Genomic DNA, 182,980 nt, shown 5'->3' with positions numbered 1-182,980 from the left:
GGCTCCGAACTGGTAGTCGGCGGCGGTCCGCAGGTCCGCGAGCGCGGCGGCGTCGGCGTCGCTGAGGGCGTCGACACCGGTATCGATCGGTGCCTCGTCGCCCTCGGCGGAGGCGTCGGTCATGCCCGCGGTAGCCGACCCGCCCGCAAAGCGGTTGCGACACGCAGCTGTCTGGAGCGCTCTGCAGCCGCGGGCATCACAGTTCGATACGGTCGACGATCGGTCCGTTGCCGTCGCCGTCGCGGTGCGTGTTGATCGCGATCGTTCGAATCTGGTCTTCGAGCAGCGATCCCTCGATCTTCGCCTTGAGCAGCGAGTCGACCTGGTACACGCCGGCCGCGTTGTTCATGCGGATCACGACCTGCGCGGGAGTCTCGTCGCCCTCCTGTAGCGAGACGCGCTCGATGGCCTGCGAGGAGACGGTGTTGATCCCGCGGCCGCCCTCCTCGTAGGGGACGCGAGAGCGTCCGCGCTCCATGTCGAGCCCGTCGGCTATCCGGACGATCCCGGCCTCACGCGTGAGCGGCTGCTCTTCGATGTGGTGACAGAGGATCGCGTGGAGCACCTCGGCTTTCACGCGGACCCGCTCGGGCACGCCGTAGAAGGACGGGAGGAAGTCGTCCAGGAAGTCGGCGGCGAGCGGGATCGAGTAGTACGGGTGGTCGTGCCGGTGCACGACGTGGCCGATGTCGTGGAGCGTCGCCGCGAGCGCGATGATGACCGGCTCGTCCGCCTCGTCGAGCCCCTGCTGGCGGGCCCCGTTGAACTCGACGCCACCGGCTTTCAACAGGTCGTACAGCCGCAGCGCCCGGTCCCTGACGATCTCGATGTGTTTCGCACCGTGGTCGTTGTACCCTTTGCGATCGACGGGATTGACGTTCTGTGCCGACAGGTACGCCGCGATCTCGGGATCTGACTCAATTCGAGCGAGCACCTCGTTAAGCCGGTTGTCGGGGAACGCGTGGTCGTTCTCGGGATGGTACTCGTGGCGGTCGGCGTCGTCGTCGGTGGGGACGTCGGCGTCGCTGGTGGCGTCGTCGGTGGGGACGTCGGCGTCGCTGGTGGCGTCGTCGGTGGGGACGTCCGTATCGATGTCGGCGTCGCTGGGGGCGTCGGCCGTCCGATCGTCGCGTTCGGTCTCGTCGGCGGGATCGCTCATGAGATCCGTTTCGAGGCGCGGGTGCCGTAAAAAGGATGCGCGTGTCAAACATTCGCGTGCACTAAGAGTACGCCTACCAAGGGTGCGCGCGTCAAAGATACGCGTGCCGATTCCCGGTGGGATTCGGTCGGCAGTTTCGACCCGAGGCACAATCTATAAGCGAACGAGGCCGCAACTCCCTGTGTGAACCGACCCGCGTCCGCTCGCGGCTCGCCGACGCCCCCAGCGACGCGGCTCTTCTCGAAAAAACGCGCGTGATCCGTCCGTCGGCGGGAGTGGCGACCCCGTCCCGGACGACCCCAGACCCGCGCGAGTCCCGATTCGACGGCTCGCGACAGGCGGCGTCTGCGCGCCGAAACCGACTGAACACGACCACCACCGACGCAACACCAAGCACCCAAGACACATGACGGACACGACGACGACGACACCGTACACGACGGACGAATCGACCGACCGAGAGACGACGGACGAGCCCTTCGAGGGGGTCTACCCCGCGATGACGACCCCGTTCACGGACGAGAACGAGGTCGACCACGACCAGCTCGCCGAAAACGCCCGGTACCTCGAACGGGCGGGTGTCGACGGCGTGGTCCCCGTCGGTTCGACCGGCGAGTCCGCGACCATGACCCACGACGAGCACGTCGAAGTCATCGAGACGGTCCGCGACGCCGTCGAGGACGTGCCGGTCATCGCCGGCACCGGCTCGAACAACACCGCGGAGGCGCTCTCGCTCTCCCGACGCGCAGCCGATGCGGGTGCCGACGGCCTGCTCCTCATTTCGCCGTACTACAATCGGCCCGAACCCCGCGGATTCCTCGAGCACTACCGAACGATCGCCGACGCGGTCGACCTCCCGCAGATTGTCTACAACGTCCCGAGCCGGACCGGCAAGTCGATCCCCGTCGACGTCACCGTCGAGCTCGCCGAACACCCGAACGTTCAGGGGTACAAGGCGGCCTCCGGCGATCTCAATCTCATCAGCGAAGTGATCGAGCGCACCCGCGACGAGGAGTTCTCAGTATTGTCCGGCGACGACGGGCTCACCCTTCCGGTCGTCTCCGTCGGCGGCACCGGTACGATAAGCGTCGTCGCCAACGTCGAGCCGGAGCGCTCCTGCGCGATGGTCGGTGCCGCGCTCTCGGGCGACTACGACCGCGCTCGGGCGCTCCACCACGAGCTCTCGCCGCTCGTCCGCGAGCTGTTCGCCGAGTCGAACCCGATCCCGGTGAAGGAGGCGATGCACGTCCGCGGACGGGGCGGTCCGCTCGTCCGCTCGCCGCTCTCGCGGCTCTCCGAGGGTCGGCGCGAGGGTCTTCGTGACCTGTTGGCCGAGTACGAGAACGGCGAGCCGGGGGCGGTCGAGCCGGAGGCCGCCGAACCCCCGGCGGCGGGTGACGCCGAATGAGCGGCGATCCCGTGTCTATCGCCGTCACCGGCGCTGGTGGCCGGATGGGCCGAGAGGTGATCCAGGCGGCCGCCGACCGCGGGAACGTCGACGTCGCCGTGGCGGTAAACCGGACCGCGGTCGAGCCCGTCGCGGGCGTCGCGGTCGACGCCGCCGACCGGCTCGGAGAGCTACTCAGGGCCGAGGACCCCGACGTCCTCGTCGATTTTACTGGGCCGGGCTCGGCGGTCGCGTACGCCGAGGCCTGCGTCGACGCGGGGGTCCCGATGGTCACCGGTACGACCGGGTTCGAGGAGGGTCAACTGGACAGCCTCCGCGCGGCGAGCGACTCGGTCCCGGTGCTGAAGGCCTCGAACTTCGCGCGTGGGGTCGCCGCGCTCCGCCGGGCGATTCGCGAAGCCGCCGCTGCACTCCCCGGCTACGACGTGGAGCTAACCGAGACGCACCACAACGCCAAACGGGACGCGCCCTCCGGCACCGCGAAATCCATCCTCGACGACGTGGAGTCGGTCCGCGGTGACCTCGACGAGCGCGTCCACGGGCGCGAGGGCGACGCGCCCCGCGAGGCTGGCGAGATCGGCGTTCACGCCCGACGCGCGGGCGACGTGACCGGCGAGCACGAGGTGCTCTTCGCCGGCAACCGCGAGGCGATCGAACTCACGCACCGCGCGGGCGACCGCGGCGTCTTCGCGGAGGGTGCACTCGACGCCGCGGAGTGGCTCGCGAACCGCGGCCCCGGCTGGTACGGGTTCGGCGACGTCCTGGACGCGGGCCGGCAATGACGATCGCATGTATCGACATCGACGAATAAATACCGACACTCATCCATACACGACTCAATGACGCTCGAATCCGACGTATCCTATCTGTGGGACCGGTACCAGGACGGACTGACCGCCGCCGACGCGACCGCCGAGGACGCCGAGATCCTCGAATCGTTCCTCTCCGCGCTCGAATCGGGCGACGTCCGCGCCGCCGAGAAGACCGGCGATGACGTGACCTCCTGGGAGGCCAACGAGTGGGTCAAGCGGGGGATCCTGCTCAACTTCGGCCTCCGCGCGACCGAGCCACGCGAGCACGGCGGCGTCACCTACTACGACGTGCTCCCGCTGCGCGACACCGCTGACCTCGGCGAGCGGGGCACCCGCAACACGCCCGACGGCACCGTGATCCGCCGCGGGGCGTACCTCGGCAGCGACTGCATCATGATGAGCCCCTCGTTCGTCAACATGGGCGCGCACGTCGGCGACGGTACCCTCGTCGACTCCTGTGATACAGTCGGATCCTGCGCGCAGCTGGGGGAGAACGTCAAGCTCGGTGCCAACACGCTGATCGGCGGCGTCCTCGAACCGATCGAGGACGCGCCGGTCGTCGTCGAGGACGGCGTCTCGCTCGGCGCGGGCTGTCGAGTCACGAGCGGCTTCCGGGTCGGCGAGAACTCGATCGTCGGCGAAAACACCCTATTGACCCCCAGAATCCCGGTCTACGACCTCGTCGAGGAGGAAGTCCTCTACGGCCACCTCCCCGCCGAGCGCCGGGCGTTCACCCGGATGGTGGAGTCGTCCGTCGGCGATCACGACCTCTTCGAGGGCGGCGCGTACAAGCCGGCGGTCGTCGCGACCCACGTCGAGGAGGAGACGCTGGAGGCGACGCAGCGAGAGGACGCGCTCCGCGAATGAGCGACCACGAGGGGGGCGCTGGGGCCGCGGGCCGCTCCGCCGACGGCGGGAACGACCCCGCCACCGATGGAAACCCTCCCGTTCGGCGCGTGAGCGACTGGAATGCAGACCGGTTGCACGACCTCGCGACCGAACACGACACTCCCCTGTACGTTCAGGACCTCGATCGGGTCCGCGAGAACTGCGAGCGCCTCGTCGACGCTTTCTCGGAGGCCGACGTGCGGTACGCGGTGAAGGCGAACACCGGCCGCGCCGTGCTGGAGGCGGTCAGAGACGCCGGACTCGACGCCGAGTGCGCCTCGGCGGGTGAACTCGACCGCGCGCTCGCGGCCGGCTTCGCGGGCGATCGGCTCCACTACACGGCCGTCAATCCGCCGGCCCGCGACCTCGACTACGTCGTCGGCGTCGCCGAGGCGGAGCCGAAGCTGACGGTGACGGTCGGCGCGGTCGACGCCCTCGACCGACTGGCCGACCGGGGCTACGACGGGCGAATTTGCGTCCGAGTGAACCCCGGCGTCGGCGCGGGTCACCACGAGAAGGTCCGAACCGGCGGCGCGGCGAAGTTCGGGATCCCGTACGGTCGGGCCGCACAGGCCGCGAGAAGTGCGGCCGAGCGGTTCGATCTCGTCGGAATCCACGCACACGCCGGCTCCGGTATCGACTCGGACCAGCTGGACAGCCACCGCGAGCTGGTCGCGCGGATGGGCGAGCTGGCGCGGGAGCTCGCCGACCCCGGCGACGACGCGCCCGGTGACACCGATCCGGACGCTCCCGCCTCCCTCGATCTCGAATACGTCGACGTCGGCGGCGGGTTCGGCGTCCCCTACCGTGAGGATGCGCCGCCGCTCGACCTCCCGGCGGTCGCCGAGGCGACCCGGGAGGCGGTCGCGTCGTTGCCCGCGGGCGTCGATCTCGCGATCGAGCCCGGCCGGTACGTCGTCGCCGACGCGGGCGTTCTCCTGACGCGCGTCAACGCGGTGAAGTCCACTCCCGACGAGCGCGTCGTCGGCGTCGATGCCGGCATGACGGACCTGCTCCGTCCGGCGATGTACGACGCCTACCACCCGATCCTGAACCTGGGCGGGGCCGACGGCGAGCCGACACCCGAGCGCCGGGACGCAACCCCTGTCACGGTCGCAGGACCTATCTGTGAGACCGGCGATACCTTCTGTAGGAACCGAGCGCTCGCCGATCCGGCACGCGGGGACCTCCTCGCGGTCGGGATCGCGGGCGCGTACGGATACGAGATGGCGAATCAATACAACTCGCGACCCCGGCCCGCCGAGGTCGCGCTCGACGAGGGAATCGCGACGGTCGTTCGCCGGCGGGAGACGTTGGCGGACCTCACGACGGTCGAGCGGGAGTCGGAGCGAAATTCCGCCCGCGACGCGTCGGAGGTGGACCGATGAGCGCTCACGCCATTCCGTTCGAGAAGTACCACGGCACGGGCAACGACTTCCTCGTCGTCGACGCGTCCGCCGAGAGCGTCGGCGACCGCGCGGCGTTCGCCCGGGCGCACTGCGATCGCGAGACGGGGGTGACCGCAGCCGACGCGGTCGGCGAGGGGTCTCCGCCGGGGACCCCCACCGGCCGCCGCGGGGCCGACGGCGTCCTCTTCCTCAGCGTCGAGGAGCGGTTCGACCCGACCCGCGTCGTGATGACGCTCGTCCAGCCTGACGGCTCGACGGCGACGATGTGCGGGAACGGCGCGCGCGTGGTCGCTCTGTGGGCGCACGAACGGACCGGTGACCGCGAGTTCATGATCGACACGCAGGCGGGGACCCGGCGCGCCTTCGTGAACGCGGACGCGACCGCGGCCACCATCGAGATGGGGGAGCCGACGTTCGATCCCCGGCGAGTTCCGGTCGTCCGCGACGGTGCGCTTGCCGACGAGCCGCTTATCGACGAGCCGGTCGAAGGGCTTCGGGTCACCGCGCTCAACACCGGGGTCCCGCACGCGGTGTCGTTCGTCGACGGCGGCCGCGACGCGCTCGACGACCCGAATCGCATCGATGAGATCGATCTCGATCGGGTCGCCCCGCCGGTCCGCCACGCCGACGTCTTCCCCGATGGTGCGAACGTGAACCTCGCGGCCGTCGTCGACGACGGGAGCGGCGACGGCCCGGCCGTCATCGATCAGCGCACCTTCGAGCGCGGCGTCGAGGGCGAGACGCAGTCGTGCGGAACGGGCGCGGTCGCGATCGTGGCCGCCGCTCGCAGGCTCGGGCTGATCGAGGGCGATGCCGCCGTGAGTCGCCCGCCTGGCGGCGTGCTTGAAATCGAGGTTCCGGACAGGGGTCACGCAACTCTGACCGGCCCGGTCGCTCACGAATTCAGCGGGACCCTCCCCGTCGACCCGCGATGATGCGGGACAACGACGGGCAGCCGGTGACCGAACGGTTCGATCCGATATCCTTTCTCGAATCGGCGGTCACGATCCCCTCTCACGAGTCGGCGGCGGAGATGCGCGAGTTCGTCGTGGACACGCTCACCGGCTTCGGGATCGAGACCGAGATCGTCGCCGGTGGCTGTGTGGTCGCCGAGAAGACGTCGCCCGCGCCGGACGCGGGACCGCACCTCGTCTTGAACACTCACCTCGACACGGTGACGCCCCACGTCCCGTTCGAGCGTGGGATCGCGGAGGCGGACGAACGCGGCAGCACGGACACGGACGACGACCCCGACGCGGAGACGGTGATTCGCGGCCGCGGGTCCTGTGACGCGAAGGGACCGCTCGCCGCGCTGCTCTCCGGATTCATCGCGGCGGAGCCGTCTCGCGGACGGCTCACGCTGGCTCTCACGCCCGACGAGGAGGCGCTGTCGCTCGGTGCGGCGGCGTTGGTCGGTCTCTCACCCGGAACCGAGGAGCGACTCAACGGCGACCTCTTTCTGGTCGGCGAGCCGACCGGGCTCGACGCCTGCACCGCGGCCAAGGGGCGGTTTCAGGGAACCGTCGAGCTGTCGGGCGTCGCGGCCCACGCCGCGGAGCTCGCGGGAACGAACGCGGTCGCGGCCGCGGAGGGCGCGCTCGCCGCGATCCGAACGTTCGACGACGGCGCGGACGATCACCCGCAGCTCGGCCCGCCGAAGCTCACGCCGACCGTCATCGAGGGCGGTGAGGCGACGAACCAGGTGCCCGCGGACTGTTCGATCACCGTCGACCGTCGGAGCGTCCCGCCGGAGACGGCCGCGGAGTTCCGATCGTCGCTCGCGGACGCGGTGAAGTCGGCCGTTCCCGAGGACGTCGGCGTCGACGTAGCGCTCACCGACAGGGCGTCCCCGTTCTTCGAGGCGTTTTCGACGGATCCCGACCACGAGCTGGTCGAGACGGTCGCGAACGCGGCGCGGACGGCCGGGAAGTCGGTCGGACTCCCGGCCGACCGCGGTGGCGGGGTGCGTCCATTCGGCGCGGCGACGGAGGCGTCGTACTTCGCGCCGGCACCGACCGTCGTGTTCGGTCCGGGGGACCTCGCGGACGGCGCGGGAGCCGTGGCGCACGCTGAACGGGAGTACGTCCTCATTCGGGAGGTGGAGGCGGCCGCTGTGGCCGTCGAGCGCTCGGTCGCGGGGATTCTGGGAACCGAAACGGAAGCGTAGCTCGACGCCGGCTACAGCAGGAACGTCTCCTCGCGCTCGGCGAGGTCGACGAAGTCGTCGGCGGCCTCGATCAGCTCGTCGGCGGCGGAGTTCGAGAAACCCATCGCCTCGACGCGGACGCCCTCGTGGCGGAGGTGCGAACAGAGGCGCGCGAAGTCGCCGTCGCCTGTGCAAATCACGACCGTGTCGACGTGGCTCGCGAGCGAGACGGCGTCGAGGCTCATCCCGAGGTCCCAGTCGGCCTTCTTCGACCCGTCCGCGAACGTCTTGATGTCCTTGATCTTGGTCTCGAAGCCGATATCGCGGAGCGCCTCGAAAAAGCTCTCCTCCTCGGGGGAGTCCGCCCGGATCACGTACGCGATGGCGCGGACGAGCGCGCGGTCGTTCACCGCCTCCTCCAACAGTCCAGCGTAGTCGATGTTTCGCGAGTAAACGCTCTGTGCGGAGTGGTACAGGTTCTGTGAGTCGGCTAACACCGCGACGCGCTGGTCAGGGTGGATGTCGGTCATATCGGGCCCTTCATCGCGACGGGTTAGGGGCTTTTGGATCCGCGCCCCCGATCGACGGCGGGACGAATCGTGGCGCAAATCGTGGCGAGACAACTTGTCCGCGGAGGGCCGTCGGACATCTGAACCCATTTATATACGTGCTCGTAGTGTGAGGGGATGGAACGACGACGCGGTAATGGCGACCGCGAGGGTTTGAAAATCGGGAGACGGGAGTCACTTTCCGTGCTCGGATGCGGCGTCGCGGCGGCGGTCGCGGGGTGTTCCCGCGGCGGTGCGGACGGCGACGATCGCGGCACGGACACGACGACGTTCGCGACGGCGGTCTCTGCTCCGCTCGCGACGCTCAATCCGATCTACGTCGCGGGGAGCGGTGCGGGGAACGCCCTCGCCCGCGTGCTCGATCAGGGCTACGCGTTCGACGAGAGCGGCGAGTACGTCCCGCTCCTCTACGATATGTCCACGGAAAACGGGGAGACGTGGACGTTCGAGGTGCGACGGGGGCTCCGGTTCAGCGACCCGTACGGCGAGGTGACGGCGAGCGACTTCGCGTACCTGATCCGGGAAGTTCACCAGAGCGAGTGGGCGGACTCTCCCGCGGCGGAGAGCTGGCGGGGCGTTACGGTGACTGAGACCGGCGAATACGAGTTTCGCGCGACCCTCGATGCGCCCCGGCTCCTGTGGCCCGAGAGTTACGATCCGCTCGTGTATCCCATCCCCCGGGAACTCCTCGAACCGTACGTCGACGCGGAGGACGCCGAGGGGCTTCGACGGGACGAGGAGCTCACCGAACTCCGGTTCACCGGCAACCTCGGACCGTACGTCCTCGAGGAGTGGCGGCGAGGCGAGGGGGTGCGATACGACCGCAACGACGACTACTACCTTCGGAACGCCGACGGTCTCGGAAGGGGCGACCTGCCGGAGGCCTTCGCCGAGGCACCCCACTTCGACGCCGCGTCGATACGGGTCCTCGCCGAGCGGGACGCCCGGCTCTCCGCGCTCGAAGCTGGCGAGATCGACTCGGCGGCGATCCCGTTGGAGCGCCTCGGTACGTACCGGGATGCCGAGGAGATTCGCGTCGACCGGATCCCGAGTTCCCGCGCCGAGCGGATCGCCGTCAACATGCGGGACAACGGGTGGACGGCGGGTCCGGGGAACCTGTTCCGGTACAGGGAGTTCAGACAGGCGATGGCGAGCGCCGTCGACAAGGAGGGGCTCATCGACGAAGTGTTCCGCGGATTCGCCGAGCCGAACTTCGCTTGGCAGCCGCCGTTCGGCGAGTTCCACCCGCCCGAAGGCGACGTTCCGACGTTCGGCGTCAGCGATCGGTACGGCGGCGACTACGCCCGCGATCTCGCGAGAGCGGCGTTCGACCGGTCGGCACACGAGTACGCGTTCGACGGCGAGGACATGGTCGGTCCCGACGGCGACCGGGTTCGCCTCGACCTGTACCGCGACGCGGATCGCGAACCGAACCGACGGGTCGCCGAGTTCGTCGCCGGCGAGCTCGGATCGAACCTCGGGATCGACGTGAGCGTCGAGGCCGTCGACCGCACTCAATTCGAGGCCGAGTACTACGCGACGACTGATTTCCCGACGCCGACGCGGAACGACGCGGGCGAGGTCACCGACCTGCCCGACGCGCTCGCGGACGAGGTAAACGGGGACACGGTGGAGTGGACGCGGCCGACTGCGGCCAACCCGGGACCGCGGAGCGTCACGTCGGCGGAGGACTGGGACATGGAGGTCGCGTTCGGTTCGAACACGTTCCCGAGGAATCCCCTCTCGAATGCCGCGTTCTTCGACGGGGCGACGGCCCCGCACAACGCTGTCGGCTACTACCCAGAGTTCGACGCGACCTCTCTTTTCGACCGCGCGCGGCGGGCTGACCGCCGAGAGCTGCTCGCGGACGCGCTCGCAGAACTGTTCGCGAGCGTCGCCGCGGAACAGCCCTACGTCACGCTGGCGTTTCCCGACGGCGCTGTCGGGTACCGTGACGGGCTCACGGGTCCGATAGAGAGCTTCTCGAACGGCTGGGATCTCCCCGCGTGGCGGTACGAGTGAGGGGACGTCGGACGACCGCGCGATCTCCGAGACGTCCCCGCCGCCCACCGCTGGCGTTCCCAGAGACCGCAGCAGTCGGCCCCGCCGCCGCGGTCACCGAACTCCGATCGGATCGAGCGCCACGTCCCGCTGCGCCGCTGCGGATGCTCCGGCGGCGACGACGGACACCGCGGTGTCGGTCGACTCAGCTTCCGGCTCCCGGTTCCGATCGGTCAGCACGGCGGTCGCGCCCGTCGAGAGGGGCGCGAGGAGCCCGGCGGCCAGCGCGCGCGGGTCAGCGAGGTCGGAGCGGAGGACGACCCGCGTCCCCGGCTCGATCTCGTACCGCTCGGCGACCGACGAGGCTGCAGCAAGGAGGTCGCGGTGGGAGATGTCGCGAGGAGTGGGATCGCGGTGGGAGATGTCGCGAGCGGCCGGTTCAGCGCGATGAGGATCTGCGCCGCGGAGTACGGGATCGGCCGGAGCGACGTCGCTCGGCGGCGTCGCCGGGTTCTCGCTCCACAGCTCCTGTTCCCAGTGGGTCGTTTCCGGGCGTTCGGGCGGTCCGCCGAACGCGGCGAGGTTCGTTCCGGGCGTCGGGTCGGTCGTCGCTTCGTCGGCGACGTCGACGAGGACCACGCAGTCCCCCGCCTCGATCCCCGCGTCGGGATCGAACCGAACCGGCGCGCCGAGCCGGGCCGCGCCGAGGAACGCGAGCGCCGTGTGGAGTCCCGGGGCGGGGTCGATTGCGACAGTCGATCCCTCGCGCGCGCCGAGGTAACGCAGCACGTTCGTCGCCTTGTACGCGTTGGTGATCGCGTCGTGATACGTGCGCTCCCGGCCGTCGGCCGTGACGATCGCGACGTCGCGGCTCCGTCGATCGCGTTCGAGGAGATCGCCGATCACGTCCATGTGCGAGGCTCAGAACGGTGGGGGCTAAAAGGAAGCGGGTCCGCCGCCAACTGACCGAGGAGCGAGGCGGTGCGCTCCAGTAGTGACGCGCATTGTCCCGGATGCAGTCAGTACTGCAATAGCGACGAGCGATTTCGGGAGGCGGTATTGCAGACCGCCGCCGGCGACGTGGTAGTTAAAGGTAGAACTGAGGGAGCGACGGCTGGTTATAAATGATCGAGCGGTTGGCGCGCCTCCGAGCGCCCACAGGGCGCGAGGAGCCCGCGAGGGACGCCGTGAGCGCCTTTATAAGGCGCGAAGCGGCGAGGTTGGGGAGGCGTGAGGTGCGGTTGCGGTGCTGTGCGGGGTGGGATTCAAAGGGGCAGCCGCGAGGCGGACGCAGGCGACACAAGCACCGCAGCGAAGGAGCGAACGAAGTGAGCGACGGAGTGAGGAGCGCAGCGAGCGTGCGCCCGCCTCGCGGCTGGGGCTTTGGAAGTGGTCACCGCACCAGCAATGATTTATAAGCGAGCGGCGGGGGCTTTGAAGAGGTTCACCGCGCAGTCAACCTCTTATGAGCGATCGACGCCGGCAACACAACGATTCACCGCACCAGCAACGATATATAACCAGCCGCCAGCAACACCATTCGATCACTTATAAACGACCACCCCAACACAATGAGATCCCTGTACCCGTGATCGATCGAGACACGCTCTTCAACGATCGGCTGTGTCACACCGTGTTGTGTCTGAAAAAGCGGATTTCGACAGAGCCGATGTGCTCACCGCTCCAGTAACGTCTTATAAGCGATCGGTCGGGTCGATGCGGAACGGCACTCCCTCGGCAACGATTCACGACCGAATCGAGCCGCAGATGCCTCGCCCGCACCCGCGTGGCCGACCTGTGAACCCATTCCGTACGGGTCGAAGCGAGCTCGTTCTCAGGGCGCGCCGGCGATGACCATCTTCGAGCCGTCGGCTTCGAAGGTGAGATCGCGCGTCGAGTCGGCGTCGACGCGCACCGCGTCGCCGGGGCCGAGCTCGACAGCGTCGCCGTCGACCGTGAGCGTCGCCTCGCCGTGGATCAGCACGTACACCTCCTCCTGTCCGTCCTCGGCGTGCTCGTGTTCCATCCCCTCCCACCCGTCGTCGGCCTCGACGACGGTCACGCCGAGCCGCTCGCAGTCGAGCGCGTCGCGGAGGAAGTGCATACCCGGTGCGCGCGGTTCCACGTCGTCGTAGGCGGTCGCGTCGTAGCCCATAGCAGGGCGGACGGGCCGAACCCCGGAAAAGCTACGGGTCGGCGAGGGTGGATGCTTAAAAGGAACTCTTCAGCTTCTCGAAGAAACCGCCGCCGACGTCGATGTCCTCGCCACCTGCCTCGGCGAACGCCTCCAGCGCCTCCCGCTGCTCCTCGTTGAGCGACTCGGGGATGACGACCCCGACCTGCACGTAGAGGTCGCCGCGGCCGCGCCGACGCAGCCGCGGCATTCCCTTCCCTTTGAGTCGGAACGTCTCGCCGCTCTGGGTCCCGGCGGGGACGTCCATCTCGACGCTGCCGTCGACCGTCTCCACCGCGATGGTGTCCCCGAAGACGGCCTGCGGAAAGGACACCGCTTCGCTCACGTGCAGGTCGTCGCCGTCGCGCTCGAATCGGTCGCCCACGTCGACGTCGACCTCGATCAGTAGGTCGCCGTTCGGGCCGCCGTTCTCACCGGGCGCGCCCTCGCGCTCCATCCGGAGGCTCTGCCCCGAGCGGATCCCCGCCGGGATCTCCACCGAGAGCGTCGCCTCCTCGCGGACGACGCCGTCACCGCCGCAGTCCGCGCAGTCCTCGCTGTACAGTTCGCCCTCGCCCTCACACCGCGGGCACGTCGAGGTCTGTTGGACGCGTCCCAAGGGCGTCTGCTGGACCTGCTGAACCTGTCCGCGACCGTTACACTGCGGGCACGTCTCCACGTCCGCGTCCGGGGGGTGTCCCGCGCCGTCGCAGGTGTCGCAGGCGGTCGGACGCGTGAGCGTGACCTGTTTCGTCGCGCCCTCGAACGCCTCCGTCAGATCGATCGTGAGACCCGTTTTGAGGTCGCGGCCCTGTCGCGGTCGGTTGTCGGGACCGCCGCCGCGACCCGCGCCGCCGCCGAAGAACTGGTTGAAGATGTCCTCGAATCCCCCGGCGCCGCCTGCACCGCCCGCGCCGCCAAAGGGACCGCCAGCACCGCCCGGGCCGCCGCCTCCCGTCGCGCCGCGCTTGTCGGCCTCGGTGAACCGGTCGTGGCCGAGCTGGTCGTACTGCCGGCGTTTCTGTTCGTCCGTGAGCACCTCCTTGGCCTTCTGGATCTTCTTGAACCGCTCCTCGGCGTCCTCGTCGTCGCTGACGTCGGGGTGGTGTTTGGCAGCCCGCTTGCGGTACGCCTGTTTGATCTCGTCCTCGCTGGCGTCCCGCGACACGCCCAAGACGTCGTAGAAGTCCTCGCTCATGCGTTACGTTCGTGAATAGTTGTGTGGATGGTGATCCGCCGGGGTCGGATGGGTCGTCGCTACTCTTCGTCTTCGTCTTCGTCGTCCACGTCCTCGAAGTCGGCGTCGACGTACTCCTCGTCGTCACCGTCGGGGTCGGCACCGGGACCCGCCGCACCGCCGGGGCCCGCCGCACCACCCATGCCGCCGGGGCCAGCGCCGCCAGCGCCACCGGGACCGGCACCGCCGGCCGCGCCGCCAGCGCCACCCGGACCGGCCTGCGCCGCCTGCTCCTGGTACATCTGCTTGCCGATCTCCTGAAGTTCCTCGGAGAGCGCCTCGGTGACCGATTCCAACTCCTCAGTGTCGGCGTCCTCGTCCTCGAGCGTCTCCTCGACGTCCTCGATGGCCGCCTCGATGTCGCCGACGAGGTCCTCGTCGAGGTCCTCCTCGTTCTCTTCGAGGAGCGTCTCCGCGCGCTGGATCGACGTTTCGGCCTCGTTGCGGGCCTCGATCCGCTCGCGGCGGGCCTCGTCCTCCGCTTTGTGTTTTTCGGCTTCCTCCTGCATCTCCTCGATCTCATCGTCGGAGAGCCCGACGCCCCCCTCGATGGTGATCGATTCGGCGTTGCCCGAGCCCTGATCCTCGGCCTCGACGTTGACGATCCCGTTCTCGTCGATGTTGAACGACACCTCGATCTGCGGGGTTCCGGCCGGTGACGGCGGAATCCCCGACAGTTGGAACGCGCCGAGTAGCTCGTTCTCCTCGGCGATCTCGCGTTCGCCCTGGAAGACGCGCACGTTCACCGACGTCTGGTTGTCCGCGGCCGTCGTGAACACCTTCGATTCCTCGGTCGGAATGGTCGTATTCTTCTCGATGAGCCGCTCGAAGAGGCCGCCTTTCACCTCGATCCCGAGCGAGAGCGGGGTGACGTCGAGCAGGACGATGTCGTCGACGTCGCCCGAGAGCACGCCGCCCTGGACCGCCGCGCCGAGCGCGACCGCCTCGTCGGGGTTGACGTTCTTCTTCGGCTGCTGGTCGACGAGTTCCTCGACCTTCTCCTGGACCTGCGGCATCCGAGTCGAACCGCCGACGAGGATGACCTCATCGATCTCGCCCGTCGAGTAGCCGGCGTCGGAGAGCGCCTGCTTCGTCGGACCGACGGTGCGCTCGATGAGGTCGCTCGTGAGGTTCTCGAACGTCGCGCGCGTGACCGACTGTTCGAGGTGGACCGGCCCGCTGTCGGTCGCGGTGATGAAGGGGAGATTAACGGTCGTCTCCTTCTTGTTCGACAGTTCGATCTTCGCCTCCTCGGCGGCGTCTTTCAGCCGCTGGAGCGCCTGCCGGTCATCGCGGAGATCGATCCCGTGGTCGTTCTCGAACTCCTCGGCGAGGTGGTCGATGAGGGCCTCGTCCCAGTCGTCGCCGCCGAGGTCGTTGTCCCCGTTCGTGGCGACGACCTCGTAGACGCCGCCGCCGAGATCGAGGACCGAGACGTCGAAGGTGCCGCCTCCGAGGTCGTACACGAGAACGGTCTGGTCCGACTCGTCGTCGAGCCCGTACGCCATGGAGGCCGCGGTCGGCTCGTTGACGATTCGCTCGACCTCGAAACCGGCGATCTCGCCGGCGTCCTTCGTCGCCTGTCGCTGCTTGTCGTTGAAGTACGCGGGGACCGTGATCACGGCCTTCTCGACGTCGTCGCCGAGGTACTCCTCGGCGTCGCGTTTGATCTTTTGGAGGATCATCGCCGAGACCTGCTCGGGGGTGTACGTTTCGTCACCAATCTCGACCGTGTAGCCGTCCTCGCCCATGTGCCGCTTGATCGACTGGATCGTCCGGTCAGGGTTCTGGACGGCCTGGTTCTTCGCCGGCTTTCCGACGAGTCGCTCGTCGTCGTCGGCGAACGCGACGACGGAGGGCGTGGTCCGATCGCCCTCCGCGTTCGCGATGATCTCGGGCTCGTCGCCCTCCATTACCGCGAACGCGGAGTTGGTGGTACCGAGGTCGATACCGAGAATCTTGTTGCTCGCCATCTTGGCCAAAGGTAGCGTCTTGTGTCGGTTAAAGGTTACTAGACGGCGCGATTTCTCGATGGCACCTATCTAGTCGCAGTCGTGCGATTTCCCGATCGTGTGAACTGGTCACATCGATGTCTTTATACAGATCCGCAAGCGCAGCAGCCGTGGCCGGCTCGGTGCCGAACGGACGGCGTTTCTTGGTGATATCCAGCCAACGAGATCAGATCCCGCCGACGAGGTCCTCAAGTGCCGCCCGGGGGTCGTCGGCCTTGGCCACGCCGGACGCCAGCAGGATGCCGGAGGCACCGAGGTCGCCCGCGGCGGCCACGTCGTCGCCGGTCGAGACGCCCGCGCCGCAGAACACGTCGACCGCGGGGTCGACCGCCTCGGCGGCCGCGACCGCGTCCTCGACGATTCCTGGGTCGGCCGTCGAGACGGAAACGTCGCCGCCGATGAGCTCCGGCGGCTCGACGGCGACGGCGTCGGGACCGAGGGCTGCGGCCGCCCCAACCTGTGCGGGGTTGTTCGCACAGACGATCGTTTCCAGGTTCGCCCGCTCGGCCGCGCGGACGGAGCCGTCGACGTCGGCGAGCTTGAGGCGGTTCTCCGAGTGGTTGATGAGTGTCCCCTCTGCGCCGTTGTCCGCGACAGCTTCTGCGAGCGTCGATCCGGTGTGGGAGCCGTGTGCGTTCGGCGAGACGTGCTGGGCCCACGTCTCGACGCCGGTCTCCGCGACGCGAGCGACGTCGGCGGCCTGCGGGGAGATCGCGATCCGCGCGCCGGACGCCTCGGCGACGTCGCGGGCGGCGGTCGCCACGTCGATCGGATCGCACGGGTACGCCTTGAGATTCACCAGGATGAACATACTCGGACTGGAGCGCCGCGGGCGCAAATAGCTTCATGCTCCGGCGATGCTCCGACGGTGATTCGCATTTCCGTGATCTCCCCCGACGGTGATTCGCACGGAGCGGCTCTGTCGAGATCATCTTTTTAAGAGACAATTCGTCCGAAACAGTTGGTCGCTGAACAGTGCCTCTTGATTGATTCCGGGAGTATGGATCTCATTGTGTTGAGGTGACCGTTTATAAGTGAACGAGTGGTGTTGCTGTCGGCTGTTTATATGTCGTTGACGGCGCGGTGAATAGCCGTGTTTCTGGCGTTGATTGCTTATAAGTGGTTGACTGCGCGGCAACCACTCACAAAGCCCCAGCCTCGCCGCTCGCTTCGCTCGCGGCGTCCCTCGCGGGCTCCTCGCGTCCGTTTAAAACGGACGCTCGGAGGCGCACCACCGCGTCGTTTATTTATAAGGGGTCGTCCATTCCGCGCTCATTTCTTTTAAATATCACGTCACTGGCGGCGGTCTGCAATACCCACTCCCGGTATCCCTCGTCGCAGTTCCTGCATTGGCGGCATCGGCGCAGGGTCGGTCACGTGTGGTGGGTATCAAGAGAGCCCGGAGAGCATAAACGACCTCATACCCCGGTACTGTGGGTCTCGACGAGAGATGTCCCTCATCGAGCTCATCGCCGGCGTGGAAGCTCGCGAGGCCACGGTTACCGTCTTCAACGCGGATCCGGCGGTCGCGGACGCGCTCCGCGACCACTTCGCCGACCGCAACGTCCGGATAGTCGACGGACAGACGGCCGTCGGCCCGGCGGATTTCGCCGTCCTCTCGCGGGACGGCGCGTTCGTCACGGCCGTCGCCGTCGAGGAGCTACTTCCCGAGTCCGGCTCCGGGAATAGCTCCGGGTCCGATTCCGGAGATGGATCCGGGGACGGCTCCCGGGTCGGCGAGCCGATTCTGGACCACCTGGACGAGACGATGTTCACGTCCTACTCGCGGGCTGGCATGGTGGCGGCCTCGCGAGAAATCGAAGACCGCGCGTGGCGCGTCGGGCGCGGCGAGCTCCACGCTGGCTTCCAGACGCTCGACGTGCTCACTGGCGAGGCCGACACCTACGATCTGCTCGGTGGGAGAGACGATCTAGACGTTCACGCGTACGCGGCGGACGAGGGGAACGCTCCCGACGTGGAGCACTACACCGTCCACGTCGGGCGAACGTCCGAGATCCGTGAGACGTGGTTCGTCGCGTACGACGGCGGCGGGCTCGACGAGGCGACGTGCGCGCTGCTCGCCGAGGAGCGTGCGCCGGGCGAGTTTTACGGATTCTGGAGTTACGACCCCGAGACGGTCGAGTACGTAATCGACTACCTGACCGAGCGCTACGGGGGATCGGAACAGACGGACGATGGAGGCGCGACGGCGTGACTGTCCGGGGCTCAGAGACGACCGCTTGGCTGTCGAGCGCGACGCTCGTCGCGACGATCGCGACCGCCGGGAGCCTCTGGTTCAGCCTCGGTCTCGGACTCGATCCCTGCGATCTGTGTTGGTACCAGCGGATCCTCATGTACCCGCTCGTCGTGGTGCTGGGCGTCGCGACCGTCGAGAACCGACCGGCGGTCTCGCGGACCGCACTGCCGCTGGCGGGTCTCGGGCTGTGTCTCTCCGCGTACCACTCGTACCTTCAAGCGACGACGGACCAGTGCGCGTTCGGCGGCCCGTGTGCGACCGTGCAGTGGCGAATGCCAGTGCTCGATCTCACGATCCCGAACCTCTCGTTCGTCGCGTTCGGGCTGCTCGCGGTCCTGCTCGTCGGAATGTGGATGCGGGTCAAACAATAGCGGCGATCGAGAGGCGACGCCGGGCGGGTCCAGAGACGCTCGATCCGGGCAGTCCGTTCAGTCCTTCCGCTTGACCACGTCGCCGAGCGTCATGGTGCCGGCGTCGCTACCGTCCCATTCGGCGTCTTCGACGGACTCGCCCTCGACGAGCGAGATGTCGAGCGCGCGCTCCAGCTTGCGCTGGATGTCGTCGGTGGGAAGCGTGTCGCCGCGTTCGAGCTTGCGGATGAGACTCGCCTTCTCGTTGAGCTGGTCGGCGAGCTCCTCCTGACTCAGGCCGCGAGACTCGCGGGCGTCGCGGATCTGGTCGTCGTAGTCGGTGGCGATTTCGTCCATGTCGTCGAACATGTCGCGGGGACGCGTCGATCCGCCGGAGGAACCGCCGGAGCCGGACGACGAGGAAGACGATGAGGACGACGACTTCCCGGTGCTCGAACTCGTGGAGTACTTGCTGCCGCCGGAGCCGGTCGACTCGTCCCGGACCTCGGTACCGAAGTCCGTACACGAGCTGCACAGCTCCAGTTCGGCACCTTCGACCTTCGTCGTCGTCAACGAGGCCTGGTCGGCACCGCACATCTCACACTGGGGCATACGCGACGGTAACGCTCCCGGTGGTATAAAGGGTGCGCCGGGCGACCGACGCCGCCGAATCGCCACGGATCGTGCCGCGTCCGGTACCGACTTGTCGCCGGGGACGGCAGGGGAAGTATGGACGTCCACGTCACCCAGTCGACCGTGCGGGGAACGACCCGCGCGCCTCCCTCGAAGAGCTACACCCACCGCGCGCTGTTGGCGGCGGGATACAGCGACGGCGCGACCGTTCGATCGCCGCTGATTTCGGCGGACACGAAGGCGACCGCCCGCGCCGTCACCGCCTTCGGCGGCAACGTGGCTCCCGTGACCGGCGACGCCCGTGACGCCGCCGCACTCGACGACGCTGCTGCCCGTGACGATGCCGCGCTCGACGACGCCGACGCCCTCGCCGTCGACGGCTTCGACGGTCGACCGAGCGTCCCCGACGACGTGATCGACTGCGCGAACTCCGGGACGACGATGCGGCTCGTCACCGCCGCGGCCGCGCTCGCGGACGGCGCGACCGTCCTCACGGGAGACGGATCGCTTCGCTCGCGGCCGCAAGGGCCGCTCCTCGACGCTCTCACGGACCTCGGCGCGCGTGCGGAATCGACCCGCGGTAACGGACGGGCCCCGCTCGTCGTCTCCGGGCCGCTCGCGGGCGGTGAGGTGTCGATCCCGGGAGACGTCTCCTCGCAGTACGTCACGGCCCTGCTGATGGCCGGCGCGGTCACGGAGGAGGGGATCGATATCGACCTGACCACCCCCCTCAAGTCCGCGCCCTACGTCGATATCACGCTCGAACTCCTCGCCGAGTTCGGGGTCGAGGCGGAGCCGATCGGCGACGGTGGCGATGTCCTCGACGGTGCATCCGGCGCTGCCGGGTTCGCCGTCCCCGGCGGGCAGTCGTATGCGCCCGCGGACGGAAGCTACACGGTTCCGGGCGACTTCTCGTCCATCTCGTACCTCGTCGCCGCGGGCGCGGTCGCCGCCGCCCCCGGTGAACAGGTCCGAATCGAGGGGGCCCGACCGAGCGCACAGGGCGACTCGGCGATAGTCGAGATCGCGGAGCGCATGGGTGCCGACGTCGACTGGGACCGCGACACCGGCGTCATCGCCGTCGAGCGATCCGAGTTGTCGGGTGTCGAGGTCGACGTCGGCGACACGCCCGACCTCCTCCCGACCGTCGCGACGCTCGGCGCGGTCGCCGGGGGCGACACCCGGATCGTGAACTGCGAGCACGTGCGCTACAAGGAGACCGACCGCGTGTCGGCGATGGCCGAGGAGCTGGAGAAGCTGGGTGCGGAGGCGACGGAGGAACCGGACACGCTGACGATTCACGGCGACGAAAGCGAGCTACGCGGCGCTGCGGTCAACGGCCGCGCCGATCACCGGATCGTGATGTCGCTCGCGGTCGCCGCCCTCGTCGCCGAGGGCACCACGACGATCCGCGGCGGCGAGCACGTCGACGTCTCGTTCCCAAACTTCTTCGAGGCGATGGCCGACCTCGGAATGACCGTCGAGCGCGACGGCGAGACAGCCTGATCCGCGGCGACGCGACTTAGGACCCGAACCGCTCGCGGGCGAATTTTACCAGAAGCGGGAGGTCGTCGAGGTGGAGGAGCTTCGACATCGCGGCCTTATCGCCCCGGTTCGCCTTTTCGAGGGTGTTCTCGTCGGCCCGCTGGAGGTCCCGCATAAACCGGTCGTACCGCTTGTTCGGCGCGAGGTACAACAGGCGCGTGAGCATCAGCCGCGAGCGCATTCGGGGGGCCACGTCCCGATGCCAAAGTCGCTCGTAGACGGCGAGGCTCTCCGCGTCGAGGCGGCGCTCCGAGTCGGTGAGACACCGGTCGACGGTGGCCGCCGCGGCGCGAGCCGACTTCATTCCCTTGTGAATCCCCTCGCCCCACAGCGGATCGATGCTCGGGACCGCGTCGCCGATAGCGAGGAAGCGGTCGGTGTGCATTTGGTCCGGCATCTGAATGTGCGCTGAGCCGCGGTGTACCTTCCCACCGAGCCGCTCGGCGTCCGCGAAGCGCGGGTCGCGGTCGATCCACGCCTCGAGGTATCCGTCGACCGTCTGTCCCTCGTCGGCGAACTCGCGGTGACGGTCGTTCTGGATGTAACAGAGCCCGACCTTCGCCGAATCCTCGCCGGTGGCGAAGATCCACGAGTAGCCCCCCGGAGCGATGTCGTGGTCGAGTCGGAGCATCATCGCTCGCCGCAAGTCGGCGTACTCCGGGTGATTCATCTCGACGCCCTCCATCTCGTATTCGATGCCGATAGCCTGATTCTCGCGCCGTAAGTCGACCACGTCGAGCGCGCTCGCGAGGGGCGCGGCGGGTCCGGTGGCGTCGATCACGACCTCGGCGTACACCTCCTCGTCGCCGTTGTACCGCACTCCTTCGATGACGCCGTCGTCGTCGAGTATCGGTCGGGAGACTCGGGCGTCGAACCAGTATTCGGCACCGTTTTCGCGGCCGTCCGCGACGAGGAAGCGCTTGAACTCGGCGAACTCCAGCACCGCGCCCGGCTGGTAGCTCTCGTAGTAACTGTTCGGGGACTCCAACACGACGTCGTCGGTGTACGACATGACCACGTCGTCCGGGACGCCGAAGGAGGACATCATCGACGGGAACGTTCCGGCGGTCGATTTGTTGCTCTGGCGGGGGAACTCGGCTTCCGACTCCGTTTCGAGAACGACGACGTCGTAGCCTCGCGTCGCCAGATCGCGGGCGCACTGGGCACCCGCCGGTCCGGCACCCGCGATCACGACGTCGTAGCGATCAACCATATACCCGTCAATACGGACCCACGTAATTAGGCTTGCTGAAACCGGTCGCGATCGACGCCTGAGCGGCCCCAGTCGCCGTATTTTGCCCGTGAGGCGAGGTCGGAATACGCCGGTTGAGTGCGGTCGCGTGCGATACCACAGTTTATGCGGGCGGTGTCGCGGTCACGGACATCCTGTCGCGGTCACGGACACCCTGTCGCGGTCACCGGGACATGGCCGTGCTCATGAGGGCACGCTGTCGCGATCACCGGGACGTCGCCCTGTTCATGGGGGCACCGCTCCCCTCACGGGAACGTCACGCCGGTGAGTTCGAATCGGGCCCCGCCGGCGCTCCCGTCCGTCGCTCGGATCGTCCACCCGTGCGCGTCGGCGATCTCCTCGGCGATCGTGAGGCCGAAGCCCGTTCCCCCCGCGGCGGTCGAGTACCCGCTCTCGAAGATCGCCTCTCGCTCGTCCGCCGGGATCCCATCGCCGTCGTCCTCGACGAAGAATCCAGTCGAGCCGTCAAGTTCGCCGATCGTAACGGCCACGTCTCCGCCGTGCTCGACGCAGTTGCGGAACAGATTTTCGAGGAGCTGTCGCAGCCGACTTTCGTCCGCTCGAATCGTGACGTCGGTCTCGACGGTCAACACCGCGCCTCCGGTGTCGACGTTGCGCCAGCAGGCGTCCGCGACCTCGTCGAGATCGATCGGCTCCGTCTCGTCGACCGATTCCCCCTCGCGAGCGAGCGCGAGCAGATCGTCGATCAGCACGCCCATTCGATCCAAGGCGTTCGCGGCGGCGTCCAGCCGATCGCTGTCGTACTCCTCGCGAGCGAGGTCGAGGTTCCCCTCGGCGACGTGCAGCGGATTTCGCAGGTCGTGCGAGACGACGCTGGCGAACTCTTCCAACCGCTCGTTCTGCCGTTCGAGCTCGCGCTCCCGACGCTTTCGCTCTGTCACGTCACGTATCACGCCGACCCGCGCGACGCTCCCCTCGGAACCCGGCAACGGGGTAAATCGGAGTTCCGACGGGATCTCCTCGCCGTCGATCGTCCGGAAGTCGTACTCGATCCGGGCGACGTCGAGCTCGCCCCGATCGAGCGCCTCGTACATCGATCGAGTCCGTTCCATTACGGAATCGCTCACCAGCCGGTCGATCGGCGTCCCGAGCAGCTCCTCGCGGGAGGCCCCCTTCATCTCCACGTACCGATCGTTGACGAAGTCGATGTTGCCGCCTTGATCGAGCGTGTACACGGCGTCAGCGAGCGATTGGACGATGGTCTCGTACCGCCGGAGTTCGCGTTCACGCGCGGCGCGCTCGTGGTTGCGAACCGCCCGGTGGACCACGTCGGCGACGTCGCTGACGAACTCGATCTCGTCGTCGGTCCACTCGCGCGGTCCGCCGACGTGTTCGTGACAGATCATGCCGACGACGTCTCCCTCGGATCGGAGCGTCCCGTCCAACAGCGCTCCGATCCCCTTCGCGTCGAGGTACTCGTCGGCCAGCTCCGCGGTCCGCGGGTCGTCGGCCGCGTCGTCGACGGCGATCGCGCGGTTCGTTTCGAGCGCCTCGACGTACGTCGGGTGTTCGCCCGTACGCAGTCGCATCCCTCCGTCGTGGTCGCCGGTGCGCCGATCGTAGTTATCCACGCAGACGAGCGCCGCTCCGTCCGCTGTCGAAGACGGGGTCACCCCGGCGGTCTCGCTCAACCAGACGTTGACCCGGTCGACGTCCAACACCTCCGCGGTCGTTTCCGTGATCTGTCGGATGGCGGCGTCGAACTCTCCGTTGACGACCGCCTCGTCCGTCGCGAGCTCCAGGAGCGTCTCGCGTTGGCGTTCCCGCCGCCGTCGCGATCGTTTTTCTTCGGTGATGTCCGCGCCGACGCAGGCGACGCGGGCGACGGCTCCCGACCCGTCACGTATCGGATCTCCGTGGATCCGCACCCACCGTCGGTGGTCTTCCGCCGCGTTCACCCGACACTCGATCTCGATCGGCTCGCCGGCCGAGAGCCGCGCCATCCCGTCGCGGACGGCCCGCCTGTCCTCGGGGTGAACCCCGCTCAAGAAGTCCGTCGGGTCCTCGCGAAGCGCCTCGACCGACCGGCCCCACAGCCGCTCGTACGCGGAGCTGACGAACAGCACCTCGCTCCAGTCGCTCGAGAAGACGGAGATGAGCTGATCGGTGTGGGCCGCCACCTCGACGAGCCGCTGTTCCGCCCTGTGACTCCGGTACTGGCTCACGGCGTTTCTGATCCGATTCGCGAGCAGCTCGTACTGCTCCGTCCCGATCCCCTTCTGGAGGTAGTCGGTCGCGCCGGCGCGGATCGCGTCGCTCGCGATCTCCTCCGACCCCTTCCCGGTAAACAACACGAAGGGGAGGTCCGGTCGCTCCGCCCTGACATCCCGGAGAAACTCGATCCCTGTCCGCGAGGGCATGTCGTAGTCGGAGATCACGCAGTCGAACGATCCGTCCGCGAGGGCCGACAGTCCGTCCGCCGACGACGTCGCCGTCTCGACGACGAACCGATCGTCTTCGCGTTCGAGAAACGTCGCGGTCAGATCGGAGAAGTCGGGCTCGTCGTCGACGTGGAGAACCCGGATCTCGTCCATCACTGAGTGATGCTCACGTCCCGCATAAATAGATGTATTGCCGCCGCATCGGGGTCGTTGTCGCCACATCGACGATGTTGTCGCTGCATTAGCATCGTCCGAAGCGAATCGCCGAATCAACGCCTTCCGGAGCGAGTGGCCGCCCGTGTTAATCAGTAGAACTCTCGAACGAGGTCAGTCGCGCTCTCGGGCGCGCCGTCCGGGATGACGGACATGTCCTCGTCGACGCCGTGCTGTTCGTGGTACGGCACGGAGTCTTCGTCCTGATAGATGATCCCTTGGTGTTCCGTCTCGGCGTCGAAGATGACGTCTTTGGCGGCCGCCTTGTCGGTCGGATCGTGCTCGGTCTCCTTCAGATCGACGAGCGAGTCGCGGAAGTAGTCGTAGGTGTCGACGTCGTTGAAGGTGACGCAGGGCGAGTAGACGTTCACGAAGCCGAACCCGTCGTGTTCGACCGCCTTCTGGATGATCTCCTGGTGACGGAGCGCGTCGGAGGAGAACGACTGCGCGATGAACGTCGCTCCGGAGGCGAGCGCCAGTGCGTGCGGGTTGACCGGCGGCTGCTTGGGACCCTCCGGGCTCGTCGAAGTCTCGAAGTCCTCGCGGGAGGTCGGGGACGCCTGACCCTTCGTCAGGCCGTAGATGCGGTTGTCCATCACGACGTACGTCATGTCGACGTTGCGCCGAACGGCGTGGACGAAGTGACCCGCGCCGATGGAGTAGCCGTCGCCGTCGCCGCCGGCGACCATGACTTCGATGTCGGGCCGAGCCATCTTGACGCCGGTCCCGACGGGGAGCGCGCGACCGTGGACGCCGTGAAGCGCGTAGCTGTGCATGTACGTGCCGATCTTTCCGGAACAGCCGATGCCGGCGACGACGAAGGTGTTGTCGGGGTCGTTTCCCGTCTCGGCGAGCGCCTTCATCATCCCGTTCATCGTTCCGAAGTCGCCACAGCCCGGGCACCAGGTCGGCTGCTTGTCGGACTTGAAGTCGGTGAATCGAATGTCTGAGCTCATTGGTTACGCCTCCACCCCCTCCGCGAGGGTCTCCTTGATGTCATTTGCGAGTTCGTCCGCCTTGAACCGCACGCCGTTGTATTTGTTTATCCGGTCCACGCGGGCCAAGACGTCGTGCTCGACGAGGTCCGCGAACTGCCCCCGTTCGTTGCACTCGACGACGATGACGGTCTCTGCCGCCTCGACGTCCTCGGAGAGGTCCGGCCGTGGGAAGATGTACGGTACGGAGAGGATCCGCACGGCCTGTCCCTCGTCCTCGAGGAGGTCGACCGCCTCGGCGAGGGCACCCTCGTTCGAGCCCCACGTGACCACGAGCGTGTCGGCGTCGGCGTCGCCGAACTCGCGCGGGCTCCAGTCCTCGCGCTCGCGCGCAGTCTCGACCTTTCGGTTGCGCTTGTCGACCTGCTCGACGCGCATCTCCGTGTCCTCGGTCCGACGACCCTGCTCGTCGTGTTCGAGGCCGGTGGACATGTGCGCGCCGTCGGCCGTGCCGGGGAACGCCCGCGGCGAGATTCCGTCGTCCGTGATCTCGTGCGGCTGGAAGCCGCCCGACTCGCTCATGTGATCGTCGATGGTGGCTTCGTCGACGACGAAGCCGCGGTCGACTTCCACTTCGTCCATGTCGAACGTGTCCGGGGTGAACGTCTGCTCGGTGACCGCCATCGAGAGGTCCGCGGTGAGATACACCGGGAGCTGATACTTCTCGGCGAGGTTGAACGCCTCGACGGTCTTCCAGAAGCACTCCGCGATCGTCGTCGGCGCGAGCACGAACCGGGGCACTTCGCCGTGGCCCCCGTACAGCATCTGGTTCAAATCGCCCTGCTCCTGTTTCGTCGGCATTCCGGTCGACGGTCCGGACCGCATCACGTTACAGATGACGAGCGGCGTCTCCGAGGTAGCGATGAGCCCGAACGTCTCCGTCATCAGGTCGATCCCGGGACCGGACGTAGCGGTCATCGATCGCGCGCCCCCGCGGGCGGCACCGAGCGCCATGTTGATCGCGGACAGCTCGTCTTCCGCCTGCACGACGTGGCCGCCGTAGCGCTCGATGCGGCCGGTGAGGTACGTCATCACATCGGTCGCGGGCGTGATCGGATAGCCGGCATAAAAGCGGCACCCCGCCGCGATAGCTCCCATGCCGATGGCCTCGTCGCCGTTGAGGAGCACGTAGTCCTCGTCGGTCGTCTCCAGGTCGTAGTCGAACTCGTGGTCGAACTCGTCGGCGACGTACGACCGCCCCGCGCGGGCGGCCTCCTTGTTGTTGTCGACGAGCTTCTGTCCCTTGTCCGCGAAGCGCTTTTCGAGCGCGGAGTCGAGATTCTCGATGGGGAACTCGGCGACCTCGCAGGCCGCACCCAGCGCGACGACGTTCCGCATGATCGCCCCGCCGGCCTCCTCGGCGAGCCGCTTGAGCGGGACGTCGATTCCGATCATCTCGTCGGGGATCTCGACGTCCTGCATCGTGGTCCGCTCGCCGTCGTAGATGATCACCGATCCCTCGTGGAGCTCGTCGAGGTTCTCCTCGATGGTCCGCGGGGTCAGCGCGATGAGCACGTCGAGCCGATCAACGACGCTCTGTACCTTGTCGACGGACGTTCGCACCTTGTAGGCGGTGTAGCCGCCCCGGATCCGCGAGGCGAAGTCCTTCGACGTGAACACGTGTCGACCCGCTCGAGAGAGCGCTTGCGCGAAGATCTTCCCGGTCGAGTCGATGCCGTCGCCGGCCTCCCCGCCGACGGCCCAGTTGAAGTCCGCAGCCATGCTATACCCGGGCTTTCGCCGGACTCATCAAAAGACTTCTGGAAGGAGCTACCGACGTATTTTCGCACATTCGTCCTTTTTCTCGCAGATATTGTCGCTTGATAGCATCGATTCTGACGTATCTCGGATAATACTGGACGAACGTTTTGCAGATCGTTCACGATCGACCCGTCCTGTCGCACCGTGTTTCGACGTTTGTCGAACTGTCAGTGGGCACACGCGACCAGCACCGACGCGGCCGGCATCGACGCGGACGGGAACACGTTTGTGTCCCCCGGCCGGATCGACGTCATGGACACGACAGCCACGGTCAGCGCGGTTGAGGAGGTCGGCCGCGACACGTACGCGCTCCGGTTTCACGCGCCCGACGGGTTCGCAGCCGAACCCGGGCAGTTCGTGAAGCTCGGCACCGAGATCGACGGCGAATCCGTCGCCCGTTTTTATACTCTCTCCTCGCCGACGGTCAGCGACACCTTCGAGGTCACCGTCGGGATCGATCCCGAGGAGGGCGGCGACTTCTCGGCGTTCCTCTCGGGCGCGGAAGCCGGCACCGAGATGACGCTCTCCGGTCCGTTCGGCGACCAGCACTACGACGGGGAGCCGCGCGCGGTGATCGTCGCCGGCGGCCCCGGCGTCGGCCCTGCGGTCGCCATCGCCGAGCGAGCGCTCGACGAGGGCGCGGAGGCTGCGATCGTCTACCGCGACGACGACGTGTCCCACGCGGACCGGCTCGACGCCCTTCGGGAGCGCGGTGTGACGGTCCAGGTCCTCGACGCCCACGCGGACCTCACCGATGCGGTCGCCGACGCGCTGACCGGTGCCGACGGCGAGACCGTCTTCATCTACGGCTTCGCCGATCTCGTCGATGACGCCAGCGCCGCGATCGAGGCCGCCGGCGGCGACGCCGACGCCGTGAAGGTCGAGAATTTCGGGTAGTCCAGTTCGCCGAGTTCTGTCAATTAGTACGGGAACGGCAATGAGCAATCCCGGGAGTAGGGATCTCAGTGTGTTGAAGTGATCGTTTATAAGTGAGAGAGTGGTGTTGCCGTCGGCTGTTTATATATCGTTGCTGGCGCGGTGAACACGTCCAAAGCCCCAGCCGCGAGGCGGGTGCCCCTTTGAATCCCACCCCGCACCGCAACCGCCCCGCACCTCACGCCTCCCCAGCCCCGTCGCCGGCGCGCAGCGCCGGCTGCCAGAGGCGCTGCGCGCCTCGCTGCCGCTTCGCGCCTTTAAAAGGCGCTCTCGGCGTCCCTCGTGGGCTCCTCGCGCTCGCTTAAAAGCGAGCGCTCAGAGGCGCGCCACCGCCTCAGTCATTTATAAGTAGTCGTCGCTGCCGCATTTATTTATTTAAATACCACGTCGCCGGCGACGGATTGCAATACCTGCTCCCGGTATCGAACAAGAAGCACAGTTCAGCGACCAGCTGTTTCGAGTGAGGATATATCCGGAGAATCTGATTTCAACGTGGGAATTCACTGGCCAGTCAGCGCACGGATGGTACTTAAAAGGCGTCGTACGAGCGATGCCGCCTTCGTATAAGTGAACACCCGGCGGCGTGCTTACGCTCCACCACTCTCCCGAACCGCAGTGAGCAGCGTCTCCTCGTCCGCGTCGCCGTCGACGCTCACGATCGGAGTTGGGACGTCGCGGACCGCCGCGTTCGGGTCGTCCGCCGCGTTCAGGTCGTCCGCGGGGGTCGGGTCGTCCACAGTCCCGCTCCCGCCGCGCGCCCCACCGTCGACCGCGACTGTCACGTCGGCGCGAGTCGCGAAGTCGACGGCGGCGTCCCGTTGCTCAGGATCGACCGCCTCGAACGGCGGGGCCGTCACGACGGTCGCCCCCGCGTCGGCGGCGACCGCGGCGGTCGCGTCGCCTTCGGGAACGACGCCGACCGAGAGCTCGTGGCCCGCGGCGGCGAGCCGGGCGACGACGCGCGCTGCACCTCGGCCGCGCCCGACGACGTGGACCCGTCGGGAGTCGCGGTCGGTGCCGGAGTCGGCCGCGTCGAAGGTCGTGACGGTCGGCGAGCCGGTGGCCGGGTTTCGGCCGACGAACGCCTCGGCGGCGAAGGCGGCTCGGAGCGCGTCCCGAGTAAGTACCTCCTCGGGCGGCCCCGCGGCGTGAACCCCGCCGTTCGCGATGACGACGACCACGTCGCAGTACCGGGCGGCCATATCGAGGTCGTGGATCGCCGCGAGCGCGCCGCGCCCGTCGTCGACGATATCGCGGACCAGTTCGAGGGTTTGAACCGCGTGGTTCACGTCGAGGCTCGCCGTGGGCTCGTCGAGCAGCAGCGTCGAGGTCCCCTGCGCCAGCGCCCGGGCGAGCAGCACGCGCTGGCGCTCGCCGCCGGAGACCGCCGCGATCGATCGGTCGGCGAACCGCGCGACGTTCGCGGCGTCCATCGCCTCGCGGACCGCCCGCTCGTCGTCCGCGCCGTGGCCGTCGAACCGGCCGAGGTGCGGTGTCCGCCCCATCTCCACGACGTGGCGCACCCGGAAGTCGAACGCGAGGCCCGTGTCCTGTGGTACGCTCGCGACCCGACGTCCGGTCTCGCGGGCGGAGAGGTCCGCGGCGGCGTCGCCGTCGAGTCGGACCTCGCCGGCGTCGGGGTCGACCGTCCCCGTGATCGCCCGGAGGACGGTCGTCTTTCCGGCCCCGTTCGGGCCGACGAGCCCGACGAGTTCGCCGCGGCCGACCCGGAGGTCGACGCCGGAAACGACGGGCACGTCGCCGAAGGAGGCCGACAGGTCGTCGACCGCGATGAGGGGGTCGACGCCGTCTCCCGCGGCGTCGACCACCTCTTCGGCCTCTCCGTCGATCTCTCCGTCGTCCGTCGGCGTCCCCGTGCTCACAACTCGTGCACCTCCCGGTTCATCAGCAGGTAGATGAAGAAGGGCGCGCCGACGGCGGCGGTGACGATCCCCACGGGAAGCTCCGCGCTTCCGGACCGGGCCACCGTGTCGGCGGCGACGAGGAAGGAACCCCCGGCGAGCGCGGCCGTCGGGAGCAGGACCCGGTGGTCCGGGCCGACCACGAGCCGGAGCATGTGCGGGACGATCAGGCCGACAAATCCGATGACCCCGGCGAACGAGACCCCCGCCGCGGTGATCAGCGCGGAGGCCCCGAGGAGAATTCGCTTCGTGCGTTCGACTTCGATTCCGAGTCCCCGCGCCTCCTCCTCGCCCAGCAGGAGGACGTTGAGGTCGCGGGCGTACGCGAGGAGGAGAACGAAGAGCGGCGGCACGACGAGCGCGGTCACTGCCACGTCGCCCCACGCGGCCCCCGAGAGGTGACCCATCAACCACGCGACGATCCGCCGGAGCGACTCGCCGGCCTGCAGTTGGAGGTACGAGATGACCGCGCCGAGGAACGTCTGGACCGCGACGCCGGCGAGCAGCAGGGTCGCCACCGGCGTCCGGCCGTGGCGCGTCGCGATCGCGTACACGCCGAAGGCGGCCGTGAGCGCTCCGACGAACGCGAAGAGGCTCACGCCCGCGCCGTACGAGAGCCCCACGTCGACTGCGCCCACGAACGGGAGCGCGAGCGTCGTCGACAGCGCGACGGGGAAGACGATGAACGCGACGGCACCGACCGCCGCGCCGGAGGAGACTCCGATGATCGACGGGTCCGCCATCGGATTGCGGAAGAATCCCTGCATGACCGTTCCGGCGGCGGCGAGCGCGAAGCCGACGAGCGCGCCCATCAGGATCCGCGGGAGCCTGACGCCGACGACGATCCGTTGGTGCACGTCCTCGACCGGGAACGCGAACGGCGATCGGTACGCGAGTTCGACGCCCGGGAGCGTGAGTGGCCCGACGCCCGGAAGCGTAAGCGGACCGATTCCAGAGAGGAGAGGCCCCGCGCCAGACGGGGTCGTTTCGACGCCCGCGGGCACGACCAGCGCGTTCAACACCGCCTTCACCACCTCCGCGGGTGGGATTCGCACGGGTCCGATCGCGGCGCTCACGACCACCACGGCCGCCAGCGCGACCGCTAACGCCGCCGACCAGACCGCCGAGCGGACCCACGCACTCATTCGTTCTCCAACAAAACTTGTAGTAGGTAAATACTTATTGGACCAGCGTCGTCGTCGATCCGATGCGAGCCAGGTACGCCATCGCGATGGCGCTGCTCGTGACGACCGCCTTCGTTGGCGGCGTCGCGGGCGGCGTCGGGGGCGCACAGCCGACGGTCGACCGAGCGGATCACCCGACACCGGCAGATCACCAGACGAGCACTCCGGGAGATCATCGGTCGAGCCCATCGGGGACACACCAGACGAGCGACGGCGACGCCGACGCCTGTGGATTCCCGCTCGAAGTGACTGACGCGACGGGGACGACGGTCACTCTCGACGAGCGGCCCGAGCGGATCACGACGACGAACCCGTCGGCCGCCCAGACGCTCTGGGAAATCGGGGCGCGGGATCGGGTCGTCGGCGTGACGCAGTTCGCGGCGTACCTCGACGGTGCCGACGAGCGGACGGACGTGTCCGCCGAGGGCCTCGGCGTCAGCGTCGAACGCGTCGTGGACACGGACCCCGACCTCGTGCTCGCGCCGAACGCGTCCGCCGACCAGGTGGGGGACCTCCGCGAACAGGACCTCACCGTCTACCACTTCGCCGAGGCGACCTCGGTGGAGGACATCGCGGCGAAGACGGAGACGATCGGTCGGCTCGTCGGAAACTGCGAGGGTGCCGCCGACACCAACGACGAGATGAACGAAGCCGTCGCGGACGTCGAGGAACGAACCGCCGACCTCGACCGCCCGGCCGCGCTGTACCCGCTCGGCGACGGGTTCGTCGCCGCCGATGGCACGTTTATCAACGAGATCATGCGGATCGGCGGCGTCGACAACGTCGCGGCCGCGGAACACGAGGGATACCCGCAGCTCTCGAACGAGGTGATCCTCCAGACCGATCCGGAGGTGCTCCTCGTCCAGAGCGACGACGCGGCGATCCTCGACGAGGAGCCGTACGCCAGCACGACCGCCGGCGGTGAGGGGAACTACGTCGTGATGAACACGAACTACCTCAACCAACCGGGGCCGCGCAGCGTGATCGAGTCGACCGAGACGCTCGCGACCGCGGTCGAGGAGCTGCAGGCTGAGAGCGACGGAGGCGCTACCGGCGAGAACGACAGTGACGAGATGAGTGACGGCGAAGACGGCGACGGGAACGACAACGACGACGCGAGCGACGACAGCGATGAAACCGGCACCGAGGCACCCGGATTCGGTGTCGTCGCCGCGCTAGTCGCCGCGATCGCGACGGCGCTGATCGCCCGGCGGCCGTAGCACCGCTCACCGATCACTGACCACCGCCCACCGCCTACCGACTGCCGACCACCGCCCACCGCCTACCGACTGCCGACCACCGCCTACCGACTGCCGACCACCGCCCACCGCCTACCGACTGCCGACCACCGACTACCGACCACCGCCCACCGACCGGCCTCCGCGACAGCTCCGTCTCCCGCGACAGTGACGTCTCCCGCGATAGGCACCGTCCCCGCGACAGCGACGCCCCTTGCTACTGATTCGCCGAGCGCGCGTCAAGCGCGACGGGGATCGACCGAGCGGCGACGTCGCCGGCGAACGCCTCGCCGTCCGCCGCCAACGTCTCGAAGGTGTCGTAGTGGATCGGAACGACGAGGTCGGGGTCCATCGCCTCGGCCAGTTCGGCGGCCGCGTGCCGGTCGGAAACGAGCCCGCCGCCGCCGATGTTCGCGAGGAATATCGAAACGTCCAGCTCCGTGAATCCGTCGAGCGCGTCGGAGTCACCGGGCCAGAAGACGGTGCAGTCGCCGAGTCCGAGGAGGAACCCGCAGCCGAACCCCGGGGGGTGCGTCACCAGGCCGTCGGCGTCCGCGTTCGGTCCCTCGGGGTCGTTGTGCGCCGCGACCGACCAGACGGCGACCTCGCCGGCCGGGGTCTCGACGTCGACGCGCGCCTCGTCGTCGACGCGGACCACGTCGTAGTCCGCGACGAGCGATTCGATCGGCTCCACGTCGCGGTCGATCCCGGACGGGTCCACGGCCTCGTAGATCACGAGCGTCGCGTCCTCGGTCGCGACCGACCGGATCCCGTCAGGATCGTAGTGGTGATCGTGGGTGACGACGACGAGGTCGCCGTCCCGCGCCCAGTAGTCGTCAAGGACGCCGTATCGGCCGGGGTCGGTGTAGACGATCGGCCCCTCGGCGGGCTCCAGCCGAGCCGTCGCGTAGCCGAGCCACTCCACGGAGACGTCGTCGTATCGAACGGTCATGGTGGATCGTCTGGCCGCGGACGCCTTGAGGGTGGCTATGGGCGATCCGTCTTCTCCTGTCCCCACCGACGTGATCAGTCCCCGTCACCCGCCAGCCGGTGCACTCGCTCCAAGGAGTCGGCGTCATCGACCGACTTGTCCTCGCGAACGCCGACGAATCGCGGGAACCGGAGGGCGTAGCCGGACGAGTAGGTCGGCGAGGTCTGGATCTCCTCGTATCCCACCTCGATGACGACCTCGGGGCGGATCGCGATATCAGTCCCGTTCTCGCTCACCACGTGGGGCTCCAGCCTGTCGGTGAGGGCGGCGAGCTCCTCGTCAGTGAGCCCGGTCGCGACCTTGCCGATGGTCGCGAACCCGTGGGGGGCGTCGGCCGCCTCCTCCCTCTCCTCCCGTCTCTCTCCTTGGCTCTCTCCCTGTCTCTCCTCCTTACTCTGCCCCAGTTCGTCTCCCTCCTCGGTCGCCGTCCGCACGCCGAGTAGGAAGGTCCCGAACAGCTCAGCACGTCGGCCCTCGCCCCACTCCGCGCCGATCACCGCGGCGTCGAGCGTCTCCACGTCGGGCTTGCGTTTCAGCCAGTCCTTCCCGCGATCGCCGGGCGTGTAGGCTGCCGCCGGGTTCTTCAGCATGACGCCCTCGTGGCCGTCGTCGAGGGCTTCTCGCTCCGCGGCCGCGATCGCGTCCGGGTCGCTCGCGAGGTTGAAGGGAACGACCGCGTCCGGAAGCACCTCGGCGAGCCGATCGTGACGGACTCGGAGCGGCTCGTCGAGCAGGTCGTCGCCGCCGGCGTGGAGACAGTCGAACGCGTGGAGCCGTAGAGTGACTTCCTCGCGCATCCGGTCCACGTCGTGTTTGCGCCGGAACCGCCGCAACACCGCCTGAAACGGGAGCGGATCACCGTCGTCGTCAACGGCGACGACCTCTCCGTCGAGGATGACCGGGACGTCGACGCGATCCGCGACGTGCTCGCCGATCTCCGGGAGCGCGTCGGTCACGTCATCCATGTTCCGCGAGTAGATCCGCGGACCGAGTCCGTCGTCGCCACCGTCGCCGTCGCTGTCCCCGTCGTCGCCACCGTCGCCGTCGCTGTCTCCGTCGTCGCCACCGTCGCCCGCCTCGGCGGCGGACTCGGGCACGTAGTGCACCTGCACGCGGGCCCCGTCGAATTTCGTTTCGACTGCGACCTCGCCGAACGCCTCGACCGCGTCGAGCGCGGTTCCCGCCTGTGCGAGCATCGCCTGCACCGGCCGACCGACCCGCAGTCCCTCGCCCCGCAGCCCGTCGAGCCCCTCGTCCCGGGCGAGGGCCGCGACGCGACCGTAGTCGTTGGTCACCTGTAGCGCGCGCTCGACCGCGTCGACCGCGTCGTCGCCGGCGCGGAGGGCCGGATCGGCCTCGCGGTCATGATCGCCACGCTCGTCGCTCTCGATTTCGTCGCGTTCGGCTTCTCCCGGGGGAACCGCCTTTGCGAGGAACGCCTCGGCGATCGCGTCGCGGGCGGTTCCCTCGCCGACGCCGAGCCGCATCTCGCCGAGCACGAGTCGCGCGAGGACCGTCGCCTCGGCCGGATCACAGCGGTTGAACAGGCCGAACAGCGCGTCGAGCTTGCGGGACTCGCTGCCGTCCCCGGCCGTCGCGGCCAGACCGCGCAGCGCCGAGTCGACGTCCGCGACCGTGAGCGAGTCGCGGCCGTCGCCGAACGTCGCGAGCCCGCGTTGCCCGCCGAACTCGAAGTCGGCGGCGACCGCGCCGATCTCGCCCGCCTCCGCGAGGCGATCCTCCACGTCGGCGGCCGTGACGTTCGGGCCCGCGGCGCGCGCGATCGCTTCGCGGCACAGCGCCGGGCCGACGTCGAGCGTCCGGCTGTCGTGCGCCGGGAACACGCGCCCGAGCAGGAATCGGGTGACCGTCGCGAGATCGTCGCTTTCGGCGTCGCTGTCACTTCCCTCCCCGTCGATTCCGCTCTCGTTGATTCCGCTCTCGTCGCTCGCGGCCGCGAGCAGATCGGCGACCGCGAGCGTCGTCTCGATGTCGCCCGGCTCGGCCGCCAGTCGCTCGGCCCGCTCGGCGAACGCGGCGAACTCCATACGCCGAGTCGGCGATCGGGGTGCAAAAACGCGCCGGTACGCCCGGCGAATCTATCGCGTGTCGATCGTCCCCACGCCGCCGATCGGCCGTTGCCCTTTTTGCCGACCCGGTCCGTCGACCGTCGCATGAGCACCGAGTCCGACCTCGCGGACGGCGTCCGCGAGGTGCTGTCCGTCGACCCCGACGAGTTCGACGCCCGCGCCGAGGGGGAGGCCGAGATCGTCAAACAGGGGCTTCGAGACGGGGCCTTCGACAACCACCAGTCGATCGTCGGGTTCGAGTACGAGTTCTACGCCGTCGCCGACGGGCGGTGGAGCGAGGAGTCGCGGGCGGGCGACTACGCGCTGATGCGCGTTCCGCGGCGGCTGCTAGAGTTGATGGGCTTCGAGAAGGAGCTCGGCCTGCACAACGCCGAGATGTCGACGAGCCCGCAGCCCCTCTCCGACCACGGGCTCCGTGCGCAGCTCGCGGAGGTGCGCGCCCGGCTGGAGGCCGCGGAGAACACCGCTGGCGTCGAGGGGATGCGGCTCGTCTCCGACGGGCTCTGGACCATCCCGCCGGCCGGAGAGACGGCTCGCGAGTACCTCACCGACAGCGTCGACGTCGACGGCGTCACTGTCGCGGTCAACATGAGCGACTCGGTTCGGTACCACGCGATGGCGAACGCGGGCGGGAGCGAGAAGGCGGACGGAGGGGTCGAAGCGAGCGGTGGAACGAGCAAAACGACCGTCGAAGCTCCCGGGGTGTCGCTGTCGGCGGACACGGTGATGCCCGAGAGCCTCATCACGTCGATACAGCCCCACTACCAGGTCGCGCAGGCGACGACGCTGCCGAGGCACTTCCGGTACGCGCTCCGGATCGCCGGGCCGCTGCTCGCACTCGGCGTCAACGCGCCCTTCTTCCCGCCCGAACTGTACGACGACGACTGGGACGGCGAGCGCGTGCTCGCGGAGGGGGCGGCCGAAAACCGGATCCACGTGTTCGAGTCCGTCCTCAACGCGCGAACCGACGAGGGAAAGGTCAGATTCCCGCGGGAGTTCCACGACGTCGAGACCGCGGTCGACCGGATCGCGGGCGACGAAACGCTCATCCCGATGCCCGAGCCCGACGGCACCGATCGGTTCGACGACGCGTTCGCGACGTTTCGGACGAAACACGGCAGCTACTGGCGCTGGGTTCGCCCGGTCTTCGAGGGCGCGAGCCGGTCGAGCGCGAACGCCCGAATCGAGTTCCGGCCGATTCCGGCGCAGCCGACGGTCCGCGACTCCATCGCCTTTCAGGCGGCGTTCGCCGGGCTGATGCAGGCGCTCCCGCAGCGCGAGCACCCCGTCATCGGGCTCGACTGGGAGACCGCCCGCGACAACTTCTACGCCGCGGTCGCCGACGGCCTCGACGCCCAGATCGAGTGGGTGGGGCTCGACGGCGAGCGCACGACCGACACCGACGCCCTCTACGGCGACCTCCTCGACCACGCCGAGGCCGGGCTCCGGACTGCGGGCTGCGCCGACGACGAGGCCGCCGCCTGGCTCGCGCCGCTCCGGTGGCGCGTCGCCAACCGCACCACGCCCGCGAGCTGGAAACGCGACCGGGTCCGCGAGCGACTCGACGCCGGCGACGACTTCGCGACCGCCGTCGACGACACCCAGCGCGAGTACATCGACCGGCAGTCGGAGACACTGATCGACGGCGGATTCTCGGCGTGGACGAACGAGTGATGGACCGTACCCCGGGAACGTCCACTTATAACTGAAGGATGCGGTGCGGTGGCGTCGCCGGCGCTACGCGCCGGCTGCAAGCGAGAGCTTCGCTCTCGCCCTGCGCCTCCGAGCGCCCTGATACGGGCGCGAGGAGCCCGCGAGGGACGCGGCGACTGAAAGGAGCCGCGAGGCTGGGGAGGTGTGAGGTGCGGGGCGGTGCTGTGGCGGGGTGGGATTCAAAGGGGCAGTCGCCGGCGCTCCGCGCCGGCTGCCAGAGGTGCTCCGCACCTCGCTGTCGCGAGGACGAAGCACGCTGCAGCAAGCACCGCAGCGAAGGAGCATCAGCGACTGAGCGAGGAGCGCAGCAAAGCGCGCGAGTAGCGAGGGCGACCGCAGGGAGCCCTCGTAGCGAGCGGTGAAACCGCGAGCTCGTTGCGGCTGGGACTTTGTGAGTGTTCACCGCGCCAACGACGATCGCTTATAAACGAGCGGCCGAAGCGGTTCAAATCGGCAGAAAACAAACGCCGAAATCCACGACCCGCCCGCCAACATCCATATATAAATGACGGCCGCACCGCTCACCGTTCGAAATCGAGTATGAATGGCGGACGGGCGGGGTGGCCCGGCGTTCCGCCGCGGGGTATCCCGGTTGCCTTCTCCACCCCGCGACCCGACGAGCGACGGGCGTTCGGCGGTGGGCTGCTCGCTTCCGCGCCTGACCCGGTGTCGCCGACGAACCGCGACGGACCGCTCCTGCGAGCGGGCGTCACGGACCGCTGTCCCCGGCGGACGAGGCTTCCACGTTGGCTCTCGGGGCCCGCGCCGGTCTGACCGGACGCGCCCGCTGTTCGGTCCCCGCTAAAGACTACCTCACGGGTGACGAGCGGGGCCTAACCGCCCGACCTAGTCCACCTGCGGGTACACGGGTCCGCCTTAAGGGCCTTTCGTTCGGCTGGAAGAGTAACGGGGAACCGGCATCCGACCGCGACCGCAACCCGACCGCGACCGCAACCCGACCGCGACCGCCGCCAGCCTACTCCAGCAACGTCCGGGCGTACACCACGGCGGCCACCGGTATCGCGGCCGAAACCGCGACGACTGCCCGTCCGTGCCACTCCAACCAGCGGAACTCGGCGAACATCGTTGTGGGTTCGATCGCGAGCGTCCACGCCGCCGCGCTCAGGGTCGTCGCGACGCCGAGCATCACCGCGACGCCGGCGAGCGACCCGGGGTCGAGATTTCCGCGCTCGATCGAGGCGATGACGACTGCGCTCACCAGCGCGAACAACACGATTCCGGCCGCGCCGACGGTCCCCGACGCGTAGTACCCGGCGAGCTGTGCGGGGTACCCCGACCCCGACCCAGTCCCCGACACGAGCGCGTACGGCGCGGCGAGAACGAGCACGGTGGCGACGGCGGCGACGATTCCCGCCCCGCGGGCGATCTTTCCAATGTCCATACCTGACGGTCCGGCCGGTACGGCGGTAAAAGGTCCGGATCGAATCCGCGAGGTGGACGGTATCCGCGGGGAGAGGCGCGAGGCGAGCGCGAGTATCCCGAGCGGGACCCGCATCGTTTTGCGTCGCCGGCGCGGATCGGCGTACATGAGCCTCGACGTCGACCCGCCGGACCCGCCAGAACTCGCCGCCGTCGATCCGAACGAGTACGAGGACGCGGAGGTGTCCGGCGGCGAGTACCACCGCGACGACCTAGAAGCGTTCCTCCGCGAGGGCGCGTGGGACGACGCGTTCGACGAGTGGGCCGCCGGCAGCGACATGGAAGAGACGGACTGGCAGATCGCCCTGGACCTCGATCTGGTCTCGCGGTTCGACTTCTTCTGGGACGACTTCGCCGACCGCGTCGGTTACCACGCGCCCGGACTGCCGGAGGACTGGAAAGAGCGCGACCTCCACCCGGACCTCGACTCGTGGGGAACCGTCTCCGCGATCAACGCGGGGCTCACGGAGCTCGGACAGATCGTCTGTGAGACGCTCAAACAGGAGTACGTCGACTGGGAGGCCGAGTTCGACGCGCCGGATGACCTGCCGGATTTCGACGAGTAGCCGACGCCGACCGCCGAACAGTCCGCCCGCATAGCGTCCCCACAGGTCCCCTTTAGTCCCCAGAGGTTCCGCTCTAGTGTCCCCAGAAATTCCGCTCTAGTGTCCCCAGAGGTTCCCGTCGGGGTCGTACCGCGCGTCCATGATCCGGTCCCACTGCTCGTCGGAGAGCGCGAGGTCCGTTGCCGCGACGTTCTCGTCGAGCTGGTCGGTCGTGCGCGCACCGACGATGGGGACGCAGGTGAACGCGTCCCACCCAGTGAGCCACCGGAGCGCAACCTGCGCCGGCGTCGCGTCGAGCTCGTCCGCGACCGTCCGCACCGCGTCGAGTACCTTCCAGCCGCGCTCGGAGAGGTAGTAGCGTTCGAAGCGGTCGTCCAGACTCGCGCGCGAGCCGTCCGGCGCGATCACCGCCTCGGGGTCGTCCGGATCCGCGCGTTCGTACTTCCCGGTGAGGAAGCCGCCCGCCAGCGGAGAGTACGGGCAGACGGCGATGTCCTGGTCGATACAGACGTCGAGGTACTCCGCGACGTCCTCGTAGTAGCCGGCGTGGTGGAGCGGCTGGACCACGTCGAAGCGCGCGTAGTCGTTGGCATCCGCTGTCCACAGCGCCTTCGTCAGCTGCCACGCCGCCATCGTGGACGCGCCGAGGTAGTGGACCTTCCCCTCCGAGACCAGCTCGTCGAGGACGCGCATCGTCTCCTCGATAGGGGTGTCCTCGTCCCAGCGGTGGATGTAGTAGACGTCGAGGTAATCGGTGTCGAGCCGGTCGAGCGTCCCCTCGACCTGCGCCCGAACGTGCTTGCGCCCCAGCCCGGAGTCGTTCGGGCCGGGCTCGCCGCGCCCGTCGAAGGGGAAGTACACCTTCGAGGCGATCACGTAGTCCTCGCGCTCGCGTTCGTCGAGCCACTCGCCGATGTACTCCTCGCTCGTCCCGTTCGGCGTCCCGTACACGTTCGCCGTGTCGATGAAGTTGATCCCGCGGTCCGCCGCCGCGTCGAGGAGCTCGTGCGCCTCCTCGCGCCCCGTCTCGACGACGCCGTTCGTCTCTCGCCCGAAGCGCCACGTCCCGAAGCAGAGTTCGGAGACGCTGAGTCCCGTGTCGCCGAGCCGTCGATAGTCCATATCTCAACTTCTGGTCGGCGATTTATAAAGCGTGACGACATCGACGACCGACGCGGCGGCATCGAGTAGGACGTCGTCGCGACGTCGGCAGCGCCGAGTCCGCCGTATTCAAATACGCGCGCGAAGACCAACGGATATGGACGATATCGACGACCAGTACGCGCCCGCGGACGTCGAGTCGGCGGTCGACGAGTACTGGGACGACGCGGACGCCTACGAGTCGGCCAAGGAGGCGCACGCCGACGACCCTCCCTTCTTCTTCGTCGACGGGCCGCCGTACACCTCCGGGCAGATGCACCTCGGGACGGCGTGGAACAAGACGCTGAAGGACGCCGTCATTCGCCACAAGCGGATGACCGGCCACCGCGTCACCGACCGCCCGGGCTACGACATGCACGGGCTCCCGATCGAGGTGAAAGTCGAGGAGGAGCTCGGCTTCGAGAACAAACGCGACATCGAGGAGTACGGCATGGAGTCGTTCATCGAGACGTGCAAGGAGTTCGCCCTGCGCAACCGCGCGGCGATGGACGAGGACTTCCAGTCAATCGGCGTGTGGATGGACTGGGACGATCCCTACGAAACCATCTCGCCCGAGTACATGGAGGCCGCGTGGTGGGCGTTCTCCAACGTCGCCGACAACGGGCTCGTCGAGCAGGGGAAACGCTCCATCTCGCAATGCCCGCGCTGTGAGACCGGCCTCGCCAACAACGAGGTCGAGTACGAGGACGTCGAGGACCCCTCGATCTACGTGAAGTTCCCGCTCGCGGACCGCGAGGGGAGCCTCGTCATCTGGACGACGACGCCGTGGACCGTCCCCGCGAACACCTTCGTCGCCGTCGACGAGGACCTCACCTACAACGCGGTCCGCGCCGAGAAGGGTGGCGAGTCGGAGCTGATCTACGTCGCCGAAGACTGCGTCGAGGACGTCCTCCAAGAGGGCCGCTACGAGGACTACGAGATCGAAGCGGCGCTCACCGGCGAGGAGCTCATCGGCTGGGCGTACGACCATCCGCTCGCCGACCGCGTCGCCGAGTACCCGGACTTCGAGGGTGCGGGGCAGGTGTACGCCGCCGACTACGTCGAGGCCGATCGCACCGGACTCGTCCACTCCGCACCGGGCCACGGGGAGGAAGACTTCCGCCGCGGCACCGAACTCGGGCTCGACATCTACTGCCCGGTCGGCCCCAACGGCGAATTTACGGAGGCGGCCGGGGAGTACGCCGGGCAGTTCGTCCGCGACGCCAACGACGAGATCATCGACGACCTCGTCACCGACGGGCACATGCTCGCGCACGGGACGGTGAACCACAGTTACGGGCACTGCTGGCGGTGTGACACCGGCATCATCCAGCTGGTCACCGACCAGTGGTTCATCTCGATCACCGACGTCAAAGCGGACCTCCTCGACAACATGGAGGAGTCGGAGTGGCACCCGCAGTGGGCGCGAGACAACCGCTTCCGGGACTTCATCGAGGACGCGCCAGACTGGAACGTCTCCCGCCAGCGGTACTGGGGCATCCCGATCCCGATCTGGGTTCCGGCAGACGCGGACGGGGACGACCTCGACGAGGACATGATCGTGATCGGCACCCGCGAGGAGCTCGCCGAGCGCGTGGAGGAGGACGTCGATCCCGAATCCATCGACCTCCACCGCCCCTCGGTCGACGACCTGACGATCGTCGAGAGCGGCACGACCTACCGCCGCGTCGAGGACGTCTTCGACGTCTGGCTCGACTCCTCCGTCGCCAGCTGGGGCACCCTCGGCTACCCGACGAACGAGGCCGCTCACGAGGAGCTGTGGCCCGCCGACCTCATCATCGAGGCGCACGACCAGACCCGCGGCTGGTTCTGGTCGCAGCTCGGGATGGGGACCGCCGCGGTCGGCGAGATTCCCTACGAAGAGGTCCTCATGCACGGATTCGCGAACGACGAGGACGGTCGAAAGATGTCCAAGTCCGTCGGTAACATCGTCACCCCGGAGGAGGCGATCGATCGCGCCGGCCGCGACCCGCTCCGCACCTACCTCCTCAGCCACGACCAGCAGGGCGTCGACCTCGCGTTCGAGTGGGACGGACTCGGAGAGATTCAGGGCAAGCTCAACATCCTCTGGAACGTGTTCCGCTTCCCGCTGGAGTACATGGACCTCGACGGCTACGACCCCGCGGAGGCGACCCTCGACGACGGCGAGCTCGAGCTCGTCGACGAGTGGGTGCTCTCCCGGCTCCAGTCCGTCGAGACCGAGGTGACCGCGGCGTGGGCCGACTACCACGTCAGCGACGCCGTCAACGCCGTCGTCGAGTTCGTCACGCAGGACGTCTCGCGCTTTTACGTGAAGGCGGTCCGCGACCGCATGTGGGAGGAGGCCGACTCCGCCTCGAAGCGCGGCGCGTACGCCACCCTCGCGACCGTCCTCGACGAGGTGATCCGACTGCTCGCGCCGATCGCGCCGTACCTGACCGAGCGAATGTACCAGACGCTCGACGGCGAGGCCGCGACCGTCCACCAGCTCGACTACCCGGAGCCCGACGACGACCGCCGCGACCCCGATCTCGAACGCGACGTCGCCGTCCTCCGCGACGTGGAAGAGGCCGCCGCGAACGCCCGCCAGCAGGCCGGTCGCAAGCTCCGGTGGCCCGTGCCGCGAGTCGTCGTCGAGAGCGGCGACGAGGACGTGGCCGACGCCGTCGACCGCCTCTCGTCCCTCATCGCCGACCGCGTCAACGCCCGCGAGGTGACGGTCACCGACGCGTTCGACGAGCTGATCGAGACGGCCGAGCCGCGGATGGCCGAGATCGGTCCCGCCTTCGGAGCCGACGCACAGAAGGTGATGGGCGCGGTGCAGGGAGCGACCCGAGCCGCGGTCGAGGGCGGCGAGATCGCCGTCGACGGCGAGCCGATCGATCTCGACGATTCGATGGTCGAGTACGTCGCCGAACCGCCTGAGCACGTCTCCGGCGCGGCGTTCGAGGGCGGCACCGTCTACGTCGACACGTCGCTGACGCCCGCGATCGAATCGGAGGGCTATGCCCGCGATGTGATCCGGCGGATCCAGGAGATGCGCAAGGAGCTCGATCTCGACGTCGAAGCCAGAATCCGCGTCGGCGTCGCCGTCGACGACGACCGCGTCGCCGGGTTCGTCGACGAGCACGCCGATCTGATCGCCGGCGAGGTGCGGGCCGACGAGTGGCTCGACGACCCGAGCGACGCCGCAGACGTCGCCGGCGGCCTCGTCGAGGAATGGAACGTCGAGGACGCCGTCGTCACGATCGGGATCGAACCGATCGCGTAGGAGACTCGAGCCGGTCGCCTAGGGGACTCGAACCGGTCGCGTAGGAGATTCGAGCTTACCGGTGCGCACCAATTGCAGAATCGAATGAACGAAAGATTTCACCCGCCACGAAGACAGAGAGGACGTGCAGTCTTCGCTCATTTTGACGGTGAACGTTGACGTCCCGAAACCTATAGGTGATGCCTTCACTCATGGTCAGATATGCATGTCCGGGCGGCCCGCCCTGACGACGCGGAGGCGCTGCGAACGGCCGTCTCGCGGGCCCGCGAGGCGACCGTCTTCGACGACATCGGTGCACCCTTACTCGACGTATCCGCAGCCGGCGTCCGCGAGGCCGCCGCGGAGGCGGAGTGGTCGTTCCTGATGGAGGACGACGACGGCCCCGTCGGCGTCGCCATCGCTCACCCGGACGCGGAGGGGCCGGAGGCGGAACTGCTCGCGCTGTGGGTCCACCCGAACCACGCCGGCGAGGGCGTTGCGACGGACCTACTCTCGCGGGTCGCGTCGTCCGTGGACGACCGCAGCATCGACACCCTCCGGGCGACGGTCCCCGCGAACAGCCCCGGAGCAAAGGAGTTCTTCAGTGCACACGGATTCAGCCCGCGCGGCACTCGGCGCGGTCCCGCCGGCGACGAGTCGATCGTCGTCGCCGACGTCGGCGCGCTCGAGTGAGCGGCCGCGTAGCGAAAAGAGGGAACCGAGAGCGGAGGGACGGAGAGGGATCGGAGGGATCGGAGCATATCTGTCGGAATCACCAGATAGCGACCTGAATCACCAGATAGCGACCGGATACGGCGGAGACGGATCCAGCTCGGCGTAACTCGTCGCGAGCGGCCTACTTCAGTCGCTCTTGAAGGAACGAGGGATGCGCGGCGGTGACCCCGTCGACCCCGAGCAGCTTCTCGGAGATCACGTCGCCCAGTTCGTCGCCGTCGGTCGCGCGAACCTCGGCCATCAACATGTGGTCGCCCGAGGAGGTGTACAGCGACTGAACCTCGTCCAGTCCCTTCAACGTCCGGGTCGCGCCGACGTACTTGCCCGAATCGACGTCCATTCCGACCATCGCGATCGACTGGGAGGAGAGCTTCTTCGGATCGATCTCGGCGGAGTAGCCGACGATCACGCCCTTCTCTTCGAGGCGGTCGATGTACTTCCGCACCGTCGGCTTCGAGACGTCGGCCCGATCCGCGATCTCCGCACAGGAGGCCTGCGCATCCTCCTCTAACACCGACAGGATCCGCTCTTCGGTCGATACCGTACTCATGTCGACGACTTTGTCACCACAGAAAAAATACCTTGCGAATCGAAAAACGAGCCGAGCGAACGACGAACCGTGGCGGGATCGGCGGCCGATCCCGGTTGAGGGCTGCCTCAGGCGTGTTTGTCGAGGAACTGGTCGTGCGAGCGCTCCCACTCGTACTCGTCGTCCCAGTATCGCTCGGCCAGCGGCTCTTCGGGCATTTCGCCGATCGCGCGCTTCTCCTGGCCGTACGACGGGCGATCGTCGTCGACGTAGAAGCGACCGGTGAGGACCTCGCCCTCGTACAGCGCCTCCTCGGTCGTCCGCATCATCTCCGCGGCCTCGACGCGGTCCGTCTTGTCGAAGTCGTAGTCGTCGGACTCGTTGACGTCGATGTACGGGACGTACTGCCGCGCGTCCTTGTTCCACGTCGGACACTGGGTGAGGAAGTCGACGTGCGCGAAGCCGTCGTGCTCGATCGCCTCGATGAGGATCTCCTTGGCCTGGTTGGGGTTGACCGCTGCAGTGCGAGCGACGTACGAGGCACCGGCGTTCAAAGACAGCGAGAGCGGCTTGATCGGCTCCTTGGCGCTGCCGGACGGTTGCGTCTTCGACTTGTGGCCCTTCGGGCTGGTCGGGGAGGTCTGTCCCTTCGTGAGCCCGAAGATCTCGTTGTTGAAGACGATGTACGTCATGTCGTGGTTCTCCCGGGCCGTGTGGATGAAGTGGTTCCCGCCGATCCCGTAGCCGTCGCCGTCGCCGCCGGCGGCGATCACTTCGAGGTCGGGGTTCGCGAGCTTCGCGGCGCGGGCCACGGGCAGCGAACGCCCGTGAATCGTGTGGAACCCGTACGTGTCGAGATAGCTGTTCAGCTTGCCCGAACAGCCGATTCCGGTGCATAGCAGGGTCTCTTCGGGCGTGCGCCCGACTTCAGGGAGCGCCTGCTTGAGCGCCTTCAGGACGCTGAAGTCACCGCAGCCGGGACACCACGTGGGCTGCGGCTCGACGCCGGGTGTGTACTCGTCGCGGTCGATCTCTCGTTCCTCTCCGATTGCTGAAAACGTGCTCATGGTTAGTCACCTGCGGCTGGGACGAAGGTGGTCTGGTGGCCGGACGCGTCGCCGTCGCCCTCGACGATGGCTGTCTCGAACCCGTCGACAATCTCCGCCGGCTCGAACGGGTTCCCGTTGTACTTCAGCAGGCTCGACAGCTTCTCGCCGTAGCGGCCGACGTTCTTCTGGATGAGCCCGCGGAACTGTCCCGAGGCGGTCATCTCGACGACGAGGACCTCGTCGACGCTCTCGATGAACGCCTCGACCTGTTCGGTCGCGAACGGAAGCATGTCGGAGACACCGTACGACTTCACCGAAATGCCGGCGTCGTTGAGGCGGCCAACGGCCTCTTCGACCGTGCCCTGTTGGCTCCCGAAGGTGAGGATGCCGTACTGTGCGTCCTCGGGGCCGACGTACGAACCGGTGTCCTCCGCGTCGAGGTCGGCGCGGATCGCCTCCAGTTTCTCCGTCCGCCGGTCGATCTGCGCGACGCGGTTGTCGGCCGATTCGGCGATGTGGCCCGTGGGGTCGTGCTCGTTGCCGGTCGCGAGGAAGCGACCGCCCTTTTGGCCGGGAATCGAACGCGGGGAAACGCCGTCGTCGACGTCGTGTTGGAACCGATGGAACTTCCCGTCGGCCGAGTGGGGCTCCTCCGCCAGCGCGTCCTCGCTCAGGGTCTTCCCGAGCGTCGGATTCGGCTCGCGGTCGAAGTGGCTCTTTGGCACGTTGACGAGTTCGCCGCCGAGCTTCTGGTCGTACAGCAGGATCGACGGGATCTGGTACTCGTAGGCCAGCCGGAAGGCGAGTCGCGACTGCTCGTACGCCTCCTCGACCGTCCCGGGTGCGAGAACGACGCGTTGGGAGTCGCCCTGCGAGGTGTACAGGACGTGTTCGAGGTCGGACTGCTCCGGCTTCGTCGGCATCCCGGTCGACGGACCGGCGCGCATGGCCTCGACGAGGACGACGGGCGTCTCCGTCATCTCCGCGAGCCCGAGCGGCTCGGACATCAGCGCGAAGCCGCCGCCGGACGAGCCGGACATGGCTTTGACGCCTGCGTGCGACGCGCCAACCGCGAGCGCGGCGGCCGCGATCTCGTCTTCGACCTGCTCGGAGATGCCCCCGAGCTTCGGCAGATTCTTCGTCATGATGGTGAACACCTCGGTCCACGGCGTCATCGGGTAGCCGGCGATGAACCGACAGCCCTCGTCGATGGCACCGTAGGAGATGGCGTCCGAGCCGGACATGAGCAGCTGCGTCTCGTCGTGTTCGCCAGTCGGGACGGACACGTCGGACGCGTCGACGTCGTAGTCCTCGCGGACCTGGTCGTACGCGATGTTGAGGATCTCGAGGTTCGGGTCGAGGATCTTCTCCGGCATCGCATCGCGCATGAGATCCTCGACGTGGTCGAGGTCCATGCCGATAAGCGCACAGGTCGCGCCGACGCCGGCGGTGTTACGCATCACTTCGCGGCCCTGCTCGCGGGCGAGGCCGCGGAGGTCGAGGGGATACACGTGCCAGTCGTTCTCCTCGGCGCGCTCCTCGAAGTTCGGGATCTCGGAGGCGTCGAGAAGCCCCTCGTCGTACACGATGACGCCGCCCTCCCGGAGCTCGTCGAGGTTCTCCGAGAGCGGTTTTATCTCTTCGTTCCCGTAGACTGCCTCCTCCTGCGGATTGCGGGCGAACGAGTCGCCGAGCGCGAGCAGGAAGTTGTAGCCGTCCCCGCGGGACTGAACCGGGTCCGCGGACGCGCGGATCTCGGTGTACGTGTGGCCCCCGCGGATCCGCGACGGGTAGTGGCGATGCGTGAAGACGTTGAGCCCCGATCGCATCAAGGCCTTCGCGAAGTTCTGGCTGGTCGAAGCGATCCCGTCACCGGATCCCCCCGAAATCCGCCAGATGAGTTCGTCGTCAGTCATAGTGGTATGTGAGCCCGTGAGGGCCTCGTGATTCGACCTTGTGTTGGTTACCTCTTAGGGCTTGCTATGGAATCACAAGGAACGATCATGAGAGACCGTGACGAGATGCTCCGATCGGGGGCGGAATGTGCGTTCCGCGCCCTTTTAGACGCGGCCCCCCCGACCGTCGGTATGCTCACGTTCATCGGACTCGGGCTCTACGACGAGCGCTCGGTCACCGTCGAGGGTCGGGAGGCGCTCCGCGCGGCGGACCGCGTCTTCGCCGAGTTCTACACAAGCAAACTGGTCGGCGCGGACGTCAACGACCTCGAAGCGTACCACGACGTCGACGTCGAGGTTCGGGCGCGGGAGGGGGTCGAGCGAGACCCGGAGCCGATCCTCGCGGCGGCGGAAGACGGCGACGCCGCGTTCTGCACCGCCGGCGACACGATGATCTCGACGACGCACGCAGACCTCCGACTGCGCGCCGAAGAGCGCGGCATCGACACGCGCGTGATCCACGGCGTGACCGCCCAGTCGGCCGCGTCGAGTCTCACCGGGCTCCAGAACTACCGGTTCGGCAAGGCGACGACGCTCCCGTTCCCGTACGCACACGGCGGTGACGGAGTCCCTCAAAGCGTGATCGAGACGATCGAGGCGAATCGGGAGCGCGGGCTCCACACGGTGGTCTACCTCGACATCAAGGTCGGCACCGGACCGACCGGACCCGACCCGGACCACGAGGAGTACATGACCGCCGACGTCGCCGCCGCCCTGCTCGCCGACGGGTGGGCGGACGAGCTCGCCGTCGTCATCGCCCGCGCGGGCTCGCCCGACGCCGTCGTCGCCGCCGACCGTCTGAGCGCGCTCGCCGATCGGGAGTTCGGCGAGCCCCTCCACCTGCTCGTTATCCCCGGCGACCTCCACCACGTCGAGGCCGATGCGCTCGCAGGGCTCGCGGGCGCGCCGAGGGACCTCGTCGGGGAGTGAGCCGCGACGGGTGATTCGGGGGGTGAGCCGCGACGGGTGACTCGGGGGAGTGAGCCGCGGTCGCAACCGATTCGAGAACCGACCCGATCGACGTCCAGCCGCGATCCCAGACGACCAGTCGAACTCCGACCGGGGTCCGAGATGATCGGTCGTTTGATATTCACGCCTCGCGTTAGCACGACGCATGGAAACTCTCTCCGTCGAGCGACTCATGTCGACCGACCTCGTCATGATCGAGCCGGACGCCGCCGCCGCCGACGCGGCGAAGCGCATGTTGGAGACCGGGGTGAGTTCGATCCTCGTCGTCGACGACGACGGCCGATTGATCGGCCTGATCACCGCGACGGACTTCGTCGCGCTCGTGCGCGAGAACGACCCCAAAGACGAGACTCTGGTCGAGGCGTTCATGACGACCGATATTGTCACCGTTGGGCGCGACGACACCGTCGAGGAGCTGGCGGAACCGACGGCGCACGGATACACCCACCTGCCCGTGACGAACGGGGACCGCGTTCCGGTTGGCATGGTCTCGACCACCGATCTCACCGCGTACGTCTCCGGGAAGCGGTGACATTCACCACCGCTGCGACGCGGCGATCCCCTTGCAGCTTCCGGAAGAGTAATCACACGTGGTAGCACACACCACAGCATGGATCTGAACGACCGAACCCGCGTCAGCGATGTCATGTCGACGCCGTTGGAGACGATAGGGGCGGACGAGCCGCTCCGAGACGCCGCGCGGCGGATGGACGACGGCGGCATCAGCGCGCTCGTCGTGACGACCGGGGGCGGCTGTATCGTCACGCAGAGCGACATCATCGGTGCCGTCGCCGAGGGTCGCGACACCTCCACGACGACGGTCCGCGACGTGATGACGGAGAACGTCGAGACCGTGACGCCGGATCTCATGATGGAGGAGGTCGCGGCGATGATGACGATGTACGGCGTGAAACACCTCCCCGTCGTCGACGACGACTACCTCGGGATGGTCTCGTCGACCGACGTGGCGGAACACCTGTCCTGATCGGGACGCGAACCGTCGGCGGGGGCCCGATCGCGTGCGGACGGTCACAGTACCAACAGCGGGACGCCGACCGCGACCCCCACGGCGATCAGCACGAGATTCCAGAACAGCACCGGACGGACCAGATCCCGAGTGATGCTCGCCGCGAACGCCGTCTTGACGAGGATGCTCGCCGCCGTTCCGGCGACGACACCCGCGACCGCGGTGTCGACGGGTATCTGACCGGTTCCGAGCAGGGAGACCGCCGTCGTCGTCGCGGTCCCGGAGGAGACGAGTCCCGCCAGGAACGCAGTCGCGACGAATCCGCCCGCGCCGAAGGTTCGCTCGGCGGCCGCCGAGACGAGCAGGACGAGGAGGAACAGCGCGCCGAACGTCAGGGCGTTCCGCAGGCTGAACGGCGAGGTGAGCTCCGCTTCCACCGTCGTCCGCCAGTCGCTGCGCCACACCGCGATGATGACCCCCGCGACCGTGATCGCACCGAGGGGCGCGCCGACGGCGACCGCGGCCTCCGGGACGAATGCGGCGACGACCGCGGCGTTGCGGAACGCCATCGCCGCGTTCGCGAGGAGGATCGAGCCGACGGCGATGTCCGTCAGGTCGGGTCGACCCTTCGCCCGTTTCGCCATCTCGGCGACGACCGCCGTGGAGTTCACGAGCCCGCCGAAGAATCCGGTGACCGCGTACCCCCGACCCTGGTAGCGCTTCACCAGCACGTAGTTGACGAAGCCGATGGCGCTGACGGCGACGACGAGCGACCAGACGAGCCGAGGCTGGATCGCGTTCCACGGATCGATCGTCTCCGACGGGAGCAGCGGGAAGACCACGAACGCGAGGATCGTGAACTCGACCGCGCTGCGGACCTCCTCCCGCGAAAGCCCCCACGCGAACTGGTGGAGCTCCCGTTTCAGGACGAGGAGCAGCGACGAGAGCACGGCAACCGTCACCGCCTCGATGAAGAACTCCTCGGCGACGAGCGCGCCGACGCCGTAGGTGACGAGCATGGAAACGGACGTCGTCAGCGAGAGCCCGTCGACGTCCGCCTCGACGAAGCTGCGGACCGCCAACAGCACCGCGATGGCGACGATGAGAACGCCGCCGACGAGCAGGAGCCCGTCGCCGTCGAGCATGGAGAACACGGCCGCAGCGAGGCTAATCAACGCGAACGTCCGGATCCCCGCCGACTTCTGTGACCACTCCCGCTCGAGCCCCAGGAACATACCCAGCGCCGTCGCCACCACCAGCTTCGCGACGCTCGTCTCGAGGTACGCGATCGGGTCGACCGCGCTCAACACGGCCGATCACCCCGACGACGGCCGGATCGCCCGCCGAATTCGCGGCCGGATCGACGCCGTGACCGGCTGCGCGATCGCCACGGCGGCCGACGGCGTCGTCGCACCGACTGTGTCGTCGCGTGCATACCACCAGCCAGGCGATGGCGACGCCTATAGCTTGCTATATAGTAGTATATAGAGAAGCGAGCGCGGGAGACGTCATCGCGGTCGAGTCAGCGGTTCGTCGGTTCCCGCGGGAGATCGAGCGACTCGGTGAGGTCGTGTTCCTCGCCGGTGAGCAGGTACAGTACATCTTCGAGGATGACGACGAGTTCCGGCAGCTCGCGGACGGCGAGGAACGTGATCCCGATGAGCGCGACGACGGCGAGCAGCTGGCTCATGATCCGATCGGAGACGAGAAACGAGACGCGGTACGGGTCGCTCGCGCCGAACATCGTCAACACGAGGTCCGGGTACCAGTGCATGTACTGATTGCCGGCGACGATCGAGATGAACGCCGTCCGGAGGATGTTGAGGACGTAGATAAGCGGGATCGACACCGCGAGCGCGCGGAGCTTGCGTGATAGCGGGGCCTGCACGGCGGTGACCAGTCCTCCGAAGATCGCCATGCTCCCGAGTCCCGTACACGCTAACACGATGTGGACTCGGATCGTGTGGCCATTTTCCAGTGCCCACGCGTAGGCCGCGTCGTACCCCTCGTTGCTCGTCACCCGCTCGGGCGCGTACCCGAGCAGGTCGATGAGGAAGCCGGTCTGGGTCGCGACGGCTTCGATGAGGATCCGGCGGGGCTCCGGGAACGCCATGCCGCCGACCGTGAACGCGGGGATCGTCTCGAACGGGAGGTAGATGAACAACATGATCGAGATCGCCCGCGTGAGCGTGAACAGCGACGCGCGACCGTCGTAGAGAAGGTATCCCGCGTAGATGCAGGCCGGGACGCCGACCAGCGCGAGGATCGACTCGACGTAGCTCTGGTGTTCGAGCGCGAAGTACGGGACGGTCGTCAGCCAGAACAGCCCGAACAGCGCCCACGTCCCGGCCGCGAGCGAGCGGCCCGCCGCCAGTCCGCGGCTGTCGAGCAGCCACGCGACGGCAAAGAGGATCGCGACGATCCAGGCGAACGTGAACGTGTCCGGCAACAGGCTCAACACGGCCGGAACGCCGGGACCGAACATGTCCGAACCGTCGGTCGTCCCCGAATAAAGCCCTTGTCGTTGCCGACGGATCGTCGGGTAGATCGGACGAGACGAGAGGAGATCAGAAAGGCGGGCTGACAGCGACGAAAAGTAATCGGAGAGACGAGCGCACGCTCAGCGCTCGTCCGAGTCGAGCACCCGAATCTGGTCGCCCCGGACCGTGACCGGGATGGGGACGGTCGCCTCGTACAGCTCGACGGTCACCTGGTCTTTGCCCTCGTCGATCCGCTGGACGCGGGCCTTCTCGCCCTTGAAGGGCCCGGCGATCAGCTCGACGATGTCGCCCTCGGCGATGCCCTCGACGTCGGGGGTCGGCGAGAGGAAGTGCTCGACCTCCGAGAAGGGGCTCTCGGCCGGCCCCTTCGAGCCCTGAATCACGCCGCTGGCGTGGGGGATCTCGTCGAGGATGCGGGCGAACACGCTCCCGTCCGTCGCCTCGACCATGACGTAGCTCGTCAGTTGGTCGGGGGCGATAACCGCCTGGATCTCCGGCATCTCCTTTTCGGCCAGCATGTCGGCGACGGTTCGCTCCTGGCTCGCGGTCGTCTTGACCGAGAATATCGGCATTACGCGCCGACCCCCGGTAGGAGGCTCATGATCGCGAACATGAGGAAGCCGATGAATCCGATGAGGATGATGCCGGCCCCGGCGATCTTCGACACCTGAAGGAACTCGTCGGTGCTCGGCGTGCTCGCCAGTTTCAGCACGCGAATATAGCTGTTGAGGTCGTACGGAACGTCCATCTTACGACCGAGTTCGAGACGAGACGGTTTTTACCTTTTGATGCGGGTCGATCGACGCATCACCGACGATGTCGACGGAGCGCGAACGTCCGAAGGAACTCTATCTCGATAGGGGACCCCGAGGTCGGTCGGCGCGCTACTCCACGTAGTCGATGTCTTCCATCTCGGCGGCCGTGCCTTCCGGCGGCTCGCCGTTGCGGCCGTAGATCTGCGGCGACTCGACGCCGGTGACGACGATCATCGTCCGCATCTCGCCCTCCAGTTCGTCGTCGACGGAGGTTCCCCAGATGATCCGAGCGTCCGGGTCGATCCGGTCGTAGATCTCCTCGACGACGCCCTCTGCCTCCTCGATGGACATGTCGGTGCCGCCCGTGACGTTCACCAGTGCCGAGTTCGCGCCGGAGATGTCGACGTCGAGCAGGGGCGAGCGGAGCGCCGATTTCACGGAGTCCTGCGCTTTCGAGTCGGAGTCGGACTCGCCGAGCCCGATCATCGCGACGCCGCCTTTCTCCATGACCGTGCGGACGTCGGCGAAGTCGAGGTTGACCAGCCCGGGCATCGTGATGAGCTCCGTGATCCCCTTCACCGAGCGCATCAGCACCTCGTCGGACACCTTAAAGGCCTGCCGGACGGGGAGCTTCCCGACCGCGTCGAGCAGGCGGTCGTTGGGGACGACGATGACGGTGTCGCTCACGTCGCGGAGGCGTTCGAGGCCGGCCTCTGCGTTCGTCCGTCGGACCTCGCCTTCGGCCGTGAACGGCGTCGTGACGATGGCGATGGTGAGCGCGCCCGACTCGCGGGCGGCCTTCGCGACGACCGGCGCGGAGCCGGTTCCCGTGCCGCCGCCGAGCCCGGCGGTGACGAACACCATGTCCGAGCCGTCGATGGCGTCTTGGATCTCCTCTTGGGACTCGATGGCGGCCTCCTCGCCGACCTGCGGCAGGGAGCCGGCACCGCGGCCCTGGGTCTTCTGCTGACCCATGAGGATTTTCGTGTCCGCTTCGATGTTCACGAGGTGCTGGACGTCGGTGTTGGCGGCGACCAGCTTCGCGCCGTGGATCCCCTCCTCAGTCATCCGATTGACGGTGTTTCCGCCGGCCCCGCCGCAGCCGACGACGGTGATGTTCGTCTGGAGGTCTTGGAGGACGTCCTGCAGCTCGTCGTCGGTCATCGTCCCGGACTGTGGCGGGGCACTGGTGGTCGCGTCGTTCGCGCCGGTGCCGGCCTCCCCGGCGTCGTCCGCCGGGGATTCCTCGGCTTCGTCGATGGCGTCCTCTACGATAGAGTCCATTATGTGGTGTGGTTGCGACCCGGACGTATTTATTTTTGCCCGATCGTCTGACGATGGTCGGACGTATCGAGCCAATGGTCAGACGTATCGAGCCTATCGCGGAAAGGGAGACACGAACCGCGATCCGCGTCGCTATCGATCCGCGCCGCTCGTGACGGTGTTAATGGGAAATCGATCCGTCCGCGACCGCGACACGTCCTCGGGGTCGACCGTTTCGCCGTCGACGTCGACCGACCGGCCGTCGGCGAGCCGTCCGAACGCTGGCCCTTCGGGAACCCCGCATTCGGCTGCGAGTTCGGGATCGAAGGCGGTCTCGCGGGCGACGACGACGTCGTCCGCGACCTCGACTGCGTCGTATCCGTGTTCCAGCACCGCCGCGAGATCGGCGACGAGGTCGGCGTAGCCGGGCGTCTCCGGCTCGGTCGAGAAGGCGGCCCGGCCGACGGCCCGCGTCCCGGCCTGTTCCGTTTCGAAGGCGACGGCGTTCGACTCGGCCGCGGCGCGGGCGGACTCGGAGTCCACGCCCTGTGCCCGCGAGAGCAACTCAGCCGGGAGCTCGCGGATTCGGATTCCAACGTCGCCATCCGGATCCACGGACGACACCGATCCGAACCGAAGTCCGTCGTCGACCGGTTCGAGATCGGCCTCCAGTCGCTCCACCAGTGCGAGGGGGCGGTCGCCGACCTCGCGAATCCAGGTCTCGCTCACGACGCGGTGACCGAGGTCCTCGATCGTCGCCGCGAGGTCGGGTCGATCCCCCTCGATCACGGCGACGTCCGCCCGACTCCGCGCGAACGCCTGCTCGACGAGTTCGCGGTTCGCCTCGGGTCCTCCCATCTCGTCCAGCGACCAGTCCGCGCCGACGTGCCCGACCGCCCACTCCGTCTCGCGAACGATCCGGGCGAACCGCGGGGCGTAGTGGCCGCCGCCGAAGCCGACGACGTGGCGGGGCGTGGCCGTCGGCTCCTCGTCGCCGTCCCGCGTGTCCGGCACCTCGTCGCCGTTCCGGAGATCCGGTCCCGTACCCCGCAGGTGATCCGATCCCGTTCCCCGCAGGTCGAGGACCGCCCGCGCGACCGCCCGGGCGGCCCCCGGGTCGGTCCACTGCGGCTCGGCGGATCCGAGTTCGACGAACAGGGACGGGACGGAGACGTCGGTCGGCCCGTGGTGGGTGCACTCGATGCCCGCGTCGTACCCCTCGGGAGCACGGGCCGCGAGCGCCTCGACGACGCGCTTTTCGGCTCCCGGGGCGGTTCGCGACAGGGTCTTCGGTTTGCCGCCGTACGGAGCCGGCCCGAAGTTGCCGGTTGCGTGGGCGGTGAGGAGTCGTCCGGTGTCGCCGGAGTGCCGGGAGACGAACGCGAGGAACTCGGGCGACTCCGAGAACGCGACCGCCGGGTCGTCCAGTTCGATGTGGAGGCCGTCGAACTCGCGCAGTTCGAAGCCGTCGGTCCGGTAGTACGTCCCGCCGCCGGCGGCGTCGGAGCGACTCGGATCGTCGCGGCGCTCCCAGCTCACGAGGTCGAGCAGGTGCTCCCCGATGTGTTCCGAGGCGCTGTCGGCCCGGCTGACGACGATCGCTATCACGGGTCGTCGATCGGAGGCGGGCGGCCGAATACCCGTCGATTCGAGCGCGAGAGGGCGTCGACGGATCGGCGACGAACTCGGTTGCCGCACCGGTCGATCACTTATAAATAGGCACGCTCGAATCGACGACGACGAACGTCAGCGCCCAAGCCGCTCGGTTGGGATCTAGTGAAACACTATTCCTTGCAGGGCTGCCACCACACACGCCCGGGGCCAACTTTCTTCGTTCGGAGTTCGCCGAGGGATTCGAGATCTTGGAGATAATTTCGAGCGGTATTGCGGTGGACATCGGATTGGAGTTGTTCGGCGATTTGCGGGGCAGTAAATGGCTCGCACTTGTCGTCGTTATCTTCGAAGATCGCTAACACGTTGTCTCTTGATGTACTTGGACTCCGGCCAGCCATACTGTCGCCTTGCACAATTCAGCGGATGGCAACTCGTACACCGGCGAATTTGGTGTGTACAACGATATAAATACGATACAGGGCTTCAAATGCCGAAGATCGGGTTTTATGATGGGTTGTCACTTACGACGAAGCGGATCTCCAGCTATGAGTAATCGTAGAAAGTCGTCCAACTTGCCGCAAAGTATGAAAGTTGTTGAAGCCGTTGCTGATGAACTGGGTATTGACTCAACGGAGGTGGAGACTCCGCTTCTCGAAGTGATTGATCCGGATGCCTTAGACGCTCTTTTTAGGGGTCAGGGACGTTCCGGGATGGTTCGCTTTTCATACTATGGCTACCGTGTCGTCGTGCAAGAGGATGGCCAAGTTGTTCTGACCGATGACCGTTAAGCAGGTGGCCTCATGTCGCTATCAAAGATGTCAATTAACGCATTCAACAAGGACATCGCTCGTATCGGCCGTAGTCGGGTCAAAATGTGTTATCGGCTGCTATTTCAACAATGCCGCTCGGGTATAAACCGTTGCTGGCGCGGTGAACAGCTTCAAAGCCCCAGTCGCGAGAATCGAAGATTCTCTGGCAGCCGGCGCACAGCGCCGGCGATCTCGTGGGCTCTCGCCGGTGGCTTCGTCGCCGGCTGTCAGAGAGACCGAAGGTCACTCTCTCCTCGCGCTAGCTTATAAGAGAGTGCTCGGAGGCGTGCCACCGCACATGGAGTCCGGTATTCGGCGGACGCTCCCCCGCGCTCACGGTAGCAGCAGGTAGACGAACAGGACGTAGCCGACGACGAGGACGCCGCCGTCGAGCCGGGAGATCCGCTCGCCCCGATACATCATCCAGACGAGGACCGCGGTGAACGCGAGGAGCGCGGGGAACTCGAAGCCGCGCACGCCGGGGGCCACGCCGATCGGCGTGACGACCGCGACGATCCCGATGACCGCGAGGATGTTGTAGATGTTCGAGCCGACGACGTTGCCGACGCTGAAGTCGGCCTCGTCGCGGACGGCGGAGACGACGCTGGCTGCGAGCTCCGGCAGCGACGTGCCGAGCGCGAGCACCGTGAGCCCGATGAAGATGTCCGAGAACCCGGCCGCCGACAACAGCGACTGCCCGCCGTCGATGAGCCAACGGGAGCCGAGCACGAGCGCGACGATCCCGCCGAGAACGGCGGCGACGTCGCGCGGGTCGGCGTCGGGCATCCCCTCGCGCTCGGCGGCCGAGATTCCCGACTGCGTTTCCCGTATCCGGTGCATGATCACGACGGTGAACGCGATCAGGGTTCCGAGCAGCGCGATCCCGTCGATCGCCCCGATCCGGCCGTCCCAACCGAGTCCGACGAGCAGCAGCGCGGCGAGCAGCATGAACGGGACGTGTCGCTTCAGCACGGTCTCGGAGATCGCGAGCGGGCGGATCAGCGCGGAGATCCCGAGCACGAGGCCGACGTTCGCGACGTTCGAGCCGACGATCGCACCGAGGCCGATGTCCGTCGACACGGTGACGGCACCCATCAGCGCGACGAACAGCTCCGGGGCGGTCGTCGCGAACGCGACGACGGTGACGCCGACGGTCGACGCCTTCAGTCCGATAGCGAGCGCGAGCTCGCTCGCCCCCCGCACGAGCAGCTCCGCGCCCGCGTACAGGAGGACGGCACCCGCGGCGAGTAACAGGAGTTCCGTCAGCGGAGACCCGAGTGGCACGCCCTTCGATTGTCCTCGGCGTTTTAAAAAGCGTCGTGGTCTCGATCCGGTGCGGCGCTCACGCCTCGATTATCCCGTCGCCGTCACTTCCGCCGTCGCCTCCGTCGTCGACCCCGGTCGGCATCCGGATCTCGCCCTCGGTCGAGACCACCGCCTCGCCGCCGACACGGACCGCGTCGCCCTCGACGCGGACCCGGACGTGTCCCGGGCGGTCGAGAAAGTGACCCTGCTCGAACCGCAGCTCGTCCGGGAGTTCACCGTCGAACGCGCCGACCGCCCGGAGATACGCACCGACCGCACCGCTCGCGGTTCCCGTCACGGGATCCTCGGGGACGCCGACCGCCGGCGCGAACGCCCGTCCGTGGAGCGTCGACTCCGCGTCGAGCGCGTCGAACGTGAACGCGTACACGCCGGCAACGTCGTGCTCGGCCGATATCGCCTCGACGGCTGCCGTGTCCGGTTCGGCCTCGCCGAGCCGCTGGAGGAAGTTCACGGGGACGACGAGCCACGGGAGCCCGGTCGACGCGACGGCGACGGGGAGATCCGCGCCGATGTCCCGCAGCGCCGCCGGATCGACGCCGAGCGCACTCCCGATGCGGTCGGCGTCGAGGTCCTCCGCGTCCACGGACTCGACCGTCGGCAGGTTCTGGCGCATCCAGACCGTTCCGTCGTCGTCGACTTCGATCGACAGGTCGCCCACGTTCGTCCGGAGCGTCCGCTCGCCGGCGTCTATCTCACCCGCGGCGTGCAGCGCGGCGTAGCTCGCGATCGTGGCGTGTCCGCAGAGGTCGACCTCCGTCGACGGGGTGAAATAGCGGAGACGCTCGTCCGCGCCGTCGCCGGCCTCGAAGACGAACGCCGTCTCGGAGGCCCCGAGTTCCGCCGCCACGTTCCCCATTCGATCGTCGCTCAGTCCCGCCGCGTCCGGTACGACCCCGGCCACGTTGCCGGCGAGCGGCTCGGTCGTGAACGCGTCGACGAGAAGCGCGCGTCGCGTTTCCATGGGCCTACCTCATCGGCCGCCCTCAAAAGGCTCCCGAGGACCGGCGAGGGGCGGATCCGCCGTCGTCGCGGACCCGATCCGAGACGGCGCGGGAGGCGGCCGACCGATGTGAACCCTTTTGGCCTCCACGACGGATGGTGTGTGTATGGGTCTCTTCGACCGGCTACGAGGGAACGACACGCCCCGCGTGGCGTTCCTCGGGATCGACGGTCTTCCCCACAGCCTCGTCGCCGACAACCCGGACACGTTCTCGACGCTGTCGGCGATCGGCGACAAGGGCGACGGCGGACAGATCGATAGCATCGTCCCGCCCGAGTCGAGCGCGTGTTGGCCGGTTCTCACGAGCGGCGTGAATCCCGGCGAGACCGGCGTGTACGGCTTTCAAGACCGCGAGATCGGATCGTACGACACGTACGTCCCCATGGGGCGGGACGTGCAGGCGACGCGGGTGTGGGACCGCGCGACCGACGCCGGCCTCGACGCGACGGTGATGAACGTCCCGGTCACGTTCCCCCCGCAGCGGACGGTCCAGCGGATGGTCTCCGGCTACCTCTCGCCCGACGTCGACAAGGCCGCACACCCCGAGGAGCTTCGAGACTACCTCGCTCAGAGCGACTACACGCTGTCGGTCAACGCGAAACTCGGGCACAAGGCGGACAAGACGGAGTTCATCGAGCACGCGCGAAAAACGCTCGACGCTCGCGCCGAGGCGTTCACTCGCTACGTCGAGATGGACGACTGGGACCTGTTCGTCGGCGTGTTCACCGCGCCGGATCGGATCAACCACTTCCTGTGGGGCGACTACGAGGAGTCGGGAACGTACCGCGACGACGTGCTCGATTTCTACGGGGCCCTCGACGAATATATCGGCGCGATCCGCGAGGCGCTGCCGAGTGACGTGACCCTCGTCGTCGGCTCCACCCACGGGTTTGCCCGGCTCAGGTACGACGTGTACTGCAACGAGTGGCTCGAACGGGAGGGCTGGCTCTCGTACGCGGAGGACGACCACGGGGCATTGGCCGACATCGACGACGAGACCCGCGCGTACTCGCTCGTACCCGGTCGATTCTATTTGAACGTGGAGGGTCGCGAGCCCGACGGGACCGTCCCCGAATCCGAGTACGAGACCGTGCGCGCCGAGCTACAGGAAGCGCTGCAGGCGTGGGAGGGCCCGAACGGCGAGTCGGTCGCGAAGCGCGTCGTCGAGCGCGAGACGGTGTTCCGCGGCGACCACGACGAGATCGCCCCCGACCTCGTCGTCATCCCGAACCGGGGGTTCGACCTCAAGTCCGGATTCCGCCCCCACGACGACGTGTTCGACCCCGACGGCCCGCGGACCGGTATGCACACGTTCGAGGACGCCGCCCTGTTCGTCGACCACCCGGACGCCAATGTCGAGGACGCGGACCTCCTCGACATCGCTCCGACGCTCCTTCGCCTCCTCGACGTCGAGTACGGTCGGACCGATCTCGACGGTGCGAGCCTCGTCTAGCCGACCGGTCGTTCCCCCGCTCGTGATCGAGTTGAAGTGTCCCGACGCGAACCGTCTGGTATGGAACGCACGCCCGACGGTACGCCCGTCGGCATCGACGACCCGTACGCGGTCGCCGGCGTCTGCGACCACCTCACCGACGACGGTCGCTGTCGATTCGCACTGACGCGCTCCGGCGACGACCCCGCCTTCGCCGCTGACCGGCGCGGCGACGACTACGCGTGTCACGTCGGTGCCGAGGAGGCGTGGCGGAAGTGTCCCCACTACCGGTCGACCGCGGATACCCGAGAGTGTCTTCGATGCGGGCTGGCGGAGGTCCGACTCGCGCACGACGATGCCCGTCCGCTCGTCGAGGAACACCACCTGTCGTACGGCGACGCCACTTCTTCCGACGCCACCACTCCCGACGACGCTTCCGCGCACGACGACGCTTCCCCGCCCGACGACGCCGACCCTCACGAGATCACCGTCGCGCTCTGCCGTTGGTGTCACACCAAGGTCCACCGATCGTTCGCGCGCATCGACGACGACGCGAGCCCCGATCCCGAGGCGATTGCGGAACGGGAGGGCCGTCGGAGCAAGGAACTGTCGGAATCCGCCTTCGAGACCGCGAGCGAGCGGTTCGGAGGGGACGAGCGGCGCAAGCGGTAGCGAGCGCGCCGTCCGAAATAGCCGCCGTCAGGCGTCCGGCTTGGGGCGGATCAGGTTCGCCAGCGAGACCAGGAGGCCGAGGAACCACCCGAGCGGGACGGAGATCCCGATCCACATCAGCACGTACCCGAACCCGGAGACGCCCCACTGGTCGCCGAACGTCTCCAAGTCGAAGGCGGCGCGGAGCGTCTCGTTGATCCCGCCGACGGCGAGGAATGTGTCGAGTATCCACCGCGCGAGCTCGTAGCTCGGATCGAGGATGACGCCCGAGATGGCCGGTGTGACCAGCGCGGCGACGACGGGTGGGAGGAAGATGGCGGTCATCGCGAAGGGATACGCGAGGAGGACGCTGACGAAGCGCCCGCCGACCTTCGAGAATCCGGCCGCGAGCCCCGCGGCGACGACGGCGACGGCGCTGGCACCGCCGATTCCGAGCATCACGTCGGTCGGGAGTTGGAAGTGCGCGAGGAGGGTCAAAGAGCCCCAGACGACCGTCGCGACGAGGACCGCGCCCGCCACGCCGAATCGGGTGACCGCGGAGTCGAGTTTCGCGGCGTAGTACCGCGTGGCGAATCCGACGATCAGGAGCGGGTACACGACCGCGACGAGCGGCGCTCCGAGAACCGCCCAGATGTAGTATCCGACGGCCTGGACGCTCGTTTCGGGCTTCCACTTCCCCAGCACCGCGCTCGGATCGAGCTGTCTGGGGAAGACGACCTCCATCCACGTCTCGTGGAGACGAACGACGTCAAGGAGGAGCGCTTCCGCCAGCCCCGTTTGTCCTCGGCGTTCCATTTGCCTCACCTCGCGCGCGACACACCGTGAACTTTGTGCCTTCCGTCGCCGGTCCGACGGACCCCTCCAACTGGAGCGGCGTCAAGTCAGCGAGAGTATCAGAACGGCGAATTTGCAGCGATACGCTTATGCGTCCAACCGGGCGAATCCCCCCATATGCACAGACGCGGACTGCTCGCGGCCGTCGCCGCATCGACCTCCGTCGCCGTCGCGGGGTGCGCCGGCGGCGGCGAGGATGGGAGCTACGAGTTCGACGCGGAACCGGCCCGAATCCCGTCGGATGCCGCGGACGAAGCCGGGTACGAGGGGGAGGAGCCGGAGTCGTTCACGCTCGAACAGGAGTTCGATGTGGCGGGCGTGAACGCGCAGGTGTCGGCGACGACGTGGGTCGCCGGATACGAGAACGGCGACAACGGTTCGGCTCTGTTCGTCGGGAGCACCCCGGACGCCTCGGTCGGCGGTCAGTCGGTCAACCCGCTGGTTCGCGCGGACGACACGGAGCTGATCCGGCGGCTCCTAGAGCAGGTCGATCAACAGGGGATCGGCGGCGAAGACACCGATATTCAGGCCGACGACATCGAGGCGCGGGGCTCGGAGACGCGGACGGTACTCGGCGAGGAGGTCGAAATATCGATCCTCGAAACGACCGTCGACGCCGATATCGACGCTGAAGGCGCGCAGGGAGGCGAAGCCCAAGACGTGCCGGTGCTTCTGTACGTGGGGACGGTCCAACACAACGAAGACGTGATCGCGCTCGTCGGCGTCCATCCCACCGCCGTCGACGCCGCCGATTCGGTGCTCTCGCTGATGGAGCACGTCGAACACTAACGTCGCACGAGTCGATCGGCTGCAGTGACGTTTATTTCCGACAGGAGAAGCTTCGTGGTCCGTAACTCATTTATAAAGAATCGGACCGAGTGAGAGTATCCCGCGATGCGAGGCTGCGGCGACGTAGTGGGCTCGTGACGTCGCGTGTGCCGGCGAGAGAGTCCCCCTAGCTGCTGCTCTCGTACTTGTGGACTTCACGATGGTTCGGAGATCCCCAACGCAACACGTGTCGACCGTCATCGCAGTTCTGGCCGTGCTGGTCTTGGGCGTATGCGTCCTTGGAATGGGTTCGATGTCGGCTGAAGCAAATTCAATAAAGAATCCTGTCTTAAATCAATCAGGAGAGGTTGATACATTATTTCCAGAAGAAGGTACGCACAAAATAACAAACGCTTCAATAGATCATGGAAATGATACTCAGAGTAATGATAATATAAAATTGTATATAAATATATCAGAATTGAATTATAATGGTGTAGATATTTCGAATGCAAGCATAAATAGAGCTAATATATCAAATGCTGAGGTGAAGAATATCAAGAAAACTAGCGTAAACAACGGTTCACTTTTTGTAATTACCTTATCTCAGGTTGAGCTATCGAAATCAATCGAGATTCATACAGTACAATTTGAAGATATAGATGCATCTAAAGCAACAAAATCTTCAGATGTTAATTATAAACTAGGGACAGTAATAGAAGGTAGTGATAAAGATTATCATACTCTAGTAGATGAGAATAAAATATTAAAATCTGAAAGTTTCAAAATTGCAGGTGGATCGATAGCTGCATTGGATCAAGCCACAGGTTCTACTCATATTTCTGGCACCACTCGGACAACACCAGCTATTACTGTAAGTGCCCCCGACTCAAATGTCAATTCTACAATAGTTGTTACGGAAGGATCAGATGGGACTCGCATTGCTGGATCTGAAGCATTTTCTGCTAATTCTTTGAATGGTACTCAAAACAAGACAATCAATGCAAATGTAGGTGGCTATATGAGGGTTCACCTTATTCCAGATGAGTATTTAGATAGTACGCAGAATAGTAGTGGAACTTATTTGTCTGATTCATCAATTAATTCTGCAATATCAAGTGATGTGATACAGATCTTTTTGGGAAGTATTCAATTTACAAATCAAGAGTATGAATCAGAAATCACGTCAAACATAACAATAGAAGAAACTGAACTTCGGGATGGAAATGACGAAGATACACCATATCTTATTTCGATTCATCCTATAACTGGTAATGAGCAGATCGATTATAGCACATCTGTTGGCTATTCAAGGGTTTTGACAACTACAACTGAAGATGTAACAGTAGATGTAAGAGATAACCAAGGAAATAACACAACAATTTGGAACAGTAATCGTTTTGCGGCGACTTTACGACTTGCAAGAGGATATGAGGAAGGCGAAGAAGCAGATTTAAATTCAACATATATTCTTCCAAACACAGACGCAGAAAATAAATTTGTAGAAACTGGCGTTTCTGACAAAGGCCTTATCACAATTTCTGAGGAATTTACCCAAAGCCCAGATGGAACTATTAAAACAAAATACATATTTGATGATGGCGAAACACAAGCCAGCTTATATGCTGGAGATCCAATTGTCTTTGAAACAAATAGCTCAGAATCAGATCTAGTAGAATTATACAGAACTACAGGAAACCAAACATCAGTCCTATCAAATGTCGGGGAATCGATTAATAATTCAAGTGTTGTTGCTTTCAACACCTCAAATCTGCAAACTGGGGACTATTATCTTAAGGAAGACGGTTTTGAAAGAACAGATTCGTTTCATATAGAGAGCATTAATGATCAGTATAGTAGAATAGATGGGGAAGCAGGACATACAGAGGTCGGTGGCTTCTTTCATTCTACAATATATCACAACACAGCAATGTCAAATGTTTTATTATTGAATAAAAATATTAATTCCACAGTCGCAACGGTCGAACTCGCAACGCCCACCGAAGGCCAGACCTCGATCGGTTTCAACACGTATGCGGCAGGAAACGCGTCTCTGAGCGACAATTTCGTCACGACGGGGGCGGGAGCGACGGTCGAATCGGTCGAAACGACGACGGTGAACGGAACCCTTCCGCCCGGCAGCTACGAGATCGCCGTTCGCTCCGAGCACGGGAACGTCGCGACCACCAACGAGACGGCGGTCACCCTTCGCAACCGCTCGACGAGCGGCGTGGCGGCGTACACGACGTCGACACTCGATCCCGCCGAGTTCGGGTCAGGCGAAGCCGTACGGAACGCGATCACGAACGGGACGCTCTCGCGGTCGTCGACGATCGCCGACAACGACACCGTCGTCTACGGAGTGAACGCGTCCGGCCTCACGGGCCTGCCAGAGACGAAGAACGTGACGCTCGCAACCGGGGCAGACCTCGACGGCGTCGACGGGTTCGCGTTCGGAATCCGGTCGCGCGACGCCGAATCCGGCGAGCTGAACGCGACGAACGGCACCGGCGACATCCCGGAGAACGCGACCGTCCACCTCGACGAGAGCGGCCTCTACCTCGTCGCCGACGCCGCCGACGCCCTCGCGACGGACGATCGACCGGCGGACGACGAGGCGTTCACGGCCGCGTTCCGCGTGAACGACGACCGTCTCCGCGAAGCGACGGCCGACCCGGAGAGCGACCACACTGTGACCGCGAACCTGACGTATTCCCGCCGAACGCAGACCGAAGACGCCGAAACGACGTCCGTCGACGGCGACCTCGACGGCGAGGGAGCCGTCGACGGAGGGGGAACAGGAGGTGGCGAGGTGGCAGGCGGCGGGACGGGAGGCGGCGTAGCGAGCGGCGACGCGGGAGGGATCGGAACGGGTGGCGGGACTGGCGGGGCGGGTGGAACGGGCGGCGGAGCGGGAGGCGGCGATACGATCGGATCCGCGGGCGGCTCCGGGACTCGGGGCGATGCGAACTCTTCCGACGGATCGGGCGGCAGCGATCGGACGGCGGGGTCGTCACCACCCACCGACACGCCGGGGACTCAGGGCGATCTCCCGAACGGCGATCGATTCGGCGTCCGACCGGCCGCGGACCTCCGTTCGGCGGCACCGAGCACCTCGGTGGCCGTGCTGACGGCGTCGGCGGCGGAGCGCCGGTCAAACGACACCGACGCGAGGGCAGTTCGCCCGGCGGCTTCCGACGGCCGCACGGCGGCGGCCGAGAACGCGACCGGGGAGTCGGCCGACTCGCCGGCCACGCCCAACTACGAGGACGCTCCCATCCGAACGACTGCCGACGATGTTCCCGGGTTCGGGCCGCTCACGGCGCTCGGGGCAATCGTCGGCGCGAGCCTGCTCGTCGGATATCGTCGCCGTGTTGGGCTGTGACCCGTGACACCGGTCGTCCCGATTGCATCCTCCCCTTCGATCCTTCCCTTCGATCGTCCCCGCTCAACGGTATTCTTTTGCTGGACCGTCGCCATCATGCGCGTATGAGCGTAACCATCACCCCGCCGCGGGAGCGGGAGTGCGAATTGTGTGGTCGCGAAGAGCGGTGGGACGACACCACCGGCGGTTGGCATATCGCCGACGAACCGGGCGACGTCTTCTGTATCCACGAGTGGGACATTAACGGATCGTTCACCCCGATCGACAAGCCTCGGTCGGATCAACCGTAGGGGAGGGTCGTTCAGCCGACGACGACACTGACCCGTCGTGTCGATACATTCGATCCGTCCGTCACGATATCCGAGACGCGACGCGATTGGTACCTGTTGACGAATAGTTATTGAAACATCGAATCGAACCGGACGAGCAAACCTCCCAGAGCGTTTCGTGTGGATATTTACTCAAATCGAACTCGTAGTTGGACGGACGTCTATATATGTTCCCGTAGTCACCCCTGATGAATAATTACCTTATATTCCCTAATGTGTGTACGATGGATCCTACCCGTATCAGGGTTATACCTTTAAGTGATCATCTGTGAGTGGGGATATGACCAAGACACGTAGTAACACCCGGGGAGCGGACGAGGCCGACTCCGCGGGCCACGGTGGGGGGCTGGCGTCGGTAACCGACGAGCGTTCGAACTGCGGTATCGGCGGAATCGTCGACCTCGACGGGGAACCGACTCACGGGACCGTCACCGACGCCGTGCAACTGCTCGAAAACCTCGAACACCGGGGGACGACCGGCGCGGAAGAGAACACGGGCGACGGGGCGGGGATCATGGTCGCCCGCCCGGACAAGTTCTTCCGCGACATCGTCGACGCCGACCTCCCCGAGGAGTACGCGGTCGGCTCCGTGTTCATGCCGACGGAACCGAGCGTACAGGCGGAGATTCACGACGTCATCGCGGAAGTCTTCTCCGTGTACGGGCTGGAAGTGCTCGCGTGGCGCTCGGTCCCCACCGACAACGCCGACCTCGGCGCGACCGCCCTCGACTCCGAACCGGAGGTCGCACAGCTGTTCGCCGCGCCCGTCGAGGGCGCGGGACTCGCGGAGCGGTTCACCAGCGCGGAGACGCGGCCCGACGACGTCGACCCCAAACTGCTCGGATTCGACCGCGCGCTGTACGCCGCCCGCCGCGAGATCGAGAACGCCGTCGCCGACGTCGACGGGGCCGGTCGCTTCTACGTCTGCTCGCTCGATCGCCAGCGCGTCGTCTACAAGGGCCTGCTGAAGGGTTCACAGCTCGCCGACTACTACCCGGACCTCACCGACGGGCGCTTCGGGAGCCACGTCGCCTTGGTTCACGCCCGATTCTCGACGAACACGCTCGGCGCGTGGCACCTTGCGCACCCGTACCGCAACATCGTCCACAACGGCGAGTTCAACACGATCCAGGGGAACGTCAACTGGATGCGCGCCCGCGAGAACGACCTCAACCACCCGTCGTTCGGTGCCGAACTCGACACGATCAAGCCGGTGATCGACGACCCGAACCAGTCCGACACCGCCAGCGTCGACAACGCGGTCGAGCTCCTGTTGCAGGCCGGCCGTGACCTCCCGCATACCCTCCGGATGCTGATCCCCGAGGCGTTCCGCGACGACGACCTGATGGACGCCGCCCGCACGGACTTCTACGACTACCACGCTTCGCTCGTCGAGCCGTGGGACGGTCCCGCGCTCGTCATCGGCTTCGACGGTGACCGCGTCGCCGGCGTCCTCGACCGCAACGGGCTCCGACCGTGCCGGTACGAGGTGACCGACGACAACCGGCTCGTCGTCGGCAGCGAAGTCGGCGCGCTCCCGACCGATCCCGCCGACGTGAAGCGCCGCGGACGACTCCAGCCCGGCGAGATCTTCGTCGCCGATCCCGAGCAGGGCCGTATCGTCCCTGACGACGAGGTGTTCGACGCGCTCACCGACGAGAAGTACGGCGAGTGGGTCGCCGAACGACAGGTCGGCCTCGACGACGTCGTCGAGGGAGCCGCGGCCGTCGAGAACGCCGACGTCTCCGCCGGAATCGACCCCGCTGTCGGCGGCGATGGGAGCGACGACGCCGAGGACGGCAACGGCGACGTGGAGCCGACCGTCCGCGCCCACCAGGCCGCGTTCGGCTACACGACCGATTCGCTGAACCACCTCGTCGAGCCCATGGCCGAGAAGGGGAAGGATCCCGTCGGGTCGATGGGCGACGACACGCCGCTGTCCGTGCTCACTGACGTCGACCGCCCGCTGTTTACCTACTTCAAGCAGCTGTTCGCGCAGGTGTCGAACCCGCCGATAGACTACATCCGCGAGGAGCTCGTCACCTCGCTGGAGACGCGGATGGGCAACCAGCGGAACCTGCTCGACGAGACGCCCGAACACGCCCAACAGATCGTCTCTGAGTCCCCGATACTCACCGACGCGGAGACGGCCGCGCTGAAGGAGCTCGACGGCGATCCGGTCGACGGGAGCGGGCCCGCGTTCTCGTCCGTGACCGTCGACGCGACGTACGACCGCGGCGGATCGCTCGTCGACGCCGTGAGCCGCATCCGTGCGGACGCGGCCGCGGCCATCGACGACGGCGCGGACGTCGTCGTCCTCTCGGATCGGGCGATCGGCCCCGACCGGCTCGCGGTCCCGAGCCTGCTCGCGACCGGCGCTGTCCATCATCACCTCGTTCGCAACGGGCTCCGCAACCGCGCGGGACTCGTCGTCGAGTCCGGCGAGCCCCACGAGGTCCACCACGTCGCGACGCTCGTCGGGTACGGCGCGGACGCGATCGATCCGTACCTCGCGTACGCCTCCATCGGAGACGTCGTCGCGGGCCCGGACGGGGCCGACGAGGACGAGGCGCTCGCCGCCTACCGCGGCGCGCTTGAGGACGGGCTCCTGAAGACGATGGCGAAGATGGGGATCTCGACGATGGAGTCGTACCAGGGCGCGCAGATCTTCGAGGCCGTCGGGCTCGACTCCGCGTTCGTCGCCGAGTACTTCGAGGGCACCGAGATCCGCACCGAGGGGATCGGGGCCGAGGAGATCGAAGACGACCTCCGCACCCGCCACGCGATGGCGTTCGGCGCGGACCCGGAACTGGAGACGATCGGCGAGTACGAGCACCGCTCCTCGGGCGTGAAACACGGCTGGAACCCCCAGACCGTCGGGACGCTCCAGCAGGCGGTACGCGGCGGGGACTACGAGCAGTACCGCGAGTTTGCGGAGCTGGTGAACGACCAGTCGAAGACGCTCCAGTCGCTGCGCGGCCTGCTGGAGTTCGAATCCGACCGCGACCCGGTCCCGGTCGAGTCCGTCGAGTCCGTCGAGTCGATCGTCGAGCGCTTCTCGACGGCCGCGATGAGCCTCGGGAGCATCTCGCCGGAGGCGCACGAGAACAACGCCATGGCGATGAACCGGATCGGCGCGAAGTCGAACACCGGCGAGGGCGGCGAGCCGCCGGAGCGGTTCGGGACCGAAAAGGAGTGCAACGTCAAGCAGGTCGCCTCCGGGCGGTTCGGCGTCACGTCCGAGTACCTCGCGAGCGCCGATGAGCTGCAGATCAAGATGGCGCAAGGGTCGAAGCCCGGCGAGGGCGGACACCTCCCCGGCGAGAAGGTCAACGAGATGATCGCGCACGTCCGGTGTTCGACGCCGGGCGTCGGGCTCATCTCTCCGCCGCCCCAACACGACATCTACTCGATCGAGGACCTCAAACAGCTCATCTTCGATCTGAAGGCCGCGAACCCAGAGGCGGACGTCAACGTGAAGCTCGTCTCCGAGGCCGGCATCGGCACCATCGCCGCCGGCGTCGCGAAGGCGAACGCCGACGTCGTACACGTCTCGGGGCACGACGGCGGGACCGGCGCGTCCCCGAAAACGTCGATCAAGAACGCGGGGATCCCGTGGGAGCTCGGCCTCGCCGAGACGAACCAGATGCTTCGCGCGACCGGGCTCCGCGACCGCATCCGCGTGACGGCCGACGGCGGACTGAAGACCGGGCGGGACGTCGCTGTCGCGGCCGCGCTCGGCGCGGAGGAGTACGTCTTCGGCACCGCCTCGCTGGTCACCTCGGGCTGCGTGATGGCCCGCCAGTGCCACGAGAACACCTGTCCGGTCGGCGTCGCGACCCAGCGCGAGGACCTCCGACAGCGCTTCCCCGGCCAGCCGGACCACGTCATCAACTACATGACGTTCATCGCTCAGGAACTCCGCGAGCTCATGGCCGAGCTCGGCTACACCGACCTCGAGGAGTTCATCGGGCGGCCGGAGCTGCTGTCCCAGCGAGAGACCGACCACGAGAAGGCCAAACACCTCGACCTGTCGGCGGTTGTGGCCGAGCCCGCGGGCGACGCCCGCACGAAGATCCGCGAGCAGACGGACGCCGAGATCGACGAGCTGCTCGACTGGGACCTCATCGACGAGGCGAGCCCGGCCATCGAGGACGGAGCGCCCGTGGCGCTCACCCGCGACGTCGAGAACGTCGACCGCGCGATCGGCGCGACCCTCTCGAACCGGGTCGTCTCCGAACACGGCGGCGAGGGGCTCCCGGACGACACCGTCACCTGTCGGTTCGACGGCTACGCGGGCCAGAGCTTCGGCGCGTTCCTCGCGCCCGGTATCACCCTCGAACTGACCGGGGCCGCGAACGATTACGTCGGTAAGGGGCTCTCCGGGGGCCGGATCGTCGTCAACACGCCCGAGAAGGCGGGATACGACCCGGCGGAGAACGTCGTCGTCGGCAACGTCTGTCTGTACGGCGCAACCTCCGGCGAGATGTACGTGAACGGCGTCGCCGGCGAGCGGTTCGGCGTCCGTAACTCCGGCGTCGCGGCCGTCACCGAGGGCGTCGGCGACCACGGCTGCGAGTACATGACCGGCGGGGTCGTCGCCGTGCTGGGCGACACCGGGCGCAACTTCGCGGCCGGGATGTCCGGCGGCGTCGCGTACGTGTACGACCCGGACGTCCGGCTGGACGACCGGGTGAACCGCGGGATGGTCTCGGTCTCCGAGGCTCTCGACGAGTCGGACGAGCAGATGCTCCGCCGCCTCGTGGAGAATCACCGCGCGTACACCGGCAGCGACCGCGCCGCCGAGCTGCTCGACGAGTGGAGCGCCGCCCTCGACGACTTCGTCCGCGTCTTCCCCGACGCCTACGCCGAGGTCATCGCCGAGGGCACGGGCGCAGACGTGCGCGACGAGCCGCCGGAGCCGGCCCAGGCGATTCCCGGCTCCGCGGCGGACGCGACCGGACAGGCGTCGAGCGACGACTGATCGGGCGCGACTCATCGGCCCGAGACCGATCGCGAGCGGAACTCGGTCGGGGGTCGGGGATCGGGGATCGAAGACCGACGACCCCGGACGGCCGGACTCCTTAATAGGCGTCGAGCGAACGTCGGGGCGTGGACGAACTCGTCGTGCGCACGGAGGTGTACGCCGACCCCGAGGACGTGTACGACTTCCTGCTCGATTTTTCGCGGTACGCGCGCTACTCCGAGTACCTTCGGGACGTGCGGACGCTGGAGGGCGACGGGGGGCCGGGCACGCGGTACGCGCTCGCGTTCGCGTGGTGGAAAGTGACGTACACCGCGCATTCGCGAGTCACCGGGGTCGAGCCGCCGGAGTGGATCGACTGGGAGATCACGAAGGACATCGACGCCGACGGGTGTTGGCGCGTGACGCCGAAGTCGGGAGAAGGCAGAGAAAGCGGAGAGAGCGAGGGAGAGGACGAAAGCGAGGAGAGCGGGGAACGTGAGCGCGAGCGCGAGGTCGATAGTCGGAACTTGGGGCGTCCGCCCGCTTGCAAGGTCGCGCTCGAAGTCGAGTTCGACCCGGGGTCGGCGAGTTCTGATGCGCTCGATCTGCCGCGACTCGTCTCGTTCGACTGGGTGTTGCGGAAGGCGATTCCCCTTATCAGGAGGGAGGCCGAGCGAGTCGTCGAGCGGGCCGTCAGGGACCTTGAGGGGTCGACGCGCGACGTCGAACTGGACGTGTACGTGGACTCCGAGCGCGTCTGAGGCGGTTGGGGTCCGCGGATCGCGCTATCCCCGAGTCGAAGGCCTTAATATATCCAGCGGGGAACGATCGATTGCGTTCGAGGGCTCGTAGATCAGTGGTAGATCATCCCCCTGGCACGGGGAAGGCCCGGGGTTCAAATCCCCGCGAGTCCATATTTTTGCGCCGCGAGCAGTGAGCGAGCACGTCCGGCTCTGGTTCAAATCCCCGCGAGTCCACTCGACTCACTTCATTCATCTCGTTCCCTCGCTTGGTCCAGTTCGCTTCGTTGCCGGCGCGTAGCGCCGGCTGTAAGAGGGATCGAAGGTCACTCCCTGCTCACGGGACCCCCGCGAGTCCTTTCGACTCCCTTCAGGAGGGCCATTCTTCGCTTGCCTCTGCGAGTCACCCACGACAGTCGAATGAACGAGAGCGACGGCGACGACCACTGAATGACCAAACGAGGGGGTGCCGTGGCCCGCCTGCAGCGATGGCGTTCGCATCGCAAAAGAGCGGACTCCGTGGAGATCCGCAGCAGGTGAGAGATGTCGCCCCGGGTGCGGTCAGTACAGGTGTCGTGTGTACCGGACAGAGATTGTCAGATGGCAGACCGAATATATTTGGTGGAACGATTATGTATCATCACACACAGATTCAGCCTGTTAGAAGATAACACCCGTCCGATCACCCACACATGATGAATATTCAAACACACTGGGATGGGGACGTTCCAGAGTATACTGTCGATTTGGACGGGGCCACCGACCAATTGACGAGCTATTTAGTAATTAGCAGTATTGCGGACTTGACCGACCAGAATCCCGACGACCTCGAATCGTTGTGGGACACCGTGGATCCGGATGCGCTGGACTCCTTCGTCGCTCACGCAGACAGGTCTTCGACCCCATATCAACTCACGTTCCAGTATCAGGGCTACACGGTCACGGTAGCGGATCGTTGTCTTCGGTTCATCCCGAACGAAGCGGTATCCTCGTCTGCGAGCATATAGCTTCGAGCCGTCTGGTTCTTCGACGTCGCCCGACTGTGAGAGTTCCTACCGCAGACTATCCGATCGGCGCTCTGTGCCGACCGGCGGTTACACACTTCGAACACATTCTCACTCGAAACAGTCGGTCGGTGGACGGTGCAGAGTACCCCAGGAGTCGTGGTACCGTGACGTTCGGAAGTGTTATCCCCCAAACGACTGTACATTTGATTGCAATGGCAAACGGAAAAGTTGATTTCTTCAACGATACTGGCGGCTACGGTTTCATTTCGACTGACGACGACGATCTCGACGACGATGAGGACGTGTTCTTCCACATGGAGGACGTTGGCGGTCCGGATCTCGAAGAAGGTCAGGAAATCGAATTCGACATCGAATCATCCCCGAAAGGGCCTCGCGCGACGAACCTCGTCCGCAACTAACGACTACTTCTGCCGTCGTTCGTAGCGATTGGCGGAAATTTGTTCTTTCAGACCCTCACACGCCCAGCCTATGCTCTCTGTCCGCGTCGTTCTCGTAGTACCGACACCGGCTGTACCGACTGCACATGGGGCACCATCTCGCTTGTTTCGAATCTCATCGGCCGACGACTGGATAGAAATGAATGCGCGGTGGCGTGCACCGATGAGCGGCCGACAGGCCGCGAACAGCGAGGGACCTCCGGTCCCTCTGTCAGCCGGCGGCAGAGCCGCCGGCGACGCCCGCACGAGGGACGTCGCGAGCGCCTTTATAAGGCGCGAAGCGGCGAGGCTGGGGAGGCGTGAGGTGCGGTGCTGTGCGGGGTGGGACTCAAAGGGGCAGTCGTCGGCGCTACGCGCCGGCTGCCAGAGGCGCTCCGCGCCTCGCTGCCGCGAGGGCGAAGCCCGACGAAGTAAGCACCGCAACGAAGGAGCAGTAGTGACTGAGTGAGGAGCGCAGCGAGTCGCGCGAGTCGTCGCGGCTGGGGCTTTGTGAGTGGTCACCGCGGAGTCAACGATTTATAAACAAGCGGCTGGGGCGTTGGAGATAGGCACCGCGCTCGCAACGACGTTGCATCGGCAGATCGGATGTCGGACACCACAGCGATCACGACGCAGTCGCATCCGAGCGGGTCAGTCGTCGCCGACCGCGAGCTCGAGCATGACGACATCGGAGCCGGAGACGTCAACTCTCTCAGATCCCGGATGAAGAGGCAGGCCCGCGACGCGTTCGAACGTCAGGATTCCAGCTCGACACCGCGTATCTCGAATCGGGCACCCCCCTCGTCGCTTGCCTCGGCGGTGATCGTCCAATTGTGCACTCCGACGATACCGTCTACGATCGACAGCCCGTATCCCGGACTGCTCGAATCCGTGGAAAAGCCGGATTCGAAGATCGTCTCCCTGTTTTCGGGCGGGATTCCGGTTCCGTCGTCTTCGACATAGAAGCCGTCGTCGAGAATCCCGACGCGAATCTGCGTCGCAGTCCCGTGCTCGATCGCGTTCCAGAATAGATTCTCGAACAACCGTTGTAACTGGCTCTCATACCCTTCAAATACGACATCGTCTTCCACGCGGAGCGTCGTTTCGTCCGCGGTAACGGTCTCCCACGACTGCGTGGCGATCTCCCGGAGAGAGATGTCGGACAGTTCCAGATCGTCCCCCCGAGCCGCGTGGAGCAGCTCGTCGATGAGATTCCGCATTCGGTTGTGAGCCTGCGCGACCTCCTCGAGGTATTCGAAATCGCCCGTGTCCTGTGCTAACTGGAGGTTCCCTTCCGCGACGTTGAGCGGATTACGGAGATCGTGTGAAACTGTACTCGCGAACGATTCTAACAGCTCGTTTCGGTACTGTAACTGATTTTCTTGTTCTTTGGACTCCGTAATGTCTCGCGAGTGAACCGAGAGCCCTTCGTCGGTCGGATACGCACGCACCGCGAGCCAGCGGTCATGCGGGGAGGGAACGTACGTCTCGAATTGAATCGCCTCGCGCGTTTCCATCGCCTCGTGGTACCGGTCGTACGCCTCCGTATCGACGCCCTCCGGAAACAGTTCCCAGAGCGATTCACCGAGGACGGCTTCCGCCGATTTCCCCGTTCGCTCGGCCATCACGTGATTCCAGTACTGGACCGTCCACTCGTCATCCACGAGGTAGAACCCGTTGACCTGTTCGTACAACTCGAGAAGCCGCTCTTGAGTGATCTGCGCCTGTCGCGCCGATCGTCTCCGATCGACGGCGTGTTGAATCCGGTTTGCGAGTTGTTTGTACACTTCAGTTCCGCCTTTTTGGATGTACGAGGTCACCCCTGCATCGATCGCCTTGGACGCGATATCTTCGCTACCCCTCCCTGTGAAGAGAAAGAACGGGAGGTTCGGATACTCCTCGCGAACCGCTCTCAAGAACGTTATTCCGTTCATCCCGGGCATCTGATAGTCGCAGATGATGCAGTCGACAGACGCGTTTTCGAGATGCTCGAACCCCTCGCGGGCAACCGATTTTGCGACCACGGCGTAGCGGTCGTCAATTCGTTCCAGATAGGTCGAGACCAGATCACCGAGTTCCGGATCGTCGTCAATATGAAGAATATGGATCGATCGCTCATCGGGACTGGGACTCATATTCAGTGAAGTGTTGTGATCTCGAGAGTGAAAAATATTCGGTATGAGAGTGGTATCTAGGATCAAGTACAATGGTGTCGAGTCGTAAATCCTACAGATGGCAGACAGCGATGAGAATCTCGATATCGATTCATACATCTTGAGTTCGAAATATCGAATTTGCGTTCTCGAACAACTGTCTAAAGAGGGGGAAGCGACGCCCACGGGCATCGCCGAGAGCGTCGGTCTCCAACAGCCTCATATCTCCCGAGCGCTTTCAGAACTCGAAGAACAGGGCGTGGTGGAACTCCGGGTCTCCGAGTCGCGGAAGGTGCGACGGTACTACGGGCTTACGGAGCGGGGAACGGAGGTCTGGTCGACCGTCAAAGCCAGATTGAACACCATCGAATGGTCCGATGAACCCCCAACCGAACCGGCACTGAAATCGGTGGTCGAACGAGCGCGGACGGAGTTCGGAAGCGGGCTTCGAGTCGTGGTGGAATACGACGGGGAGGACGCATCTATTCTCCACGCGGATTCCGCCGTCCTTTCGAAGTACTCCGACAAAGAGTTCGAACGAGGGTTACACAATCTGATATTGGAACACTCCATCGACGAAGTAGCGCTACCGAATCAGGACTGCTGGTCCGAGATTCTCCACTTCGACGACTTCTCAATCTTGAAGGTCCTGATACATGACGGTCGGCGAATTTTGATCTCTTTCGGAAACGATCACAACGTCTCAGTCCCGGAGTTTTCGGAAGATATCGCGTCTATATTTTCCTGACATCGACCCGCCCGTCGTTGTACGTCGCTTCTACTGCGAACGATCGATCGTCGCGGCCGTCGCAGTCGTCGCGGTCGTCGTTCTCGTCGAGGCCGTCGCTCTCGCCGCTGTCGCCGTTCTCGTCGAGGCCGTCGTTCTCGCCGCAGTTGTCGCGGTCGTCGCGGCCGTCGAGATGTAGCGATCGCCGCGTTCCGAAGCGTCAGCGTTTATGTATCGCCCCGCCTTCTCGCGACAATGAGCGTCCCCTGCGTCGCGGTCGAACGCGAGCGCGGCGAGACCGTCCGCGAGCGGCTCGCCGATGCAGGCGTCCTCGACGGCGACCACGAGATAGACGTCGAGGGCGACACGATCTACATCCCCGTTGCGGACCCGAAAGGAGTTCCAGCGGACCTCGCCGATCGCGTCGTCGAGCGCGACGCCACCGAGCGCGACCGGCCCAAGACCCCCGCCGAGATCCTCGGCTACGAGCCCTCGCTGGAGCGGCTGGGAGACATCGTCATCGTCGACGAAGACGACAACGAGCGCGCCGCCGAGATCGCCGCCGCGGTGATGGCGTCGGACATCCCCTGCGAGACGGTGCTCAACCGCGCCTCGCCGATCGAGGGGGAGCTTCGCGTCCGGAAGTGGGACGTGCTTGCGGGAAACGGGACCGAAACGGTCCACCGGGAGTACGGCCACGAGTTCCGGCTCGACGTCGCCGAGGTGTACTTCTCCCCGCGGCTCGCCACCGAGCGCCACCGCGTGATCGAGCAGGTCGAACCGGACGAGTCGGTCGTCGACATGTTCGCCGGCGTCGGCCCGTACGCAATCCCGATGGCCGCTCGCGGCGCTGCAGTCGTCGCCTGCGACCTCAACGAACGCGCGGTCGAGTACCTCCGCGAGAACGCCGAGCGAAACGGCGTCGCCGACCGCGTGACTGCCATCGCGGGCGACGTGCGGGAGACGACGGGACGCTACGCGAACACCGCCGACCGGCTCGTGATGAACCTCCCGCACTCGGCCGGCGAGTTCCTCGAGACCGCCGCGGAGCTGGCGGGCGACGAGTGCGTGATCCACTATTACGACATCCAGCACGAGGACAACCCGTTCGGCCCCGGAAGACGGGCGATCAGCGCCGCCGCTGGCGACGAGTACGAGATCGCGGTGGAGACCGAACGCGTCGTCAGATCCTACGCACCCCACGAGTACAACGTCTGTCTCGACGTTCGCCTGTCGCGGGCGTGAATTTCGGCGTTCGCCTGTCGCGGGTGTGAGTCTCGACGGTCGCTCGTCGGGGGTGTGAGAACCGAGACCCGCACCGGAACCGGAGTCGGTTCGACGGAGCGAGCGACAGCGACGTGATCGCCGTCCCGGCCGAGAGTAGCGGTAGCCGAGACGGCGTCGGGCCCGTCACATGACAAGAGCCCACGGCCGCGTGACCGTCGAGGACAGAGGCGATTGTGCGCTTGACACGCCGAAGCGTGGGTCACGCGCAGGCCGTGGAAGATCGCTGATAGGGATGACTGCCGCGCCGAGTCGCCGTGGGGGTGACGACCGGCGGGACTGACGACGCCCGGTACGGGCTCCGACCGGGCAAGCACCGTCGGGGGATTCGATCCCCGCCATCGCGGCACGCGATCGGTGTTATCACAGTTCAAAAGAAGTCCGAACACGTATTTATGCTTTTTCCTTATATACCTGCGAGAATACGCCAGAGATCGTTATGAATAGGTAGAAAACAATTCGTTTTCGGTACGGACGCTGTCCACATCCGCGGGGAACGGGACGGGACGCGTCGATCAGCGGACGCACGATTTCATCCCCGCGCCGTCGCCGTTTCGGAACCCTTATTTTTCCGTTCGGGAATGGTAAGACGAGCGCCGGGGTAGCTCAGCTGGCAGAGCGATTCCTTCGTAAGGAATAGGTCGAGGGTTCAAATCCCTCCTCCGGCTTCAACCAATTCGTTTACAATCCCACCGGTAAACTGGGGTTGTGATACTTCTCGTGGTTACGTTGGTCCAAAGATAGCGCAGCATACGGTTTATCAGCCGGCTGCTCAGGCAGGGGTGACAGCCTGATGGCGGTCGCGTCGGGGCCGTTCTGCGGGGCGCTCGGCTGCACAAAAGACGCCGACGTCATCATTCAGAACCGCTACGGGAAGCGGTACGCCTGCGACGATCACTCCAACGACGGCGAGGTGATCGGACGTGTCTGAGGACGAGGAGGCCGACGTCTCCGCCCGTGACGCCCTCGCAATCGCACAGCGGGCGCTCGCAAAAGCCAACCGCGTCGACGAGCTCGAAGACGAGATCGAGCTCCTTCGCGAGGACGTCGCCTCACTCGAGCTCCGGTTCTCCGAGCACGACGACGATCGCGACTACGCGCAGCTCACTCGAGATGACAAGGTCGGGATGGTCCGCGAGCACGCCTTCGAGAAGGCGACTCGTGGCACCGGTGTCGCCGCGCTCGACTACGACGACATCATGTGGGAAGTGTTCGAGGGCGAACCCTCGGCTGACCACTGTTACACGCTGATGGAACTCGCCGCGAACATCCGCGGCTTCGAGGTGAAGACGCCGCCGAGCGGGAACCGCAGTCTCACCGTCACCGCCCGCGAGGCGAAGCGCGGTGCCGCGTTTTCGTCCGCGAATAAAACCATCTCGGAGGAGGTTCGCTAGCGATGTCGATCTTCTATCGTGGGATCCCGCCCCCGCTTGTACTCTCTGTAGATCACCGCAAGCGTAGCTGTGTAAACAACTGTCCGCTAGCTGCAAGGCCGTCGTTCTGGCCGGCGTCTGGCCGGCGTCGTCCGACGGTCCGAGTGGTGATTCGGACTTTATTCGCAGACGAAAACCCACGATGTCCACCACCCACGACCGACGAAAGGAGAACGAGACGCTGACCGAGACCCTGGTCCGCTTCATTCGGGAGCGGTACCGCGACGCGATCGGCGAGCTCGCTCAGCGCTACCCGAACGAGCAGAAGTCACTCGTCATCGACTACGACGAGCTGTTCGAGTTCGATCACGAGCTCGCCGACGACGTTCTCGCGAAACCCGAGGAGATGCGGGAATACATGGAAGAGGCGCTCCGGCAGTTCGATCTCCCGGCCGACGTCGATCTCGCGAACGCTCACGTGCGTGTGTCGAACCTGCCGCCAGAGCACACCTACTACCCGGGTGGATTCTCCCCGACAGAACAAGCCGGGGACTACCGGGCGATCATGGGCGAGATCTCGAAGGTCACTGACCAGTACTCGAAGATCGTCGAGGCGGCGTTCGAGTGCAAGCGCTGCGGGACGTTCACCTACGTTCCGCAGACTGACTCGGGGTTCCAGGAGCCCCACGAGTGCCAGGGCTGTGAGCGTCAGGGGCCATTCACCGTCAACTTCGATCAGTCCGCCTTCGTCGACGCTCAACAGATCCGGCTCGCAACACCGCCGGAGATCGCCGAGGGGAGCGGCACCGAGATCGACGTCTTCGTCGAGGATGACCTCGCCGACGTCGTCACCGCGGGCGACCGTGTCACCGTCGCGGGGACGATCCACCTGGAGCAGAAAACGAAGGGTCAGAAGAAAACGGGCAAGTTCGCGCCGTACGTCGACGCCGGTGCGCTCGCCGTGGACGAGACCGACCACACCGACGTGGACACCACGCCCGAAGAGCGCAAGCGCATCCACGAGCTTGCCGCCGGCGCCGAAGGCGACCCACTCGACTTGGCGGCGGCCTCACTCGCACCGAAGATCTACGGATACGACCACATCAAGCGGGCGCTCATCCTCGCGATGGTCAGCGGGTCGAAAACAGTCTACCCTGATGGCGACCACGACCGCGGAGAGTTCCACGTTCTCCTCCTGGGCGACCCGGGCACGGCGAAGTCGAAGCTGATTGGCCGGGTCGAGGACCTCGGTTGGCGGACGGTCGGCGTCTCCGGGAAGGGCGCGACCGTCGCCGGCGTCACAGCGAGCGCCGTCCAGGACGACTTCGGCGATGGCGGGAGCGCCCTCGAGGCTGGTGCGTTCGTGAAGGCGCACAAGGGTGCCGTGTGCATCGACGAGCTCGACGACATGCCGGCGGACGTCCGCGCGGCGATGCTCGACCCGATGAGCAAACAGCGGATCTCCGTCAATAAGTGGGGGATCAACGCGACGCTCCGCACGGAGACGGCGGTCGTCGCTGCGGGCAACCCGAAGTACGGTCGGTTCGATCCGTACGAACCTGTCCAGGACCAGTTCGACTTCGAGAGCAACCTTCTGAGCCGGTTCGACCTGGTGTTCACGCTCACGGATCAGCCCGATCCAGACCGAGATGGGACGATCACCGGGCACGTCCTCGACGCACACGACGCCGCGAAGCGTCAGATGGCCGGGATGGACGTCGACGACGATCTCGCTGACACCATCTCGACACCCGTCGATCGAGATCTGCTTCGGAAGTGGATCGCCCTCGCGAAGCAACAACCTGAGCCGGTGTTCGCGAGCGACGACGTTCGGTCGTGGCTCGCGGAGAGCTTCACGGACCTCCGGTCGCTGAACGGCTACGACCAGGAGTCACCCGTCCCGGTGACGTTCCGGAAGCTGGAGGGGATCCTGCGAATCGCCGAGGCCGCGGCGAAGTTCGAGTTCTCCGAGACGATCGAGATGTCACACGTGAAGTTCGCGACGACGGTCGTTGGCGAGTCGATGCAGGACTACGGCACTGACGAGAGCGGGCAGTACGACGCTGACGTCCAGGAGACAGGCACGTCGAGAAACCAGCAGCAGAAGATGAAGCTTCTCGCGTCGATCATCGAAGAGCTCCAACCCGATGGCGGGGGCGGAGCCGATCCCGAGGGGGTCGTCGAGCAGCTGGAAGCGGAGGGAATCGACACGGGGTACGGCCTGATCGACAAGGCGAAAGAGAAGGGAATGGCCTACGAGCCGAAGGGCGAGGGCATCCGCTGGGTGGGTGGTGCCTGATGCCTGCCACGGGCCAACACAACGAGCAGGCCGGAGCGATCCCGGACCCCTCGCCGGCGAACGCTCTCGAGCACGGTGAGAACCCGGCGCGATTCCTCGTCGAGGAAATCACTATCGACAACGGCCACGGCACCACGGGTGAGCTGATGCTCGCACGCATCCATGGTCTGGAGACGATCGCACTGTGTCGCTTCTGGCTGATGATCGAGCGACACCTCGCAGACCAGGAGGATCGCGAGCCACGCGATCGTGTCGTCAACGCCCTCGAACAGCGCGAGGATACCCTCCGGAAGCGAGGTGAGGGGCTAGCACAGACAGGACTCTCAACCGAGGAGCGTCGCGAGCGAGCGGCCGTCCTCGAGACCGAGTCCGTCGCGGTGCTCGTCGACGAGGAGGGAGAGGAGATCTCTTGGAGTCGCCAGCGCAGAGCGGTCGTGGGGGCAAACCAGTGACTGACGCCACGCTCGGCAACCTCGACCGACTCACTCGCGAACGCCTCGCGGAGCTCCCGCCGACGGCGTCACTCGTCTACCTGGAACTCCGCAACGCCGACGGTCCGCGGACGCTCCGCCAACTCTCTCGCCAGATGGCCCGGCCGAAGACGTCCGCCCACCGTGCCCTCCGGCAGTTACACGAGAAAAACCTCGTCACGTGCTCACCACGACACACCGATCCGCCCTCGTCAGAATGGAGTGTTGACGAGTGACTTCCAAAATGGGATTCACACGACGACTTAAGCCTACGGCCAAGGAAGGTTCGCGTGACGATACCCTTCAGACGGTCATGACCACCCGAGAGTGGGGCCGTAGGGGAGACTGCGCCAGGACAACCTGGCTGCTTTTCTGACCATGTTCGACTTCCAAGAGGACGTCCTGAACGACGGACACGTCTGTAACAACTGCATGGGCAGACTCCGTCGACGTGCGATCCGGTCGGTTCGATACCGGAACGCCGACGTCGACGCGCAACAGAACCGGGTGCAAGAAGACGGCGTGTTCGTGGCAAGCTACAGCGAGCGGCTACGCTGGCGAACAACCGTCGACAACGTCCCAGATGTGCCGGTCCGCGACCAACACCAAACGTTCTGCGAGTGTGGGTCGCCTGATGCATTCACCCGCATCTGGGGCGACGACGACGTCGACGCTGCACACCTTCGGGAGTTACTCGTCAACCTCCACGACACCCTCGTCGCGAAGGGGTTCGCCGTCGATGTACGCCAACTCGCTCGCGGGGCTGCTGAGATCTATCACGAGCTCCCGCCGGCATCTGCTCCGGGTCGCGGGATCGGTCCTGCACCCGTGGACGCACCGACCACGATCAACGAGGTCCTCGAGGCTGCCACCGACGCCGGCGTCGTTGGCTCACCGTCGGAGACTTCAGAGAGGGCACCCGCATGAGCGCGACCGGGATCGGCGTCGACGATGACGTCCACGTTGAGACGCCACGGGGCGAGCCGACAATCGCGACGGTCGTCGACCGGGAACCGACTGGGACCGTTGGGTCGGGCCCCTCGGCGTTGCTCACGGTCGAACTCAACGGAGTCTCGTGGCGTGTCGACGACACGGAAGCAGACTTAATCGACGAGTAGGCTGTAGGCCGCTGGGGTAGGCCCCAGAGCGTGGTTCAACTCCACGCGGTGGCATCTCCCAACGGCGCGGCATCGTAGTTTTTCGCTGCGAGGCCAGGTCAGCGCCTGCGGGAGTGTTGAGACACACGAGTGACCGGCAAGCCGGAGATCGTGAGCTCCTACGTGTGCTTCTCGTACCGACATCTGCGTCGCGTGAGCGGCAAAACCCAATCAAGTCCGGTCGCCTTGCTACGCCCGTGATCGGGTGACGAACGCCTCTATTGGGAGTGGCGAGACCCAAGCCCTCTACGGGGCCGCCTCGTCTCCGGGTTTGATTCCCGGCGTAGCCTTCTCGAGTCGTATCGTGCGGTAACTCCCTGCGTTTCAACTCCAGATGCCCGATTCGAATACTCATCGTTCGACGACCGACCAGTGCGCCGAGTGTGGTACGAGCCACGCCTCGGCGAAACCCTGCGACTGTCAGCCCTACGCTGATGTGTCATGATGTCCGTCCAACGCCCCCGGCCATGGTACTGCTGGGGTCACCTCGTCGACGAGTACAAGGGCACGCTCAGAGAGGGAGGTGAGTCGCTCCCGATGCTGAGAGCGCTGAAGATACTCCGTGCGATCATCGTCAACATCGGCGTGATCGCCATCGTCCTCTACTCGATCGCTCGGGGTGCTGATCCAACGTTCCTCGGTAGCTTCGGACTCGCGATCCTTGCGGCCTACAACGGCGTCGAGCTCCTCGACTACGCCGCGCTGCTCCAGGCGTACAAGGAGGTCCAGACTGGGTCAGACTCTGGTGAAGACTGATGAGGACGCCCCCTCTCCGATCGGCCGTAGCTGGCATGATCATCGTGTCGTTCTACAGCACGTGGATCGCAATGGAGTGGTCCGGGCGCGAACCCGATTCGCTGATCCTTCTCGGTGCGGTTGCGATCGTCTTCGGAGCTTCCTACTACCTTTGGGATGACGCGATGGGCGAAGGAATCGAAGCCACTCAAGAACTCCAAGGCGATGGCAGCGACGACTCGGAGAACTGACGCGATGAGACGCTACCGATAAATCCGCTTTTCCAGACAGTTGGTGACTCATGGGGTACATCTACAACTGCGACGGCTTCTGTAACGCCGTCGAGATCGAGGATCGGCCGGCACTGACGGCGGAGTTCAACGAAAACTGGTTCGACGACGGTGCTGCGGGTGACCGGCTTCGACAGGCTGGCTTCGAGGCGGGCGACCTCGTCACGCTGTGTCCCGATTGCACGGAACGACTGCTGATCCACGAGGGCGATGGGGCGTGATGCTGACCGCGAGCGAACGTGGGACGACCGCGCCGGGACGAGCTGCCCGCGGTGTGGCCGCTCGTACGACGATACCGAGCGTGCCGACGTCCACCATCGCGATGGCGATGACGGGAACGGCTCACCCAACAACCTTCGAAAGCGGTGTAAGTCCTGCCACCTCGGCGGCGAGCACGGTCGCGACGTCGAGTCGCCGAAGACGCCGGCGGGGCTTCGCCGGCGTGGTCCGAGCGGGCCGTCGCGGTCGGGGCCGCCGCGCTGAACCACTGGTGACAAGTGCCGATCTGGAGAACCACCAATGACAGACGCTGAATTTGAGATCTCAGAGGAGCCGCCCCGTGATGAGGGTGGCCACCCCGTCCATCCTGAGAAGGGATACCGAATTTGCGGAGCGACGAAGTCCGACCGGACAACGCCGACGTCCCACGGTCGCGAACGGGACGAGTACGACTACTGCCTGCTCGCAGCTGGCTGGGGTGAGGACCGGAAGGTCGGACCTTGCGAAAAGCACCCTATCAGGGGCGAGCAGTGGGGCGAGTCCAACCCGAACTTCAAGGCCGGGAAGACGTCGGCGTACTTCAAGTCGAAACTCTCGGACCGCCAACGCGACGTGTACGACGAGGTCGCCGGCGCGCTCGACGATGACGAGGATGCGATGGTCGTTCTGTCGCACTTCGCGACCCGCCTGCTAATGCTCGGCGAGCACGCGAATGATGCCGCGATGCTTCGGGAGGGGCGGCAGATCCTCTCGGAGTTCGGGATCGTCGAGACAGCGGCGGAGAAACACGAGCATGAACACTCGGGGAATATCGACGGCGAGCGCACCCTTGGGGAAGAGGAACGGGCGGCGATCCGTGAAGGACTCGCCTCGAGGAGGGGGCCATGAGCGTGGCACTCTCCGCGGACGACGTCACACTCGCCGACAAACGGGCGTCATTCAACCCGTTCGACGGCTGCCCCTGGATCGAGTTCTTTGAGGAGCTCACCTGGGGGTACATGACGCGCGAGGACCGCGGCTGGTCCGAGCCGGGACCTCACCACGAGCAGTGGTTCGATGACTTCGAGCGCGGTGACGACCTGATCCGCCTCGCCCACCGGGGGAGCCTCAAGACGACGTCGACGCTCGCGTACACCATCGCCTGTCTCGAGTACAAGTCCGGATTCCACGCCGCCTGGATCGGTAACAACGAGACGCTCGCCTACGAGAAGGCGCACTCGGAGTTCAACAAGCTCGTCGAGCGCAACCCCTGGCTGACAAACCTCCAGGAGGAAAACCGGACGACTGACCAGAAGGGGAAGAAGGAGTTCGGACACGACTCCAGCCTCTCGGTTGGCTGGCTCTTCGGTGGCGTCGAGGGAGTCCACGTCGATCTACTCAACGTTGACGACGTCATCAAAGAGAAGGGCGACGGCGACATGCAAGAGATCGAAGACTGGCTGTCGAGCGTCATCGTCCCCGTCCAAGAGCACGGCGGCCAGACGATCGTCATCGGGACGCGGAAGACGCCGACCGATATCTACTCGCTGCTCGCCGACCGCGAGGGGTTCTCGTTCACGGAGTACCCGGCGGTCCTCGACGAGTGGGACGCCGAGTTCCGCGAGGACGCCCCCGGGCGACGTCCTGATCCGGGGCTCTACCACCAGTCCCCGCACCCGCTCGATCCCGATCGCGAGTGCCAGCTGCTGTGGGACGAGCGGGGGGCCGACTACCTCGCCGATGCCCGCTCGAAGCAGTCGGAGCACGCCTGGATGCGGGAGTTCTGCTTAGTCGTCCAGACCCGGGAGGGTGCGGTCTACGATCTGTTCGACAGCCAGAAGCACGTCTTCAGTAACGATCCGGACGAACGGGACGTCCAGTACTGGCTCAACGGCCTTGACTGGGGATCGGGACACCCGGCGGGCATGCTGGTGATGGCCCGACGGAGCGACGGCGGAGTCGACGTCCTCGACGAGGCGAAGGACCCCGTCACAGGGACCAGCGACTACGTTGATGCGCTGTCGACGTTCCAGGCCGAGTTCGGACCCGGGACGGTCGGGTGCGACCCGAGCGACAAGCGAGGGATCGACGACCTCAGTGAGGAGGGATTCGACGCCGTCGCCGCTGACAACGACATCGAGGCTGGCATCCGCGTCGTCAAGGACCTCTTCGCGTCCGGCGATCTCCGGATCCACACTCGCTGTGAGGAGTTAATTTCCGAACTGAAGGCCTATCGATACAACCAGACGACAGGGAAGCCGGTCAAGAAAAACGACCATCTCGTCGACGGGCTCCGCTACGGGATCATGGCTGACGAGTACCCTGACGAGGGAGGTAACAGCGGCTCCGGGACGTGGTGACTTACTCATGACTGATACTGAATCCGACACAAAGGGAGATTCGAGCACGAGTAGTGACGTCCAGGAGGCGACCGGCGACGCCAACACTCCGATCAACGACGAGGTGATGGAGCTCATCGCAGCCGAGCGGGTCGATAAGACGATGCGCCAGACGCTGGCCGCCATCCTCGGCGAGAACATCCACGGCGGTGACGAGGACTTTTCGTACTACGACGTCTTCGAGTGGGACACCAACCCCGGTGTCGACCAGTTCTACACCCTCGCGCTGCGGAACCCGTACGCGTTCGCCGTCACGTTCCTTCCCGCCTCGACGTCCTGGCGTGACCCGCCGGAGATCGTTGACGACGCGGAGTCGGACGATGACGACGGCCAGACCGACTTCGAGGCGGAGATCGAGGAGTTCGAGCGCGACCTCCGTATTTGGAACTACGGCAAGCGGGCGGACAAACTCGCCGGCATCGGCCAGTACGGCATCCTCGTCCTCCAGTTCGACGACATTAACAAACCGAGTGAGTTCGAGAACCCTGTCGTCAATCCCTCGGGTCTGAAAGGACTACGGCCGTTCTCGGAGGCGTCGGTCGAGGACATCAAACTCGGTGGGCCAACATCGGATCGCTGGGGAAAGCCAGTCAAATACAAGCTCGATCTCACTGACGAGGAGGACGACGAGTCAGACACGACGGAGTCAGAGGGCCCTGACTCGATCTGGGCCCATCACTCCCGCGTAATCCACATTCCCAGCGGCGGGCTCCTAGACGACCAGATCCGGGGGACGCCCCGCCAGCAGCCTGTCTATAACAACCTCATCGATATCGAACGGACGCTCGGCGCCGCGGGGCAGCTCGTCTACCGAGCTGCGGCGTGGGGCATCAACATCAACATCGACAAGGATTTCGCCCTCGAGGACAACAAAGACGAACTCCGTGAACACCTCCACCGCTGGGAGGTCGGCCTCGAGAACGTTCTCCGGACGCACGGTGCTGCCGACGTCCAGAGTCTGGGTGGGGAGGACATCGATCCGCAGCCGGTGATCGACCCGAACATCGAGGCGATCTCTTCCCAGCCCTACATGCCACCCCAGTCGGTGCTGAAGGGGAACGAAACGGGCGAGCGGGCGACCACGCAGGACCTCAAGGACTGGTACGGAGAGTTGGGTGAGCGCCGGCGGACGTACATCACGCCGACGATCGTGCGGGCGCTGATCGACCGCCTCATCAAGTACAGCATCCTCACACCACCCAGCAAAGGGCCGTCAGCCTACTCGGTCGAGTGGACGCCACTGGCCGAGATGTCCGAGAAGGACGAGGCCGATATCCAGCACACTCGAGCGCAGGCGCTAAACGAGTGGACAGGCGGGATGCCCGAGGCGATGCTCACCCGCCAGCAGCAGGCTGACTACATCGAGGATGGCGACCTTCCCTCAGAGTTCGACGAGGTTGCCGACGACGTCCAGGAGCTCGAGGAGGAGGCCGCGGCTGCCGCGACCGCCCGCTCAGTCGAGGAGATGACCAGCGGGGACGGGTATGCCGTCGCAGACGGCGGCGAGGGGGTCGACGATTAGTAGCACGCACCGGCACCGACACACCCTGACGGCGCAGAACTACGCCCTCGAGGAGGCAGGTCGGTCGGACCCGACGTCGACGACGACCGTCCAACGTGCGTACGCCCGGTTCCTCCGCGGCCGGGTCGGCAGCCTGAACTCGGACGTCCGGCAGCTCCTCGTCGACGAGGACGCACTCGGGCTCGCCTCGGGTGACGGGGGGCGGTGGGCGGGCCTCTCCCCGGCCGAGACCGCTCGCCGGTTCGACGAGTGGATGGAGCGCGCCATCCAGGCCGAGGTGCTCGATCCACACGACAGCCGGAAGGTCCGCGACTGGTTCGAGCGTGCCTCGAAGCAGGCACTTCGGACGGCGAACGGCGAGCTCCGACGGTTCGGCGTCGACGTCGACCCCGCGGAGAACATCCTCGAACAGGACGTCGTCCAGGAGTCGGTCGATCTCCAGCAGGAGGACGCTCGCCAACGCGTCGCCTCATGGATGGACGACTACCGGACGGACGCGCGCTCCCTGGTGACCGCGGGCGTCACTGGCGAGATCGCGAAATCCGCTCTCGCCTCCGACATCTCGGAGCGGGCGCAGGTGTACAAGAGCCACACGACGGCGACGGCGTCGGGGCGGGTCGTCAACCAATACAACACGACGAAGCTCACCGCGTACGACCGCGTCGACGCCGACGTCGAACTCGACGTCGAGGCGGAGTTCCGGACGGCGGGCGACAACCGCGTCTGTTCGCTCTGCCAGGGACTCTCGGGGACGTACACGCTCGAGGAGGCCCAGCAGCTCACGATCCCGGACGACACCCACAACCTGTGTCGGTGTCAGTGGATCGTGACCGACGTCCAGGAGTTGTTCTAAGCACGTCTGATCGGCCCGGGCCGATGACCCCCGTACGACACCCACCGCCCGAGCGGTGAGGGGCGAGGATCCGGGCCGACTTCTACCGATGACAGAGGACAATCACGACTTGCGGGTGTCGGCTCGGACATGCCGGCTAACCGCAGGTTCGACAGACACAGCCGACGGTACCGAGTACCGTTTCGGTGGCATCACCGTCGCAGCAGGCGACGTTCTCCACATGGACGACGGCACGCGCGTCCTCATGACGGATGAGGAACTCCGCGCTGCCGCCGAAACACAGACCGACGAACCGCTTACCAAGGACCACCCCGAGGACGAGACAGGTCGGCCGAAGTACCCTCCTGACGTCGACGAGACGTTCGGGAAGGTCTCGAAGTCGGGGTGGATCGAAGACCAGCAGGCCGTCGCCTATGAGGCGATGACGCACGACCAGGCTGTCGCGACCGGCGTGCAGGCCGGGAGCTACGACGTCTCCGTGCACCCGTTCTTCAACACGGAACCCTACGACGGGCCCGAGGCGGACGTCACTGCGACCGACATTCGGTTCGGTGACCTGTCCGTCGTCTCGAAAGGGGACAGCCCCAGCGCGACCGCGGAGTGGGGCCCGAACGAGGCACTCGCCTCGTGGACCGCCGAGACCGACATCGGCGCCGAGCTGACGGCATCGGCTGATGGGGCCGGCGACGGAGGCGGCAGACAGAGCCTCATCAGCAGCACCGTTCGCGGAACGCTCGAGGCGCTCGGCCTCACGGCGGACGCGGTCGACCCGGACAGCATCGACACCGGAAACGAAGGGGCGGAATCCTCTGCGAACCCACAGACACCCAACATGAGTGACAACCCTATCGAGACGCTCGTCGACGAGCACGGCTTCGAGGAGGATTCGCTCGAGAACATGTCCGACGAGGACCTCGAGCGACTCTCGAAGCAGTTCGACGGCGACAGCACCGACACGACCGGCGGCTCCGGCGATGGAGGCGACGGTCAGACAACGACCAACGGCGGCGACGGCGGAAGCGACACCGACGGCACCACGCTCGCCGACATGACCGTCGACGACCTCGCGGACGGCCTGCAGGAGCGCGGGTTCGTCACCGAAGACAACGCGGACGAGGTCGTCGCCCAGGCCAACAAGCAGACGGAGAAGAGTCAGAAGGTCGAGGAAATCATCGCCAAGAGCGACGACTTCGACGACGACGACCGGCAGGAGCTCCTCGCTTCCTCGTCGAAGGTCATCGACCGCGAGTTTGAGCGCGTTCGTGGTGCGGCCGCCGCCACCCTCCCCGGGACGGCGGGCAGTCTCACTGCAGCCGCACCCGGGAACAGCGACTCGGACAACGACGTGGACGCCTACGGAACGGGCGTCCAGGAGGACTGATCTACCATGATCGCACAGAACCAGAGCGTTCTCGCACAGGTCAACGGCGGAGAGAGTTACGTCGACGGCGACGCAGACGAGGCGATCGAGCCCGGCCAGGGCGTCATCTGGTACCGCAACTCCGACGGCGAGAAACAGGTGAAGCTCGCTGGAGCCGACGCGGACACAAAGCGCGTCGCTCGCGAGCAGCGGAACCCGCCGCGGAGCCTCGGCTCCGTCGGGGACTCGCCGCTTGACGACCCAAGCGCATCGGGCGACACAGTCGAGACAGTCGGCTTCCGGCGCTACGACCGCGCCCGACTCCGCCACGACGGCAACATCGCGACGCCCGGCAACTTCGAAGACGCCGAGGTGGGCTGGGACGCGAACGGCTACATCACCGACACGCCGACGACCGCGATCGGCCGTGGCATCGAAGTGATCGACCGATCCAGCGGTGACGACTTCGTCATCGTGGAGTTCTACTAACATGAATACTGCAAACGTATCGGCGCCGGAGGTTTCGGCGCCCAAGGACGTGGAGAATCGCATCCCGCTGACAGCACAGGCGGCGCTCTTCAACCCGGTGCCGGCGATCCGAGAGAAGGCACTCAAGCAGCTTCGAGCGTCCTCTCCGTACACGCCGGACATGTGGGAGAGCCTCGACGAGGCGACGGGCGTCAAGAGCACGACGCCAACGGCCGAGCTGACGGCCGACTCGACGCTTGAGGTCGACTCGTGGGGTCAGTACGCGGACATGGTCCTCAACGAGCAGTTCGTGGAGTCCACGCTCGTCGACCAGATGATCGGCGCCGGCTTCGGTGTCCCCGCCAGCCTGGCGCGCTACGCCCACTTCAACCCGCTCAGTGGCGGGCGGATGGAGGCGGAGACGACGATGAACATGAGGACCCGCAGCGAGCAGGAGATGCCCGGGCACGGGCTCGACGGCGTCCCGCTCCCGCTCCACATCGTTACCTACCAGCTCGACGCTCGCGAGTTCCAGAACGCGCAGGCGTTCGGTGAGAGCTTCGACACGACCAACCCGAGGGAGGCACGGCGGGCACTCAACCGCTCCGAGCACAGCATGCTCTGGGACGGCTGGGGGCGCGACGTCCAGACCGAGCGGGGCCTCCTCTCGGTGGACGGTCTCGACTCGAGTTCGCCCGACGAGGTGCTCGCCGGGTCGGCCTCGAGCGGCTGGATCGCCGACGCCAACGAGATCCTCGCCGACGTCGACGAGCTGCACGACACGGTCGAGGACCAGACGGACGTCGTCGACACGGACGACGTTCCGCTGGTCTCCGAGGTCGGCGGCTGGGTGTTCGTCCCCCGCGCGATGTGGGGCGAGTTCACCCGCGAGGACTACGAGACGTCCGCCACGGACGAGCCGGTCATCGACCGCCTCGAGCGGAAGTACCCGTACCTCAACTTCACGCCGGCGCCGCGGCTGGACTCGGACAGCCTCATCATGCTGCTCGACGACCCGCGGTACTTCCAGATCGTGAACGCGCAGGGCGTCACGAACACCAGCTGGGAGTCCGACGGCGGGGCCGCGCTGAACAACCGTCTGCTGTCGAGCCGGACGCCGTTCCTCCGGACCCAGCCCGACGGCATCGCTGGCGTGGCCCGGCTCACCGGGATCAACGCCTGATCGCCATGAGTGACGACAGTCGAAACACGGACCCCGTCCGCGTGCAGGTGGTCGGACGGCAGTTCCGACACGACGGCGAGGAGTACCACACGGGTGACGAGCTCGAAGTTCCGGAGTGGGTCCTCGACGGCTACCCCGGGCGGATCGAGCCCGTCGCGGAACCGGAGCCGGAACCCACGGCCGAAACAGAACCCGACGACGGTGATGGCGTCGACGACGATGGTGCCGACGGAGAGGAAGGCGGCGAGGACGAGATCGTGGTCGACCCGGACCCGTCGGATCTGTCCGTCGAGGAGCTCAGTGAGCGGATCGCCGACGTCGACGACGTCGAGCTGCTGGCCGCGATCCAGGACGCTGAGGAAGAAGGCGAGGACCGGACTACGGCCATCGATGCCCTCGAGAAGCGGATCGCGGAGCTGGAGGGGTGACTCGTGACCGACTTCGAGTACGAGGATTCGGGCGACAACTGCGTCGTCTGCAACAGCAAACTCGAGCCTGACAGGTACATCTGTACGACCTGCACGCTCGCCAACCGGTTCGGCGGTCCTGCCAAACTAGCGGGGTGCTAATCCATGGCCGACTACCGGAGCAGCGTCGACGACGTCCGCGCAGAACTTGAGCGGACGGACTTCCCGACCGCCCAGCTGTCGGACCCGCAGATCGAGACCGTGGGCCTCGACCCGGCACACCTGGTCGTCGAGGAGGACCTCGCCGACACCGGTCAGTCCGACGACCGGCTCGCGCTGATCGAGCGGTACCTCGCCGGGCACAACATCCTCGCGTCCGGGATCGATGACCTCCGGCAGACGACGCGGGAGAGTACGGACCGCGAATCGAAGACCTACGCCGGCGACTTCGGCGAGGCGATGCGGTCGACGACGCTCGGTCAGAAGGCGATCTCGATGGACCAGTCCGGCACGCTCGCTGACGCGGCGAAACCGACGGCTTCGATCACCGTTCCGGACACGTCCGGAGGGCACTGAGCATGGCGGACCGACCGCACATCTACCGCGTGATGCGGACGTGTCGCTACGGTGGCGGCGAGCTCCGCGGTACCGGCGAGTTGTGGATCGACCCGCCAGCCGGCGCAGTCGACGGCCTCGGTCGACACCTGGAGCGGCTCGACGAGGACGGCCGCCTCCCGCGTGACGAGCTCGGGACGATGCCGTACCAGACGCTTCAGCAGCTCGCCGCCGCTGGCGACATCGACGACGTCGACGGAAACAGCGAGGCGGAGGCGATCGTCGACGCCTACGCGCTCGACGACGAGGATGACGATGGCTGACGCTCCTGAACGTCCACAGGTCGACATCATGGCTGGCGAGGTGTCGGTTGTCGTCACCGGACACGAGGACGACTCGCTCGACGACGTTCGTGAGGCTGCGAAGGAGACCTTTGAGCAGGTCGTCGAAACGTCGGTGGAGAACCGCGATAACGACCTCCGGATCTGACCATGCGCGGCACCCTCACTCACCTCATCACGGTCGAGCACTACCAGGAGACTGGCGAGACCGTCGACGACGGCGCCGGCGGCACGATCCCAGTCGAGGAGTGGGTCGCCGTCGTTGACGGCGTCCCCGGGCGGTACGAGCCGGCTGGACAGGGTTACGTCCGCGAGGATCAGGGTGGCCGTGTTTACTCGACGCCGCGGGTCTTCCTCCCGGCGCGCTCCGCCGGCGACATGGTCGACACCTCGGATGAAGGCGAGCCCGCTGACCACGAGTACGACGTCGCCGTCGACGAGGGCGACGACTGGCGACTCACGATCGACGGGATCGACGGGACATTCGCCGTGACTGATGTGGACGTCCACTACGAGGGGCCTGAGCGTCCGAGCCACGTGGTCATCGAAGTCGAGAAGATCGACCCGGAGGATAGCTGATGGACTCCGATTTCGAGTGGCTCGGTTCCGGGCCGGCCGGGATGATCGATGACCTGCTCAACTTCGAGGAGATCCTTATCGAGGAGATCTCGGAAGAGGCGGAGGATCTCGCGGACTCGCTGCTCGACGATACTCAGGACCTCGCGCCGGTCGACACTGGAGAACTCCGCGACTCGTACGAACGCGAGATCGAAGAGGTGCTCGAGGCGATCATCGAGGTCCGAGTCGTCACCCGCGTCGAACACGCTCCCTACCAAGAGTTCATGGACATCGGCACACCACACGTCGGGCCCGCACTTGAGAAAAACAAGAGCACGTTCGAGGACGCTGCCGAGAGAGCTTGGAACAGCGCCGTCCGGAGGATCTCGTGACTCGGAACACCGGGAGCGGACAGCTCCGGAACGCCATCCTCGAAGACCTCCGCACGCACCAGCCGTTGCTGGATGCGCTTGATCTGAGCGGTCTGTCCGACGTGGTCGGCCCGGCAGACCCGACACGGCAGATCTACAGCCAGCAGACGCTCCAGGAGACCGACTACCCCGTCGGCGTCGCCATGGGGGTGATGCGTGGTGGAGGCGGTGTCTCGACGTCCTCGTCGACGAGTGCCGATTTCGTCGTCCAGGGGGCGATCGTCGCTCGACTTGGCTGGCGGCAGGCCATCGACAACGATCCATCCCTCGGGCTCTCCGAGTCCTACATGGACCACATCCTGAGCCTCGTCGGAGAGCGTGCGAACATCGCGTTCGGCGTCCCATACCTCCAGGCCAACGGGCCGGTAGGCGGCTCAGAGATGCTGGAGTCTGACGACGGCGGCCAGTGGTCGCTCCCCGCACGGTGGAGCGTCACTCGGACGGTCGTTGGTGACGACGGCCCGCGAGCATAGCCCGCTAACTATCCGATTCAACACGATACTACAAACTCATGAGTGCAACTGACAGTTACGACGCGACAGAAACGCTCTCCGGGGCCTGGACCGACGTCTCCGTCGTTCAGGAACCCGGAGCGACCGGAGAAACCGAGACGTTCCTCGTCCGAACTGCGGGAGACATCACGATCACGCCGAACACGAATCAGTGGGAGAGCGAACCGAACGCCTCTCGCCACCGGGAGTCCGGCACAGAACACGTCGACTACACGATCGAGATCCCTCTCGACCACGATGCAGGGACCGACTTGGAAGAGCTCGGCGTCATCGACTCCGAGGATGCAACCCGGATCTTCAATGAGGTCCACGACGCCGTCCGTCTCTACGTGTTCAAGGACCGCGAGGACGCCGACGGGGAGGAAGTCATCCAGCGCGAGGCAGCCCGCGTCCGCGTCGAGGAGACCGAAGAGGAGTTCGCCAGCGGAGATCCGGCGAATGCGACCATCACGCTGCGTGTGATGGGTGAGATCAAGCACGAGTTCTCCACGGCGGCCTGAACATGTCTGGAGCAGCAACGAACGGAACGACGGAGCACTTCGACCGCTTCGACAATGCAGATGCCGCCCGCGACTACGTCGACCAGCGCGCCCGCGAGCAGCAGGAACGGAAGGAAGAGGCAGTGGAGGTCTACGGAGCCGCTCGAGAGCTGTTCCTCAACCGGTACCGAGACTCATTCTCCGTCGAGCGTCACGGGACGGAGATCGAGTTCTACCGGCCGGTTGGTGCAAACGCTGACCTAGGGAACTTCGAGGACCGCGAACTCGCACAGCGCCTCAAGCACGGTGCCGAGCTACTCGCGGAAGTTGAGCAGCGCCGGCTCGAGACCATCCGTGGCCTGCAGTCCAACGACGTCGACCTCGAGGCACTCTACGACGACGCTCTCGAAGGCACGGAGCTGATGCGGAAGGTACTGTCGGCGCACGCCGTCGACGAATCGTTCCGCGACCCGGACGTCTGGACCGCCATCTTCCGGGATGACGACACCATCGGCGAGGTGTTCGACGATTTTTCGACCGAAGGGGCGGCGGAGGAGCAGCAGCAGAAGCTCGCCGCGTTGCAGAGCATGATGTCGGACGACGACTCGGACAGCTGAAGGAGTTCTATGGCATCGGTCCGCGGGAATTCTACGGCATGCCCAACTGGGAGCAAACGTTTTGGATGACTCGCCTGAACGAACGACAACAGGCGTTTACACGATGACCCACAACACCGCCCCCTGTTCGGAGTGCCACGAGGAGATCTCGACTGAGGCAAAGAAATGTCCACACTGTGACCATAGTGGTTTTCGGCAGGCCTACGCAGGCCCGCTTTTCGTTACGATGTTCGGGGCACTCCTCTCAATATTAGTCATCACGGCGATCATCGGAATCCCACTGATGATCGGAGGGATCGTGTGGGGTATCTTGGTCTACCGAAATGGCCCTCATGTCGCGGCTAATCTCGAGGCGTCGCCTAGCGAGTAACCACTCCTCCTTCGGATTCACGCATACCGCCGAGAGGCACGAGCAGCAGCATTCATAATGGCTTTCAGCACACTCACAGGCGCGATTCGGGTAGACGCATCTGGCGTCTCCGAGGGCGTCGATACCGCCGAACAGGAGATTGACTCGCTCACCGGCCGGATGCAGTCCGCCGGAAAGTCGATGAAACGCACAGGCGCCGCGATGACCGCCGGGATCACGGCGCCCCTGCTCGCGATGGGAGGCGTAGCGGCTCGTCAGTCGGCGAACTTTGACCAGGCGATGCAGAAGTCCATCGCGGTGATGGGAGATGTCTCGGACTCGATGCGCGAGGACCTCGAGGAGACGGCTCGCGAGGTCGCGACCGCGACGACGATGTCTCACCAGCAGGCGGCCGACTCCTACTACTTCCTCGCCAGCGCCGGCCTTGACGCCGCCGAATCGATGGAGGCGATGCCAAAAGTCGCCTCGTTCGCAGAGGCTGGGCAGATGGACATGGCCGAGGCGACGGACGTCGCGACGAACGTCATGTCCGCGTTCGGCTACGAGGCCAGCCAAATGACCGAAGTGACGGACACGTTGACTGCGACCGTCACCAGCCACAATCAGACGATGGAGGGCATGAGCACGGCGATGAGCCGCGTCGCACCGACGGCTGCCGGGATGGGTATCGAGATCGAGGAGGCTGCCGCCGCAATCGGGTTGCTGGGCGACGTCGGGATTCAAGGCGAGCGCGCAGGAACCTCGCTTAACCGGGCGCTGACCGTTCTCTCGAACCCAACTGGGCGAGCTGCGGAGACGATCGAAAAACTTGGTGTGAGCATCCGCGACTCGAACGGCGACCTCCGATCCATCACGGAGATCATGGGTGACTTTGAGGCAGCCGGCGCCGACACCGCCGACATGGCTGCGATCTTCGGGAGTGAGGCCGGACCGGCGATGGCTTCGCTCCTCCAGCAGGGGAGCGGCGCTCTCGAGGAGAGCACGACGAGATTAAAGGAGGCTGAAGGGGCGACCCAAGATGTCGCCCAGACACAGCGAAAGACACTGAACGCGGAGCTCCAGATCATGCGGTCGAATCTCGAGGACGCCGGCGTCGCGATCGGGGCGAACCTCCTCCCGATGTTGTCGACGTTGTCGGGGTACGTGAGCCAAGCAGGGAGCTACTTCGCCGGCCTCTCCGACAAGCAACAGAACGTGGCGATCGCGACCGCGGGCGTCGCCGCAGCGGCGGGTCCATTGCTACTGGCTGGTGGGACGCTACTTACGATGCTTCCTGCGATGGCGTCAGGATTCGCGATGGTTTCGGCGGCATCGCTCCCCGTAACCGGCCCCATCCTCGCGATCGTCGCCGCGGTCGGGCTTCTGGGTGCGGCGTTTGCGACCGACTTCATGGGGATCCGTGGGATGACGATGGATGCGGTCGGGGTCGTGACGGATAACCTCGACCTGCTCAAGAACGGCCTGCTGGCAGCGATCGGCCCGGTCGGCTGGATGTACAAAGCGTGGGAGATGAACTTCCTCGGGATCCAGAATCGGACGCAGCAGGCAAAGGACCTGGTCCTGAACAACCTCGATCTGGTGAAGGCGGCGTTCCTCGCACTGATGGGGCCGATCGGATGGGCCGTACTCGCCTACCAGAAGAATATCGGAGGGTTCGGCGACGCTATGGACGAGCAGGTTGACCGGGTCGTGTCGGGGGTCAACTGGATAGTGAAACGGATCACCGAGATCCCCCAGGAGCTTCAGGACCTCATCGATCGGATCCCCGGCGTCGACGGCGAGGAGGTTGCGGACAAGCTCTTCCCCCCGAAACCTGCGGAGAAGCGGGCGGAAGAAACGGGCAAGTCCGTTGCCGAGGCGGCTGATGATGGTGTCTCCCAACAGACAGCATCGTTGAGTAGTAAGGAGAAGCAGCTACTCTCGGGCGGGAGGGATCCACACAGCGTCGGGGAAGATGCTGGGTCGGAAATAGCGAAGGGCGCAAAGTCTGGCGTCGAGGACGAACTTTCCAACGGGCCGATCAAAGGCGAGATGACGCCCGAGATCCGCGCCGCGCTCGAAGAGGGCGTGAACGGCTACGTCTCCGACCCCGACGAGATCGAGGACGCGCCTACCGAGATCAACGAGGACCTGTATGAGGCAGTCCGTGACGGCTCAGGAGTGGCGACCGCGGAGACTCTCGGCGTCTCTGAGAAAGAGTTCGCAACCCTCCTTCAGCGGTTCGAAGGTGGTGGCGCCGCAGGGCCAGCAGCGACCGCGGCCACTGGAGGGAGCGGCACATCGACGAGCAGCGCAGGAGGAGGAAGCGGAACAGGAACGGGTTCGACCGGCCTCTCAGCATCCGAGTTCAAGACGGCCCTCCGGGAGGTACTTGATGGGTTCCGGCTGGAGACACGACTCGAAACGGATCAGCGTGGTCTCGAACAGTGGATCGAAGACATCGCTGAGGCACAGCTGACCGAGGCTGCTAGTGGAGGACGGCCGTGATGATCCAGCTATTTCAAATGGAACTTCCCGACAATACGCTCGAGATATCGCCGCGATCGGGTGGCCATGAGACAGCGACTGCGTCGGTCCTCAACGGCGAAACCTACGTCGAATCGACGGGAGTGAGTTCACAATCATTCGACATCAGTGTACGGTTCGATGGCGACCGCCGGGCGACATGGAAAGCGGCCGCGCTGGAGATGCTCGGGACAAACCCTGCGCTCGGGGTGCTCCCACTCGGCGGCAGTACGCACGTCGGCGTCGACGGCTACTACGTCCCAAGCTCGACGCGTCGAGCGCCGGGGTTCGCCGAGGCCCGCGAGGCCGATCTGGAGGCGACTGACGCGAGTGAGTCGCTGACGCTTACGCTTGAGCGAGCGGGGACGCGCAAGCAGCACTATCTGGCGTTAGTAACATCTCCCGGTCAGCCCGATCCGGGCCACCCGTTCGGGAACGACACCACCGGGATCGTCGGTATCCCCGCGGACGCCCGTCGCGTCAGGATCGTCGACTCGACGTCGTCTCCGACGGAGCGTGAGCGACCGACGCCGGTCGAAACTGTCGAGACGGCACACGGCGCTATCGACTTGTTCGACGCGACGAGCGAGGCGATCGACGAGCCGATCTACTTGTACGATCACGGATACGACCTCCAGGGCGACGTCGACCCAACCGTGTGGGATAGCCACGGAGAGGGCGGCCAGTACGATGTGGAGGGATCGCTCGCCTGGGGGCGTGTTTACAGCACGGGCTACGTCTTCGACGGCGAGATCGTCCTTGAGAACGGCCTGCTCCGCATCACCATCGACGAGCCGACGAACGCAGACGAGACGGCCAGCCTCGACGTCGAGGAGTACGACGCCGGCGCGGACAGCTGGTCCACGGTCGACCTCCCATCCTACGACGCGGATCTGGACACAGACTGGGAGCCCGCCGACGTCGACCTCACGCACATCGGGCAGGCCTCCGTGCGAGCGCAGATCGAGTTCGAGGCCGTCGCCGGCGACCAGGAGGGCGACATCTACGCCGTCGACGTGGAGCTGGAGCGCGGCCACTCCGAGCTCGAAGTGTGGCGACTCTCGGGCACGGGCGAGATCCCCACCGACTTGGAGGTGCTGCTCGACCCGATCGCGTCGACGAGCATCGTGGACAGTAGCGTCGAGCAGGGGCTCGTGGCGCGTGCGGAGGTGCGTCGCTGATGCCCACCGAGACATTCACCGCGGACGCCGATTACACCATTCCCTCAACCGCGAAGAACATCCGGATCGAAGCCCGCGGGGAACCGGGCGAAGACGGGGTCGGCGATAATCAATACGGGGATGGAGGCGGTGGGCAAGGCGGCGTGGCGGAGATAAACGCCGGTGACGCGCTCGCGGGGCAAACCGTGTACGTCCGCATGGGCTACGGCGGCGGTTCGGGCTATCAGGAATTCGACGTGGACTCCGGTAACGGCGGCGGTGCGGCGGACGTCAGGGTGGGAGGCACGTCGCTTAGCGACCGTGTTGTTGTTGGTGCCGGGGGCGGAGGGGGTGGTGCGAGTGGCGATAGTACCGCGTATAACGGCGGCAGCGGTGGCCCGGACACAGGGGGGAACGGAGGCGAATATCAGGGCGACGGCGGGCACGGGGGCACACAGTCCAGCGGTGGTACGGGCGGAGATGGCGACACGGACTCAAGGGACGGGAGCGACGGCTCGTTCGGCGCGGGCGGGAACGGGGGCAACTACGGTGGAAATTCTGCCGGCGGAGGAGGCGGGTCGGGTTGGTATGGAGGTGGCGGTGGTGGTGCCAGAGCGAACCCCGACTTCGCCGGCGGCGGCGGCGGCGGCTCGAACTACACCGACCCGTCGTACACCGAGGTAACCAACCAGCGCGGCGGGGAGGTGTCAGCCGCCAGCGTCACGATCACGTACGACCAGATACCGGAGACGCCGACCGGAGCGACGGCTGACGCGGACGGCGAGTCGACGATCGACGTCGGCTGGGACGCGGCCGACAGGGCCGACGGATACGAACTCTACCGGAGCCTGTCGTCGCCCGTTACGACGAACGACACGCTCGTCGTGGACACGGCCAGCACGTCGTACACGGACACGGGCTTACTGAACGGGCGCACGTACCACTACGCCGTTCTCTCGTACAACAACGCCGGCGACTCTGGGTTGTCCGGCGAAGCCGTGGCGACAACGGTCCTGCCCGCGCCGAGCGTGCCCGCCGTCTCGGACGTCGACGCCGACAGCGCGACATACGCTTGGGACGCGACTCACACCAACGGCGAGACACGCGTCGAGTACCGCGAGGATGGCGGCGAGTGGGCCGTCGCGGAGACCGTCGCGTTCGATACCGAGCAGGCGGCACCATCGAACCTACTCAACGGGCAGCTGTACGACGCCCGCGTCGTCGCGCAGACCTCGGACGCCGAGTCTCCTTCGACCGTCGAGGCATTCCAGACACTCCTTCCGGACGAGCCCCAGCAGCAACTCGATAACGGCGTCCTCGACGAGATCACCGTCAACCGCGACCCGTCGACGAACAACGGGATCGTCCGCTACCAGATCCGCGAGACCGGCGCATCGGCGTGGGACTCCTCGGCCGCGGGCTTCGCCGAGGAGACGGCCGGCTATGACGCCGACGTCGTCTTCACAGGGTTGCTCGACGGCGAAGAGTACGAGACGAGAGGCCGGACGGAGACGGACTACGCGACCGGTGCGTGGACCGAGCCACTGTCAATCATCACACGGTTCCCAGGAGCGGACGATCTAACCGCGACAAACACGACCACAACGAGCGTCACACTGGGCTGGACCGAATACGCAGATAACGAGGACGGACAGCTCGTCATCCGAGAGCGGCGCCTCAGTGATGGGTCATGGGGGCGCGAGCGGGAGCTGGCCGATGTCGGCGTCAACACGGAGACGTACACCGACGACACGGCCCAAGCCGACCGCGAGTACCGCTACCGGATTCGGTCGTACACCGCGTACGCCGAGGCGGACAGCAACACAGTCACGGTGTCGACGCCGGCGCTCGACGGCGTTCGTGACCGGCATATCCCGGTCACAGGCCCGTACGTCGAGATTGATACGACAGACCAGATAGAGCCACTCACGCCGACCGTCACCGATTACGACTGGTCGCCCAACGTCAACGAGCGGCCGTCTGTCAAAATCACCGTGCCCGAGTCCGACCGCTGGGAGGAGCTCAAGGGCCAGCCGATGCGCGTGTGGATCGACGGGACGCAGCTCCCGATCGACACGCTGGAGGGGACGCGCACGACGACCGGCGACCGTGGCTCCGCGACCGTCCTCGAGGCGAGCGGCGCGAGCCAGCTTGACCCGTACACGGACGACATCCAGTTCGAAGCGCGTGAGAACCACCTTGCCGGTGAGGAACTCATCGCGGAGTACACGGACTACGACGCTAACGTTGACGACCCGGCGACCGACACGCGGTCGGACGTGTTGATGCTCCAGGAGTCCGGGGTGGCGCTCGAAGAGCCCCTCGCCGACGCAATCGATCCGACGGATCCACTCGAAGTCCGCCAGATCGGCGGCATCCGCCGACTCCAGACGGGGTGGTTCGTCGAGGCCGAGGACGCAGAGACCAACCTCGGTGTGTACCTCGCGGACAACTATGGCGACGCTGGGGCGTGGTCCGGGGGGCAGGCCCTTCGGCTCAACAGCGTCGGCGACGAGTTCGAAGTGTCGATCAGCACTGACCACGAGATTCCGGAGGGCGAGCTCGTGTTCGATCTCTTGGAAGCCGTCGAGGGAGAAGCGCCTGCGTTCGACATTTCGTTCGACGGCGACGTCGTCGAGTCGATCCCGACTGGTGGGCTCAACTCCGACGCCGACCAGTTCGACCTTTCGTGGGGGCCGGAGTTCTTTCTCAACGAAGACGGAGCCGTCGCGCCCGGCTCACACACGGTGACCGTGACGGTGACGACCGAGACGGACGGCGATATGTGGGTCGACGCGACGCACATCCGTGACGATCGCGACTCGTTCGTCTTCGACGACACGCCCGAGAACGGCGTCGTCCAGGGGCCAGAGCAGTTCCCCGGCGTCATCCATGTCGTGTTCGACGATGTCGGGAGCGTCGAGCAGGTTATCGCGGGAGAGTTCACCGTCGAGATGTCCTCGACGGCCGGCGATCAAGCGGTCGCGATCAGCAACGACGAGGGGGCGAACTGGATCGAGGCGAGCAACAGCGAATCCGTCTCCGGCAGCTTCGCAGGGGCGACCCAGCAGATCCGCGCCCGGGTGACGCTCTCGGGGTATGCCGCCGACCCGTCGAGCTCTCCGGCGCGGGGTGATTCGGGACAGTCCGTCGACGAGATCGACCTCCGTGCCGACCTCGAGGACACGCCCGTCCTCTTGGACAAGCAGTACCGCGACCGGCTCTCGAACGTCCTCGCGGAAATCGCTGACGGCGGGCGGATGGTGTGGGAAGCGCGGCGCGACCCTGACGCCGATCCGAATGATGAGACTGGCATCATCATCGAATGGACGCAGATTGGCCAGCGGACGCGGGCGTCGACTGCGCCGACGACGAGTCTTGAGAAGCGGACGACGATCGAAGACACCTACGAGCGGGTCATCGTCTTTGGTCGCTCGAAGGACGTAGAGGGCTCGACGTTCGCGCAGTCCGGCGGGAGCACGCTCACGTCGATCGGCGACGAGTGGGTCGTGCCCGACTCCGAGCGTATCTACGACCCGGACACCGACGAGGTGTTCGAGCGTGGCGAGGACTACCGGATGCAGTGGGATGTCGGCGGTATCGAGATCCTCGACGGTGGCGATATGTCCACGGGGACGACCTACGCTGCCGACTACGAGTTCAAGTACCGCGGGGAGGCGACGACGCCCACGGTCGATCCCGCGGAAGCCCGGACGGTCGAGCGCACGATCTCGGGGGCAACCTCCGACCGCGAGTGCGACCAGCTGGCGTTGTCGATCCTCAAGGAAGTCCAAGACGCGCAGGTGGAGGCGACGATCACACTCGTCGAGCCGGCGCCGGACGTGTCGCTCGTTGAGGCGATCTCGCATCCCCGCCTTCCAGAGGGTGCCCAGGAGATCCGTGGCGTGGAGCGCTCGTCGACGGACGAGCGCGAGTACCGCCTCGCGAACCGGCAGACGGCCAGCGAGATCGTCGACGACCTGCGAGAGGACTACGAGTCGCTCGCGGATGTGGTGTGAGGAGTGTGATCGTCGACGGCATCTCTCGGCGCATAGTGGGGTGGGCGTCGCAACTCTAACAGATTGGTGGAGTTGCCCCAAGCAGTTCCAGCAGGCCACACAGGATCCCGCGAGCAACCCTAAAGAACCAGTAGTCAGCCGGTTCGCCGACTCCGAGCAGTACTGACGCGAGCATACCTGCCGTAACGCCCGCTCCGGTGTTAAAAGACCCTCCTGAGCCGCATACCGAGACCGATGATCGTCCGGCGGGCGCGGCGGGCGTGAGGAGCGAGCCAGCGGCCGCCTCTAATGGTGACACTACGCACCTGCAGCTACGTTCTCAGAGAACGCGACGCCGGGGGTGACGCCCGGCGCGCGTCGATCTGCCCGTCAGACACGAGGCAGGCACGGTCTACGGAGGGCAGATCGAAGAGCGGGAACGGGTCCGGTAGTGGGGGAACCCGTTCCCAGCAGGGACCATTGGTCCCTGGTGTGTGATGACGAGTCAATCACTGAATAGGTTTTGATCCGACTTCCGTTTGCCAACTATTACCAATGCTACACAACGTTTCCAACACCCTTAGACGCATCGTTAGCGAATCGCTCGCGTCGAATGTCACGCGGATTCGCCCGACTCGCGATGTGTCCAGCGCTCCGTTACTCGGAAAATCGGACAGTATTGCAGATCTCGGTGGGTATATACCTACAGTTCGGGATCTGACGGGTGTCGACAGCGGTGCAGCAATAAGTGCTGACGACGGCTGCAATCGAAGTCGGAGTCAAACTCGAACGTCTTGGTGTGACAAGCAACCGTTCGACTGCCCCTGTCGGCATTTGTCCTGCCATCCGTCAGCTGCCGAACCACAGTTAGCGTGCACCGCGCTCGTGACGGCTGCCGAGGGGCTGGACTCGTCAACGCTTCTTGGATAGAGCACGCGCCGCCGTCGCAGGTTCGAGCGCTCGCGTGTGGTCGTCCGTCGAGTCAGACGAGTATGCCAGTCCGATATTCGGTCGGCTGAAGTTCGCGAGCAGGCCGAGGAGGCCGACCCCGCAGGACCTCCGTGACGTGTTCGAGCTCGGCGAGGCGATCCGACACATGTGCCGGGAGGTCGGATACGACGTCTAGGCGACCACTTATGTTTCACCCGCTCGTTGCGCTCGCATGCGCGTTGAAGAGCCGGAGCCGATCATCCCGATGTTCGATCGCGACAACTACGAGCTCGCAGTGTATGTCCGGCGCGACCACTGGGGGAATTACAAGTGGCTCAAGGGCAGCATCGAGGCGATATGTGCTGCTGTCGGAATCGACGTCGCTAGCCCCCATCTCCAAGAGCTTACTAACCAGCTGCTCTCGTGGGCATCGGCTGCTGTCGGAATGCTCGAGATTCGGCTTACTCTCGTCGCACTGGCCATACACGCGTTGCGATCGCAAACACTCGTCAAAGGGTATCAGGTTGTCTCGACTCCCGGATGGCCCTACTCATTCCCGATAGTATTTGGCGAAGAGGGCTACGGAATTGAACTACTTGACTAGTCGATCCGCATGCTGACACAATGATACGGCTGATGAATCTTCGAATTACTGTGTCAACGAACTATACACAGATAGAAAAGCAGCGATAACGTCTCAATCCCCGCAAAACAGATTCTTAGGATACAACCACGATAAATACAGAGTTCACTCAACAACTCGTTGAATCGACCGCCGATGGCGGTCGACAGACGAGACTCTGGCCGCACTTAGAACGCTCGCCGCTACGGTTCCCAGCGGGGCACTACGATGCAGAGGGCTGGGACGCCGACGAGGGCGTCCGCTGGGTCGCGTCGCTGTACGCGAGTGATGATCGGTATGAGCCGAGTGATCGTGCGGTGGAGCTGGTCGGTGAGCCACGGCTCGGCGAGTAACGAGTGCGTCGGACAGACCAACTGATAAACGAATCAACTGATTGAGAAACTACTGGAATCCGCGGTGAGCAGTCTTCTGGCCAGCAGAGTCATCAACACCCTTTCCAGGAAGGTCTACACTCACGTTATACACATCTTCTAAGAATTGTTGCGGCATCATTGCCACGCTGATAATTGTCTGGCACGCTGCATCAAAATCAGACGGAGAAAAGTCAGACTCGTATGCGAACAACTTTTTTTGAGTCATAAATCCATGTGGTCCGTTCAGATCGTTTCTGATCTGGTAGCCACAGTTCGGGTCAGATAGCTGGTCCACAAGCTTGGTGTGAACTTTTTGTATTTGTTTATCGTCCCGCTGTTTGTTTAACTCTGCAATTCTCTCACGCACTTCCGTGATGTCCTCATTCGTGATATCAGCATCAATTTGGACCTCACCAGAGATGTCGCTGGGTAGCCTATTGATCTTCTCCTGTATTTTTTGTGCAGTAGCAGCGTTCGGTGTTACATCGTACTCATATTGAACTGTGAAAAAGTGAGAGCCGGGAGTGGAGTAGACGATGAGATTGTTCTCTCCATGTGAGCACACGAATCCCTCGATTTTCTCTCCATCCTCTGTTGTGTCGTCTATCTCATCGATCACATTTCTCCCAGACTTCTGAATGCAATCCAGAACCGTGGCTAATCCGTCTTGAATATCAGGTTCATTCGACATCAGATCAGTCTAAGATGCTCGAGGTGAACTCTTCAGAGACATCCATCGCGCTCTGAGAATACTCCTCTAAGACGTCCTCGCAGTTATCTTGAACTGAGTAGTCTCGATCTTTGTCGACCTCGACACTAACGGACCTCTTTTGATCGGTATTGATGTCAACCATGAGAACATGTTTACCCCCCAATCAGAAAACTGCTGTGGTGGACCTGGGTATTTATACAAGGACTACCGATTCCACCAGTCGTCGCCCCCTCGAACGCTGACGTCGACACTCGCGGTTACGCCGCACGAACAGTACGCTTCGATAGTAGTGCCCATGAATGACGCCCGGTACCAGCCGAGTGATCGTGCGGTTGAACTCATACAATTGACAGCGTAATTTCTTGTGAGGTCGGGTTCACCCACACTCATGCAAGGAGGACTTCGCGATCTCCGGAAGCAGGTTTATCGAATCTTCGCGCCGAGAAAAGGGGGAAAACTCGGATACTACACAGATTGGTTCATCATGTTGCTGATCATCGCCAACGTCTCGGCGGTGATCCTCAGCACGGTCGACACAATCTATGAACCGTACGCCCAGATGTTTCAATCGTTCGAGATTTTCTCCGTCGCAGTGTTCACCATTGAGTACGTATCCCGCGTTTGGTCAGCTGTCGAGGCGGACGAGTACACCGGCGCAATCTCCGGACGGCTTCGATTTGCGAGCCGACCGCTCTTAATTGTCGACCTGCTCGCGATCGCCCCGTTCTATATCGCGGTGACTGGAATCGGAGTCGACCTCCGATTCCTCCGGGCGCTCCGACTCATCCGGCTGTTCCGGCTGCTGAAACTAGCTCGATACTCGACCGCGATACAGACGTTTGGCTGGGTTCTGAAGGACCGGAAAGAGAAGCTCGTTATCGCCGTATTCGCGAACGGACTGCTCCTCGTCGTGTCAAGTTCGGTGATGTACTTTATCGAGAGTGCTGTCCAGCCCGACCAGTTCTCGTCGATTCCGGCGACAATGTGGCGGGGCGTGGCGGCGCTGACAACCGTCGGATACGGTGATATGTACCCAGTGACCATGTCAGGCCAATTCGTCGGCGCGATCACGGCTGTCCTTGGAATCGGGATGTTCGCTCTTCCAGCGTCGATCCTTGCAGCTGGGTTCATGGAAGCAACCGAAAACAAACTCGACGAGCGGAAGCAGTGCCCGCACTGTGAGAAGGAAGTCCACCTCGAGCAGCTCGAAAAGATTGAACAGTGAGTCGCCGTCTCAGATCGGTATTGCTGTGCCAGCGACGATCGCGGCGACGGCAACGAGGCCGCCGAGGCCGAGCAGCGCGTAGTTCGCGATCGGGTTTGCCGCCTTGAACCAGTTGAGCGTGAACTTGTCGTCGCGAACTGGGGCGAATGGCCGTACACCCATCGGTGTGAGGGCGTCAGCGACCAAGTGCGAGATGATGGTCAACGTACCAAAGCCAAACGCGATGATACTGAAAAGGATCGTCGCGAGGATCCCTTCCTCGAGGCCAACGAGCGCCCCGAGGGCTCCAAACCCGAAGCCGACCAGGACCGCGAACCACACGGTGTGCGTGATCCCGCGGTGCTTCACCAGCGGCGTCTTCATATCGAGATCTGGAACCATCGCCATCGAAGCGACGGCGACCCCACCGGCCGCTGCGAGTTCGAGGGAGGCGAGTGCAGCGACGATAAATCCGAACGGGGCGTAGAGGAGGAGCCCCGCGCCTATGTGTCCTTTCTCGTGCATGGGTATCCCCTGTCAGCAGAGAATAAGGATGTTACGCGTCATCGATCACGAGAAGCTGACTGGAGATCAGGGGTGTCTACTCGTCCTGTTCTGATGGTGTTGAGTGGGTGCCGTATACACCATCTCCGCCGAGCGACATGGATGATACCTCGCGATAAGGTCCGAACGCGGTGAGCAACTCGACGTCGTCCCGGGCGATTGTCTCACCCGTGTCCGAGTCCGTGAGTTCATCGAATCTCGTGACGTCCTCACCGTTGAGGGTGCATCTCGTGCAGTGGAACTCGTCTTTGATCGGGAACCACGCGACATGGCCTCGGGGGCAGTGGTAGCAGTTGCGCTCTTCTTTGTCGAACAGTCGGATCGTCCGCCGCTCGTCAGTCATGCTCAGTGGGCCGACCGCTCTCACAAAAGTGGTGAGCCAGACATGGAGGTCGGAAGTGAAACTGTATCCAATCGGCGAGCATGTTCGAAAGCGGTCAGGTGAGAAAGCTGACGTCCGCGATGCCGAGCAGCACGTTATTCTCAGATATTTCTCGGTAACCAATCATTTAGTACTCGGTAAGTAATGGGCTATCAGGTTCTGAAACGAGGATACTTAGCCATCGTCGAGCAGCTCTCGAGCAGGGTCACCGTCTACCTCGAGCTCATCATTCGTGAGGTCGGCGATCTTGTCTTCATCGAGTCCAGGGCTCTCTGCGACGAGTCGGACGATCGCGTCGGACGCCTCACTCACACTCGTCGTCATCCTCCGGTGGATCTAGAGCTGTACGATGCTCACGAACAGAATACACACTATGAGAGTCAATGTCCTAGTCTATGCATTTTGAATTACGATAACCGTACTTTAGTAGAAATATACTATCTTGAGGTAACGCACATTTATATTGGGTCGATTACTTGAAGATGGCATGTCAGTCCCCAATGATAAGTTGCGCGCTGCTCTTGGAATGTTGAAGCTACGAGAACTGCGCGACTTAGGGTATGAACGAGATATAGACATCTCTTCAAACAGGAAGGACGACTGGGTTGATGAATTTCTCCGGCTGGATTGGTCCAAAGAGCAGTTCAGCGAATTAATAGATTGGATCGTCGTTCTGGAACAAGAAGAGAAATCTCGAGGGAAGTATCTGGTTGATATAGTTGGCATCGAATCGTTGGTAGATGATGACCCAGTAGAGGAGATACGAGAGAAGTTTTCCGAAATGGAAGTGGAGTTTTCGGAAAACGGATCAGAGGTGGTGTCAGAAGGGTTCGAGATAGAAGATAACTCTTCTGTTGAATTGGGAGGTACCTACTGGTCAAAGACCGACGATTATATTTTAGATCCGTTAGGAGAATTGCGAGAAACTTCGAGAATTTATGGAACAGGGTTTGGGGTAGATCCAGATAAGGAGCAATTTTACATTAGCGCTTCTTTGCCTGCCAAAGCAGAAGGTTTGCTAAACATCGTTGAGAGAACTGGTTTAAGTCTCTCACCAGTTGGTTATCAGGATCTAGCTAACGATGAGGCAAACAGAAAAATGGAAAGATTTGTTGAGGATTTCGAAATAAAGCTACAAGAAAATGATAGTCAGGAGAGGTTTGGAGATTTTGTCAGCATATTACAAATAAAACAGGTGAAGATAGAAGTAGATGAGCAGAGTATTAAGAGGATAGATTTCAATGGGCGTAGAAATATATTCGATCATCCAGATGTTAGGATGTTTGTAGAGGATCGAGATGGGAGGGTATCACAGATTGAAGGAACAATGAAGTATAACGGGCAGGACTTCTTCTTTAAAACAGGTTACACTCCAAAATTTGGAACATATACAATTGAGAAGAAAGGGCAGCGTAGTGGGAATTTGGCTATTGTCGAAGAAGCTGAAAACTTCTTAGAGGAGTTGTATCAGGACCACTTTGCACATATGGACTGAGTATGAATCGCGACTATCAGTTTGAGGTACAGTACCTGCTCACGGTGACTATTGCAGTGACTGCAGCGATTGCTTCTGACTTCATGCGGCCAATTTTCGATGTTAGGATAGGCTATTTACTTCTGATCATAATCGCCCTCCATATTGTTGTAATAAACCACCTGTATGCACTGCAACAGATGGCGGATGTGAGAATGGAGAGCGAGAAAGAGCTAGACGGGTACAGTCAATATACCCTATTCACAGTTACACTGACGATCCCATTCCTAATTCTTCATGCAATATTCCTGTACCTATATTCACCAATATCTGTTTTTATTGTGGAAGGTTTAGGAATATCCTATAGTAATTTTCAGTATATGGGAATAAGTAGCGTCAAAATGTTTATGGCATATCTCCTTCCACTATTACTTACGATGGGCCTCACTCAGCGATTTAGCAAAGAGATATTCCGGGGCCTTCGAGCGTTCAGAAATATCAATTTTGTTGTGGTTCCAGAGAAATTCAAGATCTATCAGAGCCATGAATTCACTGAACCTCTCTTTATAAAAGTAGAAAATAATGGTGATGCGGAAGTTAATCTCGGGCTCGAGTTCGAACTCCCAAGTGAAGTTGTCTGGGTTAGCGAAACTGGAGAGCACAAAAATGAATTTAGTGAAGAGCTGGAAATAGCCTCTGGAAAAAGTAAGAGATATAATTTTGAGTTGCAATACAATGGAGAGGACCGGAAAACTTCTCAATTTGAAGTTATTCTTACTCAAAACGGTCCAGAGAAGCTCAAAACGATTGATGTCCTTCTAAAGGGAGATACCTGAAGAGAGGACGCAGCTTCTTTCACGACGAGTTAGGGGATTCTTCATTGGCCTATTACTACTCATCGACGCTATCTACTTAGGGTCACAAACGGGATGTAGTACATTGTCGTATCCCATTTACGGAAATCTTGAGGATTAGTCTAGCAGCTCGTCCCGCGCCTGCTTCAGTTCGCCCACATCCCACTTCTCGCTCCCGCCCTGGTCGCCGTGAGCTTCCTTCACCAACTCCCGAAACGCACCTTTCACAACTGGGTCGGGCGCACCCTCGGCGACACCGAGCACCTCGTGCGGGTCGCGATCGGGTTCGGGCTCGACGGCGATCACGTCAGAGCTCGCCGCGTCCTCGTCACCCGGTGGTAAGCGAGCCGTCTCGAACTCGGAGTCGGCAGTCGTCACCCCGCAGCGCTCGGCGAGGCGCTTCCGGCGAGCGTACAGCGCGATCGCGCGGGCGTTGTCGCGAAGTGAGTCCCAGCGGTCGCAGGCGATCGCATACCCCTCGTCGGCGTGATCGTCCTCGCGTCGAAAGTACGCGACGACGCCCGGGTCGTCTGGGTCCGAAGACTTGTGCGGGATCCGCGAGTCATTGACATACGCCGGTGCCGCGAATTCGACGCGCTGGAGCAGCGCCCCCCATCGGGAGAGCTCCTCGTCGATCGACTCGAACGCTTCGCGATGGCCGAGGGTGATGTTGCCTGGGTAGGGCTCGCGCTCGCTCGGGGCGGTGCGAGGATACCCTTCCGGCCAGTCGAGGTCGGGGCGCTGTTCAGTCGTGTTCATCGACCTCCTCCATCACGTCGACGTTCGCGGCGAGCTCCTGGAGCGTGACCTGGAGCGTGCCGAGTTGCCCGTCGATCTTCTCGACGATCGCCTCGGGAGCAGGCGCCCCGTCCGGCACTTCGACGTCGAGGTCGTCGACGGGGAGTTCATCCCGGGCGTCGCCCAGCTCATCGGCCGCGGCTCGAAGGCGGTCTCCGGGTTCACTCATCGCTGATCACCTCGTATGCCGCCCGGACGTGCCGGCGGAGCGCGTCGACGTCCTGCTCTTCGATCGCCTCGCCCGCAGCGCGGACGTGTCGCTTCAGCTCCTCGACGTCGTCCTCGTCGCCGGCCCCGTCGGCGTCGCGAGGGTCGTCGACGAGCTCCCACAGCCCGCGTGCGAGGTTGTCGACGTGCCCGTGCTCGTCGAGCCGCCGGAGTCGCTGATTGATATAGGTCTGCTCGACGCCGGTCTGCTCCGAGAGATAGCTGGGTGATGCCCGCCCCTCATGGAGTTCGTCGAGGATCTCTCGATCCGCCTCGTTCAGTTGCCGTGGTTCAAGCACTGGCTGGGCTTTCGCCGCCATAGGCTAACTATCCTTGCGAACCTTAAGTAATTACTGTTAGTGCTACTCAATAGTTCTAACTAATAGTTATCTATAAGTATCCACGGAATAGAGTATCTGATAGGAAGCACCGGATGGCTGCGTGAGAACGTGGCCGGGTGGTAGGACACCCGACCGGTGCTGTCCACTATCGACAGCATGTCAACCACGAATCCGACACCCCAAAACGGTACTGATAGCACAGAACGGATCGACGACCTGCGCGAGCTCCGCGTGGGCGACCGCGTCGTCTTCGGCGACCGCCAGCGTCCCGTCGACGTCGTTGACGTCGGCGTTCGCACGGTCACAGACGAGCGCATCGGCGCCGAGCTCGAGACGCCGATGGTTCGCGTTGAGGGCGACTGGGAGAACGCGACCGACCGCGTCCTCGCGCACAAGCTGAATCGCTGGGAGGGCGGCATCCGGCTGGAAGAGCTCGACACGATCGTCGCCTGCGAGGGCGCCGACCTGGAGCGCGGCGAGATCGTGACCGTCCGGCGCGTCACCCGTGGTGAGGAGGTGAGCAACTGATGTTCTCGACACGTCTCCCGTCGATCCCGGTCCGCGCAGATGCCGAGATCGTCGACGGCCGAACCACCATGGCCGCCTCGGGCGACGCGTCGCTGTACGTTGCTGCACCCGAGCAGCGCCCGCTCGGCAGCGGCGAGACGCACCTGCAGCTCAAGGTCGCAGGCGACGGGACGGAGACGGTCGTCGAACTCGACGCCGACGCACTCCAGCAGCTGGTCGACGCGATCGAGGAAGCGCGTGAGTCTCACGAGCCGGTCTCCGAGACGTTCGACCCAGCGGACTACGACGACGTCCAAGAAGCGCTGGAGGCAGCCCCGGACGGCTACGACATCGAGGGGATTATCGACCACTTCGATCCGGTCCTCGGGGAGAGCGAGGAGAACGAGGAGGTGCCGGCCGATGTCTGAGCAGGGCGCGATCGATTCGGACTTCCAGGATCCCGAGCTCTCCTACGAGGGCCGCGTCGAGAGTGCACTCGACGACGTCCGCACCGAACCGGTCGCGGGCAGCCTCGCGATCGACATCGTCACGCGCCAGCTCCTGTTCGTCCGCTCGAAGGTCGCCGACACGCTCGGCGAGTACTACGAGCAGGAGAACTTCGACCTCGCGACGTACGGACCGCACCCGTGGCTGCCGGTCACGGTCGACGACGCCGCGTTCGAGTGCTACTACGTGAACGACCTCTCACTCGACAGTCTCGACGAGCTCGCAGATCTGAACGACTACGCGTTCCCTGAGGGACGCCTCGCCGTGGTGCCGGTCGAGAACGCGTGGAACGACTCCGAGGTGCGGGATGTCTAAGGCCGACGACGGCGACGCGGCCACGGGCCCGGGAACGTTCGACGAGCGCGCCGCGAAGGCGCTCACCGAGTCGATGAGCGTCCTCGATAACGCGCTCGACAGCGACCTCCGCGACGAGGAGTTCCTCGTCGTCACGCCCAGAGGCACCTACACGATCGACGCGATCGCGGAGACGTGCGACTGCCCGGACGCGCTCCACCGGGGCGTCCGCTGTAAGCACATGCGGCGCGTGGACTACGCTCGCGGTGCCGTCCCGATCCCGGGGTGGGTCGACCGCTCCGCGATCGACGACGGCCTCGGGCAACACCTCGCTGCGGCGCCGCGCATCGCGACGGCCGACGGTCGGACGGTGGTGTTCGAGCAATGACGGACGACGATATGGGGCACGCTTCGTCGCTCCCGGAGCAGTTGCGGCAGGCCGAGGAAGACGACGACATTCCAGCGTCGAGTCCCGAGCGGAGTTCGATCCGCCTCGCCGTCGACGGCGAGCTGCTCAACTCGAACAACCCGATCGACTACCTCGTCGGGTTGCTCCTCGAGGGCAAGCGCTACGACGGCGCGTGGGATGGCGACGAGGAAGCGGTCGCGAAGTACGCGATCGCGTCGTGGTGCCAGGAGATCGGCTGGGCACCAGACCTCACCGACTACGACGTCGGCGAGCAGGTCGATCTTGGCGACGAGGTGCCGTATCTCAACGCTGCGTTCTACGACCACGAGCACGCCGTCGATGACCAGGAGAGCGACGATGCCTAGTCTCGTTGAGCGCGCCGGCGTCGTCGAGGCCGGCCAGACGTGGCGGTGCGACGAGTCCCGTGCTGACCCCGAGGACGTCCCCGCACCGCACGACGTGCCGCTCTGGGAGCCGCACCCGCGGTTCGACGTCATCATCGACGAGGTCCAAGACGACTACGTTGAGGCCACGGCGATGACCGGCAACAGCCACCCACGGACGCCGGACTTCGGCGCGGACGTCGTCTCCACGGTCGAGACGCTGACGAGCGATCCACGGTGGTCGCTGCGGGGCGAAGACGGTGATCGCTCATGAGACAGCAGACGCGAGAGAAGGCGCTGACGGAGCGTCAGTTCGAGCGGTTGCTCATCGGTGCGATGCGTATCGAAGACGCCGAGCAGGCGATGGAGACGCGGGCGATGCTGCTCATCGGTGGTCGGCTCGGGCTCCGCCCTGGTGAAGTCACGCACCTCGACGCGTCGTGGATCAACCGGCGTCGGGAGATGCTGTCGATCCCGAACCACGACTCATGTACGAAGGGGAGAGATGGATCGCCGTGCGGCTACTGCCGCCAGGCGGCGAACCAGCAGCTCAAGCACGACGACACAAAGGAGTTCGACGATGTCATCGAGAGCTACTGGAACCCGAAGACTGACGCCGCGGTGCGTGACGTCCCGTTCGGGTGGTCCCAGCGCATCTCCGTCGCGATCGAGTGGCTGATCGACACCCACGGCGGCTGGCCGTACTCGTTCTCGACACTCCAGCGACGGCTCGAAACGGCACTCGACAGAGCCGACCGCCTCGAGAAGGACGACACGAGTCTCCACGGGCTTCGGGGTACGGCTGCCTCATACCACGCCGGTCGCGGACTCGACTCCGGGCCGCTCCAGTCCATGTTCGGGTGGAGCGATTTGGCGACCGCGAAGAACTACATCGCCGTCGACGGCGAGATGACGGCCCGTGCGCTCCGGGAGGCGAACTGATATGTCGAGTGAGCTCCCGACGATCGAGTTTATCGGCGCTGACGGCGTCCGTCGCGAACTCGACTTTCAACGCTCCCCGCACGCGCCCTGGAGAGCGCTCCTCGTCGAGCGCGAAGAGACGGACGGCGAGATGCGCCACGTCGGCACCGAGCAGCTGCGCGAGCTCCACGTCGACGGCGAGCCCGTGACGGCCGTGACGCTCGTCGATGGATTCGAGGGGCCATGAGTCTCCGCTCGTTCTCCGAGCCCAAGACGCATTTCGAGATCGTGCCGTCGGGCAGCCCGCCGTCCGTCGACGGGCTCGCGATTTCGGAGCCGAAGTATCTGCAGTGTTCGGAGTGCGGTGCGCGCGTTCGCATCGACGGGCCTGAGGGACACAAGACAACGATCGACAACCTGCCGCATGACCGCGACTGTCCACAGCGAGGGGTGGCGAGTCGGTACTACGAGGAGCGGTTCGTGCGGTAGGCGCTCTTCTACTTTCAGTTCCACCCCGGAAACGAGGCTCCGCTTTATTAGCCCCGTTCGCGTCAGGAGTCAACAGCATGATACGTCGTCCAGAGGTCTTCCACGACGAGACGCCTCCACCTGCACTGCGTCATCGCGAAGCGCAGGTCCAAGAGCTGATCCGGCTCCTCCACCGCGCTTGCTCCGACCACAATCAGGGCGCGCTGCTGGCAGGCCCGAGTGGCGTCGGGAAGACAGTTCTGGGTCGGACTGTCCTTGACGAGTTCGGTCGCGAGTTCGGCACGCAGTGGACGTGGATCCAAGCGCTTGGAACCACCACGGGTGAGTTGTTCCGCGAGGCCATCCGCGGCGCTGGCGGAACGGTCGCCAACAACGCACCGAACGACGAGCTCCCCGAACGTTTGCGCGAGACGCTGGCTGGTGATGAGCTACTGATCCTTCTCGACGAGGCCGACGACGTCTCCGGGACCGATGCAGTCGGCCAGCTGACCAGCGTTCCAGGCGTGGAGGTCGTCGTGATCTGCCACGAGCCAGATGACTGGCTAGCACGCTCCGAACCACGAGTCCGACAGTACCTCCACGGCGGACGGATCGAACTCGATCGGTTCGGCGTCGACGAGCTCGCGGACATCCTCCGCGACCGGGCGCGCGTCGGGCTCGTCGACGGCGTGGTGACAAGCTCGCAGCTGGAGACGATCGCCGACGACGTCGCCGGCGTCGCCCGCGAGGGTATCCAGACGCTGCGGGCGGCCGCCGAGAGCGCCGTCGAGCGTGAGCACGGTCGCATTCACGACGACGACGTCGACGACGCCTACGAACGCGCCCGCTCCCGGATCCGCGAGGCGAACCTCACGTCGCTCCCGTTCCACCACCTGGTGCTCTACGAGTTGATTCGGGAGGCTGGAGAGGTGACTGGCCGTCAGCTTCACGCCCGGTACGAAGAGGTCGAAGAGCAGGTGTACGCGAACCGCGAGCGGATGCCGATCAGTCGTCGCGACCGGCGCAACAAGCTCGACAAACTCCGGGCGTACGACCTCATTGAACGGGAGCGCCTCGACCATCGGTGGTTGTACACGCCAGTTGATTCCGGCCTTCACGCCGACCGTACTGTTCGAATTCCCCGGCGAGTCTGATTATCTGTGCTTAGGCACAAGATAATTAACAGTCCAAACTAGATAACTAGTCAGAGGAGCTCATAATATGGGAACCACAGATCACGAAGCACGTGACGACGGTGCACGAGGGATTGAACGATGGAAGGAGGAATCAAAGGCAATTGAGCGTGTGATCGAGGTTGTCCTCTCGCTCGGCGAGCCCCAGACCGCGGGCTGGATCGCCGATGAGGCGCATGTGTCCGAGCAGACGACGCGTGAACACCTCGGCCTCCTCGTCGACCTCGGGATAACGACCTCAACGTCAGCTCGTAGTGTGACGAAGTACCAGCCCGACGCGGCGTACCTCCGCTACCGGGCTGTGTCGGCGGCGATAGAGCGTCATTCGAAGGACGAGATCCTCGATAGCGTTGAGCAGCTCAAAGAGAAGGTGGAGGGTATCGCCGAGGACTACGGCGTTGAATCGCCGGATGAACTCCGGGCACTCGCTGCACACGAGGATGTGAGTAGCGACGAGGTCAAGGAGTACCGCATCGCCGCCTCCGAATGGGAAAGCGTGCGACGTCAACTCGACGTCGATGAAGAAGCGCTTGAGCGCTACGACGAGTTCACACGTGATAGACAAGCGTCGCACGCGTAACGAATGAACGGGCCGCCCTCACCAAACGGCAATCCGTTCGAGTATTCCATCGGACGGCAGCGAGAATTCGCCCACACAAGCCTCTACAACAACCTGCATAAGATTCCCGGGATCGAGAACGTCCATTGGAGTGAATCGAATTCTGGGATAGCCCAGGAAATTCGCGCCGACGTCACCGTCGACGTCTTCGCCGAGGGCGTAATTCCGTGTTCAGAGGCACATCTCACAGTCAATTGGTGGCCTCAAGAATCAGGAGAACAGGACTGGTTTCAGCTGCATTACTGGGACGACACTGGCTTCGACTGTGGGTGGCACCGCCATACCAACGACCACGTCGACGGGCTCACGCATTATCAAGAGCGAGCTGGTGCCGATGCCGAGTACGACTACCGAAGCATCACGTTCGACCATGGGAACCCGGTCGGTATCCTCTGGGATGTCGTTGACGACCGGCTCATCGATGTGCTGATCAAACGATACTCTGAGTAGCAGTCGATCACCCCGGAAGTACGGCCCCCTTTTACCGTGTATCCAGCCCTCGCTGCAGGTATGCCACTCACGGCAACCCGAACGACAGTCAACATGGACGAACTCGGCTTCGACGGCGACATCGAGATCGTGGTCGACAGCCGAGGCGAGCAGACGATCGTGGAGGTCGACCGCGACGGCGACCGGTGGGCGCTGCTCTTCGACGAGACGGGCGAGCTGGCAGAGCGGACGCCCGCCCCGCCGGTGTCGACGCCGCCCTGGCTCGGCCCCGCGATCAAGAAGGCCGCTCCGCAGCTCCGGGTGGCGTAGATGGCCGTCGAGATCGATCGGTCCGGTACCAACAAGTGGCGGTACCGGTGCCCCCGGGGACACACCAACTTCGAGGTCTGGGGCGACACGATCGCGTGTGTCAGCTGTCCGATGCGCACGATCCCCGGCAGCGTGACCTACGAGACCATCATCGACAAGAAAACCGGTCGCGAACTCACGGTGAGCGAGGTGGTCGGGGCGTGAGCCTACTCGACCGGCTCGAGCTCGGCGGCGTCGAGCTCCTCATCGAGGTAGGCGCGTCCTTCAGGGGTGATATTGTACAGACCCCGGGAGATGCGTACCAAAAGTCCATACTCAGCAAGCTTTGGACACCGGTTCCTCGCGTGACCAGCAGATGGACCACCGAGGTCCTCAATCGCAGTGGGGGTGAGGTTCCCGTGTTCACGGACAAGTTCAAGGATGGTATCGTCCGATGGAACCATCCAGTCCGCCTCTTCGCGCATCTTGTCCGCGGAGTTGGTTGCTACTGGCATATGGCCACCGATTATCAGAAGATAATGGCGACTAGTACTTAAACACTTGTGTAATGCAATCATACACTGACTAATTGCCAGCAAGTTATTTGTAAGGGGAGGTATAACACCTAGTTGACCTGGCCTTCGCGGGAAAACCCCGCCGTGTTGACGCACGACGGGCCGGGTCCCATGGAGCCCCTCTCACGAGGGGATTTGACAGAGACCCATGACCAGATCAGAAGACAGGGGCCTTAGTAATAGCCCCAATGGCGACAGCAGCACTGACGCAGAGATACTCGACAGTGACGAGCCAGCGGTAGACGCCGAGCATATTCCAGCACCAACACCACATGTCGGCGGCAAGCCGCCACGGGAGTACGAGCTGTTCGGCAGCTTCCAGATCGACGCGGGCGGCAACGCGTGGGTCGCGGCGAAGTACCCGGTTGACGTGACGGAGGTCCGGTGATGTCCGTTGACGACGCCCACGCGATCGTCCGGAACGCCCTGCAGGGCGCGGATGAGAGTACGCCCGGGCTGCACGAGCTCCGACTCGCCGACCTCAACGAGGCCGAGCGCGAACACGCGATCGCAGCGCTCAGAAGCCTCCATCAACTCGACGAGGCACTCGCAGTTCGATCGGAGTTACACATGGTCGAGATTCCGTGGGACGAGGGTGTTGGAGGTGACGCCTGATGCACGACGCAACGCTGTTCCTCACGCACGAGGAGGCGCGCGATCCCGAGATCTCGTCCAAGCTCGATGGCGAGTACCCGGCCGTCGACGCCGAGGGACAGACCTACCTCGACGGCCACACCGTGTACTTCGGGACGGCCGCGGACCTCATCGAAGAGCAGAACGAGGATGTCGCCGTCGACGAAAGGGAGATATCGACGAGCCGGCCGAAATCACTCGTCCCGCGAGCTATCGACTTCTACGCGGACGTCTCCACCGACCCGGGGTTCATCGGTGTCTCGTCCGTTTCGAAGGGCGAGTGGTTCGTGAAGCGCGTCGCTGCTCAGACTGGCGTCAACGTGAAGGAAACCCGGATCGACGTCGACGCGTTCGCCGAGTACATCCGCGAGCAGACGGAGACCGCCGATGCCTGGAACGTCTCACACTCGCGGGACTACGGCGGCGGCAAGGAGAAGACGAGCATCGATTACCACGACGCGGCCGACATCGAGTCGGCGCGTGACGGGACGATTGGGCTCGGCTTCGAGTACATGTGGAACGACGCGTTCGTCGACGGTGTCATCTACGAGAGCGGGTACGTCGCGAACTACAGCAACGGACTCCTTGAAGAGGGGTTCGCTCTGTGGGTTCGCGAAGAGGTGTTGCCGTTCCTCGAGATCGACCTTGGTGACGAAGAGTCGAGCGAGCAGACGACGCTGACCGAGGACGAAAAGGACCGGGCAGAGGTCGCCGCGACCGACGGAGGTGACGACGATGGCGAATAGTGCACCGACCACGCCCGCATCCCCGGACACTCATCGCGAGCGAGTGATCCAGCGAGCGAGACTCGAAGCGGCGAGTCGTCACGACCGGTGTGACGCACTCGACCTCCAGGCCGGAACGAGCGACGTCTCAGGTGACGAGCTCGTGTACTGCGGTCGGTGTGGACAGCTGCTGCTTCGGTGGGGCGGTGACGATGCCGAGTGACGAGCTCACCACGACGACCGAAGTCGTCACGCTCGCCGAGCACGCCGACGGGCTTGGCACGAGCACCGCCCGACGCCTCGAGAACCACGGCCTCGAGACTGTAGCGGACATCCTCAACGCCGATGAGGAGATGCTCACGGACGTACCGTACGTCTCCGAGACACGAGCCGACACGCTCCAGGAGATCGCCGAGGCCGTCGGCGGCGTCGATCCCGATCCACTCGTCGATTCTCGAGCGGTCGTCCTGGAGGCGACACTCGGCGAGAAGCTGAACCTCACGATGGCCGAGCGCGACGGTTATGCATGTCCGTGGTACGTCATCGACGCGGAAGACGCGATCGAGTGGGACGGCGCGACGGGCGAGACGTGGCGGACGCGTCGGCTGCGGATCGCTGATGGGATCTCTGGAACGAGCCGGCGAGAATGTGATCTCGTGCTGGGTGGTGAGGAGATCCGGCTCGAGGATCCACCGGTCAAACACCTGAGCGCACAGCCGAACGCTCCCGAGTGGCGGGTCGAGTCGGTCGGGGCCATCGGCCGAGCGTCGACGTCGTCGATCGCGACGCTCCGAGGACAGCAGGAACAGCAGGACGCCAAGCCCGAGGGCGACGACACCTGGCGGAAGTACCAACGAGGTGAGACCGCGTGACAGACGGCGGAGAGACTGAGCACGGTCTGTTTTGGGCCGGTGCGCCGCTCACGGTCCGGAGCGAACTGTTCCACATCTACAGCGAGGAGACGGATCGCTCGCTGTGCGGGAAGTACCGTCACGGGAATATGAACGAAACGACTCCCGTTGAGGAAGGCGACACGTGGAAGGACGGACGCGACTGTAAATCGTGCTCTCGGAAGGCCGATCCTGTGGAGGTCGACGATGCGTGACCTCGTTGCCTGCAAGGACTGTGACCGCGTTTTCTTCGCGGTCCGAACTCGAGATCTCGGAGACAACTGTCCCGACTGTGGAAACGACGGGAAGGGATCTATGCACTGGTACAGGGTGATCGACGATGCGTGGTGATGAGCGTGCGGAATACGGAGACGGCACCTCACGCACCGACGGCGGTGTGACACCCCAACAAGTCCTCGAATTGAACAGCCGGAAGTCGGCCCCGACCGACCCGGACGAGAAGCGGCACGACTCCTCGTCAGAGGCGTCACGCGAGCTGCTCACCGAGTGGGTCGCAACGTACGTCGACGACCGGAAGATCGCCACAGCCAAGCAGATCGTCAATGAGAGCGGTCGCGAGGACGTCGACATCGGCGACGTCGGGCGCACGCTCGGCTGTCGCAACGTCGACGTTACGCCCGGCGGCTTCCTCGACGAGGTTGAGCTCTCGAAGTGGGGCGACGCCAACGTCACCAGCTGGGTGTTCGAGCGCGTCGACGGCGCTGTCGACGGGGGAACCCAGACGCGCGGCAAGTACCTGTTCAAGCCCGATCTCGTCAGCGAGATTAGCGACGCAGTCGGTGACCTCGACGACGAGTACGACATCCGACAGTCAGCAGATAGTCGACGTATCGGGGTGTCGGCAGCGTGGAAACGAGCCGTCACGCTCGCGCTTGTCGAGCGGGCTGACTGCGAGCTCGAGGAGCTGCTGACGGGCTACGACGAGGAGCATTGGACGTCGGTCGGCCAGTACGTCGACCAGCTATCGAAGGCCGAGTTGACGAACCTCGTCGAGGGGCTACTCGACGCGGACGATGCACTCGGGACTGGACACTGCTGGCCGCGGGAGATGCTGATCGCGATTCACGACGTCCTCGTGTCGGGGATCGACCTGGCGGAGGTAGCGCCGTGACTGACCTCAACATCAGCGGCATCACTGACGCCGAAGTCGAAGAGATCGAGCAGCGCGTCGACGAGTCGGGTGCATCCTCGCGCTCGGAGTGGCTCCGACGCCGCCTCCGAGCAGGCATCACGATCTACGACGCCGGTGAGATCAACGAGGCGGAGCTCGACAGGCTGGTGATCGGCGATGAGTGAGGCCGCCTGGAGTGACGAGGAGCTCCTCGGGATGGATACGTCGACGTCGGCTGACGAGCTGGAGATCAAGCGTGACCCGATCGGGACCTACATCGATCGGCTAGAGCGGTACGGCCGCGAGGCCAGGTACGTCGCCAACATGGAGGCGATTCTCGTCGAGTTCCAGGCCGTCCTTCGCGATGAGCACGGCGAGCACCTCTGTAACATCGACGACTCGCACGTCATCGCGTTCAACCGCCACCTCAAGCGTGCGGAGTACTACCGAACGCGGACCCGGGCGAACTCGGATGAGCCCGCACCGATCGATATCAGCGACCAGACCCGACACGAACAGATCCGCCGGTTGAGCACGTTCTACGCCTGGCTGGCTGACGATGTCGGAGTCGTATCGAGCAACCCAGCCAAACAGGCGCTCAACAACCTCTCGGAATCGGAGTTCCGCGCGTCTCCGCCCGACCGACCGCGGATCGAGTTCGAGGAGATGGCCGACTTTGTCGCGTGGATCGACGACCCGCTCCCGCGCACACTCGTGCTGTTTCTGCTCAAAAGCGGGGCGCGAATGGGTGAGGCGCTCAACGTCGATCTGTGCTGTCTCAACCTCGACCACCCGGTCTACCACGCGATCGCCGAGCGCGAGGATGTCGAGCTGCTTCCCGAGGTCTCCGGGCGTCCGGACACAGTGTTTCTCGACCCGGGCTTCCAGGCCGGGACAGAGATTCGCGGGGAGGTCCGCGAGTCAGGCTCGAAGCGGCAGCGCGCCGGCGGGACGATCGTCCCTCTCGACGCCGAGCTCAAGATGGCGCTCGTCGAGTACCTGCTCACACGGCGACCGACCATCGACGAGACAGTGTCGCCGCTGTTCGCGATGCCCTCGCTTCGCGGGCACCACCGGCTGACGAGTGCCAGCACAAGTGCGATGCTCACGGCCAGCGGGAGCAGCCCCGGCATCCTCCAGGACTACGGCTGGTGGGAGCCCGGTGCGAGTACGGCTGAGAAGGTCACAGCGCACTACTTCCGCCATTACTTCACCCACAACCATCGGCACAACCAGGGCGTACACGACGGCTCGATGCCGGAGACGGTGATCGCATATATCCGCGGGGACGCCCCTGACCGGTCGACAGCTCGGGGAGACAACTACCGCCATCTGTCGTGGAACGACTGGGAGTCGCAGGTCAAAGAGCCCTATCTGGAGGGCATCTACCAGTTCGGGGTCTACGGTGATCGCCAATGAACTGGTCCATCCGATTCGCGCTCCGGTGGTTCACCCTCGGGCTCGGGATCATGCTCGGCGTGCTGATCGCCAGCGAGGTGTTGCTGTGAGCCAGCAGACGCGGTACACCGCCGAGCACGCAGCCGAACAGTTCCGCATCCGCGCGACTGGCGGCGCTGGCGTCGCGACAGCGTGGCAACGCGGGCTCCGCGTCGAGATCCCGCCCGAGGCACCCGTCCCGAAACACGACGAGGCGCGATTCGACGCCCGGTCAGATCTCGTCGTGTTCCGCCGCGAGCAGACGCTGACAACGTGTTACGGGCTCGACGCTGACCACGTCACGAACATCCACGGCGTGGCCGTCGCGGCCGTCGTCGACGCACAGTTCGGGACGAGCTACCGCTCCCGAATCGACGCTGCGAATCTGGAGGAAGTTACCTCATGAGCTTAACAACATCAGACGACACCATCGAGGACCCCGTTGAGAAACTCCGCGAAGATGACGAGGCTGTCGAGCTCTTCGAGCGGCTCGCGGACTCCGACGCGCAGTGCGCTGACCGGTTTCAGAACGCACTCGAAAAGGCAGGGGTGCGGTGACGATGTCAGTCCAGCAGCAGCTGGCTGAGGATGGGGTCCTCACGAAGCCGGTCGCGAGCGGCGATGACGTCCTCGGCCTCGACGTCCAGGTCGTCGCGAGCAGCGGCGACCGCGTCCTCGACCATCTCGTCGTCGAGCTCGTCGACGCGGGCCGCGGTCTCGGCGTCGAGAGCGGTCCCGCACCACATGCAGAGATCGTTATCGGCGGGCGTTTCACGGTCACACCGATGGCAGACGATCGGGGCGCGGACATCGTCATCTTCCTCGAGGTCGACGTCGATACCGTGCATGGCTGCAAACTTCGCCTCCTGCGTCTCCCCGGAGAACTTCGCGACGTAGCGGGAGATGACGGGCGACCCGCGGGCGCGACCCTGGCGGTCCTCGATGAACGCCTGGGACTTGTCCTGCTGGGAGAGCCAGTAGGCGTTCGACTTCCGGAAGTTCGTCGGCGTCACCGGGAACTCGACGTCGGCGCGTCGGGCAGCCTCCTTGAAGATCTTCAAGAAGAGCTGGTAGCTGACACGCTTCGGTTTGTTGAGGTGACTCCAGGTGTAGTCGTCACCCTCGCCAGGGTGCTCGGCCTGCCAGCGAGAGACCCACGGGATCGACCGGATGAGGTGGACGTCGTGTTCGCCACGCTTCCCGTCGACGCGGACTTTGACGGAGTGCTCAGAGTCACTAATCTGGTCGAGCGTGAGGTCATAGAGCTCGCCGCCGCGGAACCCACCCTCGAACTGGAGCGCGATAAGCGCCTTGTCACGAGCGTTGTGACAGGCGTCGATCATCGGGCGGACGTGCGTGTCCCAGTCGAGCATGTCGGCCTCGTCGGGCTCGGGCTGGTAGTCACGCGTCGTCTGCGTGGAGATCCAGTCGTGCGTGTCGGGGATCTCCTCGCTACGAGTGGTGTGTTTGGCGAGCATCCGGAAGGCGACGCGGTAGTCCCGGTTCGTCTCCTGGCTCCCCTCCTCGATGTCGTAGGTGTCGTGGATCCAGCGGACGACGACCTTCGCGGCGTCCTTGGCGGCGTCGAAGTCCTCGTCGTCGCGCTCGGGGAGGATCGACTCGACGAGCTCGACGTCGGCGTGCTCACTCGCCCGTGTGTTGTGTCGGAGGAGCTTCTCGTGTCGGTGCCAGCCGTACTCTTCGCGACGGAGCTTCAGTTCGTCGCTGAACGCGAGCAAGAGGTCTCGATCGGCATCGCTTCCACCGCGCTCGCCGGCCTGGAGCTTCTCGCGGAGCGTGTCGACGGCGATCTTCGCAGCCATACTACCCCTGTTTATATGTGGGATGTTAAACCTCTGGTTGATAGCCCTCCTCCGGCTCTTCTGACGGAACAACGTTAAACCGAAGAGCCGCGGGAGAGTTTGAATCAGGGAGTGGAGCGAGCGGATCGAGCGAAACGACAGCGGTTCTGTCGCCTCATCCTCGCCGCTCCTGTCGAATAGGACTCGTCGAAAGCTACGGCAGATGACACGCCTAGATGTGCCTGCGACCAGTACGGGAACAGCCGTGATGGATAGCGGGAGTAGGGATCTCAGTGTGTTGGAGTGGGCATTTATAGGTGAACGAGTGGTGTTGCCGGCGGCTGTTTATATATTTTTGCTGGCGCGGTGAACACTTACAAAGCCCCAGCCGCGACGAGCTCGCGGTTTCACTGCTCGCTACGAGGGCTCCCTCCGGTCGCCCTCGCGGCAGCGAGGCGCGGAGCGCCGGCGACGCCACCGCCACGTTCATTTATAAGCAGTCGTCGCTGCTGCGCTTAATCATTTAAATACTACGTCGCCGGCGGCGGCCTGCAATACCCACTCCCGTACTCTCTCACGCTTCTGTTGCTGCACTGAACGCGGACGCGTTTGGACGTGTCTCTTACTGGGAAATTCACCAGAATCGGAATTTCGAGGCAGGTGCGGAAGGGCTCTATTTTTCGGTCTTTTCGTACACCTGGCCCGTGGTCTCGACGAGCCGGCCGATGGGGACATTGATACCGAGCCGGTTGCGGGCGAAGACGGCCACCGGGAACAGCGAGATCCCGACTGCGACTGTCGCCTGATGCAGCCCGAACAGGGCCGCTGAACGGATGCGGTCGAACATTGGTCTTCGCCCGACCGGAGCAGCGGGGTATATATATATCTTGTGTGCGGTCCGCGACGGATACCCCGCCGCAGTCATGCGTTTTTCGGTCATTGATTAACGTTCCTGAAATATATTGAGTGAGAAACAGATGACGGGATATCTCAAGTGGTGCGAACCCGGTTCGTTTCTGTAAGTTATGCAAATCCTTCGCGCCTCGTGCGCCTCGCATCCCGTTCGTTTTCGGCGCTCGCACTCGAGTGACGAGTCCACGGACGCGGACCGAACGGGATATATCGGATCCGCCGCGTACGGTGGCCCGTGCAGAACGTTACTGACCGGACGCGCAATCCGTTCGGAATGCGCCCGGACTGTCAGTCGTTCGTTCCAGGCTACGGCGACGCCAACGCCGACTTCCACCTCGTCGGCGACCACCCCGGGGTCCACGGAGGGATCGAATCCGGCGTCCCCTTTACCGAAAAATCGTGGTCGACGACGTTCCTGTCGGCGCTGTCCGACGGCGGACTGATCGCCGGGTTTGCGAGAGACGTGTCCTCGGTCGCCTCCGCGACACCCGGCACAGATGCAACTGAGGCGGAAGCGGCCGACGGAGGATCGGCCGAGGCGGAAGCGGCCAACAGAGGATCGGCCGAGGCGGAAGCGGCCGACGGAGGATCGGCCGAGGCGGAAGCGGCCGACGGAGGATCGGCTGAGGCGGAAGCGGTCGACGGAGGATCGGCTGAGACGGAAGCGGCCGACGCGGACGCGACTGATCCGATTCGAACGGATCGCACGTACTTCTCGTACCTCCACATGTGCGTGCCCGACGGTACTCCCACCGAGGAGTCATACGCCGACATGGAGCGGTTCTTCGACGCCGAGCTCCGCGCGATCGCCGCTCACGTGCTCCTCCCGGTCGGTGCGCGGGCGACCGAGCACGTCCTCGAGCAGTACACCGCCCGGGCGTGGAAGACCGATGTCGACATGGATGCCCTCCACGGCGAGGAGATTCTCGGTTCCGGGTGGCTCGTCCTCCCGATCAAAGACCCCGCCGAGTGGGACGCCGACGATGCTGACCACCTCGTCGCGTCGCTCCGGACGCTCAGGTCCACGGACTACCGACGCGAGAGCGATCTGGGACGGTTCGTCGCCGGCAGCGACCCCTACCTCGTCAGGTGATCTGCCCGCCGCTCGACCTCCGCGGTCGGAACTCGCCGCTCGACCGGTCGGATACATGTGAACTTCCGCCGCCCCTCCGCCCACCGGATCGGATCGTTCGTGCTCGATACGTCGGATTACTCCTCGAACGTCATTTGTTCAGGGCACTCCGTAGTCATATTTGTCGCTACTCCCTGAATTTTATATCGCAGCGCGCTACCCGTCACTAGACGCCCGACCGATCGGGCGTCGGCCGTAGGACTGGTACTCCATACGGCGGCTTGGTCAGCACCGGCCCTCACGGGCCGTTTTCGAACTGTTCTCTCACCGTGAGCCGTTGGTCCGCTCACTCGGTGGCCCGCTCACTCGCCGCCGAGCAACGCGTCGAGGTACTGTCCGACGTGGTCGTCCATGCGTCGCTTGAACCCGGCCCGCCGCGCGAGGCGGTCGAGTTCCCGCGAGACGTACGTGCCGTACTGGACCGCCTTCTTATCTGCGGTCCGAACGGAGTCCGGAACGTACTCCGCAGCGGCTCGCCGGAGCGCGACCTTCCGCTCGCCGCCGGTCGCCAGCAGTCCGCCCGGGAGCGCGAGCGCAGCCGCGACGACCCGATCGTCGAGCAACGGCGCGACGGGCTCCACGCCCGCCGCGCGGAGGGCGAGGACGTCGCGTTCGAGTTGGTCCGGCAGCGTTCGCACCGTCTCCGTCCGGGCCCCGCGCACGGTGTCGGCGTCGACTCGGTGGTCGTCGGCCGGCTCGACGACCTTGCTGTAGCCGCCGAACAGCTCGTCTGCGCCCTGTCCGACCGCGAGGCGCTCCATACCGTCCGCCGCGGCCGCCTCCGCCGCGAGGTACAGCGGGACCGCGATTGCGACGTCCATCGGATTCCGACGTCCCGTTGCGCGGGCGACCTCGCGGACGGCCCGGACGAGGTCGTCGTGGGTGATCTCGACGACGCGGAGGTCGGGCGTTCGATTCGTCTCCGACGCCCGAAACCGACCCATCGCTTCGGCGGCGTCGCGCGCGGCCGCGACGTCGTGACACCCCTCGAATCCGGCGACGTACGTGGGCGCGTCCGGCACCGCGGCGGCGACGACCCCGGAGTCGACGCCGCCGGAGAACGCGATCGCCAGGCCGTCGCTGTCGGACGCACTCGCTCCGTCGCTGCCGGGCACGTTCGAGTCGACGTTTCTCGCGAGGTCAGCGAGCGCGCCCGCGAGCGCGTCGTCGACCGCGGCCTGCCCGGTCTCCGGCTCGACCGGTCCGCCGTCGGGGAGCGACCAGACGCGCTCGACCCCGTCGCCCGACGCGACACATCCGGCCGGGACGGGTTCGGGATCGGCGAGTACTCGCCGGTCGAAGCTCCACGCGGCGGGATCGGTCGGATCGCCTCCGGTCCTCGGATCCGCCGAGCCCCGCTCGACGAACAGCGGCTCGCGGCCGAGGACGTCGCGGACGAGGACCGGCCCCTCGCGGTCGGGAGGATCGGCGAGGAGTCCCGCGAAGCCGCAGCCACCGGGGAGGGGATCGTCGGCGCTGATGGCGTCGCGGACGCGGTCGGGAGGCGCGCCGCGCAGGACACCTGGTGAGTGAGACGCCATCGATATCAGCGCAGCGACCGGATCGCGCGGAGCGCTCGCCGCTTCGCGCCGCCGCCGAACTGACGGAGCGAGACCCGCCACGGGGTTCGTTTCCCGACGACGCTGGTCCGGCCGTCGGCGATGCCCTCGAGGATCGCGTCGGCCGAGCGGTCGTCCGCGCCGACCTCCGTCACCGCCTGTCCGACCATCTCGGAGATGTGAGCGTCACTGCCGGCGGTCATCGGTAGGCGGTTGCGGATCGCGAACTTCTCGGCCTGTCGGTTCGACCGACCCGTAAAGAGCCGCGAGTTGTACACCTCAAGGGCGTCGGCGCTCGCAAGCTGATCGTCGGTGATGTGGGCGGCGACGCCGTGTCTGGATTTCTGGAAGGGATGGGGGACGACGGCGATCCCGCCTCGGTCGTGGATCCGGTCGAGCGTCTCGTCGAAGGGGAGCCCGCTCTCGACGCGCTCGTCGATACCGAACGCGAGCACGTGGCCAACCGCGCTCGTCACCTCCATACCGACGATGCCGACGAGCCCGTACTCGGGGGCCAGCTCGGCCGCCTCGATGCTGGCGTCGATTTCGTCGTGGTCCGTGACGGCGAGCGCGTCCAGCCCGACCCCCGCCGCCTGTTCGAGCAGGAGTTCGATAGGATCGCGCCCGTCGTAGGACAGTTCGGAGTGCGCGTGCAGCTCGACCGATAGCACGCCTCCACATTCGACGGTCGTCTTAAAAAGCGCCCCGGTCCGCGGTAGGCCGGCCCGGCCCCCGTGCGCGGGTCTGCCACCGGCGACGCGATCGTTAAAAGACCAAAAACGGTGGCGCGCGCCCGCGAGCGCCCATCGGGCGCGAGCCGGCCCGTCGAGGTCGCCAGCGCTGCGCGCCGGCTGCCAGTGAATCTTCGATTCTCGCGGGAGTCGGGGAGGCGTGAGGTGCGGGTGCGGTCCCGCGAGCGCAGCGAGCGGGGGCACGGGTGACGCAGTCTCCCGGAGGGATGAAGACACGCGACGCGAGTAGCGAGAGGCCTTCGGTCTCTCGAACAGCCGGCGGCTTTGCCGCCGGCGACTGGGGCGTTGGAGATGTTCACCGCGTCGGCAACGACTTATAACTGAGGCGAACTTGTCCCGCCAAAAAATTCGATGACGCGCGCTCGCCGATCGGTCAGAAGGAGCTCTCGCCCACCGTTTCGCGGTAGCTTCCGGTGCCGGCGTGGGCCGTCTCGTCCCACGTCTCGACCGCGACCAGCACGCGAGTGTTCAGGGCGTCCGCCGGCGCGCCCTCGATCCGGAGCGTGGAGTTCCCGATCCGGGCGACCGTCTCGCCGCCCTCGTCGCCGGTGACCATCACCTCGATCACGTCGCCCGGGTCGTAGTCTGGCGTCGACCCGCGGAACGACCAGCCGGCGAGGAACTTCTCGAAGCGGCTCATGCGCGCGACACCTCCTCAGAGGGCCGGTCGGGAATGTACTCCCGTCCGAACCCGGTTATCGCGGCGAGCAGGAAGACGATCACGAGGAACCATCCGTGGAAGACGTAGGGCACGACGTCGATCGGGTTGACGACCATCTCCGGGCCGTACTCCGCGCCGAGCCCGTTGGGTCCGACCATCACCTGGTAGCCGACGAGGACGCCGCCTGCCCACGGGAAGATGTACCCGAGCGCCGACGTGTTCGCGTCGAGGATGTTCGCCCGTCGGTACCCGTTGATGTTGAACTTCTCGCCGATGCGCGCGATGTACGGGGCGATCGCTATCTCCGCGGCGGTGTTGATCGTGATCATCCCGTTGATCGTCGCCGTGCCGAGGACCATCGTCAGCTCGGCCCGGCGGACGTTCGTCGCGACGGAGTCGAGCAGGAACTCCTGTATCGCCTGGAATCCGCCCCCTCGGATCATGATCTGCGCCATCGACACGATCAGCAGGGTCAACACGATGAGCGGGAAGAAGCCGATCGCGCCGGCGTAGAGGCTCCCGCCGACGCCCGCGGTCTCACCGACCACGACGAACGGGAGCGAGGTGAAGGTCCCGGACTCCGTCACGGTGAACGCGAGGATGTCGCTCACCGACGAGAGCCCGAACGCGAGATTGAACGCGACCGCGACGATCAGCCCCCACGAGATTGCCTCGACGATGTGTCGTCCCGCGACGGCCGTCGCGATGACGACGCCCATCGAGATCAGGTGAACCAGGCCGAGCGCGGTCGCCGACTCGCGGAGCGCCGCCGACCCTTCGAGGCTCGCGCCCGACAGCACCGACCCCATGATCAGGTAGGCGACGAACGCGGGCACCGCGGCGATGATCGCGTACTTGAACCGCGAGGCGACGACGCCGCCGATGTCCGCGTCCTGCGTGACCGCGCTCACGATCGTCGTGTCGCTCACGGGCGCGAGGTTATCGCCGAAGACGGCCCCCGAGAGGATCGCCGCGAACAGCAGCACCGGGTTCGCGCCGATCAGGACTCCCGCGGGGAAAAAGAGGGTCACGAACGCGACGGTGGCACCGTACCCCGTTCCGATCCCGGTCGCGAGCAGTCCGCAGAGGACGAACGCGGCCGCCGGGAACGTCGCCGCGCCGACGTTCAGCGCGTCGGCGGCGTAGATGAGTCCCTCGACGAACCCGCCGACCTGCAGCGTCTCCGCGAACATGCCGGCCCACAACCAGGCGACGATCGCCGTCGCCGCGACGCGCTGCGTCATCCCCTCGAAGATGGTGTTCGCGTACGCCTTCCAGTCACCGCGAACGAGGAACATCCCGAGAATCGTCCCGAGCAGCGCACCGATGACGAGTCCGTTCGTGTCGCCGATGCCGAGGACGCCGCTCTGGAAGATCGCCCAGACGATGAAGAAGGCGATCGGCACCGTGCTCGCCCACTTCCCGCCGTAGAACGTGATGCGCGGGTCGCTCGTCGAATCCGAACCGCCGCCGAAGTCGCCTGACGCGCCGGGATCGCCGGCCATACCAGGGTCGCCGCCGTCCGGGGCCGCCGGTTTGCCGCCGTCCGAGATCGGCGGATTGTTTCCGTCCGAGATCGGCGGATTGTCTCCGTCCGAGGTCGGCGGACCGCCCCCCTCCGGTGATTCGTCGCCGAGCGTCTCGATCGGGTCGCCGTCGGGTGTGTCAGTCATGTCTCTCTCCTACGCACCCGGTGGCCGACGATCCACGTAAACCCTCGTGTCCACGGTCGGCCGGATCTCTCCTCCGCGGTCGGCCATCCCGTCGAGCGGCTCGGTCGGAGCCTCCCTCGACGCCTCCACGAAATCCACAAGAACACGCTTAAGAACCCCGACGGCGACGTGACGAACGGGAACAGCACAGCTGCAGATCCGACGCGCCGGGGGCTTTTCGCCCACGGCTTGGGAATGTAGCAGTGCACCGACGCCTCCGGCGTCGCGGCCCGGACCGTCCGCTCGCGCGGACTGGCCACTGGGACCGCTCGCAACAGCGAGCCGTCCGCAGCCGCGCCGCGCGGAGTCGCGGTCACGTTTGCGGTTGTGCCGTTCCAATTTCACAACAATGGCACGAATGCACACGCGCCGTCGCGGTTCGTCCGGTTCGGACAAGCCGGCGACGGACGAGAACCCGGAGTGGAGCGACGTCGACGCCGAGGACATCGAGTCTCGCGTCGTCGAACTGGCGGAGCAGGGCCACGACCCCAGCGTCATCGGACTCAAACTCCGTGACGAGGGCGTCAAGGGCGTCCCGGTGCCCGACGTGAAGCTGGCGACCGACAAGAAGGTCACCGAGATTCTCGAGGAAAATGACGCAAAGTCGGAGTATCCCGAGGACCTCCGCAACCTGATGAGCCAGGCCGTCCGCCTCCGCGAACACATGGCGGAGAACGGACAGGACCACCAGAACAAGCGCGCGCTCCAGAACACGGAGTCGAAGATCCGCCGCCTCGCGAACTACTACCGCGGCGACGAGATCGACGAGGAGTTCACGTACACCTACGAGCTCGCCGCCGAGCTGCTCGACGACGAGTAGCGACGCCGAGACGTACCACGAGTAACCGAAACAGACGCGACACGCAGAACCGATCGAATCCATCATGACCGAAGCGACGTCCGCCGCGCCCGCCCCCGACGCCCTCGCCGACGTCCTCGTCGACGCGCCGTTCGTCCGGCTCGTCGCGACCGACGACGGCGACGCGCTGGCAGCCGCTGGGCTACTCGCCCGCGCGCTACGAGCCGTCGGCACGCCGTTTCAGGTCCGCGTCGCTCCCGATCCTTTCTCCGACGACGTCGACGACGGCGTCGACGACGGCATCGCGGTGGCCGTCGGAGCGGACCGCGGACCCCACGCGATTCCGGGTTCCTCCCGGCCGGCGAGCGCGGACGCGTTCGCCGTCGCTCGCGTGCTCGACGTCGATCCCGACCCGATCGTCGCCCTCGCGGGCGTCGTCGCGGCCGGCTCGATCCCCGGAACGGACGGCTCGGCCGACGCGCTCGACGCCGCGGAGGCGTCTGGCCGCGTCCGCCGACGTCCCGGCGTCGCGCTCCCGACCACGGACCTCGCGGACGACATCGCGGCCTCGACGCTCGTCCGGACGCCGCACTCCGGCGACCCCGAGGCTGCGCGCGCCGCACTCGCGGCGCTCGGGCTCCCGACCGACCTCGACGACGATGCGCACCGGCAACTCGCGTCGCTGGTCGCCGTCGACGTCGCGGACACGGAGGGAGCGTCCACCCGGGCCGCGTCCGCGGTCGAGCGCGCGCTCCGCCCGTACGAGACCGACAGTCCGTTCGAGACTGTCGGCGGCCTCGCCGACGTGCTCGACGCGCTCGCACGCGAGGCCCCCGGAACGGGGGTCGCGGTGGCGCTCGACCGCAACCCGAGCGGCGACGTTCGGACGGCGGCGCTCGACGCGTGGCGGACGCACGGACTGACGGCGCACCGGGCGCTCGACGACGCGTCGATCGGCCGATACGACGGCTGCGTCGTCTCTCGCGTCGACGTCGCGGGTGCGGTGGACGCGGCGGAAGCCGCAGACGCGGAGATCGCGTCCGTCGGGTCCGTCTCGTCCGCCGCGGCCGTCCTGCCGTCGGTCGCCCGGCTCGTCCGGGACTTCCGATCGCCCGAGCCGGTCGCCGTCGCGGTGGACGAGTCGACCGGTCGCTTGGCCGCGGCCGCGACCGAGCCGATCGGGCTCGGCGACGTCTGTCGGACGGTCGCGGCCGAGTTCGACGCCGACGGCTGGGGAACAGCCGATCGCGGCGGACTGGCCGTCGTCGCCGACGGGAGTGAGAACGACGGAACCGACGGCGATCTCGCGGGCGCGCTCGCCGCGCTCAGGGAGGCGCTATGATCGGGAACGAGCCGCGGACCGACGGCGGAAGCCGCGAAGACGGCACCACCGACGGCGGAAGCCGCGAAGACGGCACCACCGACGACGAAAGCCACGACGACGGGACGACCCGGACGGCGACGGTCCGGACGACCCACGCCGACGCCGGCCTCGTCGCCGCCGCGCTCGTCCCGGATAACACCGAGTCGATGGCAATTCGCGTCGACGGCGACGCGATCGAGTGCGCCGTCGAGCGGCGGACGACGGGCGGACTCCGATCGACGGTGGACGACTACGTCGTGAATCTGCACGTCGCGGACCGACTCGTCGACCGCGCGCGAGCACACCTCGCGCCGGCCGACGGCGGAGGACGGCCCTCCGACACCAACGCCGATACCAACACCAACACATGAGCGAACGATCCGTATCCAAGAGCAGAGAACAGAAGCGCTGGTACACCGTGTTAGCGCCCGAACAGTTCGACCGTCAGGAGCTCGGCGAGACCCTCGCCGAGGAGCCGGACCAGGTCGTCGGTCGCACGATCACGACGACCCTCGGTGAACTCACCGGCGACTCCGGCGCGAACAACACGAAGCTGACGTTCAAGATCACCGACGTCGGCAGCGACACGGCCTACACCGAGTTCATCACGTACGAGCTCACGCGGGACTACCTGCGCTCGCTCGTCCGCCGCGGTGCCTCGAAGGTCGAGGCGTCGATCACGGTGCTGACGACCGACGACTACCGCATCCGCGTCCAGCCCGTCGCGCTGACGACGAAGAAGGCCGACCGATCCCAGGAGAAGGCCATCCGCCGCGTCATGATCGACAAGGTCAACGCCGCGGCCGAGGATCGCACCTTCGAGTCGTTCGTCGACGCGATCGTCGACGGGAACCTCTCGTCGGCCATCTACGGCGAGGCGAAGCTGATCTACCCGCTGCGCCGCGTCGAAGTCCAGAAGCTCACCCTCGAAGCGCGCCCGTCCGAGGTCGCCGCCGAGGAGGAGACCGCGGTCGACGTCGATGCCGACGAAGTGGCCGTCGACGCCGACGAGTAACGCGTCATCGAGCACATCCGCAGTTTTCCCGTTTATCAATCCCCTAGCGGCCGTGCCGTCGGGATCCGTCGAGAACGAGATCGGACGGAATTGTTGATACGTTTAAAAACGAGTCGGCGGCGTGCGTTCACACGCCCGCTTCCGTTTCTAAGCAGAGGGAACGTCCCCGTTCAGCCGAGGATGTACCGGAGCGCCGGGAACTTCTCGGTCAGCTCTTGTCCGCCGACGTTCAGCTGCTCGATGTAGGCGTCGAGGCCGAGGACGCGGCCCGCGCCGAACGCGGCGACCGTGAGGAACACGATCGCGTACACCAGCGTCGAGTCGAACAGCGCGAGCACGTCGCCGCTCCACCCACCGAGGTAGAACAGCATCATCTGCATCGCGCCGCCGAGCGCTGCCAGTCGGACGAACGCCCCAGCGATGAGCGCGACGCCGATGAGCACCTGCGTGACCGGGACGAACACGTTGACGAACTCCATCAGCGCCGGGCTCGACGCCATCGCGGCGTACAGGCCGCTGACCGGGCTCGCGGAGCCGACGTTCGCGAGGTACCCGGCCGCGTCGAACGGCCACTCTGAGATCTTCCCGAGGCCAGCGAACAGGATCATCCCGCCGATGGTCGCCCGAAGCAGGACGATGAACAGCGCCGACAGCGAGTGCGCCTTCCCCAGTAGCGTGACGCCGCCTATCTCCCCGCCGAACTCGTTGGTCGTTTTGGTGGACATTGTGTCTCTCCTCACTTGCGAATACGACGAGTGTACACATAAACCCGGAAGCGAGTTCTCCTTTCGATGGAAGGGATCGGCGAATTCCCCCCGTCGTTTGGGTCTTTAAGTACTCGTCCCGAACGCGTCGGTCCGCTGCGTGGCGCGACTCCCACTCACCACGTCTCGCCGCTCGCGAGATCGACGTCGCCGTCGCCCTTCTCGGAGGGGCAGACGTCCGCGAGCACGCAGTCGTCACAGTCCGGATTGATCGCGGTACACGTCGCGCGCCCGTGGTCGATCATGAGATGTGTGAACTGTTGCCAGTCGGTCTCGGGGACGATATCGAGGAGGTCTCGTTCGATCTGCGTTGGACTCTCCTCTTCGGTGATCGCGAGCCGCCGGGTGAGCCGCTGAACGTGCGTGTCGACGACGATTCCCTCGACGACGTCGTGACCGTGCTGCAACACGACGTTCGCGGTCTTGCGGCCGACGCCGGCGAGGTCCGTCAGCTCCGACATCGTGTCCGGAACCTCGCCGTCGTGTTTCTCGGCGATGTCGGCGCAGGCCGATCGGATGTACTTCGCCTTGTTGTTGTAGTAGGTGATCGAGTTGATCGCCTCCGCGAGTTCTTCCTGGGAGGCGTTCGCGTAGTCCTCGGGCGTCTGGTACGTCTCGAACAGTTCCGCACAGACCTTGTTGACTCGCTCGTCCGTGCACTGCGCCGAGAGGATCACGGCGATGAGAAGCTCCAGCCGGTTCGAGTAGTTCAACGAGATCGTCGAGTCCGGATACTCCTCGTAGAGCCGATCTAAAACCTCCGCGACCTGGGCTTCCCGCGGCTCCAATGGCGTTCCCATGCCGATCACTCCGAGCGGGCGACATTGAACGATCCGGAAGCCAACGAGCGTCTCGGGCACCTCGGATGACTCGGACGCCTCAGGCGACTCGGATGACTCGGGCGACTCGGACGCGGTCCTGACCGCGACCCCGCCGACCGGCATCCCTTTTGGGGATCGCGGCCGATTCGAAGGCATGCTCTCGGACACGCCCGGCCTGCATCACGTCACGGGGATCGTCGGGGACGCCGCGGCGGCCGCCGCGTTCTACGGCGAGGCCCTCGGCCTCCGACTGCTCCGCCGGACCGTGAACTACGAGGACATCCTGCAGTACCACCTCTACTTCGGGGACGCGACCGGCTCCCCGGGGTCGGTGTTCACCGTCTTCCCGGACCCGCACGGCGATCCCGGTCGAACCGGGAAGCCCGGGTACGCCGCGGTGGCGTTCGCGGTCCCTCCGGGATCGCTCGGCTACTGGCGCGAGCGGCTCGCCGAACGGGACGTGTCGATCGAGACCGACACTCGGACAGGCGATGGAACTGACGCCCGGACAGAAGACGATCGCTTCGGCGATCGCCTGCTTGCGTTCGAGGACCCCGCCGGCACACGAATCGAGCTCGTCGAGAGCGACGCGCCGGGGAATCCGTGGGTCGCCGACTCCGGAAGCAGCGATGGGGGTCTCACCGATCCGGTCCCGGAGTCGGTGGCGATCCGCGGCCTGTACGGCGTCACCGCGCTGCCAACCGACCCGTTCGGGACCGCGAGCGTGCTCGACACGCTCGGATTCGAGTACGAGGCGGAGGTCGGCGACAGGATCCGATACCGCGCGCCAGGCGACCGGGCGACCGTCGTCGACCTGCTCGATCGCGACGCGCCGTACCTGCGGGAGGGCCCCGGAACGCTCCACCACGCCGCGGTTCGGGTGCCCGACCGCGAGGCGCTGTTGGCGTGGCACGACCTGTTCCGCGACCGCGGGTACGACGTCTCCCGCGTGAAGGACCGCCACTTCTTCCACTCGCTGTACGTGCGCGGCCCCGGCGGGCTGCTCGTCGAACTCGCGACGGAGTCGCCGACCCCGAACGGCCCCGAGGGCCCCGGTCTCGCTGCCCCGGACGCGACCGGTCACGCCGCGGAACGCTACCTCCCGCCCCGGTTCGAGTCTGATCGCGAGCTGATCGAGCGACAACTGCCCGCGTTCGACGTCGATTCCGGCCCTCGCAATCGGGGAACGCGCCGATGAGCCCCCGACTTACCGGCGTCGAAGGACCGCACGCGGACGCGACGCTGGTGACCGGCGGTGCGCCCGCCGCGGCCGCCGAGGTCGCCGCCGTGCTCGTCCACGGTCGCGGCGGGACGCCCGAGGGGCTGGTCCGGCTCGCAGACGAGTTCTACCGGCCGGGTGCGACGCTTCTCGCGCCGGGTGCGGTCCGTTCGAGCTGGTTCCCCGCCGGGCACGACGCCCCGATCGCCGACAACGAGCCGGCGTTGACCTCGGCGGTCGACTGCGTCGCCGCGGCCGTCGGTCTCGCCGGCGACATCGGTATCGCTCCCGAGCGAGTCGTCCTCGTCGGAATCTCGCAGGGCGGGTGCGTCACGAGCGAGTTCCTCCGGCGACGCCCGCGCCTGTACGGCGGCGCGTTCGTCGTCTCCGCGTCGCTTCCCGGGACGACCGCGGGGCGGGACGTCGTCGCCGTCGAGGGGGGCGGCGATCTGGAGGGTACTCCCGTCGCCCTCGCCTGCAGCGAGGGGGACCCCTACGTTCCCGTCGAGCGCGTGCGAGCGACCGCGGGGGCGTTCCGCCGCGGCGGGGCGGCGGTCGACCTCCGGATCGACGCCGGCGACGGTCACGGCCTCTCGGACGCGACGGCGACGCGAATCGGTGACCGGCTCGCGGTGCTCCTCGACGACTGACGGGCGACCGCCCGCCCGGAACCGACGTCCGCCCGGAACCGACGCCCGCCCGGAACCGACGTCCGCGCCGGATCCCGGCCCGAACGTGTTCGCGACACCGCCCATGTCCCTCCCGGACGGAGTGGTGCGCACGATGACGGAACTCGACGTCAGACGCATTCCGCCGAACGAGCGACACGACCGGATTCACCGGACCTTCGAGGCGTTAGAACCCGGGGAGACGCTGACGATAATAAACGATCACGACCCGAAACCGCTCTATTACGAGATGGAAGCCGAGGTGCCGGCGTTCGACGCGGACGGGTACGAGGTCGAACGGGAGGCTCCATCGCGGTTTGTCGCCGAGTTCCCGAAGGGGGGTACCGAACCCGCGATCGACCGCGTTCGGATCGCGGAGCTCGATGGAGAGCCGCACGCGGACGCGTTTCCCGGACGCGCACCGAAGACGATACGCCTGTCGCTGGAAGCGGACGAGCGCGTTCCGGAACACGATCACCCGGATCGGACGGTCCTGTTTCACGTGCTCGACGGCGAGATCGACGTCGCCCTCGGCGGCGAGTCGCACCGCGTTTCCGCCGGAGAGATCCTCCGGTTCGACGGGGAGCTATCGGTCGAGCCGACCGCGCGCAAGGAGAGCACCGCGCTGGTCGTGTTGGCACCGCGAACGGCGGAGTGACGGGAGCGCCGTGCGGTTGCGGACCCCCGCGTCCGCTCGTCCCACAGGCCGCCGCCGTCGACGTTTTATATACCACCGCCGAACGGACGGCATGGAGACGACGCGCCAGCGCATCGCCGAGCTCCTCCGCGAGGGGCCGGCGACCGCGAGCGGTCTCGGAGAGACGCTGTCGCTGCCGACGCCCGTCGTGTACGAGCACGTAGAGCACGTCTCGCGGTCGGTCGCCGGCGACGCGGAGCTGTTAGTCGCGCCGCCCGAGTGCACCGATTGCGGATTCGACGGGTTCGACGATCCGATCAACGATCCCTCGCGGTGCCCGGAGTGCAAGAGCGAGCGGATCGAGGAGCCGGCGTTCGTGATCCGCTGACCGTCGCAGACTCTACTTAAAAATCGCTTACAGCTCATCTAGCAGCGTCGCCGCCGCGGCCGACGACGATCCCGGTCCGCGGGCGGTGATCAGGTCGCCGTCGACGGTGACGCTCGCGTCCGCGTCGAGTTCGGCGTCCCAGTCAGCGCCCGCGAGGACGACCTCGTCCTCGACCCAGTACGGGAGCTTCCGACCGTCGGGCAGCACGTCCTCGTCGTCGACGATCCCCTCCTCCCACTCGTTCGGGAATCCGGTCACGGAGCGCCCCTCGACGAGGGGCGTCCCGTCGGCCTCGCGCGTGAACGCCAGGATGCCGACGGCGTGACAGACGACGAGCGCGACGCCCTGGTCGCCGGCGACCGCGTCGAGCAGAAGCTGGCGCGCGTGTCGGTCCTGATTCACGTCCCAGACGGTGCCGTGGCCGCCGGGGAAGACGACCGCGTCGTATCCGTCGGCGTCGACGGTCGCCAGCGGCTCCGGATCGTTCAGTTCGGGATGCTCCGCGTCGACGTCGCGGAACTCGGCGGCCGCCTCCTCGCCGCCGGCGGCCTCCGGATCGAGCGAGCGCTCGTCGACGACCGGCGGCGAGCCCGAGGGGGTCGCGACCGTCACGTCGACCTCCGCCGATTCGAGCGTCGTCAGCGGCTCGATGCACTCTTCGGCCCAGTACCCCTCCTCGCTCACGACGAACAGCGCGCGTGTCATGCGTCCTCCCGTTCGGGCGCTCGACGGAAAAGGGACTCGCGCCCGGCAGGCGCGATGCACGGCGCGGGGGTTATAAGCCTCCCCCGTGGCGGTCGTGGCGGTAACTGCGGTAACTGCGGTAACTGCGGTAACTGCGGTAACTGCGGTAACTGCGGTAACTGCGGTAACTGCGGTAACTGCGGTAACTGCGGTAACTGCGGTAACTGCGGTAACTGCGGTAACGGCGGTGGCTTCCCCTACCCTCCGCGATCGCCCAACGGGTTCAAGTGCGCGCTCTCCCGACCGATGCGTACCGATGGAGCCGCCGAACATCGAACGACTGGACGAGCGCACCGTCCAGCGCATCGCGGCCGGCGAGGTCGTCGAGCGTCCCGCGAGCGTCGTCAAGGAGCTGATAGAGAACAGCCTCGACGCGGGCGCGAGCCGCGTCGCCGTCTCGGTCGAATCCGGCGGTACGGGAGGGATCCGCGTCCGCGACGACGGCGTCGGAATCCCCGCCGACCAGCTGGAGGCGGCGGTCGCCGAGCACGCCACGTCGAAGATCGCCGACATCGAGGACCTAGACCGCGGGGTCGGAACGCTCGGCTTCCGCGGGGAGGCGCTGTACACCGTCGGTGCGGTCTCGCGGCTCACCGTCCGGTCGCGCCCGCCCGACGCCGAAGCCGGCGCGGAGATAACGGTCGAGGGCGGGGACGTCGGCGACCCTCGCCCGGCGGGCTGTCCCGAGGGAACGACGGTCGAAGTCGACGACCTGTTTTATAATACGCCCGCCCGGAAGAAGTTCCTCAAACGGACGACCACCGAGTTCGACCACGTCAACACCGTCGTGACCGGGTACGCGCTCGCGAACCCCGACGTCGCCGTCTCGCTGGAACATGACGGCCGCGAGACCTTCTCGACGGAGGGAAACGGCGACCTCCGATCGGCAGTCCTGGCCGTGTACGGCCGGGAGGTCGCCGAGGCGATGGTGGACGTGGAGTGGACGCCGGATCTCGGCGGCGACGACGACGACAACGACGGCAGCGACAACGACGGCAGCGACAACGACGAGGCGGATCCGGCCGTTCGACGCGTGACCGGTCTCGTCTCGCACCCCGAGACGACGCGCTCGACCCGCGAGTACCTCGCGACGTACGTCAACGACCGGTACGTCACCGCGAGCGCGCTGCGAGAAGCCACCCTCGACGCGTACGGCGGCCAACTCGCGCCCGACCGGTATCCCTTCGCGGTGCTGTTCGTCGAAGTCCCGTCCGGCGACGTCGACGTGAACGTCCACCCGCGGAAGCTCGAGGTCCGGTTTGACGAGGAGCTCGCCGTGCGCGCCGCGGTCGAGGAGGCGGTCGAGGAGGCCCTGCTCGACCACGGGCTGATCCGGTCGACCGCGCCGCGAGGACAGTCGGCCCCCGATCAGACCGAGATTCGCCCCGACGGCCCGGATTCCGAGGCCGTGGGCGGTGCCGGGACGGACCACGAGCGCGCCGCGCTCGGCGACCGAGAGGAGGCCGATGGAGAGGACGATAGAAGCCCGGAATCGGCGACCGGCGTCACGGAACTGGACCCGGCCGACGAGGACGCGTGGGCGGTCGGTGACGTCGGAAGACGAGGCGATGTCGACGGGCACGGTGGCGACGGATTCGGAGACGGCAGTGACGGTCCCACGATCAGCGACCGGCCCTCTCCGCGAAGCTGGCAGTCGGGTTCGACGGAGTCCGGCGACGGGACTGTCGGGTTCGGCGACGAGGCGAATGACGGCAGTTCCGGAGACGAGAGGACGGGCGGCGATGATCACACCAGCGGGGCCGACACCGGCTCGGAGACCGCCGCCGGCAACCCGTCTGAGTTCGACGCCGCAGCGGGCGACTCCGGAACGGACGATCGGGAGGGCGAGGAGTCGACCGGTTCGCAGCCAATCTCGACCGATTCGTCGTCAACTCCAACCGACTCGCCATCACCTTCGACCGACTCGCCATCACCTTCGACCGACTCGCGCTCCCCGCGATCGACCGCTCAGCGAACGCTGGGGGGCGGCGGGACGACGGCCGAGGAGCGATCCTACGAGTCGCTTCCGCCGCTTCGGGTGCTCGGACAGCTCCACGGGACGTACGTCGTCGCCGAGTCGCCGGAGGGGCTGGTCTTGATCGACCAACACGCCGCCGACGAGCGGGTGAACTACGAGCGACTGCAGGCCGCGTTCGCCGACGGCGCAGACGCCCAGGCCCTCGCGGAGCCCGTCCGCGTCGAGCTCACCGCGCGAGAGGCGGCGCTGTTCGGCGAGTTTGTGGACGACCTCCGAGGGATCGGATTTCGCGCCGAGCGCGCCGACGAGCGCGAGGTCGTCGTCGAGTCCGTCCCGACCGTCTTCGACGCAGCGCTCGATCCCGACCTGCTCCGGGACGTCCTCTCGGCGCTCGTCGGCGACGCCACTGCGGGCGACGAGCCCGTCACGGACGTGGTCGACAAACTGCTCGCGGACCTCGCGTGTTACCCCTCGGTGACCGGAAACACCTCGCTGACTGAGGGGAGAGTCGTCGACCTTCTCGACCGGCTCGACGACTGCGAGAACCCGTACGCCTGCCCGCACGGCCGACCGGTCGTGATCCGGCTCGATCGGGAGGAGATCGGCTCGCGGTTCGAGCGCGACTACCCCGGACACGCCGGGCGACGGTCCGAGTAGGACGGTGCACCGACGCGACCGACACAGCCGGCACGGGCGGTAAAGAAACGCCACCGACGCCCCGATCGCAGAGAGGTACGTTTTAGTCGGGCGACGTGGACCCCAGGGTATGGAACGCGTAGCGATCATCGGCGCGTCGATGACTCGGTTCGGGAAGCGCGACGCGTGGGTGCGAGAGCTGTTGGCGGAGGCGGGCGCGGCCGCGCTCGACGACGCCGGGATCGACGGCGAGGACCTCGATCACCTGTACGTTTCGAACATGGCCAGCGGCGAGTTCGAGGGACAGACCGGCGTCCCGAACGCGCTCGCCCACGATCTGAACGCCATGCCGGCGTACACCGCCCGCATCGATCAGACCTCGTCGTCCGGCGGTGCCGGCGTGTTCGCCGCGTGGCAGTCGGTCGCCTCCGGCGCGAGCGATCTCACGATGCTCGTCGGCGGCGAGAAGATGACCCACCGGACGACCGCGGAGGCGACCGACGTGATCGCGTCGCTCACGCACCCGGTCGAGTACAAACACGGCGTCACGCTCCCCTCCTTCGCGGGCATGACGGCGCGGCTCTACCTCGACGAGTACGACGCCCCCCGCGAGAGCCTCGGGAAGGTCGCCGTGAAGAACCACCGGAACGGCGTGGACAACCCCCACGCGCAGTTCCAGAAGGAGGTCGACCTCGACACGGTGCTCGACTCGCCGATCGTCGCGGACCCCCTCCGGCTGTACGACTTCTGTCCGATCACGGATGGTTCCGCGGCACTCGTCCTCTGTCCCGAGTCGGTGGCCGAGGAATACGTCCCGGCGGACGAGTACGCGGTGATCTCCGGGATCGGCGGCGCGACCGACACCCACGTCGTCCACGAGCGCGAGGACCCGACGACGATGGGCGGCGTCGTCGACTCCTCTCAAATCGCCTACGAGATGGCCGGGATCGGCTCGGACGATGTCGACGTCGCGGAGCTGCACGACATGTTCACGATCTTAGAATTCCTCCAGAGCGAGGACCTCGGCTTCTTCGAGAAGGGCGAGGGGTGGAAGGCGATCGAGGAGGGCGTCACCGACCGCGACGGCGACCTCCCGATCAACACCTCCGGCGGGCTGAAATCGAAGGGCCACCCGCTCGGGGCCAGCGGCGTCGCACAGGTGTACGAGATAGTCGAACAGGTCACCGGCGACGCCGGCCCGAGGCAGGTCGAGGCCGACACGGGACTGGCCTGCAACGTCGGCGGGTTCGGGAACTGCGTTACCACGGCTATTCTGGAGGGGAGCCAATGAGCGACCACGACACCGACGACGCGACCGGAAGCGACGCCGGGGACAGCGTCGAGCAGACCTTCGAGGCGGCCGAGTACGCGGACGGCACCGTCTCGTATCCGCCGCACATGGTCGGTCCGAACGGCGCGGAGCGCGTCGGGACGGTCGACCTCCGCGAGTACGAGGGGCGCATCGTCACGTGGACGACCTCGACGGCGACGCCGCCCGGGGTCCGAGAGCCGAACACGCTCGCGATCGTCGAGTTCGACGTGGACGTCGGCGACGACGCGCCGCCGGTTCGCGCGCTCGGGCAGGTCGCGGCGGCCGACGACGGCTCCGGCGAGCCGTTCGACGTCGAGATCGGCGACCGGGTCGAGCCGGTCCACGCCGACGAGCTCAGGGAACCGGGGGCCGGGATCCGCGAGCCGGACAGCCAGGAGTGGGACGGATTCCGATTCCGTCCGGTCGAGTAGCACTCTCCCGGTCCTTGCACCCGAAGCCGTGTGCGTCGTCTCGTCGATCACCTCCACGACGGCACGGGTTCGATTTTTTGCCCAAGATCTTTCGGTTCGCTCTCAGACTCGCCGAAAATCGCCGAGTCGCGTCCCGTCCAGCAGGTACGCCTCGCCGCTCGGGAGCGCGTCGGGCAGGAACGGCGCGAGGAACGACTGTCCGTCGACGTTGACCCACGTCCCGCCGGAGCGCTCGTTGAACGCGGGAAACACGACGAGTTCCGGCGGGTCCCCAGAGACCGCCACGCCGCCGTCACGGCCGTCGACGAACGCCGCCGGATCGACCGCGCCGCGGAGCCACGCCCGCTCCACCCGCGACCCGCCGACGGAGTCCTCCAACCGCACTTGCGGGTGCTCGTGTCCCATGCACACCACGTCGGCGTCGAGGAGCGTCGGGTCCGGGTGCGTGTGGCCGTGGAGAACGCCGACGCGGCCGTGCTCGCTGCCGCCATCCGAACCTCCGATCACGCCGCCGCGGGGCCCTATCACGTCGATCGCGTCCGCGAACGTCTCGGCGACGCCCGCGTCGTGGTTCCCCTCGACGAGCGTCATCGGGACGCGATCCGTCACGGCCCGAATCAGGGTCTCCAGCTCCTCGCGCTCGGCTCCCTCCGGAGCGGCGATCCGGTGGGCGAGGTCGCCGAGGACGACCAGTCGGTCGGCGTCGGTCTCCGCGACGAGATCGCAGAGCAGCGCTCGACGCTCGTCCGCCCGGCTGTCGAGTTCGATGCCGCGCTCGTAGCGGAGGCCGACCTCGATACCGGCGTGAACGTCGGCGACGAGAAGGGCGCGCTCGCTTCCGAGGTCGGCGACAGCCGCCGGTTCGCCGACGACCGGCTCGACCCGCGCCATCAGATCGGCTTAAGCACGCCGTCGCCCGGTTCGTAGCACTTCCCGCTCATCAGCGCGTCCTGGATGGCGTCTTCGACCGCGTCGGCGTCGACGCCGTGCTCGTCGACGATCGACTGGACGACCGCGTCGCGGGCGGCGCCGTCGCCGTCGTCGAGCGCGTCCATGGCTTCGACGACTGCGGCTTCGAGGTCGATATCGTCCGTCTCGTCGACGGAGTCAACGGAGTCATCCGTCTCGTCGGCGGGGTCAGCGGAATCATCCGTCTCCGCGCCGGTGGAATCGGCCGGCTCGTCCGTCTCGCCTGCCGCGTCCGTCACATCGGTGGACATCTCCGAGAGGTCGTCCGCATCAGGCACGTCGATATCGGCCTCGCCGGGATCGTCAACCTCCGTGCCGGTCGAAAAGTCCGTGCCGAACTCGGATTCGATCTCTTCCCGCTCCTCGTCGTCGATCTCGTACATCTCGTCGGCAGCTGGCTCTGCCGACGCGTCGTCGCCAGCGGCGTCCGGCTCGGCGACAGCCGAATCGTCGTCGGTACCTTCAATCGGCGCAGAGTCGTCGTCCGCTCCCGTTTGGAAGTCGCCGAGGCCCTCGCTTTCGACGTTCTCGGAATCCTCCCCGGAGTCAGGGCCGGATGCGTCGTCGGGAGTATCGACATCGGCGGCGGGTTCGTCGGTATTGTCGGTATCGGCGGGGTCGTCGGTGTCGTCAGTACCATCGTCGGCGGCGGGTTCGTCGCTGTCGGCGGCGGCAGGATCGGACGATTCGTCTCCGATCGGTGCCTCGCCCTCGACTGTCCCGGGCGGTGCCTCGATCGTCACGTCTGTCTCCGGCAGCGGTCCGATCGCGGTCTCTTCGCCCGCGTTGGGAACGGTGTCGGGCGCGCGCACCTCGTCGCGGTCGCCGGCGATCAGTTCGAGCGCGTCGATCGCCATCCGACGAACCGCCTCGACGTAGGCGGTCGAGGTGTCGTAGTGATCGATGGCCTTCGGGATTCCGGCCGCCAGCGACGCGGGCGCCCCGCCGGCTTCGAGGGCCGCGCGGAGGTCGTTGCCCCGCAGGTCGGAATCGAGGGCCTTCGCGAACACCGCCAGCCGGTCGAGCGTCGCCTCCGCGGCGGAGACGACCCACCGGTCGCGGGTGTCGGCGTCGACGTCGTTGAGGCTCTCTGGGCGGACGGAGGTGAACACTCTGTCGGAGTCTTCCGGCTCGAACGTCCGGGCTTTGCCCGTCAGCGCTACGAACGACGGCGGGTCAGCGCGTTCGAGAAACGCCTGCGCCTCGGGCTGATACTGCCCGGCGTACGTCACGAACGCGCCCGAGGGGTCGACGACCCGCCCCCGGCGCGTCTCGTCGTTCACGCGCTCGACCTCGGTGAGCACGCCCGCGACGAACAGCCGGTTCACGCGCGCGCCGGTCGGCGTGACCACGTAGTTCGGGGCGCGCTCCTCGTCGCTCTCGGAGTACGAGAGGGTAGCGTCGTCGAACTCGGCGGCGAACACGCGGTGAGCGACCTCGCGGGCACCCGGCCCGTCGTCGCTCATTCTTTCACCTCCGCGAGCGCAGCCCGGGCGGCATCGGCTGGATCGTCGTCCGCGAGTTCGAACTCGCTCGCGTCGAGGGTGGCTCCGTAGTCGTCGACCGAGAGGTTCCCTCGGACGCGGTAGGCGCGCCCGACGAGCGAGTCGGCGATTGCGTCGGCGACGACCGCCTTGTCCATCGCGTCTTTCGCCGCCTCGAGGGCCTCGTCGAGCCCCGCACCGTACACCTCGGCGGTCAGTTCGTCGTCGAGCACCACGGTGACCGTGTCGGTGCCGTCGTCCACGATTGCCTTCACGCGGAGGTCGTCCTCGCCGTCGACCTCGCCGTGGCTTCGGCACTGACCGTTCTGGACCACGCGGCCGCACTCGGGGCATCGCTCGATGAGGCCGGAGCCGTCTCGAATTTCAAGGACGTTTCCGACGACTTCGACGTCGAACATCCCGCCGGACGCGACCGCCTCGGCGACTCCGAGGCGCGGGGCGTCCTCTGCGACCTCGACCGGGTCGGGAAGCGGCGTCACCGTCGAGAATTCGGTGAAATTCAGCGACGGCACCCCGCGGAACTCGCGGACGTACACGTCCTCGATCCGGAGGTCCGCGCCCGGCTCCAGTTCGGAGCGCGGCTGCCAGTCGGTGAAGGGGAGCTTCGCGGTCGCGTCGCCGACGACGCCTTCCAAGATATCGGTCTCCCCGTCCCGCCCGGAGATCGTCTTCTCGTCGACCTCCAAGACGCGAACCTCGACGTTTCGGCCGCGATCGCCCGCGGAAATGTCGACGAGGCTGCGATCGCCGCCGATATCGCGGTCGACCTCGACCGGCTCGTCGGCGATGGCGACGGTGGTCGAGTCGTTGAGATTGAGCTCGGGCTCACCGTCCCACTCCCGAACGCCGGCGTTGCCGATCGTCAGCGAGTCGCCGGGCTCGAACCCGAAGTCCTGCCACGCGGTGTAGGAGATGACGCCCGTCTCGTCGGCGATTTCCCCCTCACGAATCGTGAGGTCGTCGCCCTGATATCGGATCGTTCGGGTCCCCTGCGTGAGCACGCGGACGGTGACCGTGACGCCGTCGTGGTCGGTGGTTATCTCGCCGACGTCGACCGCGTCCGGAGTCGGCGCGGATCCGCCGCCTCCGCCGCCGTGCTTCCGGCGGACGCTCTGTTTTGCCTCGTCGATCGGCACGCTGTACTCCAGTAGGTTCTCCAGGTCCGCTTTGACCTCCTCTTTGTCTACGCCGAGGTCGGAGGCGAGATCCTCGGCATGGCTGTTGACGTCCATCGGCCCGCACTTCGACGCGACCGCACAAAAGGATTCACCACCGAGGAAGCGCTCCGTCGGCGGACAGAGCGTGCGCGTCCACCTTCGGGCAGCGACGGCTGCCGTTCAAGGACGAACGCGCGGGAACGGGGAGCGAGACCGTCGTCACGCCCGGCACACCTAAATCGCTCCCATCCGCATCGATCCGCATGAACGAAATCGACATCGACGCGCGCGTCACGCCGGAGCGAACCGTCATCGACGTGAGCGGTACCCGGGACGTCGCCATCGTCGTCCGGTCCGAACGCGGCGAGCGGATCTATCTCCCGCCGACCGGATTCGACGAATCCGTGGCGTCCCCGTACGCGTCGCCGTACCGCGGGTCTACCGGCGTCGACGGCGAAGACAGTCCGTACGGCGGTGGCGGCTCTGACAGCACCCGCGGCGTGGTCGCGACCGCGGACGGGTTCCGAATCTCACACCCCGAGGCGGCCACGGAGTTCGACGTGTTTCGAGGAGAAGCCGAAAAAGCCGACTAGGAGCGTTCGAGGGTCGAGCAGATGCGGGATCGGTTCAACCGGACCGGATCGAACCTACTGGACCGGATCGAACCTACTGGACCGGATCGAACCTACCGGACCGAATCGAACCTACAAACCGGACTACGCGACCGCTTCGTACACCGCGAGCGTGTCCTCTGCGACCGCCGACCACTCGCGACGCTCGTACTCCGGCGGGCCCTCGCGGTCGAGCGCGGTGATGAGCCCGTCGACGATCGACTCCGAGTCCGTCTCGACCTCGACGAGACAGCCCTCGGGGAGCACCTCCGCAACGCCGGACCGCGTCGCGACGACCTGCGTCCCGGCCTCCAGCGCCTCGGTGATCGTGATGCCGAACGGCTCCGCGAACGACGGTGAGACGAACGCGTCGGCAGCGGCGTAGTAATCGCCCAGCTCAGCCTCGGGAACGTAGCCGACGAACTCGACGCGAGCGTCGATACCGATCAGCTCGACGAACCGCTTCAGCTGGTCGGTCTGGTGACCGGACCCGCCGACGACGAGGGTGACGTCGCGGCCGCGGAGCTTCTTCATCGCGTAGAGCAGGTGAGAGATCCCTTTCTGATCGGTGTGGCGGCCGACGAAAAAGAGCATCTCGCCGTCGATACCGAGGTTCTCGCGGACGTCCGTTCCGGAGAATTTCGGCGTCGAGAAGCCGTTGTACACGACGCGGGCGTCGGCGTCGTACAGCTCTCGGATGTCCTTGCGGACGATTTCGCTGACGGCAATGTTCGTGTCCGTCGCGTTCGCGAGCCGTCGCTCGGTCTCGACCTCGCGTTTCGGGGGATCGATGTTGCGGTCGCTCGCCAGCGAGTGGAACGAAGACACCCACGTGGCGTCCGACTCGCGGGCCGCCTGTCGTCCCGGCGAGTAGCCGAACCAGTCGTGCGTGTGAACGACGTCGTGGTCGCCGGCGAGCTCGGCGAACCGGTCGCTGAGCCGGTCGACTCGGGCAGCGACGTCCCCCTCGCCCGTCTCGACCGGTTCGAGTCCCGGCTCGTCCTCCGGGGCGAACTCCGCCGGCAACACGAGGGTGGCCTCCACCCCGAGATCGTCGCGGAGCCCCGAGAACAGTTCGCCGACGTGGACGTCGAGCCCTCCGGTGATGTTCGGTGGGTATCCCCATCCCAGCATGAGTACGCTCGGCGGCATGGCTCACAGTTTCGGGAGTCGGCACTTAGGTATGCCCCTCGTTCCCCCGTCGATCGAGCGGAACGGACATCCAAATCGTCGGAGAGCGGGAACCGGGAGAGACTGAACCGAGAGATATCGAAGAAGAACCCCCGACCGTTCAGGCCGCCTGCACGGCGTCACGAAGCGCCGACGTTCGGTCGGTGATCGATCCCGCGGCCTCGGCGAGCACGTCGAGGGGATCGCCGGATTCGGATTTCACCGTCAGCACCGGCTCCGTTTGACCCCCGGACTGCTCGGGATTCATGTCGTAGGTCGCGGCCGCGACGTCGTCCGTCTCCAGCAGGACGCCCTTCAGCACGTTCATGAACGTGTGGTCCTCGCCGGCGATCTCGATGCGGAGTTCCGTGTCGGTCTTCTCGATGACCCGCAGTTCCATGTCCCTCGATTCGCCCGAGGCGCGTTTCAAGCTTTCGTCTCCGGGATATCCGGAGTTGCGGACCGTCCGTGCGCCACGGCAGCCCTTTTAAGCGACGTGGACGCAGGCGGGAGCGTGGAGATCCGACGCCTTCCGACCGACGACGACCTCCATCGGTACGCGGCCGAGCTGTGGCTCCCCTACCACCGCGACCTGGCGGCCGCCGAGACGCGCGAGCAAGACTGCGTCGAGCTTCGGCTCGACGTCGACACGGATGAGTAGTCACCTCTTCGATTCCTTCACGCCTCGCCGTCGTTCCAGTAGGGTTGAAGTACCCGACCGGCAAATTTTGTGGCATGCAGACCCTGCTTTTGAACGCCGACGAGGTCGACGAGAACGCCCGGATGGATCGCGTCATCGACGCGGTTCGCGGTGCCTTCGCGGCCTACGAGCGCGGCGACGCGAAGATGCCGGCGAAGTCGTACATCGACCTCCCCGAGTACAACGGCGACTTCCGTTCCATGCCGGCCTACCTCGACGTCCGCGAGGCGGACACCGCCGAGGAGACGGCGACCGGCGAGGGATGGGACGCCGCGGGGATCAAATGGGTGAACGCGCACCCGGACAACCCCGCCGACCACGACCTTCCGACCGTGATGGGGACGATGATCTACTCCGACCCCGAGACCGCGTTCCCGCTGGCGATCCTCGACGGCACGACGCTCACGATGAAGCGCACGGGCGCGGCCGCCGCGGTCGCCACCGACCACCTCGCGGTCCCCGACGCCACCTCGCTGGGGATCGTCGGCGCGGGCGTCCAGTCGTACACCCAACTGGAGGCCATCGCCGCGGTGCGTGACATCGAGGAGGTCGTGGTGAGCGACCTCGACGCGGAGCGCGTCGCGGACTTCGTCGCGGCGTTCGCGGACCGCTTCGACGTCCGCGCCGGTTCCGTCGCGGAGGCCGGCCACTGCGACGTGCTCTCGACGGTGACGCCCGTGGAGGACCCGATCGTCGGCCCCGACGACGTCGGTGCGCACACCCACGTCAACGCGATGGGCGCGGACGCCGCTGGCAAACACGAACTCGCCGACGACCTCCTGCTGGACGCGACGATCGTCATCGACGACCGCGAGCAGTGCACCCACTCCGGCGAGATCAACGTCCCCTACGCCGCCGGTACCCTCACCGACGAGGACGTCTACGGTGAGATCGGCGAGATCGTCGTGGGTCGGCGCGCCGGCCGGGCCGGTACCGCAAATACGGAAGAAGGCGGCGTCGAGGGCGTCACCGTCTTCGACTCCACCGGCCTCGCGATCCAGGACGTCGCGGCCGCTCGCGTCGTCTACGAGCAGGCCGACGACAACGACAACGGCTACCCCTTCGACCTGCTCGGGCTCGCCGACTGAGCGTCGACGGGCGGGTTTTTGCCCCTCTATCCCTTATGTGGCCCCGTGCAACTCGTCACCGTCGCAGCGCTCGCGGAGAACCGCGCGATAGGCAGGGACGGCGAGGTACCGTGGCCTCACATCGAGGCGGACGTGCGGCAGTACCGCGAGCGCGTCGCGGACTCGCCGGTGATCCTCGGCCGCCGCACCTTCGACTCGATGCGCGAAGATCTCCCCGGCAACCGCCAGATCGTCGTGAGTCGCAGCGTCGATTCGGTTGACGTTCCGACCGCGACCGTTGCCTCGGGCGTCGAGGAGGCGATCGATCTCGCCCGCGAGGTGACGAGCGACGACGGGCGCGACGACGACTCCGTCTACGTCCTCGGCGGCGGAGCGATCTACGAGCTGTTCCAGCCACACGTCGACCGGATGGTCCTCAGCCACGTCGACGGCGACTACGACGGCGACACGTTCTTCCCGGACTGGGACGCCGACGAGTGGACCGTCGAATCCGAGACCCTCCACGACCGATTCACCCTCCGAGAGTGGGTCCGTCGCGGCGACGGATCCTAACCTAGGTCTCGGAGTACATCACTTCGGTTTGGGCCCAGCCACTCCGATTTGAACCCAGTCACTCCGACTCGGGCCGTCCGCCCCGACGCAGCCGCCACTTGAGAACGAGTCCGACGGCCAGCACCGTCGCGGCGGTGACGACCCCGGAGACGAGCGCGCCGCGGGCGCTCGTCGCCCCCGTCGCGAGGGTGGTGACCGACGCGCTCCCGCCGGAGACGGCCGTCGCACCCGCGATCCCGCCGAATCCGAGACAACAGAGGCTCAACAGACCGACGACCGAGAGCGATCCGAAGAGACCGTCTTCGCTCATGGGCTCGTTACTCCTCGTCGCCGTTTTCGTCTCCGTTTCCGTCGCCGCCCTCGTCGGCATCGACCCGTTCCGCGAATCCGAACCGCGGCTTGACGTCCTCGACGAGGACGGTCAGGGTCTCGCCGACCGCGGCGTCGTCGACGAAGAGAGAGTACCCTTCGACGTAGGCGATCCCGTCGCCCTCGTCACCCAGTTCCTCGACGGTCACCTCCAGTCGGTCGCCGGCCGCGACGGGGGCCGTGTTCAACCCCTTGGCGACGAGGTACACCTCCGAGGAGGAGTCGCGCGAAGCCGGCGGTGAGACGGTCCGGAGGTACTCGAACTCCCCGCGGACGTCCTCGCGAAACGCGTCCAGATCCTCGCCCTGGAACACCTTCACGACGAAGTCGCCGCCGGGCGCGAGCAGTTCCTCGGCCACGTCGAACGCCTGCCGCGCGAGGTGGACCGATCGGGCGTGGTCCAAGGCGTACTCGCCGGTCATGTTCGGGGCCATGTCCGAGATGACCACGTCCGCGCCGCGCTCGCCGATCGCCTCGCGTAGGTAGTGGCGGGTTCGCTCTTCGGTCATGTCGCCGCGGAGCGTCTCCACGTCGTGCTCGTCGAAGTCGTCGATGCGCTGGAGGTCGACGCCGACGACGGTTCCCGACTCCCCCACCTCCTCGGCGGCGACCTGCAGCCACCCGCCGGGCGCGGCTCCGAGGTCGACGACGGTGTCGCCGCGCTCGAAGAGGGTCGCCTCCTCGTCGAGCTGTTTCAGCTTGTAGGAGGCCCGGCTCCGATACCCCTGCTGTTTCGATCGGTTGTAGTAGTCGTCTTTGCCGCTCATACGGGTCTCACCGGTCGTGGCGGTGCGACCCCCGTTCGAACCGCGGGCGAACCCCTGGCCGCGGGCGAATCCCTGGCCGTGGGCGAACCCCTGGCCGCGGGCGACCCCTGGGTCGCGAGCGAATTTGCGTTCATATGGGAACGGATGCCGTCGAGCCGGAAAGATACATCGAACGGCGGATCGCCGAGCGGTGACTTCCAGCTGGCGGGTACTCGGCAGCCCAACCGGGACGTGCCGTCGGCCGCGACGCGGCGTGAACGTTCCCGGCAGCGACGCGATGTCCACCTCGACAGCGACGACGCACAAGGGTTTAGCCACGCCCACCCGTCGGAACGCGTCACAGTGTCACGCACCGTACCGACCAATTCCATGGCACCCTCGATCGAGACGACGACCACGACGCGCCACGACGAGGCGGGTGCGTCGTGAGCGACGGAGACGCGAACGCGCCGACGCTTCCGGACTCCCCCGGTGCGGCGGCGAGCGCAGCGCCCGAACCGCCACGCAAAGGCGTCGAGGAGGGACGCGTCGTCCACGCCGTCGGGATCGGTCCCGGAAACACCGAGCTGCTGACTCGGCGTGCGGGTCGGCTGCTCCGGGACGCGGACGTCGTCGTCGGGTTCGAGACGGTGGTCGAGTACGTCGCCGACGAGACTGCGGCGGAACTGATTCCCTGCGGCTACCGCGACGAGCCCGAGGCGCTCGGCCGGTTCGCCGCTCGCGTGGCCGACGGCGCGCGCGGGGTCGCGGTGTTCATGGGCGATCCGAACCACTCCGGCTATCAGTTCCTCGGGAAAGTCGAGGCTGCCATCGACGCGCCGGTCGCGGTCGTCCCCGGGATCTCCTCGGTACAGGTGGCCGCGAGTCGCGCGCGCACACCGCTCGAAGACTCCGTCTTCGAGACCCTGCACGTCAGGGGTGACGTCTCGCGCGCGCTCGACCGTCTCGGTCGGGCCGTCGGCGACCGCCACCTGATCGTGATCCCGCGACCGTACGACTGGATGCCCGAGGACGTCGCGGCCCAACTCGTCGACGCTGGTGCGGGCCTGAGCCTCGACGCGCTCGTCTGCGAGCGATTGACGCACCCCGACGAGCGTCTCACGCGGACCGATCTGGGAACGCTCGCCGACGGTGCCGGCGGTGACGGCCCCGACGACACCGCCTTCTCCGACCTGTCCGTGCTCGTCGTCCGCGCCTGATCCGGGACGGGACCCACGGGAGAGATTCGTCAACTCAGCCGCGTCGGTCGTCAGGATTCGCGCGGTCGTCGCCCTCGCCGACTCGACGGCGACCCCGCAATCGGTCGGACTCGTCAGAACCCACCGCCGGAGCCGCGTCGAACCCGAGATCGGTATAAAAACCTTCCAGTCCCGGGTCGAATTCGGCGATGACGGCGTTGACTCCGGAGTCCCGCTCGGCCCGTCGCACCGCCCGCGCGACGAGCGCGGAGCCGATACCGCGACCGCGACGCGCTCGGCGAACAGCCACGGCGTCGACGTGAAGCCGATGCGGGTCGGGTCGCGTGGGGACCAGCGCGCCGACGACGGCATCCGTCCGCTCGAATCGGGCGACGAGGGCGTCTCCGGCGGCGATCGAGGCGTCGACGGTCTCGGCGTCGGTCTTCAGCATCGCGGCGTCGAGCACGCGGAGGACGTCGAGGCGGTCGTCGGGGGTGGCGGGCCCGATGGCGATCCCTTCGGGTGGCCCTCCGGGAGCGTTCTCCTCGGTCACTCCCGATCGTCCGTCGCGCCGCCCTTGATAAGCCTGAGCAGTTGGACCGTCTCCGCGTCGACGACGCGGTCGCCGGGGACCGGCGAGCCGTCGACGAGGATGGACGCCTCCTGCGGGTGGTAGTCGGCCTCGCGGATCAGGTCGGTGTAGGTGGCGTCGTCGGGAAGGTCGTACTCCGCTGTCCCCTCGCCGACGACCTCGACGGTTACACGCATCAAGGACCTATCCGTCCAGTTCCTCGCGGAGCAGCCCGTTCACCTGTCCGGGGTCGGCGCTCCCGCCGGTAGCCTGCATCACCTGCCCGACGAGGAAGTTGATCGCGCCCGCGTCGCCGTCGTGATAGTCGTCGACCGCGTCCGGGTTGTCGTCGATCGCGGCTTCGACCGCGGCCTCGACCTCGCCGCTTTCCGCCTTGCCGAGCCCCTCGCGATCGACGACGGCGTCGGGATCTTCACCCTCGTCGAGCATCTCGCGGAGGACTATCTCCTCGGCGTTCTTGACGGTGAGCTCCTCGGCGGCGACCAGTTCGATCAGGCGTTTAAACTCGTCGAGGCGGTCCTCGACGTCCGTGATCTGCATCTCGCGGTAGTTGAGCTCGCCGAGGAGGTTGTCCGCGACCCACGTCGCCGCCAGCTCGGCGTCGAACTCGGTCGCGACGTCCTCGAAGAAGTCGGCGACCGCCTTCGTGGAGGTGAGCTTCGAGGCCGACTCGCGGTCCAGCCCGTACTCCTCGCGGAAGCGCTCCCGTCGAGCGTCGGGCAGCTCCGGGATCGGAATCGTCTCCTTCCAGTCCGCGACCTCCAGCGCGGGAAGGTCGGCCTCTCGGAAGTAGCGGTAGTCCTTCTCGGCCTCCTTCGAGCGCATCGAGACGGTGACGCCGCGCGCCTCGTCCCAGTGCCGGGTCTCCTGTTCGATCTTGCGACCCCGACGGAGCACGTTCTCCTGGCGGGTGACCTCGTACGCCAGCGCCCGCTCCGCGCCCTTGTGACTGGAGATGTTCTTCACCTCGGCGCGGTTCACGTCGGCGAGGGCCTCGTCGGTGATGGTTCCGTCGTCGTCGACGTCCTCCTCGGGGACTAAGGAGACGTTGGCGTCGACGCGCAGGCTCCCGTCGCGGGTCGGGTCGAAGACGCCGAGATATTCGAGGACCTCCTCTAACTTCGCGAGGAACGCCCGGGTCTCCGCGGGCGAGCGGAAGTCCGGCTCCGTGACGATCTCCATCAAGGGGGTCCCGGCGCGGTTGTAGTTCACGAGGGTGTGCGTCGCCGACTCGATGGAGCCGCCGGCGTGCTGGAGGCTGCCGGGGTCCTCTTCGAGGTGCGCACGGGTGATCCCGATGCTGCGAGGCTCGTCGTCGACGCGGACCTCGAGCTCGCCGGACTGGCAGATCGGTGCGTCGTACTGGGTGAGCTGGAAGTTCTTCGGCAGGTCGGGGTAGTAGTAGTTCTTCCGATGAAACGTCGTCGTCTCGGGGATGTCGGCGTCGATCGCCTTGCCGATCTTGACGGCGGCCTCGACGGCGGCCTCGTTGAGGACCGGCAGCGCGCCCGGTAGCCCGAGGCAGGTCGGGCACGTTCGCGTGTTTGGTTCCTCGTCCTCGGCGGCGTCCGTCGAGCAGCCGCAGAAGACCTTCGTGTCGGTTTCGAGCTGGACGTGGACCTCCAGCCCGATCACGACCGTCCGCTCCTCCGTCGCGGCCTGAGTGCTCATTACCGACCCGTTGCGTGCGGGCCACCTAAATCGTGTCGGGACCGATACGGTGTGTGCTGATGTTTGATCGCCTCGACTTTGGAGAGTCGAGTTCGTGGCTCTGATTTATAAGCGATTGATTAGCGGTCGGACGTGGGCGTCTCCGAAGTCTCAGCTGATATCTTATAAATGACCAACCGCTGTGCGGAGAACACTCACAACGCCCCAGTCACGAGGACGGCGCGCGCTCGCTGCGCTCCTCGTCACTCGTGTTACTCGTTCCTGCGGTGCTTACGTCGCCTGCGCCGTCCTCGCGACTGCCCCTTTGAATCCCACCCCGCACCGTACCACCGGAAGACGATCGCCTCGCTCCGCTCGGCGCTGCGACTTCCGTACTCCCGCTCGCCCTACTCGCGGGACCGCACCCGCACCTCACGCCTCCCCAGCCTCGCGGTTCGCGCTCTGCGAGCGCTCACCGCGTCCCTCGCGGGCTCCTCGCGGCCGCTTATAAGCGGCCGCTCGGAGGCGCGCCACCGCGGTGTTTCTGTGTGGGTCACAGCGTGGTTCTCACTGTGGTCGTCTCCGTTCGGGAACGTTGCTAAACCCTTATGAGCGCGCGGGTGGGAGGAACGGGCGTATGAGCGATCTCCCGGACGACTTCGACTGCACCCTCACCAACTGGGAGTACATCTACGGGCTCTGTCGCAACGTCTCGAACGCGGTGAAACGGGCCGACTTCGAGCCGGACGTGGTCGTCGCGCTGGCGCGCGGCGGCTGGTTCGCGGGGCGGTGTATCTGCGACTTCCTCGGGCTCAACGACCTGACGAGTCTCAAGATGGAACACTACGTCGGGGCCGCGCAGAAGAGCGGCGAGCCGCAGATCCGGTACCCGATGCCCGAGGGGAGCGTGGAGGGGAAGAACGTCCTGATCATCGACGACATCGCCGACACGGGCGGCTCGATCCGCCGGGCCGAGGAGTACGTCGAGGACCGAAATCCCGGCGAGGTCCGCACCGCCACGCTCCAGCTGCTCGGCACCTCCGAGTTCCAGCCGGATTTCGTCGGGGAGCGACTCGAACAGTGGACGTGGGTCGTCTACCCGTGGAACTTCCTCGAAGACATGATCGACCTGACCGAGGGCGCGATGGAGCGCGCGGACCGGAACGCGTTCGACCGCGAGGACCTCCGCCACTACCTGGAGGAGTTCCACAGCATCGGCCGCATCGAGATGGAGGTCGCCCAGCCTGACCGCCTCGACGAAGTGATAGACGAGATGGTCCGCCGCGACGTGATCGAACCCACCGGCGACGACGCTTGGACGCTGACCGGGTAGCCGCCGATGGATCCAGCGGACGCGCGCGATCCGACGATAGACGCCCTCCTCGACGCCTACGCGCTCAAAGACGAGCGGCGCACCGGCTGGCAGCTCCGCGGCGTCGACGACCCCGAATCGGTCGCCGCCCACGCGTGGGGCGTCGCGTACCTCGTGTTGGCGCTCGGCGATCGCTTCCGCGCGGACCTCCCCGACGTCGACCTCGACGGCGCACTCCGGCTCGCCGTCGTTCACGACGTCGCCGAGGCGGAGACGGGCGACGTGGCGACGCGCGCCGACTCGACGGCGGAGACGGTCGATCCGAGCGAGAAGGAGACGATCGAACGCGAGGCGATGCGCGACCTCGCTGGACCGCTGCCGGACCGCGTCCGCGACGCGTGGGAGGCGTACGAGGCCCGCGAGTCGCCCGAGGCGGTGCTCGTCAAGGAGTGTGACCTTCTCGACGTCTGTCTACAGGCGATCGCCTACGAGCGCGCCGAACGGTACGACCCCGTCGACGGCGACCCGGACGCCTTCCGCGAGTACGACGACCTCGACGAGTTCTTCGCGACGACCGAACCGCGGTTGCGAACCGACGCCGGTCGCGCGCTGTTCGAGCGACTCCGCGCCCGATACCGCGACGCCCGCGACGCCGGGGACGCCCGCGACGTCACGGACGCCGGGGATGTCGAGGGGACCCGCAACGGGGAGGACGGCGCGTAGTCGTTCGGGACGCTCGCGCCGCGGAGGACGCGAGGAAGTTGTGCAGCTGATCGTCGGAGCGTTGTTCAGCGATCGTCGGAGCGCAGACAGGAGCGCGGAGCGGAGTGCAGACAGGAGCGCGGAGCGCAGTGCAGACCGGAATGCGGAGCGGAGTGCAGGGAGACGGCGTTCGCGCGGGCGGTCCGAGCGATAGCTGAAGGGAGAGGTATTCGACACTTGTCGAACCCAGAAATAGACGACTGTAGGCCCTCTACCGCCGGATCAGCGCGAACAGATAGCAAGAACGTTAATGCCTGAGTCCGTTTCGGCGAGTGAGAGCTTTCACCACGCATGTCCGAGCACACTGATCTGATCATCGTCGGCGGGGGTATCAGCGGGGCGTCGCTGCTGTACACGGTGGCGAAGTTCACCGACGTGGACGACGTGACCCTGATAGAGAAGGAACGGGAGATCGCAGCGATAAACTCCGACCGGACGAACAACTCCCAGACGCTCCATTTCGGGGACATCGAGACGAACTACACCTTAGAGAAGGCGGAAGAGGTCAAGGAGGGGGCCGAGCTGCTCGCCGGCTACCTCGAAGGCAACGATCCCGAGCGGGAGATGCACAGCAAGCGGAGCAAGATGGTGCTCGGCGTCGGCGACGAGGAGACCGGCAAACTGGAGAAGCGATACCACGACGAGGGGTTCGGCGACCTCTTCCCGAAGCTGCGGGAGATCGGTCGCGAGGAGATCCGGGAACTCGAACCGAAGGTCGTCGAGGGACGCGATCCGAGCACGGCCCTCAAGGCGCTCCAGACGCCGGACGGGTACGTCGTCGACTACGGCGCGGTCGCCAATTCCTTCGTCGACGCCGCCCGCGAGGAGGACGGCGTCTCGGTTCACCTCGGGACCGCGGTGACGAACGTCGACGAGGAGCGCGACGGGTTCACCGTGGAAACCGACGACGGCGACTTCGAGGCCGACGCCGTGGTCGTCGCCGCCGGGTCACACAGCCTCCAGTTCGCGAAGGAAATGGGGTACGGCGAGAACAAGTCGTTGCTGCCGGTCGCGGGGAGTTTCTTCCTCGCCGACGACCTGCTGAACGGGAAGGTGTACACCCTCCAGATGAAGAAACTCCCGTTCGCGGCGGTCCACGGCGACGCCGACGTACACGACGACACCGTCACCCGGTTCGGCCCGACCGCGAAGGTCGTCCCCGCCCTCGAACGCGGAGATATCTCCACCGTGAGCGACTTCGCGGACGTGTTCGGCTTGAACCTCGCGTCGTTCCTGAGCTACGCCAACGTCCTCTCGGACCGCATTCTGTTCCCGTACGTCGTGCGGAACCTCGTGTACGACATTCCCGAATTCGGTAAGCGAGCCTTCCTCCCGAACGTCCAGAAGGTCGTGCCGACCGTCGAGGCCGGCGACATCGAGCGTGCGAAGGGGTACGGCGGCGTGCGCCCGCAGATCGTCGACACGGAGAACAAGGAGCTCGACATGGGCGAAGCGAAGATCACCGGCGACGGTATCCTGTTCAACATCACGCCCTCCCCCGGTGCGTCGACCGCACTGAAAAACGCGATGACCGACGTGCGGATCGTCCTCGACTTCTTCGACGAGGACCGCGAGTTCGACGAGGACGCCTTCCGCGACGCGACGATCGAGAACTTCCCGCGGCTCGACGACGAGAAATCGGAATCACCTTCCGCTACCGAGACCGACGACTCGCGCACCGACGACGATCCGATCGCCGCCGAAGCCGACGACTGACTCCGAGCGCCCCGATTCTCCCGATTCTATCCGAGGTTCGTGCCGCGAGCGATATCGGTAAGTAGTGCCGTGATGACGGACAGACAATGACCACGGACGCCGCCGAACCGCCCGCCGCCGACCGTTCTGACTCACCGCTGGTCGACCGTTGGATCGCGCTCGACCGCGGATGGCAAGCGCTCGCGCTCGGACTGGGTATCGTCGTCGTTCACGTCGCCGGGCAAACCGCGGCCGCCTTCCTCTGATGGGCGTCGTCGCCGCCGTTCGACCGTACGTTCCGGGTCTCGCGCTGCTCGCTGCCGGGGCGCTCCTAGCCACTCTCGTCGCCGGCGCGGTGGACGGGCTCCAGCCGCTCGTCGTCGCCGTCGGCGTCGGCGCGATCGTCGGTAACACGGTCGGCACGCCCGCGGCCGCCGAGCCGGGTGCCGGCGTCGACACGCTGTTTTTGGAGACCGGAATCGTCCTGCTCGGCGCGGCGGTCGTCGTCGAGGAATTCCTCGCCGCCGGGCCGACCGTCCTCGGCCTCGTCGTCGTCGCGGTCGGCGGCGGGCTGCTCCTCGCCGAGCTGATCGCGCGGGTCATCTTTCGTCTCGACGGGACCACGCCCTCACTCTTGGCCGCGGGCGCGAGCATCTGCGGCGTCTCCGCCGTCGTCGCGATCGGGCGCGTGCTCGACGCGCGGGGATCTGCTATCACCTTCGCGGCGGCGACCGTGCTCCTCTTCGACGCCGTCACGCTCGTCGCGTTCCCGCTCGCCGGCGAGTGGCTCGATTTGACGGGTCGCCAGTTCGGCGTCTGGGCCGGCGTGAGCATGTTCTCGACCGGCCCCGTGGCGGCCGCGGGATTCGCGCACTCGCCCGAGGCAGGCCAGTGGGCGACCGTGACGAAGCTCGCGCGCAACTCGCTTCTCGGGGGCGTCGCGATCGTCTACTCGCTCACCTACGCCGCGCGGTCGGCGACGGATCCCGGCGTGCGTCGGCTGTGGTCGGAGTTCCCGAAGTTCCTCCTCGGGTTCCTCGTGGTCGCCGCGATTGCCAACAGCGGACTGCTCTCGCCGGCCGCGCTCGACTCGATCGGACGAGTCTCGGACGCGCTGTTCACGCTGGCGTTCGTCGGGCTCGGGCTCTCGATCCGGATTCGGGAGATGCGCGAGGTCGGCGGCGCGGCCGTCGCCGCCGTGCTCGTCCATCTGCTCGTCGTGAGCGCGCTGGCGCTGGCGGCGGTGCGGTGGCTGCTGTAACGCAGTTCATTTCTTATAAGTAGCGAGCGGGCGCACTCTGGGTATGAGCACCATCGGGTTCATCGGCGGCAGCGGAATCTACGAGGCGTTGCCATTGAACGACGTGCGCGAGGTCGAGTACGACACGCCATACGGCGAGCCGAGCGACGCGATCACGATCGGCGAGTTCGCGGACACCGGGAAAGAGATCGCGTTCCTCCCGCGGCACGGCTCGAACCACGGCGTCTCGCCGACGGACCTCCCGTACCGCGCGAACATGTACGCCTTGAAAAAGGCTGGCGTCACCCACGTCTTCGCGTCGAACGCGGTCGGCAGTCTCAAAGCGGAACTGGAGCCCGGCACGCTCGTCGTCCCCGATCAGATCTACGACCGGACGAAACACCGCGACCTCTCGTTTTACGGTGACGGCGTCGTCGTCCACCAGCCGTTCGCGGACCCGTACAGCCCCGAGCTGGTCGATCACCTCACCGACGCCGCGGAGTCCGCCGCGCCCGCCGACACCGATGTCGTGAAGGGCGGCACGTACGTCTGCATCGAGGGGCCGCAGTACTCGACGCGCGCGGAGTCGGAGTTCTACAAGAGCCAGGGGTGGGACCTCGTCGGCATGACCGCGATCCCCGAGGCGAAGCTCGCCCGCGAGGCCGAGATCGCGTACGCGACGATCGCCGGCGTCACCGACTACGACGTCTGGAAGGAAGATAGCGAGGTGACGCTCGCGGAAGTCCTCGAAAACGCCGAGACGAACCAGAAAGCCATCGAGGCCGCCGTCGAGGAGGCGGTGCGGACGCTCCCCGACGACCTCGCGTGCGACGCGCACACCTCCCTCGACGGCACCGTCAACACGCCCACCGAGGCGATTCCCACAGCCACCCGCGAGCGCGTCGAGCCGCTCCTCGGCGACTACTTATAAATAAGTGTGCGGTGCGGTGGCGTCACCGGCGCTCCCCGCCGGCGACTGGAGCGTTGGAGGTGTTTACCGAGCCAGCAACGCTTTATAAGCGATCAACGCCGGATACACAACAGCTCACCGCGCCGGCAACGACCGATACACAACCGGCACCAACACCACTCACGTGAAATTGCAATTTTAGTTGGCGAAAGCCCACCAAACGGTAATTACCCAGCCGACCGGACACATTGCACATGGACGACAACGACCCGAAACCGGATAATCCACTTTCGCCGTATTATCCCTCGGAAGTGCCCGATATTCCGGGCGATGGTCGCACATGGTTCGCTATTCTTCTAACCCTCATACTGATATTTGGGACATTTTACTGGGCCGTCTCCATTTTCATCTGACGATGTTCGAATACTAACGCCGAGGCACGGTTCCCGTGTGAAATACGCACTCTTCAGCGATAAGCTGATTCTAGTGAGAATGTATCTGAAGGTAGGATTTCACCGAAGCCCAAGAGGCAGCCTTCAGCGAACGGCGGTTTCAGGCGCAAATCTCTCTGCAGAACGGGTTCGAACGGAGCAAAGCGAGTGAGTGCGGCGCTTCGGGTGGTGCCTGTATCGACGACAGCGACGATTGATACGTGTGCGGTCGTCACGGTGCAAAGTGCCGTCACGCAAACGGCCACGTATACATGAGATATTACGACGTTGAACGCCCCTCTAATCGTCGAACACGTCGAAGGTGAACGCTTGGCCTTCCTCCCGCATCAACCGCTCGGACCCGTCGTGCTCGTGTAACGCACCGGATTCCATCGAATCGTGAACCCGCTCGATCGCGTCGGGCGTCACCTTCTCCGTCACCTCGAACGTCGTCACGGGACTCACGACGCCCCACAGCGCGCCGATCGAATGCGCGAGGAAGGCGATGGGCGTCAACACGATGTATACGGGCCACGTGAGCGGGTGTTTGTCGTATCCGACGGCACCGACCAGGGTGTAGACGAAGAGGATCCCGAACAGCGCCAGCGACGCGGTCCGGTACTACTCCGCTCCCGGCGCAGTGCCCGGGAAGACCGCTGCGGCGAGCACGAGCAGCGGCACCAGCGGCGAGAACGCCCACGCGACGATCCGCGTGTAATACAGCGGCCGATACGCGAACGAGTGCAAATCACCACTGACCGTGCGTTTCAGTCCGCGATCGCTTCCGATTCGCCGGTCATCGCGGACGGATCTTTCACCCATAGATCGCCGAACAGGTCGTCCTGCTGGAGCCGCACAGACCCGCGGTGAGCCATGAACAGCAGCGCGAGGTACGTCATGAACGGCCGGCCGCCGGCGCTCTCGATCTCCGCGAACAGCACCTCCGTCCGCCCGCGGTCGAAGTGGGTCCGGAGGACGTGGTCGATCTCCACTATCACCTCCTCGATGTCCTCGTCGTGGGTGCGGTCGGTCGCCTCGCCGGCGGTCGGCTCGCCGTCCCGGCGGAACTCGTCGCCGGTGTGGTAATCGAGCGTCTGCGTGCCGCGCGCGTAGCCGCTCGGCGAGTCGGAGGTGTCGTACCGCCGCGAGTCCTTCCACCACGAACCGCGCTCAGCCTCGCGGAGCTCCCGAACGAGTTCGTCGAGCGTCTCCGGGGAGCCGCGCGTGCTCTTCCGGTCAAGCCGCCTGTCCATCTCGGCCTCCAGCTCGTCGACCGGGTCGAAGCCGCCGTCGGCGGGGTCCGGCGCGCCGCCCTCCATCGCGAGCTCCCACGGCTCGGGCTCCGGCTCCTCGTCGTCATCGTCGTCGGCCAACATTCCGTCGCTTTTCATCCGGAGCAGGACGCTGGCGTAAAAGAGCGCCCGTCCGGTCGTCCGGAGGTCCGTCTCGTCGAGCTTCGAGAGGAACGCGTCGGTCACCTGCACGATGTCGATGTCCCACGGCTCGATCTCGCCCTCCTCGGCGAGCTGAACGAGAAGTTCGACGGGCTCGACTTCATCGTCGTCCGCGTCGCGGTCTCCCGATGCTTCGGCGTCGCCTGCCGCGCTGTCCGCTTGCCCGTCGGCGGCAAATCCGTCGACGCCGCCGTCGCGCTCGCTCGTCAGGTCGAGGTCCGGGACGCCGTCACCGCCTTCAGGGGCGCTTCCCCCTCCGCCGACAGACTCCGGCGGCTCAGTCATCCGCGGTCACCTCCCCCTCGTCCTCTCCGTCCTCCCCGAACTGCATCCCGGTCACCGCCGAGAGGTTGTCTCCCTGCATCGTGACGCCGATGGCGCGGTCGGATCGTTCCAACAGCGCGGAGCGGTGACCGACGACGACGAACTGCGCCTCGGCGGCCAGCTCCTCGATCATCTCGCCGACGCGCTCCGCGTTGACCGCGTCGAGGAACGCGTCGATCTCGTCGAGCGCGTAGAACGGGGCGGGGTTGTGCCGCTGGATCGCGAAGATGAACGAAAGGGCGGTCAGCGACTTCTCGCCGCCGCTCATCGCGTCGAGCCGCTGGACCGGCTTGTCCGCCGGCTGCGCCTTCATCGTCAGTCCCTCCTCGAAGGGGTCCTCGGGGTTCTCCAGGAGGAGTTCGCCGCTGCCGGCCGAGAGCCGCGCGAAGATGTCCTCGAAGTGCTCGTTGATCGACTCGAAGGTTTCCATGAACGTCTCCTTCTTTGCCGCCTCGTACCCCTCGATGCGCTCCTCGATCGCGTCGCGCTCCTCGACGAGCACGTCGCGGCGCTCCTGGAGCGTTTCGAGCGCCTCCTGGACCTCGTCGTACTCGTCGATCGCGAGCATGTTCACGGGCTCTAACGCCTCCATTTCCGCCTCCAGCTCCTCGATCCGCGACTCGACTTCGTCGAGGTCGGGGATTTCCTCGGCGTCGTACTCGCCCACCTGCGACTCCAGCTCGTCGATCTCCCAGTCGAGCCGGTCTCGACGGTCGGTCAGGTCTTCGAGGTCCGACTCCGCCGCCGAAACGAGCGACCGCTGTTCGTCGCGCTCGCGGGTCGCTTCGGTGATCTCCTCGCGGAGATCCTCGCGATCGGCTTTCAGTTCGGCGAGCTCCTCCTCCAAGTCGGCGATGGACTCGCGCTTCTCCGCCAGCGTCTCCTCCTTCTCGTCGATCGCCGCCTCGTGGTCGGCGATCGCTTCCTCGGCGTCGGCCTTCCGATTCTGGGCCTCCTCGACGGTGTCGTGAAGATCGTCGACCGCTTCCTCGGCGTACCCTTTCTCCAGTTCCAGCTCGCTGCGCCGGCCGTCGAGCGAACTCATGCGGTCTTCCAGCTCCGAGATCTCCCCGCGGATCTCGTCGGCGCGCTCGGAGAGCTCCGGGATCTTCGAATCGGCCAACTCTGTCTCGATATCGTCGATCTCGCCGTCGAGCTCGTCGATCTCGCCGTCGAGCTCGTCGATCTCGCCGTCGATATCGCTCATCTCCTCGTCGACCGACTCGCGCTCCGCCTCCAGCTCCGCCAGCTCCGCCTCCAGCTCCTCGATGCGGTCCTCGGCGTCCGACAGGTCGTCCTCAGCACGCTCGACATCCGTCTCCAGCGAGCGGACGCGCTCCGCGGCGTCGGCCTTCCGGTCGCGGGCGTCGTCGATGTCGCTTTCGAGGTCGTCGATCTCGGCCTGTAAGGACTGCCGTTCGTCCTCCAACTCCGAGATGTCGGTCGCGAGCCGTTCGAGCTTCCCGCCCCCAGATTTGGTGAACGCGTACCGGGAACCGCCGCCGGAGCCGCCCGTCATCGCGCCGGACTTCTCGACGAGGTCGCCGTCGAGGGTGACCATACGGTAGTCGCCCATCAGATCGCGGGCGGTCGCCATGTCTTCGACGACGAGGGTAGAGCCGAGCACGTACGAGAAGATCGACTCGTACCGAGAGTCGTACTCCACGAGGTTCCGCGCGAAGTCGACGACGCCCGGCATCGAGGGCTTTCGCGGGAGGCTCCGATCGTCCATCTTCGTGATGGGAAGGAACGTCGCCCGCCCCGCGTTGCGCCGCTTGAGGTAGTCGATACACGTCGATCCGACGCCGTCGTCGTCGACGACGACGTTCGCGAGCCGCCCGCCGGCGGCCGTCTCGCAGGCCTCGGCGTACTCCGCGTCGACCGATCCGAGCTCGCCGACCGCGCCGTGGACCCCGTCGATACCGCCGTTTTTCACCTCGGTCACCGCGCGCGGCCACGAGGTGTCTCCGCGCTGGTCGGCGGCGGCCTCCAGCTTCGCGTACTCGTTCTGCTTCTCGCGGAGGTCCGCCTCGACCGACTCCAACCGCTCGCTCTCCTCGGCCTTCTCGGCGAACAGGTCGGCGACTGCGTCCTCGATCGTCTCCTCGTTTTTCTCCGCCTTGTCGAGCTCGCTGTGCAGTTCGGAGATGCGCGCGTTGTGCTCCGGGAGCGACTCGCGAGCCTCCTCCAGCTCCGTCCTCGCCTCGCTCACCGCGTTCGAGCGGCGACGCGCCTCGTCGAGCAGGCGGTCCTTCTCGCGTTGTAGCTCGTTTTTCTCTCCGCGGAGCGACTCGATCGCCTCCTTTTTCTCCGACAGCTCCGCCTTCAGCTCGTCGAACTCGGTGTCGGCCCCTTCGATCTCGCCCTCCACGTCGGCAAGCTCGGAGCGTTTCGTCGCGATCTCGGATTTGACGGAGGCCTTCTCGACTTTCACCTCGCGGATCTCGGCGTCCAACTCCTCGATCGTCTCCTCCTTCCGGTCGATCTGGACGAACGCGTCGCGCCGCTCGGTCTCGGCCTCCGCGGCGCGCTCCTCGGCTGCCTCGATCTTGTCTTCCAGCCGGGAGATCTCGCCTTTCACCTCTTCGATCTCCGAGCGGATCTCGATCTGCTCGTCCTCGCCTTTCGTCTCGATCTCGTGGTTGAGGTCCGCGAGGTCCTCCTCCAAGCGGGTGAGCTTCCCCTGTCTGGCGTCGAGTTCCGACCGAAGTTCCTCGAGGTCAGACTCCGACTCGTCGATGTCGTCCTCGACGCTCGCGAGCAACTCCCGCTTCTCCTCCAGTTCGGAGGCCTTGAGGAAGCCGCGGTACTCCTCCAGCTCGTCGCGGTACTCCTGGTACTGCAGCGCGGTCTCGCGCTCGTCCGACAGCCGGTCGAGCCGATCCCGCTTCTCGCCGACTCGGAGGTCCGCCTCGCCGATCCGGTCCTCGACGGTCTCCAGCTCCTCGTAGGCCGCCTCCTTCTTCTCGTCGAACTCGGCGACACCCGCGATCTCGTCGACGATCCCCCGGCGCTGGTAGGGGGTCATGTTGATGATCTCCGTGACGTCGCCCTGCATCACGACGTTGTATCCCTCCGGGGTGACGCCGGCGGCCGCGAGGAGGTCCTGCACGTCCGAGAGGTTCACCGAGCGCCCGTTGAGGTAGTAGTACGAGTAGTAGTTCTCCTCGGTCTCCTTGACGCGCCGTTTGATCGTGATCTCCGAGACGTCTCCGACGTTCTCCGTGCCGGCGGCGGAGACGACCTGCGACCGATCGAGCGTCCCGTCCGCGTTCGACAGCACCACCGTCACCGAGGCCTCCTTCGGTCCGCCGGCGTTCTCGCCGCCGTCGTGACCCGGGTTGTAGATGAGGTCCGTGAGCTTCGTGGCCCTGATCCCGCGGGTACGCGCCAGTCCAAGCGCGAAGAGGACCCCGTCGATAATGTTCGACTTCCCGGAGCCGTTCGGTCCCGTGACGACCGTGAAGTCGTCGTAAAAGGGGATCCTCGTCGTCCGTCCGAAGCTCTTGAACCCGTCTAAAACGACTTCAGTGATGTGCATGTGTCACGGAGGTACGGAGTCGGCTACGCGACGATGATATCGCTGTCCGACTCCTCTTCGTCGCCCTCCGCTTCCGACTCCGTGGCCTTAGCGGCTTCGGCATCCGGTGTCGTCGCCTCCTGCTCGGGGACGATGACCTCGTCCCCGTCGGCGTCTCCAGCCTCGTCGGCGTCTCCAGCCTCGTCGGCGTCTCCAGCCTCGTCCCCGTCGGACGCGCCGTCGGTCCGCTCGACGACCTCGACGTGATCGTCGGAGTGGGTCCGTCGCTCGCCGCCGGATTGGGCCGGCGCGGACGGCTCTTCGGTATCCTGGTCCTCGGCAGTCCGGTCCCCGGCGGCTCGCTCGTTCGGCGTCGACGCGTCGGCCGACTCCGATTCGATGGCCACTTCCTGTGCGTCTTCGACCTGTCGGACGCGCTCTTTCATCTCCACGAGCTCTTCGGTGAGTCCGTTGACCGCCGCCTGTAACTCCGCGACCTGCCGTTCGAGATCCTCGACGCGGTTACTCATATACACACGTATGCCCACGCGGGCCGTATAAATCTGCGTCAGACACACGCGTGATCACGCATCATGATCCGCGTTCACAATGAACGTCCTGGCCGGCCGACGGGCGAAACGACCGCTGCCGGACGTTTCGAGGGCCTGAGGGGCGGACGTCGCGAGCCGGGATGGGGGAAGATACTTGTACTGTGGGTTTATACCACAGGGGTATGAGCAAGATCACCTTCCGAGCCGACGACAACCTCGTCGAACGGCTGGAAGCGTGTGACGCCTCCAAAAGCGAGGTGATGCGGAAGGCGCTCCGGACCCACCTCGACAGAGTCGGCGATACGCCGGGCGAGCCAGGTGCATCGAACGCGGCGGTCGACGACGCGTTGACCGACCGAGTCGACGATCTCATCGACGACAGGCTCGACGCTGCGCTCGCCGACCGACTCGGCGATCGATCGGTCCGGTCGGGATCCGCGTACACGCCCGGGTCCCCCGGCGAGATCAACGTAAACGTCTCTCTCGACGGCCCGTCCAGCGGTTCGAGCGACGCGGACGAACCCGTCGTGACGCGTGAGACGGCGACCGACGCGGACGCGCCGACACGTAAGACGCGATCCGAGTCGGAGATGCAAACGCGCGCGAGCTCGTGTGGGGGATGCGGTGAAACTGTCCCCGAAAGACACGTGTACTGCCCGAACTGCGGTGAAAAGCGGTCGCATAGAGCGTTCTGCGAATGCGGGGACGAGCTCCGAACCGACTGGGCGTTCTGCCCGGGGTGCGGTCGCCGAACCCCGGCGGCGGACGTGTTGAACGATCGATAACTCGTGGTATGGTGCCCGTATACGTCCGAAATAAGCCGTTTTCGGGATTTGTCTTACATTGGCCGGTAGTTTTATAATGGTAGCCTTGGTGACTTCAATTGCGTAAGACGGTCGTCTTACAGCGGCCGTCCGCGGCGGGGATCTCTCCGTCGTCGGGCGATTCGTCGCTGTAAGACACACGCGTCGCGTGTTCGCCGTCTTACCGGGGGAATACCAATGGAGCGTGTGACACTACGAATCCCGAAACAGCAGATTGACGAGGTCGAACAGATGGTCGAGACGGGCGAGTTCCCGAACCGGAGCGAGGCGATCCGGTCGGCCGTCCGCGACATGTTGAACGAACAGGACGGCGAGCGCGAGGAGCGCAGCCGCAGCCGCAACTGGGCGAAGGTGTAGAACGATGCAGGACCTCGTTCAGGACGCCCTCGACAACGCGGAAGCGGAGAAGCGCGACATGGACGTCAGCATGGACGACGACGAGTTCGGGGACCCCCGTATCGTCATCGTCGGTGCCGGCGGAGCCGGCAACAACACGATCAACCGGCTGTACAACATCGGCGTCAACGGTGCCGACACCGTCGCCATCAACACGGACAAACAGCACCTCAAGATGGTCGAGGCCGACACCAAGATCCTCGTGGGTAAGTCCCTCACACAGGGACTCGGGGCCGGCGGCGACCCCAAGATGGGCGAGCGCGCCACCGAAATGGCACAGGGGACGATAAAAGAGGTGCTCGGCGACGCCGACCTCGTCTTCGTCACCGCCGGCATGGGCGGCGGCACCGGCACCGGCGCAGCACCGGTCGTTTCGAAGATCGCCAAAGAGCAGGGTGCAATCGTCGTCGGGATGGTCTCGACGCCGTTCAACGTCGAGCGCGCCCGCACGGTCAAAGCCGAGGAAGGGCTCGAAGACCTCCGGAACGAGGCTGACTCGATCATCGTCCTCGACAACAACCGCCTGCTTGATTACGTCCCGAACCTGCCGATCGGGAAGGCGTTCTCCGTGATGGACCAGATCATCGCGGAGACGGTCAAGGGAATCTCCGAGACGATCACCCAGCCGAGCCTCATCAACCTGGATTACGCCGACATGTCCACCATCATGAATCAGGGCGGCGTGGCGGTCATGCTCGTGGGCGAGACCCAGGACAAGAACAAGACCCAGGAGGTGGTGAACGACGCGATGAACCACCCGCTCTTGGACGTGGACTACCGCGGCGCGTCCGGCGGACTGGTCCACATCACGGGCGGCCCGGACCTCACGCTCAAAGAGGCCGAAGGGATCGCGAACAACATCACCGAGCGGCTGGAAGCGAGCGCCAACGTGATCTGGGGCGCTCGGATCCAAGACGAGTACAAGGGGAAGGTCCGCGTCATGGCCATCATGACGGGCGTCCAGAGCGCGCAGGTGCTCGGCCCCTCCACGCAGAAGCAGGCGGACAGATCCCGAGCCGCGGTCAACGGCGACGACCCCGGCAACTCGCGCTCGCGGGCGGCTGAGACGAACGGGACCGCCGGCAACGCCGCGGTCTCCGGCGGCACCGAGCAGGGTGCGTGGGAGTCCGACGGCGGCACCGAGCCGACCGAGAAGAACAACGGCCTCGACGTCATCCGCTGACTCCCCGGTCCGTCACCGAGACCGGCCGATTGGGACCGTTTTCGTTTCCTATCCGACGAGCGGAGCGACCGGTTCGAACGCGGCGGGTTCGGTTCTGATGGTCGATGTCGAGCGTCAATCGCACCGCGGATCGTCGATCTCACCGCCGATCGTCAGTCGCACCGCCGATCGTCGATCTCACCGACGACTACGACGTCGACCTGGACCGAGCTGTCGAGCGCTCGATCCGTTCAGACCGCCTCGATCGCGTCCAGCAGGCGGCACTTCCTGCAGACGTCGCGGCTCGTCTTCGAGCCGCAACGCCGACACTCCACGAGGTCGGGCGAGTCGCCGTCGCCGCCCTCCCGGTACCGCTCGGCGGCGAGCGCTGACAGCTCCTCGTACCCGGCCATGATCGAGTGGCGCGCGCCGGGGTGATTCTCCTCTAACTCGTGGATCGTCGACTGGATCTCGCCCCGGTACGCCTCCGAGGAGTGGGGACACTCCGCCATGTGGGTCGGCAGGTCGCGGACGTGACAGTAGAGGGCGATCTCCTTTTCGGGCACGTCTCGTAGCGGCTTGGCGCGCGGGACGAACGCGTCGGTCCCCTCGCGCTCGTCGAAGGGGCCGAGCGAGGCGTCGAAGTGCTTCGCCACCTGCCGCACGTCGCCCTCGAGGAAATTCATCATCGCCGTCTGCGCCTCGTCGTCGAGGTTGTGGCCGGTGAGCAGCTTGTCCGCGTCGAACTCGGCGGCGTACTTCTCTAGAAGATCGCGGCGGAACACGCCGCAGTACGCGCAGGCGGCCATGTTCTCCGGATCGCTCTCGACCACGTCGTCCATCCGCACGTCGAATTCCTCCTCGTAGGAGACGACCTCGTGTCGGAGGGAGAGGTCGGCGGCGAGCTCGACGCAGGCGTCGAGGCTCGCGTCGCGGTACCCCTCGATCCCCTCGTGGATCGTCAGCGCGAGCATCTCGACGCGGGGGTCCTTTCCGAACACGTCGTCCAGTATCTTCGTCAGCGCGACGCTGTCTTTCCCGCCGGAGAGACCGATCACCCAGCGGTCGGGATCCTCGGCCGTCGCGTCCGGATCGAGCAGACTGTCCTCGCGGACGCGGCGTTTCACGCGCGTCTCGACCGACTGGCGGAGGTGCTCGCCGCACAGGTGCGCCCCGGAGTAGGCGGCGTGGTGGATCGCGTCGGACCCGCACTTGTCACACTCCATCGGTGTCGGGTTACGGTCCCGTGCGGATACCCGTTTCGGGCAGCAAATCGTGAACAACCGCGCGCGGGTTGTCGCCGGTTCCGACATGGGTTTGTCGTCGGGGCGGCCTCCCTCCGACGTGACCGACTCTCCCACCGGCGTCGACCGCGATCCGGATCCGCGGCCTCTCCGAGCGGATCCGCCGGACGAGGGGTTCCGTACCCGACTGTGGCGTCACGGGTTCAACCTCCTGCCCGCGTATCGCGGGACCGGCGCGCGGGTCGATCACATCGCCGCGGACTGGCGGTACGTGCGAATTCGGGTCCCGTTCAACTGGCGGACGCGGAACGCGGTCGGGACGATATTCGGCGGGAGCCTCTACGGCGCGATCGACCCGGTGTACATGACGATGCTCAAGCGGGTCCTCGGCGACGACTTCACCGTCTGGGACAAGTCGGCGGCGATCGAGTTCATCGAACCCGGCCGCGACACGCTGTACGCCGAGTTCGAACTGCCCGCCGCCGAGACGGACGCGATCCGCGAGGAGCTATCCCCCGGCGAGTCTACCGACCGAACCTACCTCGTCTCGCTCGTCGACGAGGCGGGGACGGTCCACGCGGCCTGCGAGAAGACGCTGTACGTCCGGCGGGACGAGTGAGCGACGCGGTCGAAATATTCCGACAGCGACACCGAGCGGCACCGAGACTCGCTTACGCCGTCGCGCCCGCGACGAGGCTCTCTCTGACGGTCTCGACGAACCGATCCGGGTGCTCGACGTGAGGGAGCAGCCGGGCGCGGTCGAAGACGACGAGCCTGGCGTCCGCGGCGTCGGCAAGTTCGCGGCCGTCCGAGAGCGGGCTCACCTCGGCCTCGCGTCCCCAGACGATCGTCGGCGGCACGTCGAGGCTCGCGAGCGCGGCCGTGAGGTCGAGGTCGCTGTTGAGGTACCCCGAGACGAACGACGCCGGCGCGAACCTCGCGTTCTCGACGTGGCTCGTCCGCCACTCGTAGTCGGTCCACTCCTCGCTCGGGTTCGTCGGGTCGTCGTAGCCGTGGTCCGCGTTGAAATACCGGATCGACGGCTTCGACGCGACGAGGTTAAAGAGCGTGTCCCCGACGAGCGGCGAGCGGATCAGCTCGCGGATCCACGCCTTCGGCGGACTCGGCCCGGCGACCGTCGTCGGACAGACGCCGACGAAGCCGGAAATTTCGACGCCGGCATCCCCCTGGCCGTCGGTCGCGGCCGCCCGAGCGGCGTACGCCGCCGATAGCGACGAGGCGACGACGGCCGGCTCCTCGAAGTCGGCGAGGAAGTCGCGGACGAAGTCCTCGTACAGCGCCGCGGAGTAGCGGAGCGGCGGCCGGTCTGACCGACCGAATCCCGGGAGGTCGGGCGCGACGACGTGGTAGTCGTCGGCGAGGTCGTCGAACACCTCGCGCCACTCCCCCGAGGTGCCGGCGGCGTTGACGCCGTGGAGGAGAACGAGATCGGGCGATTCGGGGTCACCGGACTCCGCGTAGGCGACGTCCATCCCGCGCCAGCGGAACGTGCCGTCGTCGCCGTCGAGCGGGGACTCCAGTTCCCCCTCGTAGCGGAGACCGGTGTTGAGGGCGGCGATCGCGCCGACGCCGAGGAGGGCGCTCCCGACGATGTTCCTGCGTCTCATGGAATACTGTTGGTCCGCGGGCGACTTATATCCGCGGGGGGACTTATGCCCCCGAGAGACCGGATCACCCGTCGCTCGGTTCGACGCAGTCCGCGATCGGGTCGACGATCGCCGCGGCGACGCTGTACGGGTCGGTCTCCCGCCGGCGGACCGCGTCGGCGAGGGCGTCGATCCCGCCGCGCCGATCGATCTCCGCCGTCGCGAGCGCGCCGACGTCGGAGCGCACCAGCGTCCGGATCTCCTCGGCGTAGCGCCGGCGCTGCGTCGCCTCTATCTCCCCAGACTCGCGGAGGTGCCTCGCGTGCGCGTCGAACGTCTCGATGAGTCCCTCGACGCCCTCGCCGGTGTTCGCGACCGTCCGTCGGACCTCCGGGGTCCACGCAGCCGCTTCCTCCGCTGCCTCACTCGCACCCGCGCTCTCATCCGCACCCGCGCCCTCATCCGCACCTGCACCCGCGCCCTCCGATCCATCGTGTTCACCGTGGTCCGGAGGATCGGGGGCGTCGAAGCCGTGATGGCCCGTATCGAGGCCTTTCGTCGGGCTCTCACGACGATGGACCATCTCCTCCAATTCCGCGAGGGTCCGCTCTGCGCCGTCCATGTCGGCTTTGTTGACCACGAAGACGTCGCCGATTTCGAGGATGCCAGCTTTGAGCGTCTGGATGTCGTCACCGGAACCGGGCTGGACGAGCACCGCGACTGTGTCCGCGGTGCGGACGACGTCGACCTCGTTCTGTCCGGCTCCAACCGTCTCGATTATCACGACGTCCTTGCCGAAGGCGTCGAGCGCCTTCACGGCGTCCGCGGTCGCCATCGAGAGGCCGCCGAGCTGGCCGCGGGCGCTCATCGACCGGAAGAACACGTCCATGTCGCCGACGTTCGACCCCATCCTGATCCGGTCGCCGAGCACCGCGCCGCCGGTGTACGGCGAGGAGGGGTCGACGGCGACCACGCCGACCGTGTCCCCGCGGTCGCGGTAGGCGGCCGCCAGCTTGTCGACGAGCGTCGACTTCCCCGCGCCGGGCGAGCCCGTGACCCCGATCACGTCCGCGCCGCCGGTGTGCTCGTGGAGCGCGGAGACGATGGCTCTGTACCCCGTCGATCGGTCCTCTATCAGTGTGATGACGCGGGCGAGCGCGCGATGGCTCCCGGCGAGCAGCTCCTCGACGAGCTCGGCGTGGCGGTTGGCGAGGGAGGGCGCGTCCGTCGCGGTCGCCTTCGTGTCCCCGCCGTCGTCCGTCGGCCCGCCCATCTACGCTCGCTCCGGGACGTTGTTCCGGATGAATTCGATCGTCTCCTCCATCGGCGTGCCCGGTCCGAACACCTCGGCGACGCCGAGTTCCTTGAGCTCGGCCTCGTCGTCGTCGGGGATGATCCCGCCGACCAAGATGAGGGTGTCCTCGAACGCGCCGTACTCTTTGAGCCCCTCGATCACCTTCGGGACGAGGGTGTTGTGCGCCCCCGACAGGATCGAGATGCCGAGCACGTCGACGTCCTCCTGGACGGCCGCCTGCACGATGTCCTCCGGGGCGCGGTGGAGTCCGGAATAGACGACTTCGAAGCCGGCGTCGCGGAACGCCCGCGCGATCACGTGTGCCCCCCGGTCGTGGCCGTCGAGACCGACCTTCGCGACCAGACAGCGGACGGCCCGTTTCTCCTGTTCGGCGCTCATGTCCGGTACTGGGTCGCGTGCCCGTTTGATTCTAACGGAAGTTCGGGAGGGATGCCGGATTCGGGCGGGCGGTCGCGTCCGCATCGGCGTCCTCCGTCAATCCCTCCGTGTCTTCCGCGACCGACGCCTTGAACGCGCACACTGCCCTTCGTGTCGATATGACCCGAGACGCGGCTAACTCCTCGGACGCGGCCGGCCCATCCGACGCCCCGGACGAGGCCGACCCATCCGACGCCCCGGACGCATCCCCCGGCCGCCTCCCGAGCAGGACCCGAATCGGTCGTACCGCGCTCCGCGTGGCCGACCTCGACGAGACGACGGCGTTCTACCGCGACGTCGTCGGGCTCGGGGTCCTCGATCGCGACGACGACGAGGCCGCGCTCGGCGTCGACGGGACGCCGCTGCTCGTCCTGAATCGCGACGTCGATCGCCCGGAGCGGCGCTCCACCGACGCCGGCCTGTTCCACAACGCATTCCGCGTTCCCACCCGCGCCGCGCTCGGCGACGCCCTCGTGAGGGTGCGGGATCGGTGGCGGCTCGACGGCGCATCCGACCACCTCGTCAGCGAGGCGCTGTACCTCGACGATCCCGAGGGCAACGGCGTCGAGATCTACCGCGACCGTCCCCGCGAGGAGTGGCCGATCGGCGACGACGGCACGGTCCGGATGGCGACCGAACCGCTCGATTTCGAGAGGGTCGCCGCTGCCGCCTCCGATGGCGACCGCGACGACCTCGCCGATTCGGCCGACCGCACCGACCGCGTCCCGCCCGGAACCGACGTGGGTCACGTCCACCTCGAAGTCACGTCGCTGTCGGCGTTCGAGGCGGTCCACGTCGACGGGATCGGCTTCGCGGTCGGGATAACCGGTCCGAACGTCCGGTTCGTCGCGGCCGGCGGCTACCACCACCACATCGGCGCGAACACGTGGCGCGGCCGCACGACCCCCGCAGCGGGACGCAGGCTGGCGTGGTTCGAGGTGATCGTGCCGGACGCGGCCGCGCTGGACGCGGTTCGACGGCGGCTCGACGCGGTCGCCGCTGATCGGGACGTCGAGTTCGTCGTCGACGAGCGGGACGACGGGATCGCGGTGACCGACGCCGACGGGATCGAGGTCCGCATCGTGACGGAGTGAGTCCGGAGCGACCTCGACGACGTCGGCCGGGCAAGCCCGAGAGCGCCGTCCGCTCGGGAACACGATTATACCGATTCACCGCTCACGTCCACGCATGAGCCTCTCGCTCGACGCCGACCAGCTCGATCGGTACTCCAGACACGTCATCATGGACGAGGTCGGGCCGGCGGGCCAAAAGCGGCTGCTCGACGGTCGCGCGCTCGTGATCGGCGCGGGGGGGCTCGGCGCGCCGGTGATCCAGTACCTCGCGGCCGCGGGAGTCGGGACGCTCGGGATCGTCGACGACGACGTCGTCGAGCGGTCGAACCTCCAGCGACAGGTGATCCACGGCGACGCCGACGTGGGCGAGCCGAAGGTCGAGTCGGCGGCGCGGTATGTGGACCGGCTCAACCCGGACATCGACGTGGAGACGCACGAGACGCGCCTCGACGAGGGCAACGTCCGCGAGCTGATCGCGGGGTACGACCTCGTCGTCGACTGCGCGGACAACTTCCGCACGCGGTACGTCGTCAACGACGCGGCCCGGATCGAGGGGCTCCCGGTCGTCCACGGAGCCATCTACAAATTCGAAGGACAGGCGACGACGCTCGTCCCGGGTGGTCCCTGCTACCGGTGTCTCTTCCCGGAGGCACCGGAACCGGGAACGGTCCCCGACTGCGCGGCCACGGGCGTGCTCGGCGTGCTGCCCGGCACGGTCGGCTGCATCCAGGCGACCGAGGCGATCAAGCTCCTCGTCGACGTCGGAGAGCCGCTCGACGGTCGGCTCCTCTTTTACGACGCGATGGACGTGAGTTTCGAGTCCGTCCCGTTCCGGAAGAACCCGGACTGCCCGGTCTGCGGCGACGACGGCATCGAAACGCTCGACGGGATCGACTACACGGGCGGCTGCCGTGTGAACGCGGACTGAACCGAGAGGCGGCGCGCCGCGGCCGTCCGGCACTCCGGACGCTAGTCCTGCCATATCTTGGAGACGCTCGTGTCGCATCTCGGAGCCGTTCGCGCCGCTTCTCGGATCCGCTCGCGCCGCATCTCGGCTCACATCGAGCGCTCGGTCATCGTCGGACCGGCGGGTGCGCCCGATCCGTCGTCGGCGAACCCGGAGCGAACGCACCACCGGCAGTACCGGAACTCCGGCCGGTTCTCCGCCCCGCAGTGCCGGCAGACCACGGTCTCGCCGTCGATGTCGAGCGGCGGCGGGCCTCCGGCCGGGGAGACGCCGGACGCGGTGGTGTCGGTCCCGGAGTCGGCGTCGGTCCGTTCGGTCCCGGAGTCGGCGACGGTCCGTTCGATCCCGGAGTCTGTGCCGTCTTCCCCGGGTTCGTCGGACGCTCCGAGGACGTCGGGCGGCTCCCAGTCCCGCCTCGCGAGGAGCCACGCGAGCGCGAGGTTGGCCGCGAGCACCCCGACGAAGACCGCGACGACCGGAACGAGGGTGTCCCCCGTCATATGCCGTATGTTAGCAGGCCAAGGATATAGGCGCAGCGGTGGGACGCGGTCGTCGCCGTCCACCGTTGTGACCGCACGAAGAACCTCCGGGGGCGACCGCCCGGAGTCCCCGACACTCTTGGTGATCCCCGTCGAAAACGGACGCGTATGAAAACGACCGTGCACACGGACGCGGCCCCCGAAGCGGTCGGGGCGTACAGTCAGGCGACGACGAACGGCGACCTCGTCTTCACGGCCGGGCAAATCCCGCTCACGGCCGACGGCGACCTCCTCGACGACGCGCCGATCGCCGAGCAGACCGAGCGGGCGCTCGACAACCTCGTCGCCGTGCTAGACGAGGCGGGGGCGTCGCCGGCGGACGTGCTCAAGACAACCGTCTTTCTCGCCGACATCGACGACTTCGACGAGATGAACGAGACGTACGCGGACTACTTCGACGAGTCGCCGCCGGCGCGGTCGGCGATCCAGGCGGGCGCGCTCCCCAAGGGCGTCGGCATCGAGATCGAAGCCGTCGCCGACGTCGAGTAGGATGGCCGACCGCGACGCGGCGGATCGGAACGCGGCGGATCGGGACGTGACGGATCGGGACGCGGCTGGTGGTAGTACAAATCTGACGGGATCGGGACGCACCCGCGCCAAATCGGCGACCCTGTGGGGGCTCGTCGGCGGGTTCGCGTTCCTGGTGCTCGCACAAGGGTACCTGCTCGTCGGCGGCACCGGTGCCCTCCCGATTCCGTACGCCGGGGTGTTCGCGATCGCGGGAGCGATCGCCGCCACGTCGGGCGGGATCGCGTACGCCACCGAGCACCGACTCCGCGCGAAAAGAAGGACTTAACAGTCCCACCAGATTATCTCGGATAGAGCCAGGATGGCCGAGTGGTAAGGCGCACGCCTGGAAAGCGTGTTCCCTTCCGGGATCGGGGGTTCAAATCCCTCTCCTGGCGCTTTTCGACGCTCTCGCACCGATAGCTCCCGTACTCTCTCAGCGTGGGCACGTCATCGTTCCTCGTATCTGACACAAGATTCATACGTGTGTGACCCGTTAACACGGATGACGATGCCAGACACGAAATCGGGCCGCGAGCGGAAAGGACGGAACAAGCGCCGGCAGCTGGAGAGCCGCCTCAACCGACGCGAACTCGACGCCGCCGACGAACCGCCGGAACCGACGCTCGACGAGGTCGACTCGGAGTATCTCACCGACGACGCCGACCGCGATCGGTGAGTTCGCGTTCCCGTTCGTCGGATTTCCGAGGGTGACGCCCGGCGGGCCTCGGATCAACGTCTACGTCCACTTCCTCGGGGACGCGCTCTCGTTCCCTGTCGTGCAGGTCTCGATGCTCGGTGACCTCGGGGACGCCCGCTGGCGGGAGCGCTCCGGTTCCGCCTGACGAGTCCTCTCCGTCGAATCACATTTATGCCGGTCGCTCATACTTCCGGTCGAGAGGGTTCTCAGGGGTCACACGCACGATGAAGCTCAGATCGCTAGCCGGCTCCGGCGTCACCGTCCTCCTCGTGGTCGTCGTCGTCGCCATGCTCGTCGGACAGCAGCTCGGCCAGCCGATCGTCCTCGGATTCGTTCTCACGGGGAGCATGAACGGCGATCCCGCGAACATGGCCCCGGGCGACGGATTCGTCGCGGTCCCGCCGCAGATCGCGGGCGACCTCGGCGAGGGCGACGTCGTGACCTTCGACGCCCGCGAGCTGCAGGGTGGCGGACTGACCACCCACCGGATCGTCGGCGAGACCGACGAGGGGTACATCACCCGGGGCGACGCGAACCCGTTCACCGATCAGGACGGTCCGGAGCCGCCGGTACGGGAGTCGCAGATCGCGGCCGTCGCGCTGCAGCTCGACGGCGACGTGGTGGTGATCCCGAAGATCGGCGTCGTCGTCCTCGGGATGCAGGAGGCGTTCTCGATCGCCGCGTCGTTCCTCGCGGGCGTTCCGGGACTGGGCGGCGTGGCCGACGGCGACGTCGGCTCCACGATGGTGGGAGTCGGGCTGTTGCTGTTGGCGTACAGCATCGTCGCGGAGCTCTTCGGTGGCGGTCGCGGCCGACGGCCCGAACGCTCGGACCGCTCGCGCAGCCGTCGGAGCGAGACGAGCGCGGTCCTCGTTCTCGTCGCGATCCTCCTTCTCATCACCGTTCCGGCGACCGCGAGCATGGTGATCCCGTCGGGGACGAACGACATCACGATCGTGAGCTCGCAGACGCCGAGTGACAACCCCACGGTCATCGAACGCGGCGAATCCACGGAGTTCACCTACAACTTCACCAATGACGGGTTCATCCCACGGATCGCGACCGTGGAGTCCGCGAGCACCGGCGTGGAGGTGAGCCGGGTCGACCTGGTGGCGGGACGGGGCGAAACCGCCAGCACGACCGTGACGATCCGCGCGCCCGAAGAGACGGGCGCGTACGTCCGGACGATCGACGAGCGACAGTACGTCCAGTTCCTCCCCGCTTCGGTGATACTCGCGCTCCACGCGATTCACCCGTACGTCGCGATCGCAGCCATAAACGGGGTCATCGTCGGCGTCGTCACGACCGCGTACGTCCTCGCGGTCGGGCTCGAACCGTTCCGATTCCGGTCGCGCGACCGCGACGTCGCGCTGGTCGACCGCGTTCGGCGACGGATCCGAAAGTGGCTGTGACCGCCAACTCGGACGCGGTCGGCTCGACGTCACCCTCCCGCCGTTGATCCCGGCGTCGATCACCCGCTGTTGATCCCGGCGTCGATCACCCGCCGACGATCAGCCTGAGGTTCCACCCGGTGAGCGCCAGCCCCAGCCCGGCCGCCGCGACAGGCGGCCAGTAGTACGAGAACGGCTCGCGAGAGCGGGCCCCGTGGACGCTGACCGAGATCAACACGAGGAACACGAGGAGCTTCAACAGGAGGAACCCGGAGACGCCGAAGTCTCCGAGCAGGCCGCCGACGACGGGGTTGGCCTCGATCAGTCCGGGCACGGCGACGGTCGCGTACAGCGTCGAGACGACGTCGCCGACGCCGTACGTGAGCGCGGCGACGAGCCAGAGCGCGTAGAACTCCCCCGCCCGGCTTCGGTACAGCGGCGTTCCGTCGCCCTCGCCGAGCGCGTCGGCGTCGGAGACCTCGGAATCGGCGGCGTCCGCCTCGGCCGCCTGCGCGAGTAGCGTGTCGATCTGTCGGCGACGGGCGGCGGTCTCGCCGCGAAGCTCGCGGTACCGATCGTCGTCCGAGAGTTCGTCAGGGTCGCGGCGGGACTCCACACGTCGCCGACGGGCCGCGAGCGAGAGGTACTGCTCCACCGCCGCCGTCACCGCGCCGCGGTCGACGAGGCGAGCGACGGTCCGGCGAAGCTCGTCTCGGGTCACCGGTCGCGGGACGTGCTCGTCGACGTCGAGCCCGAGAACGGTCAGCCCGTCCGTCGCTCCCGACAGTAGCCCGATCTGACAGTCCGGCCGGCGCGACCGGATCCGGCCGATCAGTTCGGGCCCCGCTCCGGCGACGAAGTCGCCGTCGAGCAGGACCACGTCCACGTCGCCGTCGAGCGCGTCGAGCGCCGATTCGACGTCATCGGCGGTCCGGGCCTCATAGCCGTCCAGCCGGTCCGCGTACTCGGCGGCGCGCTCTCTGTCGGGGTCGAGT

General features: G+C 66.0%; 198 protein-coding genes, 3 tRNA genes, 1 other RNA gene and 1 pseudogene (1 of these 203 only partly in view). 132 read left to right on the top strand and 71 right to left on the bottom strand.

Going from position 1 to position 182,980, the window contains the following annotated elements:
* Positions 1-196: 196 nt before the first annotated feature.
* Positions 197-1,159, bottom strand: a complete 963-nt coding sequence (locus ACFQEY_RS02950) for an HD domain-containing protein (protein WP_379764627.1) — start codon at positions 1,157-1,159, stop codon at positions 197-199.
* A 406-nt stretch (positions 1,160-1,565) separates the two neighbouring features.
* Here ACFQEY_RS02950 and dapA point away from each other — a divergent pair, with 406 nt between their 5' ends.
* From dapA to ACFQEY_RS02920, 6 genes are read left to right on the top strand one after another with little or no spacing between them, the layout of a single operon-like run.
* Positions 1,566-2,567, top strand: a complete 1,002-nt coding sequence (gene dapA, locus ACFQEY_RS02945) for a 4-hydroxy-tetrahydrodipicolinate synthase (protein ID WP_379764625.1) — start codon at positions 1,566-1,568, stop codon at positions 2,565-2,567.
* Entirely contained in the window at positions 2,564-3,349 is a 786-nt protein-coding gene (gene dapB, locus ACFQEY_RS02940) for a 4-hydroxy-tetrahydrodipicolinate reductase (protein WP_379764623.1), read from the top strand. The genes dapA and dapB overlap by 4 nt, the downstream gene beginning before the upstream one ends.
* A 57-nt stretch (positions 3,350-3,406) precedes the next feature.
* Positions 3,407-4,246 carry a 2,3,4,5-tetrahydropyridine-2,6-dicarboxylate N-succinyltransferase gene (locus ACFQEY_RS02935; protein WP_379764621.1) on the top strand — a complete coding sequence of 280 codons (840 nt, stop codon included), beginning with the start codon at positions 3,407-3,409 and terminating at the stop codon, positions 4,244-4,246.
* Positions 4,243-5,655, top strand: coding sequence for a diaminopimelate decarboxylase (gene lysA / locus ACFQEY_RS02930; protein ID WP_379764619.1), 1,413 nt, complete (start codon positions 4,243-4,245; stop codon positions 5,653-5,655). The genes ACFQEY_RS02935 and lysA overlap by 4 nt, the downstream gene beginning before the upstream one ends.
* Positions 5,652-6,611: a diaminopimelate epimerase gene (gene dapF / locus ACFQEY_RS02925; RefSeq protein WP_379764617.1), complete on the top strand. Its 960-nt coding sequence runs from the start codon at positions 5,652-5,654 to the stop codon at positions 6,609-6,611. Before lysA ends, dapF begins: the two co-directional genes overlap by 4 nt.
* Entirely contained in the window at positions 6,608-7,843 is a 1,236-nt protein-coding gene (locus ACFQEY_RS02920) for a M20/M25/M40 family metallo-hydrolase (protein WP_379764615.1), read from the top strand. Before dapF ends, ACFQEY_RS02920 begins: the two co-directional genes overlap by 4 nt.
* A gap of 11 nt (positions 7,844-7,854) precedes the next feature.
* Here the strand turns inward: ACFQEY_RS02920 and ACFQEY_RS02915 are convergent, their stop codons facing one another.
* A complete protein-coding gene (locus tag ACFQEY_RS02915; RefSeq protein ID WP_379764613.1) occupies positions 7,855-8,352 on the bottom strand; it encodes a LabA-like NYN domain-containing protein in 498 nt (165 codons plus the stop codon).
* 156 nt (positions 8,353-8,508) lie between these two features.
* Between ACFQEY_RS02915 and ACFQEY_RS02910 the strand changes: the two genes are divergently transcribed.
* Positions 8,509-10,413, top strand: coding sequence for an ABC transporter substrate-binding protein (locus ACFQEY_RS02910; RefSeq protein ID WP_379764611.1), 1,905 nt, complete (start codon positions 8,509-8,511; stop codon positions 10,411-10,413).
* A gap of 93 nt (positions 10,414-10,506) precedes the next feature.
* Here the strand turns inward: ACFQEY_RS02910 and ACFQEY_RS02905 are convergent, their stop codons facing one another.
* From ACFQEY_RS02905 to tpiA, 5 genes are all read right to left on the bottom strand, one after another.
* Positions 10,507-11,304: a hypothetical protein gene (locus ACFQEY_RS02905; RefSeq protein WP_379764609.1), complete on the bottom strand. Its 798-nt coding sequence runs from the start codon at positions 11,302-11,304 to the stop codon at positions 10,507-10,509.
* A gap of 922 nt (positions 11,305-12,226) precedes the next feature.
* Complete coding sequence (locus ACFQEY_RS02900) at positions 12,227-12,547, bottom strand: cupin domain-containing protein (protein WP_379764607.1); 321 nt, start codon at positions 12,545-12,547, stop codon at positions 12,227-12,229.
* A 55-nt stretch (positions 12,548-12,602) separates the two neighbouring features.
* Positions 12,603-13,763 (bottom strand): molecular chaperone DnaJ, encoded by a 1,161-nt coding sequence (gene dnaJ / locus ACFQEY_RS02895; RefSeq protein ID WP_379764605.1) that lies wholly within the window; start codon positions 13,761-13,763, stop codon positions 12,603-12,605.
* 59 nt (positions 13,764-13,822) lie between these two features.
* Positions 13,823-15,775, bottom strand: a complete 1,953-nt coding sequence (dnaK, locus tag ACFQEY_RS02890; RefSeq protein ID WP_379764603.1) for a molecular chaperone DnaK — start codon at positions 15,773-15,775, stop codon at positions 13,823-13,825.
* Positions 15,776-15,980: 205 nt separating this feature from the next.
* A complete protein-coding gene (tpiA, locus tag ACFQEY_RS02885) occupies positions 15,981-16,625 on the bottom strand; it encodes a triose-phosphate isomerase (protein ID WP_379764601.1) in 645 nt (214 codons plus the stop codon).
* A gap of 639 nt (positions 16,626-17,264) precedes the next feature.
* Here tpiA and ACFQEY_RS02880 point away from each other — a divergent pair.
* Complete coding sequence (locus ACFQEY_RS02880) at positions 17,265-18,029, top strand: DICT sensory domain-containing protein (RefSeq protein ID WP_379764599.1); 765 nt, start codon at positions 17,265-17,267, stop codon at positions 18,027-18,029.
* A complete protein-coding gene (locus tag ACFQEY_RS02875; RefSeq protein ID WP_379764597.1) occupies positions 18,026-18,442 on the top strand; it encodes a disulfide bond formation protein B in 417 nt (138 codons plus the stop codon). The genes ACFQEY_RS02880 and ACFQEY_RS02875 overlap by 4 nt, the downstream gene beginning before the upstream one ends.
* A 57-nt stretch (positions 18,443-18,499) precedes the next feature.
* Here the strand turns inward: ACFQEY_RS02875 and ACFQEY_RS02870 are convergent, their stop codons facing one another.
* Complete coding sequence (locus tag ACFQEY_RS02870) at positions 18,500-19,033, bottom strand: multiprotein bridging factor aMBF1 (protein WP_379764595.1); 534 nt, start codon at positions 19,031-19,033, stop codon at positions 18,500-18,502.
* A 117-nt stretch (positions 19,034-19,150) separates the two neighbouring features.
* Between ACFQEY_RS02870 and aroA the strand changes: the two genes are divergently transcribed.
* Positions 19,151-20,560, top strand: a complete 1,410-nt coding sequence (gene aroA, locus ACFQEY_RS02865; RefSeq protein ID WP_379764593.1) for a 3-phosphoshikimate 1-carboxyvinyltransferase — start codon at positions 19,151-19,153, stop codon at positions 20,558-20,560.
* A 16-nt stretch (positions 20,561-20,576) separates the two neighbouring features.
* Here the strand turns inward: aroA and ACFQEY_RS02860 are convergent, their stop codons facing one another.
* The 4 genes from ACFQEY_RS02860 to ACFQEY_RS02845 form a co-directional block, all read right to left on the bottom strand.
* Positions 20,577-21,812 (bottom strand): digeranylgeranylglycerophospholipid reductase, encoded by a 1,236-nt coding sequence (locus ACFQEY_RS02860; protein ID WP_379764591.1) that lies wholly within the window; start codon positions 21,810-21,812, stop codon positions 20,577-20,579.
* A 284-nt stretch (positions 21,813-22,096) separates the two neighbouring features.
* Positions 22,097-24,406: a PAS domain S-box protein gene (locus ACFQEY_RS02855; protein ID WP_379764589.1), complete on the bottom strand. Its 2,310-nt coding sequence runs from the start codon at positions 24,404-24,406 to the stop codon at positions 22,097-22,099.
* A 152-nt stretch (positions 24,407-24,558) separates the two neighbouring features.
* The gene (locus ACFQEY_RS02850) at positions 24,559-25,422 is read right to left on the bottom strand and encodes a 2-oxoacid:ferredoxin oxidoreductase subunit beta (RefSeq protein ID WP_379764587.1); all 864 of its coding nucleotides are present in this window, start codon (positions 25,420-25,422) and stop codon (positions 24,559-24,561) included.
* Between the two features lie 3 nt (positions 25,423-25,425).
* Positions 25,426-27,183 (bottom strand): 2-oxoacid:acceptor oxidoreductase subunit alpha, encoded by a 1,758-nt coding sequence (locus tag ACFQEY_RS02845; RefSeq protein WP_379764585.1) that lies wholly within the window; start codon positions 27,181-27,183, stop codon positions 25,426-25,428.
* Positions 27,184-27,474: 291 nt separating this feature from the next.
* Between ACFQEY_RS02845 and ACFQEY_RS02840 the strand changes: the two genes are divergently transcribed.
* Positions 27,475-28,119, top strand: a complete 645-nt coding sequence (locus ACFQEY_RS02840) for an FAD-dependent oxidoreductase (RefSeq protein WP_379765103.1) — start codon at positions 27,475-27,477, stop codon at positions 28,117-28,119.
* A 626-nt stretch (positions 28,120-28,745) separates the two neighbouring features.
* On the opposite strand, the gene ACFQEY_RS02835 is transcribed toward ACFQEY_RS02840, so the two are convergent.
* Both ACFQEY_RS02835 and btuC read right to left on the bottom strand, forming a co-directional pair.
* Positions 28,746-30,008, bottom strand: coding sequence for an ATP-binding cassette domain-containing protein (locus ACFQEY_RS02835; protein WP_379765101.1), 1,263 nt, complete (start codon positions 30,006-30,008; stop codon positions 28,746-28,748).
* Positions 30,009-30,037: 29 nt separating this feature from the next.
* A complete protein-coding gene (gene btuC / locus ACFQEY_RS02830) occupies positions 30,038-31,225 on the bottom strand; it encodes a vitamin B12 ABC transporter permease BtuC (protein ID WP_379764583.1) in 1,188 nt (395 codons plus the stop codon).
* A gap of 62 nt (positions 31,226-31,287) precedes the next feature.
* Between btuC and ACFQEY_RS02825 the strand changes: the two genes are divergently transcribed.
* Complete coding sequence (locus ACFQEY_RS02825; RefSeq protein WP_379764581.1) at positions 31,288-32,484, top strand: PGF-CTERM-anchored ABC transporter substrate-binding protein; 1,197 nt, start codon at positions 31,288-31,290, stop codon at positions 32,482-32,484.
* A gap of 235 nt (positions 32,485-32,719) precedes the next feature.
* Here the strand turns inward: ACFQEY_RS02825 and ACFQEY_RS02820 are convergent, their stop codons facing one another.
* Positions 32,720-33,454 (bottom strand): MBL fold metallo-hydrolase, encoded by a 735-nt coding sequence (locus tag ACFQEY_RS02820; protein ID WP_379764579.1) that lies wholly within the window; start codon positions 33,452-33,454, stop codon positions 32,720-32,722.
* A 74-nt stretch (positions 33,455-33,528) separates the two neighbouring features.
* Positions 33,529-35,541 (bottom strand): ATP-dependent DNA ligase, encoded by a 2,013-nt coding sequence (locus tag ACFQEY_RS02815; RefSeq protein ID WP_379764577.1) that lies wholly within the window; start codon positions 35,539-35,541, stop codon positions 33,529-33,531.
* A 126-nt stretch (positions 35,542-35,667) separates the two neighbouring features.
* On the opposite strand from ACFQEY_RS02815, the gene ACFQEY_RS02810 reads away from it, so the two are divergent.
* Entirely contained in the window at positions 35,668-37,257 is a 1,590-nt protein-coding gene (locus tag ACFQEY_RS02810; protein WP_379764576.1) for a glutamate-cysteine ligase family protein, read from the top strand.
* Between the two features lie 584 nt (positions 37,258-37,841).
* Here the strand turns inward: ACFQEY_RS02810 and ffs are convergent.
* Both ffs and ACFQEY_RS02800 read right to left on the bottom strand, forming a co-directional pair.
* Positions 37,842-38,153, bottom strand: an RNA gene (ffs, locus tag ACFQEY_RS02805) — signal recognition particle sRNA.
* Positions 38,154-38,272: 119 nt separating this feature from the next.
* The gene (locus ACFQEY_RS02800; protein ID WP_379764574.1) at positions 38,273-38,698 is read right to left on the bottom strand and encodes a DUF7548 family protein; all 426 of its coding nucleotides are present in this window, start codon (positions 38,696-38,698) and stop codon (positions 38,273-38,275) included.
* A 145-nt stretch (positions 38,699-38,843) separates the two neighbouring features.
* Here ACFQEY_RS02800 and ACFQEY_RS02795 point away from each other — a divergent pair, with 145 nt between their 5' ends.
* Positions 38,844-39,302, top strand: coding sequence for a hypothetical protein (locus tag ACFQEY_RS02795; RefSeq protein ID WP_379764572.1), 459 nt, complete (start codon positions 38,844-38,846; stop codon positions 39,300-39,302).
* A 96-nt stretch (positions 39,303-39,398) separates the two neighbouring features.
* Here ACFQEY_RS02795 and ACFQEY_RS02790 read toward each other — a convergent pair whose 3' ends face one another.
* Entirely contained in the window at positions 39,399-40,424 is a 1,026-nt protein-coding gene (locus ACFQEY_RS02790; RefSeq protein ID WP_379764570.1) for an aldo/keto reductase, read from the bottom strand.
* A 136-nt stretch (positions 40,425-40,560) separates the two neighbouring features.
* Here ACFQEY_RS02790 and ileS point away from each other — a divergent pair, with 136 nt between their 5' ends.
* Positions 40,561-43,713, top strand: coding sequence for an isoleucine--tRNA ligase (gene ileS / locus ACFQEY_RS02785; RefSeq protein ID WP_379764568.1), 3,153 nt, complete (start codon positions 40,561-40,563; stop codon positions 43,711-43,713).
* A gap of 201 nt (positions 43,714-43,914) precedes the next feature.
* Complete coding sequence (locus ACFQEY_RS02780; RefSeq protein WP_379764566.1) at positions 43,915-44,385, top strand: GNAT family N-acetyltransferase; 471 nt, start codon at positions 43,915-43,917, stop codon at positions 44,383-44,385.
* 163 nt (positions 44,386-44,548) lie between these two features.
* On the opposite strand, the gene lrpA1 is transcribed toward ACFQEY_RS02780, so the two are convergent.
* The 3 genes from lrpA1 to ACFQEY_RS02765 form a co-directional block, all read right to left on the bottom strand.
* Positions 44,549-44,977 carry an HTH-type transcriptional regulator LrpA1 gene (gene lrpA1, locus ACFQEY_RS02775; protein ID WP_379764564.1) on the bottom strand — a complete coding sequence of 143 codons (429 nt, stop codon included), beginning with the start codon at positions 44,975-44,977 and terminating at the stop codon, positions 44,549-44,551.
* Positions 44,978-45,084: 107 nt separating this feature from the next.
* Positions 45,085-46,023, bottom strand: coding sequence for a thiamine pyrophosphate-dependent enzyme (locus ACFQEY_RS02770; RefSeq protein WP_379764562.1), 939 nt, complete (start codon positions 46,021-46,023; stop codon positions 45,085-45,087).
* A 2-nt stretch (positions 46,024-46,025) separates the two neighbouring features.
* Positions 46,026-47,921, bottom strand: a complete 1,896-nt coding sequence (locus ACFQEY_RS02765; RefSeq protein ID WP_379764560.1) for a 2-oxoacid:acceptor oxidoreductase subunit alpha — start codon at positions 47,919-47,921, stop codon at positions 46,026-46,028.
* Between the two features lie 171 nt (positions 47,922-48,092).
* On the opposite strand from ACFQEY_RS02765, the gene dph5 reads away from it, so the two are divergent.
* The 3 genes from dph5 to ACFQEY_RS02750 all read left to right on the top strand — a co-directional run bounded on the left by dph5 (position 48,093) and on the right by ACFQEY_RS02750 (position 49,914).
* On the top strand, positions 48,093-48,890 hold the full coding sequence (dph5, locus tag ACFQEY_RS02760) for a diphthine synthase (protein WP_379764558.1): 798 nt from the start codon (positions 48,093-48,095) through the stop codon (positions 48,888-48,890).
* Between the two features lie 184 nt (positions 48,891-49,074).
* A complete protein-coding gene (locus ACFQEY_RS02755; RefSeq protein ID WP_379764556.1) occupies positions 49,075-49,461 on the top strand; it encodes a CBS domain-containing protein in 387 nt (128 codons plus the stop codon).
* Positions 49,462-49,539: 78 nt separating this feature from the next.
* Positions 49,540-49,914: a CBS domain-containing protein gene (locus ACFQEY_RS02750; RefSeq protein ID WP_379764554.1), complete on the top strand. Its 375-nt coding sequence runs from the start codon at positions 49,540-49,542 to the stop codon at positions 49,912-49,914.
* 44 nt (positions 49,915-49,958) lie between these two features.
* Here ACFQEY_RS02750 and ACFQEY_RS02745 read toward each other — a convergent pair whose 3' ends face one another.
* Entirely contained in the window at positions 49,959-51,155 is a 1,197-nt protein-coding gene (locus ACFQEY_RS02745; RefSeq protein ID WP_379765099.1) for an MgtC/SapB family protein, read from the bottom strand.
* Between ACFQEY_RS02745 and ACFQEY_RS02740 the strand changes: the two genes are divergently transcribed.
* Complete coding sequence (locus ACFQEY_RS02740; protein WP_379765117.1) at positions 51,040-51,384, top strand: hypothetical protein; 345 nt, start codon at positions 51,040-51,042, stop codon at positions 51,382-51,384. The two genes, ACFQEY_RS02745 and ACFQEY_RS02740, sit on opposite strands and share 116 nt — an antisense overlap.
* A gap of 34 nt (positions 51,385-51,418) precedes the next feature.
* On the opposite strand, the gene artA is transcribed toward ACFQEY_RS02740, so the two are convergent.
* The 5 genes from artA to ACFQEY_RS02715 all read right to left on the bottom strand — a co-directional run bounded on the left by artA (position 51,419) and on the right by ACFQEY_RS02715 (position 56,023).
* Positions 51,419-52,381, bottom strand: coding sequence for an archaeosortase A (gene artA / locus ACFQEY_RS02735; RefSeq protein WP_379764552.1), 963 nt, complete (start codon positions 52,379-52,381; stop codon positions 51,419-51,421).
* A 135-nt stretch (positions 52,382-52,516) separates the two neighbouring features.
* Positions 52,517-52,969, bottom strand: coding sequence for a transcription elongation factor Spt5 (locus ACFQEY_RS02730; protein WP_379764550.1), 453 nt, complete (start codon positions 52,967-52,969; stop codon positions 52,517-52,519).
* A complete protein-coding gene (locus tag ACFQEY_RS02725; protein WP_379764548.1) occupies positions 52,969-53,145 on the bottom strand; it encodes a protein translocase SEC61 complex subunit gamma in 177 nt (58 codons plus the stop codon). Before ACFQEY_RS02725 ends, ACFQEY_RS02730 begins: the two co-directional genes overlap by 1 nt.
* A gap of 136 nt (positions 53,146-53,281) precedes the next feature.
* Entirely contained in the window at positions 53,282-54,436 is a 1,155-nt protein-coding gene (ftsZ, locus tag ACFQEY_RS02720; RefSeq protein ID WP_379764546.1) for a cell division protein FtsZ, read from the bottom strand.
* Between the two features lie 132 nt (positions 54,437-54,568).
* Positions 54,569-56,023, bottom strand: a complete 1,455-nt coding sequence (locus ACFQEY_RS02715) for a D-aminoacyl-tRNA deacylase (protein WP_379764544.1) — start codon at positions 56,021-56,023, stop codon at positions 54,569-54,571.
* A gap of 512 nt (positions 56,024-56,535) precedes the next feature.
* On the opposite strand from ACFQEY_RS02715, the gene ACFQEY_RS02710 reads away from it, so the two are divergent.
* Positions 56,536-56,817 (top strand): HalOD1 output domain-containing protein, encoded by a 282-nt coding sequence (locus ACFQEY_RS02710; RefSeq protein WP_379765097.1) that lies wholly within the window; start codon positions 56,536-56,538, stop codon positions 56,815-56,817.
* Positions 56,818-57,171: 354 nt separating this feature from the next.
* Here ACFQEY_RS02710 and ACFQEY_RS02705 read toward each other — a convergent pair whose 3' ends face one another.
* Positions 57,172-58,122: a calcium/sodium antiporter gene (locus tag ACFQEY_RS02705; protein ID WP_379764542.1), complete on the bottom strand. Its 951-nt coding sequence runs from the start codon at positions 58,120-58,122 to the stop codon at positions 57,172-57,174.
* A 58-nt stretch (positions 58,123-58,180) separates the two neighbouring features.
* On the bottom strand, positions 58,181-59,125 hold the full coding sequence (locus ACFQEY_RS02700) for a PhzF family phenazine biosynthesis protein (RefSeq protein WP_379764540.1): 945 nt from the start codon (positions 59,123-59,125) through the stop codon (positions 58,181-58,183).
* 145 nt (positions 59,126-59,270) lie between these two features.
* Between ACFQEY_RS02700 and ACFQEY_RS02695 the strand changes: the two genes are divergently transcribed.
* Together ACFQEY_RS02695 and ACFQEY_RS02690 are read left to right on the top strand one after the other, a co-directional pair.
* A complete protein-coding gene (locus ACFQEY_RS02695; protein ID WP_379764538.1) occupies positions 59,271-60,617 on the top strand; it encodes an alkaline phosphatase family protein in 1,347 nt (448 codons plus the stop codon).
* A gap of 60 nt (positions 60,618-60,677) precedes the next feature.
* Positions 60,678-61,268: a DUF7097 family protein gene (locus ACFQEY_RS02690; protein WP_379764536.1), complete on the top strand. Its 591-nt coding sequence runs from the start codon at positions 60,678-60,680 to the stop codon at positions 61,266-61,268.
* Positions 61,269-61,295: 27 nt separating this feature from the next.
* Here ACFQEY_RS02690 and ACFQEY_RS02685 read toward each other — a convergent pair whose 3' ends face one another.
* Positions 61,296-62,063, bottom strand: a complete 768-nt coding sequence (locus tag ACFQEY_RS02685; protein ID WP_379764534.1) for a hypothetical protein — start codon at positions 62,061-62,063, stop codon at positions 61,296-61,298.
* 156 nt (positions 62,064-62,219) lie between these two features.
* On the opposite strand from ACFQEY_RS02685, the gene ACFQEY_RS02680 reads away from it, so the two are divergent.
* The 8 genes from ACFQEY_RS02680 (at position 62,220) to ACFQEY_RS02645 (ending at position 73,716) form a co-directional block, all read left to right on the top strand.
* A complete protein-coding gene (locus tag ACFQEY_RS02680) occupies positions 62,220-62,891 on the top strand; it encodes a DUF6517 family protein (RefSeq protein ID WP_379764532.1) in 672 nt (223 codons plus the stop codon).
* A 2,095-nt stretch (positions 62,892-64,986) separates the two neighbouring features.
* Positions 64,987-66,255, top strand: coding sequence for a hypothetical protein (locus ACFQEY_RS02675; protein WP_379764531.1), 1,269 nt, complete (start codon positions 64,987-64,989; stop codon positions 66,253-66,255).
* A 104-nt stretch (positions 66,256-66,359) separates the two neighbouring features.
* Positions 66,360-66,545, top strand: coding sequence for an HEWD family protein (locus ACFQEY_RS02670; protein WP_379764530.1), 186 nt, complete (start codon positions 66,360-66,362; stop codon positions 66,543-66,545).
* Positions 66,546-66,864: 319 nt separating this feature from the next.
* Positions 66,865-71,568, top strand: a complete 4,704-nt coding sequence (gene gltB / locus ACFQEY_RS02665) for a glutamate synthase large subunit (RefSeq protein WP_379764529.1) — start codon at positions 66,865-66,867, stop codon at positions 71,566-71,568.
* A 128-nt stretch (positions 71,569-71,696) separates the two neighbouring features.
* A complete protein-coding gene (locus ACFQEY_RS02660; protein ID WP_379764528.1) occupies positions 71,697-72,311 on the top strand; it encodes an SRPBCC family protein in 615 nt (204 codons plus the stop codon).
* An 81-nt stretch (positions 72,312-72,392) separates the two neighbouring features.
* Positions 72,393-72,464, top strand: a tRNA-Ala gene (locus ACFQEY_RS02655).
* 518 nt (positions 72,465-72,982) lie between these two features.
* Positions 72,983-73,297 carry a HalOD1 output domain-containing protein gene (locus ACFQEY_RS02650; protein ID WP_379764527.1) on the top strand — a complete coding sequence of 105 codons (315 nt, stop codon included), beginning with the start codon at positions 72,983-72,985 and terminating at the stop codon, positions 73,295-73,297.
* 212 nt (positions 73,298-73,509) lie between these two features.
* Positions 73,510-73,716, top strand: a complete 207-nt coding sequence (locus ACFQEY_RS02645; RefSeq protein ID WP_379764526.1) for a cold-shock protein — start codon at positions 73,510-73,512, stop codon at positions 73,714-73,716.
* A 773-nt stretch (positions 73,717-74,489) separates the two neighbouring features.
* On the opposite strand, the gene ACFQEY_RS02640 is transcribed toward ACFQEY_RS02645, so the two are convergent.
* Positions 74,490-75,869, bottom strand: coding sequence for a response regulator (locus ACFQEY_RS02640; RefSeq protein ID WP_379764525.1), 1,380 nt, complete (start codon positions 75,867-75,869; stop codon positions 74,490-74,492).
* 97 nt (positions 75,870-75,966) lie between these two features.
* On the opposite strand from ACFQEY_RS02640, the gene ACFQEY_RS02635 reads away from it, so the two are divergent.
* The 36 genes from ACFQEY_RS02635 (at position 75,967) to ACFQEY_RS02460 (ending at position 105,672) form a co-directional block, all read left to right on the top strand.
* On the top strand, positions 75,967-76,635 hold the full coding sequence (locus ACFQEY_RS02635; RefSeq protein ID WP_379764523.1) for a winged helix-turn-helix domain-containing protein: 669 nt from the start codon (positions 75,967-75,969) through the stop codon (positions 76,633-76,635).
* 234 nt (positions 76,636-76,869) lie between these two features.
* Complete coding sequence (locus ACFQEY_RS02630) at positions 76,870-77,859, top strand: class I SAM-dependent methyltransferase (RefSeq protein ID WP_379764521.1); 990 nt, start codon at positions 76,870-76,872, stop codon at positions 77,857-77,859.
* Between the two features lie 634 nt (positions 77,860-78,493).
* Positions 78,494-78,566: transfer RNA gene (locus ACFQEY_RS02625), tRNA-Thr, on the top strand.
* Positions 78,567-78,691: 125 nt separating this feature from the next.
* Positions 78,692-78,829 carry a hypothetical protein gene (locus tag ACFQEY_RS02620; protein ID WP_379764519.1) on the top strand — a complete coding sequence of 46 codons (138 nt, stop codon included), beginning with the start codon at positions 78,692-78,694 and terminating at the stop codon, positions 78,827-78,829.
* A complete protein-coding gene (locus ACFQEY_RS02615; RefSeq protein WP_379764517.1) occupies positions 78,822-79,292 on the top strand; it encodes a hypothetical protein in 471 nt (156 codons plus the stop codon). Before ACFQEY_RS02620 ends, ACFQEY_RS02615 begins: the two co-directional genes overlap by 8 nt.
* Before the next feature lie 181 nt (positions 79,293-79,473).
* Entirely contained in the window at positions 79,474-81,570 is a 2,097-nt protein-coding gene (locus ACFQEY_RS02610) for a minichromosome maintenance protein MCM (protein ID WP_379764515.1), read from the top strand.
* Complete coding sequence (locus tag ACFQEY_RS02605) at positions 81,570-82,022, top strand: hypothetical protein (protein ID WP_379764513.1); 453 nt, start codon at positions 81,570-81,572, stop codon at positions 82,020-82,022. Before ACFQEY_RS02610 ends, ACFQEY_RS02605 begins: the two co-directional genes overlap by 1 nt.
* Complete coding sequence (locus ACFQEY_RS02600; RefSeq protein WP_379764511.1) at positions 82,019-82,276, top strand: helix-turn-helix domain-containing protein; 258 nt, start codon at positions 82,019-82,021, stop codon at positions 82,274-82,276. The genes ACFQEY_RS02605 and ACFQEY_RS02600 overlap by 4 nt, the downstream gene beginning before the upstream one ends.
* Positions 82,277-82,418: 142 nt before the next feature.
* On the top strand, positions 82,419-82,967 hold the full coding sequence (locus tag ACFQEY_RS02595; RefSeq protein ID WP_379764509.1) for a hypothetical protein: 549 nt from the start codon (positions 82,419-82,421) through the stop codon (positions 82,965-82,967).
* A complete protein-coding gene (locus ACFQEY_RS02590) occupies positions 82,964-83,158 on the top strand; it encodes a hypothetical protein (protein ID WP_379764507.1) in 195 nt (64 codons plus the stop codon). Before ACFQEY_RS02595 ends, ACFQEY_RS02590 begins: the two co-directional genes overlap by 4 nt.
* Positions 83,159-83,641: 483 nt before the next feature.
* Positions 83,642-83,953: a hypothetical protein gene (locus tag ACFQEY_RS02585; protein ID WP_379764505.1), complete on the top strand. Its 312-nt coding sequence runs from the start codon at positions 83,642-83,644 to the stop codon at positions 83,951-83,953.
* On the top strand, positions 83,953-84,183 hold the full coding sequence (locus tag ACFQEY_RS02580) for a hypothetical protein (protein ID WP_379764503.1): 231 nt from the start codon (positions 83,953-83,955) through the stop codon (positions 84,181-84,183). Before ACFQEY_RS02585 ends, ACFQEY_RS02580 begins: the two co-directional genes overlap by 1 nt.
* Positions 84,184-84,233: 50 nt before the next feature.
* Entirely contained in the window at positions 84,234-84,443 is a 210-nt protein-coding gene (locus ACFQEY_RS02575) for a hypothetical protein (protein ID WP_379764501.1), read from the top strand.
* Positions 84,433-84,705, top strand: coding sequence for an HNH endonuclease (locus tag ACFQEY_RS02570; protein ID WP_379764499.1), 273 nt, complete (start codon positions 84,433-84,435; stop codon positions 84,703-84,705). Before ACFQEY_RS02575 ends, ACFQEY_RS02570 begins: the two co-directional genes overlap by 11 nt.
* Positions 84,706-84,741: 36 nt before the next feature.
* Positions 84,742-85,329: a hypothetical protein gene (locus ACFQEY_RS02565; RefSeq protein WP_379764497.1), complete on the top strand. Its 588-nt coding sequence runs from the start codon at positions 84,742-84,744 to the stop codon at positions 85,327-85,329.
* A complete protein-coding gene (locus tag ACFQEY_RS02560) occupies positions 85,326-86,780 on the top strand; it encodes a phage terminase large subunit family protein (RefSeq protein WP_379764495.1) in 1,455 nt (484 codons plus the stop codon). The genes ACFQEY_RS02565 and ACFQEY_RS02560 overlap by 4 nt, the downstream gene beginning before the upstream one ends.
* A gap of 7 nt (positions 86,781-86,787) precedes the next feature.
* Positions 86,788-88,341, top strand: coding sequence for an anti-CBASS protein Acb1 family protein (locus ACFQEY_RS02555; RefSeq protein ID WP_379764493.1), 1,554 nt, complete (start codon positions 86,788-86,790; stop codon positions 88,339-88,341).
* Positions 88,304-89,194, top strand: a complete 891-nt coding sequence (locus ACFQEY_RS02550) for a hypothetical protein (protein WP_379764491.1) — start codon at positions 88,304-88,306, stop codon at positions 89,192-89,194. The genes ACFQEY_RS02555 and ACFQEY_RS02550 overlap by 38 nt, the downstream gene beginning before the upstream one ends.
* A gap of 220 nt (positions 89,195-89,414) precedes the next feature.
* The gene (locus ACFQEY_RS02545) at positions 89,415-90,575 is read left to right on the top strand and encodes a hypothetical protein (RefSeq protein ID WP_379764489.1); all 1,161 of its coding nucleotides are present in this window, start codon (positions 89,415-89,417) and stop codon (positions 90,573-90,575) included.
* 6 nt (positions 90,576-90,581) lie between these two features.
* The gene (locus ACFQEY_RS02540) at positions 90,582-91,043 is read left to right on the top strand and encodes a hypothetical protein (RefSeq protein WP_379764487.1); all 462 of its coding nucleotides are present in this window, start codon (positions 90,582-90,584) and stop codon (positions 91,041-91,043) included.
* Between the two features lie 49 nt (positions 91,044-91,092).
* Positions 91,093-92,205, top strand: a complete 1,113-nt coding sequence (locus ACFQEY_RS02535; protein ID WP_379764485.1) for a bacteriocin — start codon at positions 91,093-91,095, stop codon at positions 92,203-92,205.
* A gap of 5 nt (positions 92,206-92,210) precedes the next feature.
* A complete protein-coding gene (locus ACFQEY_RS02530) occupies positions 92,211-92,633 on the top strand; it encodes a hypothetical protein (protein ID WP_379764483.1) in 423 nt (140 codons plus the stop codon).
* Positions 92,634-92,636: 3 nt separating this feature from the next.
* Complete coding sequence (locus tag ACFQEY_RS02525; protein WP_379764481.1) at positions 92,637-92,774, top strand: hypothetical protein; 138 nt, start codon at positions 92,637-92,639, stop codon at positions 92,772-92,774.
* Between the two features lie 3 nt (positions 92,775-92,777).
* Positions 92,778-93,188: a hypothetical protein gene (locus ACFQEY_RS02520; protein ID WP_379764479.1), complete on the top strand. Its 411-nt coding sequence runs from the start codon at positions 92,778-92,780 to the stop codon at positions 93,186-93,188.
* A gap of 2 nt (positions 93,189-93,190) precedes the next feature.
* Complete coding sequence (locus ACFQEY_RS02515) at positions 93,191-93,490, top strand: hypothetical protein (RefSeq protein ID WP_379764477.1); 300 nt, start codon at positions 93,191-93,193, stop codon at positions 93,488-93,490.
* Positions 93,483-93,656 (top strand): hypothetical protein, encoded by a 174-nt coding sequence (locus ACFQEY_RS02510; RefSeq protein WP_379764475.1) that lies wholly within the window; start codon positions 93,483-93,485, stop codon positions 93,654-93,656. The genes ACFQEY_RS02515 and ACFQEY_RS02510 overlap by 8 nt, the downstream gene beginning before the upstream one ends.
* 2 nt (positions 93,657-93,658) lie before the next feature.
* Positions 93,659-94,087, top strand: coding sequence for a hypothetical protein (locus ACFQEY_RS02505; RefSeq protein ID WP_379764473.1), 429 nt, complete (start codon positions 93,659-93,661; stop codon positions 94,085-94,087).
* Positions 94,087-94,458 carry an HK97 gp10 family phage protein gene (locus tag ACFQEY_RS02500; protein WP_379764471.1) on the top strand — a complete coding sequence of 124 codons (372 nt, stop codon included), beginning with the start codon at positions 94,087-94,089 and terminating at the stop codon, positions 94,456-94,458. Before ACFQEY_RS02505 ends, ACFQEY_RS02500 begins: the two co-directional genes overlap by 1 nt.
* Positions 94,455-94,970 (top strand): hypothetical protein, encoded by a 516-nt coding sequence (locus ACFQEY_RS02495; protein ID WP_379764470.1) that lies wholly within the window; start codon positions 94,455-94,457, stop codon positions 94,968-94,970. Before ACFQEY_RS02500 ends, ACFQEY_RS02495 begins: the two co-directional genes overlap by 4 nt.
* A 38-nt stretch (positions 94,971-95,008) precedes the next feature.
* Entirely contained in the window at positions 95,009-95,509 is a 501-nt protein-coding gene (locus tag ACFQEY_RS02490) for a hypothetical protein (RefSeq protein WP_379764468.1), read from the top strand.
* Between the two features lie 2 nt (positions 95,510-95,511).
* Positions 95,512-96,105: a hypothetical protein gene (locus tag ACFQEY_RS02485; RefSeq protein WP_379764466.1), complete on the top strand. Its 594-nt coding sequence runs from the start codon at positions 95,512-95,514 to the stop codon at positions 96,103-96,105.
* 427 nt (positions 96,106-96,532) lie between these two features.
* Entirely contained in the window at positions 96,533-98,962 is a 2,430-nt protein-coding gene (locus tag ACFQEY_RS02480; RefSeq protein WP_379764464.1) for a phage tail tape measure protein, read from the top strand.
* Between the two features lie 17 nt (positions 98,963-98,979).
* Complete coding sequence (locus ACFQEY_RS02475; RefSeq protein ID WP_379764462.1) at positions 98,980-100,161, top strand: hypothetical protein; 1,182 nt, start codon at positions 98,980-98,982, stop codon at positions 100,159-100,161.
* The gene (locus ACFQEY_RS02470) at positions 100,161-104,159 is read left to right on the top strand and encodes a fibronectin type III domain-containing protein (protein WP_379764460.1); all 3,999 of its coding nucleotides are present in this window, start codon (positions 100,161-100,163) and stop codon (positions 104,157-104,159) included. Before ACFQEY_RS02475 ends, ACFQEY_RS02470 begins: the two co-directional genes overlap by 1 nt.
* A 901-nt stretch (positions 104,160-105,060) precedes the next feature.
* Complete coding sequence (locus ACFQEY_RS02465) at positions 105,061-105,264, top strand: hypothetical protein (protein ID WP_379764458.1); 204 nt, start codon at positions 105,061-105,063, stop codon at positions 105,262-105,264.
* A gap of 36 nt (positions 105,265-105,300) precedes the next feature.
* The gene (locus ACFQEY_RS02460; RefSeq protein ID WP_379764456.1) at positions 105,301-105,672 is read left to right on the top strand and encodes a hypothetical protein; all 372 of its coding nucleotides are present in this window, start codon (positions 105,301-105,303) and stop codon (positions 105,670-105,672) included.
* A 420-nt stretch (positions 105,673-106,092) separates the two neighbouring features.
* On the opposite strand, the gene ACFQEY_RS02455 is transcribed toward ACFQEY_RS02460, so the two are convergent.
* The gene (locus tag ACFQEY_RS02455; RefSeq protein WP_379764454.1) at positions 106,093-106,755 is read right to left on the bottom strand and encodes a hypothetical protein; all 663 of its coding nucleotides are present in this window, start codon (positions 106,753-106,755) and stop codon (positions 106,093-106,095) included.
* Positions 106,756-106,759: 4 nt separating this feature from the next.
* Positions 106,760-106,918, bottom strand: coding sequence for a hypothetical protein (locus tag ACFQEY_RS02450; protein ID WP_379764452.1), 159 nt, complete (start codon positions 106,916-106,918; stop codon positions 106,760-106,762).
* A 246-nt stretch (positions 106,919-107,164) separates the two neighbouring features.
* Between ACFQEY_RS02450 and ACFQEY_RS02445 the strand changes: the two genes are divergently transcribed.
* On the top strand, positions 107,165-108,001 hold the full coding sequence (locus ACFQEY_RS02445) for an ion transporter (protein ID WP_379764450.1): 837 nt from the start codon (positions 107,165-107,167) through the stop codon (positions 107,999-108,001).
* A 9-nt stretch (positions 108,002-108,010) separates the two neighbouring features.
* Here ACFQEY_RS02445 and ACFQEY_RS02440 read toward each other — a convergent pair whose 3' ends face one another.
* The 3 genes from ACFQEY_RS02440 to ACFQEY_RS02430 form a co-directional block, all read right to left on the bottom strand.
* Complete coding sequence (locus ACFQEY_RS02440) at positions 108,011-108,505, bottom strand: metal-dependent hydrolase (protein WP_379764448.1); 495 nt, start codon at positions 108,503-108,505, stop codon at positions 108,011-108,013.
* Positions 108,506-108,581: 76 nt separating this feature from the next.
* Entirely contained in the window at positions 108,582-108,887 is a 306-nt protein-coding gene (locus ACFQEY_RS02435) for a hypothetical protein (protein ID WP_379764446.1), read from the bottom strand.
* A 213-nt stretch (positions 108,888-109,100) separates the two neighbouring features.
* Positions 109,101-109,238: a hypothetical protein gene (locus ACFQEY_RS02430; RefSeq protein WP_379764444.1), complete on the bottom strand. Its 138-nt coding sequence runs from the start codon at positions 109,236-109,238 to the stop codon at positions 109,101-109,103.
* A 175-nt stretch (positions 109,239-109,413) separates the two neighbouring features.
* Between ACFQEY_RS02430 and ACFQEY_RS02425 the strand changes: the two genes are divergently transcribed.
* Positions 109,414-110,421, top strand: a complete 1,008-nt coding sequence (locus ACFQEY_RS02425; RefSeq protein WP_379764442.1) for a hypothetical protein — start codon at positions 109,414-109,416, stop codon at positions 110,419-110,421.
* Between the two features lie 2 nt (positions 110,422-110,423).
* Positions 110,424-111,236, top strand: coding sequence for a hypothetical protein (locus ACFQEY_RS02420; RefSeq protein ID WP_379764440.1), 813 nt, complete (start codon positions 110,424-110,426; stop codon positions 111,234-111,236).
* Between the two features lie 135 nt (positions 111,237-111,371).
* On the opposite strand, the gene ACFQEY_RS02415 is transcribed toward ACFQEY_RS02420, so the two are convergent.
* From ACFQEY_RS02415 to ACFQEY_RS02405, 3 genes are read right to left on the bottom strand one after another with little or no spacing between them, the layout of a single operon-like run.
* Entirely contained in the window at positions 111,372-112,013 is a 642-nt protein-coding gene (locus tag ACFQEY_RS02415) for a J domain-containing protein (protein WP_379764438.1), read from the bottom strand.
* Entirely contained in the window at positions 112,000-112,221 is a 222-nt protein-coding gene (locus tag ACFQEY_RS02410) for a hypothetical protein (RefSeq protein WP_379764436.1), read from the bottom strand. The genes ACFQEY_RS02415 and ACFQEY_RS02410 overlap by 14 nt, the downstream gene beginning before the upstream one ends.
* Entirely contained in the window at positions 112,214-112,558 is a 345-nt protein-coding gene (locus ACFQEY_RS02405) for a winged helix-turn-helix transcriptional regulator (protein WP_379764434.1), read from the bottom strand. Before ACFQEY_RS02405 ends, ACFQEY_RS02410 begins: the two co-directional genes overlap by 8 nt.
* Before the next feature lie 198 nt (positions 112,559-112,756).
* Here ACFQEY_RS02405 and ACFQEY_RS02400 point away from each other — a divergent pair, with 198 nt between their 5' ends.
* The 14 genes from ACFQEY_RS02400 (at position 112,757) to ACFQEY_RS02335 (ending at position 118,864) form a co-directional block, all read left to right on the top strand.
* Positions 112,757-113,128: a hypothetical protein gene (locus ACFQEY_RS02400; RefSeq protein WP_379764432.1), complete on the top strand. Its 372-nt coding sequence runs from the start codon at positions 112,757-112,759 to the stop codon at positions 113,126-113,128.
* Positions 113,128-113,535 carry a hypothetical protein gene (locus ACFQEY_RS02395; RefSeq protein WP_379764430.1) on the top strand — a complete coding sequence of 136 codons (408 nt, stop codon included), beginning with the start codon at positions 113,128-113,130 and terminating at the stop codon, positions 113,533-113,535. Before ACFQEY_RS02400 ends, ACFQEY_RS02395 begins: the two co-directional genes overlap by 1 nt.
* Positions 113,528-113,929, top strand: a complete 402-nt coding sequence (locus ACFQEY_RS02390; protein WP_379764428.1) for a hypothetical protein — start codon at positions 113,528-113,530, stop codon at positions 113,927-113,929. Before ACFQEY_RS02395 ends, ACFQEY_RS02390 begins: the two co-directional genes overlap by 8 nt.
* The gene (locus ACFQEY_RS02385; protein ID WP_379764426.1) at positions 113,922-114,296 is read left to right on the top strand and encodes a hypothetical protein; all 375 of its coding nucleotides are present in this window, start codon (positions 113,922-113,924) and stop codon (positions 114,294-114,296) included. Before ACFQEY_RS02390 ends, ACFQEY_RS02385 begins: the two co-directional genes overlap by 8 nt.
* A complete protein-coding gene (locus ACFQEY_RS02380) occupies positions 114,293-114,682 on the top strand; it encodes a hypothetical protein (protein ID WP_379764424.1) in 390 nt (129 codons plus the stop codon). Before ACFQEY_RS02385 ends, ACFQEY_RS02380 begins: the two co-directional genes overlap by 4 nt.
* Positions 114,675-114,974, top strand: a complete 300-nt coding sequence (locus ACFQEY_RS02375) for an SNF2/RAD54 family helicase (protein WP_379764422.1) — start codon at positions 114,675-114,677, stop codon at positions 114,972-114,974. The genes ACFQEY_RS02380 and ACFQEY_RS02375 overlap by 8 nt, the downstream gene beginning before the upstream one ends.
* Entirely contained in the window at positions 114,971-115,642 is a 672-nt protein-coding gene (locus tag ACFQEY_RS02370) for a tyrosine-type recombinase/integrase (RefSeq protein WP_379764420.1), read from the top strand. The genes ACFQEY_RS02375 and ACFQEY_RS02370 overlap by 4 nt, the downstream gene beginning before the upstream one ends.
* A 1-nt stretch (position 115,643) precedes the next feature.
* Positions 115,644-115,868 carry a hypothetical protein gene (locus tag ACFQEY_RS02365; RefSeq protein ID WP_379764418.1) on the top strand — a complete coding sequence of 75 codons (225 nt, stop codon included), beginning with the start codon at positions 115,644-115,646 and terminating at the stop codon, positions 115,866-115,868.
* A complete protein-coding gene (locus ACFQEY_RS02360; RefSeq protein ID WP_379764416.1) occupies positions 115,865-116,110 on the top strand; it encodes a hypothetical protein in 246 nt (81 codons plus the stop codon). Before ACFQEY_RS02365 ends, ACFQEY_RS02360 begins: the two co-directional genes overlap by 4 nt.
* A 77-nt stretch (positions 116,111-116,187) precedes the next feature.
* Positions 116,188-117,243, top strand: coding sequence for a Cdc6/Cdc18 family protein (locus ACFQEY_RS02355; protein ID WP_379764414.1), 1,056 nt, complete (start codon positions 116,188-116,190; stop codon positions 117,241-117,243).
* A 67-nt stretch (positions 117,244-117,310) separates the two neighbouring features.
* Positions 117,311-117,862, top strand: coding sequence for a DUF7342 family protein (locus ACFQEY_RS02350; RefSeq protein ID WP_379764412.1), 552 nt, complete (start codon positions 117,311-117,313; stop codon positions 117,860-117,862).
* 3 nt (positions 117,863-117,865) lie between these two features.
* Positions 117,866-118,351 carry a hypothetical protein gene (locus tag ACFQEY_RS02345; protein WP_379764410.1) on the top strand — a complete coding sequence of 162 codons (486 nt, stop codon included), beginning with the start codon at positions 117,866-117,868 and terminating at the stop codon, positions 118,349-118,351.
* Positions 118,352-118,411: 60 nt separating this feature from the next.
* The gene (locus ACFQEY_RS02340) at positions 118,412-118,660 is read left to right on the top strand and encodes a hypothetical protein (RefSeq protein ID WP_379764408.1); all 249 of its coding nucleotides are present in this window, start codon (positions 118,412-118,414) and stop codon (positions 118,658-118,660) included.
* Positions 118,661-118,864 carry a hypothetical protein gene (locus ACFQEY_RS02335; RefSeq protein ID WP_379764406.1) on the top strand — a complete coding sequence of 68 codons (204 nt, stop codon included), beginning with the start codon at positions 118,661-118,663 and terminating at the stop codon, positions 118,862-118,864.
* A 2-nt stretch (positions 118,865-118,866) separates the two neighbouring features.
* Here the strand turns inward: ACFQEY_RS02335 and ACFQEY_RS02330 are convergent, their stop codons facing one another.
* A complete protein-coding gene (locus tag ACFQEY_RS02330) occupies positions 118,867-119,124 on the bottom strand; it encodes a PhiH1 repressor (RefSeq protein ID WP_379765095.1) in 258 nt (85 codons plus the stop codon).
* A gap of 238 nt (positions 119,125-119,362) precedes the next feature.
* On the opposite strand from ACFQEY_RS02330, the gene ACFQEY_RS02325 reads away from it, so the two are divergent.
* From ACFQEY_RS02325 to ACFQEY_RS02270, 12 genes are all read left to right on the top strand, one after another.
* Positions 119,363-119,602 (top strand): hypothetical protein, encoded by a 240-nt coding sequence (locus ACFQEY_RS02325; protein ID WP_379764404.1) that lies wholly within the window; start codon positions 119,363-119,365, stop codon positions 119,600-119,602.
* Positions 119,602-119,829, top strand: coding sequence for a hypothetical protein (locus ACFQEY_RS02320; protein ID WP_379764402.1), 228 nt, complete (start codon positions 119,602-119,604; stop codon positions 119,827-119,829). The genes ACFQEY_RS02325 and ACFQEY_RS02320 overlap by 1 nt, the downstream gene beginning before the upstream one ends.
* The gene (locus ACFQEY_RS02315; RefSeq protein ID WP_379764400.1) at positions 119,829-120,593 is read left to right on the top strand and encodes a hypothetical protein; all 765 of its coding nucleotides are present in this window, start codon (positions 119,829-119,831) and stop codon (positions 120,591-120,593) included. Before ACFQEY_RS02320 ends, ACFQEY_RS02315 begins: the two co-directional genes overlap by 1 nt.
* The gene (locus ACFQEY_RS02310; protein WP_379764398.1) at positions 120,583-120,795 is read left to right on the top strand and encodes a hypothetical protein; all 213 of its coding nucleotides are present in this window, start codon (positions 120,583-120,585) and stop codon (positions 120,793-120,795) included. Before ACFQEY_RS02315 ends, ACFQEY_RS02310 begins: the two co-directional genes overlap by 11 nt.
* Complete coding sequence (locus ACFQEY_RS02305) at positions 120,785-121,444, top strand: helix-hairpin-helix domain-containing protein (RefSeq protein WP_379764396.1); 660 nt, start codon at positions 120,785-120,787, stop codon at positions 121,442-121,444. The genes ACFQEY_RS02310 and ACFQEY_RS02305 overlap by 11 nt, the downstream gene beginning before the upstream one ends.
* Positions 121,441-121,677: a hypothetical protein gene (locus tag ACFQEY_RS02300; RefSeq protein ID WP_379764394.1), complete on the top strand. Its 237-nt coding sequence runs from the start codon at positions 121,441-121,443 to the stop codon at positions 121,675-121,677. Before ACFQEY_RS02305 ends, ACFQEY_RS02300 begins: the two co-directional genes overlap by 4 nt.
* Positions 121,670-121,813 carry a hypothetical protein gene (locus tag ACFQEY_RS02295; protein ID WP_379764392.1) on the top strand — a complete coding sequence of 48 codons (144 nt, stop codon included), beginning with the start codon at positions 121,670-121,672 and terminating at the stop codon, positions 121,811-121,813. Before ACFQEY_RS02300 ends, ACFQEY_RS02295 begins: the two co-directional genes overlap by 8 nt.
* A 46-nt stretch (positions 121,814-121,859) precedes the next feature.
* The gene (locus ACFQEY_RS02290; RefSeq protein WP_379764390.1) at positions 121,860-122,594 is read left to right on the top strand and encodes a hypothetical protein; all 735 of its coding nucleotides are present in this window, start codon (positions 121,860-121,862) and stop codon (positions 122,592-122,594) included.
* Positions 122,591-122,779: a hypothetical protein gene (locus tag ACFQEY_RS02285; protein ID WP_379764388.1), complete on the top strand. Its 189-nt coding sequence runs from the start codon at positions 122,591-122,593 to the stop codon at positions 122,777-122,779. Before ACFQEY_RS02290 ends, ACFQEY_RS02285 begins: the two co-directional genes overlap by 4 nt.
* Complete coding sequence (locus tag ACFQEY_RS02280; protein WP_379764386.1) at positions 122,772-124,013, top strand: tyrosine-type recombinase/integrase; 1,242 nt, start codon at positions 122,772-122,774, stop codon at positions 124,011-124,013. The genes ACFQEY_RS02285 and ACFQEY_RS02280 overlap by 8 nt, the downstream gene beginning before the upstream one ends.
* An 85-nt stretch (positions 124,014-124,098) precedes the next feature.
* Entirely contained in the window at positions 124,099-124,437 is a 339-nt protein-coding gene (locus ACFQEY_RS02275; protein WP_379764384.1) for a hypothetical protein, read from the top strand.
* Entirely contained in the window at positions 124,434-124,589 is a 156-nt protein-coding gene (locus ACFQEY_RS02270; protein WP_379764382.1) for a hypothetical protein, read from the top strand. The genes ACFQEY_RS02275 and ACFQEY_RS02270 overlap by 4 nt, the downstream gene beginning before the upstream one ends.
* A 5-nt stretch (positions 124,590-124,594) precedes the next feature.
* On the opposite strand, the gene ACFQEY_RS02265 is transcribed toward ACFQEY_RS02270, so the two are convergent.
* Positions 124,595-125,854, bottom strand: a complete 1,260-nt coding sequence (locus ACFQEY_RS02265) for a tyrosine-type recombinase/integrase (protein ID WP_379764380.1) — start codon at positions 125,852-125,854, stop codon at positions 124,595-124,597.
* Positions 125,855-126,506: 652 nt separating this feature from the next.
* On the bottom strand, positions 126,507-126,680 hold the full coding sequence (locus ACFQEY_RS02260) for a hypothetical protein (protein ID WP_379764378.1): 174 nt from the start codon (positions 126,678-126,680) through the stop codon (positions 126,507-126,509).
* A gap of 339 nt (positions 126,681-127,019) precedes the next feature.
* On the opposite strand from ACFQEY_RS02260, the gene ACFQEY_RS02255 reads away from it, so the two are divergent.
* Complete coding sequence (locus tag ACFQEY_RS02255) at positions 127,020-127,838, top strand: uracil-DNA glycosylase family protein (RefSeq protein WP_379765093.1); 819 nt, start codon at positions 127,020-127,022, stop codon at positions 127,836-127,838.
* A 341-nt stretch (positions 127,839-128,179) separates the two neighbouring features.
* On the opposite strand, the gene ACFQEY_RS02250 is transcribed toward ACFQEY_RS02255, so the two are convergent.
* The 4 genes from ACFQEY_RS02250 to ACFQEY_RS02235 all read right to left on the bottom strand — a co-directional run bounded on the left by ACFQEY_RS02250 (position 128,180) and on the right by ACFQEY_RS02235 (position 132,354).
* Complete coding sequence (locus ACFQEY_RS02250; protein ID WP_379764376.1) at positions 128,180-129,418, bottom strand: asparagine synthase C-terminal domain-containing protein; 1,239 nt, start codon at positions 129,416-129,418, stop codon at positions 128,180-128,182.
* A 5-nt stretch (positions 129,419-129,423) separates the two neighbouring features.
* Positions 129,424-130,107: a PHP domain-containing protein gene (locus ACFQEY_RS02245; protein WP_379764374.1), complete on the bottom strand. Its 684-nt coding sequence runs from the start codon at positions 130,105-130,107 to the stop codon at positions 129,424-129,426.
* Positions 130,108-130,561: 454 nt separating this feature from the next.
* Positions 130,562-130,828 (bottom strand): DUF7513 family protein, encoded by a 267-nt coding sequence (locus ACFQEY_RS02240; protein ID WP_379764372.1) that lies wholly within the window; start codon positions 130,826-130,828, stop codon positions 130,562-130,564.
* Positions 130,825-132,354 carry a Na+/H+ antiporter NhaC family protein gene (locus tag ACFQEY_RS02235; protein ID WP_379765091.1) on the bottom strand — a complete coding sequence of 510 codons (1,530 nt, stop codon included), beginning with the start codon at positions 132,352-132,354 and terminating at the stop codon, positions 130,825-130,827. Before ACFQEY_RS02235 ends, ACFQEY_RS02240 begins: the two co-directional genes overlap by 4 nt.
* Positions 132,355-132,910: 556 nt before the next feature.
* On the opposite strand from ACFQEY_RS02235, the gene ACFQEY_RS02230 reads away from it, so the two are divergent.
* From ACFQEY_RS02230 to ACFQEY_RS02215, 4 genes are all read left to right on the top strand, one after another.
* Complete coding sequence (locus ACFQEY_RS02230) at positions 132,911-133,381, top strand: 30S ribosomal protein S15 (RefSeq protein WP_379764370.1); 471 nt, start codon at positions 132,911-132,913, stop codon at positions 133,379-133,381.
* Between the two features lie 64 nt (positions 133,382-133,445).
* The gene (locus ACFQEY_RS02225) at positions 133,446-134,702 is read left to right on the top strand and encodes an exonuclease RecJ (protein WP_379764368.1); all 1,257 of its coding nucleotides are present in this window, start codon (positions 133,446-133,448) and stop codon (positions 134,700-134,702) included.
* A complete protein-coding gene (locus tag ACFQEY_RS02220) occupies positions 134,699-135,094 on the top strand; it encodes a KEOPS complex subunit Pcc1 (protein ID WP_379764366.1) in 396 nt (131 codons plus the stop codon). Before ACFQEY_RS02225 ends, ACFQEY_RS02220 begins: the two co-directional genes overlap by 4 nt.
* Positions 135,091-135,738: a 30S ribosomal protein S3ae gene (locus ACFQEY_RS02215; protein WP_379764364.1), complete on the top strand. Its 648-nt coding sequence runs from the start codon at positions 135,091-135,093 to the stop codon at positions 135,736-135,738. Before ACFQEY_RS02220 ends, ACFQEY_RS02215 begins: the two co-directional genes overlap by 4 nt.
* 170 nt (positions 135,739-135,908) lie before the next feature.
* On the opposite strand, the gene ACFQEY_RS02210 is transcribed toward ACFQEY_RS02215, so the two are convergent.
* Entirely contained in the window at positions 135,909-136,463 is a 555-nt protein-coding gene (locus ACFQEY_RS02210; protein WP_379764362.1) for a DoxX family protein, read from the bottom strand.
* Positions 136,464-136,618: 155 nt separating this feature from the next.
* Positions 136,619-137,302: an endonuclease III gene (nth, locus tag ACFQEY_RS02205; protein ID WP_379765089.1), complete on the bottom strand. Its 684-nt coding sequence runs from the start codon at positions 137,300-137,302 to the stop codon at positions 136,619-136,621.
* 175 nt (positions 137,303-137,477) lie between these two features.
* On the opposite strand from nth, the gene ACFQEY_RS02200 reads away from it, so the two are divergent.
* From ACFQEY_RS02200 to ACFQEY_RS02185, 4 genes are all read left to right on the top strand, one after another.
* Positions 137,478-138,521: a VOC family protein gene (locus tag ACFQEY_RS02200; protein ID WP_379764360.1), complete on the top strand. Its 1,044-nt coding sequence runs from the start codon at positions 137,478-137,480 to the stop codon at positions 138,519-138,521.
* Positions 138,518-139,192 carry an alpha/beta hydrolase gene (locus ACFQEY_RS02195; protein ID WP_379764359.1) on the top strand — a complete coding sequence of 225 codons (675 nt, stop codon included), beginning with the start codon at positions 138,518-138,520 and terminating at the stop codon, positions 139,190-139,192. Before ACFQEY_RS02200 ends, ACFQEY_RS02195 begins: the two co-directional genes overlap by 4 nt.
* Positions 139,193-139,325: 133 nt before the next feature.
* Positions 139,326-139,868 (top strand): DUF2249 domain-containing protein, encoded by a 543-nt coding sequence (locus ACFQEY_RS02190; protein WP_379764357.1) that lies wholly within the window; start codon positions 139,326-139,328, stop codon positions 139,866-139,868.
* Between the two features lie 91 nt (positions 139,869-139,959).
* On the top strand, positions 139,960-140,235 hold the full coding sequence (locus ACFQEY_RS02185; RefSeq protein ID WP_379764355.1) for a transcriptional regulator: 276 nt from the start codon (positions 139,960-139,962) through the stop codon (positions 140,233-140,235).
* A 27-nt stretch (positions 140,236-140,262) separates the two neighbouring features.
* On the opposite strand, the gene ACFQEY_RS02180 is transcribed toward ACFQEY_RS02185, so the two are convergent.
* Entirely contained in the window at positions 140,263-140,940 is a 678-nt protein-coding gene (locus ACFQEY_RS02180) for a type 1 glutamine amidotransferase domain-containing protein (protein ID WP_379764353.1), read from the bottom strand.
* Between the two features lie 295 nt (positions 140,941-141,235).
* On the opposite strand from ACFQEY_RS02180, the gene mutL reads away from it, so the two are divergent.
* The 3 genes from mutL to ACFQEY_RS02165 all read left to right on the top strand — a co-directional run bounded on the left by mutL (position 141,236) and on the right by ACFQEY_RS02165 (position 145,336).
* Entirely contained in the window at positions 141,236-143,614 is a 2,379-nt protein-coding gene (gene mutL, locus ACFQEY_RS02175; RefSeq protein WP_379764351.1) for a DNA mismatch repair endonuclease MutL, read from the top strand.
* A 109-nt stretch (positions 143,615-143,723) separates the two neighbouring features.
* Positions 143,724-144,884 (top strand): thiolase family protein, encoded by a 1,161-nt coding sequence (locus ACFQEY_RS02170; protein WP_379764349.1) that lies wholly within the window; start codon positions 143,724-143,726, stop codon positions 144,882-144,884.
* Positions 144,881-145,336, top strand: a complete 456-nt coding sequence (locus ACFQEY_RS02165) for a Zn-ribbon domain-containing OB-fold protein (RefSeq protein ID WP_379764347.1) — start codon at positions 144,881-144,883, stop codon at positions 145,334-145,336. Before ACFQEY_RS02170 ends, ACFQEY_RS02165 begins: the two co-directional genes overlap by 4 nt.
* Positions 145,337-145,438: 102 nt before the next feature.
* On the opposite strand, the gene ACFQEY_RS02160 is transcribed toward ACFQEY_RS02165, so the two are convergent.
* From ACFQEY_RS02160 to ACFQEY_RS02150, 3 genes are read right to left on the bottom strand one after another with little or no spacing between them, the layout of a single operon-like run.
* Positions 145,439-146,227, bottom strand: a complete 789-nt coding sequence (locus ACFQEY_RS02160) for a metallophosphoesterase (RefSeq protein ID WP_379764345.1) — start codon at positions 146,225-146,227, stop codon at positions 145,439-145,441.
* The gene (locus tag ACFQEY_RS02155) at positions 146,227-147,771 is read right to left on the bottom strand and encodes a hypothetical protein (protein WP_379764343.1); all 1,545 of its coding nucleotides are present in this window, start codon (positions 147,769-147,771) and stop codon (positions 146,227-146,229) included. Before ACFQEY_RS02155 ends, ACFQEY_RS02160 begins: the two co-directional genes overlap by 1 nt.
* The gene (locus ACFQEY_RS02150; RefSeq protein ID WP_379764341.1) at positions 147,768-149,042 is read right to left on the bottom strand and encodes a Single-stranded DNA binding protein; all 1,275 of its coding nucleotides are present in this window, start codon (positions 149,040-149,042) and stop codon (positions 147,768-147,770) included. Before ACFQEY_RS02150 ends, ACFQEY_RS02155 begins: the two co-directional genes overlap by 4 nt.
* A gap of 188 nt (positions 149,043-149,230) precedes the next feature.
* Here ACFQEY_RS02150 and ACFQEY_RS02145 point away from each other — a divergent pair, with 188 nt between their 5' ends.
* The gene (locus tag ACFQEY_RS02145) at positions 149,231-149,560 is read left to right on the top strand and encodes a DUF7510 family protein (protein ID WP_379764339.1); all 330 of its coding nucleotides are present in this window, start codon (positions 149,231-149,233) and stop codon (positions 149,558-149,560) included.
* A 123-nt stretch (positions 149,561-149,683) separates the two neighbouring features.
* Here the strand turns inward: ACFQEY_RS02145 and ACFQEY_RS02140 are convergent, their stop codons facing one another.
* Both ACFQEY_RS02140 and ACFQEY_RS02135 read right to left on the bottom strand, forming a co-directional pair.
* Entirely contained in the window at positions 149,684-150,712 is a 1,029-nt protein-coding gene (locus tag ACFQEY_RS02140) for a glycosyltransferase family 4 protein (RefSeq protein ID WP_379765087.1), read from the bottom strand.
* 157 nt (positions 150,713-150,869) lie between these two features.
* On the bottom strand, positions 150,870-151,148 hold the full coding sequence (locus tag ACFQEY_RS02135) for a DNA-directed RNA polymerase subunit L (protein ID WP_379764337.1): 279 nt from the start codon (positions 151,146-151,148) through the stop codon (positions 150,870-150,872).
* 114 nt (positions 151,149-151,262) lie between these two features.
* Between ACFQEY_RS02135 and ACFQEY_RS02130 the strand changes: the two are divergent.
* The 3 genes and pseudogenes from ACFQEY_RS02130 to ACFQEY_RS02120 form a co-directional block, all read left to right on the top strand.
* A pseudogene (locus ACFQEY_RS02130) lies at positions 151,263-151,352 on the top strand (GNAT family N-acetyltransferase); the annotation flags it as partial.
* A gap of 131 nt (positions 151,353-151,483) precedes the next feature.
* Entirely contained in the window at positions 151,484-152,536 is a 1,053-nt protein-coding gene (locus ACFQEY_RS02125) for an ornithine cyclodeaminase family protein (protein ID WP_379764335.1), read from the top strand.
* A gap of 45 nt (positions 152,537-152,581) precedes the next feature.
* Positions 152,582-153,088: a dihydrofolate reductase gene (locus ACFQEY_RS02120; protein ID WP_379764333.1), complete on the top strand. Its 507-nt coding sequence runs from the start codon at positions 152,582-152,584 to the stop codon at positions 153,086-153,088.
* A gap of 58 nt (positions 153,089-153,146) precedes the next feature.
* Here the strand turns inward: ACFQEY_RS02120 and ACFQEY_RS02115 are convergent, their stop codons facing one another.
* Positions 153,147-153,398 (bottom strand): hypothetical protein, encoded by a 252-nt coding sequence (locus ACFQEY_RS02115; RefSeq protein WP_379764331.1) that lies wholly within the window; start codon positions 153,396-153,398, stop codon positions 153,147-153,149.
* Between the two features lie 7 nt (positions 153,399-153,405).
* On the bottom strand, positions 153,406-154,224 hold the full coding sequence (locus ACFQEY_RS02110) for an RlmE family RNA methyltransferase (RefSeq protein WP_379764329.1): 819 nt from the start codon (positions 154,222-154,224) through the stop codon (positions 153,406-153,408).
* A 425-nt stretch (positions 154,225-154,649) separates the two neighbouring features.
* On the opposite strand from ACFQEY_RS02110, the gene ACFQEY_RS02105 reads away from it, so the two are divergent.
* Entirely contained in the window at positions 154,650-155,423 is a 774-nt protein-coding gene (locus ACFQEY_RS02105; protein ID WP_379764327.1) for a cobalt-precorrin-7 (C(5))-methyltransferase, read from the top strand.
* A gap of 34 nt (positions 155,424-155,457) precedes the next feature.
* On the opposite strand, the gene ACFQEY_RS02100 is transcribed toward ACFQEY_RS02105, so the two are convergent.
* The 3 genes from ACFQEY_RS02100 to gatB are packed head-to-tail and all read right to left on the bottom strand — an operon-like array spanning position 155,458 to position 157,665.
* Entirely contained in the window at positions 155,458-155,955 is a 498-nt protein-coding gene (locus ACFQEY_RS02100) for a GNAT family N-acetyltransferase (protein WP_379764325.1), read from the bottom strand.
* Positions 155,952-156,170 (bottom strand): ubiquitin-like small modifier protein SAMP2, encoded by a 219-nt coding sequence (gene samp2 / locus ACFQEY_RS02095; RefSeq protein ID WP_379764323.1) that lies wholly within the window; start codon positions 156,168-156,170, stop codon positions 155,952-155,954. The genes ACFQEY_RS02100 and samp2 overlap by 4 nt, the downstream gene beginning before the upstream one ends.
* A gap of 7 nt (positions 156,171-156,177) precedes the next feature.
* Positions 156,178-157,665, bottom strand: a complete 1,488-nt coding sequence (gatB, locus tag ACFQEY_RS02090) for an Asp-tRNA(Asn)/Glu-tRNA(Gln) amidotransferase subunit GatB (protein WP_379764321.1) — start codon at positions 157,663-157,665, stop codon at positions 156,178-156,180.
* Positions 157,666-158,281: 616 nt separating this feature from the next.
* Here gatB and ACFQEY_RS02085 point away from each other — a divergent pair.
* From ACFQEY_RS02085 to ACFQEY_RS02055, 7 genes are all read left to right on the top strand, one after another.
* Complete coding sequence (locus ACFQEY_RS02085; RefSeq protein WP_379764320.1) at positions 158,282-158,977, top strand: phosphoribosyltransferase; 696 nt, start codon at positions 158,282-158,284, stop codon at positions 158,975-158,977.
* A 6-nt stretch (positions 158,978-158,983) separates the two neighbouring features.
* Entirely contained in the window at positions 158,984-159,679 is a 696-nt protein-coding gene (locus tag ACFQEY_RS02080) for an HD domain-containing protein (protein WP_379764318.1), read from the top strand.
* A 330-nt stretch (positions 159,680-160,009) separates the two neighbouring features.
* Complete coding sequence (locus tag ACFQEY_RS02075; protein ID WP_379764316.1) at positions 160,010-161,434, top strand: FAD-dependent oxidoreductase; 1,425 nt, start codon at positions 160,010-160,012, stop codon at positions 161,432-161,434.
* Positions 161,435-161,520: 86 nt separating this feature from the next.
* Entirely contained in the window at positions 161,521-161,679 is a 159-nt protein-coding gene (locus ACFQEY_RS02070) for a hypothetical protein (protein ID WP_379764314.1), read from the top strand.
* Complete coding sequence (locus tag ACFQEY_RS02065; protein ID WP_379764312.1) at positions 161,679-162,674, top strand: YeiH family protein; 996 nt, start codon at positions 161,679-161,681, stop codon at positions 162,672-162,674. The genes ACFQEY_RS02070 and ACFQEY_RS02065 overlap by 1 nt, the downstream gene beginning before the upstream one ends.
* Before the next feature lie 43 nt (positions 162,675-162,717).
* Positions 162,718-163,584: an S-methyl-5'-thioadenosine phosphorylase gene (mtnP, locus tag ACFQEY_RS02060; protein ID WP_379764310.1), complete on the top strand. Its 867-nt coding sequence runs from the start codon at positions 162,718-162,720 to the stop codon at positions 163,582-163,584.
* A gap of 233 nt (positions 163,585-163,817) precedes the next feature.
* Positions 163,818-163,976 (top strand): hypothetical protein, encoded by a 159-nt coding sequence (locus ACFQEY_RS02055; RefSeq protein ID WP_379764308.1) that lies wholly within the window; start codon positions 163,818-163,820, stop codon positions 163,974-163,976.
* Positions 163,977-164,294: 318 nt separating this feature from the next.
* On the opposite strand, the gene ACFQEY_RS02050 is transcribed toward ACFQEY_RS02055, so the two are convergent.
* The 5 genes from ACFQEY_RS02050 to ACFQEY_RS02030 all read right to left on the bottom strand — a co-directional run bounded on the left by ACFQEY_RS02050 (position 164,295) and on the right by ACFQEY_RS02030 (position 169,822).
* Positions 164,295-164,513 (bottom strand): hypothetical protein, encoded by a 219-nt coding sequence (locus ACFQEY_RS02050; RefSeq protein ID WP_379764306.1) that lies wholly within the window; start codon positions 164,511-164,513, stop codon positions 164,295-164,297.
* A gap of 102 nt (positions 164,514-164,615) precedes the next feature.
* On the bottom strand, positions 164,616-164,741 hold the full coding sequence (locus ACFQEY_RS02045; RefSeq protein WP_379764304.1) for a hypothetical protein: 126 nt from the start codon (positions 164,739-164,741) through the stop codon (positions 164,616-164,618).
* Between the two features lie 20 nt (positions 164,742-164,761).
* Positions 164,762-165,733, bottom strand: a complete 972-nt coding sequence (locus ACFQEY_RS02040; RefSeq protein ID WP_379764302.1) for a segregation/condensation protein A — start codon at positions 165,731-165,733, stop codon at positions 164,762-164,764.
* Positions 165,726-169,313, bottom strand: a complete 3,588-nt coding sequence (smc, locus tag ACFQEY_RS02035; protein ID WP_379764300.1) for a chromosome segregation protein SMC — start codon at positions 169,311-169,313, stop codon at positions 165,726-165,728. Before smc ends, ACFQEY_RS02040 begins: the two co-directional genes overlap by 8 nt.
* 23 nt (positions 169,314-169,336) lie before the next feature.
* Positions 169,337-169,822, bottom strand: a complete 486-nt coding sequence (locus tag ACFQEY_RS02030) for a DUF7518 family protein (protein ID WP_379764298.1) — start codon at positions 169,820-169,822, stop codon at positions 169,337-169,339.
* 203 nt (positions 169,823-170,025) lie between these two features.
* Between ACFQEY_RS02030 and ACFQEY_RS02025 the strand changes: the two genes are divergently transcribed.
* From ACFQEY_RS02025 to ftsZ (ACFQEY_RS02015), 3 genes are all read left to right on the top strand, one after another.
* Complete coding sequence (locus ACFQEY_RS02025; RefSeq protein WP_379764296.1) at positions 170,026-170,628, top strand: double zinc ribbon domain-containing protein; 603 nt, start codon at positions 170,026-170,028, stop codon at positions 170,626-170,628.
* Positions 170,629-170,844: 216 nt separating this feature from the next.
* A complete protein-coding gene (locus ACFQEY_RS02020) occupies positions 170,845-171,024 on the top strand; it encodes a ribbon-helix-helix domain-containing protein (RefSeq protein WP_379764294.1) in 180 nt (59 codons plus the stop codon).
* Between the two features lie 4 nt (positions 171,025-171,028).
* Positions 171,029-172,246 carry a cell division protein FtsZ gene (gene ftsZ / locus ACFQEY_RS02015; RefSeq protein WP_379764292.1) on the top strand — a complete coding sequence of 406 codons (1,218 nt, stop codon included), beginning with the start codon at positions 171,029-171,031 and terminating at the stop codon, positions 172,244-172,246.
* Positions 172,247-172,476: 230 nt separating this feature from the next.
* Here the strand turns inward: ftsZ (ACFQEY_RS02015) and ncsA are convergent, their stop codons facing one another.
* Positions 172,477-173,451 (bottom strand): tRNA 2-thiolation protein NcsA, encoded by a 975-nt coding sequence (gene ncsA / locus ACFQEY_RS02010; protein WP_379764290.1) that lies wholly within the window; start codon positions 173,449-173,451, stop codon positions 172,477-172,479.
* Between the two features lie 118 nt (positions 173,452-173,569).
* Here ncsA and ACFQEY_RS02005 point away from each other — a divergent pair, with 118 nt between their 5' ends.
* Positions 173,570-174,088 carry a DUF4442 domain-containing protein gene (locus ACFQEY_RS02005; protein WP_379764288.1) on the top strand — a complete coding sequence of 173 codons (519 nt, stop codon included), beginning with the start codon at positions 173,570-173,572 and terminating at the stop codon, positions 174,086-174,088.
* Positions 174,089-174,140: 52 nt separating this feature from the next.
* Here the strand turns inward: ACFQEY_RS02005 and ACFQEY_RS02000 are convergent, their stop codons facing one another.
* The 3 genes from ACFQEY_RS02000 to ACFQEY_RS01990 form a co-directional block, all read right to left on the bottom strand.
* Positions 174,141-175,097 carry an alpha/beta fold hydrolase gene (locus tag ACFQEY_RS02000; protein ID WP_379764286.1) on the bottom strand — a complete coding sequence of 319 codons (957 nt, stop codon included), beginning with the start codon at positions 175,095-175,097 and terminating at the stop codon, positions 174,141-174,143.
* A 64-nt stretch (positions 175,098-175,161) separates the two neighbouring features.
* Complete coding sequence (gene meaB, locus ACFQEY_RS01995) at positions 175,162-176,349, bottom strand: methylmalonyl Co-A mutase-associated GTPase MeaB (RefSeq protein ID WP_379764284.1); 1,188 nt, start codon at positions 176,347-176,349, stop codon at positions 175,162-175,164.
* Entirely contained in the window at positions 176,350-176,769 is a 420-nt protein-coding gene (locus ACFQEY_RS01990; protein WP_379764282.1) for a cobalamin B12-binding domain-containing protein, read from the bottom strand. It lies immediately after the preceding gene.
* A gap of 158 nt (positions 176,770-176,927) precedes the next feature.
* Here ACFQEY_RS01990 and ACFQEY_RS01985 point away from each other — a divergent pair, with 158 nt between their 5' ends.
* Together ACFQEY_RS01985 and ubaA are read left to right on the top strand one after the other, a co-directional pair.
* Positions 176,928-177,902: a VOC family protein gene (locus ACFQEY_RS01985; RefSeq protein ID WP_379764280.1), complete on the top strand. Its 975-nt coding sequence runs from the start codon at positions 176,928-176,930 to the stop codon at positions 177,900-177,902.
* 94 nt (positions 177,903-177,996) lie between these two features.
* A complete protein-coding gene (gene ubaA / locus ACFQEY_RS01980) occupies positions 177,997-178,809 on the top strand; it encodes an SAMP-activating enzyme E1 (RefSeq protein WP_379764278.1) in 813 nt (270 codons plus the stop codon).
* A gap of 128 nt (positions 178,810-178,937) precedes the next feature.
* Here the strand turns inward: ubaA and ACFQEY_RS01975 are convergent, their stop codons facing one another.
* Complete coding sequence (locus ACFQEY_RS01975) at positions 178,938-179,348, bottom strand: DUF7577 domain-containing protein (RefSeq protein WP_379764276.1); 411 nt, start codon at positions 179,346-179,348, stop codon at positions 178,938-178,940.
* A gap of 147 nt (positions 179,349-179,495) precedes the next feature.
* On the opposite strand from ACFQEY_RS01975, the gene ACFQEY_RS01970 reads away from it, so the two are divergent.
* From ACFQEY_RS01970 to ACFQEY_RS01945, 6 genes are all read left to right on the top strand, one after another.
* Complete coding sequence (locus ACFQEY_RS01970; RefSeq protein ID WP_379764274.1) at positions 179,496-179,876, top strand: Rid family detoxifying hydrolase; 381 nt, start codon at positions 179,496-179,498, stop codon at positions 179,874-179,876.
* A 1-nt stretch (position 179,877) separates the two neighbouring features.
* Entirely contained in the window at positions 179,878-180,183 is a 306-nt protein-coding gene (locus ACFQEY_RS01965; RefSeq protein ID WP_379764272.1) for a hypothetical protein, read from the top strand.
* A 27-nt stretch (positions 180,184-180,210) separates the two neighbouring features.
* A tRNA-Ser gene (locus ACFQEY_RS01960) sits at positions 180,211-180,292 on the top strand.
* Between the two features lie 113 nt (positions 180,293-180,405).
* A complete protein-coding gene (locus ACFQEY_RS01955) occupies positions 180,406-180,573 on the top strand; it encodes a hypothetical protein (protein ID WP_379764270.1) in 168 nt (55 codons plus the stop codon).
* Between the two features lie 31 nt (positions 180,574-180,604).
* Positions 180,605-180,739: a hypothetical protein gene (locus ACFQEY_RS01950; protein ID WP_379764268.1), complete on the top strand. Its 135-nt coding sequence runs from the start codon at positions 180,605-180,607 to the stop codon at positions 180,737-180,739.
* 79 nt (positions 180,740-180,818) lie between these two features.
* A complete protein-coding gene (locus ACFQEY_RS01945; protein WP_379764266.1) occupies positions 180,819-182,006 on the top strand; it encodes a S24/S26 family peptidase in 1,188 nt (395 codons plus the stop codon).
* Positions 182,007-182,091: 85 nt separating this feature from the next.
* On the opposite strand, the gene ACFQEY_RS01940 is transcribed toward ACFQEY_RS01945, so the two are convergent.
* Positions 182,092-182,980, bottom strand: partial view of a DUF5658 family protein gene (locus ACFQEY_RS01940; protein WP_379764264.1) — the 3' portion only. 32 nt of this gene lie beyond the right edge of the window; the window shows 889 of its 921 coding nt (coding positions 33-921); its start codon lies off the right edge, out of view — the gene reads right to left on this strand; its stop codon occupies positions 182,092-182,094.

The organism is Halorubrum trueperi (genome assembly GCF_042662525.1).
Lineage (GTDB): Archaea > Halobacteriota > Halobacteria > Halobacteriales > Haloferacaceae > Halorubrum > Halorubrum trueperi.
Note: the sequence above shows the minus strand (reverse complement) of the source record. Positions and strands in the feature narration are given on the sequence as shown.

Bases quoted from the DNA above. Each gene is read 5' to 3' on its own strand.
- ACFQEY_RS02950 (WP_379764627.1), bottom strand. From the start codon at position 1,159: ATGAGCGATCCCGCCGACGAGACCGAACGCGACGATCGGACGGCCGAC.
- dapA (WP_379764625.1), top strand. From the start codon at position 1,566: ATGACGGACACGACGACGACGACACCGTACACGACGGACGAATCGACC.
- dapB (WP_379764623.1), top strand. From the start codon at position 2,564: ATGAGCGGCGATCCCGTGTCTATCGCCGTCACCGGCGCTGGTGGCCGG.
- ACFQEY_RS02935 (WP_379764621.1), top strand. From the start codon at position 3,407: ATGACGCTCGAATCCGACGTATCCTATCTGTGGGACCGGTACCAGGAC.
- lysA (WP_379764619.1), top strand. From the start codon at position 4,243: ATGAGCGACCACGAGGGGGGCGCTGGGGCCGCGGGCCGCTCCGCCGAC.
- dapF (WP_379764617.1), top strand. From the start codon at position 5,652: ATGAGCGCTCACGCCATTCCGTTCGAGAAGTACCACGGCACGGGCAAC.
- ACFQEY_RS02920 (WP_379764615.1), top strand. From the start codon at position 6,608: ATGATGCGGGACAACGACGGGCAGCCGGTGACCGAACGGTTCGATCCG.
- ACFQEY_RS02915 (WP_379764613.1), bottom strand. From the start codon at position 8,352: ATGACCGACATCCACCCTGACCAGCGCGTCGCGGTGTTAGCCGACTCA.
- ACFQEY_RS02910 (WP_379764611.1), top strand. From the start codon at position 8,509: ATGGAACGACGACGCGGTAATGGCGACCGCGAGGGTTTGAAAATCGGG.
- ACFQEY_RS02905 (WP_379764609.1), bottom strand. From the start codon at position 11,304: ATGGACGTGATCGGCGATCTCCTCGAACGCGATCGACGGAGCCGCGAC.
- ACFQEY_RS02900 (WP_379764607.1), bottom strand. From the start codon at position 12,547: ATGGGCTACGACGCGACCGCCTACGACGACGTGGAACCGCGCGCACCG.
- dnaJ (WP_379764605.1), bottom strand. From the start codon at position 13,763: ATGAGCGAGGACTTCTACGACGTCTTGGGCGTGTCGCGGGACGCCAGC.
- dnaK (WP_379764603.1), bottom strand. From the start codon at position 15,775: ATGGCGAGCAACAAGATTCTCGGTATCGACCTCGGTACCACCAACTCC.
- tpiA (WP_379764601.1), bottom strand. From the start codon at position 16,625: ATGTTCATCCTGGTGAATCTCAAGGCGTACCCGTGCGATCCGATCGAC.
- ACFQEY_RS02880 (WP_379764599.1), top strand. From the start codon at position 17,265: ATGTCCCTCATCGAGCTCATCGCCGGCGTGGAAGCTCGCGAGGCCACG.
- ACFQEY_RS02870 (WP_379764595.1), bottom strand. From the start codon at position 19,033: ATGCCCCAGTGTGAGATGTGCGGTGCCGACCAGGCCTCGTTGACGACG.
- aroA (WP_379764593.1), top strand. From the start codon at position 19,151: ATGGACGTCCACGTCACCCAGTCGACCGTGCGGGGAACGACCCGCGCG.
- ACFQEY_RS02860 (WP_379764591.1), bottom strand. From the start codon at position 21,812: ATGGTTGATCGCTACGACGTCGTGATCGCGGGTGCCGGACCGGCGGGT.
- ACFQEY_RS02855 (WP_379764589.1), bottom strand. From the start codon at position 24,406: ATGGACGAGATCCGGGTTCTCCACGTCGACGACGAGCCCGACTTCTCC.
- ACFQEY_RS02850 (WP_379764587.1), bottom strand. From the start codon at position 25,422: ATGAGCTCAGACATTCGATTCACCGACTTCAAGTCCGACAAGCAGCCG.
- ACFQEY_RS02845 (WP_379764585.1), bottom strand. From the start codon at position 27,183: ATGGCTGCGGACTTCAACTGGGCCGTCGGCGGGGAGGCCGGCGACGGC.
- ACFQEY_RS02840 (WP_379765103.1), top strand. From the start codon at position 27,475: ATGGACACGACAGCCACGGTCAGCGCGGTTGAGGAGGTCGGCCGCGAC.
- btuC (WP_379764583.1), bottom strand. From the start codon at position 31,225: ATGAGTGCGTGGGTCCGCTCGGCGGTCTGGTCGGCGGCGTTAGCGGTC.
- ACFQEY_RS02825 (WP_379764581.1), top strand. From the start codon at position 31,288: ATGCGAGCCAGGTACGCCATCGCGATGGCGCTGCTCGTGACGACCGCC.
- ACFQEY_RS02820 (WP_379764579.1), bottom strand. From the start codon at position 33,454: ATGACCGTTCGATACGACGACGTCTCCGTGGAGTGGCTCGGCTACGCG.
- ACFQEY_RS02815 (WP_379764577.1), bottom strand. From the start codon at position 35,541: ATGGAGTTCGCCGCGTTCGCCGAGCGGGCCGAGCGACTGGCGGCCGAG.
- ACFQEY_RS02810 (WP_379764576.1), top strand. From the start codon at position 35,668: ATGAGCACCGAGTCCGACCTCGCGGACGGCGTCCGCGAGGTGCTGTCC.
- ACFQEY_RS02800 (WP_379764574.1), bottom strand. From the start codon at position 38,698: ATGGACATTGGAAAGATCGCCCGCGGGGCGGGAATCGTCGCCGCCGTC.
- ACFQEY_RS02795 (WP_379764572.1), top strand. From the start codon at position 38,844: ATGAGCCTCGACGTCGACCCGCCGGACCCGCCAGAACTCGCCGCCGTC.
- ACFQEY_RS02790 (WP_379764570.1), bottom strand. From the start codon at position 40,424: ATGGACTATCGACGGCTCGGCGACACGGGACTCAGCGTCTCCGAACTC.
- ileS (WP_379764568.1), top strand. From the start codon at position 40,561: ATGGACGATATCGACGACCAGTACGCGCCCGCGGACGTCGAGTCGGCG.
- ACFQEY_RS02780 (WP_379764566.1), top strand. From the start codon at position 43,915: ATGCATGTCCGGGCGGCCCGCCCTGACGACGCGGAGGCGCTGCGAACG.
- lrpA1 (WP_379764564.1), bottom strand. From the start codon at position 44,977: ATGAGTACGGTATCGACCGAAGAGCGGATCCTGTCGGTGTTAGAGGAG.
- ACFQEY_RS02770 (WP_379764562.1), bottom strand. From the start codon at position 46,023: ATGAGCACGTTTTCAGCAATCGGAGAGGAACGAGAGATCGACCGCGAC.
- ACFQEY_RS02765 (WP_379764560.1), bottom strand. From the start codon at position 47,921: ATGACTGACGACGAACTCATCTGGCGGATTTCGGGGGGATCCGGTGAC.
- dph5 (WP_379764558.1), top strand. From the start codon at position 48,093: ATGCTCACGTTCATCGGACTCGGGCTCTACGACGAGCGCTCGGTCACC.
- ACFQEY_RS02755 (WP_379764556.1), top strand. From the start codon at position 49,075: ATGGAAACTCTCTCCGTCGAGCGACTCATGTCGACCGACCTCGTCATG.
- ACFQEY_RS02750 (WP_379764554.1), top strand. From the start codon at position 49,540: ATGGATCTGAACGACCGAACCCGCGTCAGCGATGTCATGTCGACGCCG.
- ACFQEY_RS02740 (WP_379765117.1), top strand. From the start codon at position 51,040: ATGGAGAACACGGCCGCAGCGAGGCTAATCAACGCGAACGTCCGGATC.
- artA (WP_379764552.1), bottom strand. From the start codon at position 52,381: ATGTTCGGTCCCGGCGTTCCGGCCGTGTTGAGCCTGTTGCCGGACACG.
- ACFQEY_RS02730 (WP_379764550.1), bottom strand. From the start codon at position 52,969: ATGCCGATATTCTCGGTCAAGACGACCGCGAGCCAGGAGCGAACCGTC.
- ACFQEY_RS02725 (WP_379764548.1), bottom strand. From the start codon at position 53,145: ATGGACGTTCCGTACGACCTCAACAGCTATATTCGCGTGCTGAAACTG.
- ftsZ (WP_379764546.1), bottom strand. From the start codon at position 54,436: ATGGACTCTATCGTAGAGGACGCCATCGACGAAGCCGAGGAATCCCCG.
- ACFQEY_RS02710 (WP_379765097.1), top strand. From the start codon at position 56,536: ATGATGGGTTGTCACTTACGACGAAGCGGATCTCCAGCTATGAGTAAT.
- ACFQEY_RS02700 (WP_379764540.1), bottom strand. From the start codon at position 59,125: ATGGAAACGCGACGCGCGCTTCTCGTCGACGCGTTCACGACCGAGCCG.
- ACFQEY_RS02695 (WP_379764538.1), top strand. From the start codon at position 59,271: ATGGGTCTCTTCGACCGGCTACGAGGGAACGACACGCCCCGCGTGGCG.
- ACFQEY_RS02690 (WP_379764536.1), top strand. From the start codon at position 60,678: ATGGAACGCACGCCCGACGGTACGCCCGTCGGCATCGACGACCCGTAC.
- ACFQEY_RS02685 (WP_379764534.1), bottom strand. From the start codon at position 62,063: ATGGAACGCCGAGGACAAACGGGGCTGGCGGAAGCGCTCCTCCTTGAC.
- ACFQEY_RS02680 (WP_379764532.1), top strand. From the start codon at position 62,220: ATGCACAGACGCGGACTGCTCGCGGCCGTCGCCGCATCGACCTCCGTC.
- ACFQEY_RS02670 (WP_379764530.1), top strand. From the start codon at position 66,360: ATGAGCGTAACCATCACCCCGCCGCGGGAGCGGGAGTGCGAATTGTGT.
- gltB (WP_379764529.1), top strand. From the start codon at position 66,865: ATGACCAAGACACGTAGTAACACCCGGGGAGCGGACGAGGCCGACTCC.
- ACFQEY_RS02650 (WP_379764527.1), top strand. From the start codon at position 72,983: ATGATGAATATTCAAACACACTGGGATGGGGACGTTCCAGAGTATACT.
- ACFQEY_RS02645 (WP_379764526.1), top strand. From the start codon at position 73,510: ATGGCAAACGGAAAAGTTGATTTCTTCAACGATACTGGCGGCTACGGT.
- ACFQEY_RS02640 (WP_379764525.1), bottom strand. From the start codon at position 75,869: ATGAGTCCCAGTCCCGATGAGCGATCGATCCATATTCTTCATATTGAC.
- ACFQEY_RS02635 (WP_379764523.1), top strand. From the start codon at position 75,967: ATGGCAGACAGCGATGAGAATCTCGATATCGATTCATACATCTTGAGT.
- ACFQEY_RS02630 (WP_379764521.1), top strand. From the start codon at position 76,870: ATGAGCGTCCCCTGCGTCGCGGTCGAACGCGAGCGCGGCGAGACCGTC.
- ACFQEY_RS02620 (WP_379764519.1), top strand. From the start codon at position 78,692: ATGGCGGTCGCGTCGGGGCCGTTCTGCGGGGCGCTCGGCTGCACAAAA.
- ACFQEY_RS02610 (WP_379764515.1), top strand. From the start codon at position 79,474: ATGTCCACCACCCACGACCGACGAAAGGAGAACGAGACGCTGACCGAG.
- ACFQEY_RS02605 (WP_379764513.1), top strand. From the start codon at position 81,570: ATGCCTGCCACGGGCCAACACAACGAGCAGGCCGGAGCGATCCCGGAC.
- ACFQEY_RS02595 (WP_379764509.1), top strand. From the start codon at position 82,419: ATGTTCGACTTCCAAGAGGACGTCCTGAACGACGGACACGTCTGTAAC.
- ACFQEY_RS02590 (WP_379764507.1), top strand. From the start codon at position 82,964: ATGAGCGCGACCGGGATCGGCGTCGACGATGACGTCCACGTTGAGACG.
- ACFQEY_RS02585 (WP_379764505.1), top strand. From the start codon at position 83,642: ATGTCCGTCCAACGCCCCCGGCCATGGTACTGCTGGGGTCACCTCGTC.
- ACFQEY_RS02580 (WP_379764503.1), top strand. From the start codon at position 83,953: ATGAGGACGCCCCCTCTCCGATCGGCCGTAGCTGGCATGATCATCGTG.
- ACFQEY_RS02575 (WP_379764501.1), top strand. From the start codon at position 84,234: ATGGGGTACATCTACAACTGCGACGGCTTCTGTAACGCCGTCGAGATC.
- ACFQEY_RS02570 (WP_379764499.1), top strand. From the start codon at position 84,433: ATGGGGCGTGATGCTGACCGCGAGCGAACGTGGGACGACCGCGCCGGG.
- ACFQEY_RS02565 (WP_379764497.1), top strand. From the start codon at position 84,742: ATGACAGACGCTGAATTTGAGATCTCAGAGGAGCCGCCCCGTGATGAG.
- ACFQEY_RS02560 (WP_379764495.1), top strand. From the start codon at position 85,326: ATGAGCGTGGCACTCTCCGCGGACGACGTCACACTCGCCGACAAACGG.
- ACFQEY_RS02555 (WP_379764493.1), top strand. From the start codon at position 86,788: ATGACTGATACTGAATCCGACACAAAGGGAGATTCGAGCACGAGTAGT.
- ACFQEY_RS02550 (WP_379764491.1), top strand. From the start codon at position 88,304: ATGCCGTCGCAGACGGCGGCGAGGGGGTCGACGATTAGTAGCACGCAC.
- ACFQEY_RS02545 (WP_379764489.1), top strand. From the start codon at position 89,415: ATGGACGACGGCACGCGCGTCCTCATGACGGATGAGGAACTCCGCGCT.
- ACFQEY_RS02540 (WP_379764487.1), top strand. From the start codon at position 90,582: ATGATCGCACAGAACCAGAGCGTTCTCGCACAGGTCAACGGCGGAGAG.
- ACFQEY_RS02530 (WP_379764483.1), top strand. From the start codon at position 92,211: ATGAGTGACGACAGTCGAAACACGGACCCCGTCCGCGTGCAGGTGGTC.
- ACFQEY_RS02520 (WP_379764479.1), top strand. From the start codon at position 92,778: ATGGCCGACTACCGGAGCAGCGTCGACGACGTCCGCGCAGAACTTGAG.
- ACFQEY_RS02515 (WP_379764477.1), top strand. From the start codon at position 93,191: ATGGCGGACCGACCGCACATCTACCGCGTGATGCGGACGTGTCGCTAC.
- ACFQEY_RS02510 (WP_379764475.1), top strand. From the start codon at position 93,483: ATGGCTGACGCTCCTGAACGTCCACAGGTCGACATCATGGCTGGCGAG.
- ACFQEY_RS02505 (WP_379764473.1), top strand. From the start codon at position 93,659: ATGCGCGGCACCCTCACTCACCTCATCACGGTCGAGCACTACCAGGAG.
- ACFQEY_RS02500 (WP_379764471.1), top strand. From the start codon at position 94,087: ATGGACTCCGATTTCGAGTGGCTCGGTTCCGGGCCGGCCGGGATGATC.
- ACFQEY_RS02490 (WP_379764468.1), top strand. From the start codon at position 95,009: ATGAGTGCAACTGACAGTTACGACGCGACAGAAACGCTCTCCGGGGCC.
- ACFQEY_RS02485 (WP_379764466.1), top strand. From the start codon at position 95,512: ATGTCTGGAGCAGCAACGAACGGAACGACGGAGCACTTCGACCGCTTC.
- ACFQEY_RS02480 (WP_379764464.1), top strand. From the start codon at position 96,533: ATGGCTTTCAGCACACTCACAGGCGCGATTCGGGTAGACGCATCTGGC.
- ACFQEY_RS02475 (WP_379764462.1), top strand. From the start codon at position 98,980: ATGGAACTTCCCGACAATACGCTCGAGATATCGCCGCGATCGGGTGGC.
- ACFQEY_RS02470 (WP_379764460.1), top strand. From the start codon at position 100,161: ATGCCCACCGAGACATTCACCGCGGACGCCGATTACACCATTCCCTCA.
- ACFQEY_RS02460 (WP_379764456.1), top strand. From the start codon at position 105,301: ATGCGCGTTGAAGAGCCGGAGCCGATCATCCCGATGTTCGATCGCGAC.
- ACFQEY_RS02455 (WP_379764454.1), bottom strand. From the start codon at position 106,755: ATGTCGAATGAACCTGATATTCAAGACGGATTAGCCACGGTTCTGGAT.
- ACFQEY_RS02450 (WP_379764452.1), bottom strand. From the start codon at position 106,918: ATGGTTGACATCAATACCGATCAAAAGAGGTCCGTTAGTGTCGAGGTC.
- ACFQEY_RS02445 (WP_379764450.1), top strand. From the start codon at position 107,165: ATGCAAGGAGGACTTCGCGATCTCCGGAAGCAGGTTTATCGAATCTTC.
- ACFQEY_RS02440 (WP_379764448.1), bottom strand. From the start codon at position 108,505: ATGCACGAGAAAGGACACATAGGCGCGGGGCTCCTCCTCTACGCCCCG.
- ACFQEY_RS02435 (WP_379764446.1), bottom strand. From the start codon at position 108,887: ATGACTGACGAGCGGCGGACGATCCGACTGTTCGACAAAGAAGAGCGC.
- ACFQEY_RS02425 (WP_379764442.1), top strand. From the start codon at position 109,414: ATGTCAGTCCCCAATGATAAGTTGCGCGCTGCTCTTGGAATGTTGAAG.
- ACFQEY_RS02420 (WP_379764440.1), top strand. From the start codon at position 110,424: ATGAATCGCGACTATCAGTTTGAGGTACAGTACCTGCTCACGGTGACT.
- ACFQEY_RS02415 (WP_379764438.1), bottom strand. From the start codon at position 112,013: ATGAACACGACTGAACAGCGCCCCGACCTCGACTGGCCGGAAGGGTAT.
- ACFQEY_RS02410 (WP_379764436.1), bottom strand. From the start codon at position 112,221: ATGAGTGAACCCGGAGACCGCCTTCGAGCCGCGGCCGATGAGCTGGGC.
- ACFQEY_RS02400 (WP_379764432.1), top strand. From the start codon at position 112,757: ATGTCAACCACGAATCCGACACCCCAAAACGGTACTGATAGCACAGAA.
- ACFQEY_RS02395 (WP_379764430.1), top strand. From the start codon at position 113,128: ATGTTCTCGACACGTCTCCCGTCGATCCCGGTCCGCGCAGATGCCGAG.
- ACFQEY_RS02390 (WP_379764428.1), top strand. From the start codon at position 113,528: ATGTCTGAGCAGGGCGCGATCGATTCGGACTTCCAGGATCCCGAGCTC.
- ACFQEY_RS02385 (WP_379764426.1), top strand. From the start codon at position 113,922: ATGTCTAAGGCCGACGACGGCGACGCGGCCACGGGCCCGGGAACGTTC.
- ACFQEY_RS02380 (WP_379764424.1), top strand. From the start codon at position 114,293: ATGACGGACGACGATATGGGGCACGCTTCGTCGCTCCCGGAGCAGTTG.
- ACFQEY_RS02375 (WP_379764422.1), top strand. From the start codon at position 114,675: ATGCCTAGTCTCGTTGAGCGCGCCGGCGTCGTCGAGGCCGGCCAGACG.
- ACFQEY_RS02370 (WP_379764420.1), top strand. From the start codon at position 114,971: ATGAGACAGCAGACGCGAGAGAAGGCGCTGACGGAGCGTCAGTTCGAG.
- ACFQEY_RS02365 (WP_379764418.1), top strand. From the start codon at position 115,644: ATGTCGAGTGAGCTCCCGACGATCGAGTTTATCGGCGCTGACGGCGTC.
- ACFQEY_RS02360 (WP_379764416.1), top strand. From the start codon at position 115,865: ATGAGTCTCCGCTCGTTCTCCGAGCCCAAGACGCATTTCGAGATCGTG.
- ACFQEY_RS02355 (WP_379764414.1), top strand. From the start codon at position 116,188: ATGATACGTCGTCCAGAGGTCTTCCACGACGAGACGCCTCCACCTGCA.
- ACFQEY_RS02350 (WP_379764412.1), top strand. From the start codon at position 117,311: ATGGGAACCACAGATCACGAAGCACGTGACGACGGTGCACGAGGGATT.
- ACFQEY_RS02345 (WP_379764410.1), top strand. From the start codon at position 117,866: ATGAACGGGCCGCCCTCACCAAACGGCAATCCGTTCGAGTATTCCATC.
- ACFQEY_RS02340 (WP_379764408.1), top strand. From the start codon at position 118,412: ATGCCACTCACGGCAACCCGAACGACAGTCAACATGGACGAACTCGGC.
- ACFQEY_RS02335 (WP_379764406.1), top strand. From the start codon at position 118,661: ATGGCCGTCGAGATCGATCGGTCCGGTACCAACAAGTGGCGGTACCGG.
- ACFQEY_RS02330 (WP_379765095.1), bottom strand. From the start codon at position 119,124: ATGCGCGAAGAGGCGGACTGGATGGTTCCATCGGACGATACCATCCTT.
- ACFQEY_RS02325 (WP_379764404.1), top strand. From the start codon at position 119,363: ATGACCAGATCAGAAGACAGGGGCCTTAGTAATAGCCCCAATGGCGAC.
- ACFQEY_RS02320 (WP_379764402.1), top strand. From the start codon at position 119,602: ATGTCCGTTGACGACGCCCACGCGATCGTCCGGAACGCCCTGCAGGGC.
- ACFQEY_RS02315 (WP_379764400.1), top strand. From the start codon at position 119,829: ATGCACGACGCAACGCTGTTCCTCACGCACGAGGAGGCGCGCGATCCC.
- ACFQEY_RS02310 (WP_379764398.1), top strand. From the start codon at position 120,583: ATGGCGAATAGTGCACCGACCACGCCCGCATCCCCGGACACTCATCGC.
- ACFQEY_RS02305 (WP_379764396.1), top strand. From the start codon at position 120,785: ATGCCGAGTGACGAGCTCACCACGACGACCGAAGTCGTCACGCTCGCC.
- ACFQEY_RS02295 (WP_379764392.1), top strand. From the start codon at position 121,670: ATGCGTGACCTCGTTGCCTGCAAGGACTGTGACCGCGTTTTCTTCGCG.
- ACFQEY_RS02280 (WP_379764386.1), top strand. From the start codon at position 122,772: ATGAGTGAGGCCGCCTGGAGTGACGAGGAGCTCCTCGGGATGGATACG.
- ACFQEY_RS02270 (WP_379764382.1), top strand. From the start codon at position 124,434: ATGAGCTTAACAACATCAGACGACACCATCGAGGACCCCGTTGAGAAA.
- ACFQEY_RS02265 (WP_379764380.1), bottom strand. From the start codon at position 125,854: ATGGCTGCGAAGATCGCCGTCGACACGCTCCGCGAGAAGCTCCAGGCC.
- ACFQEY_RS02260 (WP_379764378.1), bottom strand. From the start codon at position 126,680: ATGTTCGACCGCATCCGTTCAGCGGCCCTGTTCGGGCTGCATCAGGCG.
- ACFQEY_RS02255 (WP_379765093.1), top strand. From the start codon at position 127,020: ATGCGCCCGGACTGTCAGTCGTTCGTTCCAGGCTACGGCGACGCCAAC.
- ACFQEY_RS02250 (WP_379764376.1), bottom strand. From the start codon at position 129,418: ATGGCGTCTCACTCACCAGGTGTCCTGCGCGGCGCGCCTCCCGACCGC.
- ACFQEY_RS02240 (WP_379764372.1), bottom strand. From the start codon at position 130,828: ATGAGCCGCTTCGAGAAGTTCCTCGCCGGCTGGTCGTTCCGCGGGTCG.
- ACFQEY_RS02235 (WP_379765091.1), bottom strand. From the start codon at position 132,354: ATGGCCGGCGATCCCGGCGCGTCAGGCGACTTCGGCGGCGGTTCGGAT.
- ACFQEY_RS02230 (WP_379764370.1), top strand. From the start codon at position 132,911: ATGGCACGAATGCACACGCGCCGTCGCGGTTCGTCCGGTTCGGACAAG.
- ACFQEY_RS02225 (WP_379764368.1), top strand. From the start codon at position 133,446: ATGACCGAAGCGACGTCCGCCGCGCCCGCCCCCGACGCCCTCGCCGAC.
- ACFQEY_RS02220 (WP_379764366.1), top strand. From the start codon at position 134,699: ATGATCGGGAACGAGCCGCGGACCGACGGCGGAAGCCGCGAAGACGGC.
- ACFQEY_RS02215 (WP_379764364.1), top strand. From the start codon at position 135,091: ATGAGCGAACGATCCGTATCCAAGAGCAGAGAACAGAAGCGCTGGTAC.
- ACFQEY_RS02210 (WP_379764362.1), bottom strand. From the start codon at position 136,463: ATGTCCACCAAAACGACCAACGAGTTCGGCGGGGAGATAGGCGGCGTC.
- nth (WP_379765089.1), bottom strand. From the start codon at position 137,302: ATGGGAACGCCATTGGAGCCGCGGGAAGCCCAGGTCGCGGAGGTTTTA.
- ACFQEY_RS02200 (WP_379764360.1), top strand. From the start codon at position 137,478: ATGCTCTCGGACACGCCCGGCCTGCATCACGTCACGGGGATCGTCGGG.
- ACFQEY_RS02195 (WP_379764359.1), top strand. From the start codon at position 138,518: ATGAGCCCCCGACTTACCGGCGTCGAAGGACCGCACGCGGACGCGACG.
- ACFQEY_RS02190 (WP_379764357.1), top strand. From the start codon at position 139,326: ATGACGGAACTCGACGTCAGACGCATTCCGCCGAACGAGCGACACGAC.
- ACFQEY_RS02185 (WP_379764355.1), top strand. From the start codon at position 139,960: ATGGAGACGACGCGCCAGCGCATCGCCGAGCTCCTCCGCGAGGGGCCG.
- ACFQEY_RS02180 (WP_379764353.1), bottom strand. From the start codon at position 140,940: ATGACACGCGCGCTGTTCGTCGTGAGCGAGGAGGGGTACTGGGCCGAA.
- mutL (WP_379764351.1), top strand. From the start codon at position 141,236: ATGGAGCCGCCGAACATCGAACGACTGGACGAGCGCACCGTCCAGCGC.
- ACFQEY_RS02170 (WP_379764349.1), top strand. From the start codon at position 143,724: ATGGAACGCGTAGCGATCATCGGCGCGTCGATGACTCGGTTCGGGAAG.
- ACFQEY_RS02165 (WP_379764347.1), top strand. From the start codon at position 144,881: ATGAGCGACCACGACACCGACGACGCGACCGGAAGCGACGCCGGGGAC.
- ACFQEY_RS02160 (WP_379764345.1), bottom strand. From the start codon at position 146,227: ATGGCGCGGGTCGAGCCGGTCGTCGGCGAACCGGCGGCTGTCGCCGAC.
- ACFQEY_RS02155 (WP_379764343.1), bottom strand. From the start codon at position 147,771: ATGAGCGACGACGGGCCGGGTGCCCGCGAGGTCGCTCACCGCGTGTTC.
- ACFQEY_RS02150 (WP_379764341.1), bottom strand. From the start codon at position 149,042: ATGGACGTCAACAGCCATGCCGAGGATCTCGCCTCCGACCTCGGCGTA.
- ACFQEY_RS02145 (WP_379764339.1), top strand. From the start codon at position 149,231: ATGAACGAAATCGACATCGACGCGCGCGTCACGCCGGAGCGAACCGTC.
- ACFQEY_RS02140 (WP_379765087.1), bottom strand. From the start codon at position 150,712: ATGCTGGGATGGGGATACCCACCGAACATCACCGGAGGGCTCGACGTC.
- ACFQEY_RS02135 (WP_379764337.1), bottom strand. From the start codon at position 151,148: ATGGAACTGCGGGTCATCGAGAAGACCGACACGGAACTCCGCATCGAG.
- ACFQEY_RS02125 (WP_379764335.1), top strand. From the start codon at position 151,484: ATGCAGACCCTGCTTTTGAACGCCGACGAGGTCGACGAGAACGCCCGG.
- ACFQEY_RS02115 (WP_379764331.1), bottom strand. From the start codon at position 153,398: ATGAGCGAAGACGGTCTCTTCGGATCGCTCTCGGTCGTCGGTCTGTTG.
- ACFQEY_RS02110 (WP_379764329.1), bottom strand. From the start codon at position 154,224: ATGAGCGGCAAAGACGACTACTACAACCGATCGAAACAGCAGGGGTAT.
- samp2 (WP_379764323.1), bottom strand. From the start codon at position 156,170: ATGCGTGTAACCGTCGAGGTCGTCGGCGAGGGGACAGCGGAGTACGAC.
- gatB (WP_379764321.1), bottom strand. From the start codon at position 157,665: ATGAGCACTCAGGCCGCGACGGAGGAGCGGACGGTCGTGATCGGGCTG.
- ACFQEY_RS02085 (WP_379764320.1), top strand. From the start codon at position 158,282: ATGAGCGATCTCCCGGACGACTTCGACTGCACCCTCACCAACTGGGAG.
- ACFQEY_RS02080 (WP_379764318.1), top strand. From the start codon at position 158,984: ATGGATCCAGCGGACGCGCGCGATCCGACGATAGACGCCCTCCTCGAC.
- ACFQEY_RS02075 (WP_379764316.1), top strand. From the start codon at position 160,010: ATGTCCGAGCACACTGATCTGATCATCGTCGGCGGGGGTATCAGCGGG.
- ACFQEY_RS02070 (WP_379764314.1), top strand. From the start codon at position 161,521: ATGACCACGGACGCCGCCGAACCGCCCGCCGCCGACCGTTCTGACTCA.
- ACFQEY_RS02065 (WP_379764312.1), top strand. From the start codon at position 161,679: ATGGGCGTCGTCGCCGCCGTTCGACCGTACGTTCCGGGTCTCGCGCTG.
- mtnP (WP_379764310.1), top strand. From the start codon at position 162,718: ATGAGCACCATCGGGTTCATCGGCGGCAGCGGAATCTACGAGGCGTTG.
- ACFQEY_RS02055 (WP_379764308.1), top strand. From the start codon at position 163,818: ATGGACGACAACGACCCGAAACCGGATAATCCACTTTCGCCGTATTAT.
- ACFQEY_RS02040 (WP_379764302.1), bottom strand. From the start codon at position 165,733: ATGACTGAGCCGCCGGAGTCTGTCGGCGGAGGGGGAAGCGCCCCTGAA.
- smc (WP_379764300.1), bottom strand. From the start codon at position 169,313: ATGCACATCACTGAAGTCGTTTTAGACGGGTTCAAGAGCTTCGGACGG.
- ACFQEY_RS02030 (WP_379764298.1), bottom strand. From the start codon at position 169,822: ATGAGTAACCGCGTCGAGGATCTCGAACGGCAGGTCGCGGAGTTACAG.
- ACFQEY_RS02025 (WP_379764296.1), top strand. From the start codon at position 170,026: ATGAGCAAGATCACCTTCCGAGCCGACGACAACCTCGTCGAACGGCTG.
- ACFQEY_RS02020 (WP_379764294.1), top strand. From the start codon at position 170,845: ATGGAGCGTGTGACACTACGAATCCCGAAACAGCAGATTGACGAGGTC.
- ftsZ (WP_379764292.1), top strand. From the start codon at position 171,029: ATGCAGGACCTCGTTCAGGACGCCCTCGACAACGCGGAAGCGGAGAAG.
- ncsA (WP_379764290.1), bottom strand. From the start codon at position 173,451: ATGGAGTGTGACAAGTGCGGGTCCGACGCGATCCACCACGCCGCCTAC.
- ACFQEY_RS02000 (WP_379764286.1), bottom strand. From the start codon at position 175,097: ATGAGACGCAGGAACATCGTCGGGAGCGCCCTCCTCGGCGTCGGCGCG.
- meaB (WP_379764284.1), bottom strand. From the start codon at position 176,349: ATGGGCGGGCCGACGGACGACGGCGGGGACACGAAGGCGACCGCGACG.
- ACFQEY_RS01990 (WP_379764282.1), bottom strand. From the start codon at position 176,769: ATGAGCGCCGAACAGGAGAAACGGGCCGTCCGCTGTCTGGTCGCGAAG.
- ACFQEY_RS01985 (WP_379764280.1), top strand. From the start codon at position 176,928: ATGACCCGAGACGCGGCTAACTCCTCGGACGCGGCCGGCCCATCCGAC.
- ubaA (WP_379764278.1), top strand. From the start codon at position 177,997: ATGAGCCTCTCGCTCGACGCCGACCAGCTCGATCGGTACTCCAGACAC.
- ACFQEY_RS01975 (WP_379764276.1), bottom strand. From the start codon at position 179,348: ATGACGGGGGACACCCTCGTTCCGGTCGTCGCGGTCTTCGTCGGGGTG.
- ACFQEY_RS01970 (WP_379764274.1), top strand. From the start codon at position 179,496: ATGAAAACGACCGTGCACACGGACGCGGCCCCCGAAGCGGTCGGGGCG.
- ACFQEY_RS01965 (WP_379764272.1), top strand. From the start codon at position 179,878: ATGGCCGACCGCGACGCGGCGGATCGGAACGCGGCGGATCGGGACGTG.
- ACFQEY_RS01955 (WP_379764270.1), top strand. From the start codon at position 180,406: ATGCCAGACACGAAATCGGGCCGCGAGCGGAAAGGACGGAACAAGCGC.
- ACFQEY_RS01945 (WP_379764266.1), top strand. From the start codon at position 180,819: ATGAAGCTCAGATCGCTAGCCGGCTCCGGCGTCACCGTCCTCCTCGTG.